Annotated in this window: 194 protein-coding genes, 4 tRNA genes, 1 pseudogene and 1 riboswitch; of the genes and pseudogenes, 71 read left to right on the plus strand and 128 right to left on the minus strand. The window is 74.1% G+C overall.

Annotated features, from left to right (window positions below; genetic code table 11):
• Positions 1 to 53 precede the first annotated feature (53 nt).
• The 4 genes from Cph01nite_RS01875 to Cph01nite_RS01890 all read right to left on the minus strand — a co-directional run bounded on the left by Cph01nite_RS01875 (position 54) and on the right by Cph01nite_RS01890 (position 8,645).
• A complete protein-coding gene (locus Cph01nite_RS01875; RefSeq protein ID WP_203670679.1) occupies positions 54 to 1,685 on the minus strand; it encodes an MDR family MFS transporter in 1,632 nt (543 codons plus the stop codon).
• Between the two features lie 163 nt (positions 1,686 to 1,848).
• The gene (locus Cph01nite_RS01880; protein WP_203670680.1) at positions 1,849 to 5,967 is read right to left on the minus strand and encodes a carbohydrate binding domain-containing protein; all 4,119 of its coding nucleotides are present in this window, start codon (positions 5,965 to 5,967) and stop codon (positions 1,849 to 1,851) included.
• Between the two features lie 228 nt (positions 5,968 to 6,195).
• Positions 6,196 to 7,503, minus strand: coding sequence for an RNA 5'-3' helicase PhoH2 (gene phoH2, locus Cph01nite_RS01885; protein ID WP_203671071.1), 1,308 nt, complete (start codon positions 7,501 to 7,503; stop codon positions 6,196 to 6,198).
• Between the two features lie 380 nt (positions 7,504 to 7,883).
• Entirely contained in the window at positions 7,884 to 8,645 is a 762-nt protein-coding gene (locus Cph01nite_RS01890; protein WP_203670681.1) for an isoprenyl transferase, read from the minus strand.
• A 172-nt stretch (positions 8,646 to 8,817) separates the two neighbouring features.
• On the opposite strand from Cph01nite_RS01890, the gene trhA reads away from it, so the two are divergent.
• On the plus strand, positions 8,818 to 9,567 hold the full coding sequence (gene trhA, locus Cph01nite_RS01895) for a PAQR family membrane homeostasis protein TrhA (RefSeq protein ID WP_203670682.1): 750 nt from the start codon (positions 8,818 to 8,820) through the stop codon (positions 9,565 to 9,567).
• Positions 9,568 to 9,573: 6 nt separating this feature from the next.
• On the opposite strand, the gene Cph01nite_RS01900 is transcribed toward trhA, so the two are convergent.
• From Cph01nite_RS01900 to mca, 3 genes are read right to left on the minus strand one after another with little or no spacing between them, the layout of a single operon-like run.
• The gene (locus tag Cph01nite_RS01900; RefSeq protein ID WP_203670683.1) at positions 9,574 to 10,419 is read right to left on the minus strand and encodes a carbon-nitrogen hydrolase family protein; all 846 of its coding nucleotides are present in this window, start codon (positions 10,417 to 10,419) and stop codon (positions 9,574 to 9,576) included.
• On the minus strand, positions 10,416 to 10,775 hold the full coding sequence (locus Cph01nite_RS01905; RefSeq protein WP_203670684.1) for a hypothetical protein: 360 nt from the start codon (positions 10,773 to 10,775) through the stop codon (positions 10,416 to 10,418). Before Cph01nite_RS01905 ends, Cph01nite_RS01900 begins: the two co-directional genes overlap by 4 nt.
• Positions 10,772 to 11,659, minus strand: a complete 888-nt coding sequence (gene mca, locus Cph01nite_RS01910; protein WP_203670685.1) for a mycothiol conjugate amidase Mca — start codon at positions 11,657 to 11,659, stop codon at positions 10,772 to 10,774. Before mca ends, Cph01nite_RS01905 begins: the two co-directional genes overlap by 4 nt.
• An 89-nt stretch (positions 11,660 to 11,748) precedes the next feature.
• On the opposite strand from mca, the gene Cph01nite_RS01915 reads away from it, so the two are divergent.
• The gene (locus Cph01nite_RS01915; RefSeq protein WP_203670686.1) at positions 11,749 to 12,153 is read left to right on the plus strand and encodes a DUF4307 domain-containing protein; all 405 of its coding nucleotides are present in this window, start codon (positions 11,749 to 11,751) and stop codon (positions 12,151 to 12,153) included.
• Between the two features lie 221 nt (positions 12,154 to 12,374).
• Positions 12,375 to 12,860 carry a transcription elongation factor GreA gene (gene greA / locus Cph01nite_RS01920; protein WP_203670687.1) on the plus strand — a complete coding sequence of 162 codons (486 nt, stop codon included), beginning with the start codon at positions 12,375 to 12,377 and terminating at the stop codon, positions 12,858 to 12,860.
• A gap of 63 nt (positions 12,861 to 12,923) precedes the next feature.
• Here the strand turns inward: greA and ilvA are convergent, their stop codons facing one another.
• Genes ilvA through Cph01nite_RS01935 form a run of 3 tightly spaced genes read right to left on the minus strand, consistent with a single transcriptional unit; the run spans position 12,924 to position 16,650 of the window.
• Positions 12,924 to 14,135 carry a threonine ammonia-lyase gene (ilvA, locus tag Cph01nite_RS01925; protein ID WP_203670688.1) on the minus strand — a complete coding sequence of 404 codons (1,212 nt, stop codon included), beginning with the start codon at positions 14,133 to 14,135 and terminating at the stop codon, positions 12,924 to 12,926.
• Complete coding sequence (locus Cph01nite_RS01930) at positions 14,132 to 15,370, minus strand: AI-2E family transporter (RefSeq protein WP_203671079.1); 1,239 nt, start codon at positions 15,368 to 15,370, stop codon at positions 14,132 to 14,134. The genes ilvA and Cph01nite_RS01930 overlap by 4 nt, the downstream gene beginning before the upstream one ends.
• 44 nt (positions 15,371 to 15,414) lie before the next feature.
• Positions 15,415 to 16,650, minus strand: a complete 1,236-nt coding sequence (locus Cph01nite_RS01935) for a cystathionine gamma-synthase (protein WP_203670689.1) — start codon at positions 16,648 to 16,650, stop codon at positions 15,415 to 15,417.
• A gap of 114 nt (positions 16,651 to 16,764) precedes the next feature.
• On the opposite strand from Cph01nite_RS01935, the gene msrA reads away from it, so the two are divergent.
• The 4 genes from msrA to Cph01nite_RS01955 all read left to right on the plus strand — a co-directional run bounded on the left by msrA (position 16,765) and on the right by Cph01nite_RS01955 (position 21,497).
• Positions 16,765 to 17,442, plus strand: a complete 678-nt coding sequence (msrA, locus tag Cph01nite_RS01940) for a peptide-methionine (S)-S-oxide reductase MsrA (RefSeq protein WP_203670690.1) — start codon at positions 16,765 to 16,767, stop codon at positions 17,440 to 17,442.
• Positions 17,443 to 17,655: 213 nt separating this feature from the next.
• Positions 17,656 to 19,242 carry an ATP-dependent DNA ligase gene (locus Cph01nite_RS01945; protein WP_203670691.1) on the plus strand — a complete coding sequence of 529 codons (1,587 nt, stop codon included), beginning with the start codon at positions 17,656 to 17,658 and terminating at the stop codon, positions 19,240 to 19,242.
• Between the two features lie 133 nt (positions 19,243 to 19,375).
• On the plus strand, positions 19,376 to 20,221 hold the full coding sequence (locus tag Cph01nite_RS01950; RefSeq protein ID WP_203671080.1) for a CPBP family glutamic-type intramembrane protease: 846 nt from the start codon (positions 19,376 to 19,378) through the stop codon (positions 20,219 to 20,221).
• Positions 20,222 to 20,231: 10 nt separating this feature from the next.
• Positions 20,232 to 21,497, plus strand: coding sequence for an FAD-binding protein (locus tag Cph01nite_RS01955; protein ID WP_203670692.1), 1,266 nt, complete (start codon positions 20,232 to 20,234; stop codon positions 21,495 to 21,497).
• A gap of 18 nt (positions 21,498 to 21,515) precedes the next feature.
• On the opposite strand, the gene Cph01nite_RS01960 is transcribed toward Cph01nite_RS01955, so the two are convergent.
• The 8 genes from Cph01nite_RS01960 to Cph01nite_RS01995 all read right to left on the minus strand — a co-directional run bounded on the left by Cph01nite_RS01960 (position 21,516) and on the right by Cph01nite_RS01995 (position 31,047).
• A complete protein-coding gene (locus Cph01nite_RS01960; protein WP_203670693.1) occupies positions 21,516 to 22,454 on the minus strand; it encodes a transglutaminase-like domain-containing protein in 939 nt (312 codons plus the stop codon).
• A 97-nt stretch (positions 22,455 to 22,551) separates the two neighbouring features.
• On the minus strand, positions 22,552 to 23,607 hold the full coding sequence (locus Cph01nite_RS01965; RefSeq protein WP_203670694.1) for a WxL protein peptidoglycan domain-containing protein: 1,056 nt from the start codon (positions 23,605 to 23,607) through the stop codon (positions 22,552 to 22,554).
• A gap of 104 nt (positions 23,608 to 23,711) precedes the next feature.
• The gene (locus Cph01nite_RS01970) at positions 23,712 to 24,905 is read right to left on the minus strand and encodes a hypothetical protein (protein ID WP_203670695.1); all 1,194 of its coding nucleotides are present in this window, start codon (positions 24,903 to 24,905) and stop codon (positions 23,712 to 23,714) included.
• Positions 24,906 to 24,998: 93 nt separating this feature from the next.
• A complete protein-coding gene (locus Cph01nite_RS01975) occupies positions 24,999 to 26,954 on the minus strand; it encodes a purple acid phosphatase family protein (RefSeq protein ID WP_203670696.1) in 1,956 nt (651 codons plus the stop codon).
• Between the two features lie 176 nt (positions 26,955 to 27,130).
• A complete protein-coding gene (locus Cph01nite_RS01980) occupies positions 27,131 to 27,535 on the minus strand; it encodes an FKBP-type peptidyl-prolyl cis-trans isomerase (protein ID WP_203670697.1) in 405 nt (134 codons plus the stop codon).
• Positions 27,536 to 27,615: 80 nt separating this feature from the next.
• Positions 27,616 to 28,614, minus strand: coding sequence for an acetylxylan esterase (locus Cph01nite_RS01985; RefSeq protein WP_203670698.1), 999 nt, complete (start codon positions 28,612 to 28,614; stop codon positions 27,616 to 27,618).
• A 91-nt stretch (positions 28,615 to 28,705) separates the two neighbouring features.
• A complete protein-coding gene (locus Cph01nite_RS01990) occupies positions 28,706 to 30,112 on the minus strand; it encodes a cystathionine beta-synthase (protein WP_203670699.1) in 1,407 nt (468 codons plus the stop codon).
• A 104-nt stretch (positions 30,113 to 30,216) separates the two neighbouring features.
• Complete coding sequence (locus Cph01nite_RS01995; RefSeq protein ID WP_203670700.1) at positions 30,217 to 31,047, minus strand: Bax inhibitor-1/YccA family protein; 831 nt, start codon at positions 31,045 to 31,047, stop codon at positions 30,217 to 30,219.
• A gap of 246 nt (positions 31,048 to 31,293) precedes the next feature.
• Here Cph01nite_RS01995 and Cph01nite_RS02000 point away from each other — a divergent pair, with 246 nt between their 5' ends.
• Positions 31,294 to 32,262, plus strand: coding sequence for an ABC transporter ATP-binding protein (locus Cph01nite_RS02000; RefSeq protein WP_203670701.1), 969 nt, complete (start codon positions 31,294 to 31,296; stop codon positions 32,260 to 32,262).
• Positions 32,259 to 33,122 carry an ABC transporter permease subunit gene (locus tag Cph01nite_RS02005; RefSeq protein WP_203670702.1) on the plus strand — a complete coding sequence of 288 codons (864 nt, stop codon included), beginning with the start codon at positions 32,259 to 32,261 and terminating at the stop codon, positions 33,120 to 33,122. The genes Cph01nite_RS02000 and Cph01nite_RS02005 overlap by 4 nt, the downstream gene beginning before the upstream one ends.
• Before the next feature lie 98 nt (positions 33,123 to 33,220).
• Here Cph01nite_RS02005 and Cph01nite_RS02010 read toward each other — a convergent pair whose 3' ends face one another.
• Positions 33,221 to 36,355: an efflux RND transporter permease subunit gene (locus tag Cph01nite_RS02010; RefSeq protein ID WP_203670703.1), complete on the minus strand. Its 3,135-nt coding sequence runs from the start codon at positions 36,353 to 36,355 to the stop codon at positions 33,221 to 33,223.
• A 203-nt stretch (positions 36,356 to 36,558) separates the two neighbouring features.
• Here Cph01nite_RS02010 and Cph01nite_RS02015 point away from each other — a divergent pair, with 203 nt between their 5' ends.
• The 3 genes from Cph01nite_RS02015 (at position 36,559) to Cph01nite_RS02025 (ending at position 38,524) form a co-directional block, all read left to right on the plus strand.
• Positions 36,559 to 37,446, plus strand: coding sequence for a siderophore-interacting protein (locus Cph01nite_RS02015; RefSeq protein WP_203670704.1), 888 nt, complete (start codon positions 36,559 to 36,561; stop codon positions 37,444 to 37,446).
• Between the two features lie 143 nt (positions 37,447 to 37,589).
• Positions 37,590 to 38,057: a YciI family protein gene (locus tag Cph01nite_RS02020; RefSeq protein ID WP_203670705.1), complete on the plus strand. Its 468-nt coding sequence runs from the start codon at positions 37,590 to 37,592 to the stop codon at positions 38,055 to 38,057.
• A 74-nt stretch (positions 38,058 to 38,131) separates the two neighbouring features.
• Complete coding sequence (locus Cph01nite_RS02025) at positions 38,132 to 38,524, plus strand: PLD nuclease N-terminal domain-containing protein (protein ID WP_203670706.1); 393 nt, start codon at positions 38,132 to 38,134, stop codon at positions 38,522 to 38,524.
• A 9-nt stretch (positions 38,525 to 38,533) separates the two neighbouring features.
• Here the strand turns inward: Cph01nite_RS02025 and Cph01nite_RS02030 are convergent.
• From Cph01nite_RS02030 to eno, 9 genes are all read right to left on the minus strand, one after another.
• Positions 38,534 to 38,607: transfer RNA gene (locus Cph01nite_RS02030), tRNA-Leu, on the minus strand.
• 154 nt (positions 38,608 to 38,761) lie between these two features.
• Positions 38,762 to 40,285, minus strand: a complete 1,524-nt coding sequence (locus Cph01nite_RS02035) for an NAD(P)/FAD-dependent oxidoreductase (RefSeq protein ID WP_203670707.1) — start codon at positions 40,283 to 40,285, stop codon at positions 38,762 to 38,764.
• A gap of 93 nt (positions 40,286 to 40,378) precedes the next feature.
• Positions 40,379 to 41,788, minus strand: coding sequence for a hemolysin family protein (locus Cph01nite_RS02040; protein ID WP_203670708.1), 1,410 nt, complete (start codon positions 41,786 to 41,788; stop codon positions 40,379 to 40,381).
• A gap of 87 nt (positions 41,789 to 41,875) precedes the next feature.
• Positions 41,876 to 43,075, minus strand: a complete 1,200-nt coding sequence (locus Cph01nite_RS02045; protein ID WP_203670709.1) for a hypothetical protein — start codon at positions 43,073 to 43,075, stop codon at positions 41,876 to 41,878.
• Complete coding sequence (locus Cph01nite_RS02050) at positions 43,072 to 43,401, minus strand: PadR family transcriptional regulator (protein ID WP_203670710.1); 330 nt, start codon at positions 43,399 to 43,401, stop codon at positions 43,072 to 43,074. The genes Cph01nite_RS02045 and Cph01nite_RS02050 overlap by 4 nt, the downstream gene beginning before the upstream one ends.
• A gap of 187 nt (positions 43,402 to 43,588) precedes the next feature.
• A complete protein-coding gene (locus Cph01nite_RS02055) occupies positions 43,589 to 44,542 on the minus strand; it encodes a Ppx/GppA phosphatase family protein (protein WP_275407380.1) in 954 nt (317 codons plus the stop codon).
• A gap of 62 nt (positions 44,543 to 44,604) precedes the next feature.
• Entirely contained in the window at positions 44,605 to 45,177 is a 573-nt protein-coding gene (locus Cph01nite_RS02060; RefSeq protein WP_373307532.1) for a DUF501 domain-containing protein, read from the minus strand.
• Between the two features lie 53 nt (positions 45,178 to 45,230).
• A complete protein-coding gene (locus Cph01nite_RS02065; RefSeq protein WP_203670713.1) occupies positions 45,231 to 45,701 on the minus strand; it encodes an FtsB family cell division protein in 471 nt (156 codons plus the stop codon).
• Between the two features lie 483 nt (positions 45,702 to 46,184).
• Complete coding sequence (gene eno, locus Cph01nite_RS02070) at positions 46,185 to 47,465, minus strand: phosphopyruvate hydratase (protein ID WP_203670714.1); 1,281 nt, start codon at positions 47,463 to 47,465, stop codon at positions 46,185 to 46,187.
• Positions 47,466 to 47,618: 153 nt separating this feature from the next.
• Here eno and Cph01nite_RS02075 point away from each other — a divergent pair, with 153 nt between their 5' ends.
• Positions 47,619 to 48,506: a putative protein N(5)-glutamine methyltransferase gene (locus Cph01nite_RS02075; protein ID WP_203670715.1), complete on the plus strand. Its 888-nt coding sequence runs from the start codon at positions 47,619 to 47,621 to the stop codon at positions 48,504 to 48,506.
• Between the two features lie 145 nt (positions 48,507 to 48,651).
• Here the strand turns inward: Cph01nite_RS02075 and Cph01nite_RS02080 are convergent, their stop codons facing one another.
• The 5 genes from Cph01nite_RS02080 to Cph01nite_RS02100 all read right to left on the minus strand — a co-directional run bounded on the left by Cph01nite_RS02080 (position 48,652) and on the right by Cph01nite_RS02100 (position 55,244).
• The gene (locus Cph01nite_RS02080) at positions 48,652 to 50,694 is read right to left on the minus strand and encodes an endo-1,4-beta-xylanase (RefSeq protein ID WP_203670716.1); all 2,043 of its coding nucleotides are present in this window, start codon (positions 50,692 to 50,694) and stop codon (positions 48,652 to 48,654) included.
• Positions 50,695 to 50,792: 98 nt separating this feature from the next.
• A complete protein-coding gene (pntB, locus tag Cph01nite_RS02085) occupies positions 50,793 to 52,193 on the minus strand; it encodes a Re/Si-specific NAD(P)(+) transhydrogenase subunit beta (protein ID WP_203670717.1) in 1,401 nt (466 codons plus the stop codon).
• Between the two features lies 1 nt (position 52,194).
• On the minus strand, positions 52,195 to 53,748 hold the full coding sequence (locus Cph01nite_RS02090) for a Re/Si-specific NAD(P)(+) transhydrogenase subunit alpha (protein ID WP_203670718.1): 1,554 nt from the start codon (positions 53,746 to 53,748) through the stop codon (positions 52,195 to 52,197).
• Between the two features lie 201 nt (positions 53,749 to 53,949).
• Positions 53,950 to 54,648, minus strand: coding sequence for a nucleoside triphosphate pyrophosphohydrolase (locus Cph01nite_RS02095; RefSeq protein WP_239068980.1), 699 nt, complete (start codon positions 54,646 to 54,648; stop codon positions 53,950 to 53,952).
• A gap of 5 nt (positions 54,649 to 54,653) precedes the next feature.
• A complete protein-coding gene (locus Cph01nite_RS02100; RefSeq protein WP_203670719.1) occupies positions 54,654 to 55,244 on the minus strand; it encodes a SurA N-terminal domain-containing protein in 591 nt (196 codons plus the stop codon).
• A gap of 181 nt (positions 55,245 to 55,425) precedes the next feature.
• On the opposite strand from Cph01nite_RS02100, the gene Cph01nite_RS02105 reads away from it, so the two are divergent.
• Both Cph01nite_RS02105 and Cph01nite_RS02110 read left to right on the plus strand, forming a co-directional pair.
• Positions 55,426 to 55,743: a hypothetical protein gene (locus Cph01nite_RS02105; protein WP_203670720.1), complete on the plus strand. Its 318-nt coding sequence runs from the start codon at positions 55,426 to 55,428 to the stop codon at positions 55,741 to 55,743.
• Positions 55,740 to 56,774 carry a radical SAM protein gene (locus Cph01nite_RS02110; protein WP_203670721.1) on the plus strand — a complete coding sequence of 345 codons (1,035 nt, stop codon included), beginning with the start codon at positions 55,740 to 55,742 and terminating at the stop codon, positions 56,772 to 56,774. Before Cph01nite_RS02105 ends, Cph01nite_RS02110 begins: the two co-directional genes overlap by 4 nt.
• Before the next feature lie 15 nt (positions 56,775 to 56,789).
• Here Cph01nite_RS02110 and mfd read toward each other — a convergent pair whose 3' ends face one another.
• Positions 56,790 to 60,431 (minus strand): transcription-repair coupling factor, encoded by a 3,642-nt coding sequence (mfd, locus tag Cph01nite_RS02115; protein ID WP_203670722.1) that lies wholly within the window; start codon positions 60,429 to 60,431, stop codon positions 56,790 to 56,792.
• A gap of 322 nt (positions 60,432 to 60,753) precedes the next feature.
• On the opposite strand from mfd, the gene Cph01nite_RS02120 reads away from it, so the two are divergent.
• Both Cph01nite_RS02120 and Cph01nite_RS02125 read left to right on the plus strand, forming a co-directional pair.
• Complete coding sequence (locus Cph01nite_RS02120; RefSeq protein ID WP_203670723.1) at positions 60,754 to 62,310, plus strand: tyrosine-protein kinase domain-containing protein; 1,557 nt, start codon at positions 60,754 to 60,756, stop codon at positions 62,308 to 62,310.
• 3 nt (positions 62,311 to 62,313) lie between these two features.
• Positions 62,314 to 63,627: an O-antigen ligase family protein gene (locus Cph01nite_RS02125; protein ID WP_203670724.1), complete on the plus strand. Its 1,314-nt coding sequence runs from the start codon at positions 62,314 to 62,316 to the stop codon at positions 63,625 to 63,627.
• Here Cph01nite_RS02125 and Cph01nite_RS02130 read toward each other — a convergent pair.
• The 15 genes from Cph01nite_RS02130 to glmU form a co-directional block, all read right to left on the minus strand.
• On the minus strand, positions 63,574 to 64,488 hold the full coding sequence (locus Cph01nite_RS02130; RefSeq protein WP_203670725.1) for a hypothetical protein: 915 nt from the start codon (positions 64,486 to 64,488) through the stop codon (positions 63,574 to 63,576). The two genes, Cph01nite_RS02125 and Cph01nite_RS02130, sit on opposite strands and share 54 nt — an antisense overlap.
• A gap of 190 nt (positions 64,489 to 64,678) precedes the next feature.
• A complete protein-coding gene (locus tag Cph01nite_RS02135) occupies positions 64,679 to 66,835 on the minus strand; it encodes a hypothetical protein (RefSeq protein WP_203670726.1) in 2,157 nt (718 codons plus the stop codon).
• A 382-nt stretch (positions 66,836 to 67,217) separates the two neighbouring features.
• Positions 67,218 to 68,192, minus strand: coding sequence for a glycosyltransferase family 2 protein (locus Cph01nite_RS02140; RefSeq protein ID WP_239068981.1), 975 nt, complete (start codon positions 68,190 to 68,192; stop codon positions 67,218 to 67,220).
• Between the two features lie 43 nt (positions 68,193 to 68,235).
• Positions 68,236 to 69,690, minus strand: a complete 1,455-nt coding sequence (locus tag Cph01nite_RS02145) for a lipopolysaccharide biosynthesis protein (protein ID WP_203670728.1) — start codon at positions 69,688 to 69,690, stop codon at positions 68,236 to 68,238.
• Complete coding sequence (locus Cph01nite_RS02150; protein WP_239068982.1) at positions 69,687 to 70,880, minus strand: glycosyltransferase family 4 protein; 1,194 nt, start codon at positions 70,878 to 70,880, stop codon at positions 69,687 to 69,689. Before Cph01nite_RS02150 ends, Cph01nite_RS02145 begins: the two co-directional genes overlap by 4 nt.
• The gene (locus Cph01nite_RS02155; protein WP_203670729.1) at positions 70,877 to 76,021 is read right to left on the minus strand and encodes a PKD domain-containing protein; all 5,145 of its coding nucleotides are present in this window, start codon (positions 76,019 to 76,021) and stop codon (positions 70,877 to 70,879) included. Before Cph01nite_RS02155 ends, Cph01nite_RS02150 begins: the two co-directional genes overlap by 4 nt.
• Before the next feature lie 216 nt (positions 76,022 to 76,237).
• Entirely contained in the window at positions 76,238 to 76,873 is a 636-nt protein-coding gene (locus Cph01nite_RS02160; protein WP_203670730.1) for a hypothetical protein, read from the minus strand.
• Positions 76,874 to 76,893: 20 nt separating this feature from the next.
• Entirely contained in the window at positions 76,894 to 77,673 is a 780-nt protein-coding gene (locus Cph01nite_RS02165; protein ID WP_203670731.1) for a CDP-alcohol phosphatidyltransferase family protein, read from the minus strand.
• Positions 77,670 to 78,869, minus strand: a complete 1,200-nt coding sequence (locus tag Cph01nite_RS02170; protein WP_203670732.1) for a DUF1972 domain-containing protein — start codon at positions 78,867 to 78,869, stop codon at positions 77,670 to 77,672. The genes Cph01nite_RS02165 and Cph01nite_RS02170 overlap by 4 nt, the downstream gene beginning before the upstream one ends.
• Positions 78,866 to 79,309: an FAD synthase family protein gene (locus tag Cph01nite_RS02175; protein WP_203670733.1), complete on the minus strand. Its 444-nt coding sequence runs from the start codon at positions 79,307 to 79,309 to the stop codon at positions 78,866 to 78,868. Before Cph01nite_RS02175 ends, Cph01nite_RS02170 begins: the two co-directional genes overlap by 4 nt.
• A gap of 70 nt (positions 79,310 to 79,379) precedes the next feature.
• The gene (locus Cph01nite_RS02180) at positions 79,380 to 80,909 is read right to left on the minus strand and encodes a sugar transferase (RefSeq protein WP_203670734.1); all 1,530 of its coding nucleotides are present in this window, start codon (positions 80,907 to 80,909) and stop codon (positions 79,380 to 79,382) included.
• A gap of 163 nt (positions 80,910 to 81,072) precedes the next feature.
• Positions 81,073 to 81,693 (minus strand): aminoacyl-tRNA hydrolase, encoded by a 621-nt coding sequence (gene pth / locus Cph01nite_RS02185; protein ID WP_203670735.1) that lies wholly within the window; start codon positions 81,691 to 81,693, stop codon positions 81,073 to 81,075.
• A gap of 97 nt (positions 81,694 to 81,790) precedes the next feature.
• Positions 81,791 to 82,417, minus strand: a complete 627-nt coding sequence (locus Cph01nite_RS02190) for a 50S ribosomal protein L25/general stress protein Ctc (protein ID WP_203670736.1) — start codon at positions 82,415 to 82,417, stop codon at positions 81,791 to 81,793.
• Positions 82,418 to 82,681: 264 nt separating this feature from the next.
• Entirely contained in the window at positions 82,682 to 83,665 is a 984-nt protein-coding gene (locus Cph01nite_RS02195; RefSeq protein WP_203670737.1) for a ribose-phosphate diphosphokinase, read from the minus strand.
• Positions 83,662 to 85,332, minus strand: a complete 1,671-nt coding sequence (gene glmU, locus Cph01nite_RS02200) for a bifunctional UDP-N-acetylglucosamine diphosphorylase/glucosamine-1-phosphate N-acetyltransferase GlmU (RefSeq protein WP_203671083.1) — start codon at positions 85,330 to 85,332, stop codon at positions 83,662 to 83,664. Before glmU ends, Cph01nite_RS02195 begins: the two co-directional genes overlap by 4 nt.
• Positions 85,333 to 85,557: 225 nt before the next feature.
• Here glmU and Cph01nite_RS02205 point away from each other — a divergent pair, with 225 nt between their 5' ends.
• Entirely contained in the window at positions 85,558 to 86,154 is a 597-nt protein-coding gene (locus Cph01nite_RS02205) for a TIGR00645 family protein (RefSeq protein ID WP_203670738.1), read from the plus strand.
• Positions 86,155 to 86,214: 60 nt separating this feature from the next.
• Positions 86,215 to 87,462 carry an MFS transporter gene (locus Cph01nite_RS02210; RefSeq protein WP_203670739.1) on the plus strand — a complete coding sequence of 416 codons (1,248 nt, stop codon included), beginning with the start codon at positions 86,215 to 86,217 and terminating at the stop codon, positions 87,460 to 87,462.
• Between the two features lie 19 nt (positions 87,463 to 87,481).
• Here Cph01nite_RS02210 and Cph01nite_RS02215 read toward each other — a convergent pair.
• Positions 87,482 to 87,553: transfer RNA gene (locus Cph01nite_RS02215), tRNA-Gln, on the minus strand.
• Positions 87,554 to 87,644: 91 nt separating this feature from the next.
• Here Cph01nite_RS02215 and Cph01nite_RS02220 point away from each other — a divergent pair.
• Positions 87,645 to 88,283: a TetR/AcrR family transcriptional regulator gene (locus Cph01nite_RS02220; RefSeq protein WP_373307533.1), complete on the plus strand. Its 639-nt coding sequence runs from the start codon at positions 87,645 to 87,647 to the stop codon at positions 88,281 to 88,283.
• A gap of 19 nt (positions 88,284 to 88,302) precedes the next feature.
• Here Cph01nite_RS02220 and Cph01nite_RS02225 read toward each other — a convergent pair whose 3' ends face one another.
• From Cph01nite_RS02225 to Cph01nite_RS02235, 3 genes are read right to left on the minus strand one after another with little or no spacing between them, the layout of a single operon-like run.
• Positions 88,303 to 88,602, minus strand: a complete 300-nt coding sequence (locus Cph01nite_RS02225; protein WP_203670740.1) for a hypothetical protein — start codon at positions 88,600 to 88,602, stop codon at positions 88,303 to 88,305.
• Positions 88,599 to 89,897, minus strand: a complete 1,299-nt coding sequence (locus tag Cph01nite_RS02230; protein ID WP_203670741.1) for a TFIIB-type zinc ribbon-containing protein — start codon at positions 89,895 to 89,897, stop codon at positions 88,599 to 88,601. The genes Cph01nite_RS02225 and Cph01nite_RS02230 overlap by 4 nt, the downstream gene beginning before the upstream one ends.
• Positions 89,898 to 89,899: 2 nt before the next feature.
• Entirely contained in the window at positions 89,900 to 91,093 is a 1,194-nt protein-coding gene (locus Cph01nite_RS02235; RefSeq protein WP_203670742.1) for an SHOCT domain-containing protein, read from the minus strand.
• A 222-nt stretch (positions 91,094 to 91,315) separates the two neighbouring features.
• Here Cph01nite_RS02235 and Cph01nite_RS02240 point away from each other — a divergent pair, with 222 nt between their 5' ends.
• Entirely contained in the window at positions 91,316 to 91,834 is a 519-nt protein-coding gene (locus tag Cph01nite_RS02240; protein ID WP_203670743.1) for a MarR family winged helix-turn-helix transcriptional regulator, read from the plus strand.
• A gap of 37 nt (positions 91,835 to 91,871) precedes the next feature.
• Here the strand turns inward: Cph01nite_RS02240 and Cph01nite_RS02245 are convergent, their stop codons facing one another.
• The 17 genes from Cph01nite_RS02245 to Cph01nite_RS02325 form a co-directional block, all read right to left on the minus strand.
• A complete protein-coding gene (locus Cph01nite_RS02245) occupies positions 91,872 to 92,207 on the minus strand; it encodes an ArsR/SmtB family transcription factor (RefSeq protein ID WP_203670744.1) in 336 nt (111 codons plus the stop codon).
• Between the two features lie 3 nt (positions 92,208 to 92,210).
• The gene (locus Cph01nite_RS02250; protein ID WP_203670745.1) at positions 92,211 to 94,043 is read right to left on the minus strand and encodes an ABC-F family ATP-binding cassette domain-containing protein; all 1,833 of its coding nucleotides are present in this window, start codon (positions 94,041 to 94,043) and stop codon (positions 92,211 to 92,213) included.
• 8 nt (positions 94,044 to 94,051) lie between these two features.
• Positions 94,052 to 94,525, minus strand: coding sequence for an SRPBCC domain-containing protein (locus Cph01nite_RS02255; RefSeq protein ID WP_203670746.1), 474 nt, complete (start codon positions 94,523 to 94,525; stop codon positions 94,052 to 94,054).
• Between the two features lie 92 nt (positions 94,526 to 94,617).
• Positions 94,618 to 95,412: a TrmH family RNA methyltransferase gene (locus Cph01nite_RS02260; protein ID WP_203670747.1), complete on the minus strand. Its 795-nt coding sequence runs from the start codon at positions 95,410 to 95,412 to the stop codon at positions 94,618 to 94,620.
• 109 nt (positions 95,413 to 95,521) lie between these two features.
• Positions 95,522 to 96,637 carry an ABC transporter permease gene (locus tag Cph01nite_RS02265; protein WP_203670748.1) on the minus strand — a complete coding sequence of 372 codons (1,116 nt, stop codon included), beginning with the start codon at positions 96,635 to 96,637 and terminating at the stop codon, positions 95,522 to 95,524.
• The gene (locus tag Cph01nite_RS02270) at positions 96,634 to 97,545 is read right to left on the minus strand and encodes an ABC transporter ATP-binding protein (protein ID WP_203670749.1); all 912 of its coding nucleotides are present in this window, start codon (positions 97,543 to 97,545) and stop codon (positions 96,634 to 96,636) included. Before Cph01nite_RS02270 ends, Cph01nite_RS02265 begins: the two co-directional genes overlap by 4 nt.
• 129 nt (positions 97,546 to 97,674) lie before the next feature.
• The gene (locus tag Cph01nite_RS02275) at positions 97,675 to 98,334 is read right to left on the minus strand and encodes a response regulator (protein ID WP_203670750.1); all 660 of its coding nucleotides are present in this window, start codon (positions 98,332 to 98,334) and stop codon (positions 97,675 to 97,677) included.
• On the minus strand, positions 98,331 to 99,761 hold the full coding sequence (locus Cph01nite_RS02280; RefSeq protein ID WP_203670751.1) for a sensor histidine kinase: 1,431 nt from the start codon (positions 99,759 to 99,761) through the stop codon (positions 98,331 to 98,333). The genes Cph01nite_RS02275 and Cph01nite_RS02280 overlap by 4 nt, the downstream gene beginning before the upstream one ends.
• A 2-nt stretch (positions 99,762 to 99,763) precedes the next feature.
• A complete protein-coding gene (locus tag Cph01nite_RS02285) occupies positions 99,764 to 100,702 on the minus strand; it encodes a 4-(cytidine 5'-diphospho)-2-C-methyl-D-erythritol kinase (RefSeq protein WP_203670752.1) in 939 nt (312 codons plus the stop codon).
• Positions 100,699 to 101,658: a ribosomal RNA small subunit methyltransferase A gene (locus Cph01nite_RS02290; protein ID WP_203670753.1), complete on the minus strand. Its 960-nt coding sequence runs from the start codon at positions 101,656 to 101,658 to the stop codon at positions 100,699 to 100,701. The genes Cph01nite_RS02285 and Cph01nite_RS02290 overlap by 4 nt, the downstream gene beginning before the upstream one ends.
• Positions 101,659 to 101,843: 185 nt before the next feature.
• On the minus strand, positions 101,844 to 103,148 hold the full coding sequence (locus Cph01nite_RS02295) for a resuscitation-promoting factor (RefSeq protein WP_203670754.1): 1,305 nt from the start codon (positions 103,146 to 103,148) through the stop codon (positions 101,844 to 101,846).
• A gap of 224 nt (positions 103,149 to 103,372) precedes the next feature.
• Positions 103,373 to 104,569 (minus strand): resuscitation-promoting factor, encoded by a 1,197-nt coding sequence (locus tag Cph01nite_RS02300; RefSeq protein WP_203670755.1) that lies wholly within the window; start codon positions 104,567 to 104,569, stop codon positions 103,373 to 103,375.
• A 151-nt stretch (positions 104,570 to 104,720) separates the two neighbouring features.
• A complete protein-coding gene (locus Cph01nite_RS02305; protein ID WP_203670756.1) occupies positions 104,721 to 105,671 on the minus strand; it encodes a TatD family hydrolase in 951 nt (316 codons plus the stop codon).
• A 3-nt stretch (positions 105,672 to 105,674) separates the two neighbouring features.
• On the minus strand, positions 105,675 to 107,462 hold the full coding sequence (metG, locus tag Cph01nite_RS02310) for a methionine--tRNA ligase (protein ID WP_203670757.1): 1,788 nt from the start codon (positions 107,460 to 107,462) through the stop codon (positions 105,675 to 105,677).
• Between the two features lie 9 nt (positions 107,463 to 107,471).
• Positions 107,472 to 108,566, minus strand: a complete 1,095-nt coding sequence (locus tag Cph01nite_RS02315) for a PH domain-containing protein (protein ID WP_203670758.1) — start codon at positions 108,564 to 108,566, stop codon at positions 107,472 to 107,474.
• Positions 108,567 to 108,615: 49 nt separating this feature from the next.
• A complete protein-coding gene (locus Cph01nite_RS02320; RefSeq protein WP_203671103.1) occupies positions 108,616 to 108,819 on the minus strand; it encodes a hypothetical protein in 204 nt (67 codons plus the stop codon).
• A gap of 211 nt (positions 108,820 to 109,030) precedes the next feature.
• Positions 109,031 to 110,284 (minus strand): PQQ-dependent sugar dehydrogenase, encoded by a 1,254-nt coding sequence (locus Cph01nite_RS02325; protein ID WP_203670759.1) that lies wholly within the window; start codon positions 110,282 to 110,284, stop codon positions 109,031 to 109,033.
• A gap of 96 nt (positions 110,285 to 110,380) precedes the next feature.
• Between Cph01nite_RS02325 and Cph01nite_RS02330 the strand changes: the two genes are divergently transcribed.
• Positions 110,381 to 110,983 carry an isochorismatase family protein gene (locus Cph01nite_RS02330; RefSeq protein WP_203670760.1) on the plus strand — a complete coding sequence of 201 codons (603 nt, stop codon included), beginning with the start codon at positions 110,381 to 110,383 and terminating at the stop codon, positions 110,981 to 110,983.
• A gap of 21 nt (positions 110,984 to 111,004) precedes the next feature.
• On the opposite strand, the gene rsmI is transcribed toward Cph01nite_RS02330, so the two are convergent.
• Positions 111,005 to 111,952 (minus strand): 16S rRNA (cytidine(1402)-2'-O)-methyltransferase, encoded by a 948-nt coding sequence (gene rsmI, locus Cph01nite_RS02335; RefSeq protein ID WP_203670761.1) that lies wholly within the window; start codon positions 111,950 to 111,952, stop codon positions 111,005 to 111,007.
• A gap of 137 nt (positions 111,953 to 112,089) precedes the next feature.
• Here rsmI and Cph01nite_RS02340 point away from each other — a divergent pair, with 137 nt between their 5' ends.
• On the plus strand, positions 112,090 to 113,913 hold the full coding sequence (locus tag Cph01nite_RS02340) for a dolichyl-phosphate-mannose--protein mannosyltransferase (protein WP_203670762.1): 1,824 nt from the start codon (positions 112,090 to 112,092) through the stop codon (positions 113,911 to 113,913).
• 48 nt (positions 113,914 to 113,961) lie between these two features.
• Here Cph01nite_RS02340 and Cph01nite_RS02345 read toward each other — a convergent pair whose 3' ends face one another.
• Positions 113,962 to 115,431 (minus strand): beta-N-acetylhexosaminidase, encoded by a 1,470-nt coding sequence (locus Cph01nite_RS02345; protein ID WP_203670763.1) that lies wholly within the window; start codon positions 115,429 to 115,431, stop codon positions 113,962 to 113,964.
• A 191-nt stretch (positions 115,432 to 115,622) separates the two neighbouring features.
• Here Cph01nite_RS02345 and Cph01nite_RS02350 point away from each other — a divergent pair, with 191 nt between their 5' ends.
• On the plus strand, positions 115,623 to 115,895 hold the full coding sequence (locus tag Cph01nite_RS02350; protein WP_203670764.1) for a GlsB/YeaQ/YmgE family stress response membrane protein: 273 nt from the start codon (positions 115,623 to 115,625) through the stop codon (positions 115,893 to 115,895).
• Positions 115,896 to 115,974: 79 nt separating this feature from the next.
• On the opposite strand, the gene Cph01nite_RS02355 is transcribed toward Cph01nite_RS02350, so the two are convergent.
• From Cph01nite_RS02355 to Cph01nite_RS02375, 5 genes are all read right to left on the minus strand, one after another.
• Positions 115,975 to 117,354: a UTP--glucose-1-phosphate uridylyltransferase gene (locus Cph01nite_RS02355; RefSeq protein ID WP_203670765.1), complete on the minus strand. Its 1,380-nt coding sequence runs from the start codon at positions 117,352 to 117,354 to the stop codon at positions 115,975 to 115,977.
• A 154-nt stretch (positions 117,355 to 117,508) separates the two neighbouring features.
• Positions 117,509 to 117,581, minus strand: a tRNA-Ala gene (locus tag Cph01nite_RS02360).
• 112 nt (positions 117,582 to 117,693) lie between these two features.
• Complete coding sequence (locus Cph01nite_RS02365) at positions 117,694 to 118,854, minus strand: SepX/GlpR family protein (protein ID WP_203670766.1); 1,161 nt, start codon at positions 118,852 to 118,854, stop codon at positions 117,694 to 117,696.
• Positions 118,855 to 118,924: 70 nt separating this feature from the next.
• Positions 118,925 to 119,527 (minus strand): GNAT family N-acetyltransferase, encoded by a 603-nt coding sequence (locus Cph01nite_RS02370; protein WP_203670767.1) that lies wholly within the window; start codon positions 119,525 to 119,527, stop codon positions 118,925 to 118,927.
• Positions 119,528 to 119,581: 54 nt separating this feature from the next.
• The gene (locus tag Cph01nite_RS02375) at positions 119,582 to 120,826 is read right to left on the minus strand and encodes a molybdopterin molybdotransferase MoeA (protein ID WP_203670768.1); all 1,245 of its coding nucleotides are present in this window, start codon (positions 120,824 to 120,826) and stop codon (positions 119,582 to 119,584) included.
• 122 nt (positions 120,827 to 120,948) lie between these two features.
• On the opposite strand from Cph01nite_RS02375, the gene Cph01nite_RS02380 reads away from it, so the two are divergent.
• Positions 120,949 to 121,617, plus strand: coding sequence for a 5-formyltetrahydrofolate cyclo-ligase (locus Cph01nite_RS02380; protein WP_203670769.1), 669 nt, complete (start codon positions 120,949 to 120,951; stop codon positions 121,615 to 121,617).
• Between the two features lie 20 nt (positions 121,618 to 121,637).
• Here Cph01nite_RS02380 and Cph01nite_RS02385 read toward each other — a convergent pair whose 3' ends face one another.
• The gene (locus tag Cph01nite_RS02385; RefSeq protein WP_373307534.1) at positions 121,638 to 124,208 is read right to left on the minus strand and encodes a penicillin acylase family protein; all 2,571 of its coding nucleotides are present in this window, start codon (positions 124,206 to 124,208) and stop codon (positions 121,638 to 121,640) included.
• 64 nt (positions 124,209 to 124,272) lie between these two features.
• On the opposite strand from Cph01nite_RS02385, the pseudogene Cph01nite_RS19300 reads away from it, so the two are divergent.
• Positions 124,273 to 124,530, plus strand: a pseudogene (locus tag Cph01nite_RS19300) (FmdB family zinc ribbon protein); the annotation flags it as partial.
• Positions 124,531 to 124,544: 14 nt separating this feature from the next.
• Here Cph01nite_RS19300 and Cph01nite_RS19305 read toward each other — a convergent pair.
• Positions 124,545 to 124,778 carry a hypothetical protein gene (locus Cph01nite_RS19305; RefSeq protein WP_308439415.1) on the minus strand — a complete coding sequence of 78 codons (234 nt, stop codon included), beginning with the start codon at positions 124,776 to 124,778 and terminating at the stop codon, positions 124,545 to 124,547.
• 74 nt (positions 124,779 to 124,852) lie between these two features.
• On the opposite strand from Cph01nite_RS19305, the gene Cph01nite_RS02395 reads away from it, so the two are divergent.
• The gene (locus tag Cph01nite_RS02395) at positions 124,853 to 125,560 is read left to right on the plus strand and encodes an SAF domain-containing protein (protein WP_203670771.1); all 708 of its coding nucleotides are present in this window, start codon (positions 124,853 to 124,855) and stop codon (positions 125,558 to 125,560) included.
• Positions 125,561 to 125,603: 43 nt separating this feature from the next.
• Complete coding sequence (gene mscL, locus Cph01nite_RS02400) at positions 125,604 to 126,224, plus strand: large conductance mechanosensitive channel protein MscL (protein ID WP_203670772.1); 621 nt, start codon at positions 125,604 to 125,606, stop codon at positions 126,222 to 126,224.
• Between the two features lie 6 nt (positions 126,225 to 126,230).
• Here the strand turns inward: mscL and Cph01nite_RS02405 are convergent, their stop codons facing one another.
• On the minus strand, positions 126,231 to 126,542 hold the full coding sequence (locus tag Cph01nite_RS02405) for a hypothetical protein (protein WP_203670773.1): 312 nt from the start codon (positions 126,540 to 126,542) through the stop codon (positions 126,231 to 126,233).
• A gap of 28 nt (positions 126,543 to 126,570) precedes the next feature.
• Positions 126,571 to 131,037 carry a PDDEXK-like endonuclease domain-containing protein gene (locus tag Cph01nite_RS02410; protein ID WP_203670774.1) on the minus strand — a complete coding sequence of 1,489 codons (4,467 nt, stop codon included), beginning with the start codon at positions 131,035 to 131,037 and terminating at the stop codon, positions 126,571 to 126,573.
• 439 nt (positions 131,038 to 131,476) lie between these two features.
• Here Cph01nite_RS02410 and Cph01nite_RS02415 point away from each other — a divergent pair, with 439 nt between their 5' ends.
• From Cph01nite_RS02415 to Cph01nite_RS02425, 3 genes are read left to right on the plus strand one after another with little or no spacing between them, the layout of a single operon-like run.
• Positions 131,477 to 132,769: an MFS transporter gene (locus tag Cph01nite_RS02415; protein ID WP_203670775.1), complete on the plus strand. Its 1,293-nt coding sequence runs from the start codon at positions 131,477 to 131,479 to the stop codon at positions 132,767 to 132,769.
• Entirely contained in the window at positions 132,766 to 133,908 is a 1,143-nt protein-coding gene (locus tag Cph01nite_RS02420) for an SLC13 family permease (RefSeq protein WP_203670776.1), read from the plus strand. The genes Cph01nite_RS02415 and Cph01nite_RS02420 overlap by 4 nt, the downstream gene beginning before the upstream one ends.
• Positions 133,909 to 133,943: 35 nt before the next feature.
• Positions 133,944 to 134,168: a hypothetical protein gene (locus tag Cph01nite_RS02425; protein WP_203670777.1), complete on the plus strand. Its 225-nt coding sequence runs from the start codon at positions 133,944 to 133,946 to the stop codon at positions 134,166 to 134,168.
• A 392-nt stretch (positions 134,169 to 134,560) separates the two neighbouring features.
• Here Cph01nite_RS02425 and Cph01nite_RS02430 read toward each other — a convergent pair whose 3' ends face one another.
• A complete protein-coding gene (locus Cph01nite_RS02430) occupies positions 134,561 to 135,856 on the minus strand; it encodes a helix-turn-helix domain-containing protein (protein WP_203670778.1) in 1,296 nt (431 codons plus the stop codon).
• A 56-nt stretch (positions 135,857 to 135,912) separates the two neighbouring features.
• Positions 135,913 to 136,959, minus strand: a complete 1,047-nt coding sequence (locus Cph01nite_RS02435) for a CPBP family intramembrane glutamic endopeptidase (protein WP_203670779.1) — start codon at positions 136,957 to 136,959, stop codon at positions 135,913 to 135,915.
• Between the two features lie 70 nt (positions 136,960 to 137,029).
• On the opposite strand from Cph01nite_RS02435, the gene Cph01nite_RS02440 reads away from it, so the two are divergent.
• From Cph01nite_RS02440 to Cph01nite_RS02450, 3 genes are all read left to right on the plus strand, one after another.
• The gene (locus tag Cph01nite_RS02440) at positions 137,030 to 138,220 is read left to right on the plus strand and encodes a TIGR04053 family radical SAM/SPASM domain-containing protein (RefSeq protein WP_203670780.1); all 1,191 of its coding nucleotides are present in this window, start codon (positions 137,030 to 137,032) and stop codon (positions 138,218 to 138,220) included.
• A gap of 98 nt (positions 138,221 to 138,318) precedes the next feature.
• Positions 138,319 to 139,572: a sensor histidine kinase gene (locus Cph01nite_RS02445; RefSeq protein WP_203670781.1), complete on the plus strand. Its 1,254-nt coding sequence runs from the start codon at positions 138,319 to 138,321 to the stop codon at positions 139,570 to 139,572.
• A complete protein-coding gene (locus tag Cph01nite_RS02450; protein ID WP_203670782.1) occupies positions 139,569 to 140,267 on the plus strand; it encodes a response regulator in 699 nt (232 codons plus the stop codon). Before Cph01nite_RS02445 ends, Cph01nite_RS02450 begins: the two co-directional genes overlap by 4 nt.
• Positions 140,268 to 140,315: 48 nt before the next feature.
• On the opposite strand, the gene Cph01nite_RS02455 is transcribed toward Cph01nite_RS02450, so the two are convergent.
• A complete protein-coding gene (locus Cph01nite_RS02455; protein ID WP_203670783.1) occupies positions 140,316 to 141,965 on the minus strand; it encodes a GH39 family glycosyl hydrolase in 1,650 nt (549 codons plus the stop codon).
• Positions 141,966 to 142,125: 160 nt separating this feature from the next.
• On the opposite strand from Cph01nite_RS02455, the gene Cph01nite_RS02460 reads away from it, so the two are divergent.
• From Cph01nite_RS02460 to Cph01nite_RS02470, 3 genes are all read left to right on the plus strand, one after another.
• Entirely contained in the window at positions 142,126 to 143,199 is a 1,074-nt protein-coding gene (locus tag Cph01nite_RS02460; RefSeq protein ID WP_203670784.1) for a LacI family DNA-binding transcriptional regulator, read from the plus strand.
• Positions 143,200 to 143,227: 28 nt separating this feature from the next.
• Positions 143,228 to 144,337 carry a YihY/virulence factor BrkB family protein gene (locus tag Cph01nite_RS02465; protein WP_203670785.1) on the plus strand — a complete coding sequence of 370 codons (1,110 nt, stop codon included), beginning with the start codon at positions 143,228 to 143,230 and terminating at the stop codon, positions 144,335 to 144,337.
• A gap of 233 nt (positions 144,338 to 144,570) precedes the next feature.
• The gene (locus Cph01nite_RS02470) at positions 144,571 to 144,741 is read left to right on the plus strand and encodes a hypothetical protein (protein WP_203670786.1); all 171 of its coding nucleotides are present in this window, start codon (positions 144,571 to 144,573) and stop codon (positions 144,739 to 144,741) included.
• Positions 144,742 to 144,799: 58 nt separating this feature from the next.
• On the opposite strand, the gene Cph01nite_RS02475 is transcribed toward Cph01nite_RS02470, so the two are convergent.
• Both Cph01nite_RS02475 and Cph01nite_RS19195 read right to left on the minus strand, forming a co-directional pair.
• Entirely contained in the window at positions 144,800 to 146,386 is a 1,587-nt protein-coding gene (locus Cph01nite_RS02475) for a non-homologous end-joining DNA ligase LigD (protein WP_275407383.1), read from the minus strand.
• 43 nt (positions 146,387 to 146,429) lie between these two features.
• Positions 146,430 to 146,564, minus strand: a complete 135-nt coding sequence (locus Cph01nite_RS19195) for a hypothetical protein (RefSeq protein ID WP_275407381.1) — start codon at positions 146,562 to 146,564, stop codon at positions 146,430 to 146,432.
• 136 nt (positions 146,565 to 146,700) lie between these two features.
• On the opposite strand from Cph01nite_RS19195, the gene Cph01nite_RS02480 reads away from it, so the two are divergent.
• A complete protein-coding gene (locus Cph01nite_RS02480; protein ID WP_203670788.1) occupies positions 146,701 to 148,566 on the plus strand; it encodes a glycoside hydrolase family 15 protein in 1,866 nt (621 codons plus the stop codon).
• Between the two features lie 15 nt (positions 148,567 to 148,581).
• On the opposite strand, the gene Cph01nite_RS02485 is transcribed toward Cph01nite_RS02480, so the two are convergent.
• On the minus strand, positions 148,582 to 149,460 hold the full coding sequence (locus Cph01nite_RS02485) for a L,D-transpeptidase (protein WP_239068983.1): 879 nt from the start codon (positions 149,458 to 149,460) through the stop codon (positions 148,582 to 148,584).
• A gap of 66 nt (positions 149,461 to 149,526) precedes the next feature.
• Positions 149,527 to 149,796, minus strand: a complete 270-nt coding sequence (locus tag Cph01nite_RS02490) for a DUF7218 family protein (RefSeq protein ID WP_203670789.1) — start codon at positions 149,794 to 149,796, stop codon at positions 149,527 to 149,529.
• Positions 149,797 to 149,899: 103 nt separating this feature from the next.
• Here Cph01nite_RS02490 and Cph01nite_RS02495 point away from each other — a divergent pair, with 103 nt between their 5' ends.
• The 3 genes from Cph01nite_RS02495 to rox all read left to right on the plus strand — a co-directional run bounded on the left by Cph01nite_RS02495 (position 149,900) and on the right by rox (position 152,927).
• Entirely contained in the window at positions 149,900 to 150,757 is an 858-nt protein-coding gene (locus tag Cph01nite_RS02495) for an alpha/beta hydrolase (protein ID WP_203670790.1), read from the plus strand.
• A gap of 7 nt (positions 150,758 to 150,764) precedes the next feature.
• A complete protein-coding gene (locus tag Cph01nite_RS02500; RefSeq protein ID WP_203670791.1) occupies positions 150,765 to 151,313 on the plus strand; it encodes a DUF427 domain-containing protein in 549 nt (182 codons plus the stop codon).
• A gap of 132 nt (positions 151,314 to 151,445) precedes the next feature.
• On the plus strand, positions 151,446 to 152,927 hold the full coding sequence (rox, locus tag Cph01nite_RS02505; protein ID WP_203670792.1) for a rifampin monooxygenase: 1,482 nt from the start codon (positions 151,446 to 151,448) through the stop codon (positions 152,925 to 152,927).
• On the opposite strand, the gene Cph01nite_RS02510 is transcribed toward rox, so the two are convergent.
• Positions 152,876 to 153,925, minus strand: coding sequence for a DUF3466 family protein (locus Cph01nite_RS02510; protein ID WP_203670793.1), 1,050 nt, complete (start codon positions 153,923 to 153,925; stop codon positions 152,876 to 152,878). The two genes, rox and Cph01nite_RS02510, sit on opposite strands and share 52 nt — an antisense overlap.
• 303 nt (positions 153,926 to 154,228) lie before the next feature.
• Positions 154,229 to 156,400 (minus strand): DEAD/DEAH box helicase, encoded by a 2,172-nt coding sequence (locus Cph01nite_RS02515; protein ID WP_203670794.1) that lies wholly within the window; start codon positions 156,398 to 156,400, stop codon positions 154,229 to 154,231.
• 356 nt (positions 156,401 to 156,756) lie between these two features.
• On the opposite strand from Cph01nite_RS02515, the gene Cph01nite_RS02520 reads away from it, so the two are divergent.
• Together Cph01nite_RS02520 and Cph01nite_RS02525 are read left to right on the plus strand one after the other, a co-directional pair.
• Positions 156,757 to 158,238 carry a gluconokinase gene (locus Cph01nite_RS02520; RefSeq protein ID WP_239068984.1) on the plus strand — a complete coding sequence of 494 codons (1,482 nt, stop codon included), beginning with the start codon at positions 156,757 to 156,759 and terminating at the stop codon, positions 158,236 to 158,238.
• Between the two features lie 106 nt (positions 158,239 to 158,344).
• Positions 158,345 to 158,980, plus strand: coding sequence for a hypothetical protein (locus tag Cph01nite_RS02525; protein ID WP_203670796.1), 636 nt, complete (start codon positions 158,345 to 158,347; stop codon positions 158,978 to 158,980).
• 48 nt (positions 158,981 to 159,028) lie between these two features.
• On the opposite strand, the gene Cph01nite_RS02530 is transcribed toward Cph01nite_RS02525, so the two are convergent.
• The 5 genes from Cph01nite_RS02530 to Cph01nite_RS02550 form a co-directional block, all read right to left on the minus strand.
• Positions 159,029 to 160,024, minus strand: coding sequence for an NAD-dependent epimerase/dehydratase family protein (locus Cph01nite_RS02530; protein WP_203670797.1), 996 nt, complete (start codon positions 160,022 to 160,024; stop codon positions 159,029 to 159,031).
• On the minus strand, positions 160,021 to 162,798 hold the full coding sequence (locus Cph01nite_RS02535; protein ID WP_203670798.1) for an alpha/beta fold hydrolase: 2,778 nt from the start codon (positions 162,796 to 162,798) through the stop codon (positions 160,021 to 160,023). The genes Cph01nite_RS02530 and Cph01nite_RS02535 overlap by 4 nt, the downstream gene beginning before the upstream one ends.
• A complete protein-coding gene (locus Cph01nite_RS02540; protein WP_203670799.1) occupies positions 162,795 to 163,817 on the minus strand; it encodes a 3-oxoacyl-ACP synthase III in 1,023 nt (340 codons plus the stop codon). Before Cph01nite_RS02540 ends, Cph01nite_RS02535 begins: the two co-directional genes overlap by 4 nt.
• 158 nt (positions 163,818 to 163,975) lie before the next feature.
• A complete protein-coding gene (locus Cph01nite_RS02545) occupies positions 163,976 to 165,955 on the minus strand; it encodes an endo-1,4-beta-xylanase (RefSeq protein WP_203670800.1) in 1,980 nt (659 codons plus the stop codon).
• A 714-nt stretch (positions 165,956 to 166,669) separates the two neighbouring features.
• Positions 166,670 to 167,275, minus strand: coding sequence for a TetR/AcrR family transcriptional regulator (locus Cph01nite_RS02550; protein ID WP_203670801.1), 606 nt, complete (start codon positions 167,273 to 167,275; stop codon positions 166,670 to 166,672).
• A gap of 56 nt (positions 167,276 to 167,331) precedes the next feature.
• Between Cph01nite_RS02550 and Cph01nite_RS02555 the strand changes: the two genes are divergently transcribed.
• From Cph01nite_RS02555 to Cph01nite_RS02570, 4 genes are all read left to right on the plus strand, one after another.
• On the plus strand, positions 167,332 to 168,579 hold the full coding sequence (locus tag Cph01nite_RS02555) for an MFS transporter (protein WP_203670802.1): 1,248 nt from the start codon (positions 167,332 to 167,334) through the stop codon (positions 168,577 to 168,579).
• Between the two features lie 293 nt (positions 168,580 to 168,872).
• Entirely contained in the window at positions 168,873 to 169,487 is a 615-nt protein-coding gene (locus Cph01nite_RS02560) for a hypothetical protein (RefSeq protein WP_203670803.1), read from the plus strand.
• 60 nt (positions 169,488 to 169,547) lie between these two features.
• Positions 169,548 to 169,937: a hypothetical protein gene (locus tag Cph01nite_RS02565; RefSeq protein ID WP_203670804.1), complete on the plus strand. Its 390-nt coding sequence runs from the start codon at positions 169,548 to 169,550 to the stop codon at positions 169,935 to 169,937.
• A gap of 126 nt (positions 169,938 to 170,063) precedes the next feature.
• Positions 170,064 to 172,427: an endo-1,4-beta-xylanase gene (locus Cph01nite_RS02570; protein ID WP_203670805.1), complete on the plus strand. Its 2,364-nt coding sequence runs from the start codon at positions 170,064 to 170,066 to the stop codon at positions 172,425 to 172,427.
• A gap of 95 nt (positions 172,428 to 172,522) precedes the next feature.
• On the opposite strand, the gene Cph01nite_RS02575 is transcribed toward Cph01nite_RS02570, so the two are convergent.
• Complete coding sequence (locus tag Cph01nite_RS02575; RefSeq protein ID WP_239068985.1) at positions 172,523 to 173,041, minus strand: MarR family winged helix-turn-helix transcriptional regulator; 519 nt, start codon at positions 173,039 to 173,041, stop codon at positions 172,523 to 172,525.
• Between the two features lie 93 nt (positions 173,042 to 173,134).
• On the opposite strand from Cph01nite_RS02575, the gene Cph01nite_RS02580 reads away from it, so the two are divergent.
• From Cph01nite_RS02580 to Cph01nite_RS02590, 3 genes are read left to right on the plus strand one after another with little or no spacing between them, the layout of a single operon-like run.
• Positions 173,135 to 173,776, plus strand: a complete 642-nt coding sequence (locus Cph01nite_RS02580) for an FMN-dependent NADH-azoreductase (RefSeq protein WP_203670806.1) — start codon at positions 173,135 to 173,137, stop codon at positions 173,774 to 173,776.
• Between the two features lie 24 nt (positions 173,777 to 173,800).
• Positions 173,801 to 174,568 (plus strand): DinB family protein, encoded by a 768-nt coding sequence (locus tag Cph01nite_RS02585; RefSeq protein WP_203670807.1) that lies wholly within the window; start codon positions 173,801 to 173,803, stop codon positions 174,566 to 174,568.
• A gap of 8 nt (positions 174,569 to 174,576) precedes the next feature.
• The gene (locus tag Cph01nite_RS02590; RefSeq protein ID WP_203670808.1) at positions 174,577 to 175,281 is read left to right on the plus strand and encodes an HAD family hydrolase; all 705 of its coding nucleotides are present in this window, start codon (positions 174,577 to 174,579) and stop codon (positions 175,279 to 175,281) included.
• A 3-nt stretch (positions 175,282 to 175,284) separates the two neighbouring features.
• Here the strand turns inward: Cph01nite_RS02590 and Cph01nite_RS02595 are convergent, their stop codons facing one another.
• From Cph01nite_RS02595 to Cph01nite_RS02610, 4 genes are all read right to left on the minus strand, one after another.
• The gene (locus Cph01nite_RS02595; protein ID WP_203670809.1) at positions 175,285 to 175,650 is read right to left on the minus strand and encodes a type II toxin-antitoxin system VapC family toxin; all 366 of its coding nucleotides are present in this window, start codon (positions 175,648 to 175,650) and stop codon (positions 175,285 to 175,287) included.
• Positions 175,647 to 175,889, minus strand: coding sequence for an AbrB/MazE/SpoVT family DNA-binding domain-containing protein (locus Cph01nite_RS02600; protein WP_203670810.1), 243 nt, complete (start codon positions 175,887 to 175,889; stop codon positions 175,647 to 175,649). Before Cph01nite_RS02600 ends, Cph01nite_RS02595 begins: the two co-directional genes overlap by 4 nt.
• A 384-nt stretch (positions 175,890 to 176,273) precedes the next feature.
• Positions 176,274 to 176,346 (minus strand) — tRNA-Arg (locus Cph01nite_RS02605).
• Positions 176,347 to 176,505: 159 nt separating this feature from the next.
• Positions 176,506 to 177,195 (minus strand): hypothetical protein, encoded by a 690-nt coding sequence (locus Cph01nite_RS02610; RefSeq protein ID WP_203670811.1) that lies wholly within the window; start codon positions 177,193 to 177,195, stop codon positions 176,506 to 176,508.
• Positions 177,196 to 177,348: 153 nt separating this feature from the next.
• On the opposite strand from Cph01nite_RS02610, the gene Cph01nite_RS02615 reads away from it, so the two are divergent.
• From Cph01nite_RS02615 to Cph01nite_RS02625, 3 genes are all read left to right on the plus strand, one after another.
• Positions 177,349 to 177,705, plus strand: coding sequence for a DivIVA domain-containing protein (locus tag Cph01nite_RS02615; protein WP_203670812.1), 357 nt, complete (start codon positions 177,349 to 177,351; stop codon positions 177,703 to 177,705).
• A 111-nt stretch (positions 177,706 to 177,816) separates the two neighbouring features.
• Positions 177,817 to 178,059, plus strand: a complete 243-nt coding sequence (locus tag Cph01nite_RS02620; protein WP_239068986.1) for a helix-turn-helix transcriptional regulator — start codon at positions 177,817 to 177,819, stop codon at positions 178,057 to 178,059.
• Positions 178,056 to 179,351, plus strand: coding sequence for a HipA domain-containing protein (locus Cph01nite_RS02625; RefSeq protein WP_203670814.1), 1,296 nt, complete (start codon positions 178,056 to 178,058; stop codon positions 179,349 to 179,351). The genes Cph01nite_RS02620 and Cph01nite_RS02625 overlap by 4 nt, the downstream gene beginning before the upstream one ends.
• Positions 179,352 to 179,406: 55 nt before the next feature.
• Here Cph01nite_RS02625 and Cph01nite_RS02630 read toward each other — a convergent pair whose 3' ends face one another.
• Entirely contained in the window at positions 179,407 to 180,132 is a 726-nt protein-coding gene (locus Cph01nite_RS02630) for an alpha/beta fold hydrolase (RefSeq protein WP_203670815.1), read from the minus strand.
• 46 nt (positions 180,133 to 180,178) lie between these two features.
• Here Cph01nite_RS02630 and Cph01nite_RS02635 point away from each other — a divergent pair, with 46 nt between their 5' ends.
• Positions 180,179 to 182,239 (plus strand): LuxR family transcriptional regulator, encoded by a 2,061-nt coding sequence (locus tag Cph01nite_RS02635; RefSeq protein WP_203670816.1) that lies wholly within the window; start codon positions 180,179 to 180,181, stop codon positions 182,237 to 182,239.
• Here Cph01nite_RS02635 and Cph01nite_RS02640 read toward each other — a convergent pair.
• Positions 182,201 to 182,620, minus strand: coding sequence for a winged helix-turn-helix transcriptional regulator (locus Cph01nite_RS02640; protein WP_203670817.1), 420 nt, complete (start codon positions 182,618 to 182,620; stop codon positions 182,201 to 182,203). The genes Cph01nite_RS02635 and Cph01nite_RS02640 overlap by 39 nt on opposite strands.
• A 73-nt stretch (positions 182,621 to 182,693) precedes the next feature.
• Here Cph01nite_RS02640 and Cph01nite_RS02645 point away from each other — a divergent pair, with 73 nt between their 5' ends.
• Positions 182,694 to 183,101 carry a RidA family protein gene (locus Cph01nite_RS02645; RefSeq protein WP_203670818.1) on the plus strand — a complete coding sequence of 136 codons (408 nt, stop codon included), beginning with the start codon at positions 182,694 to 182,696 and terminating at the stop codon, positions 183,099 to 183,101.
• Between the two features lie 51 nt (positions 183,102 to 183,152).
• On the opposite strand, the gene Cph01nite_RS02650 is transcribed toward Cph01nite_RS02645, so the two are convergent.
• Together Cph01nite_RS02650 and Cph01nite_RS02655 are read right to left on the minus strand one after the other, a co-directional pair.
• Entirely contained in the window at positions 183,153 to 184,376 is a 1,224-nt protein-coding gene (locus Cph01nite_RS02650) for a hypothetical protein (protein ID WP_203670819.1), read from the minus strand.
• Positions 184,377 to 184,480: 104 nt separating this feature from the next.
• Positions 184,481 to 185,152: an AIM24 family protein gene (locus tag Cph01nite_RS02655; protein ID WP_203670820.1), complete on the minus strand. Its 672-nt coding sequence runs from the start codon at positions 185,150 to 185,152 to the stop codon at positions 184,481 to 184,483.
• A gap of 191 nt (positions 185,153 to 185,343) precedes the next feature.
• Here Cph01nite_RS02655 and Cph01nite_RS19200 point away from each other — a divergent pair, with 191 nt between their 5' ends.
• Positions 185,344 to 187,029, plus strand: a complete 1,686-nt coding sequence (locus Cph01nite_RS19200; protein WP_275407382.1) for a carbohydrate-binding protein — start codon at positions 185,344 to 185,346, stop codon at positions 187,027 to 187,029.
• 48 nt (positions 187,030 to 187,077) lie between these two features.
• Here the strand turns inward: Cph01nite_RS19200 and Cph01nite_RS02665 are convergent, their stop codons facing one another.
• Positions 187,078 to 187,992 carry a hypothetical protein gene (locus Cph01nite_RS02665; protein ID WP_203670821.1) on the minus strand — a complete coding sequence of 305 codons (915 nt, stop codon included), beginning with the start codon at positions 187,990 to 187,992 and terminating at the stop codon, positions 187,078 to 187,080.
• Between the two features lie 146 nt (positions 187,993 to 188,138).
• On the minus strand, positions 188,139 to 188,555 hold the full coding sequence (locus Cph01nite_RS02670; protein ID WP_203670822.1) for a transferase: 417 nt from the start codon (positions 188,553 to 188,555) through the stop codon (positions 188,139 to 188,141).
• Positions 188,556 to 188,705: 150 nt separating this feature from the next.
• On the opposite strand from Cph01nite_RS02670, the gene Cph01nite_RS02675 reads away from it, so the two are divergent.
• The 5 genes from Cph01nite_RS02675 to Cph01nite_RS02695 all read left to right on the plus strand — a co-directional run bounded on the left by Cph01nite_RS02675 (position 188,706) and on the right by Cph01nite_RS02695 (position 192,557).
• Positions 188,706 to 190,085: a GntP family permease gene (locus Cph01nite_RS02675; protein ID WP_203670823.1), complete on the plus strand. Its 1,380-nt coding sequence runs from the start codon at positions 188,706 to 188,708 to the stop codon at positions 190,083 to 190,085.
• 81 nt (positions 190,086 to 190,166) lie between these two features.
• The gene (locus Cph01nite_RS02680; RefSeq protein WP_203670824.1) at positions 190,167 to 190,634 is read left to right on the plus strand and encodes an OsmC family protein; all 468 of its coding nucleotides are present in this window, start codon (positions 190,167 to 190,169) and stop codon (positions 190,632 to 190,634) included.
• 1 nt (position 190,635) lies between these two features.
• On the plus strand, positions 190,636 to 191,376 hold the full coding sequence (locus Cph01nite_RS02685) for a hypothetical protein (RefSeq protein WP_203670825.1): 741 nt from the start codon (positions 190,636 to 190,638) through the stop codon (positions 191,374 to 191,376).
• 126 nt (positions 191,377 to 191,502) lie between these two features.
• Entirely contained in the window at positions 191,503 to 192,153 is a 651-nt protein-coding gene (locus Cph01nite_RS02690; RefSeq protein ID WP_203670826.1) for a nucleotidyltransferase domain-containing protein, read from the plus strand.
• 29 nt (positions 192,154 to 192,182) lie between these two features.
• Positions 192,183 to 192,557: a hypothetical protein gene (locus Cph01nite_RS02695; RefSeq protein WP_203670827.1), complete on the plus strand. Its 375-nt coding sequence runs from the start codon at positions 192,183 to 192,185 to the stop codon at positions 192,555 to 192,557.
• Positions 192,558 to 192,610: 53 nt separating this feature from the next.
• Here Cph01nite_RS02695 and Cph01nite_RS02700 read toward each other — a convergent pair whose 3' ends face one another.
• The gene (locus tag Cph01nite_RS02700) at positions 192,611 to 193,603 is read right to left on the minus strand and encodes an aldo/keto reductase (RefSeq protein WP_203670828.1); all 993 of its coding nucleotides are present in this window, start codon (positions 193,601 to 193,603) and stop codon (positions 192,611 to 192,613) included.
• 33 nt (positions 193,604 to 193,636) lie between these two features.
• On the opposite strand from Cph01nite_RS02700, the gene Cph01nite_RS02705 reads away from it, so the two are divergent.
• The 3 genes from Cph01nite_RS02705 to rocD all read left to right on the plus strand — a co-directional run bounded on the left by Cph01nite_RS02705 (position 193,637) and on the right by rocD (position 196,384).
• On the plus strand, positions 193,637 to 194,137 hold the full coding sequence (locus Cph01nite_RS02705) for an SRPBCC family protein (protein WP_203670829.1): 501 nt from the start codon (positions 193,637 to 193,639) through the stop codon (positions 194,135 to 194,137).
• A 187-nt stretch (positions 194,138 to 194,324) separates the two neighbouring features.
• Positions 194,325 to 195,152: a dimethylargininase gene (gene ddaH / locus Cph01nite_RS02710; protein WP_203670830.1), complete on the plus strand. Its 828-nt coding sequence runs from the start codon at positions 194,325 to 194,327 to the stop codon at positions 195,150 to 195,152.
• A gap of 2 nt (positions 195,153 to 195,154) precedes the next feature.
• Entirely contained in the window at positions 195,155 to 196,384 is a 1,230-nt protein-coding gene (rocD, locus tag Cph01nite_RS02715) for an ornithine--oxo-acid transaminase (protein WP_203670831.1), read from the plus strand.
• Between the two features lie 52 nt (positions 196,385 to 196,436).
• On the opposite strand, the gene Cph01nite_RS02720 is transcribed toward rocD, so the two are convergent.
• Positions 196,437 to 197,792, minus strand: a complete 1,356-nt coding sequence (locus Cph01nite_RS02720; RefSeq protein WP_203670832.1) for a CAP domain-containing protein — start codon at positions 197,790 to 197,792, stop codon at positions 196,437 to 196,439.
• A gap of 164 nt (positions 197,793 to 197,956) precedes the next feature.
• Between Cph01nite_RS02720 and Cph01nite_RS02725 the strand changes: the two genes are divergently transcribed.
• On the plus strand, positions 197,957 to 198,433 hold the full coding sequence (locus Cph01nite_RS02725; protein ID WP_239068987.1) for an Lrp/AsnC family transcriptional regulator: 477 nt from the start codon (positions 197,957 to 197,959) through the stop codon (positions 198,431 to 198,433).
• 16 nt (positions 198,434 to 198,449) lie between these two features.
• Here the strand turns inward: Cph01nite_RS02725 and Cph01nite_RS02730 are convergent, their stop codons facing one another.
• The 4 genes from Cph01nite_RS02730 to Cph01nite_RS02745 all read right to left on the minus strand — a co-directional run bounded on the left by Cph01nite_RS02730 (position 198,450) and on the right by Cph01nite_RS02745 (position 202,206).
• Complete coding sequence (locus tag Cph01nite_RS02730; RefSeq protein WP_203670835.1) at positions 198,450 to 199,382, minus strand: universal stress protein; 933 nt, start codon at positions 199,380 to 199,382, stop codon at positions 198,450 to 198,452.
• 168 nt (positions 199,383 to 199,550) lie between these two features.
• Positions 199,551 to 200,099 carry an HNH endonuclease gene (locus tag Cph01nite_RS02735; RefSeq protein WP_203670836.1) on the minus strand — a complete coding sequence of 183 codons (549 nt, stop codon included), beginning with the start codon at positions 200,097 to 200,099 and terminating at the stop codon, positions 199,551 to 199,553.
• 216 nt (positions 200,100 to 200,315) lie between these two features.
• Complete coding sequence (locus Cph01nite_RS02740) at positions 200,316 to 201,083, minus strand: C40 family peptidase (RefSeq protein ID WP_203670838.1); 768 nt, start codon at positions 201,081 to 201,083, stop codon at positions 200,316 to 200,318.
• A 3-nt stretch (positions 201,084 to 201,086) separates the two neighbouring features.
• A riboswitch (cyclic di-AMP (ydaO/yuaA leader) is annotated at positions 201,087 to 201,316 on the minus strand.
• 200 nt (positions 201,317 to 201,516) lie between these two features.
• Entirely contained in the window at positions 201,517 to 202,206 is a 690-nt protein-coding gene (locus Cph01nite_RS02745) for an iron-dependent transcriptional repressor DtxR (protein ID WP_203670840.1), read from the minus strand.
• A gap of 85 nt (positions 202,207 to 202,291) precedes the next feature.
• On the opposite strand from Cph01nite_RS02745, the gene serC reads away from it, so the two are divergent.
• Entirely contained in the window at positions 202,292 to 203,476 is a 1,185-nt protein-coding gene (serC, locus tag Cph01nite_RS02750) for a phosphoserine transaminase (protein ID WP_203670842.1), read from the plus strand.
• A gap of 58 nt (positions 203,477 to 203,534) precedes the next feature.
• Here the strand turns inward: serC and Cph01nite_RS02755 are convergent, their stop codons facing one another.
• The 4 genes from Cph01nite_RS02755 to Cph01nite_RS02770 form a co-directional block, all read right to left on the minus strand.
• Complete coding sequence (locus Cph01nite_RS02755; RefSeq protein ID WP_203670844.1) at positions 203,535 to 204,242, minus strand: LPXTG cell wall anchor domain-containing protein; 708 nt, start codon at positions 204,240 to 204,242, stop codon at positions 203,535 to 203,537.
• Between the two features lie 143 nt (positions 204,243 to 204,385).
• Positions 204,386 to 206,248 (minus strand): DUF4012 domain-containing protein, encoded by a 1,863-nt coding sequence (locus tag Cph01nite_RS02760; RefSeq protein WP_203670846.1) that lies wholly within the window; start codon positions 206,246 to 206,248, stop codon positions 204,386 to 204,388.
• Between the two features lie 111 nt (positions 206,249 to 206,359).
• Positions 206,360 to 207,685 (minus strand): MFS transporter, encoded by a 1,326-nt coding sequence (locus Cph01nite_RS02765; RefSeq protein ID WP_203670848.1) that lies wholly within the window; start codon positions 207,683 to 207,685, stop codon positions 206,360 to 206,362.
• The gene (locus Cph01nite_RS02770) at positions 207,682 to 208,110 is read right to left on the minus strand and encodes a MarR family winged helix-turn-helix transcriptional regulator (RefSeq protein WP_203670850.1); all 429 of its coding nucleotides are present in this window, start codon (positions 208,108 to 208,110) and stop codon (positions 207,682 to 207,684) included. The genes Cph01nite_RS02765 and Cph01nite_RS02770 overlap by 4 nt, the downstream gene beginning before the upstream one ends.
• 106 nt (positions 208,111 to 208,216) lie before the next feature.
• Between Cph01nite_RS02770 and Cph01nite_RS02775 the strand changes: the two genes are divergently transcribed.
• The gene (locus tag Cph01nite_RS02775; RefSeq protein ID WP_203670852.1) at positions 208,217 to 209,515 is read left to right on the plus strand and encodes an EAL domain-containing protein; all 1,299 of its coding nucleotides are present in this window, start codon (positions 208,217 to 208,219) and stop codon (positions 209,513 to 209,515) included.
• Positions 209,512 to 210,066: a CAP domain-containing protein gene (locus tag Cph01nite_RS02780; RefSeq protein WP_203670861.1), complete on the plus strand. Its 555-nt coding sequence runs from the start codon at positions 209,512 to 209,514 to the stop codon at positions 210,064 to 210,066. The genes Cph01nite_RS02775 and Cph01nite_RS02780 overlap by 4 nt, the downstream gene beginning before the upstream one ends.
• Positions 210,067 to 210,091: 25 nt before the next feature.
• Here the strand turns inward: Cph01nite_RS02780 and Cph01nite_RS02785 are convergent, their stop codons facing one another.
• Positions 210,092 to 211,417 carry a UDP-glucose dehydrogenase family protein gene (locus Cph01nite_RS02785; RefSeq protein WP_203670863.1) on the minus strand — a complete coding sequence of 442 codons (1,326 nt, stop codon included), beginning with the start codon at positions 211,415 to 211,417 and terminating at the stop codon, positions 210,092 to 210,094.
• Positions 211,418 to 211,482: 65 nt separating this feature from the next.
• On the opposite strand from Cph01nite_RS02785, the gene Cph01nite_RS02790 reads away from it, so the two are divergent.
• Both Cph01nite_RS02790 and Cph01nite_RS02795 read left to right on the plus strand, forming a co-directional pair.
• Positions 211,483 to 211,968, plus strand: a complete 486-nt coding sequence (locus Cph01nite_RS02790) for a VanZ family protein (protein WP_203670864.1) — start codon at positions 211,483 to 211,485, stop codon at positions 211,966 to 211,968.
• Between the two features lie 114 nt (positions 211,969 to 212,082).
• On the plus strand, positions 212,083 to 214,122 hold the full coding sequence (locus Cph01nite_RS02795) for an acyltransferase family protein (protein WP_203670866.1): 2,040 nt from the start codon (positions 212,083 to 212,085) through the stop codon (positions 214,120 to 214,122).
• 306 nt (positions 214,123 to 214,428) lie between these two features.
• Here the strand turns inward: Cph01nite_RS02795 and Cph01nite_RS02800 are convergent, their stop codons facing one another.
• Positions 214,429 to 215,910, minus strand: coding sequence for an NCS2 family permease (locus Cph01nite_RS02800; RefSeq protein ID WP_203670867.1), 1,482 nt, complete (start codon positions 215,908 to 215,910; stop codon positions 214,429 to 214,431).
• Between the two features lie 361 nt (positions 215,911 to 216,271).
• Between Cph01nite_RS02800 and Cph01nite_RS02805 the strand changes: the two genes are divergently transcribed.
• On the plus strand, positions 216,272 to 217,771 hold the full coding sequence (locus tag Cph01nite_RS02805; RefSeq protein ID WP_203670868.1) for a sugar transferase: 1,500 nt from the start codon (positions 216,272 to 216,274) through the stop codon (positions 217,769 to 217,771).
• Positions 217,772 to 218,302: 531 nt separating this feature from the next.
• Here Cph01nite_RS02805 and Cph01nite_RS02810 read toward each other — a convergent pair.
• The 10 genes from Cph01nite_RS02810 to Cph01nite_RS02855 all read right to left on the minus strand — a co-directional run bounded on the left by Cph01nite_RS02810 (position 218,303) and on the right by Cph01nite_RS02855 (position 230,589).
• Positions 218,303 to 219,550 carry a lipopolysaccharide biosynthesis protein gene (locus Cph01nite_RS02810; RefSeq protein ID WP_203670869.1) on the minus strand — a complete coding sequence of 416 codons (1,248 nt, stop codon included), beginning with the start codon at positions 219,548 to 219,550 and terminating at the stop codon, positions 218,303 to 218,305.
• Positions 219,547 to 220,623 carry a polysaccharide pyruvyl transferase family protein gene (locus Cph01nite_RS02815; RefSeq protein WP_203670870.1) on the minus strand — a complete coding sequence of 359 codons (1,077 nt, stop codon included), beginning with the start codon at positions 220,621 to 220,623 and terminating at the stop codon, positions 219,547 to 219,549. The genes Cph01nite_RS02810 and Cph01nite_RS02815 overlap by 4 nt, the downstream gene beginning before the upstream one ends.
• A gap of 33 nt (positions 220,624 to 220,656) precedes the next feature.
• Positions 220,657 to 221,898 carry a Coenzyme F420 hydrogenase/dehydrogenase, beta subunit C-terminal domain gene (locus Cph01nite_RS02820; protein WP_203670879.1) on the minus strand — a complete coding sequence of 414 codons (1,242 nt, stop codon included), beginning with the start codon at positions 221,896 to 221,898 and terminating at the stop codon, positions 220,657 to 220,659.
• A gap of 221 nt (positions 221,899 to 222,119) precedes the next feature.
• The gene (locus Cph01nite_RS02825) at positions 222,120 to 223,037 is read right to left on the minus strand and encodes a glycosyltransferase family 2 protein (RefSeq protein WP_203670881.1); all 918 of its coding nucleotides are present in this window, start codon (positions 223,035 to 223,037) and stop codon (positions 222,120 to 222,122) included.
• A complete protein-coding gene (locus Cph01nite_RS02830; protein ID WP_203670883.1) occupies positions 223,027 to 224,313 on the minus strand; it encodes a hypothetical protein in 1,287 nt (428 codons plus the stop codon). The genes Cph01nite_RS02825 and Cph01nite_RS02830 overlap by 11 nt, the downstream gene beginning before the upstream one ends.
• Positions 224,310 to 225,260 carry a glycosyltransferase gene (locus tag Cph01nite_RS02835; protein ID WP_203670885.1) on the minus strand — a complete coding sequence of 317 codons (951 nt, stop codon included), beginning with the start codon at positions 225,258 to 225,260 and terminating at the stop codon, positions 224,310 to 224,312. Before Cph01nite_RS02835 ends, Cph01nite_RS02830 begins: the two co-directional genes overlap by 4 nt.
• The gene (locus tag Cph01nite_RS19345) at positions 225,257 to 226,390 is read right to left on the minus strand and encodes a glycosyltransferase (protein ID WP_373307535.1); all 1,134 of its coding nucleotides are present in this window, start codon (positions 226,388 to 226,390) and stop codon (positions 225,257 to 225,259) included. Before Cph01nite_RS19345 ends, Cph01nite_RS02835 begins: the two co-directional genes overlap by 4 nt.
• Positions 226,387 to 227,964, minus strand: a complete 1,578-nt coding sequence (locus Cph01nite_RS02845; RefSeq protein ID WP_203670894.1) for a tyrosine-protein kinase domain-containing protein — start codon at positions 227,962 to 227,964, stop codon at positions 226,387 to 226,389. The genes Cph01nite_RS19345 and Cph01nite_RS02845 overlap by 4 nt, the downstream gene beginning before the upstream one ends.
• 214 nt (positions 227,965 to 228,178) lie before the next feature.
• A complete protein-coding gene (locus Cph01nite_RS02850) occupies positions 228,179 to 228,772 on the minus strand; it encodes a peptidase (protein WP_239068989.1) in 594 nt (197 codons plus the stop codon).
• A gap of 26 nt (positions 228,773 to 228,798) precedes the next feature.
• Complete coding sequence (locus tag Cph01nite_RS02855) at positions 228,799 to 230,589, minus strand: DUF4012 domain-containing protein (protein ID WP_203670895.1); 1,791 nt, start codon at positions 230,587 to 230,589, stop codon at positions 228,799 to 228,801.
• Between the last annotated feature and the right edge of the window lie 97 nt (positions 230,590 to 230,686).

Here is a 230,686-nt window from a genome sequence, read left to right on the forward strand (position 1 = left end):
GAAGGAGCGACGTGAGTCACCCGGACAGACCAAGGGTCTGGGGCGTCGAGCTCTCACCCCGCAGTCGCCGAGACCTCGTCCTCGCGCGCGGGCGCACCGCGCTCCGGCCGCCCCCCGCGCATCGCCAACGCGCACACCACCCCGACCAGCAGCACCAGCACCGTGACGGCCAGCGTCTGCGCGGCGGCCGTCGCGAACCCCGCGTCCACCGCCGCCTGGGCGGCGGCCCGCACCTGCTCGGCGACGTCGGGCGGCAGGTCGGCCGGCGGGTCGAACCCTCCCGCGGCACCCAGACCCTGGGAGGCCGCCTCCCGGAACCCCTCCACGAACGGCCCGCGCACCTCGGCAGGCAAGGTGGCCGCCACGTCCTGGGCCGCCGCGGGCATGGTCACGGCCAGTCGGGACGTGAGCGCCGCGACGACGACGGCCGACCCGATGACCCCGCCCACCTGCCGGTTGGTGTTGAAGGCGCCCGCGCCGGCACCCGCCGTGCGCTGGTCGAGTCCCGAGGTCGCCACGTTGGCCAGGGGCGAGAACACCAGACCCGTCCCGACGCCGAACCCGAGCATGGGCACGACGAGCCGCCACACCGCGACGTCCGGCTGCACCTGCGTCGCCAGGACCCCGATCGCCACGGCGAGCACCGCGAACCCGCTCGCGACCACCCACTTGGGCGCCACCCGGTCCGACAGCCGACCGGCGAACGGGGCGACGACACCCGAGACCAGGGAGCCGGGCAGCCCCACGAGCGCCGCGTGCAGCGGGGACAGGCCCAGCACCTGCTGCAGGTACAGCGTGAACGGGAAGAAGATGCCCGTCATCGCGAACGTCACGGCCGCCCCCGCGACGTTCGCGAGCGCGAAGTTGCGGTGCAGGAACAGCCGCAGCGGCAGCAGCGCGGCGTCGCCCTGGCGGTGCTGCCACAGCAGGAACGCCCCGGACACCAGGGCCCCAGCGCCGATGACGAGGGGCACCGTGACCGGCCCGACGATCCGGCCCCAGTCGTACGCCGCGCCCTCCTGCAGGCCGAACACCAGCAGCCCCAGGCCGACGACCGACAGCACCACGCCGAGCACGTCGAACGACCGCTCGTGCGTCGGCAGGGCGGGCAGGCGTGTGAGCGCGAGCCACAGCGCGACGAACCCGATCGGGATGTTGACGAAGAAGATCCACTCCCAGCCGGCGGTCTCGACGAGCAGGCCGCCGAGCACCGGCCCGGTGATGGTCGCGACGCCCGCGACCGCCCCCCAGATCCCCATCGCGGCGCCGCGCTTCTGCGCCGGGAACACGCGCGTGATCATCGCCATCGTCTGCGGGGTCATGAGGGCCCCACCGATTCCCTGCACGGCACGCGCGGCGATCAGCACGCCGACCGACCCCGCCAGGCCGCAGGCCAGCGACGCGAGCGTGAAGACCACCAGCCCGGCGACGAACACGGGCCGCGGGCCGTAGCGGTCCCCGAGGCGCCCCGTGACGAGCAGCAGCACCGCGAACGTCAGCAGGTAGGCGCTGTTGACCCAGCCGACGGTCACGAGGCTGGCGTCGAAGACCCGCTGCAGCGTCGGCACCGCGATGTTCACGATGGTCGTGTCGACCATGATCATGAAGAAGCCGAGGCACAGCGGCGGGAGGATGCTCCACGGGCTGCGGCCCTGCAGGTCGACGCCGGGTGCGGTGGTCGTCATGGCGTGCTCCGGTCTGCGCGGCGCCGGTCGGGCGCGGGGTGCACGGACCCGGGACGTTCGTCCCGGGCCCGGCGGGCCACGTTACGCCCGCGATCCCGACGTGGCGCACCACGGGCCGCCCACCTCTCAGGGTGGACGGCCCGCGGGCGTCGTGCTCGAGGCGTCAGGCGCGCCGACGGCGTCGGACCAGCTCCGCACCCGCGGCCACCAGGGCCAGCGCGACGCCCAGCAGCGCGAGCGCGGACCCGCCCGTGGCGGCGAGCCGGGTCCCGACGGCCACGGCCGCCACCGCACCGGCCGACGCCGCACCGGCCGCCGTGCCGACGCCAGCGCCGGTGCCACCACCGGCACCACCGCCGGCACCACCGCCGGCGCCACCGCCGCCACCCTCGAGGTCCGCCACCAGCGCCACCCGGTCGAGGGCGACCCCGTCGTGCGGCAGCGCCAGGACCGTCGGACCCGCGGCGCTCGACGCACCCGCACCCGCCGTCGCGACCGTCAGCCCGCGCACCGCCGTGAGGGTGAGCCCGTCGTCCGGCGCGCCGGCCGGCTGCTGCGCGGCGCGCTCGAAGTCCTCGAAGGGCAGGACGACCTGCCGCCAGCCGGCGGTGTCGTCGACGAACGTCGCGGTGAACCGCTCGGCCGTGTCCGGCGCCTGGTACACGCGGACGTGGTCGAGCACGAGCTGCTGCGGGAACGCGAGGTCCGGCGCCAGCGGACCGCCGAAGTTGCCGCCGACCGCCATGTTCGCGATGAGGCTGAACGGGTGCTCGAACACCCACGCGTCGGGCGCCACGTCCGCCGGGGTGGCCGTGTGGAAGTGGATCGGCTCGCCGCCGTCCTCCTGCACGTACCAGCGGATCTCCTCGGGCTCCCACTCGACGGCGAACGTCAGCCACTCGCCGCCGAGGTTCCGCCCGAAGTCGTGGGTCGCCCCGAAGGCGTCACCGCCGCTGTACCCCGGGCCGTGGATCGTCCCGAAGATCTCCTCGGGGAGCTTGCCGACGTACTCCATGACGTCGATCTCGCCCGTCTGCGGCCAGCCGACGTCCCGGAAGTCGTTGCCGAGCGACCAGATCGCCGGCCAGATGCCGGCCGCGCCCTGCGGGAGCTGCGCGCGTGCCTCGATGCGCCCGTGCAGGAACTCGGCCTTGCCCTCGGTGATGAGCCGCGCGGACGTGTGCGTGCACGGCCCGTACCAGCACGACAGGCCGGACGTCGCGGGGTCGACCTCACGTGTGGTGATGACGAGGTTGCCCGCGCCGTCGTGCGCGGCGTTGTCGGTCGAGTCGGTGTAGTACTGCAGCTCGTCGTTGCCCCAGCCCCAGCCCCCGGTCTCGTACGTCCAGCGGCTCGGGTCGGCGGGGGTGCCGGCCTCGCCGTCGAACTCGTCGGACCACGCGAGCTCCCAGCCCTGCGGGCCCGGGTCGGCGGCGCCGTCGTCCTCGACGGTGACGGTCACGGGGCGCCCGTCGCCGCGGCCGTGGAACCACATGCTCAGCCCCTCGGTCGCGGACCAGTCCTGCGGCTGGGCGAACCCGCGGCGGAACCCGCCGTCACCGAGGACGTCGAGCACGTGCTCGTACGTGTCCGCACCCGGGTACGCCTCGTCGGTGCCCGCCGCGACCTCGCGCGCGGCCAGGGCGCCCGGGCCCAGCGGCTCGAGCAGGCCGATGCCGTTCTCGGCGTCCTCGATCATCAGCGGGTCACGCGCGTCGTCGTCCTCGATGAGGACCTGGCCGACCATCGGCTCGCCGGCCTGCGCGCCCTGCGGGTCGGACAGGGTGATCGCGAACGGCTCGTCGTACTCGGGCTTGGCGTCGTCGAGCGTCGCGACCTCCACGACCGCCTCGCGCTCGCCGGCCGGGATCGTCACGGTCCCCGACGCGGACACGAAGTCGCGGCCGTCCCGCGCGGCCGGCGACTGCTCGGACGTCCGCCCGACGACCTCGCCGGTGCGCCACGCGACCGTGACGTCCTGCTCGGCGGCGCGGGTCAGGACCACGCCCACCTGCGCCGTCGCCCCCTCGGTGACGCGCGTGATCGCCTGCGCGAGGCGCACCCGCACGGGGTTGCGCACCGCCGAGGCACCGGACACCGTCACGTCGTCGATGTGGAACGTGGCGTCGACGAGCGGGGGCGAGCCCTGGATCGCGAGCGCGAACCCGTGCACGGCCGTGAGCGTGAGCCCGTCGTCGGGGGCACCGCCCGGCTGGCCGCCGCCCTTGCGGACCATGTCGGCGAACGGCACGACCACGCGCCGCCAGCCCGCCGTGTCGTCGGTGAAGGAAGCCGTGAAGCGCTCCGCGTCGTCGACGGTCGATCCCGGGCTGCGGTTGTCGAGGACGTCGACGTCGAACCGCGCCCCGGTGTTCGCACCGTGGAACCAGAAGCTCAGCGTCGTCGCGGCGCTCCAGTCCTGCGGGGTCCACGTCGTGCCGTCCGTCGTGAAGTTGTGCACCGCGACGGCCCAGCTCGGGTTCGTCATGCCGAGCGCGAGGACGTGGTTGCCGTCCGTCGCGCCGGGCCGCGTGCCCGCGGGCGGCGTCGTGACGCGCTCGAGGACCGGGTCGTTGCCCGCGCCGGACGCCGTCACCCAGCCGACGGGCAGGGTCGCGGTCGAGCCGGTCAGCAGGGGCTGCTCGACGTCCAGCACGACCTCCTGGTGCTCGACGAGCGCGAGGTCGTCCAGCCACAGGACCGGCGTCGCCCGCGGGCTGGTCTGCTCGATGCCGATCGCCAGCCCGTGCACCTCGGTCAGACCGAGGCCGTCGTCGGGGGCGCCGTTGTTGACGTTCTTGCGCAGCAGGTCCGCGAAGGGGATCTCGACGAACCGCCAGCCGGTCCAGTCGTCGACGAAGCGCGTCGAGAAGCGCTCGGCGTCGTCGACGGTCGAGCCGGGGTTCCGGTTGTCGAGCACGTCGACGAACAGCTGGGCGCCCGAGTTGGCGCCGTGCAGCCAGAACCCGAGGCCGCGGTAGTCGCTCCAGTCCTGCGTCTGCCACGTCGTGCCGTCGTCGGTGAACGTGTGCAGCAGAGCGGCCCACGAGGCGCTGTCGAGACCGACGCGCAGGACGCTGTTGCCGTCCGCGGCACCCGGGACCGGCGTCGGCGGCGTCGTGCTGCGGGCGAAGTCCGGCACGTTGCCGGCGCCCTGCGCGGTGAACCAGCCGAGCGGCGGCGCAGCGGCCCAGTCGCCCAGCACGAGCGGCTCCTCGAACCCGTCGACCACCCGGTGCAGCAGCGACGTGCCCGTGGACGGTGTCGCGTCGTCGTCGCGGATCGTCACGGTGGCCGTGGCCTGACCCAGCGTCGCACCGACGGGGTCGCTGAGCGTGAGCGTGAAGGTGCGGTTGGGGCCGGGGACGTCGTCGTCGGCGACCGTCACCGGGACCGTGCGCGTGGTGGTGCCCGCGGGGAACGTGAGCGTGCCCGACGTCGCGGTGTAGTGCGTGCCCGCCAGGGCGGTGCCGTCGGCGGTCGCGTAGTCCACCGTGACCTCGTCGGCGCTCGCCGTGCTGAGCCGCACGACGACCTCGGCGGTGCCCGCGGACTCCGCCACCCCGACCGCCGCGGACGCGACGCCGACCGAGGGGGTCACCGGGCCGTCGGTCGAGTACACCGCGAGGTCGTCGACGACGACGGTCGCCGTGCCGGTGGCGGCGGGCAGCAGGAGCCCGCGCACGTGCGTCAGGCCGAGGCCGTCGGCCGGGGCGCCGTCGTCCTGGTAGTCGGTCGCCCGCGTGAAGTCCGCCCACGCGAGCCGCACCTGGCGCCACCCGGCGTCCCCGACGGGCACCGTGACGTCGAACCGCTCGTAGGGCCCGGCGCCCGAGCCGGTCGCGTCGAGCAGCTCGACCTGGAAGGTCGCGCCCGAGCCGTCGCCGTGCACCCACAGCTGCACGCCGTCGTAGCCGGACCAGTCGCGCGGCGCGTCCGCGTACTCCCAGCCGATGCCCCCGTAGAACGGGTCGGTCGCGGTGTCGAACCCGTAGCTGAGCGCGCGGGTGCTCGCGGCGCCGTCGGGGCGCGCCGGGAGGCCGTCGCCGGGGACCGGGACCACCCCGGCGCCGGCGTTGGCCCACTGGATGTACCCGGGCCCGGCGTCGCCGGACTCGAAGTCGTGCACGAGGTCGACGACGTCGTCGGCCGCAGCGGACGCGGTCGGGACCGCGATGGCGACCGCTCCGGCGAGCAGGCCGGCGAGGGCCGCGAGCGCCGCGGGTCGGTGGCGTCGGGACGGACGGTGGGAGGACGTGCGGGGGCCGGTGAGCGGGTGCATCGTTGCAGCTCCAGAGGACGGCGGGCGCAGGTGTCGAGGGACGCGCCGCGGCCGGTGGTCCGCATCCTCGCGGAGGCCGGGCGCGTCGGTGAAACGTGTCCACGGAACTTACCGAACGGTAGGCGGCGGATCAACGGATCGCACCGAATCGTGACCGAACGGGACGACGCGGCCCGGGCACCCCCGCGGGTGCGCCCGGGCCGTCGCCGCCTCGTCAGGTCCCGGGCCTCAGGCCTCGATGCCCTCGAACAGCTCCGTGACCAGCGCCGCGACGGGCGAGCGCTCCGAGCGGGCGAGCGTCACGTGCGCGAACAGCGGGTGCCCCTTCAAGGCCTCGATGACCGCGGCGACCCCGTCGTGCCGCCCGACGCGCAGGTTGTCGCGCTGGGCGACGTCGTGCGTCAGCACCACGCGCGACGACTGCCCGATGCGCGAGAGCACCGTCAGCAGCACGTTGCGCTCGAGGGACTGGGCCTCGTCGACGATGACGAACGCGTCGTGCAGCGACCGGCCGCGGATGTGCGTCAGCGGCAGGACCTCGAGGATGTCCCGGTCGAGGATCTCCTCGACGACCTCCTTGCTGACGATGGCCCCGAGGGTGTCGAACACCGCCTGCGCCCACGGGCTCATCTTCTCGGCCGAGTCGCCGGGCAGGTAGCCCAGGTCCTGCCCGCCCACCGCGTACAGCGGACGGAAGACCATGACCTTGCGGTGCTGCCGCCGCTCGAGGACCGCCTCCAGGCCCGCGCACAGCGCGAGCGCCGACTTGCCGGTGCCGGCACGCCCGCCCAGCGACACGATGCCGATCGCCTCGTCGAGCAGCAGGTCGATGGCGACCCGCTGCTCCGCGGACCGGCCGTGCAGCCCGAACACGTCCTGGTCGCCGCGCACCAGCTGCACGTGCTTGTCCGCCGTGACCCGCCCCAGCGCCGACCCGCGCGGGCTGTGCAGCACCAGGCCGGTGTGGCACGGCAGGTCGCTCGCGCCGCCGGCCAGTGCCGACGGGCCGGTCACGACGTCCGCGAGCGCCACCGACTCGTGCTCCCACAGGTCGGCCATCTGCTGCTCGGACAGGTCGAGGGAGTCCATGCCCGTCCACCCGGAGTCGACCGCGAGCTCGGCCCGGTACTCCTCGGCCGTCAGGCCGACGGCCGAGGCCTTGACCCGCATGGGCAGGTCCTTGGACACCACGATCACGTGCTGCCCCTCGGCCGCGAGGTTGGCCGCGACGGCGAGGATGCGCGTGTCGTTGTCGCCCAGCCGGAACCCGGCGGGCAGCACCGCGGGGTCGACGTGGTTGAGCTCGACGCGCAGCGTGCCGCCCTGGTCGGTGACGGGGATCGCGGCGTCGAGCCGGCCGTGCTTGAGGCGCAGGTCGTCCAGCAGGCGCAGCGCAGAGCGGGCGTAGTAGCCGAGCTCGGCGTGGTGGCGCTTCGCCTCGAGCTCCGTGATGACGACGACGGGCAGGACGACGTCCTGCTCGGCGAACCGCAGGAGCGCGCGCGGGTCGGACAGCAGGACGGACGTGTCGATCACGTACGTGAGGCGGGGGGCGGGCGCGGGGCCGTCGGTGGTCGCGGACGGGGCGGCGCCGCTCGTCGACGGCGTGGTTCCCAGGTCGTGCTGCGAGGTGTGGTCCACGGCAGGCTCCCCTCGGCGCCTCAGCGCCGGTCTGGGCGCGTCCCGACGACCCCTGGCGCGGCTGCGCACGCGGATCGACGTTCGGCGGCGGGACGGGGTCGGCCGGCCGAGGGCCGGAACCGGCCCTCCTCCCGGAGCGGATGCTCCATGGGCTGGCCTCCCGGGACGACGGGTGTCGTCCTTCGAGCCGAACGTAACCCGCGACGCGAGCGTGACGGGCGACACGCCTCCGCGACACGCGAGATGTCACACAGCGTTCACCTGGCCGACGGACGTCAGCGCCCGAGCCGGCGCTCGCGCTGGCTGTACGCGCGCACGGCCCGCAGGAAGTCGACGCGTCGGAAGTCCGGCCAGTAGGCCTCGCAGAAGTAGAACTCCGAGTGCGTGCTCTGCCACAGCAGGAACCCGCCGAGCCGCTGCTCCCCCGACGTGCGGATCACCAGGTCCGGGTCCGGCTGCCCCTTGGTGTAGAGGTGCTCGGCGATGTGCTCGACGTCGAACGCCTCGGCCAGCTCGTCGAGGCTGGAGCCCGCGTCGGCGTGCATCCGCAGGAACGAGCGCACGGCGTCGGCGATCTCGCGGCGGCCGCCGTACCCGACGGCGGCGTTGACGTGCAGGCCCTGCACGTCGGCCGTCGCGTCCTGGGCGGCCTTGAGGGCCGCGGCGGTGCAGTCGGGCAGCATGTCGAGCGCACCGACGGCCTGGACCCGCCAGCGGCGCTCGGCGGCGAGCTCCCCGACGACGTCCTCGATGACCTGCAGCAGCTGCCCGAGCTCCTCGGGGTCGCGCGCGAGGTTGTCGGTCGACAGCAGCCAGAGCGTGACGACCTCGACGCCGACGTCCTCGCTCCACTGCAGCAGGTCGGTGATCTTGTCGGCGCCCTTGCGGTGCCCGGTCGCCGACGACAGGCCGCTGCCGCGCGCCCAGCGCCGGTTGCCGTCGAGGATGACGCCGACGTGGCGCGGCACCTGGTCGGGCTGCAGCGAGGCCGCGAGACGTCGCTCGTACAGTCCGTACAGCGGGTGCGGCAGGCGCACGCGTAGCCTCCCAGGAGCGAGCCGTTGGACCTCGACCACGGTACTCGCCGCGGCGGACCCGCGGGAGCAGGTCGCGCCCCGCACCCGCGAAGGTCCCGTGACGCCCCACCTACGGTGGCGTAACCTACGGTGACGTAGGTGACGGACGACGAGAGAGCGGTCACAGCCTCCGATGAGCACTCCCCCCGCGCAGGGCCAGCACCCCGCGCCGCAGGACCACGACCCCGTCGGCCCCCTCGAGCGGGCCGCCGGCAGCCTCGGTGACGCCGTGGAGGCCGCCGTCGAGACCCTCAAGCCCCGGCTGCGCGGGTGGGTCCACACGGGCGCCGCCCCGCTCTTCCTCGTCGCTTCCGTGGTGCTCGTCGCCATGTCGCCGACCGCGGCCTCCCGGTGGTCGAACGCGGTGTTCGGGGTCTCCGCCGTCCTCATGTTCGGCACCAGCGCCGTCTACCACCGCGGCACGTGGTCGCCGCGCGTCGCCGGGGTGCTGCGGCGCCTCGACCACACCAACATCTTCCTCGTCATCGCCGGCACGTACACGCCGCTCGCCGTCCTGCTGCTGCCGACGGCGACGGCGCGCACCCTGCTCGTCATCGTCTGGTCGGGCGCGGTCCTCGGGCTGCTCGCCCGGGTCTTCTGGCTGAACGCGCCACGCTGGGTCTACGTGCCGATCTACCTCGCGCTCGGGTGGGTCGCCGTCGGGTTCTTCCCGCAGTTCTGGGCCACCGGCGGGCCCACGATCGTCTACCTCATCGCGATCGGCGGCCTGGCGTACACGGTCGGCGCGATCGTCTACGGGCTCAAGCGGCCCAACCCCAGCCCGCGGTGGTTCGGGTTCCACGAGATCTTCCACGTGCTGACCGTCGTCGGCTGCGGGACCCACCTCGCCGCCATCGCGATCGTCACCGCACGTCTGGGCTGACGGGCCTCAGACCCGCGGCACCACGGCGTAGCGGCGGTGCGTGAGCGACGGGTTGCGCTCGCGCACCGCGCGCAGCTCCTCGGCGTCCAGGTCGACCGTGCGCACCTGCGGCGTGTCGTCCGCCTCGAGGCCCACCACCCCGTCGGGCCCGACGACCAGCGAGCGACCCACCACCCCGCGCCCGGCCTGCCCGACGGCGAGCACCGCCGCGGTGTTCTCGATGGCGCGCGCGACCGCGAGCGTCCGCCAGTGCATCGCCTTGAGGTCGCCGGCCGCCCACGCGGCCGGCACCAGGAGCACGTCGGCTCCCGCGTCGACCAGCCGCCGCGCCACCTCCGGGAACCGTAGGTCGTAGCACGTCAGGACGCCGAAGCGCAGCCCGCCGACGTCGAGCACCAGCGGCGGCGCGTCGGCCGGACCGGGCGCCAGCCGCTGCGACTCGCGGTGCCCGAAGGCGTCGTACAGGTGGACCTTGCGGTAGACGCCGGCGACCTCGCCGTCGGCGCCGACGGCCACGACCGCGTTGACCGCCCGCGGCTGCCCGTCCGCTCCGGCCGCGCCGCCGGGCAGGATCGTGCCGGCGACCACCGCCAGGCCGTGCTCGGCCGCAGCCCGACGCAGCATCGTGACGAACGGCCCGTCCAGCGGCTCCGCGAGCTCGACGCCGACGCCCCGCGGGTCGAACGCGCTCGCGTACTCCGGCAGGACCACCAGGTCGGAGCGGGCACGCCCGGCCGTGCGCAGCGCGTCACGCGCCGCCAGCAGGTTGGCCCCACGGTCGGTGCCCACCTCGAGCTGCGCGACGGTCACGCGCACGGCCGGGCGCTGCGGCGGCCGGGGGCCGGTGCTCACCGCGGGTCCTGGCCCGGGACCGGACCTTCCGCGGGCGCACCGTCCGGGTGGCCACCGTCACCACCGTCGGACGCGGACGGCTCGGCGCCCGGCACCGCGACCTGCGGCGCGTCGACGCCGTCGCCCGCCGTGTCCGCCCCGTCCGCCTCCGCCCGCAGCCGGTCGCGGTGCGTCGCGCGTCGCATCCGCCGCGTGAACGACACGGCCAGCGCGATCACCGCGACCGCCAGCAGGAACGTCGCGACGAAGCCCGCGAACCCGGGCGACCCCTCCGTGGGGCTCTCGTACGTGGGGCCGGGCAGGCGCGCGACCCACTGCGCGCCGGCGACCAGGGACGACGCCACCAGGAGGCTCATCGCGCGTGCTCCGTCCCGCGGATGCCCGCGAACAGGTCGGTCTCCGGCAGGGTCGTCTCGACGCGGGACTGCGCCAGCTCGTACTCCTCGTCGCGCCACGTCGCGATCTCGACGTCACGGGGGACGGCGAAGAACCACCCCTCCGGGTCGATCTGCGTGGCGTGCGCGCGCAGCGCAGCGTCCCGCTGGGCGAAGTAGGCGGAGCACTCGATGCGGGTGGTCACCTCGCGCTCCGGCACCTCGCGCGCCTGGCGCGAGTCGATCCAGTCGCTGAACGGCGACTCGCCGCCCGCCGCGACGATCGCGTCGTGCACGGCCCGCATGCGCGCCAGCGAGAACCCGTGGTTGTAGTACAGCTTGAGCGGCGTCCACGGCTCGCCCCGGCCCCGGTAGCGCTCGGGGTCCCCCGCCGTGGCGAACGCCTCGACAGCGACGCGGTGGCACATGATGTGGTCGGGGTGCGGGTAGCCGCCGGTCGGGTCGTACGTCGTCATGACGTGCGGGCGGAACTCGCGCACGGCCTCGACGAGCGGCGCCGTGGCCTCCTCGAGCGGCACGGTCGCGAACGAGCCCTCGGGAAGCGGGGGCAGGGGGTCACCCTCGGGCAGCCCGGAGTCGACGAACCCCAGCCAGCGCTGCCGCACGCCCAGCGCGGCCGCCGCCGCGGCCATCTCCTCGCGTCGCACCGCACGGATCGCCTCGAGCCCGACCGGCGCCGGGCCGTAGTGGGGGTTCAGGACGTCGCCGCGCTCGCCGCCGGTGCAGGTCACGACCAGCACGTCGACCCCCTCGGCGGCGTAGCGTGCGGTGGTCGCCGCGCCCTTGCTGGACTCGTCGTCCGGGTGCGCGTGCACCGCCATCAGCCGTAGCCGCTCCGAGCTCACGTCGATCCTTCCGTGGCAGGTCGTGGGACGAGAGACAATGATCCCCCACCCCGCCGACACCCCGCGCACGACACCCAGGAGGCCCCACCGTGGTCGCACCGGCCCCCCGCCCGCCCGCCGGGCGCTACGGACCGGAACCCACCGACGGCACCCGCCGCCTGCAGCGTCTCGCGCTGGCCGCCCTCGTCGTCGTCGCCATGGTGGTGCTCGCCTGGATCGGGACCGGGGTCATGCGTGACCCGGTGATCTGGCAGGACGTCGGCTACCGGGTCGACGGCCCCGGCTCGACCGAGGTGACGTTCGACGTCACCACCGCGGTGGGCGCGGCCGCCACGTGCCGCGTGCAGGCGCTGTCCTCGTCGTACGCCCAGGTCGGGGTCCTCGACGTCCCGGTGCCGCCGGCGGACACGCGCACGCGCCGGGTGACGGTCACGGTCCCCACGGTGGAGCTCGCCGTCACCGGTGTGGTCCAGAGGTGCGAGCTCGTCCGCTGACCGCACGGGCGCCCACCGCGGGCCCGGGAGCCCTCGCAGCCCTCTCCTGCCGGTCGGTTGGTAGGCTGTGCGTTTACGCCGCCCCCGGTCCGGCGTCGCACGACAGGTCGACGCGACCGCGGTGGCAGGCAGCATCCGCCCCCGCGCCGCACGTGCGGACGTCCCCGTGGGCTCATGCGCTGCCGTCACCGGCGGCCACCCCAGGCAAGGAAGGAGCGATCGTGACCGAGACGACTGCGGCCACATGGCTGACGCAGGAGGCCTACGACCGCCTCACGGAGGAGCTCGAGCACCTCCAGACGGTCGGACGCAAGGAGATCACGGACCGCATCGCCGCGGCCCGTGACGAGGGCGACCTCAAGGAGAACGGCGGCTACCACGCCGCGCGCGAGGAGCAGGCCAAGCAGGAGGCCCGGATCCGCGAGCTCCAGGCCAAGCTGCGCAACGTGCAGATCGGCACGCCGCCCGACGACGGCGTCGTCGAGCCCGGCATGGTCGTCACGGCGGTCGTCGCGGGCGACGAGATGACGTTCCTGCTCGGCTCGCGCGAGATCGCCGGCACCGCCGACATCGACGTCTTCTCCCCCACGTCGCCCCTGGGCGCCGCGATCCACGGCCACAAGGTCGGCGACACGACGTCGTACGAGGCACCCAACGGCCGGGAGATCCCGGTCGAGATCACGGCGGCCAGCCCGTTCCAGGGCTGACCGCGCCGCCGGGTGCGGGGGGCACGGTCCCGCACCCGGGCCGGCGCCCCCGCACCCGGCGCCTCAGGCGTCGGTGAGGCGGTAGCCCGCCGCGCGCAGGCCCGCCAGGACCGCGGCGCAGTGGTCCGGGCCCTTCGTCTCGATCTGCAGGTCGATCGCCACGTCGCTGAACGCCAGGTCGCCGCCGGTGCGCAGGTGGCTGACGTGCATGACGTTGCCGCCCATGCTCGCGACCTCCCGCAGCAGCTCCGCCAGCGCACCCGGGGTGTCCTCGACGACGACGTGCAGCTGCAGGAACCGCCCGGCCGACGCCAGACCGTGCCGCACGACGCGCAGCAGCACCAGCGGGTCGATGTTGCCGCCCGAGAGCACGCACACCACCGGTCGGCCGTCGCCCGCCGCGATGCCGCGCGGGTCCGCCATCAGCGCCGCCACCGCCGCCGCGCCGGACGGCTCGACGACCAGCTTGGCGCGCTCGGCCACCAGCAGCAGCGCCCGCGACAGGTCCTCCTCCGAGACGGTCCGCACCGGCACGTGGTGGCTCGCCAGGACCTCGAAGGGCACGTCGCCGGGGGTCCCGACGGCGATCCCGTCGGCCATGGTCCGCAGCTCCGGCGCCGGCATCGGCCGACCCGCGGCGAGCGACACGGGGTACGCCGCGGCACGCGCGGCCTGCACACCGACGACGCGCACGTCCGGGCGCTCGGCCAGCGCCGCGGCGATCCCGGCCGCCAGGCCCCCGCCGCCGACCGGGACGACGATCGTCCCCACGTCGGGGACCTGCTCGAGCACCTCGAGCGCCACGGTCCCCTGGCCCGCGTCGACGTCCGGGTGGTCGAACGGGTGGATGAGGACCGCACCGGTGCGGTCCGCGTGCTCGCGGGCGGCCACGAGCGCCTCGTCGACGGACGTGCCGACGAGCTCGACGTGCGCCCCGTACCCGCGCGTCGCCGCGACCTTGGGCAGCGCCGCGTCGACGGGCATGAAGATCACCGCGTCGAGCCCGAGGAGCCCGGCCGCCAGCGCGACGCCCTGCGCGTGGTTGCCGGCACTGGCGGCGACGACGCCGCGGGCCTTCTCGTCGTCCGCGAGGCGCGCCATGCGGGTGTACGCGCCGCGGATCTTGAACGAGCCGGCGCGCTGCAGGTTCTCGCACTTGAGCCACACGTCCGCGCCGACCAGCTCGGACAGGGCGCGGCTGCGCTGCACGGGGGTGCGCTCGGCGACGCCCCGGATCAGCAGGGCCGCGGCGCGGACGTCCGCGGGGCCGATCACGGGGTCACGGGCGAGCCGCCCGGCGTCTCCTGCTCGGCGTCGTCGGACCGGTCGCGCGCCGCGCGCGCCTCCGACTCCGCCTCGGCCGCCGCGGCGACGGCGCGGTCCAGCACGGGATGCCCCTTGGCGCGGATGGGGACGTGGTCGTCGGTGCCCAGCTGGGGGAACTTGTCGTGACCGTGCAGGTAGAGGATCACGGTGTTGAGCACCGCGACGATCGGCACGGCGAACAGTGCGCCGAGGATCCCCGCGACCAGCGATCCCGTGGTCACCGTCAGCAGCACCGCCACCGGGTGCAGCGACACCGCGTGGCCCATGAGGAACGGCTGGAGCACGTTGCCCTCGAGCTGCTGCACCAGCACCACGACGCCCAGCATGATGAGGGCCGACACCCAGCCCTGCGTCACCAGTGCCACCAGCACCGCGATCGTGCCGGTGACGATCGCGCCGACGAACGGGATGAACGAGCCGAAGAACACCAGCACGGCCAGCGGGACGACCAGCGGCAGCTGCAGGAACGCCGCGCCGATGCCGATGCCGACGGCGTCGACGCCCGCGACGAGGATCTGCGTGCGCGTGTACGCCCCCAGCGTCACCCAGCCGCGCCGACCGGCCTGGTGGGCGCGCTCGCGCGAGCCGCGCGGCAGCAGCCCGATGAGCCACGCCCAGATCCTGCGCCCGTCGATGAGGAAGAACAGCGCCACGAAGAGGGCGATGAGCGTGCCCGCAGCGACGTGGCCCACGGTGACCCCGACCGACAGGGCGCCCGACGCGATCTGCTGCGCGCTGGACGCGGCCGCGTCCTGCAGCTGGTCGAGGTAGGTGTCGAGGTCCGCCGTGCCGAGGTTGAGGGGGCCGTCGGCGAGCCAGGTCGTCAGCTGGGCGATGCCGTCGCGCGCCTGGTCCCACAGCTCGGCGATGCCCTGCACGATCGAGCGACCGGCGAGCGTCAGCAGGCCCGCGACGGCGGCGATCAGCGCCACCAGCGCGACGGCCGCGGCCGCGGTGCGCGGGAGCCGGACGTGCCGCTGCAGCGCGGCGACGACCGGGGAGAGCAGCACGGTCAGCAGCAGGGCCACCGCCACCGCGACGACGATCACCTTCAGCGCCGCGACCAGCCACACGCCCGCCGCGAGCGCCGCGAGGATCACCAGCGCCCGCCACGACCACCCGGCCCAGGCGCGCACCGACGCCGGCACCGGGTCCGGGCGCGTGGACGCGCCGTGGTCCGGCAGGACCGGTGGCCGGTCCGGCAGGACCGGCGGCGTCTCGGGCGCGCTCACCGCCCGATCCCGGCGGCGGCGAGGGCCTGCTCGAGGTCCGCGAGCTGGTCCTCGACGTCCTCGATGCCCACGGACAGGCGCACGAGGTCGTCGGGGACCTCGAGCGCCGTGCCGGCGACGGACCCGTGGGTCATGCGCCCCGGGTGCTCGATGAGCGACTCGACGCCGCCGAGCGACTCGGCGAGCGTGAACACCCGGGTGGCGCCGCACACGGCGACCGCGGTGTCGACCGAGCCGGTGCGGAACGCGACCATGCCGCCGAACCCGCGCATCTGGCGGGCGGCGACCTCGTGGCCGGGGTGCTCCGGCAGGCCGGGCCACAGCACCTCGCGCACGCCCGGGTGCTCGACGAGGAACCGGGCGACGGCCTGCGCGTTGGCGACGTGCCGGTCCATGCGCACGGCGAGCGTCTTCAGACCGCGCAGGGTCAGCCACGCGTCGAACGGACCGGCGACGGCCCCGGCGGCGTTCTGCAGGAACCCGACCGCGTCGCGCAGCGACGTCGTGCCCGTGGGCCCCTCGACCCCCGCGGGCAGCTGGGCGCCGTCGGCGACGACCACCGCACCGCCCACGACGTCCGAGTGGCCGCCGATGTACTTGGTCGTCGAGTGCACGACGGCGTCCGCGCCGAGCGCCAGCGGCTGCTGCAGGTACGGCGTCGCGAACGTGTTGTCGACGACGAGCACCGCACCGGCGGACCGGGCGTGCGTCGCGATCGCGGCGATGTCCGCGATCCCCAGCAGCGGGTTGGTGGGCGTCTCGACCCAGATCACCTTGGTGCGGCCCGGCTGGACGGCGGCGAGCACGGCGTCGGGGTCGGACAGGTCGACGGGCGTGTGGTCGATGCCCCAGGGGCCCAGGACCCGCGCGACCAGGCGGTACGTGCCGCCGTACGCGTCGTCCGGGACCACGACGTGGTCACCCGGGCGCAGCACCGCGCGCAGCAGCGTGTCCTCGGCCGCGAGGCCGGACGCGAACGCGAACGCCGCGGCGCCGCCCTCGACCGCGGCCAGCGCCTCCTGCAGCGCGTCGCGGGTCGGGTTGCCCGACCGGGAGTACTCGTAGCCGTCCCGCAGGCCGCCGACGCCGTCCTGCTTGTACGTCGAGACCTGGTGGATGGGCGTCACGACCGCCCCCGTGCGGGGGTCCGGGTCCTGACCTGCATGGATGGCGCGGGTCGAGAAGCCGGAGTCGGTCCAGTCGTGGGGGTGCGCGAGCGGGTCGTGGGTCACGCACCCAGGCTAGGCGGTGGACGCGGCGCGAGCGCGTGACGGCACGCACGGGCCCCGGAACACGCGCCCGACGGCGGCTGTTGCACGTCGTGGAACCGACGGAAGGACACGGTCATGGCCTCGTTGTTCGAGACGCTGCTCGGCACGTCGCTGCGCACCACCATGGTGGACGCGGAGCACGCGCTGAAGGGACGGGACGGGTACGCGTACCCCGTCCCCGAGACGCACGTCGTGCTGGGCACGCCGCTGCAGGGCCCGTGGCCCGAGGGCACGCGCGTGCTGTACCTGGCGTCGGGCTGCTTCTGGGGCGCGGAGAAGGAGGCCTGGCAGCTGCCGGGCGTCGTCACCACGGCCGTCGGGTACATGGGCGGCTTCACGCCGTACCCGACGTACGAGGAGACGTGCACCGGCCGCACGGGCCACACCGAGACGGTGATGGTCGCCTACGACCCGGCCGTGCTGTCCGACGTCGACCTGCTGCGGCACTTCTGGGAGGAGCACGACCCGACCCAGGGCTTCCGCCAGGGCAACGACGTGGGCACGCAGTACCGCTCCGCGGTGTTCTTCACGACGCCGGAGCAGGAGGCCGCCGCGCGCGAGACGCGCGACGTGTACGCCCCGCTCCTCAAGGCGCGCGGCTACGGCGACGTAACCACCGAGATCCGGTCCGTCGCGGACGCCGGGGAGTTCTACTACGCCGAGGGCCCGCACCAGCAGTACCTGCGCAAGAACCCGGGCGGCTACTGCCCGGTGAACTCCACGGGCGTCGCCTGCCCCCTCCCGCAGGCCTGACCCGCACGAACGTCCCCCCGACGCTGCCCCCTGACCGCGAGAGAGCAATCCAGCCCCACCCCAGGGGCGAGAGAGCAATCCAGCCCCCCACCGCGCGGCGAGAGAGCAATCCAGCGGTGCTGGATTGCTCTCTCGCGCGTTCTGGAGGGGGTGCGGGGATGGTCTCGGCCGGGCGGGCGGGCGGGTGTCGGTGGGGCGGGTCAGGATGGGCCCATGCTCTTCGACGACGTCGCCGACGCGTCCGCGCGGGTCGCGGCGACCCCGTCCCGGCTGGCCAAGCGCGCGGTCCTGGCCGACGTGCTGCGGCGCGCCGCGGCCGACGGTCCGGACGTCGTCGCCGTCGTCTCGCGGTACCTCGGCGGGGAGCTGCGGCAGCGACGCACCGGGCTGGGGTGGCGCTCGCTGGCCGCGATGCCCGGTCCTGCCGACGCGCCGACGCTGACCGTGCTCGAGGTCGACGCGGCCTTCGCCAGCATGGCCGGCCTGTCCGGGGCCGGGTCGTCGACCGCCCGCACGCAGGCCGCGCAGGCGCTCTTCGCGGCCGCCACCGAACGCGAGCAGCGTCTGCTCAGGGGGCTGGTCAGCGGGGAGCTGCGGCAGGGGGCGCTCGACGCGCTGCTGCTCGACGCGGTCGCCGAGGCCGCGGGGGTCCCCGCGGAGGTGGTCCGACGGGCCGCCATGCTGGCCGGCGAGACCGAGGCCGTCGCGGTCGCGGCGCTCGGTGCCGCGTCGCCCGACGACGCACGCACGGCGCTCGACACGTTCACGCTGACCGTCGGACGCCCCGTGCGACCGATGCTGGCCCAGTCGGCGCCGGACGTCGCGACGGCCGTGGACCAGCTCACCGGGCGCACCGACCCCGACGCGCCAGCACCGCAGGTCGTCGTCGACACCAAGCTCGACGGCATCCGCATCCAGGTGCACCGCGACGGTGACGACGTCCGCGTCTACACCCGCAGCCTCGACGACATCACGGCTCGCGTCCCCGAGATCGTCACCGCGGTCCGTGCGCTGCCGGCCCGCACGCTCGTGTTCGACGGCGAGGCACTGGCCCTGGACGCCGAGGGGCGCCCGCGCCCGTTCCAGGAGACCGCGTCGCGCAGCGCGACCCGTGAGTCCGAGCTCGCCGCGTCGGCGACGCTCACGCCCTTCTTCTTCGACGTCCTGCACGTCGACGGCCGCGACCTGCTCGACGCACCGCTGCACGAGCGGCTCGCCGTGCTCGACCAGGTGGCCGCGCCGCACGTCGTCGGTCGCGTCGTCACGGCCGACGCGACGGTCGCGGCCGACCACTTCGCGTCCGTGGTGGCCGCCGGGCAGGAGGGTGTCGTCGTCAAGGCGTGCGACGCCCCGTACGAGGCGGGGCGCCGCGGTGCGGCGTGGGTCAAGGTCAAGCCGCGGCACACGCTCGACCTCGTCGTGCTGGCCGTCGAGCGCGGGTCCGGGCGGCGGTCGGGCCTCCTGTCGAACATCCACCTGGGCGCGCGCGACCCGGCCGGCGGTTTCGTCATGCTCGGCAAGACGTTCAAGGGCATGACCGACGAGATGCTCGCGTGGCAGACGCAGCGGTTTCGCGAGCTGGAGGTCGCCGACGACGGCTGGGTGGTCACGCTGCGCCCCGAGCAGGTCGTCGAGATCGCTCTCGACGGGCTGCAGCGCTCGACGCGCTACCCGGGCGGCCTGGCCCTGCGCTTCGCGCGGGTGCTGCGGTACCGGGACGACAAGCCGGCGTCGGAGGCGGACACGATCGACACCGTGCGTGCGCTCGCCGCACCGGACCGGCCTCCGTCGGCACCGTGAGGGGTTCCCGTCGCCTGACGACGGCAACCCCTCACGCCCACGTCCCGGATCGCCGCGGGGCGATCCGTTTGGCAGGGTGTGCCACGTGGCGTCCAGCGAAGCAGTGACCGGCAGCGACGGCGCGACCACGCCCGTGGCGGCAGCAGACGACCACAGGACACCGGCGTGGGCCCGCCCACGGGCCCACGTGTGGCGGGTGCTCGCCGCGTCGCTCGTGTGCGGGTCGGCGATCCTCATGTTCGCGATCCACGTGCGGCCGCTGGCCTACGTGCCACTCGTCCTCGGGGTCGTCCTGGCGTGGGCCGTGGACCGGGTGCTGGGGCGCGACCTGCTGGTGATCGCCGCCGGCATGGGGATCGTCAGCACGATCCCGCTGGCCGCGGACCTGTCGGACCTGGGGATCCTGCAGTTCGGGATCGCCCTGTCGCTGGCCGTGATCATCCCGTTCGTGCTGTCCCGGCACGTCAACGGTGACGACGTCATCCGGTTCCCCTGGCGCACCGGCAAGCGGTGGACGAGGACGCAGTGGGCGTACCTGCTGTTCGTCGTCGGCGCCGGGTACCTCGTGCTGCCCTTCTACTTCCTGTCCTCCGGCGCGTACCTCAACTGGCCGACCGTCGTCGAGGGGCAGGACATCGCGCGCCTGTTCGTGGGCGTCAACGCGGTCGGCACGTGGGACGAGCTGTTCTTCATCTGCACGGTGTTCGCGCTCCTGCGCCGTCACTTCGGGCTGTGGACCGCGAACGTGCTGCAGTCGCTCGTGTTCGTCTCGTTCCTGTGGGAGCTCGGGTACCGCGAGTGGGGCCCGCTGCTGACCATCCCGTTCGCGCTCATCCAGGGCTTCACGTTCAACCTGACGAAGTCGCTGACCTACGTGCTGGTCGTGCACCTGCTGTTCGACGCCGTCGTGTTCATGGTGCTGGTGCACGCGCACACCCCCGAGCTGTTCGACATCTTCGTCACCGCCCCCGGACGCTGAGAGGCCCCCCATGACCGACGCCCTGACGACCTGGGCCGGCAGCCACACGTTCCGCGGCGGACCGGTGGTCCACCCCGAGACGGTCGACGAGGTGGCCGCCGTGGTCGCGGCCGCCCGGCACGTGCGCGCCCTGGGCTCCCGGCACTCGTTCCACGACCTCGCCGACTCCCCCGGCACGCTGGTCGCCCTCGACCGGCTCGACGTCCCGACCGTGATCGACCCCGACGCGCGCACCGTCACGGTGGGCGCCGGCGTGCGCTACGGCGAGCTCGCTCGTGACCTGCACGCTGCCGGCTGGGCGCTGCACACCATGGCCTCCCTCCCCCACATCGCCGTGGCCGGCACCGTGGCGACGGCGACGCACGGGTCGGGTGACACCGCCGCGAACCTGTCGGCGGCGGTGCGCGGGCTGGAGCTCGTCGGCGCCGGCGGCGACGTGCGCACGCTCGGGGCGGACGACCCCGAGCTGGCGGGGTCGGTGGTGGCGCTCGGCGGCCTGGGCGTCGTCACGCGGGTGACGCTCGCGGTGCAGCCGACGTACGACGTCGCGCAGGAGGTCTGGCTGGACCTGCCGTGGACGACGGCCCTCGACGACTTCGACGCGCTGATGTCCTCGGCGTACTCGGTGAGCCTGTTCACGGACTGGCGCGGCGACACCGTCGGCCAGGTGTGGCGCAAGCACCGCGTCGACGCGGGGACGCTCGGGTCCGCACCCGACCTCGCCGGAGCGCGCCGCGCCGACGGCCCGGTGCACCCGGTGCCCGGCCAGGACCCCGTGGCCTGCACCGAGCAGGGCGCGGTCGCGGGCCCGTGGCACGAGCGGCTGCCGCACTTCCGGCTCGAGTTCACCCCCAGCGCGGGCGCGGAGCTGCAGTCCGAGTGGCTGATCCCCCGCGCGCACGCCGTCGCCGCGATCGAGGCGCTGCGCGGCCTGCGTGACCTCGTCGCTCCGCTGCTGCTGGTCAGCGAGGTGCGGTCCGTCGCCGGCGACGACCTGTGGCTGTCGACCGCGCACGGTGGTGACCGGGTGGCCCTGCACTTCACGTGGCTGCCGCTGCGGGAGCAGGTCGACGCGGCGCTGCCCGTCATCGAGGAGGCGCTCGCCCCGTTCGACGCGCGGCCGCACTGGGGCAAGCTCTTCTCCGGCCCCGGTCCGGACCGCACCTGGCAGGACCTGTACCCGCGGTGGGACGACGCGGTCGCGCTGCTGGCCCGTCGCGACCCCGCGGGCGTGTTCGCCAACGACTTCCTGCTCCGGCACGGGCTGCGGGCCTGACCCGCCCGGGGCCCCGCATCAGGCGTCCCAGGTGGTCTCCCGGGTCATGAGGTCCGTCCAGCCGTCGCGCCCCAGGGGTGACAGGGTGCGCACCCGCGGTCCGGGGTGCAGCCGGGCGTCCTCGGCGTACCGGCGGGCCAGCTCGGCCTCGGCCGCGGTGTCGCCGGCGTCCGCCCGGACCAGCAGGTCCGCGACGTCGTCGGCCAGGGCGTCGACCTCGCCGGGGTCCCCCTCGAGGCGCGCGCCCCACACGTCCCACAGCAGGAGCTCCTCGCTGCGTCGGTGCGCGAGCTCGAGGACCACGTAGTCCCGGACGAACTCGCGCCCGCTCAGCTCCGGCAGCTGCGGCGACACCCCGTAGCGCCGTAGGTCCAGCCCGTCGCGACGGTGCGCGAGCCACAGCTCGGCGGCCGTGGGGAACGGGCTGTCGAGGCCTGTCGGCAGGTCGGACGGGTCGAACGGGTCCCCCGCGGGCGGCGCGGCGCCGAACGCCGCGTCGAGCTCGGGGTCCGCACGCACCCAGCGCCCGCCCTCCCAGCGCTCGACGACGACGTGGTCGTGCGCGAACCCGGGGGCGAAGTACCGGGCGAAGCCGACGCGCGAGCGGGCGGGGATGCCGTGCTCGCGCAGCACGCCCACCGCGAGCAGTGTGTGGTCCCGGCAGCACCCGGCCACGCGGGCCGCCGGCGGGCGACCCGCGAGCGGGCCCGGCGCCAGCGCCAGACCCGCGTCGAGGATCGCCTCCAGCCAGCGCAGGTCGACGTCCGGCAGCCGCCCCGCATCGATCGTGCCGGCCTCGGCCCGGTAGTGGGCGATGAGCCCGGTCGCAGCGGCGTGGATCTGCGCAGCCCCGGTCCCGAGCGCCGCGAGCACGTCGGCGTGCCGGCCCGGGTCGCTGTAGGGCGAGTGCCGCACCCACGCACCGGGCCCCGGGTCCTCGTCGGTCGCACCCCGCACGGTCGCCTCCTCCTGCGCCCGCCGCGGACGCCTCAGGAGGGTGGACGCGCGCCGCGCGCCGGACTCATCGGCCGGCACGGGACCGGGGAGGACCGCGTCAGGGCACGGGCACCGTCGGCGCGTCCTGCGCGCGTGCCGCGGCGACGGCCTCGGCGACGAGCCGGTCGGTGGCGGCCGTGCGGCGCCGGGCCTGCCGGCGGGCGGTCCACACGGCCGCGGCCGCGAGCACCAGCAGGGTCAGCAGCGTCCACGGGACGGCGGCGGTCGCGGCCGTCGCGGTCACGGGCGCCAGCGTGGTCCCGTCCGTGACGACCGTCGGCACCAGGCTCACGGTCGCGCCCAGCCACAGCAGGGGACGCACCCCGTCGACCGTCACCTCCACCGTGGTGCGCTCCCCGGGCAGCAGCTCGGGCACGTCGACCTGCTGCACGCGCGCCGCCCAGCCGAAGGGTCCGGACACCGTGACGGTCGCGACGCCGTCGACCCGCACGTTCCCGGCGTTCACCACGTCGACGCGCACGTCGGCCGACCCGGCGGCGGCCGGGTTCAGCACGCCCTGGTGGACCGCGCGGACGTCCGCGAGCGCGGCACCGGGCGTGACGGGCCCGTCGACGCGCAGGTGCAGGCGCGCGCCGAGGCGCCGGTCGATGCTCACGCCGTCCTCGCGCGCGCTCGCCAGGGAGGTGACCACACCTCCGGCGTGGTCACCGGGCTCCGCGTCGGACGGGATCGTCAGGGTGAAGGGGACGACGACGCTCTCGCCCGCGGGGATCGTGACCTCGGGGCTGCCGACGCTCGTCCACGCGCCTACGCCGGTGGACCGCTCGTCGGGGCGGAGCAGGTCCAGCACGCCGCGCGACGTCGTGAACGCGTCGGCGACGTAGACGCGCAGCGTCGTCTCGGCGGCACCGTGGTTGCTCACGACGAGGGCGTCCTCGACGGTCTCGCCGGGGGCAGCGGTGTACGCGAAGTTGGGCCGGCCCGCCTCGTGCGGCTCGACGTCGGCCGGGCGCACCCCCCAGGTGACGGTGGTCGTCGCGGCGTCGGCGGCGGCGGCGTGCGCGGGCGCCCCGAGCAGGACGGCGCCGAGCAGCGCGACGGCGAGGGACAGGGGGACGAGCGCGGCCGGGATGCGGGCCTGCGGGCGAGTCATGCGTCGGGCTCCAGGGGTGCGGGGTGAGAGCGGCTGCGGTGGGGCTGCGGTCGGCCCCCGGCGCCGGGTGCGGGCCGGGGGCCGACCGGGTGGTGCGGGTCGGGTCAGCTGAGTGCGGTCAACGTCAGCGTCGCGGCGTACCGACCCTGCGTGACCGAGACGGGCAGCAGCAGCTCGAGGTCCGCACCGAGCAGGGCCGACCCCGGGGCGTGCCCCGCGGGTGCCGCGCCGAGGACGGCCGGCGTGGACAGGCCGTCGCCCGCCACGAACCCGGAGACCACGGCGGCGCCGGCCACGGCACCGGCAGCGTCGTCGGCGACCGAGGGGGTCCACCCCAGGTGCTTGCCGTCGACCGTCCGGTCGCCGGACACGAAGTCGCTGACCTGCCCGGACAGCGACCACGCCGGCGCGCCACGGCGGGTGTCCGTCACCCGGACCGGGTTGAGGACGCCGCGCGCGGCGAACCGGTCGCCCTCCCGCTGGGCGACGCCCAGGTCGACGAGGTCGTTCGAGCCGTCGACGGCCCAGACGAGCTGGCCGGCGTCGACCGCGGGCACCGTGACCTCGAGGCGCTGCTCGTCGGGCGCGGTCGCCGGCGCGAGCGTCGCCGTCAGCGACGGCAGGTCGAGGTAGACGTCCGAGCTGGAGGCCCGGTCCTGGTAGAGCGCCACGGCGATCGTGTGCGTGCCGGGCACGAGGGTGCCCGCGGGCAGGGCCGCCGGGTCGACGGTGAACCTGCTCGACACCGGGTTGCCCGCCGAGACCCCCGCGTACTGCAGGTTGCGGGTGGGGTCGCTCGCGCGCTCGTCGCGGTCCCGGAAGACGAGGACCCCGTCGAGGTACACGCGGACCGCGTCGTCGTACGCGACCTGCCCCTGGAGCGACACCAGCCGGTCGAGGGTGTCGGCGTCGAGGTCGACGGTTGTCCGGAAGAAGTACGTGGGGACGGTCGTGCCGGAGACGCCGTTGACGTAGTGCCGCAGGAGCGTCGCGGGTCGGTAGCCGCCGCCCAGGTCGCCCAGCGCACCGTTCTTGGCGCCGAACGGTCCGGTGCCGCGGGCCCAGCCCGCGTCGTCGAAGCCCGGGGCGGTCCAGGCGAGCACGTCGGCGGCGGTGCCGTGCGGCTCGGTGGCGTCGTCGAGGTACGTCCAGGTGGTGCCGGACGTCAGCAGGGGCAGCTCGACGGGGTCGGACGTCGTGGCGACGGCGGCGGGGGCGGCGAGCGGGACGGTGACGAGCGCTCCGGCGACGACGGCGACGAGCCGGTGCACCAGGCGACGGGGATCGGGGACGGACACGAGGGCTCCTCGGGGAGGCGAAGGACGACGGACGAGGGAACGGGCGCGAGCGGCTCCACCGGGCGGGTGCCCGGCGGAGCCGCTCGCGCGGCATCAGCTCAGCGCGGTGAGCGTGAGGGTCGCGGAGTACCGGCCCTCGGCCACGGAGACCGGCAGACGCAGGTCCAGGTCGGCGCCCAGGAGCACCGATCCGCGCTCGTGCCCCGCGGCGGCGGCACCGAGCACGGCCGGCGTCGCGAGCCCGTCACCGGACACGAAGCCCGAGGCCACCGGAGCACCGGCCACGGCGCCACCGGTGTTCTCGCTCGCCGACGGCGTCCACCCCAGGTGCTTGCCGGCGAACGTGCGGTCACCGGAGACGAAGTCGCTGACCTGACCCGACAGGGACCAGGCGGGCGCGTCGCGGCGCGTGTCCGTCACCCGCACCGGGTTGAGGGCACCGCTCGCACGGAAGTGGTCACCCGCGTCCTGGGCGACCCCGAGGTCGACGAGCCCGTTGCTGCCGTCGACGGCCCAGACGAACTCGCCGGGCTCGCCGCTCTGCTCGGGCACCGTGACGGCGAGGCGCTGGGCGTCCGAGCCGGGGACCGCGACGCCGTCCTCCGTGACGAACTTGCCGAGCGCGTTCTTCGTGATCGTGAAGCTGTCGTACACGTCGCCGAGCTGCTCGGTCGCCGCACCGGTGACGGCGGCGACGTACGACGTGTAGCGCAGGGTGCCGCCGTCGACGTCGATGACCTGGTACGTCGAGACGTCGGCGCCCCGCTTGACCTGCGTGGCGCCGTTGCGCGTCCACACGTTGTCGTCGGCCGGGGCGATCGTGTAGTACTTCGCGCCGGAGTTCGACACCGCGTACACCGGGCCGGTGGTCACCCCGGGGGTGTCCGTCGCGGTCGTGTTCTTGTAGCCGCGGGCGTAGGTGTGGTCGTGGCCCTGCAGGACGAGGTCGATGTCGTGCTTCTCGAACACCGGCACCCAGGACGCCCGCAGGATGGGCTCGTCGCGCCCGGTGGAGACGCTGTACACGGGCTGGTGGAAGGTCGCGACCGCCCACGTGTTCGGGTTGGTCTCCAGGATGTGGTCGAGCCACGCCGCCTGGAAGTCGACCCACAGCTGACCGGCGTTCGGGCAGCCCTCGGTGCAGGCGGGCAGGGCGGGCGGGGTGAGGAAGCCGGAGTTCCGCGTCGCGTTCAGCGTGATGAACCGGACGTCCTGGTAGTCGGTGTAGTAGACCGTCTCACCGGCGAACTCCGTGAAGTGGTCGAAGTACGCCGCCGCCTGGCGTGCCGCCGGGGTGTCGCCCTCGGCGAGCTTCGCCAGCTCGCCGATCGTCGCGCGGCTCGGCTGGTTGAGCGGGTACGTGAAGTTCGCCTTCCAGTTCCGCATGCGCTGGTCGCCGCTGTACTCGTGGTTGCCCGGGGCGGCGAGCACCTGCGTGGTCATGGCCGACTCACCCATGCCGGAGAACCAGTTGGTCCACTGCGTCTGGTTGCTCGCGGTGTCGATGAGGTCACCGGCGTGCACGCTGCCGACGACGTGCGGCGCCTGGGCGTGGGCGGCCTGGACGACGGCCGGCCAGGTGGTGTCGAGGCCGATCTGCGCGTCGCCGTAGTAGAGGAACGAGAAGGGCTCGGCACCGGCGGCGGGCGTGCGGAACGTGCGCCAGCCCGTCCAGTCGCCGTCGCGGCCCACGCGGTACCCGTACCGCGTCGCCGCGGTCAGCCCCGTGAGCACGACCGACTGGTGGGTGTGCTCGCCGATCGTGTCGTCGACGGTCGCGGTGACGCTCGTGGTCGCACCGCCGGGGACCCGGTACTGGACCGTCCCGGGCGCAGCGACCGTGCTGCGCCAGGTGAGGAACTGCGAGGTCGTCGGCTGCTCGGTGGGCGTGAGGATCAGCCGGTCGGTGGTGGTGCCGGGGTCGGCGGCCGCGGTACCGGCCGAGGCCAGCGCGCCGACGGCGACGAGGGCGCTGCCCAGGACCACGGCGGTGAACCGGTGGCGCCGGGACCCGGCCGCACGTGGGCGGGACGGGAGGGGCATTCGCATCGAGCGTCTCCTTGCGTCGTGTGTGGACGCCCCGAACGGTGTCGGGCTCAGGAGACGGCAGGAGGAACGGACGATGGATCACAGAACACGCGACCCGGAACAACCGGACGGGTCCTCGCAGGTCGGCGGCCGGTGCCGCCGGGCGGGCGTGCGGCCCGCCCGGCGGCACCCGCGGGTCAGCTCACGCCGACGATGTCCACCACGAACACGAGGGTGTCGCCGCCCTTGATGCCGGCCTGCGGCACGCCGCGGTCGCCGTAGGCGAGGTGCGACGGGATGGACAGCAGGACGCGCGAGCCGACCTGCTGGCCGACGAGGCCCTCGTCCCAGCCCGCGATGACGGCGCCGACGCCGATCGGGAAGCCGATCGACGAGCCGCGGTCGAACGAGTTGTCGAACACACCGCCCTGCCACGACTGACCGAGGTAATGCACCTCGATGTCCTGGCCCGCCTCGACGAGCGCGCCGTCACCGCGGCTGAGCACGACGACCTCGAGCTCACCGGACGGCTGCGCGTCCGGGAACGTGAGGGTGGGCTTGGTGCCGGGTGCGCCCGAGACCTCGGGCAGCGCTGCGGCCATGGTGGTTCTCCTTCGGTGGATGACAGTGCCCGTCCATCCTGCCCTGCGGACCGCGCCGACGCCGACCCGGGGTGGGCGGGTCAGCGCGCGAGGACCCCGGCGAGCCAGCGCAGCTGCGCGTCGAGCTGGAAGCCGCCGCCGCCCTCGTGCTCGTTGAACTCGTACACCTCGATCGCGCGGTCGGGGCGCGCGGCCGCGAGCGTCCCGTAGTGGTTGTACGCCGCGAACACGGTGGACGGCGGGCAGATCGGGTCGCGCAGCGCGACCGAGAACAGCGTCGGGGCCGTCGCGCGGCGCGCGAGGTGCACGCCGTCGAGGTACGACAGCGTGCGCAGCGCCGCGGCCTTGTGGTCGCGGTGCACCGCGAGGTACGAGACGACCTCGCGGTACGGGGAGGCGTCGGTGATCGCGATCGCACGGGGGATGTGGCACATGAACGGCACGTCCGGCATCACGGCGACGAGGTCGTCCGCGAGCCCCGCGACGGCCAGCGTCACCGCCCCTCCCTGGCTGCCGCCCGTCACGGCCACGCGCGCCGGGTCCACGCCCGGCAGCGCGCGCACGGCCTCGACCGCGCGGACCCCGTCGGTGAAGACGCGCCGGTAGAAGTGCTCGGCGGGGTCGAGGATCCCCCGCGTCATGAAGCCCGGCGCGTGCGGCCCCGAGCCGACGGGGTCCGGCGTGTCACCTCCGCTGCCCCACCCCGACCCCTGGCCGCGCGTGTCCATCAGCAGGTGGACGTACCCGGCGGCGGCCCAGGCCAGCCGCTCGTGCGGACGGCCGCGGCCGCCGCCGTAGCCGAGGAACTCGACGACCGCCGGCAGCGACGAGCCGTCGGTGGCCGACCCCGCGGGCCGCGTGACCCACGCCTTGACCGGGTGACCGCCGAACCCGGCGAACGTCACGTCCTCGACGTCGACGAGCGTGAGGCCCGCGTCGTGCGGCTCGCGCCGGAGGTCGAGGTCGAGAGCCCGCGTCTCGGCGAGCGTCGCGGCCCAGAACTCGTCGAGGTCCGCGGGCTCCTCGAGCTCCGGCAGGTACCGCTCGAGGTCGGGCAGGGGAAGGTCGAACAGCGCCATCGCGGGAGGTCCTTTGCGGGGTACGGCCCAGTCGGTCGGCCGATGCTAGCGCGCGGCCCCGGGTGCGCCCCGGGCCGTCGCGCGCCGCGCGTCAGCGCGCGAGGAACCCCAGCAGGTCGTGCCGCGTGAGGACGCCCACGGGCCGTCCGTCGTCGACGACCATGAGCGCGTCCGCCTTCTCGAGCGTCGCGCGCGCCGCCTCGACGGGCTCCCCGACGCCGATGAGCGGCAGCGCCGGCGACATGTGCGTGTCGACGCGGTCCGCGAGCGACGCGGCACCGGAGAACACCGCGTCGAGCAGCTCGCGCTCGCTCACGGACCCCGCGACCTCGCCGATCATCACCGGCGGCTCGGCACCGACGACGGGCATCTGCGAGACGCCGTACTCGCGCAGGATCTCGATCGCGTCGCGCACCGTCTCGGTCGGGTGGGTGTGCACGAGCGCCGGCAGGTCGCCGTCCTTGCTGCGCAGCACGTCGCCGACCGACGCGCCCTCGCCCGCGGCGAGGAACCCGTACGAGCGCATCCACGCGTCGTTGAAGATCTTCGACAGGTAGCCGCGACCGCCGTCGGGCAGGATCACGACGTACACCGCGCGGGCGGCGGCCGCGGGGTCGGACTCCTGCAGCGCGCGGGCGTGCCGCAGCGTCGCCTCGACGGCCATGCCGCACGAGCCGCCGACGAGCAGACCCTCCTCGCGAGCCAGGCGCCGGGTCATCGCGAACGAGTCCGCGTCGGACACCGCGACGATCTCGTCGGGCACGGCCGGGTCATAGGCGGTCGGCCAGAAGTCCTCGCCGACGCCCTCGACGAGGTACGGCCGCCCGTCGCCGCCGGAGTACACCGAGCCGGCCGGGTCGGCGCCGACGACGACCACGCGGCCACCGTCGGCGGCGGGGCGGTCGGCGGACACGTCGTGCAGGTAGCGTCCGGTGCCGGTGATGGTGCCACCGGTTCCCACCCCCGTGACGAGGTGCGTGATGCGGCCGTCGGTGTCCGCCCAGATCTCCGGGCCCGTGCTCGCGTAGTGGCTCGCGGGGCCGTTGGCGTTGGCGTACTGGTTGGGCTTCCAGGCGCCGGGCGTCTCGCGCGTGATGCGGTCGGACACCGAGTAGTACGAGTCCGGGTGGTCCGGGGGCACCGCGGTCGGGGTCACGACGACCTCCGCGCCGTACGCCCGCAGCACGTCCCGCTTGTCCTGGCTCACCTTGTCCGGGCAGACGAAGATGCAGCGGTAGCCCTTGCGCTGCGCGACGAGCGCGAGACCGACGCCGGTGTTGCCGGACGTGGGCTCGACGATCGTGCCGCCGGGCTGCAGCTCACCGGACTCCTCGGCCGCCTCGATCATGCGCAGCGCGATGCGGTCCTTCACGGACCCGCCGGGGTTGAGGTACTCGACCTTGGCCAGGATCGTGGCGGTCAGGCCGGCGGTGACGGACGTGAGCCGCACGAGCGGGGTGCCGCCGACGAGCTCGGAGATGTGCTGGGCGTACTTCACGCCCCGATCCTCTCATCCGGCCCGCTCCCCCGATCCGTCCGGGACGGGACGGCGAACGCCCCGCCGGCCGGGGCCGACGGGGCGTTCGTGGACGGCGGGACGGGTCAGTCGCCGCGCAGGATCGCGAGCAGCCGCAGCAGCTCGAGGTACAGCCACACGAGCGTGACGATGAGGCCGAACGCCGCCGACCACGCGAACTTGGCGGGCACGCCCTGGTCGACACCGCGCTTGATGGAGTCGAAGTCCATGACGAGGCTCGCCGCGGCCAGACCCACGGCCAGCAGGCCGACGGCGACACCCATCCAGCCGGAGCGCAGCGGGCCGAACGGGCCGTCGCTGCCGACGAAGAACATCAGGCCGAGGTTCACCAGCGAGAACACCAGGTACCCGACGATGCCGATGAGCACCGCGCGGCGGAACTTGGGGGTCACGCGGACCTTGCCGGAGCGGAACAGGAACAGCGCGGCGGCGAACACCGAGACCGTGGCGAGCACCGCCTGCGGCACGACGCCGGCCCACTGCGTCTCGAAGAACCGGCTGATCCCCCCGAGGAAGACGCCCTGAGCCACCGCGTAGAGCGTGATGAGCGCCGGGCTCGGGCTCTTCTTGAACGCGTTGACCAGGCCCAGGACCAGGCCGACCACCATGCCGATGATCCACAGCCCGGGGGCGACCACCCACGTGGCCGCGGCGACGACGACGAGCAGCGCCAGCAGCCCGCCGGTCTTGACGATGACGTCGTCGTAGGTCAGACGGCCCGTGTCGCGCGGGGTCGCGGGGGGCGCGTCGTAGATCTGCTCGAGGCTCGCGGCGTCCGCGGCCTGCGCACCGGGCGTGCCCCACGCGGGGCCCTGCACGGTGGCCTGCCGGCCGCCACGGCGCTGCTGACGGGGGTCGCCGAACACGGCGCTGTTGCTGAAGACGGGGTTGGTCATGCGGCACTCCTGGTCGTAAGCCGGCCGGGGTTGTTTCTGTCGACGACAACCACAACGTAGCGGGTGCCCCGCGCGTTCCCCATCCGGGAGCTCCCCGAGCACACGTCCCGGCACCCTCGTCCTCGCGGATGAGTCCGCGGACGGGAGGATCGGTCGCGGGAGGGTGACGCGAGCACCCCGCGCAGGCATAGCGTCGTGCGACGTGAGCACACCGACGCGCACCACGACGCGACCCCAGGGGACCCGATGATCGAGGCACACGGACTGACCAAGAGGTACGGCAGCAAGACCGCCGTCGACGGCATCGACTTCACGGTGCGACCCGGCCGCGTGACCGGCTTCCTGGGCCCCAACGGCGCGGGCAAGTCGACCACCATGCGCATGATCGTCGGGCTCGACCACCCGAGCGCCGGCACCGTGACCGTGCAGGGCCGGCCCTACGCCAGCCTGCGCTCGCCGCTGACCGAGGTGGGCGCGCTCCTGGAGGCCAAGGCCGTCCACCCCGGACGCTCGGCACGCCAGCACCTGCGCGCCATGGCCGCGACCCACGGCATCGGCGACAAGCGCGTCGACCAGGTCATCGAGCTGGCCGGGCTGGGTGCGGTGGCCCAGAAGCGCGTCAAGGGCTTCTCCCTGGGCATGGGCCAGCGCCTCGGCATCGCGGCCGCGCTCCTGGGCGACCCGCACACCCTCATCCTCGACGAGCCGGTCAACGGGCTGGACCCCGAGGGCGTGGCGTGGGTGCGCGGCCTGGCCAAGCACCTCGCGTCCGAGGGCCGCACCGTCTTCCTGTCCTCCCACCTCATGAGCGAGGTCGCGGTCACCGCCGACGACCTGCTGGTCATCGGCCGCGGCAGGATCGTCGCCCAGGGTCCCGTCGACGAGGTCGTCTCGCGCGCCACGAGCACGACCGTGCGCGTGCGCAGCCCACACGCCACCGAGCTCGCGGCCGCCCTGTCCGGACCGGACACCGTGGTCGACGCGATCGAGCCCGGCCTGATCGAGGTGCACGGCCCCACCGCGGCCGCCATCGGCGAGCTCGCCGCCTCCCGCTACGTCCTGCACGAGCTCACGCCCGTCAGCGGCTCCCTCGAGCAGGCCTACATGTCCCTCACGGCCGACTCCGTCGAGTACCGCTCCGGTACCGACGACGCGGCCTCGCACCCCACCGACGCCGGCACCGCCGGCCCGACCGGACCGGAGGCGGCCCGATGAGCACCGCGACCACCCCCCGCACCGCGCCGGCCGACGCCCCGGCCCCCGCGAGCACGGCACGCCTCTCGGTGTGGCACGTGCTGCGCTCCGAGTGGATCAAGCTCTGGAGCCTGCGCTCGACGTTCTGGACCGTCGGCCTCACGATCGCCGTCCTGGTCCTGCTCGCGTGGGCGATGGCGGCGTCGTACAACTTCGCCGGCAACGCCTACCCCGGGGACGACGGCAGCGCCTCGCTGGTCTACTTCGTGCTCGCTCCCGGGCAGATCTTCGGCGCCCTCGTCCTGGTGGTCCTGGCGGCGCTCACGGTGACGGGCGAGTACGGGACGGGGCAGGTGCGCTCGACGTTCGCCGCCGTGCCGACCCGGCTGCCCGTGCTGTGGGCGAAGGGCGCGGTCGTCGCGCTCGTGACGTTCCTGACGGCGAGCGTGGGCACCGGCCTGTCGCTCCTGCTCGCCGGCCTCATCACCCCGGCGCTGCAGCCCGACTGGTCCGACCCGGAGATGCTGCGCATCGTGCTGGGCACCCCGCTGTACATCGCGACGGTCGCGCTGCTCGGCTTCGCCGTCGGCGCGCTGCTGCGCAGCACGGCGGCCGCGATCGCGACCGTGATCGGGTTCGTCCTCGTCATCGAGAGCGTCCTCAACCTCATCTCCTGGAAGCCGCTGGAGTACGTGCGGCCGTTCCTGCCGTCGTCCGCGGGTGCCCGCGTGGCGACGCCGGACGAGCTCCTCGAGATGTCCGACGGCATGGCGACCATGGCCGTGAACCTCTCCCCGTGGGCGGGGTACGCGGTCCTGGTGGGCTGGGTGGTCGTCATCGTCGCCGCCGCCGCGGTGCGGCTGCGCACGCGCGACGTCTGACGCGTCCGCGCACGACGAAGCGGCGCACCGCCGCCCTGGAGGGGGACGGCGGTGCGCCGCTTCGTCGTGCGGGGGTGGCGCCCCGGGGGGCCGGGCCGTCAGGCCGGGGACTCGCTGCGGGTCGGCGGCGCGGCCCGCCGACCCGAGCGCCGGCCGGCGCCGCGCAGCCGCGCCCGCTCCACCAGCGTGTAGAGCACCGGCACCAGCACCAGCGTCAGCAGCGTCGAGGTGAAGAGCCCGCCGATCACGACGATCGCGAGCGGCTGCGAGATGAAGACGCCGCCGCCCGTGAGGCCCAGCGCCATCGGCACCAGCGCGAAGATCGTCGCCGCAGCCGTCATGAGGATGGGCCGCAGACGCTTGCGCGACCCCTCGGTGACGGCCTCCTCGAGGTCGCGCCCCTGCTCGCGGTACTGGTTGACCAGGTCGACGAGCACGATCGCGTTGGTCACGACGACGCCGATGAGCATGAGTACGCCGATGAGCGCCGGAACCCCCAGCGGGGTCCCCGTGAGCAGCAGGCCGAGCAGCGCACCCGTGGCCGCGAACGGCACGGACACCAGCAGGATCAGCGGCTGCAGCAGCGACCGGAACGTCGCGACCATGACGACGTACACGATGACGATCGCGATGAGCAGGGCCATCCCGAGGTCCGCGAACGCGTCCTCCTGGTCCGCGGCGACACCGCCGACCTCGAGGCTCGCGCCCGGGGGCACGTCGATGTCCTCGAGCGCCGCGCGCAGGCGCTGCGTCAGGGCCCCGAGGTCCTGGTCGGCGGGCGTGGCCGACACCGTCGCGGCGCGGGACCCGTCGATCCGCGTGGTCGACACGGGCACCTCGACCTGCTCGACGCTCGCGATCGCCGTCAGGGGGACGACACCCGTCGGCGTCGGCAGCACCAGGCTCTCGAGCTCGGCGACGCTCGACGGTGCCGGCAGCGTGACGATCGTGACGTCCACGGGCCCGGCGCCCAGGTCGACGCTGCCGACGGGCTGTGGGCTCATGAGGCCGGCGACGGTCCCGACCACGGCGGTCTCGGTGAGCCCGGCCGCCGCGGCGGCGTCCCGGTCCACGGTCACCCGCACGGTCGGCTGGTCGGCGGCGAGGTCGTTGACCACGTCGGTCGTGCCCTCGACGCCGGCGACCACGTCCCGCACCTGCGCGGCGAGGTCGGCCAGCTCGGCGCCGTCGTCGGCCTGCACGACGACGTCGACAGTCGAGGAGCCGAACGCGGCGTCGGCACCCGCCACGACCACGTCCCCGGTGACGTCCAGCCCGGCGACCGTCTCGCGCACGGCGTCGGCGACCGCGGTGGTGTCGCCGTCGGAGGCGAGCGTCAGCGCGAACGTCGCGCGCGGCGCACCGCCCCCGCTGAACGCCGCCTCGATGCCGCCCGACGACCCGACCGTGGTCTGCACGGTCTCGACGCCGTCGACGTCCATCAGCGCGTCCTCGACGTCCCGCGCGGCGGCGTCCTGCGCCTCGAGCGACGTCGCGGCCGGGAAGGTCTGCGTGACGGTCAGCGTGTCCTGACCGGCGTCACCGAGGAAGTTGGTCTCCAGGCGCGTCGCGAGCCCGACGGTGCCGGCGAACACGACCACCGCGGCCAGCACGGCGACCACGGGGTGCGCCACCGAGCTGCGCAGGGTCGCCAGGTAGCCGCGCTGCAGCCACGAGCGACGCTCCTTGTCCTCGGCGGTGGCGCGCACCTGCGCCGCGGTGGCCGGGTCGGTGGGGCCGGCCTTGACGAACCAGTAGGCGAGCACGGGGACGATCGTCAGCGACACCAGCAGCGAGGCGGCGAGCGCGATCGCGGTGGTGAACGCGAACGGCCGGAACAGCTCACCGACCATGCCGCCCACCAGCCCGATCGGCAGGAACACCGCGATGGTCGCGATCGTCGACGCGGTGATGGCGGCCGCGACCTCGCGCACGGCGGTGAGGATCGCGTCGCGCTTGTCCTCGCCGTAGGACAGGTGCCGCTTGATGTTCTCGATGACGACGATCGAGTCGTCGACGACCCGGCCGATCGCGATGGTCATGGCGGCCAGCGTGAGGATGTTGAGCGAGTACCCGGCCAGGCGCAGGCCGATGAACGTCACCAGGAGCGACAGCGGGATCGAGATCGCCGACACCAGGGTCGAGCGCAGCGAGGCGAGGAACAGCAGGATCACCAGCACCGCGAACACCAGCCCGAGACCGCCCTCGGTGGCCAGGCCCTCGATGGACTCCTCGATGAACGGGGCCTGGTCGAACACGACGGCCACGTCGACCTCGTCGCCGAGCTGCGCGCGCAGGTCCGCGACCGCGTCCTGGGCGCCGTGCGAGACCTCCACGGTGTTGCCCGCGGGGGTCTTGGTCAGGGAGACGGCCAGGGCGGGCTGGCCGTCCAGGCGCGAGAAGCCGGAGGCGGGCACGCCCGCCAGGGCGACGTCCGCGACGTCACCCAGGGCGACGGGACCGGTCGCCGCGCCGAGCAGCGGCAGCGCGCGCAGGTCGTCGACCGACGTGATCTCCGAGCCGGCCTGCACGGACAGGGTGAGGTCACCGTCGTCCACGGTGCCGGTGGGCAGCACGACCCCGTTGTCCTGCAGCACCGACTGCACGGCGACGGGCGACAGGCCCGCCGCGGTGAGCGCCGGCAGGTCGAGGGTGACGGTGACGGCCTGGTCGGCGATGCCCGTCACGGCCACGTCCCGCACGCCGTCGACCTGCTCGAGCCGCGGCACGACGAGGTCCTGCACGACGCGGGCCAGCGCGGCCTGCGGGTCCTCGCCGTCGCGCACGTCGTCGGGGGTGCCGGCGACCGCGAGCTGGACGACCGGGAAGTCGTCGATGGAGCCGGTGAACACGCTCGGGTCGACACCGTCCGGCAGGGACGAGCCGATGCGCGCGAGCGCGGCCTGCATCTCCTGGGCACGCGCGTCGACGTCGACGCCGTACGTCAGCTCGACGACGGTGGTGGACACCGACGTGGACGACGTCGACGTCACCGACTCGACGTCGGCGACGCCCGAGAGCGCCTGCTCGATCGGCTCGGTGATCTGCTGCTCGACGAGCTCGGGCGACGAGCCCGGGTCGACGGCCACGATGAAGGCGGTGGGGATCTGCAGCGACGGGATGAGCTCGGACTTCAGGGACCCGAGGCTGAACCAGCCGAACACCGCGATGGCGACGGTGAGCAGGGCGACGACGGAGCGGTTGGCCAGCGAGAGCCGGGCGAGGCGTGACACGGTTCCTCCGGGGGTCGCCGTGGTGGCGGCGGTGTCAGCGGGCGGGGCGCGGCGTACGCCTGAGCGTACGTCTGCGGGGCGGGGGTCACCCGCCAGGACAACGGCCGTCCCGTGCGTCGCGCTACCCGCCGGGCATGTGGCCCACGTCACACGGGTGCACCAGGGGAACCGGCCGCGGTGACAGCCGGAGTTAGGCTCGCCTCATGAGCACCGCCGGGTCGAGCGCCCCGTCCCTCGCCCCGTCACGGAAGCCCGCACCCGTGCTCGCGGAGGTCGTGCGCACCGCGCGGCTCACCCCGCACCTCGTGCGCGTCGTCCTCGGGGGCGCGGGGCTGGCGCCCTTCATGACCCCCGTCGAGGTGGACTCCTACGTCAAGCTCGGGTTCCTGCCGGCCGGGGCGCTCGACGCCTGCCCCCTGGGTGCCGACGGTCGCGTCGACGTGCCCGCCCTGCGCGCGACCCTCCCCGACGGCGTCGACGTGCGGCTGCGCGCCTACACCGTGCGCGCCTGGGACGACGCGGCCCGCGAGCTCACCGTCGACCTCGTGGTACACGGGGACGAGGGCGTGGCCGGGCCGTGGGCGCTGGGCGCGACCGCAGGCGACCGGGTGCTCGTCCACGGTCCCGGCGGCGCGTGGTCGCCGCGGGACGACGTGGACGCGCACCTGCTCGTCGGCGACGCGAGCGCGCTGCCGGCCGTCGCGGTCGCGCTCGAGCGGCTCGCGCCGGACGCGGTCGGCGCCGCGTTCGTCGAGGTCCACGGCCCTGCCGACGAGCTGGACCTGGCCGCGCCCGCCGGGGTGGCCGTGCACTGGCTGCACCACGGGGACGACGCCCCCGGCTCGACGCTCGCACCCGCCGTGCGCGCGTGGGCCTGGCCGGCCGGGCGCGTCGGGGCGTTCGTCCACGGCGAGGCCGGCGCGGTCAAGGAGCTGCGCGCCCACCTGCGGGTCGACCACCGCGTCGCGCGGGGCGACCTGTCGATCTCCGGCTACTGGCGCCTGGGCGCCGACGACGAGGGCTGGCGCGCCGGCAAGCGCGCCTGGACCCAGCAGATCGAGCAGGCGGAGGCGGCCGCCGGGCTGGACTGAGCCGGGTCGCGTCGGGTCTGGTCGGGTCTGGTCGGCACGCGGGACCATCGGATCCCGCCGGTCGGGAACGTCGAGACCGGGACTGCCCGCGCGTCATGCAGGGTGAGGGCGCCACCGGGGCGCCACGACGGACGGAGCGCTCCATGCCGAAGTACCTGCTGATCGTCGACTTCCAGGCCGGCGCCGACCCCACACCGATGGACCGGTGGGACCCGGCCGACGTCCAGGCCCACCTCGACCACTACGGGGCGCTCAACGACGAGCTGCGCCGCAGCGGCGAGCTCGCCGGGCTCGTCGTGCTCGACGGTCCCGACGTCGCGCACGTCGTGCGCTCCGACGGTCGCTCCGGCACCACGGTGACCGAGGGGCCGTTCACCGAGTTCTCCGAGTGGGTGGCGGGGTTCCAGGTCGTCGACGTCGCGTCGCTGGACCGTGCGCTGGAGATCGCAGCACGCGTCTCGGCCGTGCCGGGCCGCGGCGGCGTCCCGACCGGCCAGCCCGTGCAGGTGCGGCGCGTGCTCGACGACGGGCCGTCGGACGCCGCGTCGATGGCGACGTGGCTGCGGGACACCGCGGGCGGCGACCGCGGGGGCGAGCGGCCGAACGGGTGAGCCCACCCGAACCGGTCACGGCGGGCGCGCCCGCGCGCTAGCGTGCTGCTGCCCGTGACGACGAAGGGGGTCGGGTGCTGCGCTTCCTGCCGGTGATCGCTGAGGTCGCCCTGCTGGTCTTCTGCCTCATCGACGCGATCCAGTCCGACCCCGACCGCGTCCGGAACCTGTCGAAGGGCTGGTGGATCGTCCTCATCGTGGTGCTGCCGATCGCCGGTGGCGTCGCGTGGCTCGTCGCCGGCCGCCCGCAGACGCCGCGCACCCACGTCCCGTGGCGGTCCACCGAGACCGCCGGGTTCCCCGAGTACGAGCGGCCCCGGCGGTACGGCGACGACGCCACGGCCGAGGAACGCCGCCGCGCCGAGGAGCGCCGGTCCGACGAGCTCCACGAGCAGATGCTGCGCGACTGGGAGGCGCAGATCCGTGCGCGCGAGCAGGCGGTCGAGCGCGACCGCCCGGACGCCTGAGCGCAGCGGTGCCCCCGCCGGGGTTCGAACCCGGACTGGACCGGGTTTAAGCCGGTTGCCTCTGCCGGTTGGGCTACGGGGGCGCGCCCGTCATCCTGCCAGGACGGCGGGCTGGATCGCCCTCTCGCGCCCGGGGTGGGGCGACGACCCCGCCCCGGGCGTGAGAGGGCGATCCGGCTCCGCACGTGCGACGGCCCCGCACCCCTGGAACGGGTGCGGGGCCGTCGGCCCGGCAGGTCAGGCCTTGTGCGCCTCGTCCTTCGCGGCCGGGGAGTCCTTCTCGGCCTTGTACGGCGGGAGCGCCGGCGCGGCGGTGGCGCCGTCCGTCGGCGCCGTGTCCTGCGAGGTCTGCTCGACCTTGGGCTTGGGCGGCACGGAGGCGGCGCGGAACTCGGCGCGCGGGTCGTGCAGCGAGCCGAGCGCGACGACCTCGCGGCGCAGCAGCACCGAGCCCGTCCACCCGGCGGCGATGCGCAGCTTGCGGTTGAAGGTCGGCATGGCGAAGACGTGGTACGTGCGGTGCAGCACCCAGGCGAGGAACCCGCGGACCTTGATGCGCCCGAACATCTGCGCCACGCCCTTGTACATCCCGAGCGACGCGACCGCGCCGACGTTGCGGTGCTTGTAGAAGGTCGGCTCCGCCGAGCGCAGGACGAGCGCGAGGTTGTCCCCGATGTGGTTGCCCTCGCGCAGCGCGTGCTGGGCGTTGGGCGGGCAGAAGGCTCCCGGGTTGTACAGGTCCGGCACCGCGGCACAGTCGCCCGCGGCCCAGGCGTCGGCCACGACCGTGCCGTCCTCCGCGGTGACCTGCAGGTACGCGTTGCAGATCACGCGGCCCATCTTGTCCAGCGGCAGGTCCGAGTCCTGCAGCACGGGATTGGCCTTGACCCCGGCGGTCCACACGACGGTCTCGGCGTCGAACTCCGTGCCGTCGGACAGCACGATGTGGCCGTCGACGCACGAGTTGAGGAACGTCGACAGGTAGATCTCGATGTCCCGCTTGCGCAGCTGCTCGAGGGTGTACCCGCCGAGCTCCTCGCTGACCTCGGGCAGGATCCGGCGGCTGCCCTCGACGAGGACGAACCGCATCTCCTCGGGCTCGATCTGCTTGTACTTGCGCACGGCGTACCGCGCCATGTCCTCGACCTCGCCGAGCGCCTCGACGCCCGCGAACCCGCCGCCGACGAACACGAAGGTCAGCATCTTGCGGCGCAGCTCGGGGTCCCACGTCGAGGCCGCCACGTCGATGCGGCCCAGCACGTGGTTGCGCACGGCGATGGCCTCCTCGACGTTCTTGAAGCCGATGCCCTGCTCCGCCAGGCCGGGGATCGGCAGCGTGCGGGCCACCGAGCCCAGGCCGACGACGAGGTGGTCGTACGTCACCCAGTACGCCTCCCCCTCGATCGGCGTGATCTGCACGCGACGCTGCGCGTGCTCGATCTGCGTCACGTGGCCCTGCAGCACGTCGACGCCCTTGAGGGCGCGCCGGTGGGGCGCGACGACGTTGCGCGGGTCGATCGAGCCGGCCGCCGCCTCGGGCAGGAACGGCGCGTACGTCATGTACGGGCGCGGGTCGACCACGACGATCGCCGCGTCGCGCTTGCCGAGCCGGCGGCGCAGCCGCCGTGCCGAGTACAGGCCCACCGTGCCACCGCCCAGGACGACGACGCGCGGCACCTTGCGGGGCTTGCCGGCCGGGGCCGGCATGAGCTCACCCGACGGGCGGGCGGCGTCGACGGTGGCGGAGGACGACTGAGGCATACCTCATACGGTAGACGCGCTGCCGCGTCGCAGCCCTGTCGTGGGCGGTGACGCCGCGCACACCACGGGCCCCGACCGTGTGAGATCGACGACTCAGACGTCGTCCGGCGCGGCGACGTCGTCGGCGGGGGCCCGCTCACCGAGCACCCGCTCGACGCGCACGCCCGTGATGCGGCGCCGGTCGACCTCCCGCACCCGCAGGCGCGTCCGCGCCGTCGTGCCGCCCGTCGCGGCCTCGTCGAGGTCGACCACGTCGCCCGGCTCGGCGATGCGGCCCAGCCGCGCCAGCACGTAGCCCGCGACGGTCTCGTAGGGCCCGTCCGGCAGCACGACGCCCGTCCGCTCGGTGAAGTCCTCGAGCGTGAGCCCGGCGTCGACGTCGGCGTCGCCGGCGAGGCGGGTGGGGACCGGGTCGTACTCGTCGACGATGTCGCCGACCAGCTCCTCGAGCAGGTCCTCGAGCGTCACGATGCCGTCCGTGCCGCCGTACTCGTCGACCACGACCGCGATGTGCGCGCCCGTGCGGCGCATGGTCGACAGCGTCGGCAGGACCGCGTTGGTGCCGGGCAGCTGCACGACGGGTCGCACGACGTCGCCGACCGTCGTGGCGGAGACCTCGACGATCGCCTCGACGACGCCTGCACGCCCGTGCGTGTCGGGGTCGGCGTCCGCCTCCCGCACCGCTCGTGCGACGGGGGCGAGGAGGTCGCGCACGTGCACGAACCCCACGATGTCGTCGAAGTCCTCCCCCGTCACCGGGTACCGGGAGTACGGCAGCGTGCCGACGAGCTGCGCAGCGCTCGCGATGGGCTCGTCCGCCGCGAGGAACGTGACGTCGGCCCGCGGGCGCATGACCTCGACGAGCGAGCGGTCGCCGGCGTCGAACACGTCGCCGATGAGCCGGCGCTCGTCCTCGGGGAGGTCCGGGTGCGTCCGCACGAGGTCCCGCAGCTCCTCGTCGCTCATCTGGTCGCTCGTCGCGCCGGGGTCGAACCCGAGGAGCCGCACGACCCCGTTGGTGGAGCGGGACAGCAGCCACACGACGGGCGTCATGAGGGCCGCGAACCTGTCGAGCGGCGGACCGACCCACAGCGACACCCGGGCCGCCTGCTGCATGGCGATGCGCTTGGGGACGAGCTCGCCGAGCACCAGGGACAGGTAGGCGATGACGAGGGTGAGCACGACGAGGGCCACCCCGTCGGCCGTGCCCGGCGCCATGCCCAGCGACACGAACACGGGTGCGAGCGAGGAGGCCAGCGTCGAGGCACCGAAGGCCGCGGAGAAGAACCCGGCGACCGTCACGCCGATCTGCACGGCGGCGAGGAAGCGGTTGGGGTTGCGCGCGACGGCGGCGACGCGCGCACCGCGCGCTCCCTGCTTCTCGATCTGCCCGAGCTGCGACTCGCGCAGCGAGACCAGGGCGAGCTCGGTGCCCGCGAACACGCCACCGACGAGCACGAAGATCAGGACGAGGCCGATGTCGGCCCAGATGTCGACGGTCACAGGACCTTCCAGGGTCGACGCGGGAACACGACCACCCTAGGCGCGGACGCGTGCTCGCCGCTCACCGAGCGCTTCCCGCGTCGGGCGTCAGGGCACGGCCGGCTCGGGCTCGGGCACCGCTGACCCGTCCGTGGCCGGGGGTGCGTCGCTCGGTGGCACCGCCTCGGCCGACGGGGTCGCGCCGGGGGTGGACGCCCCGGCCGGGGCCGGCAGCGTCGCCTCGGGCCCGGTGCGCCACGGGACGACGGCGGCGGCCGCGGCGAAGGGCCACGACGGCGCGAGCACCTCGCCGCGCACGTCCTCGTCCGTGACGTCGAGCGGTGCGCCGCTGTCCGCCCAGGCCCAGCCCGGCACGCTGTGCAGGGGGAACACGTTCCACCGGGTCTCGCCGTTCGGCCCCGGTACCCCGACGTGGAACAGCGGGTCACCGGCCCCGTCGGGCCAGTACTCCTGCTGGCGCCAGCGGTCACCGCCGTACGGCTCGGTGGTCACCGGCCGGCCCGCCTGGTCGAACACCTGCGCGCCCTCGACCGGCCGGCCGTCCGCGTCGTAGACGAAGAGGTTGAACGCGCGCTCGCCCGCCACGACCACCCCGTCCTCGACCGGCCGGTCACCCCACCCCTGCGCCCGCGCGACGTCGTCGCGGTGCGCCTGGGGCAGCGTCAGGAGCAGGATCGCGGCCGCGAGCGCGAGCACCCCGCTGGCGAACCGCAGGACCCTCCCCCAGCGCGGGCCCGTGCGCCACTCGCCCCTGCCCCACTGCGCGCTCGCGACCACCGCGAGCAGCAGCAGCACCCAGCCACCCGAGCTCGAGGGCAGCCAGAACGCGCCCTGCTCCGCGCCGACCATCTGCAGCAGCAGGTGCGCCAGGGCCCAGCCGCGCAGCACCCACCACGCCGGTCGCAGCGCGACGAGCAGGTCCTCGACGCCCGGGAACCAGCGGGTCGCGCGCAGCCGCGCGAGCGTGGTGCCCTCGATGTCCCGCACCGACCCGACGAGCTGCCGCAGCGCCCGGTCGACCGCGCCCCCCGTGCGCTGACCACCGGAGCCGGGCGCCAGCCCGGCGGCCGCGCGCAGCTCGGCGGCGTAGTCCGCGGGCGCCCCGAACTCGTCGGCCAGCGTCCCGCGGTGCGCGCGACGGTCGTCCGCGAGCGCGTCGGCGAGGTTCGCCTCGAGCCCGTCGGTCAGGTCGTCCACGTGCTCGGGCCCCAGGTCCGCGAGCGCGGCCCGCACCTGCGCGGCGTACGTCCGGACGTCCTGCGCGATCGCGTCGTCGACGATGCTCATGCCCCACCCTCCGTCCCGAGCAGGCGTGCCATGGTGCCCGCGAACTCGTCCCAGTCCTTGCGCTGCGCGCCGAGCATCGCCCGGCCCTGCGCGTTGATCCCGTAGTACTTGCGGTGCGGTCCCTCGTCGCTGGGCACCACGTACGACGTCAGCGCGCCGGAGGAGTAGAGCCGGCGCAGCGTCCCGTACACCGACGCGTCGCCGACCTCCTCGATGCCGGCGGCCCGCAGGCGTCGCACGACGTCGTAGCCGTAGCCGTCCTCGTCGGCGACGACGGCGAGCACGGCCAGGTCCAGCACCCCCTTGAGCAGCTGCGTGGTGTCCATGCGGCCTCCCGCTCGTCGTGGCCCGTGCCGCCGCGCCGGTCCCGTGCAGGGCCGGTGCGGCGGTGCGTGGCGCGGACGCCCCTCCAGGGCCCGCACGTCGCACAGTACTGCGCAGTCCGCACTACTGTCCACGACACGCCACAGCGGAGCGCCGGCCGCTCCGCGCGTGTCCGGGTGAGCCGGGAGCTCAGCGCTCGGCGATGCTCCAGGCGATGCCGTCGAGGATGTCGTGCTCCGAGGTCACCACGTGGGTGAGCGCGCCGCCGGCCGCCACCACCTCGGTGCGCACACGGCGCACGACGTCCCGCCACACGAGGGCGCCCGCGCCGATCACGTCCACGCGACCGGGGTGCAGGTACGGCAGCGCCGCGCGCTCCTCGCGCGTGCGGACCAGCAGGTCCTCGCACGCCGCGAGCACGTCGTCCACGCCGAGCACGGCGCCGTCGATGCGCGTCCGGTCGTAGTGGTCCAGGCCGAGCGCGTGCGCCGTGATGGTGGTCACCGACCCGGCGAGACCGACCAGCGTGACCGCCCGCCCCATCGGGACGACGTCCGCGGCGGCGTCGAGCGCGGCGTGCACGTCCGCGTCGGCCGCCGCGATCTGGGCGGCGCTCGGCGGGTCGCCGTGCAGGTGCCGCTCCGTCAGCCGCACGGAGCCGACGTCCATCGAGACCGCGGCCTCGGGGGCGGCCGTGCCGAGCACCAGCTCGGTCGAGCCGCCGCCGAGGTCCACGACCAGGAACGGCCCGTCGAACCGGCTCGCCAGCACACCCGTCGCCCCCCGGAACGACAGCCGCGCCTCCTCGTCGCCGGCCACGACCTCGGGGTCGACCCCGAGCGCCGCCCGCACCCCCGCCACGAACTCGTCGCGGTTGCGCGCGTCGCGCGTCGCCGACGTGGCGACGAAGCGCACGTCCTCGACGCCGAGCCGCTCGCACACCTCGTGGTAGCGGCGCGCCGCGTCGAGCGTGCGCGCGAGCGCCTCGGGAGCCAGCAGGCCCGTGCGGTCGACGCCCTGCCCGAGGCGCACCACCTCGTTGCTCCGCTCCAGGTCGACGAGGGTGCCCGCCGCCGGGTCGACGTCCGCGACGAGCAGACGGATGGAGTTGGTCCCGCAGTCGATGGCTGCCACGCGTGTCACCGGCACATCGTGCCATCGCCGACCGACACCGCCGGCCGTCGGCTCACCGGCGGCGTCCGCCCTCAGCAGGTGCAGCGGTCCGGCCGCCACCGGTCGGCCACCATCGTCAACGCCTCGTCCCCGACGGGGTTGACGCCCGGCCCCGCCGCGAGCGCGTGCGCGACCAGGACGTGCAGGCACTTGACCCGCTGCGGCATGCCCCCGGCGGAGATGCCGGCGATCTCCGGGACGTGGCCCAGCGCCTCGCGGTCCGCGAGGTACGCCGCGTGGGCGCGGCGGTGACCCTCGGCGAGGTCGTCGTCCTCACCGAGCCGGGCCGTCAGCTCCTTCATCACGCCCGTCGCCTCGACCGCGCTGACGGCCGCCACCGCCTGGGGCGACGTCAGGTAGTACGTCGTCGGGAACGGCGTGCCGTCGTCGAGCCGCGGCGCGGTCCGCACCACGAGCGGACGACCGCACACGCAGCGCGCGGCGACGCCCACGACGCCGCGCGGCGGTCGCCCGAGCTGCTCGGTGAGCACCTCGACGTCGCGCTCGCTGACGGCGTCCGTGACGGCGCGCGCCGCCGGGAGGTCGGGCAGCGCCGACGGGCCGGGCACGTCGCGGTGCGCGGTGGGGTCAGGGCGTGCGGGCACGTCGGTCCGTTCGGTCGGTCGGGCGGGGCGTCCATTGTCGCCCATCCGAGCCGTCAGCCGGCGGGCTCGGCTCCCGGTCCGGGCGTCGCGGGCGGATCGTCGGCCGCGCCGTCGGCGGGCTCGTCCGGGCCGTCCCCGGCGACGTCCAGGTCGCCGGCCACCTGGACGGACTCCCACACGGTCGCGTACCACGGGCGCGTCGCGCCGTCGGACCCGCCCGCGGCCGGTGGGTCGTCGGAGGGTGCCGTCTGCGGCACCACCTCGGGGTCGACGACGCGGAAGGCCGTCTCCCCCGGCATGACGAACGACAGCCGCTCGCGGGCCTGGGCGACGACGTACGCCTCGTCGTCCCAGCGCCGCAGGTCGGCCTCGAGGTCGGCGTTCTCCGCGAGCGCGGCGTCGCGGGCGGCGCGCAGCTGCTCGACCTCGGCCCGCGTCTCCAGGTACGAGCCCAGCGTCGGGTACACCAGGACGAACGCCACCAGCACCACGAGCGTGAACACCATCGCGCGGACCGTGAACATGCGGGGCACCGGTAGCCGCGCGGTGGTCGCGCGCGGCGTCCCGCGCGGCGGCGTGCTCGCGCGAACGGCGCCGGGGCGCGCTCCGGTCCGTCCCCCACCCGGCCGCGACGCACCCACCTTGGGCACCGCACCCGAGCGAGGTGCGGCGCCGCGCACGCCGCGGGGCGCGGTCGTCGGGCCCGTCGACGTGGCCGCGGGTGCGCGCCCGGCGCGCGGCACGGCGCCCGACGGCGTCTCGTCGCGCCCCGGACGCCGCCCGGACCCGGGCGCGGGGGGACGACGGGGGGACGACATGGCGTCGATTGTGCCCCGCCCCCGCCGGATCGGCAGGACCTGGGCGTGCGCGCCGTGTCGGATGCTGCGTGGTCCCGTGTCCCGGACCCGGGCGGACCCGCCGGCGCGCGGTGGCCGCGCGCACGACGACGCCCGGCCCACCGTGACGGTGGACCGGGCGTCGTCGATCAGGACGAGATCAGGACGAGATCAGCCCTGGAAGCGCGGGAAGGCGCTCGCCGCGGCGTAGATGCCGGCGTCGTCGAGCTCCTCCTCGATGCGCAGGAGCTGGTTGTACTTGTTGATGCGCTCGCCACGGGCGGGCGCACCGGTCTTGATCTGGCCGGCGTTCGTCGCGACCGACAGGTCGGCGATCGTCGTGTCCTCGGTCTCGCCGGAGCGGTGCGAGGTCATCGTCGTGAAGCCCGAGCGCTGCGCGAGGGCGACGGCGTCCAGCGTCTCGGTGAGCGTGCCGATCTGGTTGAGCTTGACCAGCAGCGAGTTGGCCGACCGCTGGGCGATGCCCTTGGCGAGGCGCTCCGGGTTGGTGACGAACAGGTCGTCGCCGACGATCTGCACCTTGTCGCCGACCTTGGTCATGAGCTCGGCCCACGACTCCCACTCGTCCTCGGACAGCGGGTCCTCGATGGATACCAGCGGGTAGTCCGCGACGAGCGCCTCGTAGAACGCGATCATCTCGGCCGGGGTCTTCGCGGCGCCCTCGAACTGGTAGGCGCCGTCCTTGAAGAACTCGGTGGCCGCGACGTCGAGCGCGAGCGCGACGTCCTTGCCGGGCACGAAGCCGGCCTTCTCGATCGCGACGAGGATGAGGTCGAGCGCGGCGCGGTTGCTCTCGAGGTTCGGCGCGAAGCCGCCCTCGTCGCCCAGGCCGGTGCTCAGGCCCTTGCTCTTCAGCACGGACTTCAGCGAGTGGTAGACCTCGGTGCCGGTCCGCAGCGCCTCACGGAACGTCGTGGCACCGATGGGCGCGACCATGAACTCCTGGATGTCGACGTTGGAGTCGGCGTGCGACCCACCGTTGAGGATGTTCATCATCGGGACGGGCAGGACGTGCGCGTTGGGGCCGCCGACGTAGCGGAACAGCGGCAGGTCGGCCGAGTCGGCCGCAGCCTTGGCGACCGCGAGCGAGACGCCGAGGATCGCGTTGGCGCCGAGCTTGCCCTTGTTGGGCGTGCCGTCGAGCTCGATGAGCGCGGCGTCGACCAGGCGCTGCTCGCTGGCCTCGAAGCCGACGAGCTCGGGGGCGATGTCGTCGATCACGGCGTTGACGGCACCCTGGACGCCCTTGCCGCCGTAGCGGGGGTCGTCGCTGTCGCGGCGCTCGACGGCCTCGAAGGCGCCGGTCGACGCGCCCGAGGGGACGGCCGCGCGGGCGATGGTGCCGTCGTCGAGGGCGACCTCGACCTCGACAGTGGGGTTGCCGCGCGAGTCCAGGATCTCGCGGGCGCCGACGGCCTCGATGCTGGCCATGGTGCTCCTTCGACAGACGGGTGGGTGTGCTCACCCAGCCTAGTGCCGCTGGTCAGCCGGGACGTCGGGACCTTCGGCAGGTGGACGCCGTCGCCGTGACCAGCAGCGACGCGCGCGACCGCGACGAGCGGCCGTGACGTGCGAGCATGCGACGTGCCCAGCGAGCCGCCGGCCCCGGCGCCCGACGCCTGCACCGGCGCGCCGTCGGGGGCTCCCCCACCGTCGCTCGTCGCGCGGCTGCGCGCGGCCGGCTGCGTCTTCGCGGAGGACGAGGCGGCCCTGCTCGTCGCGGCGGCGGCCGAGGTGCTGGGCGGTGCGGGTGGCGACGCGCCGGCGGCCGAGGACCTGGTCGAGCGGCTCGTCGGGCGCCGCGTCGCCGGTGAGCCGCTGGAGACCGTGCTGGGCTGGGTCGCGTTCGCGGGCCTGCGGCTGCGCGTCGGGCCGGGCGTCTTCGTCCCCCGCCGCCGGACCGAGCTGCTCGCGCGGACGGCCGTGCGGCTCGCGCGCGCCGCCGGCCCGGCCCCGGTCGTCGTCGAGGCCTGCTGCGGCGTCGCGCCCGTCGCGACGCTCGTCGTGCAGGACGTCCCGGACGCCGACGTGCACGCCGCCGACCTGGATCCGGGTGCCGTCGCCTGGGCGTCGCGCAACCTCGCCGGCCGCGGCCACGTCTGGTGCGGCGACCTGCTCGACGCGCTGCCGGGCCGGCTCCGGGGACGCGTCGACGTGCTCGTCGCCAACGCGCCCTACGTCCCGCACGACGCGATCGCCACCATGCCCCCGGAGGCCCGCGACCACGAGCCGCACCTGACGCTCGACGGCGGCCCGGACGGCGTCGACGTGCAGCGCCGGCTGCTCGCGGACGCACCGGCGTGGGTGCGCCCGGGCGGCCACGTGCTGATCGAGACGAGCCGACGCCAGGCGGCCCGGACGTGCGCGGCGGCGCCGGCGGGCTGGGCGGTCCACGTGCTGCGGGACGACGAGGTCGACGCCACCGTCGTGGTCGCCCGACGGCCGCCGACCCCGGTCCCGCCGCCCGGCTGACGCGCCGCCGGGCTGACCCGTCGCCGGGCTGACCCGGCGCCAGGTCCAGCACGCCGCGAGACCGGGCTCAGGTCGATCACCGGGGAGGGTGAGCGACCCGAGCCCGGTCTCGCGGACGGGCGGTCTCAGCAACCGGGACGCACGGTCAGCCGACCGTGCACGCGGCTCCGTTCAGGGCGAACGCGGTCGGGCGCGGGTTGCTGCCGGTGTGCGACCCGTTGAACCCGATGTCCACGGTGCCGCCCGCCGCGAGCGAGCCGTTCCACGCCGCGTGCGTCGCCGTGACCGCGGGCCCGGCCTGCGACCACGTCGCCGACCAGCCCTGCGTGACCTGCTGCCCGCCCGGGAACGCGAACGTCAGGGTCCACCCGTTCAGCGACGCCGGCCCGGTGTTGGTGACGCGCACACCGGCGGTGAACCCGGTGTTCCAGTCGCTCGTCGTGTACGTCACCCGGCAGGAGGCACCGGCGGTCGGCGTCGGGGTCGGCGTGACCGTCGGGGTCGGCGTGACCGTCGGCGTCGGGGTGACCGTCGGTGTCGGGGTGACCGTCGGTGTCGGCGTCGGCGTCGGGGTGACCGTCGGTGTCGGCGTCGGCGTCACGCCGATGCGCGACGGGTCGACGATCCCCCAGTACGCGGGCTTGACCTGCAGCGCGCCGTCGAAGAGCAGCGGCGCCGCGCCGGAGCGCAGCCACGTGCGCGAGTCCTCCAGGCCCCAGACCGTGATCGACTCGAACGACGACGCGTGCCGCTCGAGCATCGCGAACATGTCGCGGTAGTAGTACCCCTGCTCGAGCAGCCGGTCCGCGGGCGGCTCGGTCCACTGCTCGCCGGCGTGGCGGTAGGCCGAGACGTCGAGCTCGGTGACGGCCTGGCGCACGTCGAGCGCCTCGAAGGCCGTGATCGTGTCCTCGATCATCGAGATCGAGCGGCCGACCTCGACGTGCAGCTGGTGGCCGACGCCGTCGACCGGCACACCCTGCGCGAGCAGGTCGGTGACGAGCCGCAGGTAGGGCGCCCGCTTGTTCGGGTACTCGGAGTTGTAGTCGTTGATGAACAGCTGCACCTCGGGGCCGAACGCCGCACGGGCGTAGCGGAAGGCGTCCGCGATGTACGACGGGCCGAGGACCCGGTGCCACTCGCTGCGGCGCAGGCCGTCGGGCTCGTTCTCGTCGATGACCTCGTTGACCACGTCGAACGCGAAGATCGGGTTGCCGGGCGTGCCGTACTCGCCGTAGGTCTCGCGGTAGTGGTCGGCGACGGCCTCGATGTGGGTGCGCAGCCGCGCGCGCAGCAGCGCCTGGTCGGCGGCCGACGTGGTGAGCGCGGCCCCGTCGCGCTGGAAGAACCAGGCGGGCGTCTGCTGGTGCCACAGGAGCGTGTGGCCGTAGACGCGCATGTCGTGCGCGATCGCCCAGTCGACGAGGCCGTCGGCCGCACCGAACGTGAACGTGCCCTCGGAGGGCTGGATCGACTCCGGCTTCATCTGGTTGCCGGGGGTGATCTGCTCGGCGTGGTGCGCCAGCAGGTCCCCGCGGCCACCCAGCACGTCCTGGGGCTCGACGGCGATGCCGAACGGCACGGACACGGCGTCGGAGACGGGCGTCACGGACAGGTCGGGGACGTACTGCACGCCCGTGACGAGGACGTCGTCGATCATGAGGGGCACGGGCGAGGACACGGACTCGACGTAGAACGACGAGGTGTCGAACGGCCCGGGCGTGTAGATCCCCGTGACCTGCCGCCACTGCTGCGTGACGCCCTCGATCGTCGTGATCGTCTCGTACGTCGGCTCGCCGGCGACGTCGCGCTGCGCGGAGAGCCGCAGGTCGGCGGTGCCGGCGCCGTCGGGCAGCCGCACCCACAGGGAGATCGTGTACGTCGTCCCGGGCTCGAACAGGTCGGTCGCCGGGACGAGCGCCCCGTCCCAGGGGTCGACCCGGTCCGTCACGAGCAGGCTGCGCGTCCCGCGCGCCCCGGAGGCGGTGGTGCTCACGCTCGCGACGCCACGCGCCTCCCAGCCGTCGAGCCCGGACTCGAAGTCCGCCGCGTGCACGACCGTCGGGGTCGCCGCGCGGGCGGTGCCCGCCCAGGGCACCGCGAGCGCGGTGGCGACGAGCGCGACGGCCAGGGCCGCGCCGACGACGCCCCTGCGGGAGGGGGAGGTGCTGACGGTGCCGGAGGGCATGGCGAGGTCTCCTTCGCGCGCGGGAGGGCCGCCGCACGACGGCCCGTCGCGAACCTACGGCGGGCCGTCGTGCCCGTCATCGGGCGAATCGTTTCGGTTCAGCCCACCGTGAGCGGGGCGACGATCAGCTCGACCTGGTCCTTCGCGTCGCCGAAGAGCATCGCCGTGTTCTCCCGGAAGAACAGCGGGTTCTGCACGCCCGCGTACCCCGTGGCCATGGACCGCTTGAACACGACGACCTGGCGGGCCTTCCACACCTCGAGCACTGGCATGCCGGCGATCGGGGACGACGGGTCGTCCAGCGCGGACGGGTTGACGGTGTCGTTGGCGCCGATGACCAGGACGACGTCCGTCTCGGCGAAGTCGTCGTTGATCTCGTCCATCTCGAAGACGATGTCGTACGGCACCTTCGCCTCGGCGAGCAGCACGTTCATGTGGCCGGGGAGACGGCCGGCGACCGGGTGCACGGCGAAGCGCACGTCGACGCCCTGCCCGCGGAGCTTGGACACCAGGTCGGCCACCGGGTACTGCGCCTTCGCGACGGCCATGCCGTAGCCGGGGGCGATGACCACGCGCCGGGCCTCGCGCAGCATGTCGGCGACCTCGACGGCGCTGACCTCGCGGTGCTCGCCGTAGTCCTGGTCGCCGGCGGCGACCGTGCCCCCCTCGGCCCCGAACCCGCCGAGGATCACCGAGACGAACGACCGGTTCATCGCCTTGCACATGATGTAGGACAGGATCGCGCCGGAGGAGCCGACGAGGGCGCCGACGATGATGAGCAGGTCGTTGCTCAGCATGAACCCGGCCGCGGCCGCCGCCCACCCGGAGTACGAGTTGAGCATCGAGACGACGACCGGCATGTCGCCGCCGCCGATCGACGCGACGAGGTGCCAGCCCAGCGCGAGGGCGACGACGGTCATGATCGCGAGCGGGAGCAGCGCGTGGTCGGCGAGGAACCACCCCATGAGCGCGATCGAGGCGACGAGCGCCCCGAGGTTGAGCCAGTTGCGCCCCGGCAGCATGAGCGGGGCGCTCTTGATCCGCGCCGACAGCTTGAGGAAGGCGACGACGGACCCGGTGAACGTCACCGCGCCGATGAGCACGCCGAGGAACACCTCGACCAGGTGCACCGCGTCCGGCTCCTCGGTGAGGAACGAGTTGAAGCCGACGAGCACGGCCGCGGCTCCCACGAACGAGTGCAGGATCGCGATCATCTCCGGCATCTGCGTCATCTCGACGCTGCGCGCGCGCCAGATGCCGATGCCGGCACCGAGCGCCAGCGACATCGCGATGAGGAGCAGGGTGACCATCACGTGCCGCTCGGAGAGGTCGACCGCGAGCGCGACCGTGGCCAGCAGCGCGAGCGCCATCCCCGCCATGCCGTAGAGGTTGCCGCGCCGCGCCGTCTCCTGCTTGCTCAGCCCCGCCAGGGAGAGCACGAACAGGATCGCCGCGACCAGGTAGACGGCCTGGGCCAGGGACGTGAGCGTGCCTGCCATGTCAGGCCTCCTTGCGGAACATGTGGATCATGCGGAACGCGACGAGGAACCCGCCGAAGATGTTGACGGCCGCGACCGTGGCCGCGACGAACGCCAGGGAGCTGACCACCCAGCTGGCGTTGCCGATCTGCAGCAGCGCGCCGACCAGGATGATCCCGCTGATGGCGTTGGTGGTCGCCATGAGCGGGGTGTGCAGCGAGTGGCTGACGTTGGAGATGACGTAGTACCCGACGACCACGGCGAGCGCGAAGACGGTCGCGTGCAGGAGGAACGACGCGGGCGCGGCCGTGAGCGCGAGGACCGTCAGGACGGTGCCGAGCCCGGCCAGGACGCGGGTGCGTCGGGTCCGTCGCGCGGCGGCGGCGGTCGCCGCGGCGTTCCGGGCCGCCAGCTCCTCGGGCGTCTCGGCGGGGGGCGTCTCGACGGGGGCGGCCGCGGACACCGCGACGGGCGGCGGAGGCCACGTGACGTCGCCACCGGTGGTCACGGTCATCCCGCGCTGGACCGGGTCGTCGAGGTCGAGCACGACCTGCCCGTCCTTGCCGGGCGTGAGCAGGGCGAGCAGGTGCACGACGTTGGTGCCGAACAGCTGCGAGGTGTGCTGCGGCATGCGGCTCGGCAGGTCGGTGTAGCCGAGGACGACCACGCCGTTGTCGGACACGACGCGCTCGCCGGGGACCGTGAGCTCGCAGTTGCCGCCGCCGGACGCCGCGAGGTCGACGATCACCGACCCGGGGGTCATCGCCTCGACCATGTCCTTGGTGATGGTCCGGGGAGCCCGCCCGCGCACGAGCGCGGTGGTGACGACGACGTTGGCCCAGGCGGTCTGCTCGGCGTACATCCGTGCCGTGAGCTGCTCCTGCTCGGCGGTGAGCTCGCGCGCGTACCCGTCGGTCGAGACCTCCTGGCCGGCGCCCTCGGCCTGGACGAACGTGGCACCCATGGACTCGATCTGCTCGCCGGCCTCCGGACGCACGTCGAAGGCGCGCACCTGGGCACCGAGGCTGCTGGCCGTGCCGAGGGCGGCCAGCCCGGCCACGCCGGCGCCGATGACGAACACGTTGGCGGGCGGGGTCTTGCCGGCGGCGGTCACCTGGCCGGTGAACATGCCGCCGAACTCCTCGGCCGCCTCGATGACGGCGCGGTAGCCCGCGACGTTCGAGAGCGTCGACAGCACGTCGAGCGCCTGCGCACGGGAGATGCGCGGGACCGCGTCGAGCGCGAGGGCCGTGATCCCGAGGGCCGCCAGCCGCGCGGCCAGGTCGGGGTCCGCGAACGGCGCCATGGTGGCGACGAGCGTCGCGCCCGCGCGCATCGCGTCCACGTCGGGCGGCAGGTGGACCGCGGTCACGACGTCGCACGCCAGGACCTCGGGGCGCTCGACGACCTGGGCGCCGGCCGCGGCGTACGCGTCGTCGGCGAACGTGGCCGCGGCGCCGGCCCCGTGCTCGACGAGGACCTCGTACCCGAGGTCGCGGAGCCGGGCGACGGTCCGGGGCGTGGCGGCGACGAGCCGCTCGCCCGGGCGCTGCTCGCGCGGGACGCCGATCCTCATGCGTGCTCTCCTTCGACGGAACGGTGAGCGGGACGTCGGTCCTGCTCGCACGGACATCCTGGACCGACCCGGTCGCAGCGGGGTCGGACCTTCGGCCCGGACAGCACGTTCCCCGCGTCCAGACCGCACCCCGACCGCCCCGGGAGCCCGGTTCGTCTCACGACCCGAGACACGCGGGGCCCCGGTGCCGGCCGCCCCGGGTCAGGACTCCGAGCGCCGCGCCGCCGCCTCCCACGTGGCGGTGGCCCGCCGCAGGGCGGCCTCGGCGTCGACGCCCGCCGCGTGGGCCGCGGCGACGAGCGCGAGCACCGCCTCACCGATCCCTTCGGGCGTGTCGGTGCCGGTGCCGGTGCCCGGGACACCCGCCACGGGCAGCGGCGCGGACGGCAGCAGGCCCGCACGGTCGGCCTTCGCGACCAGCTTCTGGGCGCGCGCGAGCGCACCCATCGACGTCGGCACCCCGTCGAGCGCGGACGTGCGGGCCGGCTTCTCGGCACGCTTCAGCTGCTCCCACCGCTCGTGCACGTCCCCCGCGTCGGGTTCGGGCCCGACCTCGTCGGCGAACACGTGGGGGTGACGGCGCACCAGCTTGGCCACCAGGCCGTCCGCGACGTCCGCCACGTCGAACGGGTCGTCGCCGTCCTCGGCGGCGACTCGCGCGTGGAACAGCACCTGCAGCAGGACGTCCCCGAGCTCCTCGCGGATCCCCGCGCGGTCGGCCGCCTCGACCGCCTCGACCAGCTCGTGCGCCTCCTCCACCGCGTACGGCAGGAGGGAGTCGTGGGTCTGGCGCGCGTCCCACGGGCAGCCCCCGGGTGAGCGCAGCCGGTCCATCACGGCCACGGCCCGCGCGAGCGCGGCCGCCTGGCGGGCGACGTCCGCGCCGGCGCCGTCGGCCACGCTGGTCAGGGCGTCGGGGAGGGCTCGGGCGTCGCGTCGTCCGCCGCGGCGCGGCCACCCTCGGGCACCACCCAGGACGGGGCGGCCGGAGGTGCGACGACGAGGTCGTCGGTGAACTCGCCGTACCGCGGGTTGACCTCGATGTCGGCGGCCGCGACCCGCTCCTGGTACGCCTCGGCGGCGCCCTGCGCGTCGGGCAGGTCCTGCAGGGCGCTCGCCGCGAGCGAGTACCGGGCCACGGCGATCGCCCCGGGCCCGAACTCCAGGGCGGCCCCGCGCTCCTCGCCGACGGCCTGCACGGCCACCTGGCGCAGCAGCGCCATCGCCTGCTCGTCGTTGACGCCCACGCCCTCGTCCGCGGCCACCTGCGCGGCGAAGGGCTCGGTGATGAGGACCCCGAGGACGTCCTGCGGGCCGGCACCGTTGAAGATCGGCGTGAGCTGCTCGTACGCCGTCGCCAGCTCGGCCGTCGTGATCGTGCGGCCGTCGACGACCGCCGCGGCGCCCGGCTGACCCGCGCAGCCCGCGAGCACGCCTCCGACCACGACCGCAGCCGCCACCACCCGCACGCGTCCTCGCGTCCGTCGCACCGCCACCAGGGCCTCCCGCTCACGTTCCGTAGGGGTCGGCCGCCATCGTAGGCCCTGACGGTGCGCACCCGGCCCGCAGCACCGGACCGCGAGTGCGCGGTCACCCGTATCAGCGCACGCCGTGGACGCCTCCTCCTCCGTGACGGGCACGGGGACCCGCCCCGCGCCGGACGCACCGGGGGGACGCATGGAACGCGGATCAGCACGACTGCTGGACGACTGGAAGAACGGGGGCTTCGTCCTCGAGGAGCGCCTCATCGAGCGGCTCCTGAAGTCGACGGGGTCCCTCGTCATCGACAGCTGGTACATCAAGGGTCAGCCCCGACCCGACTGGCTGCACACGTCGTTCGACGTCGACGGCGTCGAGCAGTGCGGCACCGTCGTGAAGGACATCGCGGCCACGCTCGGCGGCCTGGGTCTGGGCCGCGCGGGCGGCATCCGGGTGTTCCCCAAGGGGATCCCGGCCGACGTCTTCACGATCGAGCTGCAGGTGGGCGCGCCGTGAGCCCCGCCGGCACCGCAGGACGCGTCGTCGGTCCCACGGGCGGGCACGGCATCCTCCAGGTCCACCCGACCCGACGCTGCAACCTGCGGTGCCGGCACTGCTACTCGAGCTCCGGGCCGGACGTCGCGCAGTCCGTGCCCGTCGACGTCGTCCGGCAGGTGGTGGACGACGCCGCGGGCCTGGGCTGCACGGTCCTGGGCGTCTCGGGCGGCGAGCCGCTGCTGTACCCGGGGCTCGGCACGGTCCTGCGGTCCGCCCGAGGCGCGGGCATGACCACCACCGTGACGACGAACGGCATGCTCCTGACACCCCGGCGGGTCGACGAGCTCGCCGGGCAGGTGGACGTGCTCGCCATCTCGCTCGACGGCTCGCCCGAGAGCCACGCCGCGATGCGCGGCGACCCCCGGGCGTTCAGCCGCATGGCGGGCCGGCTGTCCTACCTCGCCGCGTCCGGCACGACGTTCGGGTTCGTCTTCACCCTCACGCAGCGCAACGTGCACGAGCTGGACTGGGTCGTGCGGTTCGCCCGCGAGGTCGGGGCCGGGCTGGTCCAGGTGCACCCCCTGGAGGCCGAGGGGTACGCGGTGGACAACCTCGCGGACGACGTCCCCGACGTCGTCGAGCTGGCGTTCGCCGCGGTCGAGGTGCTCCGCACGGCCGACGGGGGCGGGCCCTACCTGCAGATCGACGTCGCGAGCCGGCACGACCTGCTCGCCGACCCCGCGCGCTTCCTCGCCCTCGAGCACGCCCCCGACGCGCCGCTGGGCACCTGGCTGACGCCCCTGGTGCTCGAGGCCGACGGCACGGTCGTCCCCCTCACCTACGGCTTCCCGCGGCCCTTCGCGCTCGGCTCGGTGCACGACGCCCCGCTCCGCACGCTCGCGGCGCGCTGGGACCCCGACCCGCTGCTGTCCGTCGCCCGGCGCACGCACGCACGCCTCGCCGGGCCGCAGGGCCCAGCGCTGACGAACTGGTACACCGAGGTCCTGGCGACCGCGCGCGCACGCCGGCTCTCGCTCACCGTCGCGTGAGCGCGCCGCGCCGTGTCAGCGCGTCCCCGCCGCCGCGGCCGCGGACACGTCGCCGCGCACGACCGCGTCGATGAACTGCCGCGCCCACGTCATCACCTCGCGCCCGTGCAGTGGCTTGCCGCCGATGCGCGCGGTCGTCGGGAACGGCACGAGGACCGTGCGCACCGCGGGCTTGTGCACCGAGCCCGGGTACAGCCGCTTGAGCCGCAGCTGCGCCGACTCCGCCAGCTCGACGGGGGCGAACCGCACGAACCGTCCCTGCGCCGTGACGTCGGCGAGCCCTGCCGCCCGCACGTGCAGCCGGAACTGCGCGACCTCGAACAGGTTGTCCACGGCCTCCGGCACCGGGCCGTAGCGGTCGACCAGCTCGGCACGGACCTCCGCCAGCATCGCGTCGTCGGTGGCCGCGGCGATCTTGCGGTACGCCTCGAGGCGCAGCCGCTCGTGCGCGATGTAGTCGTGGGGCACGTGCGCGTCGACGGGCAGCTCGATCGTGACGTCCGGCAGCTCCTCGGACGTCTCACCGCGGAACGACGCGACGGCCTCGCCCACCATGCGCACGTACAGGTCGAACCCGACCCCCTCGATGTGGCCCGACTGCTCACCGCCGAGCAGGTTGCCCGCGCCACGGATCTCGAGGTCCTTCATCGCCACGGCCATGCCGGCACCGAGGTCGGTGTGCGCCGCGATGGTCTGCAGCCGGTCGTGCGCCGTGTCGCTGAGCGGGACCTCCGGCGGGTACAGGAAGTAGGCGTACGCCCGCTCACGCCCCCGCCCGACGCGCCCGCGCAGCTGGTGCAGCTGCGACAGGCCGAGCCGGTCGGCGCGCTCGAGGATCAGGGTGTTGGCGTTGGAGATGTCCAGGCCCGTCTCGACGATCGTCGTGCAGACCAGGACGTCGAACTTCTTCTCCCAGAAGTCGACGATGACCTGCTCGAGCCGGTGCTCGCCCATCTTGCCGTGGGCGACCGCGATGCGGGCCTCGGGGACGAGCTCGCTGAGGCGTGCGGCGGTGCGCTCGATCGACTCGACCTTGTTGTGGACGAAGAAGACCTGCCCCTCGCGCAGCAGCTCGCGGCGGATCGCTGCCGAGATCTGCTTCTCCTCGTACGGGCCGACGAACGTCAGGACGGGGTGGCGCTCCTCCGGCGGGGTCGCGAGCGTCGACATCTCGCGGATGCCGGTCACGGCCATCTCCAGCGTGCGCGGGATGGGCGTGGCGCTCATCGCGAGCACGTCGACGTTGGTGCGCAGCGCCTTGAGCGTCTCCTTGTGCTCGACACCGAAGCGCTGCTCCTCGTCGATGATGACCAGGCCGAGGTCCTTGAACCGGACGCTGCCCGTGATGAGGCGGTGCGTGCCGATGACGACGTCGACCGACCCGTCCGCGAGGCCCTCGATCACCTCGGTCGACTCCTTGGCCGACTGGAAGCGCGAGAGCGCCCGCACCGTCACGGGGTACGGCGCGTAGCGCTCGGTGAACGTGTCGAGGTGCTGCTGGACCAGCAGCGTCGTCGGCACCAGGACCGCGACCTGCTTGCCGTCCTGGACCGCCTTGAACGCCGCGCGCACCGCGATCTCGGTCTTGCCGTACCCGACGTCGCCGCAGACGAGCCGGTCCATGGGGACCGTCTTCTCCATGTCCTGCTTGACCTCGTCGATCGTCGCCAGCTGGTCGGGGGTCTCCACGTACGCGAACGCGTCCTCGAGCTCGCGCTGCCACGGGGTGTCCGGCCCGAACGCGTGCCCGGGCGTCGCCATGCGCGCCGAGTACAGGCGGATGAGCTCGGCCGCGATCTCCTTGACGGCCTTGCGGGCCCGGCCCTTGGTCTTCTGCCAGTCCGAGCCGCCCATGCGGTTGAGCGTGGGCGCCTCGCCGCCGACGTACTTGGTGACCTGGTCCAGCTGGTCGGTGGGGACGTACAGCCGGTCGCCCGGCTGCCCGCGCTTGCTCGAGGCGTACTCCACGACCAGGTACTCGCGCGTGGCGGCGGCCGCACCCGAGCCGATGGTGCGCTGCACCAGCTCCACGAACCGCCCGACACCGTGCTGCTCGTGGACCACGAAGTCCCCGGGGCGCAGCTGCAGCGGGTCGACGACGTTGCGCCGCCGGCTCGGCATGCGGCGCATGTCCCGCGTGCTCGAGCCCGCACGACCCGTCAGGTCGGCCTCGCTGAACACCGCGAGGTGCAGGGCCTCGTGGACGAACCCCGGGCCCAGCGGCGCGGGCGTCACCAGCACGACGCCGCCCTCCGGCTCGTCGTCGACGGTCGCGACCAGCCGCGCGGGGACGTCGGCGGCGCGCAGCTGCTCGACCATCCGCTGCGCGGGGCCGTGCCCCTCGGTCGCCAGCACGAGCCGCCAGCCCTGCTGCTGGAGGCGGTGGACGTCCTCGACGGCCCGGGCCACCTCACCGCGGTAGCGCTCGACCTCGCGTGCCGCGAGGACCAGCGTGCGCACGCCCGACTCCGCGGCGGGGCCCGCGTCCGCGGCCGTCTCGTCGCCCGTCACCGCGTCGGTGTCGAGCGTGAACCCCGACAGCGTCCACCAGCCCAGCGCCCGCACCGCGGCCAGCGCCCGGACCTCGGCGAACGACGCGAACGACGCCGCCGACAGGTCCAGCGGCACGGCGGCGCCCGCGGCGGCCGACGTCCACGCGGCCTCGAGGAACTCCTGGGTGGTCGCGACCAGGTCGTGCGCACGGCGGCGCACACGCTCGGGGTCGACGACGACGAGCAGCGACTCCTCCGGCACGAGGTCCAGCACGGGGACCATGCGCTCGACCAGCGCGGGCGCGAGCGACTCCATGCCCTCGACGGCGATGCCCTCGGCCAGGCGGTCGAGCATGTCGAGCGCGCCCGGCAGCTGGTCGCGCAGCGTCGCCGCACGTGCCCGCACCTCGTCGGTCAGCAGGATCTCGCGGCACGGCGGCGCCCACAGCCCGTGGTCCGCGACCTCGAGGCTGCGCTGGTCCGCCACGGAGAACCAGCGGATCTCCTCGACGTCCTCACCCCACAGCTCGACGCGCAGCGGGTGGTCCTCCGTGGGCGGGAAGACGTCGAGGATCCCGCCGCGCACCGCGAACTCGCCGCGTCGCTCGACCATGTCGACCCGCGTGTACGCCGCGTCGACCAGCCGCTGCGCGACGTCGGCGAGGTCGACCCGGTCGCCCGTGCGCACCTCGACCGGGACGAGCTCCCCGAGCCCCTCGACGACGGGCTGCAGCAGCGCGCGGACCGGCATCACCAGGACGCGCACGGGCCCGGACGGTCCCGGCACGGGGTCGGGGTGGGCCAGCCGGCGGAAGACGGCCAGCCGGCGGGCGACCGTGTCGGAGCGGGGGCTGAGCCGCTCGTGCGGCAGCGTCTCCCAGCTGGGGAGCACCGCGACGTCGTCGTCGGGCAGGTAGCAGCGCAGCGCGGCGGCCAGCTCGTCGGCGTCCCGCCCCGTCGCCGTGACGACCACGAGCGGGCGGCCGCGGCGGCCCGGGGCCGGGGTCCCGGCCGTCGCGACCGCGCCCGCGAGCGCGGCCAGCAGCGGCGGTCGCACGCCCGCAGGGCCGACGACGTCGAGCTCGCCGCGGGCGCGCACGGACGCGACCGCCTCGGCAGCGGCCGGGTCGGCGAGGAGGGCGGGCAGGAGGCCGGTGAGGTCCATGGGGGTCCCAGACGATCGAGGGCACGACGACGGGCCCGGACCGGGGATCACCACGGGCGCGGGCCGCCGACCAGGGTACGCCTGCGGTGCGACACGGCACGGGCTGCGGGACCCGGACACGGACGGGTGACGCGCGGCGACCGCCGGCGGCCGCGAGCGGGCGGGCGGGTGACCGCGACCGGGCAAGCGGGTGATGTCCGGTCTGGGAGGGTTTGGACCTTCCCGTCACCAGCGACCGGTATGTGAGGATGACCACGACGGGCGGCCGGTGCCCGGCTCACGGGCCGACGGCCGGGGGCGGGCTTGGGGCGAGGAGCAGGACGTGGAGCTGACCGACCAGCTACGGGCGATCCGCAAGAACTGGTGGATCGTCGTGCTGACACTGCTGACGACGGTGGGGGCCGCGGTCCTCGTGACGCAGCGCGCGACGCCCGAGTACGAGAGCTCGCTGACGTTCTTCGTCGCCGCGTCGAGCGACACCGGGACCGCGCTGCAGGCCGACGAGTTCGCCCAGCGCCGCGTCGCCGCCTACGCGGGCGTCCTGACCAGCGGCCGTCTCGCCGAGCGCATCGTCGCCGGCCGCACCCTCGGCCTGACGCCGCAGGAGGTGTCGGCACGGATCACGGCGACCCCGCAGCCCGACGCGATCCTGCTCAGCGCGGTCGTCCGCGACACGCGTCCCGAGCGGGCACGCGCGATCGGCGCCGCGATCGCCGAGGAGCTCGGGCCGCTGGTCCAGGAGCTCGAGCGGACCGAGGCGGCGAGCCGCGCGACCGTCTCGCTCACGGTGATCTCCGGACCGTCGTTCCCCCTGTCCCCGGTCTCGCCGCGGCCGACCCTCAACGTGGGCGTCGGCGTCCTCGCGGGGCTGGCGCTCGGCGTCTCCCTGGCCATCGCGCGGCAGATGCTCGACCGCACGGTGCGCACGCCGGAGCACGTCCGGGCCAGCACGTCCCTGCCGACCCTGTCGACCATCACCTCGCAGCACCGCCGGCGGCGCTCGCGTGCCGACGGCCTGGTCGCCGGTGCCGACCCTGGCTCGCCGCGCGCCGAGGCGTACCGCCGGCTGCGGACCAACCTCACGTTCAGCGCCGCGACCCACAAGATGCAGGTCATCGTCGTGACCTCGCCGCTCGCCGGCGAGGGCAAGACCACGACCAGCTGCAACCTGGCGATCGCGCTCGCCGAGAGCGGACGGCGGGTGCTCCTGGTCGAGGCGGACCTGCGGCGGCCCCGCGTCTCGCAGACGCTCGGGCTGGAGAGCGCCGTCGGCCTCACCAACATCCTGGCCGGTCAGGTCGACGAGTCGGAGGTCATCCAGCAGTGGGGGCCCAGCGGGCTGTCGGTGCTCGCGTCCGGCACCCTGCCCCCCAACCCGTCGGAGCTGCTGGGCAGCGCCCGGATGCGCGCGTTCGTGCAGCGGATGCGGCAGCGGTTCGACGTCGTCGTCCTCGACACCCCGCCGACCCTGCCCGTCACCGACGCCTCGATCGCCGCCGTGCACGCCGACAGCGTCGTGCTCGTCGTGCGCTACGGCCACACGACGCGCGACCAGGCGCGCCTCGCGGTCGAGTCGCTGCGGGTCGTGGACGCGCCCATCGCCGGGGTCATCATCAACGGCGCGCCGCTGCGCTCGGCGGGCGTGGCGTACTCCCAGCAGGGCGGCCCGCAGGGTCGCGGCCCCGTCCCGGCCCCGTCCGCGGACCGCGCGGAGCGCAACGACGCCGCCACGCCCGGCGTCCCGGCGGCGCCCTCGGTCACGACACGCGCCACCTGGGTCCCCGACCAGGCCGCGCCCGCGACGGGCACCACCGACACGGACGGCGAGCCTGCCGTCGACCACGCGGGGCGACGGGACCCCGCCGCCCAGGACCGCTGACCCGTGGCACTGCTCGGAGCCTGGCTCCTGGCGTGCACCGCGTTCGCGTGGCTCACGCGCCGGCGCCCCCTCGAGGCGACCCTCACCGCACTGGTCGTGTGGGTCGCGGTCCCCGCTGCCGCGGGTGCCCTGGTCACGGGCCACAGCACGGGACTGCTCGGGGTGCACCCCGCGTCGTGGCTGGTCCTGGCGGTCGTCGCCGTCCGGCTGCTGCACGCACCGCGTGACCTGGTCCGTGTCGTCGCGCGCCGCGTCCACCTCGTGATCGCGCTCGGGCTCGTCGTCGCGGTCGCCGGGTTCACCACGCAGCAGCACGGCACCGGCGGTCTGGCGCTGCTGGTCGACATGGTCGTCGTGCCCGCCCTGGTGTTCGTGCTGCTGCTCGCCGCGACCGACGACGACCCGCGTGCCGTGGCGCGCGTCCGCACCGTCGTGCTGGGGTTGGCCGCGGTGTCCGCCGCCTTCGCGCTCGTGCAGTGGGCAGCGGGGCGGACGCTGCTGTACGAGGCGCAGTACGCCACGCGGTACTGGTTCCGCGAGGACTTCGACCGGTGGATGGGGACCCTGGACCACCCGCTGACCCTGTCGATGCTGCTGTGCGTGGCGATGCCGCTGCTCGTCGGGCTGCGGCGTGCCAGCGTCCAGTTCGCTCTGGTCGCGCTGTTCTGCGCCGGAGCGGTCGTGACCCAGTCGCGCACCGGTGTCGTCGTCGTCGCCCTGCTCGCCGTGTGGGTGGTCCTGCGCTCCCAGGCACCCGCGCACGTCCGGCTGCTGTCGCTGTGCGCGCTCGGCGGAGGTGCTGCGGCACTGCTCGGCAGCGGGATCGTGGCCGGCGTCGCGGCCAGGTTCGCCGACGACCAGGGGTCGGCGGGTGCCCGCACGGACGCGTTCCGGTTCGTCGCCGAGACGTGGCACGAGTACGCGGTGCTGGGCCACGGACTGACGGCCAGCTACGAGTTCGCGAGCCTGGGCGGCCTGCGGACCAGCCTGGAGAACTCGTTCCTCATGTACGCCGTCGACATCGGCGCGGTCTTCGCGCTCGTGTACTTCGGCGCCCAGGCAGCGCTGGTCGCGGAGGCGTGGGTGCGACGTGCCGCCCTGCCGGGCGCGCGCGTGTCGGCGCTCGTCGCGTTCCTGCTGCCCATGACGTTCAACGCCCTGGCGGCACGCTCGGCCGCGGCGGTGCTGCTGTGGACGGCCCTGGCGCTGGGGGTCGCCAGGTACGCACCCCCGCCGCCCGACGACGGCCCGGACGACGTCGCGTCAGCCCGTCGCGACCCCGTCGACCGCGCCGAGGCGCTGCAGCGCGTCGGCTGAGTAGGTGGCGGCGATCTGGGGGTCGTTGCCGTCACCGGTGACGTTCGCGTTGCGCAGCCCGCTCGCCTGGGACCCCGGCACCACCGGGAAGTGACGGGGCTGGCGGGTGAGCTGCCGGACGCGGACTCCCGACTCGACGGCGACCGCGTGCAGCCACACGTCGTCCGCGTGCGGCGCGCACTCGCGGAACCGCGTGCCCGCACCGCGCAGCACCTCGATCATCCGCGGCGGGTAGGCCACCCCCGAGACTCCGGTCGCGAAGTTGTCGAACCGCGCCTCGGTCGACAGCGACGGGCGCCAGGTCCGGTACGGCGCGAGCGTGCCGTCGCCGCGGGTCCGCACCCGGTAGGCCCGGTAGCAGTGCACGACCTCGGGATCCCGCCGGGCCGCGGACTCCAGGCCGGCGAGCCACCCGCGCGGGTAGAGCACGTCGTCGTCGGCGGTGACGACCACGTCCTGCGCGCCGAGGTCCGGGTCCGACAGCAGGGGGAAGTACTTGGTGTGGGGCCCGTCGTTGCGCGCCATCCGGATCTCGAGCCCGCGCGCGAGGAGCCGCTGCAGCCCGGGCGTGGGGGCGTCGAGCAGCCGCTGGTCGTCGAGCCACAGCACGAGCCGGCGGGGGCGGCGACGCCCCTGCGCAATCGACTCGACCGTCAGGTGGACGGTCTCGAACCGCGCCCCGTAGGTGGTCAGGCTCACGACCACCGGCGCGTCGCCCGTGACGGCACGGTCCGACGTCTGGTTGAGCCGGTGCAGCCGGCGCGCCCGGACCGGCGCGAGGCGCGGGTTCAGCTCGAGCTCGAGCCTGGCGAGCGCGCGGGGCAGGACGGGGTCGCCGCTGCGCAGACGTCGGAGGTTCATCGCGGCCCTGTCCTCGGTGTGGTCGGCGTGGTCGGTCTCGTCGCTGTGGTCGGTGCGGCGGTCGGTGGCGGACCAGGACGCCGGACCCGGCCGCCCGAGCCTGCCACCTCGGGGGACGCGCCCGCCACGCCTGCTCGTGACGTGGGCACCGGGGCGACGGACCTGCCGCCGCCCCGGTGCCCACGCACGGTCAGGACCCGAAGCGGATGCCCGCGTCGCGCCCCTCGGCGAGGTAGCCCGAGCCGTCCGCCCACATGTTGGTCGTCAGCGGGTTGTCGAACGTGATCCCGTCGTTGGCGATGCGGATCTGGTACCGCGACCCCCGGCCGTGGTCGAACTGGTTGCGGCCGAACATGTTGCCGCTGAAGGTGCCGAACCGCATGGCACCGAACTTCGACGTCGAGAAGTACGCGGACGCGTAGCCGCCGTCGAGCCAGTTGCCTGTGACGTTGACCCGCGACACGGCCGCCGCGTTCGGCGTCACCATGAGCGCGGACCCCCGGTTGCGGGCGTCGTAGTTCTGGTCACCGGCCTTGGTCGACATGAACGACTCGAGGTTGTTGCCGGTGATCCGGATGTCGGTCCCGCCCTGGATCTGGATGCAGTCGTTGTGGGTGGGGCCGTTGCTGTGGTTCGGGTCGGAGTGGAAGTAGCTCATGTCGTGGCACCAGCTGTTCTCGATCACCACGTTGACCGGACCACCGTTGTTGCGGACGTTGTGGATCTGGAACCCGTCCACCACGTGGTACGTGTTGACCCGTCGGGCGGTGTAGTCGTGGCCGAAGATGCCGTTGAGCCACACGGACGGCTGCTTGGGGACCAGCGTGACGTCCTCGACCAGGAGGTTGCTGCACGCCGAGTGGTTGCAGTTCACCAGGCCGATGTTGGTCGTCCCGGGCCCGGAACCCCGGACGACCGAGCGGCGGATCGTCACGTTCGGCGCGCGGACGGTGATGAAGCCGTGGACGTCCATGTTCTCGATGACGGTGCCCGCCTGGGTCACGACGATGTCGCCGTCGTGCCGCGTGAGGTTCACGCCGGCCGGGACGCCCGTGGTGCTCGCACCCGGCTTGCCGCCCGCCGGCGGCGCGACCGGCGTGCCGGCCCCCGCGGTGGGGCTGGGCGACGCGCTCGGCGCCGGCGGCTGGGGGGCGGCGGTCGGGGTCGGCGCCGGCGGCTCGGGCACCGGGGCGGGCGCCGGGGCGGGGGCGTGCACGGCGTAGCCCAGCACGCTCACCGTCACGTCGACCGACGCGAGCGTCGAGCCGAGCGTGAGCTGGTTGCCGTTGGGCCCGCCGAGCTCGACGTACGCGACGTTCTCGGTGATGCGCCCCGGGTACGGGTTGCTGACCGAGGCCGCCGTGCACTGCGGCACCACCGCCGCCGTCGGGCAGGCCCACACCCCGGTGCTCCCGGCGGTCGCCGTCGCCTTGACGATGACCACCGCCGACGACGTCCCCGCGGGGACGCTCGGCAGGGTGACGGTCCGGTTCGCGCCCGGCGCGAGCCGCGTCGGCACCGCGCCGGACGCGGCGACGAGCTGGCCGCCGACGTCCGTCATCCCCCGCTCGACGTACCACCCCTGGAGGTCGACGTTCAGACGCAGGCTGCCTGCGTTGTTGTAGAGCTGCACCCGCCCGGCGGCGTCCACGGGGACGACCACGGAGTTCGAGTGGTTCAGCGCGGGCACGGGGTTGATGACGGAGGTGCGGGCGCACGCCGCCGACGCCTGGTCAGCGGGGCACACCGCGACGTACGACCTGTCGGTCGCGGACGAGTAGCCCACGTCGAGCACCGCAGCCGTCGCGCCCTCGGGCACGTCGGGGAGCTGGAGGACGGTCGTCGCCCGCGCCCCGAGCAGGTTCCAGGACAGCACCCGACGCTGCGGGGTGGGCAGGTACACCTCTCCGCCCTCGATGCTCGCGGGGCGGACGAAGGCGGTCAGGTCGAGGAAGACCGAGACCTCGCTGCCGGAGTTGCGCAGGGTGATCGACCCGTTGGCGACCGGTGCCACCACCTGGCGTGCCGTGGGGTAGCCCGGCACGACGGGGACAGCGGAGGCGACGGAGCACGACGCACCGGGCGCGCACGCGGTCAGCGTGGAGGGTCCGGCGGCGTCGACCGCCGTGAGGTTGAGGACGACCGACAGCGTGCCGCTGGGCAGCCCCGGGACCGCGATCGTGCGCGTCGTGCCGGGGGCCATGACGGTACGGCCGAGCAGACGCACCGGGTCGGTCGTGGTGAGCACCGACCCCGACCCGAGCGCGGACGGCGTCTCGACGGACGTCTGCGACGACGGCACGACCGCCGACTTGACGGCGAGGGCCGTGGGACGGGCCGAGGGCACCGCTCCGGGGCTCGCCGAGGCGGTGCTGAGGCCGAGGACGACGGCGACGACCGCGGTCCCGACCCCCCAGCGCTGCCTCGCCCCGGAGCGTCTCGCCCGCGGCCCTGCCAACGTGTGTCTCCCCTGCCGACGCATCACTGTCGCCCTTCCTCGCGTGTCGCCGCCGGTCGGACCGGCGGCCGAAGTGCGGGTCCCGGGTCACGGTCACCGCACGCGCAGTCCCACCCGACTGGTGTCACTGCGGCACCACGACCGGCGCTCTTGGCACCCCGTGGCGCGCCCACAGTAGGCCACACGGGCGACACCTCCCATGCTCGCAAGCGCATATTCATCCGGGACGTAGGACCTGGCACGGCATCCGGGTGACACCTGAAAGGGGACCCTACCTGGGCGGTCGCAGACCGGGCGATCTCCGGTACTCCGTATAAGTCCACCCGCACGCACCCGACGTGAGACCGATCCCACGGGCGAGGACCCGCGCTCCTCGGGCCTCGTGGCGCCGGTCGCGCAGGACCACCCCGAGGAGCAGCCGTGCCGCGCCGCCGGCGATCCGCAGGAGACCTCGACCCAGCAACCCGAACCGGACGACCACGGCGTCCGGGACGCTGCCGGCGAGCTCGAGCGACGTGCGGCTCCACGAGTTCCCGGACCGCAGCGCCTTCTGCAGCACCCACCGACGCGTGAGCCGCGAACGCGGCACGACGTCGACCACGGGCGCCTCGGCGCACCACACGATCCGCTCCCCCGCGGCGGTCAGCGCGCGGGTGAACAGGGTGTCCGACCCGCCGGTCAGCCCGTACCGGGCGTCGAACCGCAGGGCGAGCCGCCGCACCACCGCCATGTCGAGCAGCAGGTTGTTGGTGGCCGCCGCCTCGACGACCGTGCCGGTCGACGGGCGTCGTCGCTCGAAGAACCCGCCGTCGCGGATCCACGGATCGGGCTCGATCTCGTACTCCGAGACGACCGGTCCCACGACCGCGGCGCACCCTTCGCGCTCGTGCACGGCCAGCAGCGACGCGAGCCACGCGGGCGAGGGGCGCTCGTCGTCGTCGATGAAGACCAGCACGTCGGCCGTGGACGTCTCCAGCGCGCGGTTGCGCGCCGCCGCGATGCCCGGCACCGGCTCGTGGACGTACCGCACCCGGGCGTCGCCGACGCCCTCCACCAGCGGCCGCGCTCCCCCGTCGGGGTCGTTGTCGACCACGAGCACCTCAGCGCCCTCCGCCGGGAGCTGGTCACGCAGCAGGGGCAGCACGCTCGTCAGGTCGGCCGGCCGCCGGTAGGTCAGCACCGCGACGGTGACCGTCCGGGTGGCGGTCGCCGGGCGGGTCACCGGGCTCGGGTCGGTCGTCGTCACGTCGGGGCCTCCGTCGTCGGGAACTCGGTCGTGGTGCACGCGCTCACCGCGCGCCGGTGGCAAGTCGTCCCAGCCGCGCCAGGGCCTGGGTCGTGCTCGTCCGGTGGACCGCGAGCAGCACGCCCGCTGCGACGGCGACGTAGCAGGCGGCGCCCACGAGGAGCACGAGCAGCGGACCGTCGAGGACGCGCGTGACCAGGACGTACGCTGCTGCCCCCCACAGCGCGGCGTGCACGGGCGGGAGGATCGCGCGGAGCTGCTGCGCCCCGCTGACACCGGTGAGATGACGCTGCACGAGCAGCAGGACGGGGGTCAGCGCGAAGCCCGCCAGCGTGTAGCCCAGCGCCACCCCGAGGATCCCCCAGCGCAGCCCCACGACGATCCCGCCGACCTGGAGCACGGTCGCGAGCAGCTCGTACCGGACCAGCAGCTTCACCCGCCCCGTGGCCTTCATCAGGGGACCCGAGATGTACATGACGGTCTCGCGCGCCCCGGCGACGGCCAGCACCGTCAGCAGCGACGCGGACGGGAGCCACGACGCACCGAGCACGACCTCGACGAGCTCGTGGGCGCCGGCCGCGGCGAGCCCCATGAGCGGCACGGCCACGAACGCCAGGAGCTGCGTCGTCCGCAGCAGGTGGTCCGCGAGCAGGTCACGGCGGTCCGCGACCCGGGAGAGCACGGGGAACATCACGCGCGACACGGTCTGGCCGATGAGCTGGACCGGGATGACCAGCACCCGGTAGGCCATGCCGTAGTAGGACAGCGCCGACAGGCCGAGGACCCGGCCCACCAGGATGTTGTCGATGTTGCGCGAGAAGTACGCGATGCCGTTGGTCGCCATGACCCGGGCACCGAACGGCAGGAGCTCGCGCAGCTCGCCCAGCCGCAGGTTGGGGGCAGGGCCGCGCTCGGCGCGCAGCAGCACGACGGCCGCGACCAGGTCCGTCGCGACGACCATCGCGACCACGGCGGCGGGCCCCGCGCCGGCCAGCGCGGCCGCGACGCCCGCGGCGGCGCCGGCACACGCGCCCGCGACGTCGGCGAGCGCGATGGACCGGAACGTCAGCGCCCGCTGCTGCATGGCGCGCGGCACGATCGCGAGCGCCTTGAGCCACAGGGCGGCACCGAGCAGCTGGAGCACCGGCGCGAGCCGGTCGTCGTGGAAGAAGTCGGCCACCGCCGGCGCGACGAGCCAGGTGACCACGCCGAGGAGCACCGCCGAGGCCAGGTTGGCGGTCGCGACGACCCCGGGTGCCCAGCGGCTGAGCTCGGGGCGCTGCACGAGAGCGGCGGCCAGGCCCTGGTCCAGCAGGAGCATCGTGAACGTCACGTAGATCATGGCGGCGCCCACGACGCCGTAGGTCTCGGGCCCGAGCAGCCGTGCCAGCACGATGCTCGAGCCGAAGAGGAAGACCTGCTTGCCGACGACCGCCAGGGTGTTCCAGCGCACCGCCGCCGACGCGGTCCCCGGGGCGGGCCGCGTCGTTGCCGTCACGCGCGCCTCCCGGCGACGCCGTCCACGGCCTCGACCATCCGACGACGGTAGTGCTCGGGCGCGTGGCGCTCGCGGGCCACGGCCGCGTCCGCCAGGGCATCCTGCCGCCGCTGCTCCCACTCCTTGCGGACCCGACGGACCGCGTCGGCCAGCGCTGCGGGGTCGCCGGGCGGGACCTGCTGCGCGGACACGTACCCGTCCGCAGCCTCCAGGAGCCCGCTCGTCGCGCTCACGACGAGCGGCCGCGCGGCGAGCACCGCCTCGACCGCGGTGTTCCCGAAGGGCTCGTCGACCACCGACGGCACGAGCACCACGTCGGCCTCGGCCAGGAACGGCCACACGGACGGGTGGAACCCGCGGAACCGCACGGCGTCACCGACGCCGAGCTCACGGGCCCGGTCGCGCAGCCCCTGCTCGAACCACTCGTAGCCGGGGAACACCGCGCCGACCAGGTCGAGCTCGACGTCGTCCCCGGCGTCGCGCAGGGCGGCGACGGCCTCGACCGCGACGTCCACCCCCTTGCGCGCGGACAGGCGCCCGACGTAGACGAGCCGCAGGGAGCCGTCCACCTCGGCCCGCGCGGGCGCGGGGTCCGCAGGCCCGGGGACGCCGTTGTGCACGACGGACACGCGCGCGGCGACGCGACGGGCGGACCGTCGCAGCACCTCGACGCTGTAGCGGCTGTTCGCGACGACGCCGGTCGCGAGCAGCAGCGGCGCCGCGAGCAGCCGCTGCACCACGGCGGGCTGGCTGCCCTCCGCCTCGTGCACGTGCCACAGCACGGGCAGGCGTCGCAGCCGCGCGAGCAGCGCCCACAGCGGCACGGTTACGGTGCTGACGTACACGACGTCGGGACGCACCCGACGCAGCAGCGACCAGCCCTGCACCGCTCCGACGAGGACGTCGGCGACGAGCCGGGGCAGGCCGGACGGCCGCAGCGCGCTCTTGCGCAGCACGACCGTCCGCGTGCGGACGACCTGCGCACCGGCGGCCGCGAGGTCGTCCAGCAGCGGGCCGTCGACGGGCACGGTGACGACGACCCGACGGCCGGCCGCGCGCAGCCCGAGGACGGTCTCGAGCATCACGCGGTCGGAGCCGTAGAGCTCGGCGCCCGGGTGTGCGACCAGGACGACCGCCGCACGGCCGTCCTGGCCCCCCTCGCTCCCGGGCGGGCGACTGCCTGCCGTCACGGGGTCCTCGCCACGAGGTCGTCCAGGGTGACGACGAACGGCGCGGTGGTCACCGAACCCGACAGGTAGGTCACGAAGCCGATCGCCCCGGGCGCCTGCAGCGCCGGCGCCGCGTCGGTCACCGTGGCCTGCCAGTCCGCCGGCTCGGCGGTCCCGTCGGTCCACACCTTGGCGCGCAGCGTCGTGGGCGCGGTCCCGATCGCCGCGAACCGCAGGTTCACGCCCTGCCCGGCCGCGACGTTGCCCGGCACGTTGACGGTCGCGAGATTCGTCTCGCCGCCCTCGACCCGTGTCAGATACAGGGTGATCCCCCCATTTGCCGCAATCTTCACCTTTGCCCGGTATTCTGCCGTGCCGACCCGCCGCGTGGCCAGAGAGGCGAACGCCCCACCTCCGTCGGCCCGCACCGGGGTGCTGAACCGCGCACCGAGGTCGACGTCGGTCAGCGCGACGGTGCCGAGGTAGGCCGACAGACCGGACCCGGCGCTGGCGAGGGTCATGGTGCCGACACCGTCGGCCACGGCGAAGCGCGACGCCGCCCCGGCCGTCGTCCAGGCCCCGCCGTTGTCGGCCGCGCCCCAGCCGCCGGCGACCGCTCGCTCGAACGTGTCGAGCGCGAGCAGGGGCTGCTCGACGGGCTCGTCGACCGTCACCGTGACCTGCTGCGAGGTCGTCCCCGTGGCACCGTCGTCGTCGGTCACCGTGAGCGTGACCGTGTAGGTGCCGGACTGCGTGTAGACGTGCGACGCGGTCGCACCCGACGCCGTGCCGCCGTCACCGAAGTCCCAGCCGTACGACGTGATCGTGCCGTCCGGGTCGCTCGACCCCGAGGCGTCGACGGCGACGGACGGGCCGCCCGCCGTGGCGGTGAACGCGGCGACCGGCGCCTGGTTCACCGGCGGCTCGACGACCGGTGCCGTGACCGTGACCTGCTGCGACGTCGAGGCGGTCGCCCCGTCGTCGTCCGTCACCGTCAGCGTCACCGTGTAGGTGCCGTCGGCGCCGTAGGTGTGCGAGGCCGTCGCACCCTGCGCCGTGCCGCCGTCACCGAAGTCCCAGGCGTACGACGCCACCGTCCCGTCGGGGTCCGAGGAGCCCGACCCGTCGACGGCGACACCCAGGCCCGTCGCCTGTGCCGTGAACGCCGCCACGGGGGCCACGTTGGGCACCGGCACCTGCGTGCCCGGAGCGACGGCCGTCAGGTCGTCGACCGTGACCACGACGGGCAGGTTCGTCGCGCTGGCCGAGACGTAGGCCATCACGCCCAGCCCGCCCGGGGCCTGCAGCGCCGCCACCGCGTCCGTGGCGGTCAGCTGCCAGTCCGCCGGCTCGGGCGTCCCGACCTTCCACACCTTGGTGCGCAGGGTCGTCGGCGCGGTCCCGGTCACCTCGAGGCGCAGGCGCAGCCCGTCCCCGGGCGCGAACGTCATGCCCGGCACCACGACGCTGCTCAGCGTCGTCTCCGCCGTCGTCGTGCGCGCCAGGTACAGCGTGACCTGCCCGTTCGCCGCGATCTTCACCTTGGACCGGTAGTCCGCCGTGCCGACCCGCCGCCCCAGCAGCGAGGCGAACGCGCCGCCGCCGTTGGCCAGCGTCGGTGTCGCCACCGTGGCCGACACGTCGACGTCCGTCACCTGCGGGGTGGCCAGGAGCGCCGTCCGCCCGCCACCGGCTGTCGGCACCGAGATGCGGCCCACCGTCGAGTCGACCGAGAAGCTCGCCAGGCTGCCCTGGTACGTCCAGGCGCCTCCCTCGTCGGCGGTCCCCCACCCGGAGGTCGTGGAGCGCCCGAAGGTGTCGGCCGCGATCGGCCGCACCGGCGGCACCTCGACGGTCACCTCGGTGCTCGCGCTGCCCGTGAGCCCGTCGTCGTCCGTCACCGTCAGCGTCACCGGGTAGGTGCCCGCCGCCGCGTAGGTGTGCGACGCGGTCGCCCCCTGGCCGGTGCTGCCGTCACCGAAGTCCCAGGCCCAGGAGGCGATCGTGCCGTCGGGGTCGCTGGACGCGGTGCCGTCGGCGGTCACCGACAGGCCGTCCGGCGTGACCGTGAGCTGCGCGGTGGGCGGCATCTCGACGATCTCGCCCGTGCCGAGCGTGTAGTGCTGCGCGACCGACACGGCCGACAGCTCGCGGCTGTAGATCGCGACCTCGTCGATCAGCCCGGTGAAGTAGGTCGGGCCGAGCACCGAGGTGTCACCGCCGACCTTCCAGTAGCCGACGTACGTCCGGCTGCCGGCCTCCGGGTCCGAGCCCACGAGCTGACCGTCGACGTAGAGCTTCATGCCGTCCGCCGACTGCGTGGCCACGACGTGGTGCCACTCGCCGTCCCGGTACGACTGCGGGCCGGTGACGTGCACCCACCCCGCCGGCGCGAGCACCGAGAACGTCACCTGGCCGGTGCTGTTGGTGCGCACCTGCCGGTCGTACTGCGTGGACGTCCCGGTCTGGCTGTTGCCCAGGCCAATGATCGTGCCACCCGTCGTGGAGGTGGTGCGGAACCACGTCTCGAGCGAGTAGATCCGCGGGCTCGACCAGCTCCGGTTGCTGGTCACACGCGAGTTCGAGCCGTTGAACGAGGCGGCGGAGCCGACGCCGTCCAGCACGCCCGGCGCGCCGCGCCCGACGGTCCCCCGGTAGGTGCCGTGCCCGGCGTACGAGCCGGAGTCGTTGGCCGCGGTGCCGGTCGTGTCGTCGAGGCGCCAGTAGTGCTCGGGGTACTCGGCGGCGATCGCCGCACCGTACGGGTCCTGCGGCAGGGGCGCCACGGTCCCGCCGGCGGCGGTGAAGTGCTCGGAGACCTCCCCGTGCCCGAGCGCCCGGCTGTAGACGGCGACCTCGTCGACGTCCCCGGTGAAGCCCGTGCTCGTCGGCACCCCGGTCCAGCCGGTGAGGGTGTCGGCGCCGATCCGCCAGTACCCCCCGTGGATGCGCCCGACCGCGGCGGCACCCTCGGCGACGCGCACGCCGTCGACGTACAGGCGCGTGCCGGTGGCGTCGGACGTCCCGACCACGTGGTGCCACTGGCCGTCGTTGTAGGAGGCCGTGGAGGCGAGCTGCACGCGCGACCCGCTGAACGGGCGGACCCCGAAGCGCACCCTGCCCTGGTTGTCCATGAACAGGTGCCGGTCCGCGTAGTCCGACGTGCCGGTCTCGGCGGTGCTGAAGCCGAGGATGCGTCCGCCCGTGGTCGTGGTCGTCCGGATCCAGGCCTCGGCCGTGAACTCCCGCGGCGCGGTGATGTTGGGGGTGGTCGACGCGATCCCGGTGGCCGCGCCCGTGAGCCGCAGCGCCGTGTCACCGGGCAGCGCGCCGGGCGCCTCGAGGCCGAGGCCGGCGCCGCGCACGCGCATGTCGTTCCAGCCCGCGGCGTCGCGCAGCCACCCGGTCCCGGCAGCCTCCCCGCCCCGCCAGTAGCCGTCGGGCGCGTCGGCGAGCACGGAGTCCACGTAGGGGTGCGGTGCCTGCGGTGCGGCGGTGGCCGCACGCACGGTCACCGTGTCGGACCACGCGATGTTGCCGAACGGGTCGGTGGCGCGCAGCCGGTAGCGGTACTCGGTGCCGGGGACGAGCCCGGTGTCCACGTACCCCATCGTCGGCCGGTCGTAGAAGCGCGAGGCCTGGACGGTCTCGTGGATCGGCGCCGCCTGGTTGCTGTTGCGGATGAGGGTGTAGGTGAGGTCCTCGTTGTCCCAGTCGTAGTTCGCGGTCCAGCGCAGCCGCACGACGCCGGACTCCGACGAGGTGGCCGACAGGTCGAACCGGCCGCCGCTCAGGCGCGGGCCCTCCGCGTTCGGCGCGATCTCCGGCACGGCGAACCGCACGAGGCCCTGCTGCGGACGGCCGTTGACGTTGCGGAACTCGCCGCCCATGACGACGTACTGGTCGTTGCCGGCCACCGACCAGGGGCCCTGGTTCTGCCCGGTGAAGGTGCCGGTGTCGAGCTCGGGAAACCACGCGAGCATCTCCGGGCGCGGGCGACCCTCGTGGTTGGTGTAGTCGTAGGGCTCACGGCCGATGACGCCGCGCACGTCCTTCGTCACCGCCGTGGCCAGGCGCATCGTCCACGGCTCGGTCTGCTGGAACGCGTCGATGCTGCCGCAGAAGTGCTTGTGGCTGGCCTGGTAGACGACGTCACCGATCGCGGCGACCGAGTAGGTGTCGCCGTGGCAGTCCTCGAGCCAGACGAGCTGGCCGCCGTCCCACGTGGCGGCGAACGTCCCCTCGATGGTGCCGCCGGCGCGCCCGTACGTGTAGCCGGACCCGTAGACGTGGTCCGCGTCACCGGACAGCGCCGTGATCGAGCCGTTGACGCCGGCGTTGCGCACGACGGTCGTGTTCGCCTCGAACGGCAGGGACTCCCCCGTCGCGGCGCTCACCGCGCCCAGGCCGTACCCGGGCCGGTTCGAGCCGTTGAGCGTCGTGAACGAGCCGCCGACGACGACGGACGAGCCGTCCGGGGACACGACCATCGCGTTGACGCCGCTCGCACCGGCAGCGGCCGGCGCCCAGGGCAGCAGCGAGCCGTCGACGGCCGAGGCCGCCGCCAGACGGGTCCGCGTCTCGGTGCCGACCGCGTTGAACAGCCCGCCGAAGTACACGGTGCTGCCCGAGAACGCGATCGCCCGCACGGTCGCGTCCGGCTTGGGCAGGAAGGTCGTCACCAGGTTGCCGGACGCGCGGTCGAGCGCGGCGATGCGCCAGACCCCCGCGCCGTTCACCTGCGTGAACGAGCCACCGATGTAGATGCGGCTCTTGTCCGGGGAGACCTCGATCGTGAGCACCTGGCCGTTGGTCGCCGGCGCCCAGGAGGAGATGAGCTGACCGGTGGAGAGCTGGTACGCCAGCAGGTTGGAGCGCGTCACCGTCCCGACCCCCGCGGCCGCGCCGGCCGGTCGCGCCGTGGTGAAGCTGCCCGCCACGTACACGACGTCGTCGACGACGACCTGGTCCCAGACGACACCGTCGATCTGGACCGTGGGCAGGCCGTCCGCGCTCACCGTGGCCGGGAGCGTCGTGTCGGACGGGCGGGTGTCGGCCGCCGCGGGGGCGGCCGACAACGGGACCACCGCACCGGCGAGGACGAGCCCGAGCCCGGCGGTGAGCGCGGCGGCGCGGGTACGGAGACGCGAGAAGCTCTTCATGGGGGGCCTCGTTCAGGACGGGGTGAACGCGAGAAGTACGTGAGGGGATCACGATAAACTGGACATATCGTGCCGATGTGGCCTATATGGGTGAAACCACCGGGTGAAAACGGACGGTCGTCCATGTGGAGCCGCCGTACCGGACCCCCGGAAATCCTTTGCGCACGCAGCACGAAGCCGACGCCGCGGCGATCGCGGCGTCGGCTTCCGTGCAGGTCAGGAACGCGGGCGCGCGTCGTCCGGGCTGCCCGAGAACACGACGACGGACGCGTCCGTCGAGTAGGACACCTCGAGCACGACCTGGTCGCGCGCCGCGTCCGGCACGAGGAACACGTAGGTCCCCGTGGCCGAGCCCCCGGGGTCGACGGCCCCGGTGAATGGCGCGGCCGGCGGGCCCGAGAGCGGGGCACCGGGAGCCCCCGCGGCGTCCGTGACGTTGACGGTCACCGAGGCGAGGTCCACCGGCGCCGCGGAGTCGTTCGACACCTCGACGCGGAAGGCCAGCGCCGGGCCCGAGAGCTCGCCCGGGCCGCGCCCCTCCGCCTCGATCGGGTCGACCCGCACGACCTCCGCCGTCACCCCGGTCCCGAAGTCCGCGGCGTCCGCGAACCCGACCGGGGGCATCGTCGGCAGCTCGCCCGGTGCAGGCGCCGAGCCGTCACCGGGTTCCGGGGCGGATGACGCCGAGCTCGTCGCGTCCGGCTGCGGCGAACGCGCCGACTCCGAGGGCGTCGCGACGTCGACCGTCCCCGCGACCTGCGGCTCGGCGTCGTCGGACGCCGTGCACGCGACCAGCACGCTCGTCACCAGCAGGGCACCCGTCACGACCTTCACCAGGCGTCGCAGTCCCACGGTGGTCCACCTCCGCGTCGTCATGCCGCACCCGCGGCGGAGGCCAGCCGGCGCAGCTGACCGTACCAGGACACCGCGGCAGCCAGGGCGACCACCACGGTCGCGGCGACGATCGCCGCGTAGCCCACCAGGAAGACGGTGGGGACGCCGAGCAGCACGAACACCAGGCACGTCGTGCCGTAGTCGGTGGGGATGCCGAGGACGGACCGCAGCCACGGTGCGCGGCCACCCGTGGCGGCCGTGCTCACGACCCCGGCGGCCCGGCGCATCTGCTCGGTGAGGATCATGCCGAAGAAGTAGACGCTGCCGGCCACCACGTGCAGCAGCGGCACCAGCAGCCACAGGTCGTCCTCGACGACGTCGAAGCGGTACATGCCGATGCCCAGGGCGATCGGGAGCGTCACGATCTTCGTCGCGTCGACCATGTGGTCGAGCCACTCCCCCGCGGCGCTGCCCGTCCCCGTGAGGCGGGCCACCTGGCCGTCGGCGGAGTCGAAGGCGTAGCCCAGCACGAGCAGCACGCTCACCACCACGCCGACGAGCGTGCTCGGCGCCACCAGCGCGAGCAGCGCGACGGCGGAGAAGGTGCACAGCGCGCTGATGCCGGTCACCGCGTTGGGCGACAGCCCGCGGCGGTACGCCCACGCGGCGAGCACGCGGCCGATCCGGCGGTTGACGAAGCGCGAGTAGGCCGGGGCACTGCGCGCTGCCCCCTTCTGCGCCGAGGCGAGCCGGCCGAGCGTCTGGCGGAACGTCTCGCCCGCCGCTCCGCTCGGGAGGTCGGTGGACGTCTGCGTCATCGGACGGCCTCCGTCTGTCGGGCCGGCACGGCGCCGGCCGGTCGGCGCGACGCGCGCGGGCGTGGGCCCGGGGTGCGCCGCTCGGCGAGTGCGCGCGCCAGCTCCTCGTACCCGGCGGCGACGTCGTCCCAGTCGTACGCCCGCGCACGTCCGCGCAGCCGCGTGCCGCGGGCGCGGGTGGCGACCTCGTCGGCCTCCGCCTGCTCGAGGGCACGGGCGACGTCACCGGGCTCGCGCACGTACACGCCGTCGTCCCCGGCGACCTCGCGGTTGAACGAGACGTCGTACGCCACGGTCGCGGCACCCGCCCCGATCGCCCGCAGCAGCGACGGGTTGGTGCCGCCCACGGAGTGTCCGTGCAGGTAGGTGAGGCTGTGGGCGTACAGCTGGTCCAGCAGGCGCTGGTCCCACACGCCACCGAGGAACCGCACGCGCGGGTCACCCTGCGCGGCCGCGTGCACCCGCGCCGTGTACGCGTCGGCGTACGGCGCGGACCCCACGACGACCAGCGGGTGCCGGGCGCCGCTGCGCACGTAGCCCTCGACCCAGAGGTCGACGTGGTTCTCCGGCTCGAACCGGGCGACCACCAGGTGGTACCCGCCGGGCTCGAGCCCCACCTCCGCCAGCGCGTCGTGACCCGCGTCGGTCAGGACCGGCGCGCCGTAGGTCAGCAGCGTGGTCGGGACGTCGTACTCCGCGCGGTAGTAGTCGGCGATGCCCACGGCGTCGGCGATCAGCGCGTCGGACCAGCGGACCGCCGCGGTCTCGGCGGCGCGGTAGTACCGCCGGCCCGCACCGCCCCACTTGGCACGCTGCCACTCCAGGCCGTCGACGTGCGTCGCGACGGGGATCCGCGCCAGGCGCAGCAGGGGCAGGTACGGGGCGTTGGCCGCGTTGAACACGAACGCGACGTCGGTGCGCCGGCCCAGCAGGTGGCCGACCGACACCCCGGTGTGGCTGAGCGTCTCCAGCGAGCGCTGCCGCAGCGCGGGCAGCGTGACGAGCTCCATGCCCGCGTACGACGCGAGGTCGGAGTTGCCCGACCGGCAGTACACGCGCACGCGGTGACCGGCGTCGGCGAGCCGACGGCCGACCTCCTCCACGGCCGTCTCGAACCCGCCGTAGCGCGCCGGCACGCCGCGCGTGCCCACCATCGCGATCGACAGGGGGCCGGTGGACCTCGCGGGGGCGCTCACGCGGCACCGTCGCGGGCGGCGCCCGAGACGAGGAACTGCCGGAGCATGGTCGACGACGTCGACGGCGTGTACGGCAGGTACACGACGCGCGCGCCGACCTCCGCCATCTCCCGCTCGAGCCGCGCGCCCTTGTCGGTGCCCGCCCAGTCGTCCCCCTTGAAGAGGACGTCGAACGGGTACGAGCGCCACGCGACGCGCTTGTCCTGCGCGTGGTCCGGCACGACGTCGTCGACGAAGCGCAGGCTCGCGACGATCTCCATCCGCTCGTCGTGCGGGATCACCGGCGGCCGGCCCTTCATCGCGACGAGCGACTCGTCCACGGCCACGCCGACGACCAGCCGGTCGCACCGCTCCCGTGCCGCCCGCAGGATGTTCAGGTGGCCGATGTGCAGCATGTCGAACCCGCCGGGGACGTACCCGACGACCGTCAGGTTGCTCATCTGTTGCTCCTCGCACTAGCGCTCACGGTGGGGCGGCCCGCCGTCGCGCCGCACTGCTGGTCCTGCACGTTCAGTAGGCGCCCGAGCCACCGAGGACCGCGCGTGCGGTCTTCCAGAGGATGAGCAGGTCCATCGACACCGACCAGTTGTCGACGTACCTCAGGTCGAGGCGGACCGACTCCTCCCAGTCCAGGTCGGACCGCCCGCTGACCTGCCAGAGGCCCGTCAGGCCGGGCTTGACGTACAGCCGACGCTGCACCGGGTCGTCGTACGCCTCGACCTCCTCGAGGAGCGGCGGGCGCGGACCGACCAGGGCCATGTCGCCCTTGATGATGTTGACCAGCTGGGGCAGCTCGTCGATCGAGAACCGCCGCAGGACGCGGCCCACCGGCGTGACGCGCGGGTCGTCCGCCATCTTGAACAGGACGCCGTCGTGCATGCCGGACGCGAGGAGCGCCGCGCGGCGCTCGTCGGCGTCGCGGTACATCGTCCGCAGCTTGTACATGACGAACTGCGAGCCGTCCTGCCCCACCCGCACCTGCCGGTAGATCGCACCGCCGGGGGACGTCGCGGCGACCATGAGCGCGGCGAGGCCGAGCACGGGAGCGAGGGCCACGAGGGCCAGCCCGGCGACGGTCACGTCCAGCACCTGCTTCATCACGAGGCGCGGCCGCGGTGACGCGACCTGGACCTCGAGGAGCGAGAGCCCGGCCGTCGGCCGGACGGTCAGGCGGGGTGCGCCGACCTCGATGATGTCGGGGACGACGACCAGCTGCTTGCCCGCACGCGACAGCGCCCACGACAGCCGCCGCAGCGCGTCGCCCCCGAGGCACGAGCCCGTCACGAGCACGACGGCGGCGTCACGGTCGACGGCCACCTGCACCACGTCGGCCACACCGCCCAGGACGGGCGCGCCCGCGACGGCGGTCGTCGTGCCGAGGGACGGGACGCACACGCCGTCGATCCGGTACCCGTGGTGCGGGGCCGAGGCGATGCTGCGCACGACGCGCGCCGCCGAGACCTCGTCGCCCACGACGACCGTCCGCATGGTGCCCTGGCCCTGCGCCCGGAGCTGGTGGAGCCGGCGCCGCTGCACGTAGCGCGCGACGCCGCAGATCACGAGCGTCAGCGGGACACCGACGAGCACGGCGCTGCGGGGCACCGGCACCCGCGCCACGTAGCCGAGGGCCATGAGCGTGACCGCCATCGCGACGGCGGCCCGCAGCAGCGCCTGGAACTCGGCCGGCCCGTCGCCGGCGGCGCTGCGGCGGTAGCCGCCGGACGCGGTCACGAGCACGACGAAGAGCACCGAGGCCGCCCACGACAACCAGCCGGCGGCCAGCAGGCCGTGGACGGGCGCGAGCAGCGTCGCGCTCACGACGAACGACACGACGAGGTCGCCCATGACCGCGACGAGCCCGTACCGGCGGCCCACCGTCGCCCATGCGGCCGAGAGGGCGCTCGGGTCGGAGTTCTCGGGAGTGGCGCGCCGGACGAACGGCTCCGACGACGCCCACGAGCGACGGGGCTCTCGCGTGCGGCCGCGCCTCTCGGCGATCCCGTCGGCTTGCCGCACCACCTGGTCCGTCGTCAGTGTCATGTCTCCCCCGTCGCCGCGTGCCGCATCTGCCGCGAAAGGCAGGCTATACGACGGTTTTGGAAGGTTGACACAGGTATGTCCGATTTCACCCGTTGCACGAAACCGTTCAGGGCCTAACGAGTGAGCCCTTGTCGTCGATCAGGTGAACGTCGGGCGACCGGGGTCACGCCCGGGTGTGGAACCTCAGCTGCGCAGCCTCCAGACCTGCGAGGACGACGGCCTCGACGGCGTCGGCCGCGCGGTCCACGAGCCACGGCAGGTCCTTGCGCTCCGGGGCGGAGAAGTCCTTGAGGACGAAGTCCGCGGGATCCTGCCGCCCGGGCGGGCGACCCACCCCGACACGCACCCGCACGTAGTCCTTGCTGCCGAGCGCCTTGGAGGTGTCGCGCAGGCCGTTGTGACCGCCCTCGCCGCCGCCGCGCTTGAGGCGCACGTCCGCGAAGGGGATGTCGAGCTCGTCGTGGACCACGACGACACGCTCCACGGGGACGTCGTGGTAGCGCGCGAGGGCGGCGACCGGACCGCCCGAGACGTTCATGTACGTCGTCGGCTTGGCGAGGACGACCCGCGGGCCCGGGGCGCCGCCCGGCAGCGTGCCGAGGCGGGCGTCGGCGGTCGCCGCCTGCGGGCGCCGGCCGAGCAGGCCGCCCCCGCGGGACGCGAACGTGGCACCCGCGCGCCGCGCGAGCTCGTCGAGCACCATCTGGCCGACGTTGTGCCGGTTGCCGGCGTACTGCGCGCCGGGGTTGCCGAGGCCGACGACGAGCCAGGGTCCGTCGCTCACGGTGGGGTCCTCCTCAGGGCTGGACGGTGCTCCGGGCGGGCACGACGACGCCCGGCACCGTGACGGTACCGGGCGTCGTCGGGGCTGTCCGGGAGGGTCAGGCCTTCTCGGCGGCGGCAGCGGAGGCGGCCGACTGGGTCGCGGCGAGGTCGCTCGCGGCCTCCTCGGCGGCGACGTCCGCGGCGGACGCCTGCGGGACGCTGATCGTGACGACCGTGACGTCGGGCTCGCTCATGAGCACCGCACCGGCCGGGAGGACGACGTCACCCGCCGTGATCGTCGCGCCACCCGCGAGGCCCGCGATCGAGACCTCGACGGCCTGCGGCAGGTGCGTGGCCTCGGCCTCGAGCGACAGGCTCTGGGTCTCCACGACGTGGATCGTGCCGGGCGCGGACTCACCGACGATGTGGACGGGGACGTCGACGGCGACCTTCTCGCCCTTCTTCACGATGAGCAGGTCGACGTGCTCGATGACCTGGCGCACGACGTCGCGCTGGACGTCCTTGACGATCGCGAGCGTGGTCGCGCCGTCGAGCTCGATCGAGTACAGCGCGTTCGAGTGCTTGAGCGCGAGCATCGTGTCGTGGCCCGGCAGGGCGACGTGCAGCGGGTTGGTGCCGTGGCCGTACAGGACGGCGGGGACCTGGTTCGCGCGGCGCAGGCGGCGGGCGGCGCCCTTGCCGAACTCGGTACGGGCGACGGCGGCGAGCTTGATCTCGGACACGGGTGCTCCTCAGACGTGGCGTGGCGCCGCGGTGGTGCGCGGGCGCGGGGGTGGTGCGGGCACGTGGCCCGGTGGCCTCGACGCGGGACGCAGGACGGGCACGCGGAGGCGACCACCCAGTCGATCACGGAGCCGGAGGGGCCGTGCCGGAGATGGTGCGTCCAGCTCGACCGTCCGTCGTCCCTCGCCGAGGCAACCTGACGATCCTACCGGACCCCAGGCGTCTCCTCGACCCCCGTCGGCGTCAGGCGTCAGGCGTCGGCGTCAGGCGTTGCCGTCGAACAGGGACGTCACCGAGCCGTCGTCGAAGACCTCCCGGATGGCCCGCGCGAGCAGGGGGGCGATCGACAGCACCGTCAGCTGCGGGAACCGGCGCTCCTCGGCGACGGGCAGCGTGTCGGTGATGATGACCTCGCGCGCGCCGCACTGCTGCAGACGCTCCACCGCCGGGTCCGACAGCACGCCGTGCGTGGCAGCGACGATGACGTCCTTGGCGCCCGCCTCGAGGACGACGCGCACGGCCCCGGCGATCGTGCCGGCGGTGTCGATGAGGTCGTCGACGATCACGCAGCTGCGGCCCTCGACGTCGCCGACCACGCGGTTGGCGACGGCCTTGTTGGGGCTGCGGATGTCGCGCGTCTTGTGGACGAACGCCAGCGGCCCGCCGCCCAGCTTGGCGGCCCACTGCTCGGCCACCCGGATGCGACCGGCGTCGGGCGAGACGACCGTGACGTTGGAGGTGTCGACGCGGGTCCGCACGTACTCGACGAGGATCGGCTGCGCCCACAGGTGGTCGACCGGCCCGTCGAAGAAGCCCTGGGTCTGCGCCGCGTGCAGGTCGACGCTCATGATGCGGTCCGCGCCGGCGGTGCGGAACAGGTCGGCCATGAGGCGGGCCGAGATCGGCTCCCGGCCCCGGTGCTTCTTGTCCTGCCGGGCGTACGGGTAGAACGGCGCGATCACCGTGATCGTCTTGGCCGAGGCGCGCTTGAGCGCGTCGACCATGAGCAGCTGCTCCATCATCCACTGGTTGATGGGCGAGCAGTGCGACTGCAGGACGAACGCGTCCGCACCGCGCACGGACTCCCCGAACCGCACGTAGATCTCACCGTTGGCGAAGTCGTACGCGGTCGTGGGCAGCAGCTCGATCCCCAGCGCGTCCGCGACGTCCTGGGCGAGCTCGGGGTGTGCCCGGCCCGTGGCCAGGACCAGCCGCTTCTCGCCGTCGTGGCTGATGATGCCGGTCATCGCTGCTGCCCGCCCTCGGTCGTCGTGCCGCCCGCGGGGGTGTCCGTCGGGTCGTCGAGCTGCGCGGGCTGGCCGGGCAGGTGCGGGGGCGGCGTCACGGGGATCGCCGCGGTGGCTGCGCGCTCGAGCTCGGCGCGCGCCTGAGGGGACAGGCCGGCGACGTCGCGGGTGCCGCGCGCCCTCGCGGCGGCGTCGGCGGCCGCCGTGCCCGCGCGCGACCGCAGGACCCAGCCCTCGATGTTGCGCTGCGAGCCGGCGCTGACGGCCAGCGCGCCCGGGGGCACGTCGCGGCGCACGACGGTGCCCGCGCCCGTGTAGGCGCCGTCGCCGACGACCACGGGGGCGACGAACATGTTGTCCGAGCCCGTGCGCGCGTGGGACCCGATGACGGTGCGGTGCTTGTTGACGCCGTCGTAGTTGACGGTCACGGACGCGGCGCCGATGTTCGAGTGCTCGCCGATGGTGGCGTCACCCACGTAGGACAGGTGCGGGATCTTCGAGCCCGTGCCGATCTGCGCGTTCTTCGTCTCGACGAACGTGCCGATCTTGCCGTCGGCGCCCAGGTCCGTCCCGGGCCGCAGGTAGGCGAACGGGCCGACGGTGGCGCCCGCGCCGATGACGGACAGGGAGCCGTGCGTCCGCACGACCGTCGCGCCGGGGCCGACCTCGACGTCGGTCAGCGTGGTGTCCGGGCCGACGGTCGCGCCCTCGCCGACCACCGTCGCCCCGTGCAGCTGGGTGCCCGGCAGCAGGGTGACGTCGCGGGCGAGCTCGACGTCGACGTCGACCCACGTCGTCGCGGGGTCGACGACCGTGACGCCCTCGCGCATCCAGTCCTCGAGCACACGGCGGTTGAGCTCGGCACGCAGCGCCGCGAGCTGCACGCGGTCGTTGACGCCCTCCACGCTCATCCGGTCGTCGGTGCGCAGCGCGCGCACGTGCCCGCCGTCGCCGCGCGCGATGGCGAGCACGTCCGTCAGGTAGACCTCGCCCTGGGCGTTGTCGCGGCCCAGGCGGGCGAGGGCCGCGCGCAGCACCCCCGCGTCGAACACGTAGACCGAGGTGTTGATCTCGGTGATCGCGCGCTGCTCGTCGTCGGCGTCCTTCTCCTCGACGATGCCCAGGACGTCGCCTGTGCCCGGCTCGCGCAGGATGCGCCCGTAGCCCGTCGGCTCGGGGACCTCGGTCGTGAGCACCGTCACCGCGTTCTCGTCGGCGACGTGCGCCGCGAGCAGCTCGCCCAGCGTGCCGGCGTCGAGCAGCGGGACGTCGCCGGCGACGACGACGACCGCACCCGCGAGCACGGAGTCGGCCGCCGCTCCCCCGACGTCGTGACCCGTCGCGGCGGCGTCGGCCGTGGCGGCCTGGGCCGCGGCGTCGAGCGCGGACATCGCGACCTGCACCGCACGGCCCGTGCCGGGGATGTCGTCCTGGTCGACGAGCAGCGCGTCGGGGTCGACCTCCAGGACGTGCGCGGCGACGCGCTCGCGCTCGTGGCGGACGACGACGGCGACGCGGTGCGGCTCGAGCGCGCGGGCCGCGGCCAGCGCGTGACCGACCATGCTGCGCCCGCCGAGCGGGTGCAGCACCTTGGGCACCGCGGAACGCATGCGGGTGCCCTCCCCCGCTGCGAGGACGACGACGGCGGCTGGGCGGACGGTCACCAGTGGTGCTCCTCGCGGATCTGCCCGGGGACGGGCGGTGGTTCTGCCGTGATGGGACTCTACCGCTGCCGCACCGGCCGTCCGCGCGGCCTGCGTCCCGGTGCGCCGCGCTCCCGGACGTCCCAGGGAGCGGCCGGCGCGGGAGCCGCGGGGAACCGGTGGCACCGACTGCGCGTTCAGACGTCGCCGACCCGCCCGGGTCCGGCTCCCGCCCGCGCAAGGAGCACCGTGACGTCGTCGACCCCCGCGACCGTCGAGCCCGTCGAGCCCAGCCGCTCGTACGCACGCTCGGTGTCGTCGCTGATCTTCTTCTCCCGGTGGCTCCAGCTGCCGCTGTACCTCGGCCTGATCGTCGCGCAGGTCGTGTACGTCTGGCAGTTCCTCAAGGAGCTGTGGCACCTCATCGACTTCTCGCTGTTCGGCCACGAGATCCACGGCATGGAGGGCTTCGGCACCGAGGCCACGACCATGCTCATCGTGCTGGGCCTGGTCGACGTCGTGATGATCTCGAACCTGCTCATCATGGTGATCATCGGCGGGTACGAGACGTTCGTGTCCCGCATGCGCCTCGACGGCCACCCCGACCAGCCGGAGTGGCTGAACCACGTCAACGCCAACGTGCTGAAGACCAAGCTCGCGATGTCGATCATCGGCATCTCCTCGATCCACCTGCTGCGCACGTTCATCGAGTCGTCGGTGGGCGACGTGAGCGCCGAGACGATGATGTGGCAGACGATCATCCACGTCGCCTTCGTCGCCTCCGCGCTCGCCCTGGCGCTGATCGACCGGATGTCGCAGGGACCCGGTCCGCGCAACCCGCACTGATCCCCCGCGCGCGGGCGTGGGACAGTGGCCGCGACCCGTTCCCGCACGACCGAGGACGACGTGCCCACGACCCTCACATACACCGCGACGCGCCGCTCCGCCCACGCGGGGTACGTCGTCCAGGCGATCGTCAACAACCTCGCGCCGCTGCTGTTCGTGGTCTTCCACACGTCGCTCGACGTGCCCGTGGCCCAGCTCGGTGCGCTCGCCGCCCTGAACTTCGGCGTGCAGCTGCTCACCGACCTCGCGGCGGTCCGGGTGGTGGACCGCGTCGGGTACCGGCGCCCGCTGGTGCTCGCGCACGTCCTGGCGGCGCTCGGTCTGGTGCTGCTCGCCGTCCTGCCGCTGCTCCTGCCCTCGCCGTTCGTGGGGCTGTGCCTCGCGGTCGTCGTCTACGGCGTCGGCGGCGGGCTGCTCGAGGTGCTGGTGTCGCCGGTCGTCGAGCACCTGCCCAGCCCGTCGGAGGCGAAGGCCACCGGCATGGCGATCGCCCACTCGTTCTACTGCTGGGGGCAGCTCGCCGTCGTCGTGGTGACCACCGCGCTGCTCGCCGTGCTCGGCACCGACCTGTGGCCGCTGCTGCCCGTGCTGTGGGCGCTGGTACCGCTGGCCAACCTCGTCGTGCTGCTGCGCGTGCCGATGCCCGCCACGGTGCCCGACGAGCACCGCACCCCGCTGCGGTCCCTGTTCGGCACCCCGCTGTTCCTCGCGGCCCTGGTCCTCATGACGACCGGCGGTGCGGCCGAGCTGACGATGGCCCAGTGGTCGTCGTTCTTCGCCGAGCAGGGCACGGGCGTGCCCAAGGAGGTCGGCGACCTGCTCGGCCCCGGGCTGTTCGCCCTGCTCATGGGGCTGGGCCGCGCCGCCTACGGCCTGTGGGGGCAGGGCGTGCCGCTGCGGCCCCTGCTCGCGGCCTCGGGGGCCGCCGCGGCCGCGTGCTACGTCGTCGCCGCGACCGCGTCCGTGCCCGTCGTCAGCCTCGTCGCGTGCGCGCTGTGCGGGCTCGCCGTCGCGCTGCTGTGGCCGGGGACGTTCTCGCTGACGTCGGCGCGGTTCCCCCTCGGCGGTGCCGCGATGTTCGCCGTGCTCGCCCTCGCGGGCGACGCGGGCGGCACCGTCGGGCCGCTCGCTGCGGGGCTGCTCGCGGAGCTCGGGGACGGACCGCTGGCCGGGCTCGCGTCGGCCCTGCCGCCGGACTCCGGGACCGGGCTGCGGACGGGGCTCCTGCTCAGCGCCGCAGTCCCGGTGGTCTTCGCGGCGACGATCCTCACGACGGGTCGCGACCGCCGGCGCACGACGGCCGCGTGACCCGCGTCAGCGCACCGGGCTCCGCCCCCAGGATTCGAACCTGGACTGCACGGCTCCAAAGGCCGGCGTGCTGCCGTTACACCAGGGCGGATCGGCGCCCCAGTCTGCCAGGCCGTGGGCACGGACGGACCGCCGCACGACAGCACGCCCGGCACGACCACCCCGCACGGCACAATGGACCGATGACCTCGGACTCCAAGCGCTCCCGCGCGCGCATGACCGGCACGCAACGGCGCGCGCAGCTGCTGGACGTGTCCCGCAAGCTCTTCGCGGAGAAGGGGTTCGACAACACCTCCGTGGAGGAGATCGCGGCGCGCGCCGAGGTGTCCAAGCCCGTGGTGTACGAGCACTTCGGCGGCAAGGAGGGCGTGTACGCGGTCGTCGTCGACCGCGAGATCCAGGCGCTCACCGGTGCGCTCACCGCCGCGCTCGAGCTCGGCGGGCACCCCAAGGTGATGGTCGAGCGGACGACGCTCGCGCTGCTGTCCTACATCGAGACGTCCGAGGACGGGTTCCGCATCCTCGTGCGCGACTCGCCGGTCGCGCAGGCGACCGGCACGTTCTCCTCCCTCATCGGCGACGTCGCCTCCCAGGTCGAGCACCTGCTGGGCGCGCAGTTCAAGAAGCAGGGGCTCGACCCGCGCAACGCCCCGATGTACGCGCAGATGCTCGTCGGCATGGTCGCCCTCACGGGCCAGTGGTGGCTCGACGCCCGCAGCCCGCGCAAGACCGACGTCGCGGCGCACCTGGTGAACCTCGCGTGGAACGGCCTGGAAGGGCTGGAGCGGCGCCCCGAGCTGACCAAGCAGCCCGCGACGTAGGGGCGCCGCCCCGCCCTCGTCAGGGGGCGCGGACCTTGCGACTGTTCGCGCCCTGCATGCGGGCGCTCTTCAGGCCCTTGCGGGACCCGGTGAACGTGTCGTCCGCCTGCACGTCGAGCATCTCCGAGCGCGTCTCGGACTCGTGGTGGTGCCGCTTGTCGGTGTTCCGGTAGCGCAGGTACACCCAGCCGGCGAACAGGGGCCCGGCGAGCAGCAGCAGGAGCAGGACCGCCTTGCCGTCACCGTCGCCCCCGCTGCTCGCCAGGACGTCGCCCGCGGCCGCCAGCACCGGCGCCCCCAGCGCCACGACGCCCGTCACGTCAGCACCCACAGCACGGCGGCGGCCACCGCGCCGACCACCTCGACCACCGTGGCGACCAGCGCCAGTCGCGGCACGTTCAGCGGCACGCTGCCCATCGTCTCCCCCGTCCGGCCGTTGACCGCCACGTAGTGCAGCATCGTCGAGCCGTTCTTCTTCTCCTCCAGGTAGCTGTACAGCCACACCGGCAGGTAGGCGCCGACCCAGCGCTCGCCCTGGACGTCCAGCTCCGTGCGGTCCCAGCGCACGCCGCGGTCGTAGTAGGCGATCGTCTCGTCGGCGCGCCAGCGGGCGATGTCGCGCACCTGGTCGTGGACGGCCGCACGCAGCCCGTCGACGTCGACGTCGCGGCGCTCGGACGTGAACCCCTGGAGGTACCGCGGGTCGTAGCGCACACCGTGGTGGACGTCGAACGGCAGGATCGTGTTGATGACGTTGTTCGACGTGCGCGCGGTGTCGCGGTCGAGCCGTTCCGTCGACGACTCCACGGTGAGGTCGTCGACGTGCAGGCCGAACGTGCGCCGGACGTCGTACACGTCGGCGTCGTACCGGCGCTCGCTGCGCGTCCTGCCCTCGGAGTCGCGCACCTGCACGGTGTACGAGCGGGTCTGGTGCTCGCCCTCGCCGCTCACGCGCGCCCGCGCGTTGACGTCGACGACCATGTACGGCAGGTACACGCCCATGACGTTCTCGGGGGTGAACTCCGCCCGGAACCGGCGGTGGGCGAAGAACTGACGCTTGCCGACGAACTCCGCGACCCGCTGCACGGCGTCGGCCTTCGGCACGCTGAACGGCAGCACCATGTCCGGCACCGCGCCGTTGGGCACCTGCTGCGTGAGCGACAGCGTGTGACGGCACCAGTGGCAGCGCGCCTGGACGCCGGCGGTCGCGTCGATGACGACGTCCGCGCCGCAGGCCGTGCAGCGCAGCGTGACGGACGGGTCCGCGGTCACGTCCGCCGTGCCCGAGCCGACGACGACGCCGGACAGGTCGCCGATCGCTCCGTCGAGGTCGAACGTCGTCAGCGCGTTCTCGGTGCGCCACTCGTAGCGGCAGAAGGCGCAGCGCAGCATCCCCGTCGCGACGTTGAGCGACGCCTCGCTGGCACCGCAGCGCTCGCAGCGCACGATGCCGTCGGCGCGCTCACCCCCGGTGCGCACGACGCGCGGACCCTCGGGCGTGGAGACGACCTGCGGCCCCCCGGGCACGGGGGTGGCCCCCGCGCCCGGGCCGGGCAGGTCGTCGGCCCCGTGCTGGCCGAGTGGTACGGGCTGCGGGGCGTCGGTGTCGCTCATGCCTACAGGCCGAGCGCCTTCGCCTTGGCGGCGTCGTAGTCGGCCTGCGTGATGAGGCCCTGGTCGAAGAGCGTCTTGAGCTGCGTCAGGCGGGCGACGGTGTCGTCGGCCGCGGGGGCCGGCGCGTCCGCGGGTGCCGCCTGCGGGGCGGGTGCGGGGGCCGTCGGCTGCTGCAGCGCACCGGCCGCGCCGCTCGCCGCGTTGAGGCCCAGGCCGAGCACCGCCATGTTGGCGGCGCCTCCGCCACCCTCGCCCGCGCCCTGCATGCCGCGCGCGACGGACTGCTGGAGGAACGAGTTGCCCCGGGCCCCACCGAGCGCGTCGGCCTTCTTGACGTCGCTGAGCAGCGCACGCGTGTCCTCGTCGTACTCGATCGCGGCGATCGCGACCTTGCCGATCGTCAGGCCGCGCTGCGAGGTCCAGTAGAAGCCCTCCTCGACGGCGCCCGCGAGCGCGAGCCCGAACCCGACCGAGTCGCTCTGGATCCGCGTGATGCGGTTGCCCTGCGCCGGGTCGTTCGTGTAGCGCGAGAACGCGCCGGCCAGGGAGGCGACGACCTCGGTGAACAGCTGGCCGGCGGCGGGGTTGTCCAGGTCGGAGAAGTCGAAGACGGGGCCGCCGGGCGACAGGTACGTCAGCGGGACGAACCCCTTGACCAGCAGCACGGGGTCGACGATCCGCAGCGTGTAGGTGCCGCGCGTGACCGCGCCGACCTGGGCGTTGAGGTAGGCGTCGTCCCAGTAGATCTCCGACTGGGTGCCGAACCGGTTGTTCGGGATCTCCTTGAGGTTCACGTAGAACGCGAGCTGCTGCGAGCCGGGCTGCCCGCCGAACTTGAACCGCTCCCACGACGTCTGCACGGTCGAGGCGAGGATGCCGTCGCCGGCGAAGACGGACCGCGAGTTCGGGTCGTCCGACCGGAACTCGTACCCGCCGGGCTCGGCGACCAGGCCCGTGAGCTGGCCGTCCTGGAACGTCAGCAGCGCGACACCCTCCGGCACCACGATCCGGCTGCCGTTGGTGATGATGTTCTGGGACGCCTTGGTGTTCGACCCCCGGCCGGCGTTCTGCCCGCGCGGGACGGCGGGGAAGATCGCGGCGGTCGGCGGCAGGCCGTCGGGCGGTGTGAGGAAGTCCTTCCACTGGTCGGCGAGCGTGCCGCCGAGCGCCCCGGCGAATGCCTTGATGAATCCCACGGTGCTCCTCCGACTCAGGTGCTGCCGGCCCGGGCCGTCCCCTGGACCGCGCCTGACACGCCGCACATTATCGCCACCTCCGGGCCGGCCGGGGGACCGCGGCGGATCTCACCCGTCGCGACGCCACGGGCGGCATCGCCGCAGGCCACCGGTGACGCGCGCGGCGCGGCGGCGCCGTCGGCGCACCCCGGGGACGTCTTGACGTCGACTAATGTCTCGACCATGGCCGAGACCGGAACCGGCGGTCCGCCCCGCGACGAGGTGGACCGCATCGTCGCGGCCTGGCAGCGCGAGCGACCGGACCTGGACGTGCGGCCCCTCACCGTGCTCTCGCGCGTCAGCCGGCTCGCCCGGCACCTCGACCTGGCACGCCGCGGCGCGTTCGCCCGGCACGGGCTCGAGACGTGGGAGTTCGACGTGCTGGCCGCGCTGCGCCGGGCCGGGGAGCCGTACCGGCTGTCGCCGGGCGCGCTGCTCACGCAGACGCTCGTGACGAGCGGCACCATGACCAACCGCATCGACCGCCTCGCCGAGCACGGCCTCGTCGAGCGGCGGCCCTCGCCGGACGACCGCCGCGGCGTCCTGGTGCAGCTGACCCCGGCCGGGCTGCGCCGCGTCGACGAGGCGTTCGCCGACCTCCTCGACGTCGAGCGCCACCTCGTCGGGGACCTGCCGGAGGCGGACCGCGAGCGTCTGGCCGAGCTGCTGCGCGACGTGCTGACGCTGTTCGACGCGACCTGACCCACCGCTCGCGGCGGTGGCCGGGCCGTGCGCGGGGTCAGCCGCCCCGGACGTGCTCGGTGAGCCGGTCCAGCCGGCGCTCGGGGGCCAGGCGGTGGCGGTCCAGCCACGTGCGGGCGTCCGCGGTGCCGTCGGGCACGAGGCGGTAGGTGCGGACCCGACCCGTCTTCTCCGAGACGACGACGCCCGCGCGCTCCAGCACGCCGAGGTGCTGCACGACGGCGGGCAGGGACATCGCGAACGGCTCCGCGAGCGTGCTGACCGACGCCGGCCCCTGCGCCAGCCGCTCGACGACGGCCCGCCGGGTCGCGTCGGACAGCGCGTGGAACACCCTGTCGAGCTCGTCGCCCGCGCCCGCTGCTCCGGCGCCCACGGTTCAGCCCACGGTCTCGGCGGCCTCGAGCCAGGCGACCTCGAGCTCCTCGCGCTCGGCCGCGAGCGCGCGCAGCTCGGTGTCGAGCGCGGTGACCGCCTGGTGGTCGGTCGCCTGCGCGGCCATGCGGGTGTGCAGGTCGGCCTCGAGCGCGCTGATCCGCTCGAGGCGACGCTCGATCCGCTGCACCTCCTTGCGGGCGACGCGCACCTCGGCCGCGGACGGGCCCGGGGCGGCCGCGGCGCCGGTCCCGCCCGTGCCGCCGGCGGCGGCCGACGCCGCGGCGGCGGTCCCCACGGCCGACGTGCTGTTGGCGCCGCTCGACGTCAGCGCCGCCCCGCGCAGCGCCAGGTACTCCTCGACCCCGCCGGGCAGGTCCCGCACCTGCCCGTCGCCGAGCAGGGCGACCTGCCGGTCGCACACCCGCTCGAGCAGGTACCGGTCGTGCGAGACGACGACCAGGGTGCCCGGCCAGCCGTCCAGCAGGTCCTCGACGGCGGCCAGCGTGTCGGTGTCCAGGTCGTTGGTGGGCTCGTCGAGCAGCAGGACGTTGGGCTCGGCGACGAGCAGCCGCAGCAGCTGCAGGCGGCGGCGCTCCCCGCCGGACAGCTCGCGGACCAGGGTGCGGGCGCGCTCGCGCGTGAACCCGAGCCGCTCGACGAGCTGGGCGGCGGTGAGCTCCTTGCCCCCGACGACGACGGTGCGCTTCTCGCGCTCCACGGCCTCGACGACGCTCAGGCCGGCGACCTCGTCGAGGTCCTCGACGTCCTGGCGCAGCTCCGCGACGCGCACGGTCTTGCCGCGCCGGACGCGTCCGGACGTGGGGACGGCGTTGCCGGTGAGCAGGCGCAGCAGCGTCGTCTTGCCGGCGCCGTTGACGCCGACGACGCCGTACCGGTCGCCCGGCCCGAGCCGCCACGTGACGTCGTCGAGCAGGACGCGCCCGTCGGGCAGGGTGTACGTGACGTCCTCGAGGTCGAGCACGTCCTTGCCGAGCCGGGCCGTCGCGGTGCGGGCGAGCGCGAGGGAGTCGCGCGGCGGCGGCTCGTCCGCGATGAGGGCGGTCGCGGCGTCGATCCGGAACTTGGGCTTCGACGTGCGTGCGGGGGCCCCGCGGCGCAGCCACGCGAGCTCCTTGCGCAGGAGGTTCTGCCGCTTGCTCTCGACCGTGGCCGCCTGCTGGGCGCGCTCGGCCCGCGCGAGGACGTACGCGGCGTACCCGCCCTCGTACTGGTCGACGACGCCGTCGTGGACCTCCCACGTGCGGGTGCACACGGCGTCGAGGAACCACCGGTCGTGCGTGACGACGACGAGCGCGCCACCCCCGCGGGCGTACCGGTCGACGAGGTACCCGGCGAGCCACGCGACGCCCTCGACGTCGAGGTGGTTCGTCGGCTCGTCGAGGACGAGGATCTCGTCGTCGCGCACGAGCAGCGCGGCGAGCGCCACCCGCCGGCGCTGGCCGCCGGACAGCTCGGCCAGCCGCGCGTCGAGCCCGACGTCCGCGAGCAGCCCGGCGTGCACGGCGCGGATCCGGGCGTCCGACGCCCACTCGTGGGCGTCGGCGTCGCCGTGCACGGCGTCCAGGACGGTGCCGGCCATCAGCTCGTCCCGCTGGTCGAGCAGGGCGACCCGCGACCCGCCGACGCGGGTGACGCGCCCCGCGTCGGGGTCCTGGCGTCCGGACAGGACGCGCAGCAGCGTGGACTTGCCCGCGCCGTTCGGGCCGACGACGCCGATGCGCTGGCCGTCGTCGACGCCGAGGCTGACCCCGTCGAGGAGGGTGCGGGTGCCGAGGGTGAGGTGGACGCCGTCGGCGCCGAGCAGGTGGGCCATGAGGTGGCTCAGCCTGCCAGGTACGCGGCCAGGGTGTCGACGACGCCGCGCATGCCCTCCTTACGACCCGCGGGGTCGTCGAGGCCGTCGAGGTGGGCGGCCTGCTCGGTGTACCGCAGGGAGGTCCGGGTCTCCCCGTCCGGGGTGAGCTCGTAGGTGGCCAGCGACGTGGAGATGTGGGTGCCGTCGAGCCACATGTCGTAGGTGAGGACGATGCGCTGCTCGTCGACGACGTCGGTGTAGGTCGCGACGTACCGGCTGACGGGGCCCCCGTGGAACTCGCCCTCGCTGACGGCGGTGCCGCCGACGCGGAGGTCGTCGGTGTCCTCGACGGTCCTCCACTGCTCGCTGGTGCCGAACCACTCGTGCTTCTGCGCGGGGTCGGCGAAGGCCTGCCAGACCCGGGCGACGGGCGCGTCGAGGGTGCGCTCGACGACGAAGGTCGCGTGGACGACGGAGCGGGGTGTCGCGGTCGTGCTCATGGGGACCTCCGGGGGTGGCGCGCGAGGCAATAGTTAAGCGGTCGCCTAACTATTGCCTCGCCCCGCCGGCCCGTCAAGGCCGCGGCGCCGCGTCAGGACGCGAGGTTGCGCGCCGCGCGCGCCCCCAGCGCGATGCCCACCGCCACCGACACGTTCAACGACTCGGCCGCCGAGCGCATCGGGATCGACACCGTCCGGGCGCCCGCCGTCAGCTCCGCCGACGCGCCGCGCTTCTCGCTGCCGAACACCAGCAGGAGCCGCTGGGCGAGACCGGCGAGGTCCGCCGTCACGAGCTCGCCGCCCGCGTCGAACGCCACGCTCGGCAGGTCCAGCTCCCGCAGGCCGGCGACGGCCTCCTCGCGCGACGCGAGCACCACGGGCAGCGAGAACACGTAGCCGCGGCTGGCGCGCACGACCCGCCGGTCCAGCGGGTGCGGCAGGTCGCTGTCGACGAGCACGACGCCCGCCGCACCCAGCGCGTAGGCCGTGCGCACCGCGGCGCCGATGTTGCCCACGATCCGCACGCCGTCGAGCACGACGACGTCGCCGGTGCGCTCGGCGAGGTCGGCCAGCACCGCAGGACGGGGAGCCTTGGCCACCCCGACCACGTCCGGCTTGCGGTCACCGCGGAACAGCTCGTTCCACAGCGCGACCGTCACCTCCTGCACCGTGATGCCGCGCGAGGCCGCGGCCGCGCCCAGCTCGGGGCCGACGTCGCTGCCCTCGACCGCGTACACCCCGAGCACCTCGACGCCGGCGGTCAGCGCGTGCGCGAGCGGCTCGGGGTCCTCCACGAGCAGGGTGCGGGTGGCGGCGCGGGGGCGGCGCACGAGGTCGTCGATCCGCTGGACCTGCGGGTCCGAGCGGGACGAGATCACGTCGGTCATCGGTGCATCTCCTGGTCGTCGGTGCGCGGGCTACGGCCCGCGCACCGACGACCCTGCCACACGTGGGACCGCTCGACGGACCGTGCGCCGCCCCGCGGCACCCCCGCCGTCAGTCGGCGGTGCCGGCGCGCAGCACCTCGGTCACCTTGACGCGCGCGCCCATGCGCAGCACCGACCGCTCGTAGATGCGGGCCGCGAACGCGATGACGACGGCGCACGACGCCCCGAGCACCGCGAGCGAGAGCAGCGGCTCCCACCACGCGGCCTCCCCCAGGAACAGGCGCACCGGCATGCCGACCGGGGCGCTGAACGGCACGTACGACATCGCCGTGAGCACCGCGGCGTTGTCGTTGAAGAACACGACGAGGAAGTACGGCAGCATCGTCAGCCACATCGCGGGCTGCAGCACGACGCCCGTGTCCTCGATGCGCGAGACGAGCGACGCGCTGGCGGCGAACACCGCGGCCAGCAGCACGAACCCGAGCGCGAAGAACACGACGAACCACACGACCGGCATCCCGATCATCGTCAGCAGGTCGTCCTGCCCGGTCACCACCAGCGCCAGCACCGACACCGCCGCGATCGCCGCGGTCTGGCCCAGCGCGAGCGCCGAGTTGCCGAGGATCTTGCCGGCGAGCAGCGCCCGCGCCGGGACCGCCGACAGCAGGATCTCCACGATCCTCGTCTGCTTCTCCGTGACCGTGTTCTGCGCGATGGTCGCGCCGAACCCGATGGCCGACATCATGAACACGAGCCCGAACGCGAACGTCACGATGTACCGGACGCCGCCCTCGGCGGCCGCCGGGTCGAGCAGCACGACCTCCGGCCGCTCGGTGAGCGCGTCGAGCAGCACCTGCGGGGCGCTGTCCATCGCGACCACCTCGACGCCCAGCGGCCCGCTGCCCGGGACCACCGCGGCGTCGACGTCCCCCGCGCGCACGGCCTGCTCGGCCGCGTCCGCGTCCGGCACGTCGACCAGGGCCATGCCGTCCGTCGTGGGGACCTGACCGGCGACCGACGCCACGACCGCCACGGGCGCGTCGTCGCCCTCGCGGCCCGCCAGCAGCGAGCTGACGACGATCGCCGCGAGCACGCCGACCAGCAGGATCGCGGTCGAGACGAGGAACGACCTGGTCCGCACCTGCGAGGTGACCTCGCGCTCGGCGACGAGCAGCGCCGCACGGCCCAGCGAGGGCGGCGTCGGGGCCGGGGGGCGGGCGTTCATCGGGCCACCTCTTCCAGGTCGGGCTCGTCGGCGACGACGTCGCGGAAGATCTCCGCGAGCGTGGGCCGCAGCGGGGTGAAGGCGTGCACGGGACCGCGGGCGAGCGCCGCGGTCAGCACGTGCTGGGCGACGTCCTGCGGGGCCTCGAACACCGCGGAGCCGCCCGCCAGCTCGTCGACGCGCACCTGCGGCACGTCGCGCAGCCAGCCCATGTCGCCGTCGGCGACGATCTCGTGGCGCGCCGTGCCGTACCGGGTGCGCAGCTCCTCGCGCGTGCCGGTGGCGCGGACCTCGCCGCCGGCGATGATGACGAGGTCGTCGCACAGCCGCTCCACGACGTCCAGCTGGTGCGACGAGAACAGCACCGGGGCGCCCTGCGCGGCCCGCTCGGCGAGGACGCCCTGCACGACCTCGACGGCCAGGGGGTCCAGGCCCGAGAACGGCTCGTCGAGCACGAGGATCTCGGGGTCGTGCACGAGGGCCGCGGCGACCTGGGCGCGCTGCTGGTTGCCCAGCGACAGGCTCTCCACCGGGTCCTTGGCGCGCGCCGTCAGCCCCAGACGCTCGACGAGCGCCTCGGCGCGCGTCGTCGCGCCCTGCTTGTCGAAGCCGTGCAGCCGTGCCAGGTACGTCAGGTGCTCGACGAGCTGCATCTTCGGGTACAGCCCGCGCTCCTCGGGCATGTAGCCGAAGCGGGCGCGCTGCCCGCCGACGACCGGTGCGCCGTCGATCGTGACCTGGCCCGCGTGCGGCGCCAGCACCCCGAGGATGATCCGCATCGTCGTCGTCTTGCCGGCGCCGTTGCCGCCGACGAACCCCGTCAGCCGCCCGCGCCCGACCGTGAAGCTCACGTCGTCGAGCACGAGCCGGTCGCCGAACGACCGGCTGATCCCGTGCAGCTCGAGCATGGTGCCTCCCTGCCGCGTCCCGCGTCCGGGGAGCCCCGGACGTCCTGGGCACGACGCTAGACGGCGAGCGACCGCGGGACCTCGGGCCCCCGGCCGATCCTGCGTCTCCGTCCCGGGACGGAGACGGCGTCAGCCCGCCAGGCCGTGCTCGTGCGCGTACACCACGGCCTGGACGCGGTCGCGCAGCCCGAGCTTGGCCAGGAGGTTGGAGACGTGGGTCTTGACGGTCGCCCGGCTGACGACGAGCTCCGCCGCGATCTCGTCGTTGTTGAGCCCGCGGGCCACCAGCGTCAGCACCTCCTGCTCGCGGTCGGTGAGCGGGACGACGGGCTGCGGCGCGAGCCGGGCCGGGGCACGCTCGGCCACCGCACGGGCGATGACGGCCCGCGTCACCTCCGGTGACAGCAGCCCCTCGCCGGCCGCGGCACTGAGCACCGCGTCCGTGAGCTGCTCGGGACGTGAGGTCTTCAGCAGGTAGCCCACCGCCCCGGCGCGCAGCGCCTCCACGAGGTAGTCCTCGCGGTTGAACGTCGTGAGCACGACGACCGCGGCGAGCAGGTCGGGGTCGGCCACGATGCGGCGGGTCGCCTCCAGGCCGTCCATGTCCGGCATCTGCACGTCCATGCAGACCACGTCGGGACGGGTCGCGCGCACGACCTCGAGCGCCTGCGCCCCCGTGCCCGCCTCGCCGACGACCTCGATATCCGGGTGCGCCGACAGGATCGTGCCGATCCCCGCCCGCAGCAGCGCCTGGTCGTCCACCAGCACGACCCGCACGGTTCCCGTCACGCCTGCGCCTCCGTCCGCTCGCCCGTCGTCGCGGCCCCCGTGCCGCCCGCGCTCCCGGGTGCCACCAGCGGCAGCCGCACCCGCACCACGAACCCGCCGGACCGCCGCCGCGCCGCCTCGAACGTGCCGCCCTCGGCCGCGGCCCGCTCCCGCATGCCGACGATCCCCAGGCCCGTGGACGGGACCGCGCCGACCCTGCGGACCGTCCCGCCGTCGTCGGACACCTCGAGCTCGACCTCCTCGGGCAGCCAGCGCAGCCGCACGTCCGTGCGGGCCCCCTCGCCGGCGTGCTTGCGGGTGTTGGTCAGGGCCTCCTGCGCGATGCGGTACAGGTTGAGCGACGCCAGGGGACGCAGCCGCCGCGGCTCGCCGACCTCCTGGTAGGTGACGTGCAGGCCGGCGGCGCGCGCCCGCTCGACGAGGTCGGGCAGCCCCCCGACGTCCAGCGACGCCAGGGCCTCGCCCGAGAGCGCGACGACCGGGTCGGCCCCGGGGTCGTCCCCGCCGTCGCGGAGCATCCCGAGGATCCCGTGCAGCTCGCGGACCGCGTCGCGCGCGGCGTCCTCCACGTGGCCCAGCGCGTCCGCCGCGCGGACGGGGTCCGACGCGAGCACGGTCCGCGCCGCCGCCGCCTGCACCCCCATGAGGGAGACGTGGTGCGCGACCGCGTCGTGCAGCTCGCGCGCCAGGCGCAGCCGCTCGATCGCCACGGCCTGCTCCTCCGCGCGCCGCCGCTCGAGGACGAGCAGGTGCGTCCGCCACGCGGTGCGGGCACGCTCGCGCGCCGACCGCCACGCGTGCTCGCCGAAGAACCAGGAGCCCGCGAAGTACAGGACGTTGGTCAGCAGCTGCAGCAGCGTGAACGAGACGAAGGGCGAGAACACCCCCGCCTGGTCCGGCAGGTCCTCGGAGATCTCGGGGTCGGTGGCCGCCCAGAACAGCGCGACGAACAACCACACGATCATCGCGACCACGACGACGCCGCGGACCGTCGTGGCGCGACGACGCTCGGTCTCCCAGGCGCCGACCGTGTACATCGCGCAGAACAGCGCGATGTTCGCCACGAGCGTCTCGGGGACGAAGAGCACCTGGCTGACGATGAACGCCGCGGCCACGACGCCCAGCACGACGCTCGGCCACCGCCGCCGTGCGGCGAGCGGGAGGGTCACGGCGGCGAGCAGCAGCGCGGACGCCCAGCCCGGCGCCGGGTCGTCGTAGATCCCGGCGACCCGCATGAGCACCATCGACAGCAGCGCGCCCAGGTAGAGCGCCCCCGCGAGCAGCAGGTCCCAGCGCAGCGCGTCGTCCCCGGGCGCGGGGCGCACCCAGCCCGGCTCGTCGGGGTCGGTGGCGACGGCGCGCACGGCGTCCTCGCCCCGCACGACGTCGGCCGCCCGGACCCGGCCGCCCACGGTGGCCACCCCCATGCTCACTCCCCCGCGACGACCCGGGCGCCCGCGACCGGACCGGTGGCGGTGAGCACCCGGTCCGCGACGCCCGAGGCGGTGAAGGCTGCGGCGACGGCGAGCGCGTGCTTGCGGCTGCGGGCCAGGGCGGCGACGGTCGGGCCGGAGCCGGACACGACGACGCCGAGGGCACCGGCGTCGGTGGCGATCGCCAGCGGCTCGGTCAGGCCGGGGTCGAGCTCGAGGGCGGCGGTCTCGAGGTCGTTGTGCAGCGCGGCCCCCAGGGCGGCCGCGTCGCCGGCGAGCAGCGCCTGCATGAGCGGCACGTCGTGCTCGTCGTCGAGGGGCTCGACGTCCGGGTGGGCCAGGTCGTCGTACGCGGCGTACACCGCGGCGGTCGACAGCCCCCGGTCCTGGACGGCGAACGCCCAGTGGAACTCGCCGCGGCTCAGCGCCGGCGTCAGCAGGTGCCCGCGGCCCTGGCCGACGGCCGTGTGGCCGACGAGCGAGAACGGCACGTCGGAGCCGAGCTCGGCGGCGAGCTCCAGCAGGTCGTCGCGCGACAGGCCGGTGCCCCACAGCGCGTCGCACGCGACGAGCGCCGCCGCGGCGTCGGCCGACCCGCCGGCCATGCCCCCGGCGACGGGGACGCCCTTGACGAGGTGCAGGTGCACGGCGTCGTCGACCCCGGCGCGCCGGGCGACGGCGTGCGCCGCCCGCAGCGCCAGGTTGGAGTCGTCGGTGGGGACCGCCTCGGACTGCGGGCCGCTCGCGCTGACACCGAAGACCTCGGCGGGTGTCGCGACGACCTCCTCGTACACCGAGACCGCCTGGAACACCGTCGAGACCGGGTGGTAGCCGTCCCGGGCGCGGGGTCCGACGCGCAGCGAGAGGTTGACCTTGCCGGGGGCGCGCACGCGCACGGCGCGCTCGGGGAGCTCGTCCAGGGGGGTCGACGTCACGGTGCCACTGTGCCAGGTCCCGGCGGCACCGGCCGTGCGGCGCCGAGCGCCTCGGCGATCCGCGCGAACCCCACGACGTCCACCTGCTCGCCGCGGACCTGCGGGTCCAGCCCGGCCGCACGCACGGCGTCCTCGGCCAGCGCGGACGACCCGGCGACGCCGGCCAGGGCCGAGCGGAGCATCTTGCGGCGCTGGGCGAACGCGGCGTCGACGACCGCGAACACGTCCTGCCGCGTCACCGTCGTCGCGGGCTCGGCGCGCCGGTCGAGGCGCACGAGCGCGGAGTCGACGTGCGGCGCGGGCCAGAACACGGCACGCCCGACCGTGGCGGTGCGCCGGGCCGCGGCGTACCACGCGACCTTGGCGGAGGGGACGCCGTAGGTGCGGCTGCCCGGCGGGGCGACCAGGCGGTCGGCGACCTCCGCCTGGACCATCACGAGCCCGCGCTGCAGTGCGTCGAACCGCTCGAGGAACGTCAGGAGCACGGGGACGGACACGTTGTACGGCAGGTTGGCCACCAGCGCGGTCGGTGCCGGGCCGGGCAGCTCGGTGACCGTCAGGGCGTCCTGCGTGACGATCGTCAGGCGCGCCCGGCCGTCGCCGTCGCGCAGGACCACGGTGCGGGCGTCCGCGCCCTCGGAGGTCCCCGCGGGGTCGACAGCCAGACCGGGGACGTGGGCGGCGACCGTGCCGGGCAGCAGGCGCGCCAGGACGGGGTCGATCTCCACGGCGACGACGTCGGCCCCCGCCTCGAGCAGGCCGAGCGTCAGCGAGCCGAGGCCCGGACCGACCTCCACCACCCGCTCGCCGGGGGTGACGTCGGCCTGCCGGACGATCTTGCGGACGGTGCCCGCGTCGATGACGAAGTTCTGGCCCAGCGTCTTGGTCGGGCGGATGCCGGCGCGCTGCGCGAGCGCCCGGATCTGCGCGGGGCCGAGCAGGCTGATCTCCGACATGGCCACCGAGCCTACGGCCCCGGCGGGCCGCTCCTCACCGGCGGCCGCGAGCCGGATTGCTCTCTCACGACCGGGGGTGGGTGTGGGGGTGCGGGTGGGGGTGCGGGTGGGGGTGGGGGTGGGGACTTCGGGGAGCACGGAGGGCCGGACCGACCTCGGCGGTCGGTCCGGCCCTGCGTGGTGCGTCAGCTGAAGAGGTTCTTGCCGCAGTGCGGCCACTGCCCGGCACCCGAGCGGTTGTAGAGCATCTTCGCGCGGGCGGTCTGCTCCTCGGCCGAGGCCTGCGAGGGCAGGCCGGCGCCGCCGACGCTCTGCCACGTCGCGACGGAGAACTGGTACAGCCCGTGGTACTTGCCGGTCGACGACACGACGTCCACCCGGCCGCCGGACTCGCACTTGGCCAGCGCGGCCCAGTTCAGGGAGTCGGCGTCGCCGCCCGCGGCGATCGGGCCCGCCGCGGCGGACGAGCCGGTCGACGCGGCTGCACGAGCGGGCGCGGGTGCGACCGGGCGCGCCTTGGTGCCGACCTTGACGACCTCCTCGACGGGGGCCTGGGTGATGCCGTCGCTGGCCGGCTCACGGGTCTCCTCGACGCCGTCGACCGTGGTGACGCGCTCGACGACGGTCCGCACGCCGGGGACGCCGGCCTGCGCGACGGCCTGCTGACCGGTGAAGCGGGTCGCGTCGTCCTCGGTGCGGGACGTGAACGGCACCTCGGACGTCGTCGCGACGTCCTGCACGACGACGCGCTGCACGACGACCTGCACCACGCCCGTGGCGCTGCGCTGGACGAGCACGCGGTCCAGCGGCTGCAGGGTGACGGCCAGCTCGTCGAGGACCGTGCCGACGGTCGCGTCGGCGTCCGGGACGTCGAGCACGGTGCCGTCCACGACGACCTCCGCGCGGCCGTCCAGCGCGAGGTCCAGCGGCAGCTCGGCGCGGTCGGCGGACCGCGACGCGACCAGCGCGACGGTCCCGGCGCGGTCGGCGAGGGTGTCCAGCGCCTCGTCGGCGCTCAGGGCCGTGGTCCACACGACCTGCCGGTCGCCGTCGATCGCGACGAGGAGCGCCGTCGCGTGCCGCACGACGATCTCGGCGCCGTCCTCGAGGACCCCGCTGTGGGACACGGTGTCGCGGTCGCCGACCTCGATGTCGTGGGCCGCGAGCAGCCCGTCGACGGACCCGGCGAAGGTGGTGACGCGGGTGACCTCGCCGTTGACGTCGAGCGCGACGGACTTGTGGGCCTGGGCGTAGGCAGTGCCGCCCGCGGCGACGACGAGCACGGCGGTGCCGGCGGCGACGAGCGGCCAGCGGCGGCGCGACGGCCCGGTCGAGGGACCCGGCTCCGGTCCGGCGTCGGGGTGCGGGGTGGCGGCGGCGTGGGACGCCGACGGGGTCGGACCGGTGTGGCGGGTCGAGAACTGCACGAGGCTCCAGCCGTCGTCGAGCCCGGGCACGGGGAGCGGCGGGACGTCGCGAGGTGCGGGCACCGTGCGCGTCCGCCACGGAGGGATCCCCGATCCGGCGGTCGCGGCGGCCGCGTGAGCGACCGCCGGGAGTCACCGGCACGGCGGCGGATCACCGTCCGTGCAATAGCGACACGCGACCGTAACGGAATCGTGACGTCAGATCCAACCCCCGCACGACGAGACGAACGTCACGCCGGCGGCGGCGCGTCGTCCGCGACGCGCCGCTGCCAGGACGTCCGGCGAGGTCAGTACCAGTTCTTGGCCTGCGAGTGCGCCCACGCGCCGCAGGGGTTGCCGTACCGACCGGCGATGTAGTTCAGCCCCCACGTGATCTGCGTCGCGGGGTTCGTGCGCCAGTCGTCGGCGACCGAGGCCATCTTCGAGCCGGGCAGCGACTGCGGGATGCCGTAGGCGCCCGAGGACTTGTTCTCGGCGTTCCAGCGCCAGCCGCTCTCCTTGTTCCACAGCGACAGCAGGCAGGCGAACTGGTCGTCGCCCCAGCCGCGCGCCGCGGCCATCTCCTTGCCCATCGCCTGCGCCGTCCCCGGCTCGACCGCGACCGACGCGGGGTCGGGCAGCGTGGCGGTGCCGACCCGGACGACCTGGTCGACCGGCGCGACGGTGACCACCGAGGCGAGCGCCGTGCGGCCGACGACGACGCCGCCGACCACGTCGAGCGAGTACGTCGTCGTCCGCTGACCGGCGCGGCCCTTCGTCTTGACGACCTTGTTGCCCGTCACCAGCGTGGGGTCCTCGACCTCCACCTCCGCGAACGGCACGGCCTCGGTGACGGTCTCCCCCGAGGTCGCCGCCCGCGTGACCAGCACGACGAGCCCGTCGACCGCCGCCGCGTCCAGGGGCACGGACACCTGGTCGGCCTCCTCGAGGACCAGACCGATCTCCCGCAGCGCGTCCCGCACGGTCGAGCCGCTGGTCACGCCGTCGATGACCTGGCCGTCGACCACGAGGTGCACGGTCTTCTGCGTCGAGACGCGCAGCACGTCGCGCCCCACGGTCGCGGAGCGCGAGGCGGACAGCCGCACGCCCTCGCGCAGCCCCAGCTCCTCGACCGCCTCGCCCACGGTCAGCGCGGTCGTCCAGACCGTGCGCTGCTGCCCGTCGACCTCGACCTCGATCTCCCGGCCGTGCCGCACGACGACCTGGCCGGTGCGGCCCACCGCCTGGTCGAGGCCCGGGGCGACGAGGTCACCCTCGGCCACCTCGATGCGCCCGGCCGACAGCACGTCGGCGACCGTGCGGCCGAAGGTCTGCACCTGCACCTCGGTCCCGTCCACGTCGACGGTCACGTCCTTGTGCATCGCCGCGAAGGCGCTGGTGCCGCCCGCGACGAGGGCGAGCACGACCGCCTGCGCGGCGGTGCGTGCGGCCCGGTCGCGCGCGCGGGTGGCGCGGCGGCCCGGCGCCTGCTCGGAGGCGGTCACGGTGTCCTTCGGGTCGGCGGGAGGGACGCTGCCCTGAGGTGCTCATCGGCACCCGGGCACGCGCGCTTGACCGCACGCACCGACAGGCGCCGCACAGACCGTAACCGACCTGTGACCCCCGCCACCAGTGGGCGGGGTGCGGCTGCCGTGGTCACCACACGCCGTAGACCTCGACCGTCGCGGCGCTGACCTGCGCACACACGTCCTCGAGGGGCCTGCCGGTGGCCGCGGCGACCGCACGGACCGTGCCCGGCAGCAGGTACGGGGAGTTCGGCCGTCCCCGGAACGGGTGCACGGTGAGGTACGGCGCGTCGGTCTCGACGAGCACCAGGGACGCCGGCAGCACCCGCAGGGCGGCGCGCAGGTCCTCGTTGGCGGGGAACGACACCGGCCCGGCGAACGAGCAGTACCAGCCCTCGGTCGCGCACACCTCGGCCAGGTCCGGCCCGCCGGAGAAGCAGTGGAACACCGTGCGCTCGGGCGCGCCGTCACGTCGCAGCACGTCGACCACCTCGTCGTGCGCGTCCCGGTCGTGGATCTGCAGCGCCAGCCCGAGCTCCTTGGCGAGCGCGACGTGCGCCCGGAACGCCTCGCGCTGCACCGCGCGCCCCCGCTCCCCGGCACGGAAGTGGTCGAGGCCCGTCTCGCCGATCGCCCGCACCCGCGGGTTGCCGCGCGCGACCTCGGCCACGGCGGCGAGCGCCTCGTCGAGCGGGACGGCGTGCCGCGGCTGCGGGTCCGGGTCGAGCCCGTCGGGGGCGACCTCGCGGACCCCCGCGTGCAGCACGGCCTCGTTCGGGTGGATCGCCACGGCCCCGAGCAGGGCGGGGTGCGCCCGCACCGCGGCGTCGGTCCACCCGACGGCGTCGAGGTCGCACCCGACCTGCACCATGCGCGGCACCCCGACCGCCGCCGCGCGCGTCAGGTGCGCGGCGAGGTCGGGGGTCGCGACCGTCCCGTCGCCGGGCGCGGCGCCGTCCGAGTCCCAGCCGCCCGCCCGCCAGCCGACCACCGCGTCCAGGTGCGTGTGGTTGTCGACGGCGGGCAGGGGCAGGGCCTCGGGCAGCGGCGGCCACCCCGTCTCACGGCGCTTGCGGGCCATGCCTCAGGACTGCCGGAGCCGCTCGAGCTCCTCCTCGACGATCGCGTCGTCGAGCTTGGTGAAGATCGGCGTGGGCTTCTCGATCGGCGTCCCCGGCACGACCGCCCTCGGCTGCCACGTGCCGCGCACCGCCGTGTAGTCCCCGGTGATGACGGGGTAGTGACGGCTGTCGTCGTCGAGGTCCGTGACCTCCTCGACGCGCGGCTGCGGCGAGAACGTCCCCGTGCCGCCGAGCGCCTCGTGCACCTGCTGGGCCGCGTGCGGGAGGAACGGCGCGAGCAGGGTGTTGAGGTCGCTGACGGCCTGCGTCGTCGTGTGCAGGACGGTCGCCAGACGGTCCGGGTCCGTCTTGAGCTTCCACGGCTCGGTCTCGGAGACGTACCGGTTGGCCTCGGTCACGACGCGCATCGCCTCCTGCAGCGCCTGCCGCTGCCGGTGGGCGCCGACCAGCTCGCCGACCCGCCCGAACGCCGCCGCGATCTGCGCGTTCAGCGCCTCGTCGACGGGCAGCAGCGCGCCCGGCGTCGGGATCGCGCCGAAGTTCTTGTGCACCATGCTCGCGGTCCGGTTGACGAGGTTGCCCCAGCCGGCGACCAGCTCGTCGTTCGTGCGGCGCTTGAACTCCGCCCACGTGAAGTCGACGTCCTGCATCTCCGGGCCGGCCACCGAGATGTAGTAGCGCAGCGCGTCCGGCTGGTAGCGCGCGAGCATGTCGCGGACCAGGATCACGACACCGCGCGACGTCGAGAACTGCTTGCCCTCGACGTTGAGGAACTCGCTCGAGACGACCTCGGTCGGCAGGTTGAGCGACCCGTACGCGCCGGGCGCCCCGCCCTTCGACCCCTTGCCGTCGTACCCCAGCAGCTCGGCGGGCCAGATCTGCGAGTGGAACGTGATGTTGTCCTTGCCCATGAAGTAGTACGACAGGGCCTCGGGGTCGTTCCACCACTGGCGCCACGCGTCGGGGTCGCCGCTGCGCCGCGCCCACTCGATCGACGCGGACAGGTAGCCGATGACCGCGTCGAACCACACGTACAGGCGCTTCGTGGGGTTGTCCTCCCAGCCCTCGAGCGGCACCGGGATGCCCCAGTCGATGTCGCGCGTCATGGCGCGCGGACGCACGTCGTCGAGCAGGTTGAGCGAGAACTTCAGGACGTTGGGGCGCCACCCGTCGCGCGTGCGCAGCCAGTCGCCCAGCGCGTCGACGAACGCCGGCAGGTCGAGGAAGAAGTGGTCGGACTCGACGAACCGCGGCGTCTCGCCGTTGATCTTGCTCACCGGGTTGATGAGCTCGATCGCGTCCAGCTGGTTGCCGCAGTTGTCGCACTGGTCGCCGCGCGCGCCGTCGTACCCGCAGATCGGGCACGTGCCCTCGATGTAGCGGTCCGGCAGCGTGCGGCCCGTCGACGGGCTGACCGCGCCCTTCGTGGTCCGCTCGACCATGTACCCGTTCCTGTGCACCGTGCGGAACATCTCCTGCACGACGGCGTAGTGGTTGCGGGTCGTGGTGCGCGTGAACAGGTCGTACGACAGCCCCAGCGCGGTGAGGTCCTCGACGATGACGCGGTTGTACCGGTCCGCGAGCTCCTGGGCGCTGACGCCCTCCTTGTCGGCCTGCACGAGGATCGGCGTCCCGTGCTCGTCCGTGCCCGAGACCATGAGCACGTCGTGGCCCGCCATCCGCATGTACCGGCTGAAGACGTCCGAGGGGATGCCGAAGCCGGCGACGTGACCGATGTGGCGGGGGCCGTTCGCGTAGGGCCACGCGACGGCCGACAGGATGCGGGACATGCGTCGATCCTAGGTGGGACGCCCCTGGTCCTCGTCCTCGATATCGCGCTCCGGACGCGGCTCGAGCGGGTCCTCGGGCGCGTCGACGTCCGCACGCCACCGCCGCCGGCCCAGGTCGACGAAGCGCCCGGTCGACTCCGAGACGTCCCAGGAGCGCTCGTGCGCCTCCTCCTCGTCGAGCCGCAGCGCCTCCTCCCCCGCGATCGCCTCGGCCTCCACCGACGTCCCGTCCTCGGCCGCCTCGGCCAGCGTGGGCGGCAGCCGCCGCTCGGGCCGGACGTCGTCGTCGGGGGCCGCGTCGGGGTCGTCGGTCTCGTCGCGCTGGCGGATGCGCAGGGGCTGGGTGTCGTCCGGCTCGAACGGCTGCTCCCGGGTCGGCCACACGACGACCGGCTCCTCCCAGCGGTCGCCGGCCGGGTCCGGCGCCGGCCGCGGGACGTCCTCGACCAGGACCGCCGCCCCCGGCCGCGGGACCGCGGTCGTCCGCACCGGCGGCACCGACGGGGGCGGCTCGTCGGGGCGAGGACGCCCCCGACGGGCCGGACGGGCCGCGCCGTCGTCGTCCTCGCCGTCCGACGGCGACGTGGTCACGGGCGTGAAGATGAGCGCGCACAGGTCCCGGTACGTCGCGTCCGGGCGGGCGACCCACCCGATCTGCCGCAGCGCCTGGTCCTGCCCCGCGGACTCGAGCAGGAACTGGCCGTACCCCAGCATCTGCCCCAGCACGGACCGCGAGTACCGCATGTCCGTGACCTTCATCAGCGGCATCATCCCGACCTGGTGGGTGACGAGGCCCGTGAGCAGGAGCATGCGCTTGTCCGTCGCGACGAACCACTCCACCCGCCACAGCAGCAGGAACCAGCCGAACCGTGCGAGCGCCGCGAACCACAGCCACCACACCACGAGCACGCCGTCGCCCAGGCTCGGCTGCAGCTGGTACGTCAGCCAGCCGCACACCGTGAACACGGCGGACGCCGTCAGCGCCGGCTCCAGCAGCTTGGCCCAGTGCCGGCGGGTCGCCAGGACGACGCGCTCGCCCGGCAGCACGTACCGGCGCAGCAGCCGGTGGGACATGACGATGCGCGTCGCGTGGTCGGTGGTCACGTCCTCACCTCCCGCCTCGTCCCGTCCTCCCGTGCCGCGTCCGGCCCGGTCAGGACGCCAGTCGCTCGAAGAACCTGGCGAACCCGTTGAACACGCCGTAGATGAAGTCCCAGATCGAGCGCACGGTGTCGGCCGCCCGGTCGGGGTTGGTGACGGCCGCGTACACCAGGAAGATGAAGACGACCCAGATGACGAAGTTCCTGACTCTCGCCGGCATGGTCAGCTCCTCGGTGTCGCTGGCGCGCCCGCGCACGGGCTCAGCGTGTCGGTCACCGCCCGCCGTCGTCGTCCGGCCGGTCGCCGGGGCCATCGGGACCCCGGACGGCGCACACAGTACCGATCAGGACGATCCACCCGAACCGCACACGCCGGACACGCCGCAGGACGTGTCGACTCTCAGCGGGTTCTCACGCTCCGGCGGGGCTGCGCGGGCTCCGGACGGGCCGCGGCGGGCCCGGCCGACCTCAGCCGACCGTGACCCGCAGGATCCGGTCGTCACCCTCGACCGGCGCGCCGCGGCCGTCGGTGTTGTTCGTCAGCACCCACAGCGACCCGTCGGGGGCGACCTCGACCGCGCGCAGCCGCCCGTGCTCGTCCGCGAGCAGCGGCTGCGGCTCGCCGACCCCCGCCGCGTCCGACGCGGGGTCGTCGAGCGTCGCGGGGTCGACCGGCCGCAGCGGCACCCGCCACAGCGTCCGCCCCCGCAGCCCTGCCAGGTACACGCCCTCGTCGGTCACGGCCAGGCCCGACGGCGACGCGTCCGACGTCGCCCACACCGCGACCGGGTCGGCGAGACCCTGCGCCGCTCCCCCCAGCCCCTCCACCTGCGGCCACCCGTGGTCGGCACCCGCACGCAGCACGTTGAGCTCGTCCCACGTGTCCTGCCCGAACTCCGAGGCGAACGCCCGCCCGTCGGGTGCCCAGCCGATGCCCTGGACGTTGCGGTGCCCGCGCGTCCACACCGGCGACGCCGCGTCGGGGTTGCCCGGCGCGGGCTCCCCGTCGGCCGTGACCCGCAGCACCTTGCCGCCCAGGCTGGCGGGGTCCGGCGCGAGGTCCGTCGTGTAGGTGTCGCCCGTCGTCACGTACAGGTACCCGTCGGGGCCGAACGCGAGGCGCCCGCCGTTGTGGTTGGTGCCGCTCGGGATGCCGTCGAGGAGCACGCGCGTCGGCCCGAGCGTCGCGCCGTCGAGCGTCGCGCGCAGCACCCGGTTGTCCTGCCGGGACGTCAGGTACACGACCACGTCGACGGGACCGCTCGCCGGGGCGTCGGGCAGCACGGCCACGCCGAGCAGGCCGCCCTCGCCGCGCGCGACCGTCGCCGCCGCGACCTCGTCGGCGCCCGGGCCGGTGACGTCGGTCAGCGACCCGTCCGGCCCGACGACCACCAGCGCCGCCGCGTCGCGCAGCGTGACCAGCGCCCGCCCGTCCGGCAGGAACGCCAGGCCCCAGGGCGCGTCGAGGCCGGTGACGACGTCCTGCACCGACGTCACCGCCACGGTCGGGACGTCGCGCACCCCCGTCCCGCCGGGTGACGCGTCGGCCGCGGGCGCCGGCGGCGTCACCGTCGCCCCGGGCGTTGTGGTCGTCGCCGCCGGCACCGGGTCGTCGGACGAGCAGGCCGCGAGCGCCAGCGCGACCGCCAGCGCACCCACCGCCGCGCCCGACCTGTGCCGCCTGCCGTCGCGCCGTGCCCGACCCCACCCGCTGCGTCCCATGGCTCCCACTGTGCCCGGCACCGGCACCGCCCGCAGCGCGGGCCGTCGCCGGGTGCGCCGGACGCGGACGACCGCGCGACGGTGGAGGATGGCCCCATGGACGAGACCACCACCCCGGGGAGCACCGGGAGGCGCGCGCTGCTCGTCGTGGACGTGCAGCCGACGTTCTGCGAGGGCGGGGCGCTGCCCGTCGTCGGCGGGAACGCGGTCGCGCAGGCCATCGCGGCGTACGCGGCCGCGCACCGGGCCCGCTACGACCTGGTCGCCACGACGCAGGACTGGCACGTCGACCCCGGCGAGCACTTCTCGGCGACGCCCGACTACGTCGACACGTGGCCGCCGCACGCGGTGGTCGGCACCCCGGAGGCGGAGCTGCACCCGGCGCTGGCCGACCTCGCCCCCGACGTCAGCGTCCGCAAGGGCGAGTACGCCGCCGCCTACTCGGGCTTCGAGGGCGTGGACGCGGACGGTCGAGCGCTCGGGACCGTGCTGCGCGACGCGGGCGTCACCCACGTCGACGTGGTCGGCATCGCCGAGTCGCACTGCGTGCGCGCCACCGCGCTCGACGCTCTCGGGCTCGGCCTGCGCACCCGCGTGCTCACGGACCTCACCGTGCCGGTCACGCCCGAGCAGGGCGCCGCGGCCCGTGCCGAGATGGCCGCCGCCGGGGCCGACCTCGTGGACTCCCGCACGCTCTGACCCCCGCGGCGACGCCCCGGCTCAGGGCGCGCGCGGGGGCGTGCGCGAGGCCAGCGCAGCGGCGTACAGGTCCCGCTTGGGGACCCCGCTCACCTCGGCGACCTCCGCGACGACCGACTTGAGGCGCTCGCCGCCGTCGACGCGCGCCAGGACCTCGGGGACGAGGTCGGCGACGTCGCGCGGCCCGTCCGCCGGCGCCCCGCCCACGACGAGCACGACCTCGCCGCGCACCTCGTGGGCGTGCGCCCACGACGCCAGGTCCACCAGCGGACCGCGCCGGACCTCCTCGTACGTCTTCGTCAGCTCACGGCACACGGCGGCCGGGCGGTCCGCGCCGAACGCCACGACGAGCGCGTCGAGCGCCTCGGCGACGCGGTGCGGCGCCTCGAACAGCACGACCGTGCGGCGCTCGGACGCCAGCGCGGCCAGCGCCCGGGCCCGGTCGCCGGGACGCCGCGGCAGGAAGCCCTCGAAGCAGAACCGGTCGGTCGGCAGCCCCGAGAGCGCGAGCGCGGCGAGGACCGCGCTCGGGCCGGGCGCGACGGTCACCGGCAGGTCCGCGGCGACCGCGGCCTGCACGACCCGGAACCCGGGGTCCGACACCGTCGGCATGCCGGCGTCGCTGACCACGAGGACGGTCCCGCCGTGCGCGACCACGTCGAGCAGCTCCTCGACGCGGCCCGCCTCGTTGTGCTCGTGGTGGCTGACGACCCGGCCCGCGATGGTGACGCCGAGGCGGGAGGCGAGCGCGCGGGTCCGCCGCGTGTCCTCCGCCGCGACGACGTCCGCCTCGGCCAGCAGCCGGCGCAGCCGCGCCGACGCGTCCTCGGCGTCGCCGATGGGCGTGGCCGCCAGCACGAGCGCACCCCCGCCGGCCCGCACGGAGCGCGCCGGCGGCAGCGGGCCGGGCGCGGGGGCGGCCTCGGGCTCCGTGGCGGGGTCGGGCTCGGCGGGTGTCGACGGGGTCACCGCACCAGCCTGCCACCCCGCCGACGCCACCCGTCCGGGGGACCCGGCAGGGCTCTGTCACGCGCGGTGCGCAGCCTCGCGCGAGCGTCCGGGCGGCGTCCGGAACGCCCTGGTCCGGGTGCCTCTACGATGGCCCGGTGCCGACCGACGGAGACGACACCGAGCGCGAGCCCAGCGTGCGGGGAGCAGCCCCCCGCACGTCCGCGGACACGCTCCCACCCACGCGCGTGAGCGCGCAGCCGGGCGGCGACGACGCCGCCCCGACGGGCGCGCCCGACGAGGCCCCGCCCGGCGACCCCGACGCCCCGGACGCCGACCCCGGGAGCCCGCAGCCCGCCGCCGTCGAGCCGTCGGAGCCCCACGAGCCGCGTCTGCTGCGCCGCCTGCTCGGCAGCGGGACGCTCGCCCTCGACGCGACCCCGCGCGCCCGGCTGCACGGCTGGCTGTGGGCCCTGGCCGTCACCGCGCTCGCCGGCGTGCTGCGGCTGTGGGACCTCGGGCGCCCGCACGTGCTGGTGTTCGACGAGACGTACTACGTCAAGCAGGGCTTCTCGATGCTCGTGCGCGGGTACGAGGCGTCGTGGGGCGACGACCCCAACGCCCGCTTCGAGGCCGGCGACACCAGCATGCTCGGTACCGACCCCGAGTACGTGGTGCACCCCCCGGTGGGCAAGTGGATGATCGCGCTCGGCATCCGCCTGGGCGGTGGCGTCGAGAGCTCGGCGGCGTGGCGCCTCGCGGCGGCCGTGTGCGGGACGCTGGCGGTCCTCATGATCGCGCGGATCGCGCGACGGCTGTTCGCGTCCACCGCGCTGGGCACCACCGCCGGCCTGTTCCTCGCGCTCGACGGCCAGGCGATCGTGCAGTCCCGCATCAGCCTGCTCGACCCCTTCCTCATGTTCTTCGCGCTCGCCGCGTTCGGGTGCCTGATCCTGGACCGTGAGCAGGCCCGACGACGGCTCGCCGTGCGCGCGGCGGCCGTCCTGGAGGCCGGCGGCCCGCTGGGCTGGGGCCCGGGGCTCGGGTTCCGCTGGTGGCGGCTCGCGGCGGGCGTGCTGCTGGGGCTGGCGATCGGGACCAAGTGGTCCGGCATGTACTTCCTCGCGGTGTTCGGCCTGCTCACCGTGCTGTGGGACGCGACCGCGCGGCGCAGCGCCGGCGTGCGGCCCTGGGTGCGGGCGACCCTCGTCAAGGACGCGGTGGTCGCGTTCCTCGTCATGGTGCCGACGGCCCTCGCGACGTACGTCGCGTCGTGGGCCGGGTGGTTCGCGACGGACAACGGGTGGAACCGCAGCTGGGCCGAGAACAACCCCGGCCAGGGCGTGCAGTGGCTGCCGCCGGCGCTGCGCTCCCTGTGGGCCTACCACCAGGACATGTGGCGCTTCCACAACGGCCTGGAGACCCCGCACGGGTACGCGGCCGGCCCGCTCGGCTGGATCGTGCAGTGGCGCCCGACGTCGTTCCACTACCCGCCGGACGTCTCGGGCCTGACCGGTGACGCCGCGCTGCAGGCGTGCGGGGCGGAGTCCTGCTCGCAGGCGATCCTCGCGGTGGGCAACCCGATCATCTGGTGGGGCGGCGCCGCGGCCGTCCTCGTCGCCCTGTTCTGGCTGGTCCGCTACCGCGACTGGCGCGCCGGCGCCGTCCTGTCCGGCCTGCTCGCCGGGTGGGTGCCGTGGTTCGCCTACGCGCACCGCACGATCTTCACGTTCTACACCGTGGCGTTCGTGCCGTGGGTCGTGCTCACGCTCGTGTACGTGCTGGGGCTGCTCGTCGGGCCGCCGGTCGACGACACCGGCACCGCGCGCGACCACCGGGCACGGCGCTGGACGGTGGCGGCCGTGGGGGTCTTCGTGGCCGTCGTCGTGGCGGCCGGGCTGTTCTTCTACCCGGTGTGGGCGGCGTGGGTCATCCCGTGGCAGCAGTGGCACATCCGCATGTGGCTGCCGACCTGGATCTGACCCGACGCCCCCGAGGCCCCCGACGCCCCGGCCGCCCCGGCACGGGTGTCAGCCGTCCCAGCGTCCCTGCGACGAGCGGTGCCACGCGATCCCCATGCGCTCCCAGTGGGCGCCGTGCCCCCGCAGCCGCTCGGTGAAGTCGTCGAAGTCGCGCCGCCCGGGCGCGCTCCAGGCGACCTCCGCGACCGCGGCCAGCCGCGGCAGCAGCATGGTCGTCAGGTCGTCGAGCGTGCGCAGCGTCTCGGTCCACACGGCGGCCTCGACCCCGACGACCGCGTCGGGCGGCAGGCCGTCGACGAGCGTCGCCGGCTCCCAGTCGTAGGCGTCGCGCAGGTCCACGTGCCCGGCCCACTCCAGCCCGAGCGGGAACCCCGGCTCGTACTTCATGTCGAGGTACACCCGCGACCCCGGTGACAGCAGGATCCGGGCGCCCGCCCGGGCGGCCGCCACGAACGGCTCCGGGTCGGCGCGCGTGTCCCAGTACTGGACGACCGTGCCGACCGGCAGGTCGGGCACGGCCGCGACCTCCTGCCACGCGACCACCCGCTTGCCGTGGGCGGTGACGGCCGCCGCCGCCGAGCGCACCAGACGTGCGTACTCGTCGGCGCCCATCGTGAGGACCTCGTCACCGCCGATGTGCAGGTAGCGGCCCGGTGTCATGTCGGCGAGGTCACCGAAGACGTCGGCGAGGAAGGCGTGCGTCGCGGGCAGGTCGTCGTGGAGCCGGGAGAAGCCGACGTCGATGCCCAGGTACTCCGGGGCGGGCTGCCCGTCGGGCGTCAGCTCGCCGTACGCGTGCAGCGCGGCGTTGACGTGCCCGGGCACGTCGATCTCGGGGACCACCCGGATCGCCCGTGCGCGGGCGTACGCGAGGATGTCGTCCCAGTCGGCCGCGGAGTAGTAGCCGCCCGGGTCGCCGCCCACCGAGTGGGCGCTCGAGCGGCGCACCAGCTCGGGCCGGGACGGCATGTCCAGGCGCCAGGCCTGGTCGTCCGTCAGGTGCAGGTGCAGCACGTTGAGCTTGTAGTGCCCCATGAGCCCGATGACGACCTTGAGGTCGGGCACGCTGACGAAGTGCCGGGCGACGTCGACCGACAGGCCGCGCCACGCGTAGCGCGGGGCGTCCTCGATGCGCACCGCGTCCACCTCGATGCCGCCATCGGGCCGCTCCCGCAGCAGCTGCCGCAGGGTGACCACCGCGTGCACGAGACCCTCCGTCGTGCGCGCCTCGAGCCGCACCCGCCCCCCGCCGACGACGACGCGGTACGTCTCCGGGCCGGGCGGCAGGTCGTCGACGAGCCGCATGCGCACGACCCCGGGGGTGTCGAGGTCGGCGTAGCGGATCTCGACGGCGCGGCCGCTGACGCGACCCAGCAGGTCGGCCGTCAGCACGGCCAGGGGCATGAGGTCGTCGGCGGCGTCGACCACGACGACGGTCGAGCGGGTGATGACGAACGGGGCCTGCGACGACGGCTGGACGACGAGCGGTGCGGGCACGACCCCGGACACGTCGGACACGGAACTCCTCAGGACGGTGGACGGCCCCCCAGCCCAGCAACCTACCTGCCGACACGTCCGCAGGTGCCCGGTTCGGGCGGATCGTTCGGAACCGCGGGAGCGTCGTGCGCCGCTCTCGGGAGGCGGACCTGCCCGGACTGCCCTAGTTTCCTCACTGACCGGTCAACGGTCCTGACTTCTGAGGAGTGGACATGGGTATCGGCGGAATCATCAGCGCCATCGTGGTCGGCGCCATCATCGGCGCGCTCGGCCGTCTCGTGGTGCGCGGACGCCAGAAGATCTCGATCATCGCGACGATCCTCATCGGCATCGTCGCCGCGCTCATCGGCACGTGGATCGCCTCGCTCGTGGGGTGGGACACCACCGACGGCCCGGACGTGCTCGAGATCGTCATCCAGGTCGCGCTCGCGGCGCTGTTCGTCGCGCTCTACGCGGGGTACGCCGGCAAGGGCCGCCGCCGCTGACACGACGCCCGAGGGCCGGTACCTGGCGCACGACGCCGGGTACCGGCCCTCGGTCCGTCCGGGCCGGGGCTCGGCGACGTCAGACGTGCACGCCGGTCGCGTCGAGCGTCGCCCCGGCGGGCAGGGCTCCCCCGTCGCCGACGAGCTCGGCGTCCCCGACGACGCGCACGCCCTGCTCGAAGGTCCACGCGCCCCGCACCTTCAGGGACGTCGCGTCGCGCAGCGACGGCACGTGCGGCACGTGCGCGTCGAAGTCCCCGACCAGCGCGTAGTGCGCGGGGTCGAGGTCGACGTACGGCGCGTCGACCACCGCGACGAGCCGGTGGTCCGCGTCCTCGTCGTACACGTCGGAGCGCAGCACCAGCAGGTCGTTGGTCGTCTTGACGGGCAGGAACCGCTCGCGGCCCACCTCGAGCACGGCCGCACCGTCGAACACCTCGATGGCCGCCCCCATGGCCGACTCGATCTGCACGACCCGCGGGGACGTCTTGTCGGTCGGGTCCACGTTCTTCTCGTTGCGGATCAGGGGCAGGTCCAGGACCCCGCCGGTGCGGCCCAGCTCGGCGGCGAGGGCCTCGAGGTCGAGCCACAGGTTGTTGGTGTTGAAGTACCGGTGCGTGGCGATGTCGGCCGCGGCGTCCGCGTCCTCGGGCGCCGTCTGGGCGGACTCCCGCAGCACGATCCGCTCGTCGGACCGCCGCACGACGAGGTGCCCGCCCTTGCGGTCGGCGGGTGTGCGCCGCGCCACCTCGGCGGCGAACGGCGCGCCCGAGGCCGCGAACCAGCCGGCGACGCGCGCGTCCGGCGTTGCCCCGAGGTTGTCGGAGTTGGAGACGGACGCGTAGCGGAACCCGGCGGCCAGCAGCGCGTCGAGGACGCCCGACGCGAGCAGCGCCGTGTACAGGTCGCCGTGGCCCGGGGGGCACCACTCGAGCGTCGGGTCGGCCTCCCACGTCACGGGCGTCAGGCCGTCGACGAGGAGCTTCGGCTCGCGGTTCTGCAGGAAGTCCAGCGGGACGCCGTCGACGGCGAGTTGCGGGTGCGCGGCGAGGGCCGCGAGCGAGTCGTCGCGGGTGCGGAACGAGTTCATGAGGACCAGCGGGAGGCGGGCGCCCGTCGCGGCGCGGGCGGCGAGCACCTGGTCGGCGATGACGTCGAGGAACGTGCGGCCCCCACGCACGGGCAGCAGCGACTTGGCGCGGTCCATGCCCATCGACGTGCCGAGCCCGCCGTTGAGCTTGATGACGGCCGTGCGGGCGAGCGCGTCCGCGGCGGCCGCGGCGTCGATCTGCAGGTCGTCGAGGTGCGGGACCCCGGTCAGCGGGTCGACGTCCGCCTCCCGGACCAGCCCGGTGCTCCCCGACTCCAGGAGTCCGTAGAACCGGGTGAACACGTCGACGGCCGTGTCGGCGACGCCGGCGTCACGCATCTTCTGCTGGGCGAGCGCGAGTCCGTTCATGCGTCGACTGTAGGAGCGATCACGTCACCCGACCTGGTGAATCCGGTCACACCGGGCAGGTGCTCGACCGTTGTTCACGCTGCCGTCGAGCGCCCGACACGACGACAGGCCGGACCCTGAGCGGGTCCGGCCTGTCGTCGAACGATCCGTGCGGTGGAGCTGAGGGGATTCGAACCCCTGACCTTCTCATTGCGAACGAGACGCGCTACCAACTGCGCCACAGCCCCTTGAAGCGGGGATCACACTAGCACCACCGCGGCCCCGTCACGAAACCCGCGGCGACCCTCCGGGAGCACCCCGGTCGCACGTCGCACGGCCACCGGCGGGAGCGCGGCCCGGCTACTGCCCGGCGGCCCGCCGGCGCGCGAGCACCGCGTTGAGGTCGATGCTGCCGGTCGTCTCCACCGACGGCTCGGCGCTCGTCCGCGACGCCTCGTGGGCCGCCGCCGCGACCTCCTCCACCGTGGCCGGCGCGTCGGCCGGGCGCCGCACCGTGGACGCCTCCGCGTCGGGCTCCGCCAGCGGGGCCGGGGTGCGACGCGGCGCGGGCGCCTTCATCGCGTACGTCGGGCGCGGGACGGGCACGGGCGACCACTCGGCCTCGCGGTCCGCCGCTGCCGCGTCGGACGCGGCCTCCTGCCCGGCGCCCGTGGCCGAGGTGGGCGACGACCGCCGCACCACCGGCACCGACCCCGTCGCGTGCCGCGCCGGACCCGCGGACTCGCCGCGGTCCTCGACGATCCGCGCGAAGACCTCGGTGCGGTCGTCCGACGGTCGCACCGCATGGCCGGTGACGAGCGGCACCGGCGCCCCCGGGTCGGACGCCGTGGGCACCGCCGGCGTCGACCCGCTGCGCGGCCGCACCACGGGGGTGGCGCCGGTGCGCGGGCCCGCGGCGAGCCGCTCCTCGCGCTCGATGGTCGCGACCCACTCCGCGTCGGCGACGTGACCCGCGATCACCGCGCGGCGCCCGAGCACGACGACGGACGCGAGCAGCGCCGTCGGGACGGCGCCGAGCGCCCAGGTCGCTGCGGGCACGACGCCCGTGACGACCCAGCCGGCGACGGACGCGACGACGAGCACGGCAGCGAGGAGCCCGCGGCGGCGGGCGGCGGCGCCGCGGCGCGCGGTCGACGCCGCGCGGGCGGCGCGCGCCTGCGCCAGACGGCGCGCGGCCTCGGCGGAGATGCGCTCGGGTGTGGCGTGCGGTCGGTCCACGGTGGTGCCTCCTGTCAGCGTGCCGACGTACGCGGCCGGCACCCCCGTCCCCGGGGTCAGCAGTGCCGTCGTGCTCGGTCCCCACATCCCGGCCGCCGCGGCCCGGCGTCCCAGCCGGCGGCGCGTGCTGCTCGCCACCGCGACGACGCGCAGACCCGCGGAGAACCGGTCGTCGGCCCGAGCCTCCAGCAACCGTTGACGGTGCCGCAGGTGGTGCGGCACCAGATACGCCGCCCACAGGCCCACGAGCGCGAGCGCCACGAGGCCTGCGAGTCCATTCACGTCACGACGGTAGGGGTCGCGGCGGCCACGACGGCGCAACGGCGCGGCGTGTCGCGACGACGTCCGCCGCTCAGGCGCCGGTCCGGCGGCGGTGCCAGCGCTCCAGCATCCCCTCGGGGACGTCCTCGACCGTCAGGGCGAACGTCCGGTGGTCGCACCACCGTCCCTGGATGTGCAGGTAGCGCTCGCGCAGGCCCTCGTCCCGGAACCCGAGCTTCTCCACGACGCGCAGCGACGGGCCGTTCTCGGGGCGGATGTTGACCTCGACGCGGTGCAGCCCCAGGACGCCGAAGCAGTGGTCCGTCGCCAGCGCGACGGCCGTCGGCGTGATGCCCCGCCCCGCGACGTGCTGCGACACCCAGTACCCGACGGCGGCCGACCGCAGCGACCCGTACTGGATCGACGACACCGTCAGCTGACCCACGAGCTCACCGCCGTACTGGATCGCGAACGGCAGCGCCGACCCCTCGCGCGCCTGCGCGGACAGCGCCCGCACGAACTGCCCGAACGACGGCCGCGGGCCGCGCACGGGCTCCGGGCTCGTCGCGTCCCACGGCTCCAGCCACCCCGCGTTGCGGCCCCGCAGCGCCATCCAGGCGTCCGCGTCGCGACGGCGCAGCGGCCGCAGGCGCACGTCTCCGTCGACCAGCTCGACGGGCCACCCCACCGCCACCCTCACTCCCTCCGTCCGCGGACCCGTCCCCGCAGGCCGGCCCGTGCCACTGCGTCAGCCCTCCAGGACCAGGCAGTGCACGACCGTCCCCGGGTGCACCGACAGGTCGGCCTCGCCGACGACCGCGAGCGCGTTGGCGTGCGCGAGCGCGGTGGTCGAGGGCGCCGACGGGTCGCCGACCGGGGTCGCACGGTACCCCTCGTCGGGGGTGCCGAGCACGGTGGCGGGGACGAACTGGCGCAGCCCGGGCGGTGACACCCAGCCCTGGGTGGCCACCGCGGCGACCGACGGACGGAACAGCTCGGCGTGCCCGGCCATGGCCCGCAGCGCGGGACGCACGAACACCTCGAACGACACCTGCGCGGCGACCGGGTGCCCCTGGAGCGCGAACAGCGGGACGGTGCGTCCACCCTGCTCCGCCAGGTCCAGCCCGAGGGCGCCGACGGTCCCGAAGCCCTGCCGCGTGCCCGGCGTCATCGCCACCTGGTCCAGCCGCACGGTCCCCAGGGGGGCGAGGACGTCCTTGACCGTGTCGCGGGCGAGCTCCGAGAGCCCACCGGTGAGCACGACCAGGTCGGCCCGCACCAGCTGGTCCTCGAGCGCCTCGCGCAGCGCCGCGTGGTCGTCCGGCACCGCACCGACGCGGACGGGCGTGGCGCCCGCGTCGCGGACGGCGGCCTCCAGCGCGTGGCCGTCCACGTCGAAGACCGTCCCCGGGCGGGCGGCGGTCGTCGGCTCGACCAGCTCGTCCCCCACGGACAGCAGGACGACGCGCGGTGTCGGGTGCACGGGCAGCCGCCCGCGGCCCATGGCCGCGGCCAGCGCGACCTGCCGCGCCCCGAGCCGGGTGCCGGCGGTCAGGACGACCTCGCCGGCGCGGACGTCGTCGCCCGCGCGGCGCACGTGCTGCCCGGGCGTGGCACCTCGCTGGAACACGACGCGCGCCTGGCCCCGGTCGGTCTCCTCGACGGGCACGACGGCGTCGGCCCCCCGCGGCAGCGGCGCCCCGGACGCGACCCGGACGGCGGTGCCGGGCACGTGCCGCAGTCCGGCGGCGCTGCCCGCGTGCAGGTCGTGGGCCACGGGCAGCCCGAGACGCTGCGCACCGTCGACCACCGTGTCGTGCGCGGCGACCGCGTAGCCGTCACGGGACGCCACCGCCACCGCGGGCACGTCGACCGGCGACACGACGTCGGACGCCAGGATGCAGCCCGCCGCGTCGTGCAGGACGACGTCGAGGGGCGGCACCGGGCCCGCGGCGGCGAGCACGGCGGCGAGGTGGTCCTGGACCGATCTCATGCGCGCATTGTGCCCGCTGCACGCCCGCGCGCCGGTGCGCGCCGCGCCCCGAGGGGGTTGCCTGCCGCACCGTTCGCGGACCGACGGCGCCTGCCGACCCCACCGTTTGCGACACTGGTGCCATGAGCGCCGTCGCCCAGCCCCCTTGGCACGCCCACGAGGAGGCGACGGCCCAGCGGTCGCGACCTCGTGACACGGCCGAGGAGAAGGACCGGTTGCGGCGCCAGGTGCGGGCCCGTCGGACGCACCGGTCGGCGCGACGTCGCACCGAGGCCGCGGAGCGGCTCGCCGAGGTGGTGCTCACGATCCCCGAGGTGGCGGCGGCCGGCTGCGTGAGCGTCTACGCGTCGCGGCCGACCGAGCCGGGCACGGGTCCGCTCATCGAGGCGCTCGCCGCCCGCGGGGTGCGCCTGCTGCTGCCCGTGCTCGGGACGGGCCTGCAGCGCGACTGGGCCGAGTACACGGGCACCGACGACCTGTGCGAGCGCGCACCGGGCCGCCCGCCGGAGCCGAGCGGCGCACCGCTGGGCGCCGCCGCCCTCCTCGAGGCCGACGTGGTGCTCGTGCCCGCGCTGGCCGTCGACGCCCGCGGTGGGCGGCTCGGCCAGGGCGGCGGGTGGTACGACCGGGTGCTCGCGCACGTGCGCCCCGGTGCGCCCGTCGTCGCGCTGGTGCACGAGGACGAGGTCCTCGAGGAGGTCCCGCGCGAGCCGCACGACGTCGCGGTCACGGCGGTCGCCACGCCCGACGGCTGGCGCATGTTCGAGCGACCGGCCGCGCCCGGCGCCTGACGCCGGCGCCCGCGGACCGGTCAGTCGCCGGCGGGCACCAGCGTCTGCCGGTCCACCGCGTCCGCGCGCACCGCGGCCTCGGAGAACGGCCAGGGGAACTGCCGCCCCTGCGCCCACGCCTCGAACTGGTCGTCGTAGTGCTTGCTCGCGGGGTGCCCGGAGGTGCCGGTGAGGTTGACCCACGTCGAGGAGTCGAGGTCGCCCAGGTCGACGACCATGCGCATCGACGGCGCCGACGTCACCTCGTAGGACCCGGTCGACGCGTCCCAGCCGGTCGCGGAGACGACGGCGGACCCTCCCCCGACCTGCTGCGGGACGGAGTTCACCAGGCGGTGCAGGACGGCGGGCACACCGTCGCCGCCGAGCACCGGGTGCCGCGGTGCGGCGGTGTGGAGCAGCCCCCACGCCCAGTCGTCGGTGCGGCTGCTGATCTGCGCGGTGAGCTGCGTGCGCGCCGAGACCAGCGCCCGGGCGAGCACGTCGTCGCGCCCCTCGACGACGCCCGGGGTCGACCGGTCGTCCCACCAGGCGGACGTCGGGTTCTCGAGCATGCCGCGGATCACCTCGACCCAGCGCGAGTCACCCGTCGGCGCGTGCCCGTCCGGCAGGTCGTCGGCGAACGTCAGCTCCAGCACGGACGCCCACACCGCGGCGAAGTACATGGCGGCCGCGGAGTCGGCGTCCATCACGTGGTCCCAGTCCCGCAGGAGGTCCTGCCCGGCGCGGTCGAACGGGTCGTCCAGGTCGACCTCGAGCAGCGCGGGGACCAGCGCCTGGGCGTACGGGCTGTGCTCGTCGGTCTGCAGCTCGGCGGTGGCCGCGACGTCCAGCGGCGCACCGGAGGCGATCCGCTCGGTCAGCAGGTCGCGGATGCGCTGGCTGCGGTAGCCGTAGTCGAAGTCCTCGGCGAGGAACGGCCCGACCCCCACGGGCGTGACCGCCTGGTTGGCCGCGACGACGAACCCCTCGGCCGGGTCGAGCACGCGCGGCATGTCCGCCGGGTCGACCCAGCCCTGCCAGTCGTAGCGCGAGTCCCAGCCGGGCCGCGGCCAGGTGCCGTCGGACGGGACGGGCCCGGCCACGGCGCCGCGGACCGGGATCCGCCCGGGCGCCTGGTAGCCGATGTGGCCGTCGGTGGTCGCGAACACGATGTTCTGGGCGGGGACGTCGAAGATGGCGGCTGCGGCGGCGACGTCGTCGGCGTCCTGCGCCGTCATCATCGCGAAGACCGCGTCCCCCGTGCGCCCGGGCGTCAGCGCCGTCCACGACAGCGCGACCTCGAACCGCAGGCCGGGCGCGTCCTCGGGGACGGGGGCGCGCTTGACGTCCGGGAGGTCGATCACGTCGGAGACGATCGGCCCGTGCCGGGTGCTGCGGATCTCGAGCTCGACGTCCGCGGCACCGGCGACCTCGACGGTCTCGGTCCGCACCTCGAGCGGGATCCGCTCGCCGTCGACGACCGCCTGGCCGTCCTCGACGCGCTCGAGGAAGAAGTCCGTGACGTCGGCGCCCATGTTCGTCAGGCCCCAGGCCAGCGACCCGTTGTGGCCGATGAGGACGCCCGGCAGACCGGCGAGGGAGAAGCCGCTGGCGTCGAACGGGCACTCCGGCGACACCTCGGCGCAGCGCAGCCCGACCTGCGACCAGATCCCGGGGGCGGAGATGCCCAGGTGGGGGTCGTTCGCGAGGATGGGGCTGCCGGAGGCGGTGTGCTCGCCGGCGACGACCCAGGAGTTGGAGCCGATGCCGTCGCCGTCGCCGACGAGGTGCGGGACGGCCGCGAGCGCACGGTCCGCCGACGCGAGCGCGTCCTGCAGCGCCTCCCCGGAGAGGTCGAGCTCGGCCGCCGAGGACGTCGGGACCACGTCGGTCGCCACGCCGTCGCCGGTGACGATCGGCAGGTTGCGGTCCTGCGGGTACGGGGGGAACAGCTCCTCGACACGGGCGACGTCCTGCACGAACCGGTAGGTCATCGCGCGTGACAGCTCGCGGTCGTAGTTGGCGCGCAGGTCCCACGCCATCGCCTTGAGCCAGGCGAGCGAGTCGACGGGGTCCCACGCCTCGGGCGCCTTCTGCGGCACGCGCAGGCCCAGGACCGTGTACTCCATCGCGATGGCGCCCGGGTCGCGGTCCTCGAGGTACGCGTTCACGCCGTCGGCGTACGCCTGGAGGTACTGCCGCGTCTCGGGTGCCAGCAGGTCCCACTCCTGCTCGGCGACGCGCCGCCAGCCCAGGGTGCGGACCACCTTGTCCGCCGCGACCGCCGTCTCGTCGGCGCCGACGAGCTCGGCGAGCCGGCCCGAGGTGACGTGCCGGCGGTAGTCCATCTCGAAGAACCGGTCCTGGGCGGCCACGTAGCCCTGCGCCATGAACAGGTCGGACGACGTCGCCGCGACGATCGTGGGGACGCCACGGGCGTCGCGCGTCACCTCGACCTCGGCGCCCAGGCCGGCGAGCGTCTGGGTGCCCTGCACGTCGGGCAGCGGCCGGCGCACGACGAGGGTGCCGACGAGCGTCGTGACCAGCAGGGCGAGCACGACGACGACGGCCAGGACGACGAGCACGGCTCGCATGCGGTGACGACGGGGCACGGTCGAAAGGCTACCCGTGGGGGCGCTTGACGGTGGCGCTAGAGTTGGCACTCGGATCCTGAGAGTGCCAGCGACGGTCGGACGGACGACCCGCGGACGTGGCGCGGCCCGCACGGCCCGCAGCACCAGGAGAAGCACGAGGACCGCCGGGGACGCCCGGCGACGACGATCGGGAGTCACCTTGCCCACCTACGCCTACCGCTGCACGGCCTGCGAGCACGCCTTCGAGATCCAGCAGGCGTTCACCGAGGACTCGCTGTCGGTCTGCCCCCAGTGCGAGGGGCGGCTGCGCAAGGTGTTCTCGACCGTGGGCGTGGTGTTCAAGGGGTCGGGCTTCTACCGCAACGACGCGCGCACGGGCCGCTCGGCGTCGACGTCGACGAGCGCGGCCGGCAGCGGCGGCGACGCGGCGGCGAGCTCCTCGAGCACGTCGTCGTCCAGCACGTCGTCGTCCAGCACGTCGTCGTCCAGCACCTCCTCGTCCAGCACCTCGGGTGCGTCGACCTCGGGTGCGTCGACCTCGGGTGCGTCGACGGCAGCCTCCGCCTGACGCGAGCCGTCCCCAGGCACGGCCCACGTCGCGCGCGTCCACAGCCGCGGGCGGGCACGGCGTCGGCCGTGGCGCGGCGTCCTAGCGTCGCCCCATGGTCGCCCTGACGCCCGCACCACCGCACCGGTACGACGCCGGCGAGGACCCGCCCGCACCGCTGCCCGCCTCGCCCGGTCCGTGGCGAACCCGCCTGCGGGGCGCGCTGTGGCGGCTGCGGCTCCTGCTCGCGGCCGTGTGCCTCGGCCTGGCCGCGGCCGCCGTGGTCCACGCGGTCCGCCCGCCCGCCCCGCCGACGGTCCCGGTGGTGGTGCTCGCGCGGGACGTGCCGGCGGGCACCGCGCTGGCGCCCGGCGACCTCGTGGTGACCCAGGTCCCGCCCGGTGTCGCACCGCGGGGTGCACTCGTCCGCCAGGACGAGGCCAAGGGCCGCGTGACCGCCACCGACCTGCCCGCGGGTCTGCCGCTCGTCGCGGAGCTGCTCGCGGACGCCACCCTGGCCGGACCGCCCGGCACGGTCGTGGTCGCCGTCCGCCTGGACGACCCGGCCGTCGCGGACCTGCTCGAGCCCGGTCTGCACCTCGACCTCGTCGCCGCACGCCTCGAGGGCGGCCCCGGGCAGACCGTGGCCCGGCGGGCGCTGGTGCGCCCGGCGCCGGCCACGGACGACGCACCGGGAGGCCTGCTGGGGGCGACCTCGCCGACCGACGGGCCACCCGTGCTCGTGGCCGTCACGCCGCAGGAGGCGGTGCTGATCGCCGAGGCGTCGGTCTCGTCCCGGCTGGTCGCTGTCGTCGTGCCATGATCTGCCCCAGAACGTCGGAATCGTCACGTGACCGGGAGGACGCATGTCGGACAACAGGCGCGAGGGTCTGCGCGGCGCGGGTGACCGGCTGCGGTCGGTGGGCGAGAGCCCGCAGCTCAAGGGCATGTCGAAGGTGCTCCAGGGGTTCAAGGACTTCATCTCGCGCGGGAACGCGATCGAGCTGGCCGTCGGCGTCGTCGTCGGCGCGGCGTTCACGCAGGTCGTCAGCGCGCTGCAGGACGGGTTCATCAGTCCGCTGATCGGCTGGGTGTTCGGCAAGCCGAACCTCGAGAACGTCTGGAACATCGGGCCGTACACGTGGCGCGACCCGGGGCCGGGCGAGGACCCGATCGCCGCCATCCAGGTCGGCGTGGTCCTCAACGCGCTCCTGCAGTTCCTCATCACGGCCGCGGCGATCTACTTCCTCATCGTCGTGCCGCTCAACGCCCTCGCCGCCCGGCGCAAGAAGGGCGAGGAGGACGAGCCCGCCGCCCCGGCCGAGGACATCCTGCTGCTGCAGGAGATCCGCGACCTGCTCGCGCAGCGCCTCAGCCCGGCCATCGTCAACGACATGACGACGTGGCCGGGCGACCCCGGCCCGCCGTCGCCCCCCGGGCCGCCCGCGACCCCGCCCGGGCCGCCCAGCATCCCGCCCGGGAGCTGAGCGACCTCACCAGTGCGGCGGCTTGTCGCGCAGCAGCCGCTCGTCGTTGGACGACGTCTCCTCGCGGCCCCAGCCGCGGTCCGAGTCGTCCGCGGAGCGCGTCGCGCGCCACAGGTCGGGCAGGTCGGGTGCCGGCGCACCGGCAGGGTCGGCGGTCGACGTGCCGTCGGTCCGCGGTGCCGGGCCGGCCCCCGTCGCGCTCGCGACGGGCGCTGGCGCGACGGGCGCGGGCATCCTCGTCTCCAGCACCGCCTCGCCCGTGCCGACGGTGCCGGCCGGACGCACGGCCCGGCGCGGTCGGCGCGGCACACGGCTCATGGGGCCGATCCTCGCACCCCGCCGGCGGTCAGCTGAAGGCGCGGGTGACCGCCGCACGGACCGCGGAGTCCACCCGGTGGCTCCGCCGCGTCACGCCGAGCTCCGCCCGCAGCGCGTCGGCCAGCTGGTCGCGGGTGCGCTCGACGCCGTCGGACCGCAGCCAGCGCAGCAGGTCGTCGAGCTGGTCGTCGCTGTACGCGTTGATCGGCAGACCCGCCCGCACGTCGGGTCGCGGCAGGGTCCGCACGGGCAGGGCGAGCTGCTCGGCGGCGGGCGGGGTGTCCAGGAACGCCTCGGTCTGCGCCGACGCGTGCCCGCGGGCCGGCTCCTGCGCGCCCGGGGTCCGGTCGCCGGCAGGCATTCCCCCCGACGGTGTGGAGGATGCGACCACCGGCATGACACCCGTCGGGGTCCGCACCACGGGCACCGCACCCGTCGCGGGCCGCACCACGGGCACCGCACCCGTCGCGGGCCGCACCGCCGGCACCGCACCCGTCGCGGGCCGCACCACGGGCACCGCACCCGTCGCGGGGTGCGTGACGTAGGGCCGGACCGGCGGGCTCTCCTGGTCGTCGACGTCGACCGGCACCCGGGTGACGGGCGTCGGGACCGCCGCGGCCTCGGGGAGCCGCTCCGCGAGCGCGGCGTGCACGGCCCGCCGGATCCGATCGACCTCGGCCTGCGGGTCGAGGAACGCGGCCGCGGACCAGACGCGCACCACCGACCACCCGAGGCGCTCGAGCCGGTCACCCACGAGCCGGTCGCGCACGCGCACGCTCGGCTCGCCGACGTACGCGTCGTCGTCGGTCAGCACCGCCACGAGCATCTCGTCCGGCAGGTCGGGGTGGCCCACCACCAAGGGGATGTGCGCACCCCCAGGCACCCCGTGGTCGACGTCCACGACCAGGCCGTGCCGCCACAGCCGCTCGGCGAGGTCGAGGACGAGCCGGTCGGGGTCGGTGCCCGCGGTGGGCCGCTCGGCCGTGCCGTGCCCGGCGCTGTGGGTCCCCCGCTCGGCGGCGAACCGCAGGACGTCGGCCAGCAGCCGGGGGCCGGGCCCGCGCAGCCGGTCGGGGTCGAGGTCGTCCCCGCCGAAGCACGCGACGACGGTCAGCCGGTGCCGCGTCGAGCCGAGGGCGTCGAGCAGCAGCGCCTCCCCGCCGGGCCCGCTGACCGGACCGAACGTGTGCAGCACGCGCCGGTGCGGCGTGCGCCCGAGGCCGACCGACAGGATGACGGCGTCGCGCCGCAGCCCACCGACGTTCGCGACGTCGACGACCACGAACGGGTCGGCGCGGCCGGCGTCGAAGAACGCCGCCAGCGCGGGGTTGTCGCGGACCTCGGCCAGGACGGTGTCGCGCACGGCGTCGGCGTGGCGGGGGGTGAGCGTGACGACGGCCAGCGACTCGTCGGGGTGCTGCAGCACGTGCTCGACGACCAGCTCGAGGACCTTCTCCACCTCGGCGGACGTCGAGTCGACCATGCTGGTGGCCGGGTCGGGCATCCCGGTGCCGTCGACCGTCTCCAGCGTGACGAGCGGGCGCGAGTCGGGCAGCGGCGTCGGCACGAGCACGCCCTCGTAGCCGTGCTCCGCGAGGAACCGCGTGAGGTAGGGGTCGCGGCGCGACGCGTCGGCGTGCAGCGCGACGGCCGGCAGGACGGCGGCCAGCTCGCGCACCGCGCTGCCCGACGCGCAGCGGGCGTCCCCCACGACGACGACCTGCCGCCCGCGGGCGATGGCGGGCAGCGCGGCCTCGACCGGCAGGTGCGCGGCCGCGTCGACCACGACGAGGTCGACGGTGCGGGTCGCGGGCAGGACCTGCGAGACCAGCATGGGCCCGGCGACGAGGACGGGGCGCAGCCGCCGCGCGAGGTCGGGGTACCGCGAGACGGTGTCCCGCAGCGACGTCATGCGCTCCTCGACGAGCTCGCCGAACAGCCCCTCGGCCTGGTCCCGGTGCGCGCGCACCGTCGCGGCGATGCGCCCGAGCGCCGCGGCGAGCACGGGTGCGGTGCGGCTGACGACGTGCCGGCGGTCGAGCGCGGCGTACCGCGCGGACAGCTCGCCGAGCGCGGCGCCGTCGTACCCGGCGAGCGCCGGGTCGGCGGCCAGGACGTGCTCGAACACGGTGCTCCACCACGCGAGGTCGAGCTCGGCCGGCGCCTGGGCGGGGTCGGCCCGGCGCGCGGCGAGGTCGTCGACGAGGTCGCCGAGGCCGGCGGCACGCAGTCCGTGCAGCAGCTGGGTGCGCTCCGGCAGCGCGTCGAGGGCGGCCGCCCCCGAGCGCAGCCGGGTGAGCCGCTCGCGCAGCTCGTCGAAGGGCGTGGTGGCCAGCTGCCCGCCCAGGGGCGTCGTCGCGAGGACCTCGGCGACCCCCTCGACGTCCTGCCGCACCGCGGCGTGCTCGTCCTCGATGACCTCGAGGCTCTCGGGCAACCGCGGCCAGCCGCCGGCCGGGCAGTGCGCCTGCCAGACCTCGCGGCGCTCCTGCACCTCGATGAGCGCGCCGTGCAGGTCGGCGACCGGTCGGCCGGGGCGCAGCATGTCCTTTGCCTGCTTGCGCAGGCGGCGTCGCACCCAGAACCCCATGGGGACGCCGTGCTCCTCGCGCCACTGCTTCGTGGCCGTCGCGGCGACGAGGTCGGCGGCGGTGCGCTCGAAGACCAGGGGCTGGAACACGTCGAGCGAGGCGCGCACGCCGTCGAGCATGCGCAGCTGCTCGGCCCACTGGTCGAGGGTGGTCGCACGCGTCAGCCCGGTCTCCCCGGCCACCTGCGCGACGCGCTCGACGAGCAGCGGCAGCGTCACGTCGAGCAGCCGGTCGAGCCGGCGCCGCACGACCTGCGCGTCGGCGCTCGTGCGCAGGTCGGCGCCGTACCAGGGGGTGTCCTGCGGTCGCAGCGAGAACGCCCCGAGCTCACCGGCGCGCACGAGGTCGCGCGCGAGGCGGGTGCGCCGCTCCGGGTCCAGGGCGTGGGCGACGTCCGGGCTCAGGCGGACCGTGGTCGCGGGGGTGGGCCGGGTCGCGGTCAGGCGCGCGAGCTCCTGCAGGGCGTCGTACGCGGACACGCCCCACGGCTCCCGGGTCTCGTGCAGCGCGTCGACGTACCCGCGCAGCCGCTCACGGTGCTCGACGAGCGGCACCCGCACCGCCTGCACCGCCTCGGTGTCGACGACCGGCGGCTCGAGCGTCATCGCCCCGAGCAGCCGCCGGGCGGCGGCGCTGCGCCAGCCCGCGTGCGGCTCGACGTCGAGGACGATCTCCCCCAGGCCCAGCCGACGCAGCCGCTCCACGAGGGACACCGCCGCCCGCCGGTGGCCCGGGACGTACAGCACGGTGCGACCCTCGGCGGCGGCGTCGGCGACGATCGCGGCCAGCGTGCCCGTGACGTCGGACCCGGTCGGGGCGTCGACGAAGACGTCGCACCCCGTGGCGACGACGTCGAGCACGTGCTGCTGCGCGGGGTCGAGGTCACCCACCCCCCGCTCGAGCGCCGGGTCCCGGTCGCCCGCGACCGGCGCGGGGAGCGGGACCTGCAGCGCCTGCCGGGCGTCGTCGAGGCCGGCGAGGGCGCGCACGACGTCGTGGCGCTCGAGCGTCCCGGCGAGCTGGTCGAGGTCGTCGACGATGACCTGGCCCGGGTGCACGAACGTGCCGACGACGACCCGCTCCACGAGCGAGAAGTCCTCGAGCACGGCCTCGCCGAGCGACGCCAGCCGCTGCAGGGCGCCGCGCGGGTCGAAGCCCGCGCCGGTGAAGGTGCCGCGGGCGACGGCGGCGGGGTCGAGCAGCGCGCCGTGGCCGCGCAGGGCACGCGCCAGGACGGGGTTGACCTCGATGGACGGCTCGAGCTCGAGCTCGTAGTCGCCCTCGCCGCTGCCGTGCGCGCGCAGGCCGACGGGGCGCAGCAGCACCGGTGCGCGGACGGTCCGCACGGCGGCGTCCTGCCCGTCGGCGCCCGGGGTGCGACCGGCGGGGCGCGGGTGCCGCGTGACGTGCGCGAGCGCACCGACGTCGTCCGACGCGAGGTCCGCGCTGGACCGGTCGGTCCACGTCGCGACGCCGATGGCCAGGGACGTCGAGGCGATGCCGTAGCGCTGGGTGTACCCGGCGGCGCGCGCGCTGACCGCCCGGGCGCGGCGCCGGGCGCTGGACAGCGCGCCGGGCTCCCGCACGAGGTTCGACAGCCGCGTGGGGCGACCCGCGAACAGCTGCGCCATCCCCGACGGGTGGGCGGACGACAGGTCGAGGGCGGCGTCACCGAGCTGGTCGACGTCGGCCAGGGTCGAGGCGCCGGCGGCCTCCACGAGCGCGGCGCGCCACGTCGTGACGGCGCCGTCGAGGACCTCGGCGGGCGACGGGGGCTCGACGAGCGCCACGGGGGGCGCGTCCGCCGCGTCGGTCCGCTCGGCCGTGGCGACGTCACCCGGTGCCGGCGGCGTGGCGCCGGGCGAGGTGGTCCCCGTGGCAGGGGTGCGCGCAGGAGCGGTCATCTTGGCACGGTAACCGCGCGGCAGGCCGTTCGCCGGGCGGCCACGCCGTGCCCGTCCGGGTTGCGTCGGGTCGGGACCCGCACGTCCGGGTCCGCGGGCCGTCGGGGCTCGCGAGGCCGCGCACCCGGGCGCGCGGCGGGCGCGCGGACGGTGCCCGGAACGACCGACGGGACGGGCCGCTGGGGCCCGTCCCGTCGGATCGGAAGCTGAGACGGTGCGCACCGCGCAGGGGGCAGGCGATACGCACCGTCGGGTTCAACTATGCGTCATCGCCGGGTGTTGGTCAACTGTCCAGGCGAGCGGGACGAGGTGAAACCTGGTCGGCCGTCCGACAGCCCCGCGGACGCGCCCCGCACCCGCCGTGCGTCCCGCCGCCGGCGTCGGGCGCCGCTCCGGGGCCCGCCTACGCTGAGCGAGGACGACGGGACGGAGGGACGCGATGCGTGGGCGCAGCAGCGCCGGCGTGGTGTGGGGGGCGGCTGCACTCACCTACCTCGTCGCCGTCGTGCACCGCACGGCGCTCGGCGTCGCGGGCGTCGAGGCCATCGACCGCTTCGACCTCGCCGCCACCGGGCTGGCGATGTTCTCGGTGCTCCAGCTCACCGTCTACGCGGTCCTGCAGATCCCCGCCGGGCAGCTGCTCGACAGGTTCGGCCCCCGCGTGCTCATCGCCACCGGCTCGGGTGTCATGGCGGCGGGCCAGGGCCTGCTCGCCCTGGCGGACGACGTCCCGCTGGCCCTCGCCGCCCGGGTCCTCATCGGCGCCGGCGACGCGGCCATCTTCATCAGCGCGTGCCGGCTCATCGCCGAGCGGTTCCCCGCCCGGCAGGTCCCGGTGATGGTCCAGGTGACCGGGCTCGTGGGCCAGTCCGGGCAGATCGTGTCCGCGCTCGTCGTGGCGTGGGTGCTGCACACCCGCGGGTGGGGCGTCACCTTCGGGGCCCTCGCCGCGCTGGGGGTGGCCGTGACCGTCGCCGCGGCGCTGGGGCTCGGTCCGCGAGCGCCCCGTCCCGTCGAGCGCGCCGCACGCGAGCGGTTCGTGCACGCGGTGCGCGCCGCCGCGCTGCCGGCGGGCACCCGCCTGGGGTTCTGGTCGCACTTCGTCACCCCGTTCTCGTTCAACGTGGTGGGCATGCTGTGGGGCGTGCCGTTCTTCGTCACCGCGCAGGGACGCACGCCCACCGAGGCGGGCGTGCTGCTCACCGCGATGACGCTGTCCGCGATGACGACGGGCCCGCTCGTCGGCCGGTGGACCTCCCGCCACCCGCTGCGGCGGTCGTGGGTGGTGCTCGCGTCGGCGGCCGCGACGCTCGTCGCCTGGGTGTGGCTGCTCGCGCCCTCCACCCCCCGGCCGTTCACCCAGCTCGTCGTGTTCGCCGTCGTCATCGGCGCCGGCGGCCCCGTCTCGCTCGTCGGCATCGACTACGCCCGCACGTTCTCGGCCACCGACCGTCTCGGCACGGCCACCGGGTTCGTCAACACCGGGGGGTTCGTCTCGACCATCGTCGGCGTGCTCGCGGTGGGCGTGGTGCTCGAGCTCGTCTCCCCGCCCGGCGCCGCGGTGTACTCCCTGGACGCGTACCGGCTCGCCTTCGCCGTGCTGCTCCTGCCCTGGGTCGTCGGCGTCGTCGGCGTCCTGCACAGCCGGCGCCGCACGCGCGCGGCGCTCAGCGCGGCCGGGACCCCGGTGCCCCCGCTGCGCGAGGTGGTGCGCCGGCGGCGCACGCCGTGACCCGCACCCTGCCGATCGGGGCGGCGCTGCTGGCCGCGGGCCTGCTGGCGCTGCTCACCGGCGTGCTGCCGGCCGCCGCGGCGCTCGCCCTCGTCGACCGCGTCTGGCCGGTGCTCACCTTCGTCGTGGCGATCACCGTCGTCACCGAGCTGGCCGCCGGCGCCGGCCTGTTCGGGGCCGTCGGGGCCGTCGTCGCCCGCCGCGCCCGCGGCCGCACGCCGCTGCTGTGGGCCGGGGTCGTCGCGCTGGCGGTCACGTGCACCGTGTTCCTGTCCCTGGACACCACGGCCGTCCTGCTGACGCCCGTGGTGCTGTCGGTGGCCGCGCACGCCCGGCTCGACCCGCGACCGTTCGCCCTGGTCACCGTGTGGCTCGCCAACACCGGGTCCCTGCTGCTGCCCGTCTCCAACCTCACGAACCTGCTCGCGACGCACCACGTCGGAGGGGTCCGGGAGTTCGTCGCGCTCACGTGGGCGCCGGCGCTGGCCTGCGTCGTGGTGCCCGTGGCCGTCGTCGCCGTCCTGCACCGCCGGCGGCTGCGCGGCACGTTCGAGGTCGACGAGCCGACGCCGGCGACGGACCCGGTCCTGCTGCGGTGGAGCGCCGGGGTGGTGGCCCTGCTCCTGGTCGCGCTGGTCAGCGGCGCCCCGGTGTGGGCACCCGCGTCCGCAGCGGCCGTCGTGCTGCTCGCCGTGACGGCCCGCCGGCGGCCCGGCACGCTCACGGCCGGGCTGGTGCCGTGGCCGCTCCTGGTGTTCGCCTCCGGCCTCTTCCTGGCCGCGGAGGCCGTGCAGGAGGCCGGCCTGCGCGCGGTCCTCGAGCAGGACCTCACCGGACGCGGCCCGTGGACGCTCGCCGCCGCGGGGCTGCTCGGCGCGAACCTCGTCAACAACCTGCCCGCGTACCTCGTGCTCGAGCCCGCCGCGGCCCACGACCCGCGGCTGCTGGTCGCGCTGCTCGTCGGGGTCAACGCGGGGCCGCTGATCACCCCGTGGGCGTCGCTCGCGACCCTGCTGTGGCACCGGGCGCTGGTCCGCGCGGGGGTGGACGTGCCGTGGGGCCGCTACGCGCTGCTCGGCCTGGTCGTCGCTCCGCTGACCGTGGCCGCCGGCGTCGGCGCGCTGGTGGTCGCGACCTGAGCCCCGGCCCCGGCCGGGCGGGGTAGGTTCGGTCGATGGACCCGGTGGATCCCGCGCTCGCCGGCGTGCGCGCCTACCTCAGCCACCTCGACGGCTGCGAGGTCGTCGTGCGCACGCTGTCCGGCGGCGAGTACGTCGGGCCGCTGTCGTGCCTGCTGTCCGGCAACGTGGTCTTCGTCGGGCCGTCCGGCGCTGCTCCGTGCATCCGCATCGACGCCGTCGAGTCGGTCCTGCTGCTCCGTGGTGAGCCGGGCCGGTAGTCGCGCACCGGCCCGCCGCGCCCGCCGCGGCGCCGGACCGGGGCCACCGCGGGGCCCGGTCCGACGACCGCGAACAGGCGGCGCATCGTGAGAACGCTCCCTCTCAGTGGGCCTTGCAGCAGGGAGCCGCGACCACGGAGGGGGCGGCGGATGCGCTGGTGGTACCGACGAAACCGGCGAGGGCGACGACGACGGCAACGGCGGCAACGGTGAGCTTGTTCATGATGGGACCCCTTCGGGACGGTGTGTCGGACTCTCCGACACACCGGCATGGTCCCCAGGGGGATGTCGTGACCGCAATGACTAACGCAAGTCCGGGGTAGACGCGCCCGGGTCGGACGTCACCCGGGCGTGTCGTCCGGGTGACGTCGGCGTGGTCCTGCGGCCGACGATCAGGGGTGGGTCGTGCCCACCCCGGCGGCGTCGAGGGCACGGCGGTACGCCTCGGCCACCCGCGCCCGGTCGTCGCCCGCGGCACGCAGCCGGTCGCCCAGACGACGCCAGGCGACGGCGCCCGTGCGCCCGGCGGGCAGGAGGTCCAGACGGTCCTGGACCTGGCGGTAGGCCTTGAGCGCGGCGGTGCGCTCGCCGGCGGCCAGCAGCACGTCGCCGAGGACCTCGTGCGCGGCGGCGGCGTCGCGCCGCTCGCCCGCCGAGAGCATCTCGGCGGCGCGGGCCGCGTGCACCAGCGCGGGCCGGTTCTGCCCGAGCAGCAGCAGGGCGCGTGCCCGGATGGTGGCCGCACGCGCGAGCTCGACGTGCGACTCGCCGACCTCCAGGGCGGTGCCCGCCGCGTCGAGCTCGGCGAGCGCCTCGCGCGGACGCGCGGGGGTGACCTGGAGCAGCAGCTGCGCGAGGTCGAGCCGCAGCCGCGGCACGTCGCGCTCGGCCTCCTCGCCACCGGCGATCGCCAGCGCCGCGCGCAGGTGCGCCAGCGCGTCGTCGGCGTCGCCGAACGCGTCGTCGACGAACGCCAGGTTCCAGTGCACCGACCACACGGCGCGGGCGGAGCCGTGCACGAGCGCGCGGGCGAGCAGGTCCGCGCCGCGGACGCGCGCGTACGTCACGTCGCCCCGCGCGACGTACGCCCACACGAGCGTCGACTCGAGACGGAAGACCTCGTCGGTCCCCGCCGCGGACGTGGCGAGCACCCGCAGGTGGTCCTCACCGGCGTGGACGGCCCCGTGCAGGTCCCCCGCCTCGGTGAGGGCCATGACCAGACGCGTGGCGGCGTAGGCGGCTCGCTGGGGCCGGTGTCCGTCGACGAGGCGGCGCGTGGTGTCGGCCAGGACGTGCGCGGACGCCTCGAGGTCGCCGGCGAGGTCCAGCGCCTCGGCGTGGGCGAGCAGGACGCGGGCGCTCTGGTCGACGTCGAGGGAGTCGAGCTCGACGGTGGCGAGCTCGGCCACGGCCTCGCTCGCCCGCCCGGCGCGCACGAGCTGGCGCGCACGCACGACCGACGCCTCGGACGCCTGGTACGCGGGCGAGCGGTCGCCCTGCTCGAGGTACGTCGACGTCACCCCGAGGGCGCGGGCCAGTCGCTCGAGGGCGCCGTCGCCCGGGCCCCGGACACCGCGCTCGAGGTGCGAGACGTAGCTGGGGTGCATCATCGCCGCGCGGGCGAGATCGGCCTGCGACAGGCCGGAGCGCTCACGGGCGTCGCGGATACGTTCACTGACAGGGTGCACGCCCTCACGATAGGGACCCGTCCGGCCGCACGGAAGAGGGGCGGCCTGTACTCCTGTCACGAAGGCGGTGACGGAACCGGCACGACCGGCCCGCCCGGACCCGCGGGGAGCGCGCCGGCGGTCCCGGGCGGCGCGCCCGCCGACGCGCCGTCCGAGACTCCGGCGGGCGGCGGGACGGGCGGGTCCACCACCCGGACCCGGGCCACCCGCGAGCGCCGGACCAGCACCTCGACCAGTGCGACGTACACCAGCGTCGACGCCGTCGAGACCGCCAGGGCCACCGGCGGGATGTCGACGACGTCGAGGTCCACGAGGCTCACGGACCCCAGGCCGAACACGACGACGTTGTTGACGACGTGCGCCGCGGCCGCCGCCTCAAGACCACCCGTCCGCCACACCAACCACCCCATCGCGATCGCCCAGACGGCGGTGTCGACCATGGCCAGCCCCACGTAGGTGTGCCCCGCGACGAACAGCGGGACCGGCAGCAGGATCGCGAACGCGGGGTGCCGCAGCCACGCGCCCAGCGTCTGCACGAGGTAGCCGCGGAACACCACCTCCTCGGCCACGCACTGCGCGGGCACGAGCAGCAGCACCAGCCCGACGAACACCCACGTCGTGCCGTCCGGGCGGGGCTGCCACGGTGTGCCCGCGGCGGCGGCGAGCGCGGCGTCGGCCCCCTGCACGACGAGGGCGAGCACCGCCGACAGGGCCAGGCAGCGTGCCGCCCACCCCCAGCGCACCCGTCCCGTCACGGAGGCGAGCAGGCCGACGGGTCGCGCACCGAGCAGCCGGGCGGCCACGAGGACGGCCGGCAGCATCGCGATGATGCTCAGCATCGCGAGCGTGAACACGAACGGGTCGCGCAGGTCCGTCACGTCCAGCGCGCCGAGCCGCTCGAGACCGCCGGGCCCCGACGTGAGCGACGCGACCGTCAGGACGACCACGCCCGCGCCGAGGAGGGCGACGTACAGGGCACCCGCCAGCAGGCCGACGAGCAGCGGCCGCCACCACCGGGCACCCGGGCGGGTCCGCGCGAGGCGGTGGTAGGCGTAGGTGCCGGGCACCTGGTCCGGGTCGACGACGACGTGCGTGCTGCTCACCGCACCATCCTCGCCCGTCCAGGGACGCTCGTCCCGAGGGTCGGGCCGCGGGCGGGTGTCGAATGCGGCCATGCGCCCGCACGGCCCCGTCGTCCGCACCGTCCGCCACGACCCGGCCGACCGGCCGCTCCTCGTCATCTGGGAGGCGACGCGCGCGTGCGCGCTCTCGTGCGTGCACTGCCGCGCCGAGGCGCAGCCGCTGCGGCACCCCGACGAGCTGGACACCGCCGAGGCGACCGACCTGCTCCACCAGGTCGCCGCCTTCGGCAGGCCCGCGCCGATCGTCGTCATCACGGGCGGCGACTGCTTCGAGCGGGAGGACCTCACCGAGCTGGTCCGGCGCGGGCGGGCGCTGGGCCTGGCGGTCGCCGTGTCCCCGTCCGGCACGGCCCGGCTGGACCGCGCGGCGCTGGTGGGCCTGCAGGAGGCCGGCGTGACGGCCATGTCGCTGTCGCTCGACGGGGCGACGGCCGCGGTGCACGACGGGTTCCGGCGCGTGCCCGGGACGTTCGACCGCACGCTCGAGGCGTGGGCCACGGCCCGCGAGCTGGGCTTGAAGGTGCAGGTCAACTCGACGATGTCGAGCCGCACGGTGCACGAGCTCCCGGACCTCGCGGCGCTGGTGCGGGCGCGGGGCGCGATGACGTGGAGCGCGTTCATGCTCGTCCCGATGGGGCGCGGCACGGACCTCGGGACGCTGACGCCGGCCCAGGCCGAGGACGTCATGAACTACCTCTACGACCTCGGCCCGCACGTGCCGGTCAAGACGACCGAGGGCCACCACTTCCGCCGCGTGTCCCTGCAGCGCGCCGTGCTGGCCGCGCGCGGGGTGGACCACGTGACCGCCCTCGGCCTGGGCGACCTGTACGCCGAGCTCACGGCGCGCACCGCCGCGTTCGGCTGGGGCGACGGCGGCCGCACCCGCCGCCCGCCGGTCAACGTCAACGCCGGCTACGGCTTCGTCTTCGTGTCGCACGTCGGCACGGTCCACCCGTCGGGGTTCCTGCCCGTCGCGGCCGGCGACGTGCGCACCCGGCCGCTGACGGAGATCTACCGCACGTCGGAGCTGTTCACGGGCCTGCGGGACCCCGACCGGCTCACCGGCCGGTGCGGCGCGTGCGAGTTCGGCCGCGTCTGCGGGGGGTCGCGCTCGCGGGCCTACGCGGCCGGAGGCGACCCGTACGGCCCGGACCCGCTGTGCGGGTACGAGCCCGGCACGTTCCCCTACCCGCAGGACGTCGCGGAGCTGCTGACGGCGTGAGCGACGCCCGGTCGTCGTCCCCGCGACCGGCGTCGCGGCCCGCGGGGTCGTCCGTGCGACCGATCCGACCGTGACGGCGTGCGGCCTAGCATCGCGACGTGACCTCGACGCCCGACCTCGCGGCGCCCGAGCCGAGCCGTGCGCGGCGCGTCTGGGCGCACACGTGGCGCCTGCTGGTCGCGATCGGGATCTTCGGCTGGACCGGTGGGCTCCTGTACGGCTTCGGGCTGCGGGCGGAGACGGGCCTGGAGATGCGGGACACCGCGACGGCGTGGCTGGTGCTCGACGTGGTCCTGCTGGTGGTGTGCGCCGTGCTGTACGTGCTGCGCCACCGGGCCCCGCTGCCGATCACGGGCGCCGTCGTGGTGCTGGGCTCGTTCTCGTTGTTCTCCGCCGGCGTGGTCATGCTCGCCGTGCTCTCGCTCGCGACGCGCCGCCGGTGGTCGGAGATCGGGCCCGTCGCGCTGCTGTGGCTCAGCTCCGCGCTGGTCAGCGAGCGGGTGCTCAGCACCTGGGTGGTGCCCTCCCAGACCAGCACGGTCTACTCGCTGTGGGGGGTCGGCGCGTCGGTGACCTTCATCGCGCTCGTCGTGGTCACCGGCATGTTCATCGGCGGGCGGCGCGCACTGATCGCCTCGCTGCGCGAGCAGGCGGCGATCGCCCGGCGCGAGGTCGACGCCCGGGGGGACAGCGCCCGCGCCGCTGAGCGCAACCGGATCGCCCGGGAGATGCACGACGTGCTCGCGCACCGGCTCTCGCTGGTCGCGCTGCACTCCGGGGCGCTGGAGTACCGGGCAGGGCTGGAGCCCGAGCAGGTCCGTGCGACCGCCGCGGTCGTGCGGGAGAACGCCCACGCGGCCCTCGGCGAGCTGCGCGAGGTGCTGGGCCTGCTGCGCGACCCCGGCGCGACCGACGAGCAGTCGCGGCCCCAGCCGACGTTCGCCCAGGTCGGCGAGCTGGTGGACGGCACGCGCGCGGCGGGGTCCCCGGTGACGCTGGTCCTCGACCACGTCGCCGAGGACGAGCTGGCGCGGTTGCCGGTGGCGACCAGCCGCCACCTGTACCGCGTGGTGCAGGAGACCCTGACCAACGCCCGCAAGCACGCCCCCGGCGCGCCCGTGCGGGTGCGGGTGCACGGGGCGCCGGGCGACCAGGTCCGCATCGAGGTGACCAACCCGGTGGCGCAGGAGCCGCCGCGGGCTCCGCTGCCGTCGTCGGGGTGGGGGCTGACAGGGCTGGCCGAGCGGCTGCGGCTCACCGGCGGCGGGATGGACGTGGAGCGCCGCGCGGACGGCACGTTCACGGTGCAGGCGTGGCTGCCGTGGGCGGCCGGGACGGAGGGGACGGCGTGAGCGGGACGCAGGAGCGGTCGACGACGGACGCCACGGGGCTCACCCGCACGCGGGTGGTGCTGGTCGACGACGAGACGCTCGTGCGCGTCGGCCTGCGACTCATCCTGGGCGCCGACCCGGGCATCGAGATCGTCGGCGAGGCGAGCGACGGGCTGGAGGCCCTCGACGTGGTGCGGGCCACGTCGCCCGACGTCGTGCTGATGGACATCCGCATGCCGCGCCTGGACGGGCTCGCGGCCACCGAGCGGCTGCTGGCCGAGCAGCCGGACGCCCGGGTCGTCATCCTCACGACGTTCGACACCGACGAGATGGTGCTGGGCGCGCTGCGCCTGGGGGCTGCCGGGTTCCTGCTCAAGGACACTCCCCCGGCGCTGATCGTGCGGCACGTGCAGGACGCGGGCGCGGGCCGTACGACGCTCTCGCCGTCGGTGACGGACCGCCTGATCGCGTCGGTCACGCGGCAGCCGAAGGACGAGCGCCGGGAGATCGCCCGGCAGCGGCTCGACGGCCTGACGGAGCGGGAGCGGGACGTCGCGCGGGCGATCGGGCGCGGGTTGTCGAACACGGAGATCGCCTCGGAGCTGTTCATCACCGTCGCCACGGTGAAGACGCACATCAGCCGCATCCTCGAGAAGATGCCCGCGGACAACCGCACCCACATCGCCATCTGCGTGCACGAGGCCGGCGACGTGTGAGGCGGCCGCACCCGCCTCGGACGAGGAACGGGCGGGCGCGGCCGCCGGTCAGGCCGCGGGCGGCGGTCCGGTCTGGACGATCCCCACGACGGCCCACGGCGGCAGGTCGAGGTCGATCTCCAGCACGCCGTCGTCGGACGCGGTCAGGGTGCGGCGCAGCAGCGCGTCGGCGGCCGTGCGCAGGTCGTCGGTCTGCTGCGGGGTGAGGTTGATGGGCTGGCCCATGGCGTGCCACGCCTCGGCGACGTTGCCGTGCTCGACGTCGAGCTGCACGAGCTCGAAGGTCGCGCCCGGAGGCAGGCCCGCGACGGTGTGCCGCACGGTGCGCCGCGTGCCGACGCCCGCGAGCTCGCGCGCGGCGTCGTAGCTGTGCGCCGCGCGGACGGACCGTCCGCCCATCTCGTCGGGGTAGTGGTGCAGCACGGCGCTGACGCGCCCGGTGGCCCGGTCCCGCGTCACCACGCCGTGCGGGAGGTCCGCGACGACCTCGTCGCCGAGCCGGGCGAGCATCGCGAACGCGTGGAACGTCGGCTTGTGCAGGCCCTGCTCGTTGACGAGGCCGAAGCCGCCGTGGAACGGCCCGAGGCCGGCCCCGCCCTCCTCGAACACGTCGGTGAACGTCCAGTAGGAGATCGAGTCGGCGAGGTCGGCGCAGCGCAGGTAGGCGCGCGTGATGTAGGTCGCGGCGAAGAGGGTGTCGTGGCTGCGGTCGCGGCTCGACGGGGACGTCGACCACTCGGTGATGTGCACCTCGGCGTCGGGGTACGGGCTCGCGGCGACGATCGAGCGCAGGAGCGTCAGGTCGTCGTACGTCGCGTCGACGTACCGGCTGATCTCCTTGGCACCGCCGCCGGGCGTGGCGGCGTAGTCCGTGGGGTACAGGTGCGCCGTGAGGAAGTCCACGGGCAGGTCGCGCTCCGCGCACCAGGCGATGAACTCCTCGATCCACACGGGCCGCCAGTCGAGGGCGTCGGGGTCCTCGGCCTCGCCGGTCGCGATCGACGCGGTGCGGTCCTCGGTCTCCCCGGCGTAGCGGGCGTCGGGGACGAACACGCTGGTGGAGGGCCCGCCGACCAGCAGACGGTCGTCGATGGCCTTGATCGCGCGGACGGAGGCCTCGTAGAGCTCGAAGTACTGCGTGCGCGTGCCGGTCCAGAACAGGGGGACGAGGTTGGGCTCGTTCCACACCTCGAACCGCCACTGCCGGACCTCTTCGAGCCCGTACCGCTCGATCCAGTGGCGCACGGTGGCGCTGACGAGGTCGGCCCAGCGGCCCATGTCCGTGGGCGGGCTGCAGTGCGCCTTCCACCAGAACAGCGTCTCGGTCTGCGTGGCCAGGTCCCGGGGCATGAACCCCAGCTCGACGAAGGGCCGGGCGCCGGTCGACAGGATGAAGTCGAACACCTTGTCGACGTAGCTGAACGTGTGGACGGGCTCGGCCAGCGGGGTGGGCGGCCCGAACCCGCCGCCCCCGCCGTCGTTGCCGCGGTACACGAACATGTCGTCGTGGAACAGCCCGTGGAAGCGCACGTAGCGGGCGCCGAGCACGTCCACCGCCTCCCGGAAGTGCGCCTGCCAGTCGGCGCGCAGCGCCTCGTTGGCCCGGCCCGCGCCGACGCAGGTGTTCCACACGTGGCGCAGGGGGCGTCCGGCGGCGGGGGCGCCGTCGACCGTCAGGACCGCGTTCGCGGACTGCATGACATCTCCTCGTCGAGAGTCGAAAGAGTTTCGCAACCTCCGGTCGCGCAGCCACTCTAGGAAGGCGACGGCAACGCGGTCAAGACCGCGATCTCCGCACGTCTTGCCCGTCGCGCGACCTCGCCCTAGGCTCGAAACAGTTTCGTCTCGAGGAGGCCCCGTGCCCGCACGCCCGACGCCCCGCCGCGTCACGCTCGACGACGTCGCACGCAGCGCCGGGGTCTCCAAGGCGACGGTCTCCAAGGCCCTCAACGCCCGCGACGACATCGCACCGGACACCCGCGCCCGCGTGCTGGCGACCGTCGAGCAGCTGGGGTACCGGCCCACCACCGACCGCGGGCACCCACCCCGCCGACCCGCGCTGGTCGCCGTCCTCGACGTGCTCGAGTCCCCCTACATGACCCACGTGCTCGGTGGCGTGCTGGCTGCCGCCACCGCGGCCGGCACCGACCTGCTCCTGCGCCTGCCCCCCGACCGCGGCACCCGCACCCGCCGGACCGCCGCCGCCGCGTGGGTCGCGCAGCAGCGCGCCGCGGGAGCCGTCGGGATCGTCGGCCTCACGCTCGCCGAGCCCGACGCGCTCCTGCGCGCCGCGCAGGACGCCGGCGTGCCCGTCGTCATGGTCGACCCCGTCGACACCCGGGAGGGCGCCGTCGTCAGCGTCGGTGCGACCAACTGGGCGGGGGGGCGCAGCGCCACCGAGCACCTGCTGGGGCTGGGTCACCGGCGCATCGCCTGGATCGGCGGGCCGGCGGGCTCGGCCGCCGCCCGCGAGCGCCTGCACGGGTACCGGGCCGCGCTCGACTCCGCGGGCGTCGCGCTGGACCCCGCGCTCGTGCGCAGCGACGAGTTCGCCGTCGAGACCGGCCTGCGGCACGCCCGCGAGCTGCTGCTGCTGCCCGACCCGCCGACCGCCGTCCTCGCCGGGGACGACGAGATCGCCGTGGGCGTGCTGGCCGCCGCGCAGGAGCTGGCCGTGCCCGTCCCCGGGGGGCTCAGCGTCGTCGGCTACGACGACACCCCGCAGGCCGGCTGGACCAGCCCCCGCCTGACGTCGGTGCGCCAGCCGCTGGACGGCATGGGGCGCATGGCCGTCGAGACCGTGCTCGCCATGGCCGCCGGTCACGCACCGGCGTCCTGGTACGTCCAGCTGGCCACGACGCTCGTCGTCCGGGAGTCGACCGCCCCGCCTGCCCGTGCGGACCGGACGCGCGCACCGCATGCTGGCACGTGACCACCCCTCGACCCCACCGGGAGCGCCCATGAGCCCGACCCCCGCACCGGCCGCCGACGGCACGGGTGCCGCCGCGCGCAAGGGCGACGCCCCGGCACCCGACGACCCGCGCAAGCCGGAGTCGCCCACGGACCTGCACCGCAGGTCGTGGGGGTACGTCCTGCGGACGACGGTGCGCGAGTTCCTCGACGACCAGTGCACAGACCTGGCGGCGGCGCTCACCTACTACGCGGTCCTGGCGCTCGCGCCCGCGCTGCTCGCGGTGGTCTCCCTGCTGTCGTTGGTCGACCAGCCCGACGAGGTCATCGACGGCATCGTCGAGCTGGGACGCGGCGCCGGCGCCGGTGAGCAGGTGGAGGGGTTCCGGCCGGTGCTGGAGAACCTCAGCGAGGCCCCGGCCGCCGGGTTCGCCCTGGTGCTCGGGCTCGTCGTCGCGCTGTGGTCAGCCTCGGGGTACGTGGCGGCGTTCAGCCGGGGCATGAACCGCATCTACGAGGTCGACGAGGGCCGCCCGATCTGGAAGCTGCGGCCGATGCTGCTGCTGCTCACGGCCGCGCTCGTCGTCATCGCGGTGCTGGTGCTCGCGCTGCTGGTGCTGTCCGGGCCCGTCGCGGAGAGCGTGGGCGACGCGATCGGACTGAGCGCGACGGTCGTGACCGTCTGGCAGATCGTCAAGTGGCCCGTCGTCGTGCTGCTCGTCGTGGCGGCCATCGCGCTGCTGTACCACGGCACGCCGAACGTGCGGCAGCCGAAGTTCCGGTGGGTCAGCGTGGGTGCGCTGCTCGCGCTCCTGGTCTGGGTGGTCGCGACGGCCGGCCTCGGGCTGTACGTCGCGAACTTCGCGAGCTACGACGAGACCTACGGGTCGCTCGCCGGCGTCATCGTGCTCCTGCTGTGGCTGTGGCTGACCAACCTGGCGCTGCTGTTCGGCGCCGAGCTGGACGCCGAGCTGGAGCGCGGGCGCCAGCTCCAGGCCGGCATCGAGGCCGAGCGCTCGCTGCAGCTGCCGCCGCGGGACACGACCGCGAGCGAGAAGCGCCACGACAAGCTCGAGGCGGACGTCGAGCGCGGGCGCCAGCTGCGCGAGTCCGCGGCCCGGCGCCACCGGTCGCAGGGCGACGGCACCGTCGGCGGGTGACGGGCGGTACCTGAACGCTCGACGGTCGCGAGCAGCGGCTGCCGGCGCCCGGTCAGGCGGCTCGGGCTGCTGGTCCTGCGGCGGGGAGACCGTCGGGTAGCGCTGCACGGGGTCCTGGAAAGTGAGCTGGTCCGTGCGGGTCGCGTCGGTGTCCTGGGATGCGGGGACGGTCGGGGTTGGCGATGCTCGACGAGGGCGACGGAGCCGCCGTCGCCCCACACGAGGGAGCCACGATGAGCGAGAACCCCGGACCTGCGTCCTCCGCGAGCCCCGAGCACGGCGAGGGGCAGCACGACGCGCCCGTGGACACCGGGCCCGGACCGGACGAGGCCGACCTGCACCAGGAGTCGGTCGGCACGGCGGCGCAGGACCCGCAGGAGGAGGGTCGCGTCGACGCAGGCTGACGGGCCGGGGCGCCCCGAGCGGGGGGACGGTCCACCTCCGAGCGCCGCCGTCACCGCCTCACCGCAGCGGCGGGAGCACCTGGTCGCCCGCGAGTGCCCCACGGAACGGGTCGCCGCGCTCGGCCAGGCGCTCGAGCACCGTGCGGACCGTGAACGTGTCGGACCGCAGGGACGGCTCGTCGAGCTCGTCCCAGGTGATCGGCGCCGAGACGGGCGCGCCGGGCGCGGCACGCGGGCTGTACGGCGCGACGAGGGTCTTGTTCACCGCGTTCTGCGTGTAGTCCAGGCGCGCCTGCCCGCCGCGCTCACGCACCTCCCAGCGCCAGCTGACGAGGTCGGGCACGACCTTGCCCACGGTGCGCGAGAGCCGCTCGACCCACGCGCGGGTCTCGTCGAACGTCGGGCCGGGGGCGATCGGCACCCACACCTGCAGACCGCGGCGGCCGGTGAGCTTGGGGAACGCCTGCACCCCGACGTGCTCGAAGGCGTCGCGGTGCAGGCGTGCGAGCAGCACCAGGTCCTCCCACGGGGTCGCCGGCCCGGGGTCCAGGTCGACCAGCGCGTACGTCGGCAGGTCCGGGGCGGTGGTCCGCGACGTCCACGCGTGCCACTCGAGCGCACCGAAGTTCGCGGCCCAGACCAGCGCCGCGGGCTCGTCCACCACGAGGTAGGTCGTCGCCTCGCCCGGGTCGGTGCCCGGCCGGTCCCACCGCGGCACCCAGCCCGGCGTGTGGTCCGGCAGCTGCTTGTGCCAGAAGCCCGCGGTGCCCGCCCCCTGCGGGAACCGGTGCATGTTGAGCGCGCGCCCCGCGAGGTACGGCAGCACGACGGGCGCGATCCGCGCCGTGTAGCGCAGCAGCTCGCGCTTGGTCACGGGCGGCTCGTCGCCTCGCCCCGGGAAGAGCACCTTGTCGAGGTTGGTCACGCGCAGCCGGCGCCCCAGGACGTCCCACGTGCCGGACGCCCCGAGGTCGTCGAGGGCTGCGAGCTCGTCGTCCGACGGCCCGGCGACCTCGGGGACGGGCGGACGGGCAGGGACGTCGGCCTGCGCGGCGGGCACTCCCGAGCGCCACAGCCGTTCCGGGGCGGCCGCCACCTCGTCGTTGGTGCGCCCGGACACCACGGACGTCGGGTGGTCCTCGGCGTCCCAGCCCGGCACGGCGTGCTCGTCGCGCTTGTGCAGCAGCAGCCACTGCTCCTTGCCGGTGTCGCGGCCGTCCCGGCGCACGAGCAGGAACTTGCCGCGCAGCCGCTCGCCGTGCAGCTCGGCGTGCAGCTGCCCGCCGCGGACCTCCGTCGCCGGGTCGTCGCCCTTGTACGGGTGCCACGTGCCGTGGTCCCACACGATGACGTCACCGCCGCCGTACTCACCGTGCGGGATCACGCCCTCGAAGGCGGCGTACTCCAGCGGGTGGTCCTCGACGTGCACGGCCATGCGCCGCGCCGCCGGGTCCAGCGTCGGCCCCTTCGGCACGGCCCAGCTGACCAGCACCCCGTCGATCTCGAGCCGAAAGTCGTAGTGCAGCCGGCGGGCGCGGTGCCGCTGCACGACGAACCGCCGCACGGGGCCACCGGACGGCTCCGGCACCGCGCCCGCCGGCTCGGCCGTGCGCGCGAAGTCGCGCATCGACCGGTAGGTGGTCAGCGCGTCGTCGGCCCCCGGCCGCCCGTCGGGCGCGGGCCCGCCGTCACTCCGACGCGCCGTCGGGGTCCTCCTCCGGCTCGAACGTGCTCGGCTCCTCGGTGGCCGTCGCCCCGACACCCTCGTCGGACAGGTCCTGCGCGTCGGTGCCGTCGGTGCGGCCGTCGTCGGTCTGGCTCACGGTGCTCCTCCAGGGTTGTCGTGCCGCCAGCGTGCGGCGGCCCGCGTCGCCCCGCAACCGGGCACCGGCCGCCCGACCGTCCGCGCGTCGCCCGCTCGACCTGCGGGATCGGCCGTCAGCACGTACAAAGGTCGGGGTGAGCACCCACCTCGAGGACTACGCCCTCCTGTCCGACCTGCGCACCGGCCCGCTGGTGTCCCGCGACGGCAGCGTCGACTGGCTGTGCCTGCCGCGGTTCGACTCCGCGGCGGTGTTCACGGCCCTGCTCGGTGGCCCGGACGACGGACGCTGGAAGCTGTCGGCGGTCGACGGCGAGGTCGTCGAGCGCCGCTACCTGCCGCACACGTTCGTGCTGGAGACCACGTGGCGCACCCCCACCGGGGCCGTGCGCGTCACGGACTTCCTCCCGCTGGCGACGGGCCGCGACGACCTGGTCCGCCGTGTCGAGTGCCTCGAGGGCACGGTGGAGGTCGAGCACGACCTGCGCCTGCGCTTCGACTACGCGCGGGCGACCCCCTGGGTGCGGGTCGTGGACCACCACGGCAGCCCGGCGCTGCTGTCGCTGGCCGGACCCGACGGCCTGGTCCTGACCGGCCCCCTGCTGGGGTGGTCCGACGCGAACGGCGACGCGGCCGCCGAGCCGGGCACCTCCTCCCAGCCCGGGGCGTTCTCCGCCGACGACCAGAGCGGCGGGGCGCGCGCGCCGCGGCTCACCGGCACGTTCCGGCTGGAGGCGGGCGAGCGGTACGACTGGGACCTCACGTGGTTCCCGTCGTACGAGGACCCGCCGGGCCCGGTGGACGCCGAGCAGGCGCTGGCCGAGACCATCAGCTTCTGGACCGACTGGTCGGCGAACCTCACGGTCCGGACCGCGCACGACCCGCTGGTGCTGCGCTCGATGCTCGTGCTGCGCGCCCTCACGCACGCCCAGACCGGCGGGATCGTCGCCGCCCCGACGGCGTCGTTGCCCGAGTCCCTGGGCGGCGGACGCAACTGGGACTACCGGTTCGTGTGGCTGCGGGACGCGGCGCTGACCATCGAGGTCGCGGTGGCGCACGGGCTCACGGAGGGCGCGTGCCTGTGGCGCGACTGGCTGCTGCGCGCGGTGGCCGGCGACGCGGACGACGTGAAGATCATGTACGGCATCGGCGGGGAGCGGGAGCTCGACGAGAAGGAGCTCGACCACCTCGACGGGTACGAGGCCTCCCGGCCCGTGCGCATCGGCAACGGCGCGGCCGACCAGTACCAGGCCGACGTGGTCGGCGAGGTGATGATCGCCCTGGGCATGCTGCGGGACGCCGGCGTCGCCGAGGACGAGTACACCTGGGGCCTGCAGAAGAGCCTCCTGCGGTACACGGAGGAGAACCTCGACCGCGAGGACCACGGCATCTGGGAGATGCGCGGCGAGCTGCACCACTTCACGCACGGCCGGGCCATGATGTGGGCCGCGTTCGACCAGGGCGTCCGCGCCGTCGAGGAGCACGGGCTGGACGGGCCGGTGGAGCGCTGGCGCGAGCTGCGCGAGCACATGCGCGAGGAGATCGAGACCCGCGGGTTCAGCACGGAGGTCGACAGCTTCACGCAGACGTACGACAACACCGACGTCGACGCGTCCCTGCTCCAGCTCCCGCACACGGGGTTCCTCGCCTACGACGACCCGCGGATGCTCGGCACGGTCGCCCGCATCGAGTCCGAGCTGCGCGACGAGCACGGCCTGCTGCACCGCTACCGCACGGACACGGGCATGGACGGGCTCGAGGGCGACGAGCACCCGTTCCTCATCTGCTGCTTCTGGCTGGTCGAGCAGTACGCGAACAGCGGCCGGCTCGACGACGCCGAGTCCCTCATGGAGCAGCTCGTCGGGTACGCGAACGAGCTGGGTCTGCTGAGCGAGGAGTACGACCCGGGTGCCGGGCGCCTCATCGGCAACTTCCCGCAGGCGTTCAGCCACATCGGCCTGATCCGCGCGGCGGACGCGATCGCGGCGGCCAGCGGGGACTGAGGCGACGAGCGGCCGTCAGGCGACCGTGAGCAGCGTGCCGGCCGGCACCTTGCCCCACAGCAGGTCCAGCACCTCGTCGCTGACCCGGATGCACCCGTTAGAGATCGGGCCCGTCCGCGCGAACGGGCTGGTGTGGATCGCGGTCGCCGACGTGCCCGTGGCGCGGTCGTAGACGTCGATCGTCTCGCTCTGGCTCGACAGCAGGATCACCCGTGGCGTGTACGTGCCCGGCTGCTCCCACTGCGACCCGACGACGAACTGGGGCACCGCCGGCGTCGGCGTCCCCGGCGCACCGACGGCCTTGACCGGCACCGTCGTGGTCGTCGTGCCGTCGTCGACGGTCAGGCTGAGCGCCGCGAGGTCGAGGTGCAGCCGCCAGTCCGTGCCCGACGGGGTGGTGTCCTGCGCGCGGATCCACACGCTGCGCCCGTTGACCTGCGCGACGTCCTGGCTGGGCAGCGCGCTGCGCGTGGCGACGAGCACCCGCAGCCACCCGCCGCGCTGGTCCAGGACGGGCAGGACCGTCGGGACGTCGAGCGTCACGGCGGGCACGGTCGCGACGGGGGTGCCGAACACCGCGTCGTAGCCGGCGGTGTCGCGCACGAGCGTCGCCGTCTGCCAGGTGCCGAGCGCGGGGTCGTCGTTGCGCCGCTGCTCGAGCCCGTCGGTGCCGGGCAGGCCCGGGACCAGGTGGCGGGGCTCCGCGACCGGCAGGGTCGACAGGTCGGCGGGCACGAGCGCCGGGGGCGGGGCGACCGCGACCTTGGGCACGTCGACGGGGGCGCGCACGAGCACCGGGTCGGGCGCCGCGACGGGCGGCGGCGCGCACCCGCCCAGGGCCGCCGCGGCACCCGCCACGACGGCCACCAGCCCGGCACGCACCCTGGTCGACACCCTCCTATGGTGCGGGACGCGCGCGGTGTCCACCACGTCCGTCCGCCGCCCGTCCCCCGGCGCGGCTCAGCGGGAGCGCAGCGCGTCCACCAGCTGCGCCTTGGTCATCGTGGAGCGGCCGCGCACGTCGAGCTCGGCGGCGCGGGCGCGCAGGTCGGCCACCGTCCAGTCCTCGTACGACCCGGACCGGCCGCCGCGGGCACCGACCTCGGAGCGGCCCGACGCCGCGGCGGCGTTGGCGATCCGCGCGGACTTCTCCTTGCTGTTGCCCTCGTCGCGCAGCCGCTCGTACAGCTCGGGGTCCTTGATCGACGGGCGGGTCTCGCGCTGCGGCATCGGGTCCTCCTCGGGTGCGTCGGTGCGGGGCTGAGGTGGCTCCCGACCACGGTAGGCACGTCCCGACCCGGCGGCGAGCCCGCGGGGTCGCGATGATGGACCGATGGCGCGGACGTGGCGGGTGACCCTGGGCGCGCTCGTCGCCGTCGTCGCCGTCGCGGTGGGTCTGGTCTGGGCCGGGCAGGGCCGGCTCGTCTACCACCCCGACACCCGCGCCGTGCCGGCCGTCGCGGACGTGCTGCCCGGCGCCCGCGAGGTGCACCTGACGACGTCCGACGGCCTGCGGCTGGGCGCCTGGTACCTGCCGCCCGCCGACGGCTGCGACGCGGCGGTGCTCGTCACGCCGGGCAACGGCGGCCACCGCGCCGGGCGGGCCGGGCTGGCCCGCGCGCTGCACGCGCAGGGGTTCGGTGTGCTGCTGCTCGACTACCGGGGGTACGGGGGCAACGAGGGGACGCCGTCCCAGGCCGGGCTGGCCCGTGACGCCCGAGCGGCGCGCGAGCACCTCGTCGGGGAGGCGGGGATCCGCCAGGACCGGCTCGTCTACCTGGGCGAGAGCCTCGGCGCCGCGGTGGCGACCGCCCTGGCCGTCGAGCACCCGCCCGCGGCGCTGGTGCTGCGCTCGCCGTTCACGTCGCTGGCCGACGCCGGCCGTGCCGCCGTCCACGTGCCCGTGGGCTGGCTGCTGCGCGACCGCTACGACGTGCGGGCCCTGGTCGCGCGGGTCGACGCGCCCGTGGCCGTCGTGCACGGCACGGCGGACACCATCGTGCCGCCGTCGCAGAGCCGGGAGGTGGCCGACGCGGTGCGCGGGACGGGCGCCCAGGTGGTCGAGCGGAAGGTCGCCGGGGCGGGGCACAACGACGCGGACCTCGCGCACGGCGCCGTGCTGGTGGACGCGGTGGCGGAGGTCGCGCGCGCCGCAGGGGCCGGGTGCGACGGGTCGCCCGACGGTCGATAGTGGGGGCATGCCTCCCGACAGCACCTGGCGACCGCGCACACCACCGCCCGGCGGGCGGCCCGCCGTCGTCCCCGGTCCCGGTCAGGAGTCGGTCTGGGACTACCCGCGCCCGCCCGCGGTGCGGCCCAGCACCGAGCACGTCGTCGTGACGCTCGGCGCGACCGTCGTGGCGGACACGCGCCGTGCGCTGCGCGTCCTGGAGACCTCCCACCCGCCGACGTACTACCTGCCGCTGGCCGACGTCGCCGAGGGGGTCCTCGTGCCGGTCGACGGGGTGACGACCTTCTGCGAGTTCAAGGGCCGGGCCGTCTACTACGACGTCGTCGGCACCGACGACCGCGGCCGAGCCGTGCTGCCGCGGGCCGCGTGGGGGTACCCGACGCCCGCGCGCGGCTTCGAGGCCCTCGCCGGGCACGTCGCGCTGTACCCCGCGGGCCTGACGTGCACGGTGGACGGCGAGGCCGTCGAGGCGCAGGACGGCGACTTCTACGGCGGCTGGCGGACCAGCCGCGTCGTCGGGCCGTTCAAGGGCGGTGGTGGCACGCGCGGCTGGTGAGCCGTCCCGCCGTGATCAGACTATGGCGCGTGCGGGGGCTTGCGGCAAGGCCCCCCTCGACGCCCAGGATGGTCGGCCGTGGCCGCCGCACCCGCGGGGACGGCCGCGCGGAGTCGAGGGTCGGGGGGTGCCGTGGTCGACGTGATCATCGCCGGGGGTGGGCCGACGGGCATGATGCTGGCCGCCGAGCTGCGGCTGCACGACGTGGACGTGCTGGTGCTGGAGAGGGACGAGGCACCCCACCCGGCGGTCCGGTCGCTCGGGCTGCACCCGCGCAGCATCGAGATCCTCGACCAGCGAGGGCTGCTGGAGCGGTTCCTTGCCCACGGCCAGCGGTACCCGGGGGCGGTCGGGCACTTCGCCGCGATCGACTCCCCCGCGCCGCCCGACCTCGACACGACGCACCGCTACGTGCTCGGCATCCCGCAGCCCGTCACGGACCGGCTCCTGGCGGAGCGCGCGGTGGAGCTCGGCGCACGGGTGCGCCGCGGCTGCGAGGTCACGGGCGTGGCGCAGGACGAGGACGGCGTGGACGTCACCCTCGCCGACGCGACGCGGCTGCGCTCGCGATGGCTGGTGGGCTGCGACGGCGGCCGCAGCCGCGTGCGTCGCTCGCTCGGCATCGGGTTCCCCGGCGAGCCGGCCACGACCGAGTGGGTGCTGGGCGAGGTGCGCTCGACGACGCCGCCGGACGAGCTCGCCCGGGTGTCCGCGGCGGTGCGGGAGCAGCACCGGGGCTTCGGCATCGGCCCGGCCGGTGACGGGCTGCACCGGGTGGTCGTGCCCGCGGCGTCCGTCGCCGAGGACCGCACCGTCCCGCCGACCCTGGAGGAGCTGCGCACGCAGCTGCGGGCGTACGCGGGCAGCGACCTGGGGGTGCACTCCCCGCGCTGGCTCACCCGGTTCGGTGACGCGACCCGCCTCGCCGAGCGGTACCGGGCGGGCCGGGTGCTGCTGGCCGGCGACGCCGCGCACGTGCACCCGCCGCTGGGCGGGCAGGGCCTGAACCTCGGCATCCAGGACGCGGTCAACCTCGGCTGGAAGCTCGCTGCGGCGGTCGCGGGCTGGGCGCCGGCCGGGCTGCTGGACACCTACGCGACCGAACGCCGCCCGGTCGCGCAGGACGTCCTGACCCTCACGCGCGCCCAGAGCGAGCTGCTGCTGCCCGAGCCCGGGCCGCAGGCCGTGCGCCGCCTGCTCACCGAGCTGATGCGCCTGGAGGACGTCAACCGGTTGCTCGCCGAGCGGATCGCGGGGACCGCCATCCGGTACGACCTGGGCCCCGGACCGGACCTGGTGGGGCGGCGGCTGCGCGACGTCCGGCTGTCACGCGGGCAGGTGTACGCGCTCCTGCACGACGGACGCGGGCTGCTGCTGGACCGGGACGGGACGCTGTCCGCCGCCGGCTGGGCGGACCGCGTCGACCACGTCGTGGACCGCAGCGAGGAGCTCGACGCGCCCGGCGTGCTGGTGCGGCCGGACGGTCACGTCGCGTGGTTCGGCGACGACCAGGAGGAGCTGCACGCGTCGCTCGCCCGGTGGTTCGGGGCCGCGGAGCCCCGTCAGGACCGGGGCGCGGCAGGCGACCAGAGCATCCGGCCCGCGACGATGTGACCGTTGCCCGAGATCCCGAACACCTGGACCAGGGCGACCTCCGGCGAGGCGAGCTCGGCGACGCACCCGGTGGCCGGGTGCCACACGGTCGTGCGGAACCACCCGTCGGCGTCGTTGAACCGCATCCCGACGACGGTCCCGTCCTCGGTGATCCCCACCGCCCGGGTCCCGCCCTCCTCGACACCGGTGAGCGCCTGCACCGTGCGGGTCCGCGCCGACCGGAAGAAGGCCTGGTTCGAGCTCGCCTGCCAGCCGTTCTCCGCCCAGCCGACCATGTCGCCCCGGTTGTTGATCCCCCGCGCTGCGGACCCGCCGGCGAACTCGCCGCTCGGCTGGACCATCCGCCCGCTGCGTGGCTCCCAGACGAAGGGCACGTGGTACCCCTCGGCGCGCATGGCTCGGCCCACCACCTGACCGTGGTCGTTGATGCCGAAGGCCTGGGAGTCGTCACCCCCGAGGGTGCCGAGGTCGCGCATCACACCGGTCGACGGGCTCCAGAGGAACGCGTGGACCTGGAACTCCCAGGCGGCGGTCCTCGACGCGCCGACGACCTGGCCGCGGTTGTTGATCGCGGTCGCGTAGGCCTCGGGGCCGCCGAGCGTCCCGAGGTCGGTCGTGCGACCCGTGCGCGAGTCGAACACGAACGGGCGCGTCGTCCCGTCCGGGTAGGTCGCCTCCCCGACCACCTGCCCACGGTCGTTGATGTCCGTCGCCGCCGAGTACGACGCACCGGGCACCTCGATCGTCGAGAGGCCGACGTCGCTGGACCACAGGAACGCCGTGGGGACCCCGTACGCCGGGCGCGTGACGCCCACGACGACGCCCGCGTTGTTGACGCCGAACCCGGAGGTGCTCTCGGACCAGCCGTCAGCGGCTCTGAGGTCGGTCACCTCGTACGCACCGCAACCCGTCGGCGGTGCGCCGGCCCAGGCCACCGCGGGCGGTGCGGTACCGACCGCCATCGCCGCCGCCAGCAGAACGGCCCCGATCCGCGCCATGACGCCACCCCCGGTGCTCCGGCCGCTCCGGACGCTCCGCAGCGGCGACACAACCTGGACGATTCGCCCGTTCCACCCTATTCCGGGCGGATGTCGCGAGGGGTGCCCGAAGGGGCAGACCGCGTGTGATCCCGGGCAGGGGACGCCGTGACCCCGCGCGTCACCGCCGCGTCGTCCGCGGCCCGGGAGGGCGGATGCCCTCGGCGCCGCACCGCAGGCACCGGTAGACGAACCCGCCGCCCTCGTCGTCGCGCGGGACCTTGGTCGGGCGGTGACCCAGCAGCCGGCAGAGGAGTCGCACGGTCAGCCGACGACCTCGCCGGTCAGCGCGTCGCTGAGCAGCCCCACCAGGGCGTCGAGCTGCACGTCGGTCGACGACGAGCCGTCGTCCTCCGCACCGTCCAGCGCCCGGGCGGCCAGGCCCGACTTGGCGTCGATGAGCTCGGCGATCCTCGAGTCGATGGTCTGCGCGGCGACGATCCGCCACGCGGTGACCGGCTCGTCCTGCCCGATGCGGTGGATGCGGTCGATCGCCTGGGTCTGCTCGGCGTGGGTCCAGGACAGCTCGGCGAGCACCAGGTTGGACGCGACCTGCAGGTTCAGCCCGACCCCCGCGGCCGTCAGGGAGCACACGACGATCGCGACCTCGGGGTCCTCCGTGAACGCCGCGATGTTCTTGGCACGTGCCCGGGGCGTCTGGTCGCCGCGGATCGAGGCGTACCGGATGCCGCGCTCGGCGAACGTCTGCTCCGCGGTGTCCATGACGTCGACGTGCTTGGCGAAGAACACGACCTTGCCGACGTTGCGGGCCAGCTGCGCGGCGTAGTCCGCGGCCAGGCCGGCCTTGGCCTGACCGATCCGGCGGACCATCGTGAACACGTTCTCGCCACCGGCCTTCGAGCTCGCGTCCTTGAGCTCGGCCGCGGCGACCCGCCGCGCGAGGTCGAGGTCGATCCCGTCGACGGCCGTGTCGTCGCGACGTGCCTCGAGCGCGGCCCGGTACCGGCTGACGAGCCGCTCGGCGAGCGCGGCCTCGGCCGCACGGATCGAGCGCCCGACGGCTCCGTCGAGCTCGACCGGCAGGTCCGCGACGCGGCGCGCGGGGATGTCGGCGACCACGTCGATCTTGCGGCGCCGCACGATGCCCATGTCGATGACCGCGGTGCGCGCGGCGGAGTAGAACCCGCGGTCGGCGGGTGTCAGCCCCGTGTCCTCGAGCGCGGCCATGAGGCTGCCGAGCGGCTTCTCCTGGTCGATCCAGCCGAGGTACTGCCAGATCGCACGGAAGTCCTCGATGTCGTTGATCAGCGGGGTGCCGGTCAGCGCCATCAGCAGCGGCCGGGCGGTGCGCTCGCGGATGCGCGCGGAGATGCCCAGGACGTGCCGCGAGCGCTGCGAGCCCGTGTTCTTGATGAAGTGCGCCTCGTCGACGACCATCCCGCGGAACCCGTGGTCGCCGAGCCAGCCGGCGTGCCGGTCGAGGATCTCGTAGTTGACGATCACGACGTCGGCGAACCCGTCGACCTGGTCGCCGTCGCCGTGCACCACGGTGGGCCGGCGCAGCGGCGTCCACAGCCCGACCTCGTGCGCCCAGTTCGTCTTGACGACGTTGGGGACGACGACCAGCAGCGGGAACGCGTCGGCGGCCTGCGCGGCGAGCAGCGCCTGGGCCGTCTTGCCCAGGCCGGGCTCGTCGGCGAGCAGGAAGGTGCGGTGGCCGCGCGCCGCGGCCGCGACGACCCGGGCCTGGTGCGGCATGAGCTCGCGGCCGGCCGGCGTCGGCACGGGACGCGGCTCGGGCAGGGGCATGCACGCCGGTGCGCCGGTCGCGGCCTCCTCGAACGACCGGAACAGCGGGTCGAGCAGCTCCCACCCGGCCAGCCGGCGCACCTTGGGCGTGACGCGCTGGGCCGCGGCCTCGAAGTCGGGGGCGAGGAACGGGTTGGCGAGCTGGCGCGAGATCACCGACCGTGGCACCACGCGCTTCTCGGTGCCGGGCGCCGGGGTGGTCGGGGCGGCCGGCCCCGCGGGCTCGGGCTCCTCGGGCGGCTCGAGCCCACCGGCGCGCATGACGGTCGCCTTGTAGGCCCGGGCGGCGTCGGAGACGCGGGCGTCCTCGGCGAGCAGCTCGAGCAGGGAGGTGTCGCGGGCGGCGGTCCGGGCCAGCTGCGTCGCGACCTCGTCGAGCCGCTTGAGGTCCCGGGCGCGCCGGTCGTTCGGCCCGCCGCCGGCCATGAGCTTCGTCCGCTCCTCGCGGACGAGCAGCGCCACCACCTGGAACTGGGTGCGGACGGCCGCACGGGTCGGGGGTCGCTGCACGGCGCCGTCGACCTCACGGGCCAGCGCTGCGAGCACCGGGAGGATCCCCTTCTCCGTGGGTCGCTGGGCACGGCCGCGTCCGGCGCCGGGCTCGCGCCGCTGGGCGCCCGTCTCCGGGCGCGCACGGCCGGACCTGCGCTGGCCTGCTCGTGCCACATCTCCTCCTTCGAAGCGTCCGGGCGGCGCGACGTCGCCGCCCACGCCACGGGGCCGGCAGCGGCGCGCACGGGCACCGCCCGGCACGACCTGCGAGAGCACCGCCGGGCTGTCGTCCCGTCGGCGCGCGACATGGCGTCGGTGCCGTCACGCACGTGCGACGGCACCGCCGCGACCCCCCGTCCGTCCGCCGCGGGCCGTCACGAGGCCGTCACGGGGCGCGGCGCGGACGCCGGCACGTCGTCGACGCCTGAAGCGTACCGCCGCGTGCGCCGCCGCAGGCCGGTGACGGGCAGATGTCGCCCGGCCGCTCGGCCGCGGCGACAGCCCGCAGCGGGGTCGTTAGGGTCGACCGGGTGACCCGACCCGTGGACGACGTCGCCCTGGCCGAGGCCCTGGACCCGCTGGTGCTGGCGGTCGACATCGGGTCGACGGCCAGCCGCGGCGGGGTCTACGACGCCGCGGGGCGGCCCGTGACGGGGCTGCGGCACAAGGTGCCGCACGCGTTCACGGTCTCGCCAGCGGGGGCCTCGGTGATCGACCCGGACCAGGTCGTCGCGGAGGTCGAGCAGATCCTCGACGCGGTCACCGCCGACCGGGCGCTGGGGACGCGGCTCGCCGGGGTGGCGATGGACACGTTCGCGGCGTCGCTGATCGCGGTGGACGCGGACGGCCGACCGCTGACGCCCTGCCTGACGTACGCGGACTCCCGGTGCGCCGGCGAGGTCGCGACGCTGCGCGCGGAGCTGGACGAGCGCGCCGTGCAGCAGCGCACGGGTACGCGGATCCACACCAGCTACCACGCGCCGCGGCTGCGGTGGCTGGCACGGACCGAGCCCCGGACCTTCGCCGCGGCGGCCGGGTGGTGGTCGCTCGGGGAGTACGTGTACCGCCGGCTCATCGGCGTCAACGCCGCCGGCACGTCGACGGCGGCGTGGACGGGTCTGCTCGACCGGCGCACCGGTGACCTGGACGCCGACCTGCTGGCGGCGGTGGGCGTCCGGGCCGAGCAGTTCTCCCCCGTGCACGACCTCGCCGACACGGTGGACCCGACGCGCACGCCGCGGTGGCCCGCGCTGGCCGGGGCCCGCTGGTTCCCCGTGATCACCGACGGGTTCGCCAGCAACGTGGGCGCGGGGGCCACCGACCCCACCGTCCTGGCCGCGGCGACCGCGACGAGCGGGGCGCTGCGCGTCCTGCTCGCCGGACCGGCGGAGCCGTTGCCGTTCGGCATGTGGAACTACCGGGTCGACGGCGACCGGACGCTGCTGGGGGGCGCGCTGAACGACGTGGGGCGGGCGATCAGCTGGGCGCAGAGCACCCTGCGCCTCGACCGCGACCCCGGTGCGACGCTGGCCGCGGACCCCTCGTCCGCGACCCCGCTGGTGCTGCCGTACCTCACCGGCGAGCGCGCCCCGGGGTGGGCTGCCGACGCGCACGCGGTGATCACCGGCGTGACCGCCGCGACGGACGCGGCCGCCCTGTACCGCGGGACGGTCGAGGGCATCGCGCTCACCTACGCGCGGGTGGCCACCGAGCTCGGCCCGGCCGCCCCCGAGGTCGGCCAGGTCGTCGCCTCGGGACGCGTCAGCAACGACCAGCCGGCATGGCTGCAGGTCCTCGCCGACGTGCTGGAGCGCCCGGTCACGCACGTGACGCTCAAGCGCTCGACCCTGCGTGGCACGGCCCTGCTCGCGCTGGGCGTGCTCGCCCCCGACGTGCCCCGGGCCCCGCGCGCCACGGGTGACACGTACGAGCCCGTGGCCTCGCGCGCCGCGTACTACGCCGAGCGGCGCGCGCGGTTCGACGAGGCGTACGGCGCCGTCGTGCGGCGCTGAGGCCGGGGCGGCGCCGCGCCCTTGCGACCCCCACGGGTCTCGTTACGGTGGATGAGGTGTCGTGACGCCTGCGGCGCAGCCGATCCGACCCCCAGGAGGACCGCCGATGACCCGCGCACCGCACGCCCCCCGCCCCCGTCCCACCGCCCTGCGCACCGCGGGGACAGCCGCCTGCGCGCTGGCCCTCGGGCTGGGACTGACCGCCTGCACCACGGGCACGGAGGATCCGGTGGGCTCACCGACGCCGGGGACGACCGCGCCGGCGCCCGCGGACCCCACGACCGAGCCGGCGGACGACCCGACGGAGACGACGGCGCCCGGCGAGGCGCTCCTCGACGGCACCCGCCAGGTGGACGTGCAGACGTACGGCGCCCGGTGGGTGACCACGAGCGTCGAGGGCGGGATCACGACGGTGGCCGACCCGGCCGAGTCCGACGTGCCGACCACGTGGGTGATCGAGCCGGCGTCCGACGGCGGCCACCTCATGCGCTCGACGGCCACCGTCGACGGCCGCGACCTGTGTCTCAACGCCCCCGGCAACGACGTGCTGGGCCTCGAGACGTGCGACGCGACCTCCCCGAGCCAGCTGCTCGACGTCGGCTCGCTCGACCAGCCCGAGCAGGTGAGCATCGTGACCGCGGACGGCTACCTCGTCGCGGACCCGGACGGTGGCCTGGCCCTCGCGTCCGACGCGTCCGGCCCGGGCACCGTCTTCGTGCTCGTGGACCGCGGCCCGGCCTGAGCCCGGGGCGCGCCGCGCCGGTGCGCGACGGGCCGTGACCGGGCTCCGCTACCCGGTCGTGGCCGCGTGCCACGCGGCCAGGCGGCGCAGCCCCTCGTCGATCGACACCTCGGGCCGCCACCGCAGGTCGGCGCGCGTGCGGCGCTGGTCGAACCAGTGCGCGGTCGACAGCTGCTCGGCGAGGAACCGCGTCATCGGCGGTTCCCCGTCGGCGCTGGCGAGGGGCAGGTGCGCCCAGGCCGTCTCGACCGCGGCACCCGCTCCCCGCGCCACCGCGCCGGGCACGCGCGTCGTCGGCGCGGGCACCCCCACGGCGGCGCAGATGCCCGCGACCATCTCCGCGACGGTCCGCGGCTCGCCGTTGGTGACGACGTAGGCCTGGCCGCGCACGGTGCCGTCGTCGTCGCCGAGCCGGTGCAGGGCCGCCACCAGCGCGGACGCCGCGTTGTCGAGGTAGGTGGTGTCGATGAGGGCGGCGCCGTGGTCGAGCAGCGGCAGCCGCCCGGTGCGGGCGCGCTCGGCGATGCGCGCGACGAGCTGCTCGTCGCCCGGCCCCCAGACGATGTGCGGGCGCACGGCCACGACCCGCAGGTCGCCGTCGGCGCCCAGGGCGAGCAGCTCCGCCTCGGCCTTGGTGCGCGCGTACGCCCCGCGGGCGCGTCGCGGGTCGGCGCGCGGGGCGTCCTCGCCGACGATCGCCGTGCCCGTGTGCGCGACGGACGGTGAGGACACGTGGACCACGTCGGTGGCGCCGTGGCGCGCGGCCGCGGCGAGCAGCGCGCGGGTGCCCTCGACGTTGACGTGCCGGAAGTCGGCCGGGTCCCCGGCGAGCGACACCTTCGCGGCGAGGTGCACGACCGCGTCGACGCCCGCGACGGCCCGGTCGACGTCGTCGGGGTCCGTCACCGAGCCGAGCCGGTCCTCGACGCCGTCGACGCCGCTGGGGCGGCGCTGGAACGTGCGGACGTCGTGCCCGGCGTCGCGGACGCGGGCGGCGGTGGTACGTCCCAGCAGGCCGGACGCGCCGGTGACCAGGACCTTCACGGCCGGCCCAGCCGTCCGCCGGCGAGCACGCCGTCGGCCCACGCCGCCAGCCGCGCCCGGTCGACCTTGGAGTTGTGACGCACGTCGGTCGGCAGCTCCGGGACGACGAGCACGGCCACGGTGCCCGGCCCGACCGCGTCCCGCACCGCCGCGGTCAGCGCGGGCGTGGCCAGCCCGGGGCGGCGCGCCCCCGGGTCCGTCTCGACGACGACCACGAGCTGCTGCGTGCCGCGCGGCCCGACCCCGACGACGCCGGCGCGCCGCACGCCGGGCACGGTCTGCGCGCGCTGCTCGGGGCCGACCGGCGTCACCGGTCCGTCCGCGGTGACCAGGACGTGCGCGAGCCGCCCCTCGATCCAGAGGCGGCCGTCGGCGTCGAGGTGCCCGACGTCCCCGGTGCGGTGCCAGCGCGCCCCCGGTGCGAGGTCGTCGACGTCCGTGCGAAGGCGCGTACCCCCGTCGCCGTCCGGGGTGCCGCGCCGGCTCTCGCGGTCCGTCAGCCACAGCCGGTCGTAGTGGTCCTTGACGTGCGGCGCGGCCACGACGACCTCCCCGGTGACGTCCGGCGTCGCCGCGAGCGTCCCGGTCGCCCGGCCGTCGGCGTCCAGCGCGCTGATGCGCACGGTCACGCCGGCGGCGGGCCGCCCGACGCACACCCCTCCCGCCGCCCCGCCGGGCCCGGCCGCCCGGATCTCCGCCAGCGTCACGTCGGTGAGCAGCAGGCCCTCGGTCATGCCGTAGGGGGTGTGCGGCACCGCGCCGGGCAGCAGGTCCCCGACCTCGGCGAGCAGCCGCTCGCCCACCGGCGCACCCGCCGAGAGCAGCAGCCGCACCCCCGCGAGCGCCCGCTCGTCGTCGGCCGTCAGCTCTCCCGCGGTCGCCACGACGTTGGCGACGGCCGCGGGCGAGAGGAACACCGCGGTCGCGTCGACCGCACCGGCCGCGGCGGCGACCGCCCGCGCGGTCAGGGTGCGGGGAGCGGTGACGTCCATGTCGGGCGTGACGGAGCGGCAGCCGAGGGCCGGCCCGAGCAGCGCGAACGGCGCGAAGCCCGCCACGAGGCCCGTCCCGACACCCAGGTCGTACTGCGCCGCGAGCGCGTCGCGCATCGCCGCGAGCTGGCCGTGCGTGTACGCGACGCCCTTGGCGGGGCCTGTCGAGCCGGACGTGAACAGGACCGCCGCGAGGTCGTCGGGTGACGGCGCGGGCGGCAGGTCCGCGCCCGCGCCCGCGTCGACGAGGTCCGGCAGGCTCGTCGTGACGCCCAGGGCCGCGGCGGTCAGCGGCGGCAGGGTCGTGGTCGACACGCGGCGCCCCGGCCAGCCGAGCGCGCGCGCCGCCGCCAGTCCCCGGCGCTCCCCCACGACCACGGTCGGCTGCGCCCCGCGCACCGCGCGGGTCAGCCCGCGGGGGCCCAGCCCGGCGTCGGCGACGACGACGACGGCGCCGAGGCGCAGGCACGCGTAGAGGGTGGCCGTGAGGTCGGCGCCCGGCGGGACGAGCAGCGACACACGGTCCCCGCGCTCCACGCCGGCCGCGTGCAGGCCGGCGGCGAGCTCGCGCACCCGCCGGGCGAGCAGGCGCCACGACACGGTGCGGACCCCGCCGCCGGTGGACGGCGCCATCTCGACCAGTGCGGTCGAGTCGTCGTCCGCGAGCGCGTCGAGGTGGTGCCACATGGGCGCGCGCGGCGTCGCCGGGGGTGCGGCGGGCGTGCGGTCGTCGTCGGTGCTGCGGTGGTCCGCGAGCCAGGTGAGGACGGCACCGGCGGTGTCGGCGTCCTCCGTGAGGAGGTGACCGGCGCCCTCGTACCGGTGCACCCGGGCGTGCGGGAGTCGCTCGAGCAGGTCGACGAGGTACGGCTCACCGAACACGGGGTCCCGCGGGCCCCACAGCAGCAGCACCGGGACGTCGAGGGTGCGGGTCCCCTCGGCGATCCGGTCGAGCTCGTCCGCGCTGGGGTGCTCCGGGCCGGCGGGGATGTCGGCGACGAACCCGCCGACGCCGGACCGACGCCCGGCGGTCCGGTACGGCGCCCGGTAGGCGTCCTTGACGTCCGCGGGCAGCGCCGGGTGCGCGAGGGCGAGCGTCGTCTCGAGGAACGCGGGGGTGGTGACGGTGGACGCGGCGAGCCCGCGCAGCGCGAGCCGCAGCGGCGCGGGGATCGGGGTGTCCTCGGGGTGGTGCACGGCGGTGTCGAGCAGCACGACGCCCGCGAGCGCGTCGCGGTGGTCCACGGCCCAGCCGAGGGAGACGACACCACCCCAGTCGTGCCCGACCGTCACGACCGGCCCGTCGAGCCCGAGCGCCCCGGTGAGGTCCGCCAGGTCCTGCACCCGGCGGCGCAGGGTGCGGTGCGTGCCGGTGCGCTCGGAGAAGCCCATGTCGAGCTGGTCGACGGCGACGACGCGCCACGCGCCGGGCGTCGGGCCGTCGGGAGTGGCGCCGTCGGGGGTTGCGGCGTCGAGGGTCGCGGCGACCAGGTCGCGCCACAGGTACGACCAGGTGGGGTTGCCGTGGACGCACAGCAGGGTGCCGACGACCGGCGTGCCGCGCTCGGCGAGCAGCGGGCCGGTGTCGAGGACGTGCCAGGTGCGGGTCGCGACGTCGGCGGGGCCCGCGGTGCCCGGTGGTGCGTCGAGCGGCGTCTCGGGGACCTCGACGAGGCGCGACCACGCCGGGTCGAGCCCGGGCAGCCCGCTCGGGGGGAGCTCGGCGGGCGCGACGGCCGGGGACGGCAGGCGCGCGGCCGGTCCCGCGGCGCGACCCGTCACCAGGCGATCTCGAGCATCGCGGTGTTGATGCCGGAGCCGACGCCCATGAGCAGGACGCGGTCCCCGGGTGTGAGGCTCGCGGCCTCCTGCGCGAGCGTGATGGGGATGGACGCGGGCCCGACGTTGCCGAACCGGGGGTAGGTCAGCGGCACCCGGGACCTGTCCAGCCGGGCCGCCTTGACGATCGCGTCGGTGTGCACGTCGGAGACCTGGTGGAGGACGTAGCGGTCCATGTCCGACCAGTCGAACTGCTCGCGCGCCTCCTGCCACGCCGCCATGACCAGCTGCATGCCGCCCTTGAGCAGCGCCTTGGCGTCGGTGTACATGCCGTTGACGCCCCCGACGCACAGGTCGTTGAACTGCGTCGCGGCCCGGGTGACGCCGCCGACGAGCCGGTGCCCGGACGGGTGCGCGTCGGCACGCCCGAGCACGGCGGCCGCCGCCCCCGACCCCAGGGTGAGGGTCGGGAACTCCCGCATGAAGTCGGCACGCGTCGTCCCCTCGCGGGACAGCCGCGCGACGGTGTGGTGCTGCACCTCGTCGGCGTCCTCGCCGTTGACGACCAGGGCGTAGTCGATCTGCCCCGCGTCGATGAGCTGGGCGGCCAGGCTCATGCCGTTGACGAACCCCAGGCACGCGTTCGCGATGTCGAAGTTCACGGCCGACGACGGCAGTCCCAGCCCGTGGTGCATGCGCACCGCGACGGACGGCTCGAGGTGCGGCCGCGTGACGGAGGTGTTGACGAGCAGGCCGATGCGCCCGCGGTCGACGCCCGCCTCGGCGAGCGCCTTCTCCCCCGCCTCGACGGTCGCGGTGTCGAAGCTCTGCCCCTCGGCCCAGTTGCGCCGCTCGTGGACGCCCGCGATGCGCTCGAGCAGACCCGCAGGCAGGCGCAGCCGGTCCAGGACGGGCCGCAGCCGGGCGTCGAGCTCGGCGGAGGTGGTCACCCGGTCGGGGACGACGGCCGCCAGGGACAGCAGAGCTGCGTTGCGGTACGTCGATGTCGCGTTGCCGGCCACTCACACGCCCCTCGGTTCGGAGACCTCATCCTCCCCTGCCGGGTGCGTGCGTGCACGGGGTGTTCCGGGTGTGGACGGTCACGACGGTCGGGACCCCCGGCGGGGGCGGGGCCGTGGACGGCCCTCGCCCCCGTCGGGGACCCGGTGGACGGGCGTCGTCAGGACCGCGGCGGGCCCGGGTTGCCGGGTGCGCCGGGGCCGCCCGGGGTCCCGGGCTTGCCGGGCTTGCTGGGCTTGCTCGGCTTGCTGGGCTTGCTCGGCTTGCTGGGCTTCGTCTCCAGGCCCGCGACCGCCTCGCGGAGCGCTGCCGTGGCCGCGTTCACCTTGGCCTGCGGACCGCCCTTGGCGAGGACCGCCGTGGCCTGCCCCTGCGCCTTCTTCACCGCGGCGACGCTGCGCCCGGTGTAGGTGCCGCCGCGCAGGTCCAGCGCGGCGGCCTCGGCCAGCGCACGCTCGAGCGCCGAGGTGTCGGTCACCGGTGCCCGCAGGCCCAGCCACTTCTCGGGATCGGCGCTGGCGGCCGCCCCGAGCTTCTCGGAGAAGTCGCTGTTGAACAGCAGCGGGTTGTGGGTGGACCGCCAGCTGAGCTGGTCGGTCATGCCCCAGAACGTCACCCGGTCGATGTCGGTCGAGTACTTCTTGTAGACGGCGAAGTACTCGGCGAACCGCTGGGCCTGGATCGCCTCGAGCTCGGCCCGGTTCTCGATCTTGCCGACCCAGTAGTCGAACTCCCCGCGGGAGATCCGGTCGGCGACGGACGGGTCGGTCAGGTCGCGGTACGCGGCCCGGTCGTCGCCCTCGGGCTGGCCGTTCCACGCCTCCCAGACCTGCAGGTCCAGCTCGCTGATGCTGGCCCGGAACCCGGCGCCGATGATCAGCTGCAGCGAACGCTCGACCGAGGCGTGGTCCGAGCACGCCCCGGGCCGCCACTCCTCGGCCGCGTCGTCGACGAGCTGCGGCAGGCGGGTGTGGCCGGAGCACGCGAAGGCCGGCGTCTGGTTGATGTAGTTGTGCGACTGCAGGCCGATGGCCTCGACCAGCGGACGCGGGTCCTCGGGGTGCTCGGCCGCGTACCGGGTGTTGAGGTCGGTGGCCATCGCGATGATCGCCCGGGCCTTGCCGGCGGACTGGAAGACGTTGAAGTCGTTGTACTCCAGGCGGGTCTCCGGGCCGTACGTCCGCGCCAGCACGAACGCGTCGTACAGGAAGTCCGAGGGGTGCTCCCCGGCCGCGGTGTCGGCCCCGTTGGCGTACGACGTCCACCAGCGCGAGAAGCCGCCGTTGGGCCCGCCGCGCAGGTAGTCGCGCCAGTCCTGCGTCGCGGGGTCGAACGTGTCGAGCCCGTCGACGAACGCCTCGTTGACGACGTCCCAGGAGACGGCGCGCCCCTGGAAGTGCGTGAGGACCGCCTCGATGTAGCGCTCCATGTTGGCCCGCGCCTGCGCGCGGGTGCCGCCGGTGGTGCCGCTGTTGATGCGGGCCGGCGACTGCCCGTGCCAGACCAGCACGTGCCCGTGGACCTTCATGCCGCGCGCGAGCGTCTGGTCGACGAAGGCGTCCGCGGGGGCGAAGTTGAACGTGAACTCGCCGGTCTCGGGGTCGATGTTGTCGTTGGGCAGCAGCTGGTCCGGCTTCATGTTGTTCTCGGCCGTCATGACGCCGTAGTGCCGGTCGACGGTCGCGGAGTTCGGCGAGCCGGGAGCGTACGTCTGCGGGTTGGAGTAGATGTTGCCCACGTCGAAGTAGTCGCGGTAGGCGTGCTTGAGCGACGCCATCTGCGGGCGGAACGTGGTCTCGAGGACCACGTCCGCCTCGGGCATCGTGAAGGAGCCGACGCGGGCGCCGATCCACCCCAGCTCGGCCGACGTCCACCCGCCCCACACGTGGGACGCGGCCGGCGTCGCCGTCAGCTCGACCGTCTCACCGGCCTCGTAGGTGCCCGCGCCGGTGGCGGCGCCGTTCCCCGAGACCAGGATCTCGACGTCGAAAGTCTCGGTCGCGGCATGCGCCGGGACCGCCAGGCCGACCGCGGCCAGCGCGACCGCCAGTCCCGCCCCCGTCCACCGCGCCGCCCAGCGGCGGGTCCCGCCCTGCGCTGCTCCTGCCCCGTCACGTCGTCGTGTGGTGCGTCGAATCACGATCGGTTCCCCCCGCGTGTCCTGCTCCGGAGCCGACGCGTGCAGGAGGTGAGCCCCCACCGGCCGGCATCTGTCCGTGCGCCCCCGGGGCCGCAGCTGTCGCCGACCATCGCCGACAGGGCCCGGGCACGGCCGCGGCGTGCTCTGGCGACAGTGTCGACGTCGACATCGACAGAGAACGCGCGCTCGGCCGTACGGGTGACAACGTAGGGAGGGGTGTGGGTGACGTCAAGGTGTGGGGGCGCGTCGCGGCGTGTGCGACCGGGACCCGCCGGAGTACCCGGCCCCGGCTCGCCTGCGCGGGGCGCGACGCACTCAGGAGGCCGTGATCCGGCGCAGGACCGTTCGACCCTGTCGTGCCCGTGACCGTGCCCGTGACCGTGCCCGTGCCCGGGGCCGAGCTGCGCACGCCGGTGCCGGCACCAGCCGAGCGGCGTGCTCCGGAACCTGGTGTCGCGGCGCGTGGGGTCGGCGCCGTGGACGACGAGGCGGTCGACGCTGTCGGCCCGCCCGACCACGCGGCCTGGTGCAGCGCCGTGGACCCGTCGCGGTCGACGCCGCGCAGCCAGGTGGAGGAGATCGTCGTCGACTGCGGATTCCTCGTCGTGCTGGGAGGTGGACTCGGTCCTGCCCGCGGGCCCGGTGGCGCCCTCCGCGCCACTGCCGACTCGAGCCAGGGCGCAGGTCGCGCGCAGCGGTGCGGCGGTGGCGGGCTCAGACGCCGCCGGGCTCCCGACGTCCGGCGCAGGCCGCGGTGACCGCGATCCCGGCCAAGATGCGCCCCCGCGCGACGGCGTCGTCGCCGGCTCCGCGCAGGAAGGCGGACAGCGTGCCGTCGTAGGCCATCAGGACGTCGTCGGCCAGGGCGTCGGGGTCGGCGACCGGGAGGTCGGCGGCGAGCGAGCGCAGGCGGTCGCGCAGGTGGGCGGTCTCGGCGGCCACGACGGCCCGCGCGGGGTGGTCGGGGCCGGGGAGCTCGACGGCCGTCGCCAGGAACGCGCAGCCTCGCGTCGCGGGCTGGTCGTCGCGAAACCGTGCCAGCGCGTCGAAGACCGCCAGCAGGCGGTCCTCGGGCGTCGTCGCGGCGGCGACGGCGTCGTCCCAGACGCGGCACCAGCGGGCGAGACGACGCTCGAGGTAGGCCGCGACGAGCGAGTCCTTGCCGCCGAAGTGGGCGTAGAGCGTGGCCGTCGAGACACCCGCCTCCGCGATCACCGCGTCCACGCCCGTGCGGGCGATCCCGTCGCGGTGGAACAGCGTCTCCGCGGCGTCCAGGACCCGTTCGCGCACGGCCGGGCCACGCACCTGTCGCACCGTCACACCATCAACTGTAACGTCGGTTCTGGTACAACGATCGTTGCAGATAGGAGGCGCCCGTGGCCGGTCGCCGGGCCACCGCCCTCGTCGCCGCGGGCACAGCCCTGATCGCCTGCACCTACGGGCTGGCGCGCTACGGCTACGGACTGTTCCTGCCGGCCTTCCGCAGCGACTTCGCCCTGTCCCCGACCCTGGCGGGGCTGCTGGCCACGGGCGGCTTCAGCTCCTACTGCGCCGCGGCCCTGCTGGCGCCACGCCTCGTGGGGACCGGCCGGTCGCGGTCCGCCGCGGCGCTCGCGGGAGCGCTCGCCGCCGCGGGCTGCGTCGCGGTCGCGGCAGCGCAGGACGTCGCCGTGCTGGGGGTCGCGGTCCTCGTCGCCGGGAGCGGCGCGGGCCTGGCCTCACCCGCGCTCGTGGCCCTGGTCGACCGGACCGTCCCCCTCGACCAGCGCCCGCGCGCGCAGACCGTGGTCAACGCCGGCACCGGTCTGGGCGTCGCGCTCGCCGGGCCGCTCGCCCTGGTCCTGACCGGGAGCTGGCGCGTCGCGTGGCTGTGCTTCGCGCTGCTCACCGTCCTGGCGACCGTCGCGACCCTGCGCGCGGCGGCGGCCGACGACCCCCCACCGGCTGCACGCGCCACGGGACCAGCCCCGGTGCCCTGGCGCCGGCTGCGGCCCGCGATCGCCGCCGCCCTGCTCGCCGGGGCCGGCAGCGCCGCGGTGTGGACCTTCGGACGCGACCTCGTCGTGACCGACGGCGGGCTCGGCGCCGGCCAGTCCACGGCCTTCTGGATCCTGCTCGGCGCCGCCGGCATCACCGGGTCCGTCGCCGGCGACGCCGTGCAGCGGTGGGGTGTCCCCCGTTCCTGGACGGCGCTGGCGCTGACCGTCGCCGCCGCCACCGGCGGGCTCGCCCTGGCCCCCGGCACGCACGCCGTCGCGTTCACCTGCGCCGCCGTCTTCGGCGGCTCCTACGTCGCCCTGTCCGGCGTCCTGATCGCCTGGGGCACCGACCTCCACCCCGACTCGCCCGGCACCGCCAACGCCGTCCTCTTCACCACCCTCGCCGCCGGTCAGGCGCTGGGCGCGCTCGCGCTCGGCGGGGTGGCCGAGGTCACCGGCTCGCCCACCGCCCCGTTCGTCCTCGCCGCGGTCGTCACCGCCGCGAGCTGCCTCCCGCTGGTCGGGTGGCTGGGTGGCGGCCGGCACCCCGCCGCGTCAGCCGATCGATCGACGCCACGATCGACCGACCCGCGCGCCGGGCGGGCGATCCGGGATCGCCGCCCCGCACGCAGACTCGACCCATGACCGTCGACGTCACGCACCTCCACAAGCGCAACGAGCGACGCCGGCGGTCGAGGACGTCTCCGCCGCGGTCGAGTGCCTCACCGGACGCACCGCCGATCGCGGAACGCTCTCGGTGCTCGGCCTCGATCCCCGGCGGGACCGCGCCGAGCTGCGGCAACGCGTCGGGTTTCAGCTGCAGGAGAGCCGGCTGGCACCGACGCGGGCTGCTGAGATGACGGTGAGGGTGGCCCTCCCGAGCGTCGCGTCCGACCCCGTCCCTCATCCCCCGCCACCGCGGTGCCGATGCCTCGGACGTGGAACGACTCCCAGGGCTGCTCTGCGGCGAGCCCGTGTACTGGATCGAGCACGTGACGGCCCTCGGTGACGGGAGGATGCGCACGACGCTGGGGTTCTCGGACACCGCCGCCCACCCCTACGAGGGGCTCGTCGCCGGCACCATCGCGCTGCTGGAGCGCGTCCGGGGTGTCGAGGAGGTGATCCACGAGGACCGCGAGGTGGTGCTCGTGGTGACCCGGGGGGTGGCTGTCGAGTGGATCGGCGAGATCGTCGACAGGTACTGGTACGAGCACCTGCCGACCACCCCGATCGACCCGGCCTTCGGGATCACCCCGGCCGACGTGCTCCCCCGGCCGTGGCCGCCCAAGCCGCCGCGGCCGCAGGGCGCGGCACCCGTCCCGGAGATCGAGGCCGGGCGGCCGACGCTGCGCGACCTGCGTCAGGTGGCGGTGCTCCCGCCGTCGCGGCGGCGCATGTGGACGTACCTGGTGTGCGGCGCCGGCGCGCTGATCGGTGCCGCCGTGCTGGCCACGACCCCGGGGGGCAGCTCCGGCGCGCTCCTGCTCGTCATCGGGACGTTCAACCTGGTCGTCGGTACCCGCATCGCGATGAGGCGCAGGCAGGCCGCCTGAGCCTGCCGGGACGTCGGGCAGCGGTTGAGACGAAGCGGTGCGGGATGGGACGCTCCCGCCATGAGCTTCGACGTGTTCGTGCAGCGCATGGTCCAGGGCGAGCTCGCGACCGCGGACAGCGACGTGCTCCGCGAGCTCATCGCCCCGCACGTGGCGAGCACCGATCCTGCGAGCGACCTCGCCCAGCTGCGTTTCGACGACGGGACGGCGGACCTGTACGGGTTCGGGGAGCCGGGCGCGGGCTTCATGGTCAACCACGTGACCGGCCGGCAGGCCTGGGACCTCGTGGCCGCGATCGCCGCGCGCGCGGACATGACGCTCATGGCCCCCGGTGTGCCGCCGCTGATCGCCAGCGAGTCGACGCGCGCGCACCTGCCCGACGGGCTGGGCGACGACGCGGTCGTCGTGACGTCGGGCGCCGACATCATCCGCGCGTTCTCCGACGCCTGACGCGTCGGGCGTCCCTCTTCCACCGCGGCCGAGTCCCGAGTAGGTTCGACGCACTCGCGATAGAGAACGTTTGCCATCGCGAGCCCCGGCGCACCGTCGCGTCGGGGAGGCTCCTGGAGGGATCCCATGTCGAGCTCGCGACCCCACGCCGTCACGACCCCAGGGACGAGGAGGGCGGCCCGGCCCGCGCTCGCCACGCTCCTCGCCGCGCTGCTGACCGCCACCGCCCTGGCTCCCGCCGCACCGGCGCTCGCGGCCACCGAGCCCGCGCTGCCGGCGCCCGGCCGGACGTTCGAGCACTACCCGCCGATGAAGGACGTCTACCAGGACTACTTCTCGTTCGGCATCTTCGGCGCCGGCGAGCCCGAGGGCCTGGTCCACAACTACGCCTCCTACACGCCGGGCAACGAGATGAAGCCCGAGAGCACCCAGCGGGACAAGGGCGTGTTCACGTTCGAGCCGGCGGAGGCGGCGATCGCCCGGTACACGTCGCGCAACCCCGACCTGGCGCTGTACGGGCACACCCTGGCGTGGCACTCGCAGACACCGACGTGGATGTGGGACGCGCCCCCGGCCCGGTTCGACCAGCCGGGCACCTTCGACCGCGCGGTCGCCCAGGAGAACCTCGACACGCACATCGAGACGGTCCTGGAGTACTTCGGCCCCCGCCTCGTCGCGATCGACGTGGTGAACGAGGCCGTGGGCGTCGCCGACCCGGACGACTGGCGGGCGTCCCTGGCCAAGGGTGAGGGCTGGTACCAGGCGCTCGGCGCCGAGTGGGTGGAGCTCGCCTTCCTCAAGGCCGCCGAGGTGGTCGACGCTCACGGCTGGGACGTCAAGCTCGTCTACAACGACTTCTCGCTGGACAACCCCGCCAAGGCGCGCGTGGTCTACGAGATGGTCAAGGACATCAACGAGCGCTACGCCGACGCCCGGCCGGGCGGCACGCCGCTGATCGAGGTCATCGGCATGCAGGGGCACTACAACCTGGCGACGGACGTCGAGGCCGTCCGGGCGAACGTCGCGCTGTTCGCGTCGCTGGGGAACGTCGAGGTCAACGTCACCGAGATGGACATCGCCCTGCCGCCGGGCGAGCTGACGCCGGAGAACGAGAACAACCAGGGCATGAAGTACGCCGAGCTGTTCTCGATCTACCGGGACTTCGCCGCAGGACCCGCCAACACGTCGGGCAACCCGCGGGTCATCACCGCGGTGAAGCTCGCGGGCGTCCGCGACGTGCTCACCGGGTGGAAGGGCGGGGAGTTCGCGATGCCGTACGACTACGACGGCAACGCCAAGCTCGCACTGCTCGGCATCCTGTACCCGACGCAGTTCCTCGCGACGTACGAGTACATCGACACCTCGGGCGGCGGCGAGCGCCCCCCGGTCCCGGGCGTCCACGTCTTCGACACCTCGGCGGGCGACGCCTGGAGCGGCGCGAACATCGTCCTGGGTGACGACCCGTCGGTGTGGCCGTGGTCGACGACGGACGACGGCCAGGTCGCGTTCCGCCCCGAGGCGGGCACGACCTACCGCGTCACGGTGAACTACACGGCCAAGGGGACCACGGCGATCCGGGTCCGGTGGGTGCGGGACAACACCAACGGCGGCTACACGAGCGGCGACCAGGGGGTCATCAACGACCACCAGTACTCCGCCGGTCAGGTCGCCACGCACATCCCCGCGTACTTCAACAGCGGCATGGTCAACATGGGCAGCTACGACCTGGTCACCGAGATCCGGCTCGACGGGTCGCAGCCCGCCGAGGGGCTCATCGGCAACATCGCCGTCCGCGGCGGTGGGGGCGGCAACGCGTTCTCGATCAACACGATCACCGTGGAGGAGCTCACCGACGCGGGCGACGAGGTCCTGGTGACGTGGCCGAGCCAGGTCGTCGTGCCGCCGGCCACGGCGCCGGCCGCCCCGACGGAGGTGCTGGCCACCGCCGCGTCCGGCTCGGCGACGGTGTCGTGGACCCCGCCGGCCGACGACGGGGGCAGCCCGGTGACCGGGACGACCGTCACCGCGTCGCCGGGCGGCGCGACGTGCGTGAGCGAGACCTCGTCGTGCGTCGTCACCGGCCTGACCAACGGCCGGGCGTACACGTTCACGGTGGTCGCGAGCAACGCCGCCGGCGACTCGGAGGCGTCCGCGCCGTCGGCACCGGTGACGCCGTCGGCCCTGCCGGGAGGGCCGAGCACGGTCGCGCTCAGCGTGTCGGCGCAGGCGCAGTGCGTCGCGGGTCGCCCGCAGCTCACCGTGCAGGTGCGCAACACCGAGCGCGTGCCGGTCCTGGTCGCCGCGACGACCCCGTGGCGGTCGGCCACGGCACGCGTCCTGCTGCCCGGGGCGTCGTTCCGCCACACGTGGACCGCGCCCTCGGCGGACCTCCCCGCCGGCCACGTGACCGTCACGGGCGTCAAGGTCGCGTCCTGGCAGGTCGCCGGCACGACGTACGAGGCGGGGCACACGGGCGCCGCCTGCAGCTGAGTCGGGCCGGAGCACGCGGGCGGAGCGGTGTCCCCGGTGGGCAGCGCTCCGCCCGCGGGCGTGTCGCGCGCGTGCTCGGCTGCGGCGCGCGCGCGTCAGGCGTCGTCGCCCGTGCACGCCTCGGGGGGGTCGGCGGCGATCGCGGCGTTGACCGCCCGTGAGGCGTCGGCCAGGGCGTCGAGCTGCTCGGGGGTCAGGGCGTCCACGACGAGGCGACGCACCTCGCGGACGTGACCGGGGGCGATCGCCTCGAGCCGCGCGAGGCCGGCGTCGGTGAGCGTGGCCTCGATGCGCCGGACGCTGCCCTCGCTGCAGGCGGCCCGCGTGACGTAGCCGGCCCGCTCCATGCGGGTGAGCGCGTGCGAGAGCCGCGAGAGCGAGCCGCGCGCGAGAGCGGCGAGGTCGCTGAGCACGAGGGTGCGCGCCGGGGCCTCGGAGAGCCCGGCGAGCACGTGGTACTCGAAGGCGTTGACCCCGGCGTCCCGGCGGAGCTGGGCGTCCAGGGCGGCCGGCAGGGTCGTGGCGAGGGTGGCGATCGCGCGCCAGCACTCCTGCTCCCGCTCGGAGAGCCACGGCACCGCGTCGTCGGCCTCGCGGGCGTTGTCGGACGTCACAGTGAGCATCGTACCCGCCGACTTGAACCTTCAAGTCGAAGGGTCTACTGTCCGACTTGAAGGTTCAAGTCCTACCCACCCGGGAGTCCCACCATGACCGTCCTCCGCGTCGACGCCACCATCCAGGGCGACCGCTCCGCGAGCAGCGAGCTCGCCGACGTCGTGCTCGACCACCTGGTCGCCGCCCACCCGGACGCCCCCGTGGTGCGCCGCCACCTGGGCCGGGACCCGCTGCCCGCCGACGCGTGGGCCGCCGCCGTCGCGGCCGGCGCCACCCCGGAGGCCGAGCGCACGGACCTGCAGCGCCAGGGCCTGGCGACCGCCCACCAGGTCGCCGGCGAGCTGCAGGAGGCGTCGAGCGTGGTGCTCGCCATGCCGCTGTACAACTGGGGCGTCTCCCAGCACGTCAAGACGTGGGTCGACCTCGCGATCGCCGGCGCCCCCTACGGCGCCCGGCTGCTCGAGGGCACCCCCACGGTGCTGGTCACCACGCGCGGCGGCGCGTACGGCGAGGGCACGCCGCGCCACGGCTGGGACCACAACACCGACTACCTGCGCCGCGTGCTCGCCGAGGTGTGGGGCGCCGACCTCACGGTGATCGAGCGCGAGCTGACCCTCGCCGGGGTGAACCCGGCCATGGACGCGTTCATCGAGGCGGGCGCCCTGCTGCACAAGCAGGCACGGGAGGCCGCCGCGGAGGCGGGCGCCGCGCTCGCGGCACGCCGCGCCGCCTGACGGCCCGGCTGCCACCATGGGGTCATGACGACGTACTCGGGTACGCGGGAGTTCGAGGGCGCGACCTTCGTCCGGGCGAGCTTCAAGGGCGCGACCCTGCGGTTCTCGGACGTCAGCGGCGTGACCATGCGCGGCGTCGACGTCGACGGGCTCGACATCGACAGCCACGACCTGTTCTTCGGCAGCCTGGTCGTCAACGGTGTCGACGTGGTCCCGCTCGTCGACGCCGAGCTCAACCGGCAGTTCCCCGGCCGTGAGCTGCAGAAGGCGCAGACGCCCGAGGGCCTGCGCGACGGGTGGGTGGCCGTGCAAGACGCGTGGCGCACGACGGTGGCGGACACGCCACCCGCGCTCGTCGACGCGCACGTCGAGGACGAGTGGTCGCTGGCTCAGACTCTGCGGCACCTCGTCCTGGCGACCGACGCCTGGCTCGGCGCCGCGATCCTGCGGACACCGCAGCCGTTCCACGAGATCGGCCAGATGTTCACCGGCGCCGAGTCCACGGGCTTCGACATGTCGATCTTCCGCACCGACACGCCGGGCTTCGACGAGGTCCTCACGGTGCGCGCGCAGCGGCAGCAGATGGTCACCGACTTCCTCGCCTCCGCGACCCCGGAGCTGCTCGCGGAGGAGCGGGACGACCCGTGGGGCGGTGACTGGCACCCCAGCGTCGGCGACTGCGTCCGGGTGATCCTCGAGGAGGAGTGGGCGCACCTACGGTACGTGCGCCGGGACCTGGCGCTGCTGCGGGCGGGCGCGAGCGAGGCGCCTGCGCCGGGTGCCGACGGCTGACGCGCGGCGTGGGTGACTCGCCACGCCTCGGGTTCCGCGGGGTGCTGCTCGACTGGCGGGGCACGCTGGTCGTCGCGCCGACGTACCGGTGGCTGGCGCGGACGGCGCTGGAGAACCTGGGCCGCGACGCGTCGTCCGGGGTGGTCGAGACGGTGCTCGACCGGCTGCGCTCCGCGGACTCCTCCCGCGTCGACTCCTCCGCGATCGACACCGACGTCGCCGAGCACCGGGCCGCCTACCTCGCGTGGTTCGCCGCGGCCGGCCTGGACGACGAGCTGGCCGCCGCGCTGTACGCCGCGGAGTCCGACGCCGGCCGCAACCCGTTCGCCACCGACGTCGGCGACCTGCTGCTCGCGCTCACGTCCGCGGGCGTGCGCATCGGGGTCGTCAGCGACATCCACGTCGACCTGCGGCCCGTGTTCGCCGCGAACTCCGTCGGGGACGAACGGACGTGGGCCGACCTGATCGACGTGTGGGCGCTGTCGTACGAGCTCGGCGTGGCCAAACCCGACCCGGCGATCTTCCGGTTCGCGCTCGACCGACTGGGGATGCCTGCGCAGGACGTGCTCATGGTGGGCGACCGGGGTGCCTGGGACGGGGCTGCGGCGGCGATCGGGATCACCACGCTGGTGCTGCCGCCGCTGACGGACGCTCGTGAGGCGCGGCTGCATCGCGTGCTCGACCTGGTGCTGCCGGGGCGAGCTGGTGCGTGAGCCTCAGCGGATCTGCTGCACGCCGGAGGCGTCACCCCACGCGGCGTCGGCGGTGATCGCGTCGACACCGAGCCGATCGGCCAGCGCCAGGCAGAACCGGTCCCCGAGCGACAACCCCTCCCCCGGACGCCAGCGTGCGGCGGCCCCGTCGGCGTCCTCGATCGTTGCTGGGTGGACCGCCAGCCCGAACGAGAGGAGCGTCTGAGCAACGAGGGGCCAGCTCGCACCGCGCGCACGGGTCTTCTGGGCAACCTCGGACCAGTTGACCGCGCTCATGTGGGCGCCGGCCTCCAAGTGCTCGCGGACGACCTGGGCACCGGGTTCGCGCTGGAGGAACGCCAGCACGGCGGAGGCGTCCAGGACACTCACCCGCCGTCCTCCACGGCGGCAGCCCGACGTTCGGCGACGAGCTCGGCCACCAGGCTCGGCCCGGCGAGCTGGGTGTGGATCTGCTCCAGGGCCTGCTCGCGCGTCATCATGACGACGCCGGCAGGTGTCTCCACGAGGATGAGGGTGTCGCCTGCACCGATGCCGACGTGCTCGCGCAGCTCCATGGGGACGACCAGGCGACCCCGGTCTCCCATCGTGACGGTGTACGTCCCACTCATGAGGGGACGATACCACTGACGTCGCTCGCGCACGCTCTCCGCGGTGAGGACCTGACGGTCGCGCGCCTCGCGATGCTGGACCGCGTGCGTGCGTCCGCCACTCCGGTCGGCCTGCTCGAGCTGGCTGGGCGCTGACATCGTCGTCGGATTCCTCCGCACCCGGAAGACGGTCGACTCAGCACCGAGTGGGTGGGGCGCCCGAGACGGCATCAACGCCGACACGGGGTCGCTCCGCGTCCGCCGGTGTCCGTCCATGTCCTTGCCAGGCCGTCCACGTCCTGAGACATGTCGCTGACCACACGCTGACCACAGCCCCACAAGTGGGACAGAGCCCCTGCCGCGGCCGCGGCGCCGATAGAGCCCCTGAACTGCACAAACACTCTGTGCGCCTGGGCAGATTCGAACTGCCGACACCCGCTTTAGGAGAGCGGTGCTCTATCCCCTGAGCTACAGGCGCGCGCGGCCGGTCGGACTCGCGATCGAGAACCCAGGCGCAGACGCCATTGCGGGTCCCGACCACGGTGCTGACCGCCCCGTGCGACATCGGCCAAGGCTCGAGAGCCCTCATCGATGCGGGTCCAGGGTAGCGGGATGCGGCCGCCGATCCGGCGCAGGCTCAGCGAGCTCGTCCGGCGCCGACCTCGACAGGATCGGCCGCGGGTCGCGCGTGAGCGTCCGCGATCTCCGGACGGGGCCTCGGGGACACCTTCCACACCAGCACCCCCGCGACCACCAGCGGGACCGCGATCCCCGCCTCCGACCACGGCGCCGTGTCGTGCGAGACGTACCCGGCCACCATGAGCCCCAGCAGCCAGGCCGGGACGGGGGTCGATGCGATCAGCGCGCCCGCGAGCGCCGTCGTCCACACCGTGCGTGGCCGGTCAGGTCTGCCCCGGGTCACCATCCACGCGATGAGCAGCGCGGGCACGCCAACCCCCCAGACGAGCCCTGCGGCCAGACCGGCCCACGCCGGTTGGGCGCTCCCGGCAACGCCGGACGCCCAGGTCTGAGCACCGGGCACCGCCACGGCCGCAGCGACCACCACGGCGATCGGCACCCGGGACCAGTGCGTCCGCATCAGGAGGAACGGCAGCACCGCGGCGGCCCCCGCCAGGAGGAGCATCGCGACGCCGGCGTACTGGGCGGCGTTGCCCACCGGCGTCCACGGGTCGGAGGGGACGAGGTAGTCGAACTGGTGGTCCTGCAGCCGCAGGCACTCCTCGGAGTCGAAGCTCCCCCGTGGACACGCGGGCCACCACCGCTGCGCAGCCGCAGCGACGAACAGCGTCGCGGACGCGAGCAGCAACAGAGACGCGACCGCTCTCGTCACCGCACGGGCCATATCAGGAGTAAAGCCCAGACCGACCACCCTGACCAGACCCGGTCGCGCGCCCCGCGGGCCAGCGCGGCGGGCGCCACGATCCCCGTCCGCACGACCCAGCAGTGGCACGATCGGCACATGCTCACCTCCGACGACGTCACGCGTCAGCGCTTCACCGCCGTGAAGTTCCGCGAGGGCTACGACCAGGACCAGGTCGACGACCTCCTCGACCGCGTCGTCGCGACCCTGCGCGCACTCGAGACCGGCACCCCGACGGCGCACCCGTTGACCGCCCAGGACGTGCGTGCCGTGCGGTTCCAGGCGACCAAGTTCCGCGAGGGGTACGACCAGGACCAGGTCGACGACTTCCTCGACCGGGTCGCGCAGACGCTCAATGACGGGCCGGGCGTGACCCCGCCCCCTCCCCCGCCCACGGGCACACCGGGCATCGTCAGCACCGGCGGCAGCTGGTGGAGCCGGCTGCTGGGCCGCTGACCGACGCTCGCCTCACCGTTCACCGCCAGCACTGATGTCTGCGTACGCTGACACGCGATCGGGTGTCAGCGTACGCTGACATACCAGCCCATGTCGGCGTACGCTGACATCGTGGACACCATCAACGCGCGCACCCTCCCTCAGCTCGGGCTCGCGATCCGTCGACTGCGCAAGCGCCGGCACCTCAGCCAGGCGGACCTCGCGCAGCGCGCCGGCGTGTCCCGCCAGTGGGTCATCACGGTGGAGCAGGGGCGCACGCACGGCCTGGAGGTCGGGCACGTCATGCGGGTTCTGGACGAGCTCGACGCCTCGCTGACCGTCCGTGACGACCTCGACCCCGACGCCGCCCGATGAGCGAGGCGCTGGCCGTCGTCCTCGAGGGACGCCTCGCAGGTCACCTCGACCGCACCCGTCGCAACCTCCTGCGCTTCACCTACGCCGAGGACGCGACGCGCACCGGCCGCACACCTCTGTCGCTGTCGATGCCTCTCGCCGACGGCTCGTTCACCGGCGAGCCCGTCGAGCGGTTCCTGCGCGCGCTGCTCCCCGAGTCTCCCGGCGCACTCGCCGCGATCGAGCGTCAGCACCCCGGGACCGACCGGAACGACCCGCTCAGCCTGCTGGCTGCGATCGGCACGGACTGCCCCGGAGCAGTGCAGTTCTGTTCCCCGGGCGACGTCGAGGCGACCGTCTCCCGCACGGGCACCCTCGCACCGCAGTCGCCCGGGCAGATCGAGCAGCGCCTGGCCGCGATGCGTATCGACGAGGACTCGTCCTGGTCGATGCCGGGCGAGCACTGGTCACTCGGCGGGACGCAACCGAAGTTCGCGCTGCGCCGCCTCGGGGACGAGTGGTACGCAGCGCAGGGTGCCGAGCCGACCAGCCACATCCTCAAGCCCGGTGTGCGCGGTGTGAAGGCGCAGTCGCTCGTCGAGCACATCAGCATGCGCGCCGCCGCCGCGTGCGGCGTGGACGTCGCCGTCACCGAGCACATGGACTTCCTCTCGGAGACGGCCGTCGTCGTCACGAGGTTCGACCGGGCCGACCGCGACGGCTCCCTGGTACGACGGCACCAGGAGGACCTGTGCCAGTCGCTGGGCACGGCCGAGAAGTACCAGGAGTACGGCGGGCCGGGCGCCGGCGACATCATCCGGCTGCTGCGCGAACGGTCGGCGACGGCGTCAACGGCTCGGTCCAACGTGCAGCGCTTCGTCGACGGTCTGGTCTTCAACAGCGTCGTCGCCGCGCCGGACGCCCACGCGCGCAACTACGCGGTGCTGCTCACCGGTGACGACGTCCACCTCGCCCCGCTGTTCGACGTCGCCACCGCGCTTCCGTACGACCCGACGTCGCGGGGCCGGGCGTTGTCCATGTCGATCGACGATGAGTACGTCGCCGAGCGCATCACCCGCACGCACTGGATGCGGTTCGCCGACGAGCACGGCCTCGATGCGGACCACGTCGTGCAACGCGCCCAGGAGATCACCGATATCGCCCCTCGGGCGATGCTCGACGCTCTCGGCGAGGTCGACGACTGGGACGGCTCGGCTGTCGAGCTCCGGGAGCGGCTGACGTCCGCCCTGGACACGTACCTCCCGACCCTGGCTCTCCACCTCAGCGGACGGCCCGGTGTCGTGAGCCCATGACGAGCCGCGAGGCCGTCAGCGCACCGGGTCGATCGTGGTGAACCCGGCCGGGGCCTCAGCCCGCGGTCTTCTCCGCCGCCTGCAGGATGACGTCCGTGACGACCTCCGGCTGCGACACGGTCACGGTGTGCGACGCGTCGACCTCGACGAGGTGGGCGCCCGCGCGCTCGGCCATGAAGCGCGACAGCTCGGTGGGGATCGCGCGGTCCAGGCGGGCGGCCAGCGCCCAGGACTCGAACGTCGTCCACGCCGCCCGCGTCGACGGCGCCTCGAAGGCGGCGAGTCCGAGCGGTCGCTGGGTGACGGCCATCCGCTGGGCGACGACGGGGTCGACGTCGCCGGCGAACAGCTCACCGGACCGCGCCTGGTCGATGTACAGGTCGGTGGCGGTGCCGCCGTCGGGCGTCGGGTACGGGACGGGCTGCGCGGCCTCCCCGAGCGTCGCCCCGGGGAACTTGGTGACCAGGTCGACGAGGCTCTCGCCCGGCTCGGCCAGGACGCTCGCGACGTACACGAGCGCGGTGACGGCTGGGTGGCCGTCGGCCGCGTGGCTCATCACCACGCCGCCGTAGGAGTGGCCGGCGACGACGATCGGGCCCTCGATGCTGTCGAGGACGCTGCGCAGGTAGGCGGCGTCCCCCTCGAGGCTGCGCAGCGGGTTGGCGACCGCGATCACGTGGTGGCCGGCGTCCAGCAGCGCCGTGACCGAGCCGTTCCAGCTCGAGGAGTCCGCGGAGGCGCCGTGGACGAGGACGATCGTCCGCTTCGCGTTGTGGGTCATGGTCTGGCTCCGTCGGTCGAGGGGTGCGCGGCGCGCTCCCGGGTGGATGAGGACGGCCCCACCACCACCCGCACCGGGCGCCGGCGACGACCGAGCTGCTGGCGACGACGTCCGGCGCGAGAGCCTGTACCTGGCCCGGGTCCGCGCCCTGCCGACGACCACGCAGCAGGTGCTGCTCGTCGCGGCGGCCGACACCGCGGCGCGGCTGGCCACCGTCGAGGCCGCCGCCGCACGGGCCGGGCTCGGCGCGGACGACCTGGACGCCGCGCAGCTCGCGGGGCTCGTCGACGTCGACGCCGCCGTCACGTTCCGCCACCCGCTGGTGCGCTCGGCCGTCTACAGGGGTGCCGCGCCGGCGGACCGCCGGCACGCCCACGCCCTGCTCGCCGCGGTGACCGACCCGCAGGTCGAGCCCGACGCCTGGGTGTGGCACCGCGCCAAGTCCGTCAGCGGCACCGACGAGGACGTCGCCGCCGCGCTGGAGGCGCGCGGTCACGAGGTCGAGCGACGCGGGCGCTACGCGGCGTACGCGGCGCTGATGTCGCGCGCCGCCGAGCTCACCCCCGACCCGGTGGAGCTCGCGCGCCGCACGCAGGCCGCGGCCACGGCCCTCCTCGTCGCCGGTGCGCAGCGGGAGGCCGGGACGGTCCTCGAGCGGGTCCGAATCGAGCACGCCGAGCCGCTGGTCCGGGCGCAGGCCCAGCGGCTGCGCGCGGTCCTCACGTTCATCGGCCGCCCGGTCGACGCGCTGGCGACGCTCGTCGACGCCGCCCGGTCCCTCGAGGACCTGGACCCGCAGCTCGCGCGCGTCACGTACGTCGAAGGGCTGTTCCTGGCGGCGGTGACCGGCCGATTCGCCCCGCCGGGCCTGACCGAGCAGCTGGTCGAGTCGGCTCTGGCCGCGCTCGACCCGGGCGAGTCGTCGCTGCTCGCCGACCTGGTGCGGGGGCTGGCAGCCCGGCTGACCGGCGACTTCACCGCCGCGGCACCCGCCATGCGCCGGTCCGTGGCCTGGTTGTCGCAGCACGACGCCCCGCCGACGTTCACGCTGTCGAGCCACGTCGCGTCGGTGCTCGCGATGGAGGTCTACGACATCGAGGCGTACCGGCCGATCACGGACAAGAACGCCGCCGAGCAGCGCTCCCGCGGCGCGCTGGACCTGCTGCGCGCCTCCCTGCAGGGCCAGGCGCACCACGAGTTCCTCGACGGCCGGTTCGACCGGGCGGCCGCGCTGTACGACGAGGCCACCGAGATCTCCCGGTCGATCGGCGACCACCGGGTCGCGTACAGCATGATCCTGCTCCAGCAGCTCGGGGTCTGGCGCGACGACGAGGCGACGTCGCGGGCGAACATCGCCCAGGTGCACGCCCTGGCGGTGACGGAGGTGCGCAGCGGCTTCTGGGAGCGGATGGCACGCGAGTCGCTCGTGATCCTCGAGAACAGCCTGGGGAACTACGCGGCCGCGCTGGAGGCCGGGTGGCCCCTGGTCGAGCAGGACCCGGTGCTCGCCGGGCACGTCCTCGTCGAGATCGTCGAGGCCGCCCACCGCAGCGGCCGGGACGACCTCGCCGCCGCGGCGCTCGACCGGCTCGCCGTGCGCGCGCGGGCGAGCCGGACCCTGTGGGCCGACGGCCTGCACGCCCGCGGCGTCGCGATCGTCGCCGGCGACGACGCCGAGGCGCACTTCCAGCGCGCCCTCGCGACGCTCGGGCAGGTCCCGGTCCGCACCGACCTCGCGCGCACCCACCTGCTCTACGGGGAGTGGCTGCGGCGGCAGAACCGCCGCCGGGACGCCCGGGTCCAGCTGGGCACGGCCCACGACCTGTTCACGACGATGGGCGCACCCCACTTCTCCCGCCGCGCGGCCCGCGAGCTCGCGGCGACCGGTGCCGTCGTCCGGCGGCGGCCCGCGGCGAGCACCAGCGAGCCCCTGACCCCTCAGGAGAAGGCGATCGCGCACCTCGCCGCCGGCCCGGCCACCCACCGGGAGATCGCCGCGAGCCTGTTCCTCAGCGCCAGCACGGTCGACTACCACCTGCGCAAGGTGTACCGGAAGCTGGGCGTCGACTCACGCCGGCGCCTCGCGGACGCGCTCGGCGAGCCCTGAGGACGCGTCGAGCGCCGCGTCGAACCGGTCGCGCGCAGCCTCGACCTCGGCCGTGTGGGCCGTCGTCCAGCGCAGCAGGGCGTCGACGGGCTCGCGCAGGGTCTTGCCCAGCGGTGTCATCCGGTACTCCACGGTGACGGGCCGGTCCCGCAGCACCCGACGCTCGACGACGCCGTTGCGCTCGAGCCGCCGCAGGGTCGAGGTCAGGGACTTGGCCGTGACACCGGGGACGGCGCGGCGCAGGTCGTTGAACCGGCACGGCCCCTCGCACAGCTCCTCCAGGACGGCGAGCGACCACTTGTCGAGGACCTGGTCGAGCAGCTCGCGGTGCGGTGCGCCGACGGCCAGACGCTCGGCGAGGCGGGGGGTGGTGTCCGTCATGCCACCTAGTGTCGTTGAAGTTCCCTGCGGGTACCAGGTAGCAATGGGTGACCACCCACCGACAGGAGTCCTCGTGCCCGTCCAGCTGCTCTCCCCCGCCGGCCTCATGCAGCCGGTGCCCTACCACCACGTCGCCGTCGGCACCGGCGCGCGGCAGGTCCACGTCGCGGGCCAGGTCGCCCGCGACGCCGCCGGGCGCCCGGTGGCCGACGACCTCGCCGGCCAGGTCGCGGCAGTCCTGCGCAGCACCGCGCTCGCGCTCGACGCCGCGGGCGCGCGGTTCACGGACGTCGTCCGGCTGACCTTCTACGTGACCCGGTGGCGTCCGGAGGAGATCGCCGACCTCATGGCCGGGGTCGAGTCGGTCGCCGACGAGCTCGGGCTGCCCACACCGATGCCGCCGGCGTCCCTGCTAGGCGTCGACCAGCTCTACGAGCCGGACGTCCGCGTCGAGCTGGAGACCGTCGCCGTCCTCGACTGACCCGCGTACGGCCCACCACCCGGGAGGCGCCGACGCGGTGGCGCCCGCCCGTCAGCTGCCCGCCGACACCTCCCACAGCAGGGCGCGCATGTTGTGCAGCAGACCGCCGTCGGGCCCGCGGCGCTGCACGTACCCGACGGCGCGGCCCTGCTCGTCGACGTCGAGGGCGACGCTGTGCACCGGCTCCTCGTCGTCGACCCAGCCGTCCAGCGGGAGCGCACGGCCCCGCACCCAGGCGGTCGCGTGACCGTACGCGGCGCCGGCGTCCGTCGTCGTCGTCCCGACGACCGTGCCGCGCCCGTTCACGGCGTACGCCGTGCCGGACGGACCGCCGAGGGTGGGCAGGATCTTGACGCCGCTGCGGTCGGCGAGGGCCGCACCCAGGCCCACCTGCCGGTCGCCGAGCGTGCCGACGGCGGTCCCGCGCTCGTTCAGGTCGTAGAACGTCTGCCGGGGGGCGTCGACCGGCGCCAGGTAGCGCAGCCGACCCTCCTCCCACAGCACCGCGCGCGTGCGGCCGTCGTCGACGACGACGCCCAGCACGTCGCCGCGCTCGTTGACCGCCTCGCCGTACGAGCCCGTCGCGCCCGTGGGCACGGGCAGCCGCGTGACGGCGCCGTCGCGCCAGACCACCGCCCGCGACCCGTCGCCGTCCGTCACGGTGCCGACGACGTCGCCGCGCTCGTTGAGCGCGCGCACCGAGCCGATGCTGCTGTGGCCCCCCTGGTCGTCGAGCAGCGTGAGCGTCCCGTCCTGCCAGACGGCCGCGTGCGGCAGCCCGGAGGCGGGGTCGGTGAGCTCGAGGGCGACCCGGCCCTGGTCGTCGAGGTCGCCCGCGGCCACCTCGTCGACGTCGGGCGCGAGGTCGACGGCCGACCCGTCGGGCTGCCACAGCAGCGCGCCCGTGGACCCGTCGGCGAGGTACGTCTGCACCAGGACCTGCCCGGGCTCGTTGACGTCCTGCGCGCTGCTGTCCGCGTCGACGTCGCCGAGCACGGCGGCCTCACCGTCCTGCCAGCGGAAGGCCAGCATGCGCCCGTCGTCGGCGTAGGAGACGCCGACGACCACGCCGGACTCGCTGATGCGCCGCGCGGCCGCGCCCTGGCCCGGGACCTGCAGGTCCACCGGCTCGACCGAGCCGGGCAGCCCGTGCGCAGCGGCGGCGGCACCGACGTGTCCCGCGTGCGCCGGGGTGGCGAGCAGTGCCGCCCCGACGCCGACGGCCGCTGCCGCTGTCAGGAGTCGGTGGTGCCGGCCGGCGCGTGAGACGTCCATGTCCGTGCTCCCCCTTCGACGGCCGACGGCGTCGGCGCATCGACCTCAGGGTCGCACCGGACACAGCGGACAACCAGGGCGTGCCGGACCTTTCACCCGATCTGTCAGCCGGTCGGGGCAATCCCCGCAAAGCCCTCGGACGGCTGCACGACGACGAACCCCGGCCCGTGGAACTTGTACTGGAACGCCTCGCCCGTGCCGCCACGCAGCAGGGAGCTCATGTTCATGCTGGACACCACGTCGGGCACGAGGTTGGCCGACCAGCAGACGGCCGCGTTGGGGTCGACGAACGTCGGCTGCTGGGAGCAGTCGAGGATGACGGGCTTGCCGGCGGACGTCAGCGCGACGGACCCGTGCCCCTGGATGAGGGTGTTGAACAGGCCGGCGGTCATCATCCCGGCGCCGCGGGTGCGGTGCAGGTCCCACTGCAGGGTCGCGTCGAACGCCAGCAGCGACGAGCCGCCGACGCTGATCGCGTCGCCCTCGAGCTGCAGGATGAAGACGTTCTCGGCGAAGCGGGCGAAGAACACGTCGCCCTGCCCGGCGACGGTCATGAGCGCCTGGTCGTCGGAGGAGATGGCGCGCTTGACGAACTTGGCGAGGGTGTCGGAGCCCTTGTGGTGGAACTGCACGGCGCCCTGGTAGGCGACCATCGAGCCCTTCGCGGCGAGCACGGGCTCGCCGAGGGTCACCTTGAGCATCTTGGGGTTCTGCAGGACGAACCGCTGGCCCGTCTCCACCTCGAGGTTGGTCTGGTCGAAGATGTCGCTGCGCATGGCGTCATCCTGCACCGCCGCGGGGCCGCCGGGGCCCGATCCCCGGGTGAGGTCGTCGTGTCACCCGCGCACGGGAGAGCACCACCCCCCGATCGGGCGTCGAAGCGTTTCAACACCCGCGTCGGCGTTGACCCTCCCGCGCCCGCATGTGAACGATCACGCGGTCAGACCCCACGCGGAGGAGAACGACGATGACACCCACCCCCACCCGTCGCCGACGGGTAGTGGCGGCGCTGCTCGCGCTGCCCCTGGCCGCCACGGCCGTGCTCGGACCCGCCGGCGCCGCCCAGGCCGCCACCAGCCCGGCCGTCACGGTCGACGTCACCCAGAAGCGGCAGGAGATCCGCGGCTTCGGCGGCATGAACCACCCCCTGTGGATCGGTGACCTCACCGCCGCCCAGCGGGACAAGGCCTTCGGCAACGGCACCGACCAGCTCGGGTTCTCGATGCTGCGGATCTTCGTCAGCGAGGACCGCACCCAGTGGCAGCGGGAGGTCGCCACCGCGCGCCGCGCGATCGAGCAGGGCGCGATCGTCTTCGCCTCCCCCTGGAACCCGCCGGCCTCGATGACCGAGACCGCCCCCGTCGGCCAGCCGCAGGGCACCGGCACGCTGTACCAGGCGGAGTCCGGCAGCCTGACCAACGCCACGGTCGCCTCCCAGCACAGCGGGTCCACCGGCAGCGGCTACGTCGACTTCACCGCGGCCACGGGCGCGAGCGTGCAGCTCAACGGGGTCCTGACCGCGACGGCGGGCAAGAAGAACCTCGACATCCGCTACGCGCTGGCCAGCGGCACCCGCTACCTCGACGTGTACGTCAACGGCACCCGCGCCCTGACGAACGTCGCCTTCCCCGCGACCGGCAGCTGGTCCACCTGGCAGACGATGTCGGTGCAGGTGCAGATCCCCCAGGGCAACGCCAACACCGTGCGGCTCGTCACCACGGGCACCGAGGGCCCCAACATCGACAGCGTGCGTGCGACCGGGTGGACCGAGACCTCCAGCGCCAAGCGCCTGCGCTACGACAGCTACGGGGCGTACGCCCAGCACCTCGAGGACTTCGTCACCTACATGCGCGGGCAGGGCGTCGACCTGTACGCCATCTCCGTGCAGAACGAGCCCGACTACGCGCACGAGTGGACGGCGTGGACGCCGGCGGAGATCACGCGGTTCATGCGCGAGCACGCCGGGCGCATCAGCACCCGCGTCATCGCGCCCGAGTCGTTCCAGTACATCAAGTCGCTGTCCGACCCGATCCTCGACGACCCGCAGGCGCTGGCCAACATGGACATCCTCGGCGCGCACCTCTACGGCACGTCGTACGCCAACTTCCCCTACCCCAAGTTCCAGCAGCAGGGGCAGGGCAAGGAGCTGTGGATGACGGAGGTCTACTACCCGAACAGCGAGATGACGTCGGGCAACCGCTGGCCCGAGTCGCTCGAGGTCGCCCGGCACATGCACCACGCCATGACGGACGCGCAGTTCCAGGCGTACGTGTGGTGGTACATCCGCCGCGGGTACGGCCCCCTGCAGGAGGACGGGTCCATCAGCAAGCGCGGCTACGCGATGGCGCACTTCTCGAAGTTCGTGCGGCCCGGCGCCGTCCGCATCGAGACCACCGCCACCCCCCGCCAGGGCGTGTACGTCTCGGCGTACCAGAACACCGACGGCAAGGTCGCGGTGGTCGTGGTCAACCAGAGCACGACGCGGGTCGCGCAGCCGGTCACCGTGCGCGGCACCAGCACGTCGCGCGTCACGTCGTACACGACGGACGCGGGGCGCAACCTCGCGCAGCAGACGGGCATCGGGCTGAGCAACGGGACCTTCACGGCCACGCTGCCGGCGCAGAGCGTCACGACGTTCGTCGTGGACCGCTGACGCCACCACGCCCGCGCGGCGGCACCCGGGACGTCCCGGGTGCCGCCGTCAGCGTGCGGCGAGCCGATTGAGCACCGCGCCGAGCTCGTCGTGCACCTCGACGGCGACGCGCCCCTCGTCGTCGAGCCGGCTGACGCGCGTCAGCGCACCGTCGCGCCACCAGTACACGGACGGCGAGACGCCGCCCGCTGCCGTGGACCACATCTTTGCCGCGCCGCCGGCCAGGGTCTGCAGGGCCGTGACCACCCCGGAGTCGACGGGCACGTGGAACAGCAGGTCCGTGCGGCTGGGGACGGCGACGAGCACGCCGTCGGGGTAGCTGCGCTCGCCGTGCAGGGAGCGCAGCACGTCGGCGAGCACCAGCACCTTGCTCGCGACGTACACGGACTCCCCGGAGAGCATCTCGAGGCGCGCACCGCCCTCGAGCTCCATGACCTCGTGCTCGACGGGCTCGGCCAGCAGGCGCGCGCGGCCGGCGGCGAGCAGCCGGTCGAGGCCGACACGCTCGACGTCGTCGTCGCCGAGCGTGGCGACGGTCGCGGGGAAGTCCGCGACGAGCACCTGCAGCAGGCCGTCGACGACCTCGGTGGCGTAGCCGAGGCGGGCGAGCACCGGCTCGGGCAGCTGGTCGACCGCGGCGACCCGCAGGACCGCGATGTCGAGCAGCTCCTCCGGGCTCAGGCTGTCGGGGCCGGGCGGCGGGTTGAGCACCTGGTCGACGTGCCGGGCGACGACGGCCGGCCACGCGGCACGTCCCCCGGAGCCGTGGCACGTCGCGGCCAGGTTCCACAGGCCGAAGTCGCGGCCGTCGGTGGCCGCGAGGTGGTCGTCGTGGACGACGACCTCGCAGCCGGCGCGCCGGAAGGCGTCGGCGGCGATCCCGCGCAGGTGCGCGGCGTCGTCCACCGTGAGGAACGGCAACGCCTCGTCCATCGTCGCGGCCTTGCGCGAGAACCACCCCATGCTCGTCCCCCTGCGTCCGGGCGGCCCGCGGCCGCGTCGTCCCACAGGGTGCCGCAGGCACGCGGCTGCGCGGGCCCGCTCGGGCACGCGTCACCCGTGCGGATCAGCGGCCGGCGGGCCTGCGGTGGGGGGTCAGGCCGTGGGGTTCAGGCCGCGAGGACGTGCGGCGCGACGCCGCTGCGCGGGACGTGCGCGCCCTCGGCGACGCGCGCCTCCGGCTCGACGACGAGCCCCGCGTCCAGCTGGGCCCGGGCACCGACGTCGACGCGTGCGCCCAGGCGCGCGGAGCGCCCGACGACCGCGTCGCGGCCGACGTGCACGTGCGAGCCCAGCCGGGCGCGCTGCTGCACGACGGCTCCGGGTTCCAGCCAGCAGAACTTGCCGACGGACGCGCCGGCCTCGACGACGGCGCCCGGGTCGACCCACGCGGAGTCGGCCACGTACGCGGTCGCGTCGACCGTCGCTCCCTTGGCGACGAGGCCGCCGCCGTTCTCGTGTCGCTGGTAGCGGACGACCTTGCCGTCCTCGGTCTCGAGTTCCTCGTATCTCTTCATCCTGCTCATCGGAACGATCCGACAGCAGGCCGTGTTCCCGGGCCAACCCCACTCACAGGACCTTCACGGGCCCTCCCGGTGGCCGCCCCCGACGCCCTGGACCACAGTGAGCCCAGGGGGCGACGGGCCCCGTCCGCGCGTCGAGACCAGGGGGATGCCGTGCCACCGCAGGACTGGGAGCAGACACTGGGAGCCGGGCCGCTGCTCGGCATCGCCGCCGCCGCCATCGCCCTGCTGCTGTTCCTCATCATCCGGCTGCGGCTGCACGCGTTCCTCGCGCTCATCCTCGTCTCGCTCGTCACGGCGTTCGCGACGGGGGTGCCGGCGGGCTCGGTGGTCGACGTCATCACCTCGGGGTTCGGGACGACGCTGGGGTCGGTCGCGCTGCTGGTCGGGCTCGGCGCCATGCTCGGGCGGCTGGTCGAGACGTCGGGCGGGGCCGCGGTGATGGCCGAGACGCTGGTGCAGCGGTTCGGGGAGAAGCGCGCCCCGCTCGCGCTGGGCATCGCCTCGCTGATCTTCGGGTTCCCGATCTTCTTCGACGCCGGCCTGGTCGTCATGCTGCCCATCGTGTTCGCCGTGGCCCGGCGCCTGGGCGGCTCGGTGCTGACCTTCGGGCTGCCGACAGCCGGCGCGTTCTCGGTCATGCACGTGTTCGTCCCCCCGCACCCCGGCCCCGTCGCGGCCTCCGAGCTGCTGGGCGCCGACCCCGGCATGGTGATCCTGCTGGGCCTGGTCGTCGCGCTGCCGACGTGGTACGTCAGCTCCTACCTGTACGGGGTGTGGGCCGGGCGGCGCTGGCAGCTGCCGGTGCCGGACCTGCTGGGCACGTCGGAGGAGCAGCCGGACAACCCGCCGAGCCTGGGCACCGTGCTCGGGGTCCTGCTGCTGCCGCTCGTGCTGATCTTCGTCAACACCGGCCTCGACACGCTGCGCAGCGCCGGGGTCGTCGACGGGGACGCGGCCTGGGTGCAGGTCGCCCGGGCCGTCGGGGCGACGCCGGTGGCGCTGCTCATCGCCGTCCTCGTCGCCGCGTGGGTCATGGGCAAGCGGCGCGGCCGGGACGCCTCGACGATCGAGCGGCTCCTGGAGTCGGCGCTGGGGCCGGTCTGCTCGGTCATCCTCATCACCGGCGCCGGCGGCATGTTCGGCGCGGTGCTGCGGGCCTCGGGCATCGGCGGCGCGCTGGAGGAGGCGCTGGGCGACATCGGCCTGCCCGTCATCGTCGCGGGGTTCCTGCTGGCCACGGTGCTGCGGGTCGCGCAGGGGTCCGCGACGGTCGCGCTCATCACGACCGCGGGCCTCATCCAGCCCGCGGTGGCCGGCGGGGACTTCAGCTCCGTGCAGCTCGCCGCGATCGTCCTGGCCGTGGCCGCCGGGTCCGTCATGGCGTCGCACGTCAACGACTCGGGCTTCTGGCTGGTCGGCCGGTTCTTCGGCATGGACGTGCGCACGACGCTCAAGACGTGGACCGTCATGGAGACGATCATCGGCACGATGGGCTTCGCCATCGCGTTCCTCGTGTTCAGCGTGGGCTGACGGGCAGGTGCCTCGTGCCCGCCCGGCAGCGGCCCGCCGCCCGCCCGGCGCGCGCCGGGGGTGCGTGCGAGGATCGGGCGCATGACGACCGACCAGGACGCCGCGAGCGTCATCACGGACCCGCTGGCGAACGCGGGTGACACGCAGCTGTGGCTCGAGCGCACCGGCACGCGGCAGTACGTGGGCCGCAGCTCACGCGGCGGCGAGGTCCGCATCGGCTCGGTGGGCGACCCGGACTCCTTCTCCCCCGGGGAGCTGCTGAAGATCGCGCTGGGGGCGTGCACGGGCCTGTCGAGCGACGCGGCCCTCGCCCGGCGCCTGGGCGACGACGTCCCGGTGACCATCCGCGTGGGCGGGCTGGCCCACCCCACGGAGGACCGCTACCCGGCGCTGACCGAGGTGCTCGAGGTCGACCTGTCGTCGCTGGACGACGCCGCCCGCGAGCGGCTGCTCACGGTCGTGCACCGCGCCGTCGCGGAGCACTGCACGGTCGGGCGCACCCTCGAGCACGGGGCGAGCACGACGCTGACCGTCGGCGGGGAGCGCTGACGTGCCGCGGCTCGTCGAGCAGGCCCTCGAGAAGGCCGTGACGATCCCGTCGGCGACCATCCACGCGCACGTCGAGAGCGTGAAGCGCAAGAACCCGTCGGCCGGCCCGGAGGAGATCGTCCACCTCCTGGAGAAGGAGTACCTGCTGGTCGTCGCCGGCACCGGCGGCGCGGTCGGTGCCGCGGCGGCCGCACCGATCGTCGGCACGGGGCTGGCGACGGCGCTGACGGTGAGCGACGTCGCGACGTTCTTCGGGGCGTCGGCCGCGTTCTCCCTGGCCGTCGCGTCGGTGCACGGCATCGAGGTCGCGGACACCGAGCGCCGCAAGGCGCTCCTGCTCGCGTCGCTGCTGGGCGACTCCGGCGCCAAGGTCATCGGCGACGCCACCGAGATCACGACCATCCGCGTCGGCAAGCTGCTGCTGACCCGCATGCCGATGGGCACGGTGAAGAAGGTCAACAACCAGCTCACCCGCAAGCTGCTGCGCACGCAGGCGGCGCGGTTCGGCGGCGTGGCCCTGGGCCGGCTGGCGCCGTACGGGATCGGCGCGGCGATCGGCGTCGCCGGTGGCCGCGCGCTGGGTCAGACGGTCGTCAAGGGCGCGCGCCTGGCGTTCGGCCCGCCGCCGGCGACCTTCCCGCGCATCATCGAGGCCGACGCAGGCGTCCGCGCCCTGCCGTCCGGTGCGCCGGACGCCGTCGACGCTCCCCCGCGCCGCCGGCTGCTCGGCCGCCGCCGCTGACACGTCGGCGGCGAGCCGCTTCCTCGACCGCCGTTGCCGTGAAGCGACATCCGGCTCCCTGCAACATTTTGCCGTGATCTGCAGTATTCTGCCGACATCGGCACGATGCTGCAGGAAGGGGACGTCATGGAATGGACGATGCCCGAGCGTGTCTTCGGGCCCAGCCTCGACACCTCGGTGCTTTTCGCCCTCTGGCGCGCCGGAACGCACCTCACCGGGGGCCAGGCGTACCGACTGACGGCGACCGGGTCGGAGCGGGGCGTGCGCTACGCGCTCGAACGTCTCGTCGCGCACGGCATCGTGACGTCCTGGTCGGTCGGGTCCGCCAACTTGTACGCCGTGAACCACGACCATCTGTCTTTCCCTGCGGTGGATGCCGCTTTCCGGGCCCTCAACCCCTGGACCGAGCTGGCGAGGCGCGTCGAGAGGCTCGTCGCCGAGGTACTCCCCCCCGACGCCCGCGGTAGCGGGCTGCGCCCACCCGACGTCACCGTCTGCGTCTTCGGCTCGGTCGCCCGCGGCACCGCCGGCCCGGACTCCGACCTCGACCTGTTCGTCGTCGTGCCCGACGACGCCGAGGGCAGCGGGTACCTGGTCGAGCAGCTGGAGCTCCAGGGCAGGTCGTGGACAGGGCAACGCGTACAGGTCTACCTCGCGACGCACAGCGACCTCGCGCGGGCCCGCGCTGCCGGGGATCCGTTGATCGAGTCGTTGCGTGCCGATGCGCGCCGCGTCCTCGGGCCGTCCATCGACCACCTGCTCCGGAAGACGGCATGAGTCCACGCAACGAGCCTCGCCGTCGACCCATGACGACCACTGACGTCCGGGTGCGCACCAAGGTCGCACGCGCGTACCTCGACGTCGCGATCCTGGTCGCCGAGGAGGACGAGGCACACCGCCAGGTCGCAGCCGGCCTCGCCTCGCTGGCGGCGATCGCAGCTGCCGACGCCATCTGCGGCGCCCGCCTCGGAGAGCGGTCCGCCGACCAGGACCACGCCCGGGCGGGCGACCTCCTCGCCACGACGGCGCCGGACGGCACCGAGCTCGCCAGACACTTCCGCGAGGTGATCCGCGACAAGTCCAACGCCCACTACGGGACGACCTACCTCACGCACGACCGGGTCGTCGTCATGCTGCGTCGTGCGCAGCATCTGGTCGACGCGCTCGACGCTCTCGCCTGACCTCACCTCGGCGCAGACTCCTCCCCCGCACGCAGGGGTGAGGAACCGTCACGTCACCAGCGGGTGTGGACGTGCTCGCGGACCTGGTCGTCGTAGACCTGCTCGAGGGACGTCAGCGTCGCGTCGTCGAGGTCCGGGAACCGGTCGGTGGCCGCGTTGGCCTGCGCCTGGGCGGGGGTGCGCGCACCGGGGATGACGACGGAGACGCCCGGCTGCTGCACGATCCACTTGAGCGCGAGCTGCGCGGTCGTCATGCCCGACGGGGTCAGCGCCGCGACGTCCTGCGCCGCGGCCACGCCCACGTCGTAGGGCACGCCGGAGAACGTCTCGCCGACGTCGAACGCCTCGCCGTGGCGGTTGTAGGCGCGGTGGTCGTCCGACGCGAACTGCGTGTGCGCGTCGTACTTGCCGGACAGCAGCCCGGAGGCCAGCGGCACGCGCGCGATGATGCCGACGCCCGCCTCGGCCGCGGCCGGCAGCACCTGCTCGAGCGGCTTGCGACGGAACACATTGAGGATGATCTGCACGCTCGCGACGTGCGGGCGGGCGATCGCCGCGAGCGCCTCGTCGACCGTCTCGACCGAGACGCCGTACGCGGCGGTGCGGCCGTCCTCGACGAGGCGGTCGAGGGCGTCGAAGACCTCGTCGGTGTGGAACACCGACGTCGGCGGGCAGTGCAGCTGGACCAGGTCGAGCGTGTCGGTGCGCAGGTTCTCGCGGCTGCGGTCCGTCCACCGGCAGAACGCGTCGTAGGTGTAGGCGCCCGGCTCGTGCGGGTCGGCGCGGCGGCCCATCTTGGTCGCGACGGTCACGCGCGCAGCCGCATCGGGACGCCCGGCGAGGAACGCGCCGATGGCCCGCTCGGAGCGGCCGTCCCCGTACACGTCGGCCGTGTCGAGGAACGTGACACCGGCGTCGACCGCCGCCTCGAGCACGCTCAGGGCGGTGTCGTCCGCGACCACGCCCCAGTCCCCGCCGAGCTGCCAGCAGCCCAGCCCGACGACCCCGACCTCACGACCCGTACGTCCCAGCACTCGCGTCTGCATGCGCACGACGCTACCCCGCGCGAGGATCGTGGGGTGACCCGTGACGCCGCCCCGCCGCCCGCCCCCGGTACCGCCTCCGTGACGCGCGCCCTGCCGGTGCCGGCGGACGTGGCGTTCGCGGCCCTGACCGACGCGCGCCGCCACGGCGCCTGGGTGCCGATGACCCGGGTGGCCACGGACGGTCCGCCGCGGCTGGGCACGCGCGTGCGTGCGGTCTCCGGCCCCGGCGCGCGCCGGGGGCTGCCCGGCCTCGAGGACCGCATGGTGATCACGCGGTACCTGCCGCCCGGTGCTGAGCCGGGTGACGAGCCGGGCGTCGCGGAGTTCACCAAGCGCGGGCCGTGGCTGCTCGGGTCGGCGACGGTGGAGGTGCTGGCGACGTCGGCGACGACGTGCCGCGTGACGTGGTCGGAGCACGTGCCGCTGGCCGGGCCGCTGCCGCCCGCGCTGACGGCCCGGCTGACGGCGCCGCTGCTGGGGCTCATGCTGCGCGTGGTGCTGCGGCGGGCGGCGGCGGACCTCGCGGACGGCTGACGGGCGCCGGCGGGCCGTCCTGCGGTTACGGGCGCGTTTCGGCGCAACGGATCGCTGGTCGGGAGGGCATCCGCGCAACGGATCGGGTGCATCGACGCAACGTCGCCTGCGAGGTCGCGCGTCGGCGTGATCGTACGCTCGTGTCCTGCCGCTCGACCCCCGGCGGCCCCGTTCCCCGAGGAGCCCGATGACCGCGCACGCCCCCGGCGCCACCCCCCGCCGCTACCTCATGTGCGAGCCCACCCACTACACGGTCGCGTACGAGATCAACCCGTGGATGGACCGCACCCGTGCCACCGACACGGGGCTCGCGGTCCGGCAGTGGCGCACGCTGCGCGACACGTACCTGGACCTGGGGCACACGGTCGACACCATCGACCCCGTCCCGGGCCTGCCGGACATGGTCTACGCGGCGAACGGCGCGACGATGGTCGGCGGCGTCGTGTACTCCGCGCGCTTCCGGTACCCCGAGCGCCAGGCCGAGGGGCCCGCGTACCAGAAGTGGTTCGCCGACCGCGGGTACGTCACGCACACGGCCGCTGCCACCAACGAGGGCGAGGGCGACCTGCTCGTCGTCGGCAACCTCGTGCTGGCCGGCACCGGGTTCCGCACCGAGCGCGCCGCGCACGCGGAGGCGCAGGAGCTGTTCGGGAGCCCGGTGATCTCCCTCGAGCTCGTCGACCCGCGGTACTACCACCTGGACACCGCGCTGGCGGTCCTGTCCTCGGACCCGGCGGACCCGCAGATCGCCTACTACCCGCCCGCGTTCTCCCCCGGGTCGCGTGCGGTGCTGGCCCAGCTGTTCCCCGACGCGGTCCTCGCGACCGACGACGACGCCGCGGCCCTCGGGCTCAACGCCGTCTCCGACGGGCTCAACGTCGTCGTCGCTCCGCGTGCCACGCACCTCGCGGACGCGCTGCGCGAGCGCGGGTACGTCCCGGTCCCCGTCGACACCTCGGAGCTGCTCAAGGGCGGCGGCGGGGCCAAGTGCTGCACCCTCGAGATCAGGGAGTGACCATGCGTGCCACCGTCGCCACGTCCGCGCTCGCCCCCAACTACCACCCGCTGCCGGTCACGCTGGCCACGGGCGACGGGTCGTGGGTGACCGACACCGAGGGGCGCCGGTACCTCGACCTGCTCGCGGGGTACTCCGCCCTCAACTTCGGGCACCGGCACCCGGCGCTCGTCGCCGCTGCCCACGCCCAGCTCGACCGGTTGACGCTGACCTCCCGGGCGTTCGACCACGACCTGCTCGAGCCGTTCGCGCGCGCCCTGGTCGGGCTGGTCGGGCCGCTGCTGGCGGGCACGTCGCACCTCGTGCTGCCGATGAACACCGGCGCGGAGGCGGTGGAGACGGCCGTCAAGGCGGCCCGCAAGTGGGGTTACGAGGTGCGCGGTGTGCCGGCCGACCGCGCGACGATCATCGTCGCGGACGGCAACTTCCACGGCCGGACGACGACGATCGTCTCGTTCTCCTCCGACCCCGACGCGCGGCGCGGGTTCGGGCCGTTCACGCCCGGGTTCGTCACCGTGCCGTACGGCGACGCGGCCGCGCTGGCCGCCGCGATCGACGAGACGACGGTGGCGGTGCTGCTCGAGCCGGTGCAGGGCGAGCAGGGCGTCGTCGTCCCCGAGCTGGACTACCTGCCGGCGGTGCGCCTCGCGTGCGACGACGCGGGCGTGCTGCTGATCGCCGACGAGATCCAGTCCGGCCTGGGGCGGACCGGCTCGACCCTCGCGTGCGAGCGGTTCGAGGTGCAGCCCGACCTGGTGACCCTGGGCAAGGCCCTCGGCGGCGGGATCCTGCCGGTGTCCGCCGTCGTGGGGCGCACGGACGTGCTCGAGGTGCTGACCGCGGGCACGCACGGCTCGACGTTCGGCGGCAACCCGCTGGCGTGCGCGGTCGGGCTCGCGGTGATCGACCTGCTGAGCCCCGGCACGCTGCAGGCACGTGCCCGCACCCTCGGGGAGAACGTCGGGGACCACCTGGCCCGGCTCATGGACGACGGCCGGCTCTCGGGCATGCGGACGATCGGCCTGTGGGCGGGGCTGGACATCGCCCCGTCCGCCCCGGGCGGGCCGGCCACCGGCCGCGAGCTGTGCGAGCGCCTGCTCGCCCGCGGCGTGCTCGCCAAGGACACGCACGGCGGCACGATCCGCCTGGCACCGCCCCTGACGATCGACGCGGCCGACCTCGACACCGCCCTCGGGCACCTCACCGAGGCCCTGACCACCCCCGGGCACTGACACGTCGGTCCGCCTCGCCCCTCCAGCGGGCGGACCGACGTGGCGCGGGGGGTCACCCGAAGGTGATCGAGGTGTACAGCCAGCCGTCGGACGAGACCGCGCCGATGTAGGCCGTCGAGTAGTTCCCGAGCATCTGCTGGTTGTGCCCGCTGGAGGCCGCGTAGGCCGCGATCATGCGGGTCGCGTTGCCGGGGCTGACGCGTCCGACGATCTCCGGACGGGCCTTCGGGGAGCCGGCCCGCGTGCCGGAGTGCCAGATGCTGTCGGACGCGGCCATCTGCATCGCGTGCTCGACGCGCGAGCCCGACCGGACGATCGACAGCGCGCCGAGCCCGTTGGCGGCGCGGTGGGCGTTGAGGGCGGCGCCGACGTCACCGGACGACGCCTCCGACCCGGCCATCGGCAGCCCGGCCGGTGCCGGGGCGTCCGCGGCGGGTGCGCTCGGGGCCCCGCCCGAGCTCGTGCCGACGCTCCTGCCCGTGCTCGTCCCGGCGCCCGTGCCCATGCTGCGCCGCGTGGTGGTGCCGGACGACGCGCTGCGGGCGGCGCTGCGGGCCGCGGCGGCCTGCGCGGCGGCCTGGGCCGCCGCCGCCTCGGCGGCGATCCGCGCGTCCTCGGCGGCCTGCCACGCGGCCTGCGCCTCGAGGACGGCCTGCTGCGGCGCGGCGATCGCCGCGACGGACGCGCGCACGGTCGTCAGGGAGACGGCGGGGGCGTCGAGCGCGCCCGTGGCGCCGCCGATCGCGTCCTGCAGGGCGCCGCGGGGGGCGTCGCCGGCCTGGGCGGACGCGGCGAGGGTGCCGTGAGCAGCGTCGACGGCGGCCCGGCCGGTCGCGGCGGCGTCCGCGCGCAGCGCGGTGACGACGGCGGTCCCGGCGACGAGCCCCTCGACGCGACCGGCGGCCAGCTCGGGTGCGACCGCGGAGTAGGCGGAGTCGACGCGGGACTGCGCGGCCCGCTGGGCCTCGGCGCGCTCCCCGCGCTCCTGCTGGACGGCCCACACGCCGCCGGCTGCGACGAGCACGGCACCGGCGGTGAGCAGGGCGACCACCTGGCGCGCGTGGGAGCGGGCCGGGGCGGTCTGGGGATCGGACTGCTGATCGGGCTGCAGGGCAGGCTGCGGAGCCGGCTGCAGGTCCGGCTCGGGGGCCGTGCCGAGCGGCGGCGCGTCGTCGAGCGGGAGGGCGGGGGCCGGCACGACGGGGGCGGCCGTCACGGAGGCCACCGGGGCGGGCACCACCGGCACGGGCGCCGACACGGCGTGCCCGGCCTGCGTGGGGATGAGGGGCACCGTGGTGGCCGGAGCGGTGCCGGCCGTGGCGCCGGACCCCGTCGGGGCGCTCGCGGATGCGGTGGTCGTGGTCCGGTCGCCCGCCGGGCGCGCGCCGGTGTCCTGCCGTCCGCTCATCGGATTCCCCCCGTTCGTGGTTGCGTCTCACGACGCCATCGGCATCTGCAGCGTCCGACCTGAGCGTTTGCGCCGCAAACCGTAGAACATATGGCCACTTGTCCTGCACATTCGTGCAGAAGGGACGGACGGGACATGGTCCGGCGTCCGTCACCATGGGACCTGTGGACCCCGACCGTCTCGACGCCCTCGACCAGGCGATCCTGCGCGTGCTCGCACGTGACGCCCGCGCGACGTTCGCCCAGGTCGGGGCGCAGGTCTCGCTCTCGGCGCCGGCGGTCAAGCGGCGCGTCGACCGGCTGCGGGAGCGCGGCGTGGTCCGCGGTTTCACGGTCCGCCTCGACCCAGCGGCACTCGGCTGGCACACGGAGGCGTTCGTCGAGATCTTCTGCCAGGGCTCCACGAGCCCGGGGACGATGCGTGCGGCGGTCGAGCGCTACGCCGAGGTGGTGTCCGCCAGCACCGTGACGGGCGACGTCGACCTGGTGGTGCAGGTGAGGGCCCGCGACATGCGGCACCTCGAGGAGGTGGTCGAGCGGCTCGCGGCCGAGCCGTTCGTCGCGCGGACCCGCTCGACGGTGGTCCTGTCGGCACTCGTGCGCCGGCCCGAGGTGATCCCGGGGCCGGACGACACGCCCTGACCCCGCCGGCCGGCCGTCAGCGCGGCGTCGGGTCGTCGCAGCGGTTGGTGACGACCATCACCGGGCAGCGCGCGTGGTGCAGCACGGCCTGGCTGGTCGAGCCGAGGAGCAGCCCGGCGAACCCGCCGCGGCCGCGCGACCCGACGACCACGAGGTCGGTGGCCGCGGAGAACTCCGTGAGCAGCTCCGCACCGGTGCCGTCGAGCACGCGCCGTTCGACGGTCGCGCCGGGGTGGTCGGCCAGCGCGCGGTCGACCACCACGTCCAGCCCCTCGGCCATGTCCCGCAGCACCTGCTCGTGGTCCACCGCGGATGGCAGCCACGCGAGCGCCCCGGTCATCGAGGCGATGGGCACGCCGGTGACGGCGAAGAGCTCGGCCCCCCAGGCCTGGGCCTCGCGCAGCGCCGCGCGCAGCGCGCGCTCCGCCGGGGGCGACCCGTCGACGCCGACGACGATGCGCCGCACGGGCCGCACCTGCGCCGTCTCGCCCTCGGCGAGCGGCTGACCGTCCGCACCCCGCAGCGGCACGACGACCGTGGGGCACCACCCGTGCGCGGGCAGCGCGGAGGACACGGTGCCGAGCAGCCGGTCGGCGAACCCGCCGCGCCCGCGCGTGCCGACGACCGCGAGCTCCACGTGCCGCGACTCCTCGACCAGCACGCCCGCGGCGTCGCCGGTGATGACACGCCCGTGCACGGGCACGCCGGGGTCGCGCAGGTGCGCGAGCGCCTCGTCGAGCACCGCCTGGGCGCCGGCGCGGATGGTCTCGTCGTCGAGGGCGGCGTACCCGCCGTCGAGGGACGCCACGGTGAACGACGGCAGCGAGTACGCCACCACCAGCCGCAGCCCCAGGCCCCGGGTGCGGGCCTCCGCCGCGGCCCAGTCCAGGGCGTGCAGCCCCGCGGTGGACCCGTCGACCCCCACGAGGATCTCGTGCTCGCGCGTCATGCCGACCTCCATGTCGCGTCCGGCGCCTCGGTGCGCCGGGCCGGTCTGCGGTTCCCGGCCATCGTGGCACAGCACGCGTGGCCGGGGGGCCGGCGACCCGCCCCGTGGTCACCCGGGGACCGGCTCGCGGACGTCGGCGCGCCGGCGGCGGCGCTCAGGCGACGACGCTCAAGCGACCAGGTACGGCGACCACGCCGGCTCGGCGCGGCCCGCAGCCCCACCGACCGTCACGGACCAGCGCGGCGCCCGCGGGCGGAACGGCAGCTCCCACCCCAGCTCGTGCAGGGTGCGGTCGGCCTTGCGGTGGTTGCACCGCACGCAGGCCGCGACGACGTTGGTCCACTCGTGGCGGCCGCCGCGCGAGCGCGGGTGCACGTGGTCGACGGTGTCGGCTCCCCCGCCGCAGTACGCGCAGCGGTGGTCGTCGCGCTGCAGCACGGTGCGCCGCGTCGGCGGCACGGGCCGGCGGTGCGGCACGTGGACGTAGCGGGTGAGCACGAGCACGACGGGCAGCGGCATCTGCAGGTGCGAGGAGTGCAGCACCCGGCCGTCGGACTCCAGGACGGTGGCCTTGCCGGTCATGACGAGCACGACGGCGCGGTGCAGCGTGACGATGCACAGGGGGTCGCCGCTCGCGTTGAGCAGCAGCGTGCGAGAGGGCATCGGGGCGCGCTCGACGTCGTGAGGGGCGGCCTGGTCGGCGGCGGTCGTCAGCACGGTGCACTCCTGACCTCGGGGGTCGGACCGGCTGGCTGCCGGTCCGGATGCGAGAAGGAACAGCGTGGATGCGGGACCAGGGTACGCGCACGATCTTTGTCCGCAGGGGCGATCGCGGCACCCACCCGCCGGGCGGTGCGACGCGCGCGGGCCCGGACAGACGACGAGGCCCCGACGACGTGGGCGTCGTCGGGGCCTCGCGGCATCGGGAGCGGCTCAGCCGATCCGGATGAAGGTCGGGCTGCTCTGCCAGATGGAGCGGAACTGGACCGTCTTGCCGGGGCGCGGCGAGTCGATCATCTGGTTGCCACCGGCGTAGATGCCGATGTGGCCGGGGCTCCACACCAGGTCGCCCGGCTGGGCGTCGGCGCGGGAGACGACGGTGCCGGCGTTGCGCTGTGCCGACGACGTGCGCGGCAGGGAGATGCCGAGCTGCGCGTACACGTACGACGTGAAGCCGGAGCAGTCGAAGCCGTCGGGCGTCGAGCCGCCGGAGACGTACGGGACGCCCACGTAGCGGGCGGCGATCTCGAGGACCGCGTTGCCGGCGACCGACTGCGGGACCGGGTTGCTCGCGACCTGCGTGCTGGCCGTGGTCGAGGCGCGCTCGGCCGTGCGGGACGCGGCGCGGGTGCGCACGGGCTCCGGCGGCGGCGCGGGCTTCTCGGCGGTGATGACGGGGGCGTCGACCGTGAAGACGGCCTCGGCGGGGGACGCCACGACGGGCGAGGTGTTGAGGACCGCACGGGCGGAGGCCGTGAGGGCGGCCGTGTCGACGGCGGCCAGCGCGGGGGCGCCGTCACGGTCGGCGGCGTGGGACGGGACGGCGATCATCGAGACCATGAGCCCGGACGAGGCTGCGACGACAGCGGTCCGTCGTCCGACGGTCCCCATCTGCTCGGAGGCGGCGTTCGCGAACTCGGTCAACGGCGTCGACGGGCGACGCGCGGCGCGGTGCCGCGCCCGGTTGATGCTTTCGGACAACGTGGTGCCTCTCCTGGCGCCTTCGAGGTGAGCTGTCGGGTTCGGGTGGGAGAACACCCGGCCGGTCCGTCCGTCACGACCCGCTGCGCACTGCGTGCGTCGCTGTCGTGCCGTCCTTCCCGGCTTCACCCCAAGGACACCGAACTTCCGGTGCCCGCAATCGTGGTTCCCCCGCCCCTGCCGGCGAGTCGTACGGACCTGCGAGCGGCGGCAGGGTTCGGCGTTCCGCTCGAGGGCTTCCTGGAGGAGGGTTCCGAGAAGCAGGACGAACGTACATGACGCCCTGCGGGATTGTCACGCTCCGGTCACGAAGATCTCGGCCCGATCATGGACGTGCGTCCGACGCGCCGTGCGACACGCCGACGACGCGCGGGGACGAACGCTGCCGAGGGGGTGCAGGGGTGGCGAACCGGACTCACCCGCGGTGGCGTCGTCAGGCCCCGATGAACACGTGGCGCGCGACGTCGTACGGCAGGTCCAGGACGGTGCCGGCACCCACGACGCCCACGGTGACGATCCCGGTGGTCCGCTCGACCGTGACGTCCGCACCGGGCACGACACCGGCCTCCGCGAGCCGCGTGAGCAGCTCCACGTCGACCTGCAGCGGCTCGGCGATGCGCGCGACGACCGCCGTCCCGTCGGGCGCGGCCCCCGGGGCGGTGAGCGGCACGACACCGTCGAGGAACCGCACGGGGGTGCGCTCCTCCCCGATCTCGTCGAGCCCGGGGATCGGGTTGCCGTAGGGGTCGAAGTGCGGGTGGTCGAGCAGGGCGGCCAGGCGCTTCTCGACGCGCTCGCTCATGACGTGCTCCCAGCGGCACGCCTCCTCGTGGACGTGCGGCCAGTCCAGGCCGATGACGTCGGTGAGCAGGCGCTCGGCCAGGCGGTGCTTGCGCATGACCCGCACGGCCTTGGCCAGGCCGTCGCCCGTCAGCTCGAGGTGACGGTCCCCGGTGACGACGACGAGGCCGTCGCGCTCCATGCGGGCGACGGTCTGCGAGACCGTCGGGCCGGAGTGGCCCAGGCGCTCGGCGATGCGCGCGCGCAGGGGGGTGATGCCTTCCTCGGTGAGCTCGTAGATCGTCTTGAGATACATCTCGGTCGTGTCGATCAGGTCGCTCACCGCTCGGCCTCCCACGTCGCCGTCCGGCGGCCCGGGACACCCGCGCCGCGTGCTGCGTCCAGGGTAGTCGTCCGCGCACGGACGGATGGGCCCGCCCCTGCGCGCGGGGCGTCGTTATCCTCGCCTCGTGCCCGACGCCGACGCCATCGCCCGCCTGACGATCCCCGCCGACCTGCTGCCCCGCGACGGGCGCTTCGGGTCCGGCCCGTCCAAGGTGCGCGCCGCGCAGGTCGACGCCCTGGCGGCCGTGGGGTCCTCGCTGCTGGGCACGTCGCACCGGCAGGCGCCCGTGCGCTCCCTCGTCGGCCGCGTCCGGGCGGGGCTGGCGACGCTGCTCGGCGCGCCGGACGGCTACGAGGTCGTGCTGGGCAACGGCGGCTCGACCGCCTTCTGGGACGTCGCGACGCTGTGCCTGGTGCAGGACCGGGCGGCGCACGCGCGCTTCGGGGAGTTCGGGGCCAAGTTCGCGGCGGCGACGACGCGGGCGCCGTTCCTCGCGGTCCCGGAGGTCGTGACGGCCCCGGCGGGCCAGGTGGCGGTGCCGCCCCCGACCGCGGGCGTGGACGTGTACGCGTGGCCGCACAACGAGACGTCGACGGGGGTGGTCGCGCCCGTGCGCCGGGTCGCCGGCTCGCACGAGGCGGGGGCGCTGGTGCTGGTCGACGGCACGTCGGCGGCGGGCGGCGTCGCGGTCGACGTGAGCCAGACGGACGTCTACTACTTCGCCCCGCAGAAGTCCTTCGCGTCCGACGGCGGGCTGTGGCTGGCGCTCGCGTCGCCGGCGGCCGTGGAGCGGGCCGCCCGCATCGAGGGGGCCGGGCGCTGGGTGCCGGAGTTCCTGTCCTTCACCACGGCGGTGACCAACTCGCGCGCGGACCAGACGCTCAACACCCCGGCCCTGGCGACGCTGGTGCTGCTGGCCGAGCAGGTGGACTGGATGCTCGAGCAGGGCGGCCTGGCGTGGGCGGCGCAGCGCACCGCGACGTCGGCGGGGCACCTGTACTCCTGGGCGGAGAGCCGCGACTGGGCCTCGCCGTTCGTCACGGACCCGGCGCTGCGCTCCCCCGTGGTCGGCACGATCGACCTGGCGCCGGAGATCGAGGCGGCGACGGTCACCGCCGTGCTGCGCCGCCACGGCGTGGTCGACATCGAGCCGTACCGCAAGCTGGGCCGCAACCAGGTGCGCGTCGGCATGTACCCGGCGGTCGAGCCGGAGGACGTGCTGGCGCTCACGGCCTGCATCGACCACGTCGTCCAGCGCCTGGGCTGAGACGGGCGCGACGCCGCCGCGGAGCCCGTGCAGGCCCCGCGGCGGCGCGCAAAGCGGGTCAGCTGCGGCGGCGTCGTGCGGCGAGCACGCCCCCCGCACCGGCGAGCAGCAGGCCGCCGGCGATGAGCGCGAGCGGTCCGGCGGACGAGCCGGTCTCGGACAGCACCTCGGCGCGGTACCCGGCGGCCGACGCGGTGCCGGCAGCGGCGGGTGCGTCGTCCCCGGCGACCAGGACGTCGGAGCGCTCGGGGCCGGTGAGGCAGACGGGGCTCGACGGCGGGTAGCCGACGACGGCCGACGCGGCGGGGTTCACCTGGAAGGAGACCTCGACCGACGGGCGCACCCAGTCGTACTCGTCGCCGACGACCCAGGTGCCGCCCTCGAGGCGCCAGCCGGGCCAGTCGACGCCCTTGCCGGTGGAGTCCTGCACGGCGCCGGGCCACAGCACGGTGCCGGTCAGCGGCTGGTCGGCGTAGACGACGTCGGCACCGCCGGGGTTGACGAAGGTGATGGTGACGCGGTTGCGGTCGCTGCCGATCGGGGTGACGGCGTACCGGAGCTTCGGGACGTCGTTGTCGCAGACGGGCGACAGGACGGTGACCTCGACCTCGCAGGGCAGCTCGGCGCCGTACTCGTCGGTGCCGCGCGTGCAGTCGTCGCCGGTGACCACGGTGGCCGCGAGCGGGGCGGCGGTGGCGGCCGGGGCGAGGCCGGTGGCCGCCAGGACGAGGGCTGCGGTCGCGCAGACCCGGGTGAACACGCGCATGGCTGGCTCCCACGTAGAATCGGACATTTCGTCCTCATCCTCGCCCCGCGCGGCGCGGAATCCTACCGTCATTCGGGTGAATCGGACAGATCGGACGCATTTCACCCGGACCTGGACGGGCGTCCGTCAGTCCCGGCGGACGGTCACTCGCAGCGGAAGGTCGCGACGCCCGGGGACGTGAGCGTGGGCGTGGTCCACAGCGTGACGGCGCCGTCGCGCAGGGGCACCTCGACGACGACCTCCTGGACCTGCCCGCCGGTGAGGCGGGACGCGACCTGGTGCACGGTGCGCCCGTCGACGGCCGTGACCTGCCCGGTGACGGGCGCGCCGTCGCGCGTCACGACGAGGGGGGCCGCGCCCTGCGCGGACCACACGGACACGGTGGTGAGCAGTGTCCCCAGCGGCACGCCCTCGGGCGGGTGGCCGGTGACGAGCCGGGACCAGGACTCCACGCCGTCGGGCGAGCGCAGCTCGAGGCGGAGCACGGCGCTGACGGCAGGCTCGGGGCCGGTGCAGCGGGCGTCGCGGAACGTCAGGTCGGTGTGCAGGTAGGCGCCCAGCTTGCCCTGGGTGCCGTCGTCGAGGAACACGCCGGGCTGGTCGGCGAACACCGGTGAGGTGAACGCGCCGCCGGCGACGGTCGCGGCGAGCCGCTCCTGCTCCTCGGCGTGCGCGGACCAGATCCGCACCCGGCGCTCGTCGACGGCGCGCCGCCCGGCGACGAGCAGGTCCTGCGGGTCGCCGGCGCCGGCGCTGACGGCCTCGACGACGCCGGACGCCACGGCGCCGAAGTACGCGTCGGAGGCGTCGGCGTCGGGGTAGAGCAGGTAGGCGTCGCGCAGCAGGGCACGCACCAGGCCGTCCGCGTCGAGGGAGCCGCCCCCGGGGTCGGGGACGGGGCCGGTGGCGCCGACGAGCCCGGCGACGGCGAGGGCGTCCGTGGCGATCACGCCGTCGACGGTGCCGCCGACGTCGCGCGTCCAGCGGGCGGCGACCAGCTCGGCGGAGCGCGGGAAGTCCGGGGTGAGCACGGAGTTCTGGATCCATCGGCCGAGGCGGTCGCCCCAGGTCGCCGTCTCCTCGGGCGTCAGTGGCAGGACGGGCGCGGCGATCTTGGGCAGGTCGGCGGTGCTGCGGCGGTCGACGACGCTCACCGCGCCGTCGTCGACGCGCACGGCCACGACGGTCCCGACGATGCCGCCCGCGGTCCGCAGCTCGGCGGTGTTGAGCGCGAGGACGAGGTAGGTGCGCGGCCCGTCGCCGCCGAGCATCGCGGGCAGGACGTCGGCGACCCCGCCGGCGGGGCGCAGTCCGGCGTCGACGCGCGCGAGGGCGTCCTGGACCTGGCGCACGGGGCCGGCGAGCGGACCGACGAGCGTGTCGGCGTCGAGCGCGGCGACGTCGGCGTGCGCGTCGGCCGCGGTGGTCGCCGCCGCGGTGACGCGAGTGGTGACGGTGCGCAGGGCGGGGACGTCGAACCGGCCGTCGGGCAGCCGCAGGCCGCCGTCGAGCAGCGCGCGCAGGTCGGCGGCGGCGGGCAGCGCGTCGGCGACGACGGCGTCGAGCGACGTGGACACGACACGGACGGCCTCGAGCTGGTCACCGGCCCAGGGCAGCGCCTCGGCCGCGCGCCACACCGGGTCGGACGACGCGGCGGCGGCCGCCGCGGTCGACTCCCGCAGCCGTGCGAGGTCGTCGGTGGCGGTCGCGACGGTCGCGGCGTCGAGCTCGACGCCGCCCAGCAGGTCGCGCGCGTCCTGCAGCGCCGAGACGGCCTGCCAGGCGCGGAACGCGACCCAGGCGCCGACGAGCACGAGGACGACGGCCACGGCGACGACGACGCGTGCCACGACGCGCCGCCGGCCGCGGCCCGCAGTCGGCTCGGTCGCGGTCGACCCGCTCGGGGTCGGCTCGCTCGGGGTCACCCCGCTCGGGTGCGGGCCGGCCGGGTGCGCGGCGTCCTGCTCCGCGCTGCCCGGGCCGTCGGTCACGTCGGTCGCGTCCACCGGGCGATCGTCACACACCGGACGTTCCGGACATCTCGCCCGGGGCGTCTTTCACCCCCGGGACCACCCGACCGGACCAACACCCTCCCCCGCCGGGGCCGTCCGCCCAGGTCAGGCGGCCTGCTGGGCGTCGGCCGCGTCCTGGGCGCCGACGCGCGCCGGGGCCTCGTCGGCACGCCGCCGGGGGTACTGCACCTCGAGGTGGGGCCGGGTGGTGACGTGGTACCGCACGCGCACGTCCCAGTGCCGGCGCGCCCACCACGCGGCACCGACGGCGACCAGCAGGGCGCTGATCGACCCGATGCCGATGGACCAGCGGGCGCCGAACGTCTCCCCGATCCACCCGACGATGGGCGAGCCGACGGGCGTCGCCCCGAGGAACACCATCATGTAGAGGGACATCACGCGCCCGCGCATCTTCGGGTCCGTCGACATCTGGATGCTCGTGTTGGCGGCCGTCATCATCGTCAGCGACGCCAGGCCCACGGGGATGCACGCGATGGCGAAGGTGAGGTACGTCGGCATCAGCGCCATGACGCCCGTCGCGACGCCGAACGCGAAGGCGGACCCGATGACCAGGCGCACGCGTGGCCGCTCGCGGCGTGCGGCGAGCAGCGCGCCGGTGAGCGAGCCGATGGCCAGGACGGACCCGAGGATCCCGTACTCCTGGGCGCCGCGGTCGAACTCGGTGCGTGCCATGAGGGCGCTGGTGAGCTGGAAGTTGAGGCCGAACGTCGACACGACGCCGACGACGACCATGATGACGACGATGTCGGAGCGGCCGCGCACGTACGCGATGCCCTCGCGGATCTGCCCCTTGGCGCGGGTGGCGTGCGGCATGGGGTACAGCTCGGTGCCGCGCATGAGGACGAGCGAGCCGATGGTCGCGGCGAACGTGGCGGCGTTGATGACGAAGACCCAGCCGCTGCCGACGGCCGCGATGAGCAGGCCGGCGACGCCGGGGCCGATGAGGCGGGCGGCGTTGAAGGACGCGCTGTTGAGCCCGACGGCGTTGGACAGGCGCGCGGCGGGGACGAGCTCGGCGACGAAGGTCTGGCGCACGGGGGCGTCGACGGCGGACACGACGCCGAGCAGCCCGGCGAACACGTAGACCTGCCAGAGCTGGGCGTGACCGGACAGGACGAGGGCGCCGAGGCCGGCGGCGAGGACACCCTGGGCGACCTGCGTGGCGATGAGCAGCTTGCGCCGGTCGAACCGGTCGGCGAGCAGGCCGGCCCACGCGGACAGCACGAGGAACGGCGCGAACTGCAGGGCCGTGGTGATGCCGACGGCGACGCCGGACTCGTCGGTCAGCTCGGTGAGGACCAGCCAGTCCTGGGCGACACGTTGCATCCAGGTGCCGACGTTGGCGACGAGCGCGCCGGCGAACCACAGGCGGTAGTTGCGGATGGACAGGGAGGAGAAGGTGGCGCTCACGACGAGGTGATCCTCCGCAGGATCTCGGCGGCCCGGACGAGGGTGGCGCGGTCGTCGTCGCCGAGGACCGCGAGGCGCGCGGACAGCCAGGCGTCGCGGCGCCGGCGGGTCTCGGCCACCTCGGCCTCGCCCTGCGGGGTGAGGCTGACGACGACCTGGCGGCCGTCGGTGGGGTGCTCCTCCTTGCGCACGAGCCCGCTCTCGGCGAGGCAGGTGACCGTGCGGGTCATGGCGGGGGCGGCGATGCGCTCGTGCTCGGCCAGGCGTCCGGGGCTGGTGGGTCCCTCGCGCAGCAGGATCGCCAGGACGTTGAACTGCGGGTCGGACAACCCGGCGTCGCCGCGCTCGGCCTTGATGCGGCGCGTGGCGCGGCCGAGCGTCACGCGCAGGTCGGCAGCGAGAGCGAGGTCGGGATCCTGGGGCACGTTTGCTTACCTTACATCATTACCCGTAGTCAGCATCTCACCCGCTCCGCGCTTGCGCCGTCGCCCGTTCGTGGGGAACAGTCATCACCCGGGGGAGGGGGAGGACATGCACGGTCCTGACTGGGACGTCGCGAGCGACGCCCTGGTCGTCGAGCACCTCATGGCGTCGACGACCGATCCGGTGACCAACCGGGCCACGGCGGTGTCGCTGCACGCCGACTGCCCCCGCATGCGCGCCACCGACGCCGTGCTGTCCGTCATCACCCTCGCCTACGACACCCCGACGACCCGGGCGCTGCCCGGGCGCGCGCGCGGCGTCGACGTCGCCGAGCGCGTCCTGTGCCGCGACCTCGAGCGCTGGGCGGGCCCTCCAGGCAACGTCGTCGCGATCGGTGAGGCGGCGGTGGCGTACCTCGCGCTGACCTCGCACGAGGACGCGCAGGCGATCCGCTCCCGGCTGCCCGAGCTGCACGCCCAGGTCGACCGCGCCGCCGGTGCCGTGCCGCTGGTCTCGGCCGCGCAGGGACCGTCCCGCGACTCGTCCGACGTGGTGGCCCGGGCCATCGAGCGCCTCGTCCTGCCGCGTGCGACCCTGCCGGCGCAGGACCACTGGGCGGCCGGCGCCGCGCGGCAGCGCCCGCTGTGGGACGCCCGCACGGGTGCCCGGTTCGGCGCCCAGGTGCGCCTGCAGGCGGCGAGCCTGGACGACCCGTCCGCGCAGCGCGCCGAGGGCCTGCTGTCGGTGACGCGCTCCCCGCGCTACGTCGACGCCGCGGTGGCGATGCACGCCGCGATCCCGCACGTCACCGCCGGCCTGGCGGAGCACTCCCCCGTGGTCTGGGACGCCTCCGCGGTGCTCTCCGGCACCGGCACGGCTCGTGAGGCTCTCGCCCGGGCGCTGGTGGACCACGCTCCGCCGGGCGTGTGGCTCGGGGTCTCGGCGTGGCTGGCCGGGCTCGACGAGGTGCTGGCGTCCCTGCGCACGCTGCGCGCGCGGGGGCACCGGATCGTGCTCACCGGCTACGGCTCGGGCCGTGAGCCGCTGGCCGCGTTCGACGAGCTGCCGGTCGACGCGATCCTGCTGGACCCGTACCTGGAGGCGGGTGCCCGGGTCACCCCGGAGGACCGCGCCGTGCTCGCCGCGATCCTCGAGCACGCCACCCGCAACGACGTCGTCGCCCTGACCGCGGACCACAGCACCGTGGACCTGCTGCGCCGGCCGATGCCCGTCCCCCGCCCGCGCAGCCCGGAGCCGGGCGACCAGCTGCTGGAGCGGGCGCTGCTGGTGGGCCTGACGCTGCGCGAGACGGCGGTGCTGGTCAACGCGAGCAAGGGCCAGGGGCCGCTCGCGCCCCGCTGGGACCGGTACGACGTGGCGACGCACTGGGCGCGCGCGGCGCTGTGACGGCACCCGACGCGCCGGCGCCGCCACCCGGCCACGCCCGCGCCTCGCGCCGCGGCGACGTGGTCGCCCTGGTGCTGCTGCTGGCCGGGGTGGGCCTGGCGGTCGCGGCCGTGATCGCGGGGACGCGGGCCGGTGACGGCGCCGCGGCGGGGACGCCGACGCCCACGTGGTCCGTGGACGGCGTGGACCTCGACCGTTACGCCGCGGACCTGCTGGCCGCCGCGGACGATGCCCGCACGGCCGCCGGGCTGCCGGCGTGGGAGCCGGCGCCGTGCGCGCAGCCCGCCGCGGCGGAGCGCGCCGCGGCCCTGGTGGGCGAGGAGCTGGTCCACGCCGCGCTCGACCCCGTGCTCGCGGCGTGCGCGCCGTTGTCCACGGTGGCGGAGAACCTGTCGCGCGCGGCCGCCGCCCCGCCGGACGTGGTCGAGGCGTGGCTGGGGTCGGCGGGTCACCGCGCCAACATCGAGGACCCGACGCTCACCCAGGCGGCGACGGCGTGCGTCCTCGACGACGGGCAGGTGCTGTGCGCGCTGGTGCTGGCGGGCCCGTGACTTGCGGCGTCCGGACCCCGGGACGTCAGGGGCGGCCGAGCGCCCGGTAGGTCCAGCCGGCGGCGCGCCACGCCTTGGGGTCGAGCACGTTGCGGCCGTCGACGATCGCGCGGTGCGCGACGACGCCCCCGAGCGCGTCGGGGTCGAGGTCGCGGTACTCAGCCCACTCGGTGGCCAGGACGACGACGTCGGCGCCCTGGGCTGCCTCGAGCGCGGTGGCCGCGTACTTGAGGTCGGGCCACTTGGCGCGGGCGTTCTCGACGGCCTGCGGGTCGGTCACGGTGACGTGCGCGCCCTGCAGCTGCATCTGCGCGGCCACGGACAGCGCCGGGGAGTCGCGCACGTCGTCGCTGTCGGGCTTGAACGCCGCCCCCAGGACGGTGACGCGCTTGCCGACGATGGACCCGGCGCTGACCTCGCGCGCGAGGTCGACCATGCGCACGCGGCGGCGCATGTTGATCGCGTCGACCTCCCGCAGGAACGACAGGGCCTGGTCGACGCCCAGCTCACCGGCGCGGGCCATGAACGCGCGGATGTCCTTGGGCAGGCAGCCGCCGCCGAACCCGAGGCCGGCGTTGAGGAACCGGCGACCGATGCGCGCGTCGTAGCCGATCGCGTCGGCGAGGCGGGTGACGTCGGCGCCGGTGGCCTCGCAGAGCTCGGCCATCGCGTTGATGAACGAGATCTTGGTCGCGAGGAACGAGTTGGCGGCGACCTTGACGAGCTGCGCGGTGGCGTAGTCGGTGACGACCAGCGGCGTGCCCTCGGACAGGGGGGTCGCGTACACCTCGTCGAGCAGGGCGCGGGCGGCGTCGCCCTCGGCCGTGGGCACGCCCTCGTCGTCCGTCGGCAGGCCGTAGACGAGGCGGTCGGGGTGCAGGGTGTCCTGGACGGCGAACCCCTCGCGGAGGAACTCCGGGTTCCACGCCAGGGAGGCGCCGGTGCCGGTGAGGCGTGCGGCCAGGTCCTCGGCGGTGCCGACGGGCACGGTCGACTTGCCGGCGACGACGTCACCGGCGGCCAGGTGGGGGCGCAGGTCCTCGAACGCGGACTCGACGTAGGACAGGTCGGCGCGGAACTCGCCGTGCTTCTGCGGGGTGCCGACGCACAGGAAGTGGATCTGAGCCCCGGCGGCGTCGGCCATGTCGGTGCTGAACGTCAGGCGCCCCGTGCCGGAGACCTCCGCCAGCAGCTCGGGCAGGCCCGGCTCGTAGAACGGGGCGGTGCCGGCGGCGAGCCGGGCGATCTTGTCGGGGTCGACGTCGATCCCCACCACGTCGTGCCCGAGGGACGCCATGCTGGCCGCATGGACTGCCCCGAGATACCCACAACCGATGACCGAGATGCGCACGTGCTCTCCCCCGCTCCGAGACCTCTGTGCGGGCAGCGTACCGGGGTGGGCACGGGCAGCCGCCAGTGACCACGGTCACGGGACAAATCCGGACACGGGTCCAGGCGGCGCTGGTCGCGTACCTGGCCGCCGTCGCGGTGGTGACGCTGCGACCCGCGCCGCAGGACGACGAGGCGCTGGGGGTGGCGCGCACCGTGATCGCGTGGCTCGTGGAGCGCGGCGTGCCGGTGACGTTCGAGGGTGTCGAGGCGGTCTCCAACGTCGTGATGTTCGTGCCGTTCGGGGTGCTGGTAGGCCTGCTGCTGGCTCGCCCGTGGTGGGTGGTGGTGCTGCTGGGCGCGGCGACGTCCGGGCTGATCGAGACGGTGCAGCAGTGGCTGCCGACGCGCTACCCCACCCTGCAGGACCTGATGCTGAACACGCTGGGGGCAGCCGTGGGGGTGGGGGTGCTGGCGCTGGTGTCGCGGGCATGGCGTCAGACAGCCGAGGCGCAACCGGTTGACGGGCGCGAGGTACCTCCGACGCCGCGGCGGGCGACGACTCCGGACTAGCCGCTCGAAGGCGTGCTCACTTGCTCCTCACGTGGCGCTGAGGAAGCCTCAGACGAGACAATCGAGCCCCAAGAAGTTCAGCGCTGCCCAGGAATTGTGCGGTACGGTCGCTGAGTGCCAGGAACCACGGACACCTCGCCTGCCAGAGCGTATCGCACGGACATTCAAGGCCTGCGCGCCATCGCGGTGTCAGCAGTATTGCTCTACCACGGAGGAGTCCCGCTCATCACCGGCGGCTACGTCGGGGTCGACATATTCTTCGTCATCAGCGGGTTCCTGATCACCAGCCATCTCGTCAGTCGACTCGAGCGCGATGGCAACGTCGGACTCGCCGATTTCTATGCAAAACGCGCTCGGCGCATTCTCCCAGCGTCGCTGCTTGTCCTAGCCCTCTCGGTGCTTGCAGCCCTATTGTGGTTCCCACCCCTGCTCATGAGGCAGGTCTGGCAAGGCGCTGTCGCTACGGCACTCTACGTTCCGAACGTTCTATTCGCAGTGCAGGGAACCGACTACCTAGCGGAGACCGCGCCGTCCCTGTTTCAGCACTACTGGTCACTCGGCATTGAAGAACAGTTCTATCTGATCTGGCCATTAGCCCTTGCACTAGCGTGGCGCTACAGCCGATCACGGCGCGCTCTCCTGAGCGTCGTGATCGTAGCGGTCGTGATGTCTTTTGCTGCCGGAGCAATCCTGACCTACAAGAATCAGCCGTGGGCCTTCTTCTCACTACCGACTCGGGCATGGGAGTTGGGCGTTGGAGCCGCCGTGGCAATCGCGCTTCATCACAAGCGCGAAGTATTGCGACCAGCACAGGCCGCGTCGCTAGGATGGGCGGGCCTGGCGCTACTCACAACCTCGGTCTTTGCCCTCAAGAAGGACATGGCATTTCCGGGGTTCTACGCGGCAATTCCAGTCGCAGGGACCGCGCTCGTTATTTTGGCGGGCGCAACCGCCACCCCTCATGGCCCGAGTCGCGTTCTGTCGATGCGCGTGATGCTGCTCCTGGGAACGCTGTCGTATTCGCTCTACCTCGTGCACTGGCCAGCCCTCCTTATCCCGCAGGCTGCCGTTGGCTTCGAGAACCCTCTGCCGCTCCGGGTGACGCTACCGATCATCGCCGCTTGCGTCCCGCTCGCCTGGCTGCTGTACAGGTACGTGGAGGATCCGATCCGCTCCGCCAATCGCCTTGTCCAGGCGCGGCCGCGACGGACGCTCTGGTGGTCGGCGGCGGCGTCAGTCGCAGCCATCGCCATCGCCACGACGGCCTCCGTGGTCTCCGACTCGCGGCCCCTTGCCACGGGCGTCGAGGTGAGACAGGCAAACATCGGCCCATCCCCTACCGGCACCGCCTTCGTCCCGGCCAATATCCGACCGGCACTGCGGGATGCGAGCGCCGACCAGCCAGCGATCTACGCAGCCGGATGCCACGTGCCCTTCGAGGCAATCGACATTGAAGGGTGTCGATTCGGCCCCGCGACGGCCCCCCGTATCGTTCTCTTTGGAGACTCGCACGCGGCACAATGGTTCCCCGCGCTGGCCGCCTACGCCGACGCCAGCGGATATGCAATTGAGTCACACACCAAGAGCGCTTGCCCGTCGCTGATGTCTCCCGTGCTTCTCAACGGCAGCGACTACGCCGAGTGCCGGACATGGCGAGACGGTGTCATTCGCCGACTGAACGACGACCCCCCTGAGCTGGTCGTTCTGTCGAACTACGCGCGCATCGACCTCACCTTGAACGGCAGAGACAGAGCTGATGCTTGGGAGCGGTCACTTGGTGAGACGCTCGACAGGATTGCCGCGCTCACTGTTGTCGTCCAGGACACCCCCAGTCTTCGAGCAACCCCCTCGAACTGCCTTTCGGCACACTTGACCGACGCACTTGCGTGCGCGTCGACGCGATCAGAGGCAGTCGATGAAGAAGTTGCTCAAGCAGTACGTCGCGCGAGCGAATTACGAGGAGTGCACGTCGTCGACATGAACGATTACATTTGCGGATCGGCCACCTGCCCAGCGGTGATCGGCGACATCCTGGTATATCGGGACGAGCACCATCTGACCGCGACTTTTTCGAACGCTCTCTCTGGCGCTCTGTCGACGAAGCTTCATGCCGTTGTGGCAGCGAACGACGAAGCCGCCGTTCCGGTCGGCTAGGTATCGCTGGAGGTATGGCACCTCACCCCTCCCGCCTGACGCGAGCACCGCGGAGGGGGTCGACCACGACGGGCGTGGCCGCCGCTCACTCGGGCGCATGACCGGTCTCGCCAACTGAAGGTCGCGAAAGAGATCAAGCCAAGGTCTTACTGACAGGTCTGTCAGTGTGGTTGGCTCGACCATCCTCGTTCCCACCCACCCCTCCTCCCCCTGGGTGGGCACGAGCAGCACCCGGCCGCCGCCGGGCGCACGACGGGCCGGGACCCGCGCACTGCGCGAGGTCCCGGCCCGTCGGTGTGGGCGGGGTCAGACCCCCAGGACGTCGCGGATGGGACCGAGTGCGAAGTAGATGACGAACGCCGCTGCGGCGCCCCACATCAGCGGGTGCACGGTCCGCGCGCGGCCGAGCGCGAGCTTCACGACGACGAACGCGATGAAGCCCGCACCGATGCCCACGGTGATGGAGTAGGTGAACGGCATCAGCGCGAGGGTGAGGAACGCGGGGATCGCGATCTCCGGGGACTTCCAGTCCAGGTCGGCGACCTGGGCGACCATGAGGAACCCGACGACGACGAGCACGGGCGCGGCGGCCTCGGAGGGGACCATCGCGACCAGCGGCGACAGGAAGGTCGCGAGCAGGAACGCGATGCCGGTGACGACGGACGCGAGGCCCGTGCGGGCGCCGTCGGCGACACCGGACGTCGACTCGACGTACGCGGTGTTGGAGGACACCGAGCCCATGCCACCGGCGACGGCCCCGAGGGAGTCGACGACGAGGATCTGCTGCGTGCGGGGCGGGTTGCCCTCCGCGTCCAGCAGCCTGGCCTCCTGGCCGACGGCGACCATGGTGCCCATCGTGTCGAAGAAGTCGGCGAGCAGGATCGAGAAGACCAGGAGCACGACGGCGAGGATGCCGATCTTGCCGATGGCCCCGAACAGCGAGAACTGACCCAGCAGGGACAGGTCCGGGAGCTCCAGGAGCGTCGCGGGCAGCGAGGGGACGTTCTGGTGCCAGCCCGTGGGGTTGTCCTCGCCGGCGGGCCCGATGTTGGCGATCGCCTCGACGACCAGCGCGAGGACGGTGGTGCCGACGACCGCGATGAGCAGCCCGCCGCGCACCTTGCGTACCATGAGAACGATCGCGGCGATCAGGCCGAGCACGAACACCGCGACGGGCCAGCCGGCCAGGGAGCCTCCGGACCCGAGCTCGAGCGGGGTGCCGGCGCCGGTGCGCACGAACCCGGCGTTGACGAATCCGATGAGCGCGATGAACAGGCCGATGCCCACACCGATCGCGACCTTGAGCTCACGCGGGACGGCGCGGAACACGGCGGTCCGGAACCCGGTGAGCACCAGGACGAGGATCACCAGGCCCTCGAGCACGACGATGCCCATCGCGTCGGCCCACGTCATGCCCGGCAGCTGCGCGACCGTGTACGCGACCACGGCGTTGAGTCCGAGACCGGCGGCCAGCGCGATCGGGAAGTTGGCGACGACACCCATGAGGATCGACAGCACGCCCGCGACAAGGGCGGTGGCCGCGGCGATCATCGCGAGGTTCGGGGAGTCTCCCCCACCGAGAAACTGCCCGGTGCTGTCCGGCAGGGTGCCGATGATCAGGGGGTTGAGGACGATGATGTAGCTCATCGTGAAGAAGGTGACGAGACCACCGCGGATCTCGGCACCGATGCTGGAGCCACGCTCCGTGATCTTGAAGAAGCGGTCGACGGCGCTGCGGGGAGCCGCGGGAGCGTCGTCGAGCGTCTCCACAGGGGGAGTTGTCGACATGGGGCGAAGTGTGGCAGAGACCCCGGGTGCCCGGTGACCGATCGGGCGGGCTCGTGACGCAGCCGTGACCAGGCGGCGCGCGGGGCGCTGCGAGTAGCGCCCCGGGGCGGGTTCTGCCGCGCCACCCGCGTCCATTTTCAGGACGCTTGTCCATGAACATATGGACGACTGAACAGATGTCCCAAAGGTTAATTATCTCCGGGAGCTGTCACCCGGGAGTGGCTCCTGACCTGCGGCGACGCGCTGAATGAGCCGATTGTCCGGGTTTCGAGGGGTGACGAGGGCCTCGAATTGTCAAGTCGCCGATGCTAGCGTCCGACGGGCTAGCAATGCTGGCCGCCACACCCGGGGGATACATCGAATGACGTCGACCACGCATGCACGCGCTCTCGCACCGACTCACGCACGGCGAGCCACCGAGTCACTCGACACCAGCACATCGACCTGGGCGACGGCACACGCCCAGCGCGTCGCCATCACCGACGCCCTGGCGATCGCGATCGCCGTGGGCCTGGCCTACGCGGTGCGGTTCCCGCTGGACGGCCAGGCGTACGTCTCCGGGGAGTTCTCCCCCAGCTACCTCGCCGTGTCCGTCATCCTCTTCCTCGCATGGTTCACCGTGCTGACGATGGGACGGACGCGCGACCGCCGCCTGATGGGCGCGGGCCCGGCGGAGTACTCCCGGTTGTTCGAGGTGACGTGGCACCTGTTCGCCGGCGTCGCGGTCGTCGCCTTCCTCTTCCGCATGGAGATCGGCCGCGGCTACCTCGGCATTGCCGCACCGCTGGGTCTGGCGCTGCTGCTCACGAGCCGTGCTGCGTGGCGCAGGCTGCTGCAGCGCCACCGCGACGCCGGCCTGGACCAGTGCCCCGTGCTCGTCATCGGTCCGTGGCACAAGGCCGCGACGCTCATCGAGGACTTCCACCGCAACCCCCGGGCGGGCTACCGCGTGGTCGGGGTGTGCTTGCCAGACACTGTCGGGCCCATGGTCAAGGACATCGACGGAGTGCCGGTGCTGGGCACCCACACCGAGGCTGCCGAGATCGCCAAGCGCCACCGGGTAGCGGCCGTAGCCGTGACCGGCTCCGACGCCATGACGGGCGATGCGGTGCGCCGCCTCGGGTGGGACCTCGAGGGGACCGGCATCGACCTGGCCCTCACCCTCGCCCTCACCGACGTGGCCGGCCCGCGCGTCCTCATGCAGCCCGTGAACGGTCTACCGCTCATGTACGTGGACGCGCCCCAGTTCCGTGGCTCCAAGTACGTGGTCAAGTCCCTGTTCGACTGGGTGGGTGCAGCCGCGATCACGGCCCTCATCTCCCCTGTGCTGCTGGTCCTCGCGCTGCTGGTCAAGACCACCAGCCGCGGGCCGGTGTTCTACGCGCAGGAGCGCATCGGTAAGGACGGCCGCACCTTCCGGATGCTGAAGTTCCGCTCCATGCAGGTGGGCGCCCACGACCGGCTGGCCGAGGTGCTCGCCGCCGAGGGTGTCGACAGCGTCGGAGCGTTCTACAAGCCGAAGAACGACCCTCGTGTCACCCGGATCGGGCGTGTGCTGCGGCGCTACTCGCTCGACGAGCTGCCCCAGCTCCTCAACGTGCTGCGGGGCGACATGAGCCTGGTCGGGCCACGGCCCCAGATCGCCGCCGAGGTGGCAACCTACGACCGCGCTGCCCATAGGCGGCTCTTGGTCAAGCCTGGCCTCACAGGGCTGTGGCAGGTCTCGGGGAGATCCAATCTCGATCCGCGAGCCGCTATGCGCCTCGACGTCTCGTACGTGGAGAACTGGACCCTCTTCGGTGACGTGCTCATTCTCGTACGAACAGCCCGCGCCATGGTCGCTGGTGACGGCGCCCGATAACCATGGCCGTCTGCAGGAGCGGAGGCTCGAGACCTACGGCTTCTCACCTGCCCAGCGTGGAAACTGAAGCACAACGAGCGCCAGCAATACCCGTCGCAGCCAGCGTCGACCGGCACGAGCAACTACCGGGCCACGAAGCGACCACGACAGGTAGCGAGACGGAGGCTCGCGGGACTGACGCCGTTGGGTCGCGCTAGTCAGCCTCACGACAGGGAAACCTGCTCCGCTGAAAGCATCAGCGGCTGCCCAGGGTCGCAGTGGCCACATTCGGTCCACGGCGGGGCAGCCTCGACCACGAGCGCCACGTCAGGTCGACCACGAGGGCGCGCGAGGAAGTACACCAGGATCCCGAGCCGCTCGCGTGCGCATCCGCCGAGCTCCGGGCAGGAGCGCCGTCGGCTGCCGCCGCACATCTGTCACACGAGCAGAGCAGGCGGATGACTGGTGTGCGTCCCGTGCGAGCGGGCGTCGTCCAACCAGCAATCCGGACTTCCCGTCGTGCACACAGAGCGTCGCATCCACGCCGAAGACCTACGGACTGGAGTCGTCAGTGCCCTCGATAGCTGCATCGTAACGCTTGGTCTCCCGCAGGATAATCCAGATCGTCAGAACATAGGCGATCATGGTCGCGACACCAAATGAAGCCACCGCATAGAGCACAGACCCAGTGAGGGCGGCAGCGGCGGCGGTAGCGATCACGCTCATCACCAGTCGCGCACCTTGCACGACCAGGAGGATTCGCTCCCTACCTATCATCACCAGGACCGGGTTCAGAGGTGCAACCACGAGTTGGCCTGCGAACGGCGCGGCAAGCAGGGCGATGATGGCGCCCGACTGCTCCCAACCAGGCCCTAAGAGACGCGGCGCAAGAAGACCTCCGCCCACTCCCACAACCGGAGCCGCGACCAGCGCTCCGAACGACAGCCTTAGCGCGAGCCTGCGGACCGCAAGCTTCAGTCGAGGTTCACCACTAGCGAGGATCGGGCTCACCCCCGCTTGCACCACCTGGCTGAGGCCTTGTCCGAGCAGTCCCATTGGCGCGCCTGCCAGCCGAACAGAAGCTCCGACATGGCCGGCTGAGACCGGACCGAACAGGAACGCCATCATCACCGTCAGTACCTGCAACGTCGCCGTGGACAGTAGTCCCACCGATATGACCTCGAAAGCGCGGCGCCCCCCATACTGTGCCAGGCCTTCCGGAGCCGAAGTGCCGGGTGCTCGATCATGCCCGCCGCTACGCATCCCCGTCACCAGGACGGCAGCCCCCCGACCGAGCACAGCAGCAGCAACTACAGCAAGCGCCGTGGCACTAACAAACGCAAACGCTACCTGTAGAACAGCGGTGAGGGCGCCACCGAGCGCGTTGCGCGCTGCTAGTCGACCTAGGGCCCTCCTGCGTATCAGCACCGCATTTTCGATGGCGAACAGGCCGTACAACGAAGAAAGGGGAGCCGTCAGCAGCGCAATGTGGCCCACCGCATCAGCACCAGCCCAGGTGCATATCCAGCCGGCGAGCGCCACCACGACACCGGTCCCCAACGAAGCGAGGCGGCCCCGCCGCACAAGAGCATCCACAGCGCTCGGGGAGCCCGCGATAGGTATGAGGAACTCAACCCGCAGCGACGCGACCGGCTGCAGCATCAGGGCGAACGCGTTGGCGACCAGATAGTTCCCCAGGACGCCCGGAGCCAACAGGCGCGTCAAGAACGGGAGTGCTGAGAGCATCAGCACTTGGCCGATCACCTGACCGGCGACCAGCCATAGCGCAGGCTTCCTCACGACTGGCGCCCGGACCCCTGCCACGATCGAACCCTAGCCGCAACGCGACGCACCTCGCCGTTCGCGGCTGACACAGCGAGACGCACTTCGGTACCGCGATCCTGAGCCGCCAGCACCGTCTTTTCCACGTCCGACGCCGACATGTTGGACGAATCGTGCGATATGTCATCTATGCGCACCTGATGAAAGTGCCTCGCCACCTTCTCGGCTGGGCGCGGAACAAGCTCGATGGGCACCGCCCCCGACAGCGAGCCGATGATCAGCACGTGGAGCCTGTCAGAGACGATCGAAATTGCACCGTCGTAGAGTCGACGCAGCGCCTCCTCATGAGCGAGGAGGTCACTGCTCCAGGGAAGCGGCTGCACCTCAAACATCTCAGCCAGCTCGGCAGCGCGACGCTGATCTGACTCTACTTGGGCAAATGGCACGATCACCGCACCCAGTCGATCAGCCGCGCGCTTCAAGCCTTCAAACCACTCGGCGGACGGCAGCGGCCGGCTTCCGCGGAGGCTTACTCCGATGGTCTTCCTGGCACCCGGCTGAAGTCCCTCTCTGATGTCCGCGCCGAAGCAGACGTCGGGCGCCAGCTCCCCAATGCCCACCGTCACAAGGCTCGACGGCTCGCGCCAGTAAACTGCATCCGCGACGCGGCACGCGGTCCTGTGGACGAACCGAGTGGGCCCCCACGGTCGAGCCTCCTTTCGCCTCGCCACCGATCGCGGCGGGAACACCACACGACCGCGCTTGATCTTTGCTACCACGCACGCGGTCAAGAGCACACATTCCCGAATGAACGCCTGCCGATCGAGCGCCACCTCGCCGGGCTCGTGTATCAGCAACGGGCGACCTCGTGAAAGCAGAAGTTCCTTCACCCAACGAAGTGATGAACGCCTGCCACGGTACACCCGGTCTCCGGCTTTGATACCGACCTGCTCGAGCCACGCATCAGGCGCCGTCGCGAGAAACGCATCCACGGGCTCCGTGCTCCGAACCCACGAGAGCGTAACCCTTCTGATAACAGCATCACCGATATTTGGGAAGTCCCCACCCAGCGCGACGAACGTGCGATTCATTCCCTGCCTCCACTTGGTCTACCCAACACGTGCTCAAACCCGGGCGGATACCATCTTTGCCACGCGGCCGACGATACGGCTAAACGACCGACGGAAACCCAGCTGCCTGAGCGTCCTCAACTTCGACCATGGCGAGCGAGCGTACCGGTCATGACGCGCAATATACGGTCGAATGCGCTCGATGTAGAGCGCCAGCGAACCGGAATCGACTGCTTGAGCAAAGAGATCGTGACTGACGCGCGAAATCTCTCGCCGCGCCCGGATCAGCGCCACGCGTCGCGGCGGCGCCGCGTTGACGTCGGGCGCAACCCTCTTGCGCGGCGCCCAGCGTCCAGCCGCCAGGTCATCAGCGAGTCGAACGGCGAGACCTTGCCGACGGTGGCGGAAGTTGCCCGCCTGACTAGAAGCTGCCTGCGCAGGGGTCAGGCCGTCAAGTTCGATCTCCGAGCGCGCCACCCCGTCTTTGAGTATCCGATCGATCTCGAGATTCCTTGTGATAACGATGTTCGTACCACGCCAGTCCCGCTCGTATTGTTGCAGCCACGCGTCGCCGAACACCACATCCGCCGTCTCGGCAAATATGTCATCGCAGTAGTCACATGCACCAAGTTGGAAAACCGCATGCCCCCAGCTTCCGCCTACTAGTGAACCCGTGTCCGCGACGCGCATCTCGCCGGACCGCACTGCCTTCGCTCCGAACTGGTACTCGCGGGCATTTGTGCCCTGCCGCTTTATCCTGAAGTCCACGGTGTCGAGCTCTGAAGGCGGCACCCCGACTTGCCACGCCAACGACTCAGCGTACGCAGCCGACTTCATGTGGCCGCAGACGATGCCGACGAAGTACACGATCTGCTCGCGCAGCACGACGTCTTCCTCGCACACCAAGCGAGCAGCACGCACCTGGCACGGGACGCCTACGAACGCATATGTCTTCCCATTTCCCCGAACTGACGCCATCGAATCAGCGAAATTTACAGGGTAATACCGCGACTTTCGCGCGGCCCGCACCTCCTCGGCGCTCTCCGAGATCTGGTACGAGAACATAGGTCTGCCGCTGTCTTGTGACTCGCCCACCTGGATCACTCCGTCGACCAGGCCGTGCGTCATAAGTTCTTGCGTGAGCCAGGTCGTCAATCCACCCGAAGTTACGCCCTTGACATCTTCGTCCGAGGCGAACTTTCGACGACCCGCGCCAATCGATATATAGCGTCCAGTCGCACTGTCGTGCTGCGACGCATCCACGAGTTTGGCATCTGCTATCTGGTCCTCGTTCATCGAGTGATCCGAAAACGGACATACTCTGGATCCGATGGCGATCGCGGAATCATCCACGCCCCCCAGGTCCGCCTCATACGTGCCCCGACGCGTCAGTGGGACCGATATCGCACCAGACGTTGCTACACCACATGCGCCGCAACCAACACAGATACCGCGCGCTACGACGTCTTCAATTCCACCTTGCACGATGTCCTCCGATGGTTGAGGGGTGAAGACCGTCATGCGCGAGCCATATGGCCGAAGGAGCGATCAACGACGATCCGGCCAACGGTGAAGAAAGCGTACGCAACAGCGCTGGCGCTCGGCCGGCCGCGACGGATGCCCAGCCGTACGGCGCGGAGCGCCGCGGGCAGATTTCCACCCGCGCGCGCGTAGTACACCGGTTGCGTCAGCAGGAAATCGCCAAGGGCGCGTCTACTGTGCCGGGAGACGTACTCCAGCGCCCATTCTGTCGACGCGTCGGCGCGAATTGCAGAAGAGACTGATGCGGCCCCCACTCGATACACGACTAGTGGAGCCTTGATCTGCAGAATTCGAAGCCGCGAGTGCTGACGGACTGTCTCAAGGAGCCACGTCACATCCTGGTGAAATCGCAAACCTGCATCAAACGGGACGTCCAGCGCGAGCCAACGCGGGAACAACAAGGTGGACGCCTGGATAAAGCCCGTGCCACCACGAGCTGCCGTCCGTGCAAAAAGGTACTCCGCAAGCGGTCTGACCTCGTCGTAGACGTCGTGCGGCCATACATCCACGAATTGTCCTGAGCGCGACACTTGCACTGAGCACGACGCGATCCAGGCGTCGTGGTCGTGGAGGCCGGCCGATCGGATGGCGTTCAGTTGGGTCTCGAGCCTGCCGTCATGCCAGACATCGTCATCGTCCAGTAGGGCGATCAGATTGCCGGCGGCCGCTCGGATCCCCGCATCTCGGGCCGCGTTGCCACCAGCACCGGGGCCCACCCGGAGGATCCTGACCGATGGATGATCGGGAACCTCAATCGGATCACTCGTATCGGCACACACCAAGATCTCCGTTGGCGGTAACGTCTGAGATAGCGCAGAGGTCACCGCCTCAGATAGCTCAGGGCGACCAACGGTAGGGATGACGACGGAGACTCTGGGCGTATCACCGGACACTCGCGACCTGACCCTTCTCAGAAACGGCCAGACTGGAAGAGGCCGTTCCCCGCCCCAGCAGGCCAACGACTGCCCCGACGCCGGCCAGCATCACAGCCACCGCCGCCCAGTTGAGAATGTTGTAGATAGCGCCACCCTTCGCGATGAAGGACTGGATCGCGAGGACCAACGTAATGTTCACCACGACGTTGATCACCGTTCTCGGTTTGCTCGCTTCAATGCGCCCCAAGACAAGGCCAAGAGCGAAGAATCCACAGACTGCGACACCGACGCCCCACGCATAACTAAACTCGGCAAACCCTCCCACCGTAACGGGCGTCGTCCAAGCGGCGGATGCCGGGTCGACACCAGTTATTGCAGCGGAAACCATCCGTTCAAAAGAGAACGATGCATCACCCGGTATGTTGAAGTACCGCTCCAGATAGTACTTGATGTCATTGACGAACAGGTTCTCCGGTAGCGGGCCCACCGAGCGGGTCATTGCCAGAGCCCTCGGCTCGGCAGAGACGGTAGTGAAGCGCGCCAAGAGTTTTCCGACCACCGTGTCGGAGCCATCGTTATAGGAGGGGTACAGCAGCGCCGTCGCAAAAAGATAGGCGACACCTGCCACAACAAGTATCCAGAAACGCCTGGCAAGGGTGCCGATGCGGGGAGCCTTGCTCGACAGCAAACTCCATGTCAACGCCGCAAGGACGACCACTGACAAGAACTGTCCTTTGAAGCCCGACAGTAGGGTCGTCACCAAGAGCACCGCTGTCGCTGTGACCCACGGACGACTCGACCGCCACCTCGTCCCCCGCGCGGCGGCGTTCACCGTGGCCAGCACCCACGCCAGGTCAACGCCGAAGAGGAACATCCTGCCCGGGATCCCGAACAGTCCAGACGACGTGAAATCGAATCGCTGCCGTTCCACGTGGTCGGAGAACAACGCAATGCCGCCCACCGCCAGGTGATACATCGCAAGTACGCCGGCGGTCAGAACGATCGCCCACACGACGCGCTCGGGAAGCGGGTCGGTGGTGATCCGCCGTGCCAGAGCCGGATCCCGGCGGCGCGCGACCACAATCAACCTCGCCACAAGCAGCGCGACAAGTCCGCCGCCATAAGCTACGACAAGGTCCCAGCCAATTACTCCTTGTGTGCTCAGAGTGGCCAGTCCCGACACAGACGTGACCGTCTGCAGGACGATGATGGACGCCGGACCCGCGCGCGCCCGCAAGATCAGGCCTGCACCCGCGGTCACTAGGATCAGTAGCAGGATCTGCGTCAGAATCATGAAGACCGCCTCACGATCCACCAGATCCCTGCGCCAACGCCGCGTAGGACCGCGAAACCCGCTCCGAAGGCACCGGTGGCCAGAAGGGACAGCGCGAGCGCGACTCGCGCTGTCAGGGTCGTCAGCAGGTACCGGCGGCGGTGCTTCCAGGCGAAGATCGTTGCGCCTCGTGAAACGTGGAGGAGGGTGGCGCGATTTCGATCGCGCTGCCGCTCGCCACTGGCGGTCGCTGCGCCTTGGTCGTGCATGACCACGACGTCCTCGAACGAGCTGACGATGAGACCGAGCCGCTCCCCACGCGCCGCGAGGTCAGGTTCCTCATAATAAAGAAAGTAGTCCTCAGAGAGACCACCAACACGACGCCAGGTGCTGCTCGATGCGCACATGAAGTAGCCCAGCGGGAAACGGAGGCTCCCTTGTCGAGACTCATTGAGACGATCTAGGATCCGAGTACGGCAGGTCCAAGGTCGGAGCTCTGCCAATCCAGACACTCTCCTTCCGGACGCAGTATCTGTTGCGGCTCCGTACAGGACCGCCGTTTCCGTGTCGGCGATCTGCGCAAGCGCTGCAAGATCCCCGCCCACGACACGAACGTCGGGATTGAGGACGCATACCACGTCCGCGTTCATCGCCAGCAGCCTCTGAATCGCAATATTGTTTCCAGCGGCGTATCCGCCGTTCCGGCCGCTCACCACGACCTCTATACGATTCTGGCCGGACCCGAACCTATTCCGTAGGTGTTCTAGACGCGTCGCCTCAACCTTGCTGCACGAGTTGTCGACGATCACAGTTATTGAATCGGTCGGCCACCTTCCAGCGAGTGAGTTCAGCAGAGCCTCCACCTGCGGCGACGTGTGGTAGTTGACGACAGCAAAACCAATGGTCGTCGTGCCATACTGACTCTCGTCCCCTGCGGAGGATGCCTCGTCGATCGAGACCGTCTTCATGACCTGTTCCGCGAAGCGTGCTCATATGCTTGTTCAAGCGCCTCGCGCTGTCGATTTTTCCACAGTTCCCCGGAGAGAGCCGCGGAGTCGATCTTCGAGTCCGTCCCATTAATGGTGCCGTGCAGGAGCTCCATAATCCTCGCGGCCCCATCATGATGTGTATCAAAGAGATGCACCCCTGGCCGGTCAGTCAGGGACGGGATAGCTCTCGCAACCACCGGTAGGCCGATTGCCGCCGCCTCCACCGCCGAGTAGGGGATCCCCGCCTCCCACGCCGCGGTGTGTACATATGTCCGAGCACGCCCAAGGTTTTCAAGTACTTGTGCCCTCGTGACCCAGCCCGTCACCTCAACTCCTGCGGAACGCAAGCGGCTCTCGATAATTGGATCGCCACCCCCGATCCACACCGCGCGACCCCGCCACCCCATCTGGTGCAGTTCTTCCACCGTTCGGGCGAACAGCTCGGGGTCCTTCTGGTGGCACACGCGACCTGATGTTGCGATGTCCCACGTGGGTTCGTTACCGGCTGCCACCAAACGCGCGGACGCGATCTCTTGGAACGCTGAGTTGCTCATAGCCGGCGTCGCCTCATACACCACAGCCCGTCGCCGGAGCCGTCTCGTCTCCGCTGTCTCTGCTGGACCGGCCGTGACGAACACGTTGGTGAGGCGTGCGAGACTGAACTCGGCGACAGTGAAGGCCAAGCGCGCGGCCCGACTGACGTCTGTCCGAAGAAACGAGTAGCAGTGCGGGGTATAGACGACCGGCGTCCCAGAAAGTTGCGCGATGACTCGACCATACGTTCCCGCCCAGGACGAATGGGCGTGAATCAAGGTCGGTCGGAACGTTCGTATCGCGCGTGCATAAGCTGCTGGCTGTTTCGCGAGCGACGCAGGCATCTCGACCACGGTGAAACGCTCGGCCAGCGCATCCCCCACGTGGTGCCCGGGTCGGCGGTGCCCCACGATCACGTGGCGATACCCGGGCAGACACTCCAGGTAACTCTCTAAGGCGGATGACACACCGGAAGCCAAGGACTCGACTACATGGAGAACGGTCCTCACATCGCTGGCCCCGTCGCTCACCTGAACCCGCTGCTGGGCTGTGCCTACCGACCGATAGTTCTTCACCTGTGCCTCTCCCCGCGCAGGTGCTGCGGGGGAAGCCCTTCACGCTCCTCCGCCAGCAGATCCTCGGACAGACCTGTAGCGGGCCATGCCGCCGGTGCCTCAGTCTGAGTTGCGCGAACCACGTCGATCGCTCCGGTCTTGCGCGTCGCCGAGCCGTGAGACGCGGGCCCTTCGAGCGGCACCCTTGGATTGCTCTTCTCAGACGCGCCGCGACCCTTTCCGCGCTCGTCAGACGAGTATCTGTAGTACTCGTAGGAGCTCGCGCGCTTGCGCGGCTCGCGATTCACCACGATGCCGAGGGTGTGAGCGCCCACCGTCTCCAAAGCCCCTAACGCCTCGGTCAATTGATTGCGGTGCACCTTGCCAGATCCGACCACGACCAGGACGCCGCCAGCCCACTTCGACGCGACAGCCGCGTCCGTGACGGGAAGCAGAGGGGGCGTGTCGATCAGGACGATGTCGTATTCGTTCACCAGGCCGTCAACCAGTACCGACATTGCGCGCGATCCGAGGAGCTCGCTGGGGTTGGGAGGAATCTGTCCCGATGGAATGACGTGGAGCATTCCATTCCCCCAGGGTTGCGCGACATCCGATACTGTTGCCCGTCCGATCAGGACGGTTGTGAGACCCGCGGTGCCCTCAAGTCCGAGGTACTTGGCCACAGCTGGCCGCCGCAGGTCTGCGTCGACGAGAACCACACGGCTCCCCGCCTCGGCGAGAGCGATTGCCAAGTTGATCGTCGTCGTCGACTTTCCTTCGCCAGGCACGGCCGAAGTGACAACGATGGAACTGGGCCTGCTGCCGACGTTGAGGAACTGGATATTCGTCCTAAGCCTGCGGAACGACTCGGCGCGAGGGCTATGTGGATCGGACTGGACGATGAGTGGGCGTGATGTCGCGCTCTCGTCATGCGCGATGACCCCGACGACAGCGGTATCCGTGACCTGCGCCACCGTCGACTCTGATCGGATGCTGGTGTCCAGAATCTCGCGGAGAAGTGCGGTGCCAATGCCGATTGCTAGACCGACAAGGAGGCCGAGTGCGGCGTTCGTTCCTGTCTTTGGCGATGACGGCGAAATGGGGGCAGCCGCATCCCTCACGACAGTCAGCTTCACCGGAGACGGGCTTCCATCTGTCGGCCGTTCCAACTCGGCGACGACGTCACGGAACTCCGCTGCGACGGCGTTCGCGAGCGCGGCTGCCACGGCCGGTGAGGGATCCGACACGCTGATGTTGACAAGTGAGGAGTTCAGGGGCGACTCGGACGTGATGTTCTGGGCGAGTTCGCTCGCGCGTATGCCCAAACCCAGGTCGTCAATAACCGGTCCCAGCACGAGCGGACTCGTGACGATACGCGTATACGACGCAACTTGCTGCCGCGTGAAGTTTGCTCCTTGAAGCATGTCGCTGCTCGAGCCGCCGCCCTGCACCGATACGAATAGCTGCGTCGTAGCTGTATAGACAGGCGTTGTCAAGAGACTGACGCCCAGGGCTCCAGCCAGGCCGGCGATGCTCAGCGCGCCGATCGAAACCCATCGCTTCCTTGCGATCGCCAGGTAGTCGCTCAGTTCCATGTTCAACTCTCGCTTGGCTCGATCGTGGTACGCATGAGCAGTTCCCGAGCTGCTGCTCAGGGAGACCTATGCGCTGCCACCGCTCGAGCGGCCGACACGCAAGACAGAGATTGCCCGTACGTGTAGAAAGACCTTGGCGAAGTGCCGCCAAGGTCTTTCCACGTGGAGTGATGGACAGTCACCCCTAAGCCGTCCGACTCTGGTTGGTGCTCTGTCAGACGTTCGCGCCCTGACGACGCTTGTTCGCGTAGACGACTCCGCCGGCACCGACCAGGAGCAGCGCGCCGGCGCCGAGCGCGATCGGGAGGGCGTTGGAGCCGGTCGCGCTGAGCTGACCGCTGCCGGAGCCAACCGCCGAGGGCGAGGTGCCCGGGGCCGCCACCACCGAGAGTGTCTGCGTGCTCAGCACCTCACCCGAGGTCGCGTCGGTCACGATCGCGGTGAAGGTGCCCGCCTGCGCGAGCGTGACGGTGAAGACGGCCGTGCCGGTGGCGTCGGTGATCTTCTGGAGCGTCCGGGTGCCGGCGATCGAGATCGCGGCGTCCGAGACCGTTGCCGAGTTCGACGTGATGGTCAGGTTGACCGGTGCGTTGATCGGGCCCACGACCGTGATCGTGATGCTCTGCCCGATGACGGGCGACGCCGTGGACACAGACCCGACGTTGGTGTAGTCGGCCGCGCCATAGGCGAACGCGGCAGTCGGCGCGAGCGCGAGTGCGCCTGCGATGGTGGCCGTGGCGACCAAGCGGCTGATCTTCATTCGTCTGACTCCCCCGGAAGACTGCGTGGTGTGCGGCAAGTGTGACACGAGCTCACCTACCAGCAAGAGTGAGGCTATACGCCATCGCCACACATGGAAACCGATGTCACATGATGGAAACTTCCAGCGAGTGGGGTGGTCCGCAGCCGGACTGCACCACTTTGTCCCGTTCCGGTCGTGAGGTCAGCCTGCAGCGTGTACGTCTGGCCTGGGGTAAATGTCCAGGTCAGGGCGGCTACGGTCAGTCCGTCGTGCACCTGCGCGTAGACCGGGACGGACTCACCATTCACCCGCAGATCCGCCAAGAATCCGTTGGCCGGCACGTACATCAGGACGTTTGTCCGAAAGTCCCCGAGGGGCACGATGCCGTCGAGACCCAGCAGGTACTCGGGCAGGTCGAGGACGTTCTGTGGCGGCGTGTAGGTGAACTCGGCGTTAACCCGGACGCGCTGCGACCCGTCCGCCAGGCACTCCGTAGCCTCGATCGTCGCGTCCGCCTGCAGGTAGTACCCGACCTTGGCCTGCGTACCGTCGTTGAGGTACAGCCCCACCACGGCCTCGTCCGCGACCCGCCCGCGCAGCTCCCCGGAGAGCACGGTGCCGCTGAGGCGCGCCTGCTCGTCCTCGTCCGCCGACCACACCATGAGCCGGCCCTGACGCGCGGCCTCCGCCAGCGCATCCACCACACCGGCGCTGTCACCCTGCCCCCCGGCGACGGCGCTGAACACCGTGGCAGCCGTCGAGGCGAAGAACTCGTCCTGCTGCACCGGGTCCTCGATCTCGAGGTACACCTCGTTCAGCAGCACGGCGGCCACGTTGTCCGACGTCAGCGCTGTCCCATCGGGCAGCCTCACTGGGCCGGTGGCGCCCAGCACCAGCGACAGGGCACCGGGGTCCACCGACATCACACCGTCGATCGCACCGCCGACCTGTCCCTCCCACACGGCCCGGGCGATCTGCGCGGACCGGGGGAAGTCGGGCGTGAAGTTCACGTCGCGCATGTCCGTGGCCAGCAGCGGTCCGAACAGGCCCTGCTCGGCCTCGCTCAACATGACCACCGGCTCCGGCAGCCCGGCGAGCTCACCGCCGCGCCGCTGCTCCAGCACCTCGATGCGCCCGTCCTCGGCCCGCAGCAGCAGCACCGCACCGGCGATGCCGCCCGTGGCACGCGGCTCCGCGTTGTTCTGCACCAGCACCAGGTACTCCCGCGGGCCGTCGGCCCCGAGCATCGGCGGCAGCAGCGCCGCCGCGCGCGACGCCGTCGCGGTGTCCGCGCTCACCTCGGCCAGCTGCCCGCGTAGCTGCACCACCGGCTCGGCGACCATGTCCATCAGCCCGTCGGTCGGCACGTCCTCCATGCGCTGCAGCGACGCGCGCACGGCGGTGTCGGCGGCGGCGATCTGCGTGGCGACCGCAGCCAGCGGCGCGACGTCGATGCGGCCGTCGACGGGCGCGAGCGCCGCCGGGTCCACCAGGGCCGTCGCCTCCACCAGCGGCGGCAGCGCGTGCTTCGCCAGCTCGTCGATCGCCTCGGCCACCGCACGCACCGCCCGCACGTTGGGTCCCACCTCGGGCACCGCACCCACCAGCGCCCACAACGGCCCCGACGTGCGCTCGCGCGCGACCGACGCATGCCGCTGCACGTCCGCCAACGTCGCGCGCGCCGCCTCGACGTCGCCCAGCCGCGCCTGCTCCTGCAGCTGGCCCACCTCGTTGCGCGCCGCCAGCAGCGCGTCGCGCGCCTCCATCGCCGACCACCCGAGCCACGCGACGGACGCCCCGAGGACGAACGCCAGGCCGATCGCCGTCAGCCACACGGCACGGCGGTGCGGGTGCGCGTTGCGCACCATCGTCACGGTCGACATGTCCTGACGCCCCCGTCGGTTTCGCGCAGGTGTGCGGGGCGGCCGCTTGCGGCGCCCTGGCTTGCCGCTCGGACGCTGCGGCGTCGAAACCCGTCGT

The organism is Cellulomonas phragmiteti, assembly GCF_016862775.1.
Taxonomy (GTDB): domain Bacteria; phylum Actinomycetota; class Actinomycetes; order Actinomycetales; family Cellulomonadaceae; genus Cellulomonas; species Cellulomonas phragmiteti.

Bases quoted from the DNA above. Each gene is read 5' to 3' on its own strand.
- Cph01nite_RS01875 (WP_203670679.1), bottom strand. From the start codon at position 1,685: ATGACGACCACCGCACCCGGCGTCGACCTGCAGGGCCGCAGCCCGTGG.
- Cph01nite_RS01880 (WP_203670680.1), bottom strand. From the start codon at position 5,967: ATGCACCCGCTCACCGGCCCCCGCACGTCCTCCCACCGTCCGTCCCGA.
- trhA (WP_203670682.1), top strand. From the start codon at position 8,818: ATGAGCACTCCCCCCGCGCAGGGCCAGCACCCCGCGCCGCAGGACCAC.
- Cph01nite_RS01905 (WP_203670684.1), bottom strand. From the start codon at position 10,775: ATGAGCCTCCTGGTGGCGTCGTCCCTGGTCGCCGGCGCGCAGTGGGTC.
- msrA (WP_203670690.1), top strand. From the start codon at position 16,765: ATGGCCTCGTTGTTCGAGACGCTGCTCGGCACGTCGCTGCGCACCACC.
- Cph01nite_RS01945 (WP_203670691.1), top strand. From the start codon at position 17,656: ATGCTCTTCGACGACGTCGCCGACGCGTCCGCGCGGGTCGCGGCGACC.
- Cph01nite_RS01955 (WP_203670692.1), top strand. From the start codon at position 20,232: ATGACCGACGCCCTGACGACCTGGGCCGGCAGCCACACGTTCCGCGGC.
- Cph01nite_RS01965 (WP_203670694.1), bottom strand. From the start codon at position 23,607: ATGACTCGCCCGCAGGCCCGCATCCCGGCCGCGCTCGTCCCCCTGTCC.
- Cph01nite_RS01975 (WP_203670696.1), bottom strand. From the start codon at position 26,954: ATGCGAATGCCCCTCCCGTCCCGCCCACGTGCGGCCGGGTCCCGGCGC.
- Cph01nite_RS01980 (WP_203670697.1), bottom strand. From the start codon at position 27,535: ATGGCCGCAGCGCTGCCCGAGGTCTCGGGCGCACCCGGCACCAAGCCC.
- Cph01nite_RS01985 (WP_203670698.1), bottom strand. From the start codon at position 28,614: ATGGCGCTGTTCGACCTTCCCCTGCCCGACCTCGAGCGGTACCTGCCG.
- Cph01nite_RS01995 (WP_203670700.1), bottom strand. From the start codon at position 31,047: ATGACCAACCCCGTCTTCAGCAACAGCGCCGTGTTCGGCGACCCCCGT.
- Cph01nite_RS02000 (WP_203670701.1), top strand. From the start codon at position 31,294: ATGATCGAGGCACACGGACTGACCAAGAGGTACGGCAGCAAGACCGCC.
- Cph01nite_RS02005 (WP_203670702.1), top strand. From the start codon at position 32,259: ATGAGCACCGCGACCACCCCCCGCACCGCGCCGGCCGACGCCCCGGCC.
- Cph01nite_RS02015 (WP_203670704.1), top strand. From the start codon at position 36,559: ATGAGCACCGCCGGGTCGAGCGCCCCGTCCCTCGCCCCGTCACGGAAG.
- Cph01nite_RS02020 (WP_203670705.1), top strand. From the start codon at position 37,590: ATGCCGAAGTACCTGCTGATCGTCGACTTCCAGGCCGGCGCCGACCCC.
- Cph01nite_RS02035 (WP_203670707.1), bottom strand. From the start codon at position 40,285: ATGCCTCAGTCGTCCTCCGCCACCGTCGACGCCGCCCGCCCGTCGGGT.
- Cph01nite_RS02045 (WP_203670709.1), bottom strand. From the start codon at position 43,075: ATGAGCATCGTCGACGACGCGATCGCGCAGGACGTCCGGACGTACGCC.
- Cph01nite_RS02050 (WP_203670710.1), bottom strand. From the start codon at position 43,401: ATGGACACCACGCAGCTGCTCAAGGGGGTGCTGGACCTGGCCGTGCTC.
- Cph01nite_RS02065 (WP_203670713.1), bottom strand. From the start codon at position 45,701: ATGTTCACGGTCCGCGCGATGGTGTTCACGCTCGTGGTGCTGGTGGCG.
- eno (WP_203670714.1), bottom strand. From the start codon at position 47,465: ATGGCCAGCATCGAGGCCGTCGGCGCCCGCGAGATCCTGGACTCGCGC.
- Cph01nite_RS02080 (WP_203670716.1), bottom strand. From the start codon at position 50,694: ATGCCCTCCGGCACCGTCAGCACCTCCCCCTCCCGCAGGGGCGTCGTC.
- pntB (WP_203670717.1), bottom strand. From the start codon at position 52,193: ATGGCAGGCACGCTCACGTCCCTGGCCCAGGCCGTCTACCTGGTCGCG.
- Cph01nite_RS02090 (WP_203670718.1), bottom strand. From the start codon at position 53,748: ATGAGGATCGGCGTCCCGCGCGAGCAGCGCCCGGGCGAGCGGCTCGTC.
- Cph01nite_RS02105 (WP_203670720.1), top strand. From the start codon at position 55,426: ATGGAACGCGGATCAGCACGACTGCTGGACGACTGGAAGAACGGGGGC.
- mfd (WP_203670722.1), bottom strand. From the start codon at position 60,431: ATGGACCTCACCGGCCTCCTGCCCGCCCTCCTCGCCGACCCGGCCGCT.
- Cph01nite_RS02130 (WP_203670725.1), bottom strand. From the start codon at position 64,488: ATGAACCTCCGACGTCTGCGCAGCGGCGACCCCGTCCTGCCCCGCGCG.
- Cph01nite_RS02155 (WP_203670729.1), bottom strand. From the start codon at position 76,021: ATGAAGAGCTTCTCGCGTCTCCGTACCCGCGCCGCCGCGCTCACCGCC.
- Cph01nite_RS02165 (WP_203670731.1), bottom strand. From the start codon at position 77,673: ATGACGCAGACGTCCACCGACCTCCCGAGCGGAGCGGCGGGCGAGACG.
- Cph01nite_RS02175 (WP_203670733.1), bottom strand. From the start codon at position 79,309: ATGAGCAACCTGACGGTCGTCGGGTACGTCCCCGGCGGGTTCGACATG.
- Cph01nite_RS02180 (WP_203670734.1), bottom strand. From the start codon at position 80,909: ATGACACTGACGACGGACCAGGTGGTGCGGCAAGCCGACGGGATCGCC.
- Cph01nite_RS02195 (WP_203670737.1), bottom strand. From the start codon at position 83,665: ATGACCGGCATCATCAGCCACGACGGCGAGAAGCGGCTGGTCCTGGCC.
- Cph01nite_RS02220 (WP_373307533.1), top strand. From the start codon at position 87,645: ATGACCTCGGACTCCAAGCGCTCCCGCGCGCGCATGACCGGCACGCAA.
- Cph01nite_RS02230 (WP_203670741.1), bottom strand. From the start codon at position 89,897: ATGAGCGACACCGACGCCCCGCAGCCCGTACCACTCGGCCAGCACGGG.
- Cph01nite_RS02240 (WP_203670743.1), top strand. From the start codon at position 91,316: ATGGCCGAGACCGGAACCGGCGGTCCGCCCCGCGACGAGGTGGACCGC.
- Cph01nite_RS02250 (WP_203670745.1), bottom strand. From the start codon at position 94,043: ATGGCCCACCTGCTCGGCGCCGACGGCGTCCACCTCACCCTCGGCACC.
- Cph01nite_RS02255 (WP_203670746.1), bottom strand. From the start codon at position 94,525: ATGAGCACGACCGCGACACCCCGCTCCGTCGTCCACGCGACCTTCGTC.
- Cph01nite_RS02260 (WP_203670747.1), bottom strand. From the start codon at position 95,412: ATGACCGACGTGATCTCGTCCCGCTCGGACCCGCAGGTCCAGCGGATC.
- Cph01nite_RS02265 (WP_203670748.1), bottom strand. From the start codon at position 96,637: ATGAACGCCCGCCCCCCGGCCCCGACGCCGCCCTCGCTGGGCCGTGCG.
- Cph01nite_RS02270 (WP_203670749.1), bottom strand. From the start codon at position 97,545: ATGCTCGAGCTGCACGGGATCAGCCGGTCGTTCGGCGACCGGCTCGTG.
- Cph01nite_RS02280 (WP_203670751.1), bottom strand. From the start codon at position 99,761: ATGGGGGTGGCCACCGTGGGCGGCCGGGTCCGGGCGGCCGACGTCGTG.
- Cph01nite_RS02290 (WP_203670753.1), bottom strand. From the start codon at position 101,658: ATGTCGGAGATCAGCCTGCTCGGCCCCGCGCAGATCCGGGCGCTCGCG.
- Cph01nite_RS02305 (WP_203670756.1), bottom strand. From the start codon at position 105,671: ATGGCCCGCAAGCGCCGTGAGACGGGGTGGCCGCCGCTGCCCGAGGCC.
- metG (WP_203670757.1), bottom strand. From the start codon at position 107,462: ATGTCCCGCATCCTGTCGGCCGTCGCGTGGCCCTACGCGAACGGCCCC.
- Cph01nite_RS02325 (WP_203670759.1), bottom strand. From the start codon at position 110,284: ATGGGACGCAGCGGGTGGGGTCGGGCACGGCGCGACGGCAGGCGGCAC.
- Cph01nite_RS02330 (WP_203670760.1), top strand. From the start codon at position 110,381: ATGGACGAGACCACCACCCCGGGGAGCACCGGGAGGCGCGCGCTGCTC.
- Cph01nite_RS02350 (WP_203670764.1), top strand. From the start codon at position 115,623: ATGGGTATCGGCGGAATCATCAGCGCCATCGTGGTCGGCGCCATCATC.
- Cph01nite_RS02355 (WP_203670765.1), bottom strand. From the start codon at position 117,354: ATGAACGGACTCGCGCTCGCCCAGCAGAAGATGCGTGACGCCGGCGTC.
- Cph01nite_RS02375 (WP_203670768.1), bottom strand. From the start codon at position 120,826: ATGAGATCGGTCCAGGACCACCTCGCCGCCGTGCTCGCCGCCGCGGGC.
- Cph01nite_RS02380 (WP_203670769.1), top strand. From the start codon at position 120,949: ATGAGCGCCGTCGCCCAGCCCCCTTGGCACGCCCACGAGGAGGCGACG.
- Cph01nite_RS02395 (WP_203670771.1), top strand. From the start codon at position 124,853: ATGGTCGCCCTGACGCCCGCACCACCGCACCGGTACGACGCCGGCGAG.
- mscL (WP_203670772.1), top strand. From the start codon at position 125,604: ATGTCGGACAACAGGCGCGAGGGTCTGCGCGGCGCGGGTGACCGGCTG.
- Cph01nite_RS02405 (WP_203670773.1), bottom strand. From the start codon at position 126,542: ATGAGCCGTGTGCCGCGCCGACCGCGCCGGGCCGTGCGTCCGGCCGGC.
- Cph01nite_RS02410 (WP_203670774.1), bottom strand. From the start codon at position 131,037: ATGACCGCTCCTGCGCGCACCCCTGCCACGGGGACCACCTCGCCCGGC.
- Cph01nite_RS02415 (WP_203670775.1), top strand. From the start codon at position 131,477: ATGCGTGGGCGCAGCAGCGCCGGCGTGGTGTGGGGGGCGGCTGCACTC.
- Cph01nite_RS02425 (WP_203670777.1), top strand. From the start codon at position 133,944: ATGGACCCGGTGGATCCCGCGCTCGCCGGCGTGCGCGCCTACCTCAGC.
- Cph01nite_RS02440 (WP_203670780.1), top strand. From the start codon at position 137,030: ATGCGCCCGCACGGCCCCGTCGTCCGCACCGTCCGCCACGACCCGGCC.
- Cph01nite_RS02455 (WP_203670783.1), bottom strand. From the start codon at position 141,965: ATGCAGTCCGCGAACGCGGTCCTGACGGTCGACGGCGCCCCCGCCGCC.
- Cph01nite_RS02465 (WP_203670785.1), top strand. From the start codon at position 143,228: ATGAGCCCGACCCCCGCACCGGCCGCCGACGGCACGGGTGCCGCCGCG.
- Cph01nite_RS02470 (WP_203670786.1), top strand. From the start codon at position 144,571: ATGAGCGAGAACCCCGGACCTGCGTCCTCCGCGAGCCCCGAGCACGGC.
- Cph01nite_RS02490 (WP_203670789.1), bottom strand. From the start codon at position 149,796: ATGCCGCAGCGCGAGACCCGCCCGTCGATCAAGGACCCCGAGCTGTAC.
- Cph01nite_RS02495 (WP_203670790.1), top strand. From the start codon at position 149,900: ATGGCGCGGACGTGGCGGGTGACCCTGGGCGCGCTCGTCGCCGTCGTC.
- Cph01nite_RS02500 (WP_203670791.1), top strand. From the start codon at position 150,765: ATGCCTCCCGACAGCACCTGGCGACCGCGCACACCACCGCCCGGCGGG.
- Cph01nite_RS02510 (WP_203670793.1), bottom strand. From the start codon at position 153,925: ATGGCGCGGATCGGGGCCGTTCTGCTGGCGGCGGCGATGGCGGTCGGT.
- Cph01nite_RS02525 (WP_203670796.1), top strand. From the start codon at position 158,345: ATGACCCGCGCACCGCACGCCCCCCGCCCCCGTCCCACCGCCCTGCGC.
- Cph01nite_RS02565 (WP_203670804.1), top strand. From the start codon at position 169,548: ATGAGCTTCGACGTGTTCGTGCAGCGCATGGTCCAGGGCGAGCTCGCG.
- Cph01nite_RS02570 (WP_203670805.1), top strand. From the start codon at position 170,064: ATGTCGAGCTCGCGACCCCACGCCGTCACGACCCCAGGGACGAGGAGG.
- Cph01nite_RS02580 (WP_203670806.1), top strand. From the start codon at position 173,135: ATGACCGTCCTCCGCGTCGACGCCACCATCCAGGGCGACCGCTCCGCG.
- Cph01nite_RS02585 (WP_203670807.1), top strand. From the start codon at position 173,801: ATGACGACGTACTCGGGTACGCGGGAGTTCGAGGGCGCGACCTTCGTC.
- Cph01nite_RS02600 (WP_203670810.1), bottom strand. From the start codon at position 175,889: ATGAGTGGGACGTACACCGTCACGATGGGAGACCGGGGTCGCCTGGTC.
- Cph01nite_RS02615 (WP_203670812.1), top strand. From the start codon at position 177,349: ATGCTCACCTCCGACGACGTCACGCGTCAGCGCTTCACCGCCGTGAAG.
- Cph01nite_RS02625 (WP_203670814.1), top strand. From the start codon at position 178,056: ATGAGCGAGGCGCTGGCCGTCGTCCTCGAGGGACGCCTCGCAGGTCAC.
- Cph01nite_RS02630 (WP_203670815.1), bottom strand. From the start codon at position 180,132: ATGACCCACAACGCGAAGCGGACGATCGTCCTCGTCCACGGCGCCTCC.
- Cph01nite_RS02635 (WP_203670816.1), top strand. From the start codon at position 180,179: ATGAGGACGGCCCCACCACCACCCGCACCGGGCGCCGGCGACGACCGA.
- Cph01nite_RS02640 (WP_203670817.1), bottom strand. From the start codon at position 182,620: ATGACGGACACCACCCCCCGCCTCGCCGAGCGTCTGGCCGTCGGCGCA.
- Cph01nite_RS02650 (WP_203670819.1), bottom strand. From the start codon at position 184,376: ATGGACGTCTCACGCGCCGGCCGGCACCACCGACTCCTGACAGCGGCA.
- Cph01nite_RS02655 (WP_203670820.1), bottom strand. From the start codon at position 185,152: ATGCGCAGCGACATCTTCGACCAGACCAACCTCGAGGTGGAGACGGGC.
- Cph01nite_RS19200 (WP_275407382.1), top strand. From the start codon at position 185,344: ATGACACCCACCCCCACCCGTCGCCGACGGGTAGTGGCGGCGCTGCTC.
- Cph01nite_RS02665 (WP_203670821.1), bottom strand. From the start codon at position 187,992: ATGGGGTGGTTCTCGCGCAAGGCCGCGACGATGGACGAGGCGTTGCCG.
- Cph01nite_RS02670 (WP_203670822.1), bottom strand. From the start codon at position 188,555: ATGAGCAGGATGAAGAGATACGAGGAACTCGAGACCGAGGACGGCAAG.
- Cph01nite_RS02680 (WP_203670824.1), top strand. From the start codon at position 190,167: ATGACGACCGACCAGGACGCCGCGAGCGTCATCACGGACCCGCTGGCG.
- Cph01nite_RS02690 (WP_203670826.1), top strand. From the start codon at position 191,503: ATGGAATGGACGATGCCCGAGCGTGTCTTCGGGCCCAGCCTCGACACC.
- Cph01nite_RS02695 (WP_203670827.1), top strand. From the start codon at position 192,183: ATGACGACCACTGACGTCCGGGTGCGCACCAAGGTCGCACGCGCGTAC.
- Cph01nite_RS02700 (WP_203670828.1), bottom strand. From the start codon at position 193,603: ATGCAGACGCGAGTGCTGGGACGTACGGGTCGTGAGGTCGGGGTCGTC.
- ddaH (WP_203670830.1), top strand. From the start codon at position 194,325: ATGACCGCGCACGCCCCCGGCGCCACCCCCCGCCGCTACCTCATGTGC.
- rocD (WP_203670831.1), top strand. From the start codon at position 195,155: ATGCGTGCCACCGTCGCCACGTCCGCGCTCGCCCCCAACTACCACCCG.
- Cph01nite_RS02720 (WP_203670832.1), bottom strand. From the start codon at position 197,792: ATGAGCGGACGGCAGGACACCGGCGCGCGCCCGGCGGGCGACCGGACC.
- Cph01nite_RS02730 (WP_203670835.1), bottom strand. From the start codon at position 199,382: ATGACGCGCGAGCACGAGATCCTCGTGGGGGTCGACGGGTCCACCGCG.
- serC (WP_203670842.1), top strand. From the start codon at position 202,292: ATGGGCCCGCCCCTGCGCGCGGGGCGTCGTTATCCTCGCCTCGTGCCC.
- Cph01nite_RS02755 (WP_203670844.1), bottom strand. From the start codon at position 204,242: ATGCGCGTGTTCACCCGGGTCTGCGCGACCGCAGCCCTCGTCCTGGCG.
- Cph01nite_RS02775 (WP_203670852.1), top strand. From the start codon at position 208,217: ATGCACGGTCCTGACTGGGACGTCGCGAGCGACGCCCTGGTCGTCGAG.
- Cph01nite_RS02800 (WP_203670867.1), bottom strand. From the start codon at position 215,910: ATGTCGACAACTCCCCCTGTGGAGACGCTCGACGACGCTCCCGCGGCT.
- Cph01nite_RS02805 (WP_203670868.1), top strand. From the start codon at position 216,272: ATGACGTCGACCACGCATGCACGCGCTCTCGCACCGACTCACGCACGG.
- Cph01nite_RS02815 (WP_203670870.1), bottom strand. From the start codon at position 220,623: ATGAATCGCACGTTCGTCGCGCTGGGTGGGGACTTCCCAAATATCGGT.
- Cph01nite_RS02820 (WP_203670879.1), bottom strand. From the start codon at position 221,898: ATGAACGAGGACCAGATAGCAGATGCCAAACTCGTGGATGCGTCGCAG.
- Cph01nite_RS02830 (WP_203670883.1), bottom strand. From the start codon at position 224,313: ATGATTCTGACGCAGATCCTGCTACTGATCCTAGTGACCGCGGGTGCA.
- Cph01nite_RS02835 (WP_203670885.1), bottom strand. From the start codon at position 225,260: ATGAAGACGGTCTCGATCGACGAGGCATCCTCCGCAGGGGACGAGAGT.
- Cph01nite_RS02845 (WP_203670894.1), bottom strand. From the start codon at position 227,964: ATGGAACTGAGCGACTACCTGGCGATCGCAAGGAAGCGATGGGTTTCG.
- Cph01nite_RS02855 (WP_203670895.1), bottom strand. From the start codon at position 230,589: ATGTCGACCGTGACGATGGTGCGCAACGCGCACCCGCACCGCCGTGCC.